The 230,686-nt window shown below is 45.9% G+C and carries 181 protein-coding genes, 1 tRNA gene and 11 pseudogenes (2 of these 193 running past the window's edge); 95 read left to right on the top strand and 98 right to left on the bottom strand.

Going from position 1 to position 230,686, the window contains the following annotated elements; genetic code table 11:
- The 3 genes in view from GWP40_RS12775 to GWP40_RS06500 are tightly spaced (at most 3 nt apart) and all read right to left on the bottom strand, a layout consistent with a single transcriptional unit that may run on beyond the window.
- A protein-coding gene (locus GWP40_RS12775; protein ID WP_230974295.1) for a DMT family transporter crosses the window boundary here: on the bottom strand, positions 1–388 show its 5' portion. It extends 32 nt beyond the left edge of the window; the window shows 388 of its 420 coding nt (coding positions 1–388); it begins with the start codon at positions 386–388; the stop codon falls past the left edge of the window.
- Positions 300–917, bottom strand: a complete 618-nt coding sequence (locus GWP40_RS06505) for a DMT family transporter (RefSeq protein ID WP_230974294.1) — start codon at positions 915–917, stop codon at positions 300–302. Before GWP40_RS06505 ends, GWP40_RS12775 begins: the two co-directional genes overlap by 89 nt.
- Before the next feature lie 3 nt (positions 918–920).
- Positions 921–1,376: a hypothetical protein gene (locus tag GWP40_RS06500; RefSeq protein ID WP_212566562.1), complete on the bottom strand. Its 456-nt coding sequence runs from the start codon at positions 1,374–1,376 to the stop codon at positions 921–923.
- A gap of 150 nt (positions 1,377–1,526) precedes the next feature.
- Between GWP40_RS06500 and GWP40_RS06495 the strand changes: the two genes are divergently transcribed.
- From GWP40_RS06495 to GWP40_RS06485, 3 genes are all read left to right on the top strand, one after another.
- Positions 1,527–2,642, top strand: a complete 1,116-nt coding sequence (locus GWP40_RS06495) for an ABC transporter ATP-binding protein (protein ID WP_212564676.1) — start codon at positions 1,527–1,529, stop codon at positions 2,640–2,642.
- Between the two features lie 233 nt (positions 2,643–2,875).
- A complete protein-coding gene (locus GWP40_RS06490) occupies positions 2,876–4,630 on the top strand; it encodes an ABC transporter ATP-binding protein/permease (protein ID WP_212564675.1) in 1,755 nt (584 codons plus the stop codon).
- On the top strand, positions 4,631–6,328 hold the full coding sequence (locus GWP40_RS06485) for an amino acid ABC transporter ATP-binding/permease protein (RefSeq protein WP_212564674.1): 1,698 nt from the start codon (positions 4,631–4,633) through the stop codon (positions 6,326–6,328).
- 62 nt (positions 6,329–6,390) lie between these two features.
- Here the strand turns inward: GWP40_RS06485 and GWP40_RS06480 are convergent, their stop codons facing one another.
- Entirely contained in the window at positions 6,391–9,099 is a 2,709-nt protein-coding gene (locus GWP40_RS06480; protein WP_212564673.1) for a CHASE2 domain-containing protein, read from the bottom strand.
- Positions 9,100–9,194: 95 nt separating this feature from the next.
- On the opposite strand from GWP40_RS06480, the gene GWP40_RS06475 reads away from it, so the two are divergent.
- From GWP40_RS06475 to GWP40_RS12765, 7 genes are all read left to right on the top strand, one after another.
- Positions 9,195–9,650, top strand: a complete 456-nt coding sequence (locus GWP40_RS06475) for a hypothetical protein (RefSeq protein ID WP_212564672.1) — start codon at positions 9,195–9,197, stop codon at positions 9,648–9,650.
- Entirely contained in the window at positions 9,650–10,849 is a 1,200-nt protein-coding gene (locus GWP40_RS06470; RefSeq protein ID WP_212564671.1) for a hypothetical protein, read from the top strand. Before GWP40_RS06475 ends, GWP40_RS06470 begins: the two co-directional genes overlap by 1 nt.
- A 25-nt stretch (positions 10,850–10,874) precedes the next feature.
- Positions 10,875–11,642: a FecR family protein gene (locus GWP40_RS06465; protein WP_212564670.1), complete on the top strand. Its 768-nt coding sequence runs from the start codon at positions 10,875–10,877 to the stop codon at positions 11,640–11,642.
- A gap of 139 nt (positions 11,643–11,781) precedes the next feature.
- On the top strand, positions 11,782–12,300 hold the full coding sequence (locus tag GWP40_RS06460) for an O-acetyl-ADP-ribose deacetylase (RefSeq protein ID WP_212564669.1): 519 nt from the start codon (positions 11,782–11,784) through the stop codon (positions 12,298–12,300).
- 16 nt (positions 12,301–12,316) lie between these two features.
- Positions 12,317–13,990: a diphosphate--fructose-6-phosphate 1-phosphotransferase gene (locus GWP40_RS06455; RefSeq protein WP_212564668.1), complete on the top strand. Its 1,674-nt coding sequence runs from the start codon at positions 12,317–12,319 to the stop codon at positions 13,988–13,990.
- A complete protein-coding gene (locus GWP40_RS12770; RefSeq protein ID WP_230974293.1) occupies positions 13,987–14,889 on the top strand; it encodes a bifunctional folylpolyglutamate synthase/dihydrofolate synthase in 903 nt (300 codons plus the stop codon). The genes GWP40_RS06455 and GWP40_RS12770 overlap by 4 nt, the downstream gene beginning before the upstream one ends.
- Positions 14,890–15,238: 349 nt before the next feature.
- On the top strand, positions 15,239–15,565 hold the full coding sequence (locus GWP40_RS12765) for a folylpolyglutamate synthase/dihydrofolate synthase family protein (protein WP_230974292.1): 327 nt from the start codon (positions 15,239–15,241) through the stop codon (positions 15,563–15,565).
- Here GWP40_RS12765 and GWP40_RS06445 read toward each other — a convergent pair.
- Positions 15,483–16,535 carry a pseudouridine synthase gene (locus tag GWP40_RS06445; protein WP_212564667.1) on the bottom strand — a complete coding sequence of 351 codons (1,053 nt, stop codon included), beginning with the start codon at positions 16,533–16,535 and terminating at the stop codon, positions 15,483–15,485. The two genes, GWP40_RS12765 and GWP40_RS06445, sit on opposite strands and share 83 nt — an antisense overlap.
- Positions 16,536–16,724: 189 nt before the next feature.
- On the opposite strand from GWP40_RS06445, the gene GWP40_RS06440 reads away from it, so the two are divergent.
- From GWP40_RS06440 to yihA, 4 genes and pseudogenes are all read left to right on the top strand, one after another.
- Positions 16,725–17,477, top strand: a complete 753-nt coding sequence (locus GWP40_RS06440) for a HEAT repeat domain-containing protein (protein ID WP_212564666.1) — start codon at positions 16,725–16,727, stop codon at positions 17,475–17,477.
- 550 nt (positions 17,478–18,027) lie between these two features.
- Positions 18,028–18,810 carry an MraY family glycosyltransferase gene (locus GWP40_RS06435; protein WP_330997242.1) on the top strand — a complete coding sequence of 261 codons (783 nt, stop codon included), beginning with the start codon at positions 18,028–18,030 and terminating at the stop codon, positions 18,808–18,810.
- A gap of 123 nt (positions 18,811–18,933) precedes the next feature.
- On the top strand, positions 18,934–20,508 hold the full coding sequence (locus GWP40_RS06430; RefSeq protein WP_414162738.1) for a glucose-6-phosphate isomerase: 1,575 nt from the start codon (positions 18,934–18,936) through the stop codon (positions 20,506–20,508).
- 27 nt (positions 20,509–20,535) lie between these two features.
- A pseudogene (yihA, locus tag GWP40_RS06425) lies at positions 20,536–21,151 on the top strand (ribosome biogenesis GTP-binding protein YihA/YsxC).
- A gap of 332 nt (positions 21,152–21,483) precedes the next feature.
- Here yihA and GWP40_RS06420 read toward each other — a convergent pair.
- Complete coding sequence (locus GWP40_RS06420; RefSeq protein WP_212564665.1) at positions 21,484–21,759, bottom strand: Txe/YoeB family addiction module toxin; 276 nt, start codon at positions 21,757–21,759, stop codon at positions 21,484–21,486.
- Positions 21,760–21,836: 77 nt separating this feature from the next.
- On the opposite strand from GWP40_RS06420, the pseudogene GWP40_RS06415 reads away from it, so the two are divergent.
- From GWP40_RS06415 to GWP40_RS06385, 7 genes and pseudogenes are all read left to right on the top strand, one after another.
- Positions 21,837–22,906, top strand: a pseudogene (locus GWP40_RS06415) (tetratricopeptide repeat protein).
- A 2-nt stretch (positions 22,907–22,908) separates the two neighbouring features.
- Entirely contained in the window at positions 22,909–24,222 is a 1,314-nt protein-coding gene (locus GWP40_RS06410) for a LysM peptidoglycan-binding domain-containing protein (RefSeq protein WP_212564664.1), read from the top strand.
- A gap of 13 nt (positions 24,223–24,235) precedes the next feature.
- Complete coding sequence (locus GWP40_RS06405) at positions 24,236–25,546, top strand: OmpA family protein (RefSeq protein ID WP_212564663.1); 1,311 nt, start codon at positions 24,236–24,238, stop codon at positions 25,544–25,546.
- Positions 25,547–25,618: 72 nt separating this feature from the next.
- Positions 25,619–26,032, top strand: coding sequence for a tetratricopeptide repeat protein (locus tag GWP40_RS06400; protein WP_212564662.1), 414 nt, complete (start codon positions 25,619–25,621; stop codon positions 26,030–26,032).
- 33 nt (positions 26,033–26,065) lie between these two features.
- The gene (locus GWP40_RS06395; protein ID WP_212564661.1) at positions 26,066–27,223 is read left to right on the top strand and encodes an exo-beta-N-acetylmuramidase NamZ family protein; all 1,158 of its coding nucleotides are present in this window, start codon (positions 26,066–26,068) and stop codon (positions 27,221–27,223) included.
- 12 nt (positions 27,224–27,235) lie between these two features.
- Entirely contained in the window at positions 27,236–28,801 is a 1,566-nt protein-coding gene (locus tag GWP40_RS06390; protein WP_212564660.1) for a glycoside hydrolase family 3 protein, read from the top strand.
- A 16-nt stretch (positions 28,802–28,817) separates the two neighbouring features.
- On the top strand, positions 28,818–29,297 hold the full coding sequence (locus GWP40_RS06385; RefSeq protein ID WP_212564659.1) for a GNAT family N-acetyltransferase: 480 nt from the start codon (positions 28,818–28,820) through the stop codon (positions 29,295–29,297).
- A gap of 22 nt (positions 29,298–29,319) precedes the next feature.
- Here GWP40_RS06385 and GWP40_RS06380 read toward each other — a convergent pair whose 3' ends face one another.
- The 9 genes from GWP40_RS06380 to folP all read right to left on the bottom strand — a co-directional run bounded on the left by GWP40_RS06380 (position 29,320) and on the right by folP (position 40,844).
- Positions 29,320–33,141: a DEAD/DEAH box helicase gene (locus GWP40_RS06380; RefSeq protein WP_212564658.1), complete on the bottom strand. Its 3,822-nt coding sequence runs from the start codon at positions 33,139–33,141 to the stop codon at positions 29,320–29,322.
- 114 nt (positions 33,142–33,255) lie between these two features.
- Complete coding sequence (locus GWP40_RS06375) at positions 33,256–34,635, bottom strand: MATE family efflux transporter (RefSeq protein WP_212564657.1); 1,380 nt, start codon at positions 34,633–34,635, stop codon at positions 33,256–33,258.
- A gap of 40 nt (positions 34,636–34,675) precedes the next feature.
- Positions 34,676–35,947, bottom strand: a complete 1,272-nt coding sequence (locus tag GWP40_RS06370; protein WP_212564656.1) for a CobW family GTP-binding protein — start codon at positions 35,945–35,947, stop codon at positions 34,676–34,678.
- A 143-nt stretch (positions 35,948–36,090) separates the two neighbouring features.
- Entirely contained in the window at positions 36,091–36,915 is an 825-nt protein-coding gene (truA, locus tag GWP40_RS06365) for a tRNA pseudouridine(38-40) synthase TruA (protein ID WP_212564655.1), read from the bottom strand.
- Positions 36,902–37,783 carry a DUF2225 domain-containing protein gene (locus GWP40_RS06360; protein ID WP_212564654.1) on the bottom strand — a complete coding sequence of 294 codons (882 nt, stop codon included), beginning with the start codon at positions 37,781–37,783 and terminating at the stop codon, positions 36,902–36,904. The genes truA and GWP40_RS06360 overlap by 14 nt, the downstream gene beginning before the upstream one ends.
- A gap of 62 nt (positions 37,784–37,845) precedes the next feature.
- Positions 37,846–38,217 carry a holo-ACP synthase gene (acpS, locus tag GWP40_RS06355; RefSeq protein ID WP_212564653.1) on the bottom strand — a complete coding sequence of 124 codons (372 nt, stop codon included), beginning with the start codon at positions 38,215–38,217 and terminating at the stop codon, positions 37,846–37,848.
- Positions 38,214–39,194, bottom strand: a complete 981-nt coding sequence (locus tag GWP40_RS06350; RefSeq protein ID WP_212564652.1) for a CdaR family protein — start codon at positions 39,192–39,194, stop codon at positions 38,214–38,216. Before GWP40_RS06350 ends, acpS begins: the two co-directional genes overlap by 4 nt.
- On the bottom strand, positions 39,191–40,003 hold the full coding sequence (cdaA, locus tag GWP40_RS06345) for a diadenylate cyclase CdaA (protein WP_212564651.1): 813 nt from the start codon (positions 40,001–40,003) through the stop codon (positions 39,191–39,193). Before cdaA ends, GWP40_RS06350 begins: the two co-directional genes overlap by 4 nt.
- Positions 39,990–40,844, bottom strand: a complete 855-nt coding sequence (gene folP, locus GWP40_RS06340) for a dihydropteroate synthase (protein WP_212564650.1) — start codon at positions 40,842–40,844, stop codon at positions 39,990–39,992. Before folP ends, cdaA begins: the two co-directional genes overlap by 14 nt.
- Positions 40,845–40,972: 128 nt before the next feature.
- On the opposite strand from folP, the gene GWP40_RS06335 reads away from it, so the two are divergent.
- The 7 genes from GWP40_RS06335 to GWP40_RS06305 all read left to right on the top strand — a co-directional run bounded on the left by GWP40_RS06335 (position 40,973) and on the right by GWP40_RS06305 (position 50,841).
- On the top strand, positions 40,973–42,223 hold the full coding sequence (locus tag GWP40_RS06335; RefSeq protein WP_212564649.1) for a class I SAM-dependent methyltransferase: 1,251 nt from the start codon (positions 40,973–40,975) through the stop codon (positions 42,221–42,223).
- On the top strand, positions 42,220–43,158 hold the full coding sequence (mazG, locus tag GWP40_RS06330; RefSeq protein WP_212564648.1) for a nucleoside triphosphate pyrophosphohydrolase: 939 nt from the start codon (positions 42,220–42,222) through the stop codon (positions 43,156–43,158). Before GWP40_RS06335 ends, mazG begins: the two co-directional genes overlap by 4 nt.
- Positions 43,151–44,095 carry a tRNA (adenosine(37)-N6)-dimethylallyltransferase MiaA gene (miaA, locus tag GWP40_RS06325; RefSeq protein ID WP_230974290.1) on the top strand — a complete coding sequence of 315 codons (945 nt, stop codon included), beginning with the start codon at positions 43,151–43,153 and terminating at the stop codon, positions 44,093–44,095. Before mazG ends, miaA begins: the two co-directional genes overlap by 8 nt.
- A gap of 88 nt (positions 44,096–44,183) precedes the next feature.
- The gene (locus GWP40_RS06320) at positions 44,184–45,125 is read left to right on the top strand and encodes a tetratricopeptide repeat protein (RefSeq protein ID WP_212564647.1); all 942 of its coding nucleotides are present in this window, start codon (positions 44,184–44,186) and stop codon (positions 45,123–45,125) included.
- Between the two features lie 18 nt (positions 45,126–45,143).
- The gene (gene greA, locus GWP40_RS06315; RefSeq protein WP_212564646.1) at positions 45,144–47,822 is read left to right on the top strand and encodes a transcription elongation factor GreA; all 2,679 of its coding nucleotides are present in this window, start codon (positions 45,144–45,146) and stop codon (positions 47,820–47,822) included.
- A 167-nt stretch (positions 47,823–47,989) separates the two neighbouring features.
- Complete coding sequence (locus GWP40_RS06310) at positions 47,990–50,239, top strand: vWA domain-containing protein (RefSeq protein WP_212564645.1); 2,250 nt, start codon at positions 47,990–47,992, stop codon at positions 50,237–50,239.
- A gap of 104 nt (positions 50,240–50,343) precedes the next feature.
- Complete coding sequence (locus GWP40_RS06305) at positions 50,344–50,841, top strand: DNA-deoxyinosine glycosylase (protein WP_230974289.1); 498 nt, start codon at positions 50,344–50,346, stop codon at positions 50,839–50,841.
- Positions 50,842–50,933: 92 nt separating this feature from the next.
- Here the strand turns inward: GWP40_RS06305 and GWP40_RS06300 are convergent, their stop codons facing one another.
- Positions 50,934–51,923 (bottom strand): hypothetical protein, encoded by a 990-nt coding sequence (locus tag GWP40_RS06300; protein ID WP_212564644.1) that lies wholly within the window; start codon positions 51,921–51,923, stop codon positions 50,934–50,936.
- Between the two features lie 132 nt (positions 51,924–52,055).
- Between GWP40_RS06300 and GWP40_RS06295 the strand changes: the two genes are divergently transcribed.
- Positions 52,056–52,832: an exodeoxyribonuclease III gene (locus GWP40_RS06295; protein ID WP_212566558.1), complete on the top strand. Its 777-nt coding sequence runs from the start codon at positions 52,056–52,058 to the stop codon at positions 52,830–52,832.
- 84 nt (positions 52,833–52,916) lie between these two features.
- Positions 52,917–53,468: a hypothetical protein gene (locus GWP40_RS06290; RefSeq protein ID WP_212564643.1), complete on the top strand. Its 552-nt coding sequence runs from the start codon at positions 52,917–52,919 to the stop codon at positions 53,466–53,468.
- Here GWP40_RS06290 and GWP40_RS06285 read toward each other — a convergent pair.
- The 4 genes from GWP40_RS06285 to GWP40_RS06270 form a co-directional block, all read right to left on the bottom strand.
- Complete coding sequence (locus tag GWP40_RS06285) at positions 53,452–53,808, bottom strand: YbaN family protein (RefSeq protein ID WP_230974288.1); 357 nt, start codon at positions 53,806–53,808, stop codon at positions 53,452–53,454. The two genes, GWP40_RS06290 and GWP40_RS06285, sit on opposite strands and share 17 nt — an antisense overlap.
- 67 nt (positions 53,809–53,875) lie before the next feature.
- Entirely contained in the window at positions 53,876–54,640 is a 765-nt protein-coding gene (gene lptB / locus GWP40_RS06280; RefSeq protein ID WP_212564642.1) for an LPS export ABC transporter ATP-binding protein, read from the bottom strand.
- Positions 54,637–55,347 (bottom strand): LptA/OstA family protein, encoded by a 711-nt coding sequence (locus GWP40_RS06275; protein WP_212564641.1) that lies wholly within the window; start codon positions 55,345–55,347, stop codon positions 54,637–54,639. Before GWP40_RS06275 ends, lptB begins: the two co-directional genes overlap by 4 nt.
- Before the next feature lie 57 nt (positions 55,348–55,404).
- Complete coding sequence (locus tag GWP40_RS06270) at positions 55,405–58,110, bottom strand: heavy metal translocating P-type ATPase (RefSeq protein WP_212564640.1); 2,706 nt, start codon at positions 58,108–58,110, stop codon at positions 55,405–55,407.
- A gap of 180 nt (positions 58,111–58,290) precedes the next feature.
- On the opposite strand from GWP40_RS06270, the gene GWP40_RS06265 reads away from it, so the two are divergent.
- Complete coding sequence (locus GWP40_RS06265; protein ID WP_212566557.1) at positions 58,291–58,842, top strand: hypothetical protein; 552 nt, start codon at positions 58,291–58,293, stop codon at positions 58,840–58,842.
- 108 nt (positions 58,843–58,950) lie between these two features.
- On the opposite strand, the gene ygfK is transcribed toward GWP40_RS06265, so the two are convergent.
- Together ygfK and ssnA are read right to left on the bottom strand one after the other, a co-directional pair.
- Positions 58,951–61,980: a putative selenate reductase subunit YgfK gene (ygfK, locus tag GWP40_RS06260; RefSeq protein WP_212564639.1), complete on the bottom strand. Its 3,030-nt coding sequence runs from the start codon at positions 61,978–61,980 to the stop codon at positions 58,951–58,953.
- Positions 61,981–62,268: 288 nt separating this feature from the next.
- Entirely contained in the window at positions 62,269–63,594 is a 1,326-nt protein-coding gene (ssnA, locus tag GWP40_RS06255; RefSeq protein WP_212564638.1) for a putative aminohydrolase SsnA, read from the bottom strand.
- A 735-nt stretch (positions 63,595–64,329) separates the two neighbouring features.
- Between ssnA and GWP40_RS06250 the strand changes: the two genes are divergently transcribed.
- The 4 genes from GWP40_RS06250 (at position 64,330) to GWP40_RS06235 (ending at position 71,357) form a co-directional block, all read left to right on the top strand.
- Positions 64,330–66,414, top strand: coding sequence for a methyl-accepting chemotaxis protein (locus tag GWP40_RS06250; protein ID WP_212564637.1), 2,085 nt, complete (start codon positions 64,330–64,332; stop codon positions 66,412–66,414).
- Positions 66,415–67,074: 660 nt separating this feature from the next.
- Positions 67,075–68,772: a WD40 repeat domain-containing protein gene (locus GWP40_RS06245; protein WP_212564636.1), complete on the top strand. Its 1,698-nt coding sequence runs from the start codon at positions 67,075–67,077 to the stop codon at positions 68,770–68,772.
- Positions 68,769–69,212: a hypothetical protein gene (locus tag GWP40_RS06240; protein WP_212564635.1), complete on the top strand. Its 444-nt coding sequence runs from the start codon at positions 68,769–68,771 to the stop codon at positions 69,210–69,212. The genes GWP40_RS06245 and GWP40_RS06240 overlap by 4 nt, the downstream gene beginning before the upstream one ends.
- 138 nt (positions 69,213–69,350) lie before the next feature.
- Positions 69,351–71,357, top strand: a complete 2,007-nt coding sequence (locus GWP40_RS06235; RefSeq protein WP_212564634.1) for a hypothetical protein — start codon at positions 69,351–69,353, stop codon at positions 71,355–71,357.
- Here GWP40_RS06235 and GWP40_RS06230 read toward each other — a convergent pair.
- Positions 71,256–72,836, bottom strand: coding sequence for an ATP-binding protein (locus GWP40_RS06230; protein WP_230974286.1), 1,581 nt, complete (start codon positions 72,834–72,836; stop codon positions 71,256–71,258). The two genes, GWP40_RS06235 and GWP40_RS06230, sit on opposite strands and share 102 nt — an antisense overlap.
- A 1,146-nt stretch (positions 72,837–73,982) precedes the next feature.
- Between GWP40_RS06230 and GWP40_RS06225 the strand changes: the two genes are divergently transcribed.
- Positions 73,983–76,184, top strand: a complete 2,202-nt coding sequence (locus GWP40_RS06225; protein WP_212564633.1) for a hypothetical protein — start codon at positions 73,983–73,985, stop codon at positions 76,182–76,184.
- An 826-nt stretch (positions 76,185–77,010) separates the two neighbouring features.
- Here the strand turns inward: GWP40_RS06225 and leuS are convergent.
- The 14 genes and pseudogenes from leuS to murQ all read right to left on the bottom strand — a co-directional run bounded on the left by leuS (position 77,011) and on the right by murQ (position 94,778).
- Positions 77,011–79,581, bottom strand: a complete 2,571-nt coding sequence (gene leuS / locus GWP40_RS06220; RefSeq protein WP_212564632.1) for a leucine--tRNA ligase — start codon at positions 79,579–79,581, stop codon at positions 77,011–77,013.
- A 71-nt stretch (positions 79,582–79,652) separates the two neighbouring features.
- Entirely contained in the window at positions 79,653–79,937 is a 285-nt protein-coding gene (locus tag GWP40_RS06215) for a hypothetical protein (protein ID WP_212564631.1), read from the bottom strand.
- Between the two features lie 14 nt (positions 79,938–79,951).
- A complete protein-coding gene (gene rd, locus GWP40_RS06210) occupies positions 79,952–80,110 on the bottom strand; it encodes a rubredoxin (protein ID WP_212564630.1) in 159 nt (52 codons plus the stop codon).
- 274 nt (positions 80,111–80,384) lie between these two features.
- Positions 80,385–80,750 carry a VOC family protein gene (locus GWP40_RS06205; RefSeq protein WP_212564629.1) on the bottom strand — a complete coding sequence of 122 codons (366 nt, stop codon included), beginning with the start codon at positions 80,748–80,750 and terminating at the stop codon, positions 80,385–80,387.
- A gap of 148 nt (positions 80,751–80,898) precedes the next feature.
- Entirely contained in the window at positions 80,899–82,002 is a 1,104-nt protein-coding gene (locus tag GWP40_RS06200) for an endonuclease/exonuclease/phosphatase family protein (protein WP_212564628.1), read from the bottom strand.
- 434 nt (positions 82,003–82,436) lie between these two features.
- The gene (locus GWP40_RS06195) at positions 82,437–83,309 is read right to left on the bottom strand and encodes a type I phosphomannose isomerase catalytic subunit (protein ID WP_212564627.1); all 873 of its coding nucleotides are present in this window, start codon (positions 83,307–83,309) and stop codon (positions 82,437–82,439) included.
- An 86-nt stretch (positions 83,310–83,395) separates the two neighbouring features.
- Positions 83,396–85,397 (bottom strand): annotated as a pseudogene (gene priA / locus GWP40_RS06190) (replication restart helicase PriA).
- Between the two features lie 3 nt (positions 85,398–85,400).
- A complete protein-coding gene (locus GWP40_RS06185) occupies positions 85,401–86,255 on the bottom strand; it encodes a uracil-DNA glycosylase (RefSeq protein ID WP_414162769.1) in 855 nt (284 codons plus the stop codon).
- A 567-nt stretch (positions 86,256–86,822) separates the two neighbouring features.
- A complete protein-coding gene (locus tag GWP40_RS06180; RefSeq protein ID WP_212566486.1) occupies positions 86,823–87,227 on the bottom strand; it encodes a hypothetical protein in 405 nt (134 codons plus the stop codon).
- Positions 87,228–87,229: 2 nt separating this feature from the next.
- Positions 87,230–88,213 carry an AAA family ATPase gene (locus GWP40_RS06175; RefSeq protein WP_212566485.1) on the bottom strand — a complete coding sequence of 328 codons (984 nt, stop codon included), beginning with the start codon at positions 88,211–88,213 and terminating at the stop codon, positions 87,230–87,232.
- A gap of 766 nt (positions 88,214–88,979) precedes the next feature.
- Positions 88,980–91,979 carry an InlB B-repeat-containing protein gene (locus GWP40_RS06170; protein WP_230974647.1) on the bottom strand — a complete coding sequence of 1,000 codons (3,000 nt, stop codon included), beginning with the start codon at positions 91,977–91,979 and terminating at the stop codon, positions 88,980–88,982.
- Positions 91,980–92,001: 22 nt separating this feature from the next.
- Positions 92,002–92,784, bottom strand: coding sequence for a hypothetical protein (locus tag GWP40_RS12760; RefSeq protein WP_230974646.1), 783 nt, complete (start codon positions 92,782–92,784; stop codon positions 92,002–92,004).
- Positions 92,785–92,903: 119 nt separating this feature from the next.
- Positions 92,904–93,821: an N-acetylglucosamine kinase gene (locus GWP40_RS06165; protein WP_212566484.1), complete on the bottom strand. Its 918-nt coding sequence runs from the start codon at positions 93,819–93,821 to the stop codon at positions 92,904–92,906.
- 45 nt (positions 93,822–93,866) lie between these two features.
- Complete coding sequence (gene murQ, locus GWP40_RS06160; protein WP_212566483.1) at positions 93,867–94,778, bottom strand: N-acetylmuramic acid 6-phosphate etherase; 912 nt, start codon at positions 94,776–94,778, stop codon at positions 93,867–93,869.
- A 336-nt stretch (positions 94,779–95,114) separates the two neighbouring features.
- Here murQ and GWP40_RS12755 point away from each other — a divergent pair, with 336 nt between their 5' ends.
- The 5 genes from GWP40_RS12755 to GWP40_RS06130 all read left to right on the top strand — a co-directional run bounded on the left by GWP40_RS12755 (position 95,115) and on the right by GWP40_RS06130 (position 101,291).
- Positions 95,115–97,712 carry an ATP-dependent helicase gene (locus GWP40_RS12755; RefSeq protein ID WP_230974665.1) on the top strand — a complete coding sequence of 866 codons (2,598 nt, stop codon included), beginning with the start codon at positions 95,115–95,117 and terminating at the stop codon, positions 97,710–97,712.
- Between the two features lie 866 nt (positions 97,713–98,578).
- Positions 98,579–98,803 (top strand): hypothetical protein, encoded by a 225-nt coding sequence (locus GWP40_RS06145; RefSeq protein WP_212566482.1) that lies wholly within the window; start codon positions 98,579–98,581, stop codon positions 98,801–98,803.
- Between the two features lie 177 nt (positions 98,804–98,980).
- Positions 98,981–99,604: a hypothetical protein gene (locus GWP40_RS06140; RefSeq protein WP_212566481.1), complete on the top strand. Its 624-nt coding sequence runs from the start codon at positions 98,981–98,983 to the stop codon at positions 99,602–99,604.
- Positions 99,605–99,813: 209 nt separating this feature from the next.
- Positions 99,814–100,551 carry a flagellar filament outer layer protein FlaA gene (locus GWP40_RS06135; protein WP_212566480.1) on the top strand — a complete coding sequence of 246 codons (738 nt, stop codon included), beginning with the start codon at positions 99,814–99,816 and terminating at the stop codon, positions 100,549–100,551.
- Positions 100,551–101,291 carry a flagellar filament outer layer protein FlaA gene (locus tag GWP40_RS06130; protein WP_212566479.1) on the top strand — a complete coding sequence of 247 codons (741 nt, stop codon included), beginning with the start codon at positions 100,551–100,553 and terminating at the stop codon, positions 101,289–101,291. The genes GWP40_RS06135 and GWP40_RS06130 overlap by 1 nt, the downstream gene beginning before the upstream one ends.
- 41 nt (positions 101,292–101,332) lie before the next feature.
- On the opposite strand, the gene GWP40_RS06125 is transcribed toward GWP40_RS06130, so the two are convergent.
- Both GWP40_RS06125 and GWP40_RS06120 read right to left on the bottom strand, forming a co-directional pair.
- The gene (locus GWP40_RS06125; protein WP_212566478.1) at positions 101,333–102,004 is read right to left on the bottom strand and encodes a DUF8091 domain-containing protein; all 672 of its coding nucleotides are present in this window, start codon (positions 102,002–102,004) and stop codon (positions 101,333–101,335) included.
- A 3-nt stretch (positions 102,005–102,007) separates the two neighbouring features.
- Complete coding sequence (locus GWP40_RS06120) at positions 102,008–102,247, bottom strand: hypothetical protein (protein WP_212566555.1); 240 nt, start codon at positions 102,245–102,247, stop codon at positions 102,008–102,010.
- A 124-nt stretch (positions 102,248–102,371) separates the two neighbouring features.
- Between GWP40_RS06120 and GWP40_RS06115 the strand changes: the two genes are divergently transcribed.
- The gene (locus GWP40_RS06115; RefSeq protein ID WP_212566477.1) at positions 102,372–104,036 is read left to right on the top strand and encodes a Na/Pi cotransporter family protein; all 1,665 of its coding nucleotides are present in this window, start codon (positions 102,372–102,374) and stop codon (positions 104,034–104,036) included.
- A 108-nt stretch (positions 104,037–104,144) separates the two neighbouring features.
- Here GWP40_RS06115 and ileS read toward each other — a convergent pair whose 3' ends face one another.
- Entirely contained in the window at positions 104,145–107,426 is a 3,282-nt protein-coding gene (gene ileS, locus GWP40_RS06110) for an isoleucine--tRNA ligase (RefSeq protein WP_212566476.1), read from the bottom strand.
- Positions 107,427–107,579: 153 nt separating this feature from the next.
- Positions 107,580–107,732, bottom strand: a complete 153-nt coding sequence (locus GWP40_RS06105) for a hypothetical protein (protein ID WP_212566475.1) — start codon at positions 107,730–107,732, stop codon at positions 107,580–107,582.
- Between the two features lie 145 nt (positions 107,733–107,877).
- Between GWP40_RS06105 and GWP40_RS06100 the strand changes: the two genes are divergently transcribed.
- The 4 genes from GWP40_RS06100 to GWP40_RS06085 all read left to right on the top strand — a co-directional run bounded on the left by GWP40_RS06100 (position 107,878) and on the right by GWP40_RS06085 (position 109,409).
- A complete protein-coding gene (locus GWP40_RS06100) occupies positions 107,878–108,126 on the top strand; it encodes an AbrB/MazE/SpoVT family DNA-binding domain-containing protein (RefSeq protein ID WP_044013163.1) in 249 nt (82 codons plus the stop codon).
- Complete coding sequence (locus GWP40_RS06095; protein WP_044013167.1) at positions 108,123–108,521, top strand: putative toxin-antitoxin system toxin component, PIN family; 399 nt, start codon at positions 108,123–108,125, stop codon at positions 108,519–108,521. Before GWP40_RS06100 ends, GWP40_RS06095 begins: the two co-directional genes overlap by 4 nt.
- 326 nt (positions 108,522–108,847) lie before the next feature.
- Complete coding sequence (locus tag GWP40_RS06090; protein ID WP_212566474.1) at positions 108,848–109,165, top strand: BrnT family toxin; 318 nt, start codon at positions 108,848–108,850, stop codon at positions 109,163–109,165.
- Positions 109,137–109,409, top strand: a complete 273-nt coding sequence (locus tag GWP40_RS06085) for a BrnA antitoxin family protein (RefSeq protein ID WP_212566473.1) — start codon at positions 109,137–109,139, stop codon at positions 109,407–109,409. Before GWP40_RS06090 ends, GWP40_RS06085 begins: the two co-directional genes overlap by 29 nt.
- 33 nt (positions 109,410–109,442) lie before the next feature.
- On the opposite strand, the gene GWP40_RS06080 is transcribed toward GWP40_RS06085, so the two are convergent.
- Entirely contained in the window at positions 109,443–110,201 is a 759-nt protein-coding gene (locus tag GWP40_RS06080) for a hypothetical protein (RefSeq protein WP_230974645.1), read from the bottom strand.
- A 356-nt stretch (positions 110,202–110,557) separates the two neighbouring features.
- Between GWP40_RS06080 and GWP40_RS06075 the strand changes: the two genes are divergently transcribed.
- The 3 genes from GWP40_RS06075 (at position 110,558) to GWP40_RS06065 (ending at position 115,878) form a co-directional block, all read left to right on the top strand.
- Complete coding sequence (locus tag GWP40_RS06075) at positions 110,558–115,015, top strand: InlB B-repeat-containing protein (RefSeq protein WP_212566471.1); 4,458 nt, start codon at positions 110,558–110,560, stop codon at positions 115,013–115,015.
- 369 nt (positions 115,016–115,384) lie between these two features.
- Positions 115,385–115,615 carry a hypothetical protein gene (locus GWP40_RS06070; RefSeq protein WP_162663440.1) on the top strand — a complete coding sequence of 77 codons (231 nt, stop codon included), beginning with the start codon at positions 115,385–115,387 and terminating at the stop codon, positions 115,613–115,615.
- Between the two features lie 5 nt (positions 115,616–115,620).
- Entirely contained in the window at positions 115,621–115,878 is a 258-nt protein-coding gene (locus GWP40_RS06065; RefSeq protein WP_006188751.1) for a type II toxin-antitoxin system RelE family toxin, read from the top strand.
- Positions 115,879–115,928: 50 nt separating this feature from the next.
- On the opposite strand, the gene GWP40_RS06060 is transcribed toward GWP40_RS06065, so the two are convergent.
- Positions 115,929–116,813 (bottom strand): Rpn family recombination-promoting nuclease/putative transposase, encoded by an 885-nt coding sequence (locus tag GWP40_RS06060; protein ID WP_212566470.1) that lies wholly within the window; start codon positions 116,811–116,813, stop codon positions 115,929–115,931.
- A 109-nt stretch (positions 116,814–116,922) separates the two neighbouring features.
- Between GWP40_RS06060 and GWP40_RS06055 the strand changes: the two genes are divergently transcribed.
- Entirely contained in the window at positions 116,923–117,036 is a 114-nt protein-coding gene (locus tag GWP40_RS06055) for a four helix bundle protein (RefSeq protein ID WP_212566469.1), read from the top strand.
- Between the two features lie 178 nt (positions 117,037–117,214).
- Here the strand turns inward: GWP40_RS06055 and GWP40_RS06050 are convergent, their stop codons facing one another.
- The gene (locus GWP40_RS06050) at positions 117,215–118,126 is read right to left on the bottom strand and encodes an Rpn family recombination-promoting nuclease/putative transposase (RefSeq protein ID WP_212566468.1); all 912 of its coding nucleotides are present in this window, start codon (positions 118,124–118,126) and stop codon (positions 117,215–117,217) included.
- Positions 118,127–118,339: 213 nt separating this feature from the next.
- Positions 118,340–118,567: pseudogene (locus tag GWP40_RS06045) on the bottom strand (hypothetical protein); the annotation flags it as partial.
- Between the two features lie 217 nt (positions 118,568–118,784).
- Between GWP40_RS06045 and GWP40_RS06040 the strand changes: the two are divergent.
- A complete protein-coding gene (locus GWP40_RS06040) occupies positions 118,785–119,027 on the top strand; it encodes a four helix bundle protein (RefSeq protein ID WP_230974644.1) in 243 nt (80 codons plus the stop codon).
- Positions 119,028–119,160: 133 nt separating this feature from the next.
- On the opposite strand, the gene GWP40_RS06035 is transcribed toward GWP40_RS06040, so the two are convergent.
- On the bottom strand, positions 119,161–120,096 hold the full coding sequence (locus GWP40_RS06035) for an Rpn family recombination-promoting nuclease/putative transposase (protein ID WP_212566466.1): 936 nt from the start codon (positions 120,094–120,096) through the stop codon (positions 119,161–119,163).
- A 197-nt stretch (positions 120,097–120,293) separates the two neighbouring features.
- Positions 120,294–120,545, bottom strand: a pseudogene (locus tag GWP40_RS06030) (hypothetical protein); the annotation flags it as partial.
- Positions 120,546–120,668: 123 nt separating this feature from the next.
- On the opposite strand from GWP40_RS06030, the pseudogene GWP40_RS13590 reads away from it, so the two are divergent.
- A pseudogene (locus GWP40_RS13590) lies at positions 120,669–120,829 on the top strand (AAA family ATPase); the annotation flags it as partial.
- Between the two features lie 4 nt (positions 120,830–120,833).
- Here GWP40_RS13590 and GWP40_RS06020 read toward each other — a convergent pair.
- From GWP40_RS06020 to GWP40_RS05985, 9 genes are all read right to left on the bottom strand, one after another.
- Positions 120,834–122,726 (bottom strand): S1C family serine protease, encoded by a 1,893-nt coding sequence (locus GWP40_RS06020; RefSeq protein WP_212566465.1) that lies wholly within the window; start codon positions 122,724–122,726, stop codon positions 120,834–120,836.
- Entirely contained in the window at positions 122,723–122,896 is a 174-nt protein-coding gene (locus GWP40_RS12750; protein ID WP_230974643.1) for a hypothetical protein, read from the bottom strand. Before GWP40_RS12750 ends, GWP40_RS06020 begins: the two co-directional genes overlap by 4 nt.
- A gap of 1 nt (position 122,897) precedes the next feature.
- The gene (locus tag GWP40_RS06015) at positions 122,898–124,808 is read right to left on the bottom strand and encodes a tetratricopeptide repeat protein (protein WP_230974642.1); all 1,911 of its coding nucleotides are present in this window, start codon (positions 124,806–124,808) and stop codon (positions 122,898–122,900) included.
- Between the two features lies 1 nt (position 124,809).
- Positions 124,810–126,228, bottom strand: a complete 1,419-nt coding sequence (tilS, locus tag GWP40_RS06010) for a tRNA lysidine(34) synthetase TilS (protein WP_212566464.1) — start codon at positions 126,226–126,228, stop codon at positions 124,810–124,812.
- 90 nt (positions 126,229–126,318) lie between these two features.
- Positions 126,319–126,948 (bottom strand): 50S ribosomal protein L25, encoded by a 630-nt coding sequence (locus GWP40_RS06005; RefSeq protein ID WP_212566463.1) that lies wholly within the window; start codon positions 126,946–126,948, stop codon positions 126,319–126,321.
- A gap of 131 nt (positions 126,949–127,079) precedes the next feature.
- Positions 127,080–127,152: transfer RNA gene (locus tag GWP40_RS06000), tRNA-Gln, on the bottom strand.
- Positions 127,153–127,222: 70 nt separating this feature from the next.
- The gene (spoVG, locus tag GWP40_RS05995) at positions 127,223–127,483 is read right to left on the bottom strand and encodes a septation regulator SpoVG (protein WP_016523359.1); all 261 of its coding nucleotides are present in this window, start codon (positions 127,481–127,483) and stop codon (positions 127,223–127,225) included.
- A 47-nt stretch (positions 127,484–127,530) separates the two neighbouring features.
- A complete protein-coding gene (ispE, locus tag GWP40_RS05990; protein WP_212566462.1) occupies positions 127,531–128,415 on the bottom strand; it encodes a 4-(cytidine 5'-diphospho)-2-C-methyl-D-erythritol kinase in 885 nt (294 codons plus the stop codon).
- A gap of 625 nt (positions 128,416–129,040) precedes the next feature.
- Entirely contained in the window at positions 129,041–129,442 is a 402-nt protein-coding gene (locus tag GWP40_RS05985; protein ID WP_212566461.1) for an HIT family protein, read from the bottom strand.
- Between the two features lie 417 nt (positions 129,443–129,859).
- Between GWP40_RS05985 and GWP40_RS05980 the strand changes: the two are divergent.
- Positions 129,860–131,783, top strand: a pseudogene (locus GWP40_RS05980) (AMP-dependent synthetase/ligase).
- A gap of 208 nt (positions 131,784–131,991) precedes the next feature.
- Positions 131,992–133,551, top strand: coding sequence for a 5'-nucleotidase C-terminal domain-containing protein (locus tag GWP40_RS05975; protein ID WP_330997241.1), 1,560 nt, complete (start codon positions 131,992–131,994; stop codon positions 133,549–133,551).
- A gap of 79 nt (positions 133,552–133,630) precedes the next feature.
- On the opposite strand, the gene GWP40_RS05970 is transcribed toward GWP40_RS05975, so the two are convergent.
- A complete protein-coding gene (locus GWP40_RS05970) occupies positions 133,631–135,067 on the bottom strand; it encodes a sodium:solute symporter family protein (protein ID WP_212566459.1) in 1,437 nt (478 codons plus the stop codon).
- Positions 135,068–135,171: 104 nt separating this feature from the next.
- On the opposite strand from GWP40_RS05970, the gene GWP40_RS05965 reads away from it, so the two are divergent.
- Positions 135,172–135,552, top strand: coding sequence for an Rpn family recombination-promoting nuclease/putative transposase (locus tag GWP40_RS05965; RefSeq protein ID WP_414162768.1), 381 nt, complete (start codon positions 135,172–135,174; stop codon positions 135,550–135,552).
- Positions 135,553–135,626: 74 nt separating this feature from the next.
- A complete protein-coding gene (locus tag GWP40_RS05960; protein ID WP_230974640.1) occupies positions 135,627–136,835 on the top strand; it encodes a YibE/F family protein in 1,209 nt (402 codons plus the stop codon).
- A gap of 23 nt (positions 136,836–136,858) precedes the next feature.
- Here GWP40_RS05960 and GWP40_RS05955 read toward each other — a convergent pair whose 3' ends face one another.
- The 3 genes from GWP40_RS05955 to GWP40_RS05945 all read right to left on the bottom strand — a co-directional run bounded on the left by GWP40_RS05955 (position 136,859) and on the right by GWP40_RS05945 (position 139,383).
- Positions 136,859–137,137, bottom strand: a complete 279-nt coding sequence (locus GWP40_RS05955) for a type II toxin-antitoxin system YafQ family toxin (RefSeq protein WP_212566458.1) — start codon at positions 137,135–137,137, stop codon at positions 136,859–136,861.
- Positions 137,130–137,339: a hypothetical protein gene (locus GWP40_RS05950; RefSeq protein WP_212566457.1), complete on the bottom strand. Its 210-nt coding sequence runs from the start codon at positions 137,337–137,339 to the stop codon at positions 137,130–137,132. The genes GWP40_RS05955 and GWP40_RS05950 overlap by 8 nt, the downstream gene beginning before the upstream one ends.
- A 76-nt stretch (positions 137,340–137,415) precedes the next feature.
- A complete protein-coding gene (locus GWP40_RS05945) occupies positions 137,416–139,383 on the bottom strand; it encodes a RecQ family ATP-dependent DNA helicase (protein WP_212566456.1) in 1,968 nt (655 codons plus the stop codon).
- 151 nt (positions 139,384–139,534) lie between these two features.
- Here GWP40_RS05945 and GWP40_RS05940 point away from each other — a divergent pair, with 151 nt between their 5' ends.
- Positions 139,535–141,175, top strand: coding sequence for a PAS domain-containing protein (locus GWP40_RS05940; RefSeq protein WP_212566455.1), 1,641 nt, complete (start codon positions 139,535–139,537; stop codon positions 141,173–141,175).
- Positions 141,176–141,251: 76 nt separating this feature from the next.
- On the opposite strand, the gene GWP40_RS05935 is transcribed toward GWP40_RS05940, so the two are convergent.
- Positions 141,252–143,351, bottom strand: coding sequence for a methyl-accepting chemotaxis protein (locus GWP40_RS05935; RefSeq protein ID WP_212566454.1), 2,100 nt, complete (start codon positions 143,349–143,351; stop codon positions 141,252–141,254).
- Positions 143,352–143,820: 469 nt separating this feature from the next.
- On the opposite strand from GWP40_RS05935, the gene GWP40_RS05930 reads away from it, so the two are divergent.
- The 3 genes from GWP40_RS05930 (at position 143,821) to GWP40_RS05920 (ending at position 146,969) form a co-directional block, all read left to right on the top strand.
- Positions 143,821–145,041: an alanyl-tRNA editing protein gene (locus GWP40_RS05930; protein ID WP_212566453.1), complete on the top strand. Its 1,221-nt coding sequence runs from the start codon at positions 143,821–143,823 to the stop codon at positions 145,039–145,041.
- Positions 145,042–145,180: 139 nt separating this feature from the next.
- The gene (locus tag GWP40_RS05925; RefSeq protein WP_212566452.1) at positions 145,181–146,011 is read left to right on the top strand and encodes a CPBP family intramembrane glutamic endopeptidase; all 831 of its coding nucleotides are present in this window, start codon (positions 145,181–145,183) and stop codon (positions 146,009–146,011) included.
- Positions 146,012–146,042: 31 nt separating this feature from the next.
- Positions 146,043–146,969, top strand: a complete 927-nt coding sequence (locus GWP40_RS05920; protein ID WP_212566451.1) for an alpha/beta hydrolase — start codon at positions 146,043–146,045, stop codon at positions 146,967–146,969.
- 185 nt (positions 146,970–147,154) lie between these two features.
- On the opposite strand, the gene GWP40_RS05915 is transcribed toward GWP40_RS05920, so the two are convergent.
- On the bottom strand, positions 147,155–147,475 hold the full coding sequence (locus GWP40_RS05915; RefSeq protein WP_212566450.1) for a helix-turn-helix domain-containing protein: 321 nt from the start codon (positions 147,473–147,475) through the stop codon (positions 147,155–147,157).
- Positions 147,468–147,827, bottom strand: a complete 360-nt coding sequence (locus tag GWP40_RS05910) for a type II toxin-antitoxin system RelE/ParE family toxin (protein WP_212566449.1) — start codon at positions 147,825–147,827, stop codon at positions 147,468–147,470. Before GWP40_RS05910 ends, GWP40_RS05915 begins: the two co-directional genes overlap by 8 nt.
- A 481-nt stretch (positions 147,828–148,308) precedes the next feature.
- On the opposite strand from GWP40_RS05910, the gene GWP40_RS05905 reads away from it, so the two are divergent.
- The 5 genes from GWP40_RS05905 (at position 148,309) to GWP40_RS05885 (ending at position 151,742) form a co-directional block, all read left to right on the top strand.
- A complete protein-coding gene (locus GWP40_RS05905) occupies positions 148,309–148,860 on the top strand; it encodes a histidine phosphatase family protein (RefSeq protein WP_212566448.1) in 552 nt (183 codons plus the stop codon).
- A 140-nt stretch (positions 148,861–149,000) separates the two neighbouring features.
- On the top strand, positions 149,001–149,207 hold the full coding sequence (locus GWP40_RS05900; protein WP_230974639.1) for a hypothetical protein: 207 nt from the start codon (positions 149,001–149,003) through the stop codon (positions 149,205–149,207).
- A gap of 226 nt (positions 149,208–149,433) precedes the next feature.
- Complete coding sequence (locus GWP40_RS05895; protein WP_212566447.1) at positions 149,434–150,285, top strand: CPBP family intramembrane glutamic endopeptidase; 852 nt, start codon at positions 149,434–149,436, stop codon at positions 150,283–150,285.
- 18 nt (positions 150,286–150,303) lie between these two features.
- Positions 150,304–151,062: a class I SAM-dependent methyltransferase gene (locus GWP40_RS05890; RefSeq protein ID WP_212566446.1), complete on the top strand. Its 759-nt coding sequence runs from the start codon at positions 150,304–150,306 to the stop codon at positions 151,060–151,062.
- 320 nt (positions 151,063–151,382) lie between these two features.
- Complete coding sequence (locus GWP40_RS05885; RefSeq protein ID WP_230974638.1) at positions 151,383–151,742, top strand: nuclear transport factor 2-like protein; 360 nt, start codon at positions 151,383–151,385, stop codon at positions 151,740–151,742.
- Between the two features lie 218 nt (positions 151,743–151,960).
- On the opposite strand, the gene GWP40_RS05880 is transcribed toward GWP40_RS05885, so the two are convergent.
- Both GWP40_RS05880 and GWP40_RS05875 read right to left on the bottom strand, forming a co-directional pair.
- The gene (locus GWP40_RS05880; RefSeq protein WP_212566444.1) at positions 151,961–153,307 is read right to left on the bottom strand and encodes an MATE family efflux transporter; all 1,347 of its coding nucleotides are present in this window, start codon (positions 153,305–153,307) and stop codon (positions 151,961–151,963) included.
- A 52-nt stretch (positions 153,308–153,359) separates the two neighbouring features.
- Positions 153,360–153,953: a TetR/AcrR family transcriptional regulator gene (locus GWP40_RS05875; protein WP_212566443.1), complete on the bottom strand. Its 594-nt coding sequence runs from the start codon at positions 153,951–153,953 to the stop codon at positions 153,360–153,362.
- Positions 153,954–154,132: 179 nt separating this feature from the next.
- Between GWP40_RS05875 and GWP40_RS05870 the strand changes: the two genes are divergently transcribed.
- The 4 genes from GWP40_RS05870 to GWP40_RS05855 all read left to right on the top strand — a co-directional run bounded on the left by GWP40_RS05870 (position 154,133) and on the right by GWP40_RS05855 (position 157,414).
- Positions 154,133–154,561: a VOC family protein gene (locus GWP40_RS05870; RefSeq protein WP_205076259.1), complete on the top strand. Its 429-nt coding sequence runs from the start codon at positions 154,133–154,135 to the stop codon at positions 154,559–154,561.
- 145 nt (positions 154,562–154,706) lie between these two features.
- Entirely contained in the window at positions 154,707–155,027 is a 321-nt protein-coding gene (locus GWP40_RS05865) for a TfoX/Sxy family protein (protein ID WP_212566442.1), read from the top strand.
- A gap of 292 nt (positions 155,028–155,319) precedes the next feature.
- A complete protein-coding gene (locus GWP40_RS05860; RefSeq protein ID WP_212566441.1) occupies positions 155,320–155,688 on the top strand; it encodes an MBL fold metallo-hydrolase in 369 nt (122 codons plus the stop codon).
- Positions 155,689–155,713: 25 nt separating this feature from the next.
- Positions 155,714–157,414 carry an MBL fold metallo-hydrolase RNA specificity domain-containing protein gene (locus GWP40_RS05855; protein WP_212566440.1) on the top strand — a complete coding sequence of 567 codons (1,701 nt, stop codon included), beginning with the start codon at positions 155,714–155,716 and terminating at the stop codon, positions 157,412–157,414.
- Positions 157,415–157,744: 330 nt separating this feature from the next.
- On the opposite strand, the gene GWP40_RS05850 is transcribed toward GWP40_RS05855, so the two are convergent.
- The 8 genes and pseudogenes from GWP40_RS05850 to GWP40_RS05815 all read right to left on the bottom strand — a co-directional run bounded on the left by GWP40_RS05850 (position 157,745) and on the right by GWP40_RS05815 (position 166,514).
- A complete protein-coding gene (locus tag GWP40_RS05850) occupies positions 157,745–158,962 on the bottom strand; it encodes an ABC transporter permease (protein ID WP_212566439.1) in 1,218 nt (405 codons plus the stop codon).
- Between the two features lie 5 nt (positions 158,963–158,967).
- A complete protein-coding gene (locus GWP40_RS05845; RefSeq protein WP_212566438.1) occupies positions 158,968–159,453 on the bottom strand; it encodes an FMN-binding protein in 486 nt (161 codons plus the stop codon).
- Positions 159,454–159,741: 288 nt separating this feature from the next.
- The gene (locus GWP40_RS05840) at positions 159,742–160,428 is read right to left on the bottom strand and encodes an ABC transporter ATP-binding protein (protein ID WP_212566437.1); all 687 of its coding nucleotides are present in this window, start codon (positions 160,426–160,428) and stop codon (positions 159,742–159,744) included.
- A 14-nt stretch (positions 160,429–160,442) separates the two neighbouring features.
- Positions 160,443–161,579 (bottom strand): annotated as a pseudogene (locus tag GWP40_RS05835) (ABC transporter permease).
- Between the two features lie 45 nt (positions 161,580–161,624).
- On the bottom strand, positions 161,625–162,902 hold the full coding sequence (locus GWP40_RS05830) for an ABC transporter permease (protein ID WP_162662893.1): 1,278 nt from the start codon (positions 162,900–162,902) through the stop codon (positions 161,625–161,627).
- A 30-nt stretch (positions 162,903–162,932) separates the two neighbouring features.
- On the bottom strand, positions 162,933–163,847 hold the full coding sequence (locus tag GWP40_RS05825; RefSeq protein WP_230974634.1) for a Fe-S-containing protein: 915 nt from the start codon (positions 163,845–163,847) through the stop codon (positions 162,933–162,935).
- Between the two features lie 584 nt (positions 163,848–164,431).
- Positions 164,432–165,058, bottom strand: coding sequence for an iron transporter (locus GWP40_RS05820; protein WP_212566435.1), 627 nt, complete (start codon positions 165,056–165,058; stop codon positions 164,432–164,434).
- A gap of 157 nt (positions 165,059–165,215) precedes the next feature.
- Entirely contained in the window at positions 165,216–166,514 is a 1,299-nt protein-coding gene (locus GWP40_RS05815; RefSeq protein ID WP_212566434.1) for an FTR1 family iron permease, read from the bottom strand.
- Positions 166,515–166,665: 151 nt separating this feature from the next.
- On the opposite strand from GWP40_RS05815, the gene alr reads away from it, so the two are divergent.
- The 11 genes from alr (at position 166,666) to fliJ (ending at position 177,345) form a co-directional block, all read left to right on the top strand.
- Entirely contained in the window at positions 166,666–167,793 is a 1,128-nt protein-coding gene (gene alr, locus GWP40_RS05810; protein WP_212566433.1) for an alanine racemase, read from the top strand.
- Between the two features lie 509 nt (positions 167,794–168,302).
- Complete coding sequence (gene hslV, locus GWP40_RS05805; protein WP_212566432.1) at positions 168,303–168,842, top strand: ATP-dependent protease subunit HslV; 540 nt, start codon at positions 168,303–168,305, stop codon at positions 168,840–168,842.
- A gap of 21 nt (positions 168,843–168,863) precedes the next feature.
- Positions 168,864–170,324 carry an ATP-dependent protease ATPase subunit HslU gene (gene hslU, locus GWP40_RS05800; RefSeq protein WP_212566431.1) on the top strand — a complete coding sequence of 487 codons (1,461 nt, stop codon included), beginning with the start codon at positions 168,864–168,866 and terminating at the stop codon, positions 170,322–170,324.
- Between the two features lie 64 nt (positions 170,325–170,388).
- The gene (gene flgB / locus GWP40_RS05795) at positions 170,389–170,808 is read left to right on the top strand and encodes a flagellar basal body rod protein FlgB (protein ID WP_212566430.1); all 420 of its coding nucleotides are present in this window, start codon (positions 170,389–170,391) and stop codon (positions 170,806–170,808) included.
- Between the two features lie 10 nt (positions 170,809–170,818).
- Complete coding sequence (gene flgC, locus GWP40_RS05790) at positions 170,819–171,274, top strand: flagellar basal body rod protein FlgC (protein WP_016524168.1); 456 nt, start codon at positions 170,819–170,821, stop codon at positions 171,272–171,274.
- Between the two features lie 17 nt (positions 171,275–171,291).
- Positions 171,292–171,654, top strand: coding sequence for a flagellar hook-basal body complex protein FliE (gene fliE, locus GWP40_RS05785; protein WP_212566429.1), 363 nt, complete (start codon positions 171,292–171,294; stop codon positions 171,652–171,654).
- A gap of 51 nt (positions 171,655–171,705) precedes the next feature.
- Complete coding sequence (gene fliF, locus GWP40_RS05780) at positions 171,706–173,409, top strand: flagellar basal-body MS-ring/collar protein FliF (RefSeq protein WP_212566428.1); 1,704 nt, start codon at positions 171,706–171,708, stop codon at positions 173,407–173,409.
- Position 173,410: 1 nt separating this feature from the next.
- A complete protein-coding gene (gene fliG / locus GWP40_RS05775; RefSeq protein ID WP_212566427.1) occupies positions 173,411–174,472 on the top strand; it encodes a flagellar motor switch protein FliG in 1,062 nt (353 codons plus the stop codon).
- Between the two features lie 41 nt (positions 174,473–174,513).
- Positions 174,514–175,452: a flagellar assembly protein FliH gene (gene fliH, locus GWP40_RS05770; protein ID WP_212566426.1), complete on the top strand. Its 939-nt coding sequence runs from the start codon at positions 174,514–174,516 to the stop codon at positions 175,450–175,452.
- Positions 175,453–175,455: 3 nt separating this feature from the next.
- Positions 175,456–176,895, top strand: coding sequence for a flagellar protein export ATPase FliI (gene fliI / locus GWP40_RS05765; protein ID WP_212566425.1), 1,440 nt, complete (start codon positions 175,456–175,458; stop codon positions 176,893–176,895).
- Between the two features lie 6 nt (positions 176,896–176,901).
- Positions 176,902–177,345, top strand: a complete 444-nt coding sequence (fliJ, locus tag GWP40_RS05760) for a flagellar export protein FliJ (RefSeq protein WP_212566424.1) — start codon at positions 176,902–176,904, stop codon at positions 177,343–177,345.
- A 118-nt stretch (positions 177,346–177,463) separates the two neighbouring features.
- On the opposite strand, the gene rpsD is transcribed toward fliJ, so the two are convergent.
- The 3 genes from rpsD to GWP40_RS05745 all read right to left on the bottom strand — a co-directional run bounded on the left by rpsD (position 177,464) and on the right by GWP40_RS05745 (position 182,063).
- Positions 177,464–178,078, bottom strand: coding sequence for a 30S ribosomal protein S4 (gene rpsD, locus GWP40_RS05755; protein WP_212566423.1), 615 nt, complete (start codon positions 178,076–178,078; stop codon positions 177,464–177,466).
- Positions 178,079–178,523: 445 nt separating this feature from the next.
- A complete protein-coding gene (metG, locus tag GWP40_RS05750) occupies positions 178,524–180,911 on the bottom strand; it encodes a methionine--tRNA ligase (protein WP_212566422.1) in 2,388 nt (795 codons plus the stop codon).
- A gap of 753 nt (positions 180,912–181,664) precedes the next feature.
- Positions 181,665–182,063, bottom strand: coding sequence for a DUF1284 domain-containing protein (locus tag GWP40_RS05745; protein WP_212566421.1), 399 nt, complete (start codon positions 182,061–182,063; stop codon positions 181,665–181,667).
- A gap of 782 nt (positions 182,064–182,845) precedes the next feature.
- Here GWP40_RS05745 and GWP40_RS05740 point away from each other — a divergent pair.
- Complete coding sequence (locus tag GWP40_RS05740) at positions 182,846–184,054, top strand: acetyl-CoA C-acetyltransferase (RefSeq protein ID WP_212566420.1); 1,209 nt, start codon at positions 182,846–182,848, stop codon at positions 184,052–184,054.
- A 107-nt stretch (positions 184,055–184,161) separates the two neighbouring features.
- Here GWP40_RS05740 and GWP40_RS05735 read toward each other — a convergent pair whose 3' ends face one another.
- Positions 184,162–185,598: a pallilysin-related adhesin gene (locus GWP40_RS05735; RefSeq protein ID WP_212566419.1), complete on the bottom strand. Its 1,437-nt coding sequence runs from the start codon at positions 185,596–185,598 to the stop codon at positions 184,162–184,164.
- A gap of 32 nt (positions 185,599–185,630) precedes the next feature.
- Positions 185,631–186,290 carry a vWA domain-containing protein gene (locus GWP40_RS05730; RefSeq protein ID WP_414162767.1) on the bottom strand — a complete coding sequence of 220 codons (660 nt, stop codon included), beginning with the start codon at positions 186,288–186,290 and terminating at the stop codon, positions 185,631–185,633.
- Between the two features lie 174 nt (positions 186,291–186,464).
- On the opposite strand from GWP40_RS05730, the gene cfpA reads away from it, so the two are divergent.
- The 4 genes and pseudogenes from cfpA to GWP40_RS05710 all read left to right on the top strand — a co-directional run bounded on the left by cfpA (position 186,465) and on the right by GWP40_RS05710 (position 193,272).
- A complete protein-coding gene (gene cfpA, locus GWP40_RS05725) occupies positions 186,465–188,507 on the top strand; it encodes a cytoplasmic filament protein CfpA (protein ID WP_212566417.1) in 2,043 nt (680 codons plus the stop codon).
- A gap of 227 nt (positions 188,508–188,734) precedes the next feature.
- Positions 188,735–189,757, top strand: coding sequence for a hypothetical protein (locus GWP40_RS05720; protein WP_212566416.1), 1,023 nt, complete (start codon positions 188,735–188,737; stop codon positions 189,755–189,757).
- A gap of 9 nt (positions 189,758–189,766) precedes the next feature.
- Positions 189,767–192,447 (top strand): annotated as a pseudogene (locus GWP40_RS05715) (putative PEP-binding protein).
- A gap of 60 nt (positions 192,448–192,507) precedes the next feature.
- Positions 192,508–193,272, top strand: coding sequence for a TrmH family RNA methyltransferase (locus tag GWP40_RS05710; protein WP_212566415.1), 765 nt, complete (start codon positions 192,508–192,510; stop codon positions 193,270–193,272).
- A gap of 87 nt (positions 193,273–193,359) precedes the next feature.
- Here the strand turns inward: GWP40_RS05710 and rlmB are convergent, their stop codons facing one another.
- The 7 genes and pseudogenes from rlmB to GWP40_RS05680 all read right to left on the bottom strand — a co-directional run bounded on the left by rlmB (position 193,360) and on the right by GWP40_RS05680 (position 203,069).
- On the bottom strand, positions 193,360–194,262 hold the full coding sequence (gene rlmB, locus GWP40_RS05705) for a 23S rRNA (guanosine(2251)-2'-O)-methyltransferase RlmB (RefSeq protein ID WP_212566414.1): 903 nt from the start codon (positions 194,260–194,262) through the stop codon (positions 193,360–193,362).
- 2 nt (positions 194,263–194,264) lie between these two features.
- Positions 194,265–195,671 (bottom strand): MBL fold metallo-hydrolase RNA specificity domain-containing protein, encoded by a 1,407-nt coding sequence (locus GWP40_RS05700; RefSeq protein ID WP_212566413.1) that lies wholly within the window; start codon positions 195,669–195,671, stop codon positions 194,265–194,267.
- Between the two features lie 218 nt (positions 195,672–195,889).
- Positions 195,890–198,145, bottom strand: a complete 2,256-nt coding sequence (locus tag GWP40_RS05695; protein ID WP_230974633.1) for an InlB B-repeat-containing protein — start codon at positions 198,143–198,145, stop codon at positions 195,890–195,892.
- Positions 198,146–198,153: 8 nt separating this feature from the next.
- Positions 198,154–198,712: pseudogene (locus GWP40_RS05690) on the bottom strand (hypothetical protein).
- An 80-nt stretch (positions 198,713–198,792) separates the two neighbouring features.
- Positions 198,793–199,710 (bottom strand): Rpn family recombination-promoting nuclease/putative transposase, encoded by a 918-nt coding sequence (locus GWP40_RS05685; protein ID WP_162663815.1) that lies wholly within the window; start codon positions 199,708–199,710, stop codon positions 198,793–198,795.
- A gap of 237 nt (positions 199,711–199,947) precedes the next feature.
- Positions 199,948–200,082 carry a hypothetical protein gene (locus tag GWP40_RS13250; RefSeq protein ID WP_269140257.1) on the bottom strand — a complete coding sequence of 45 codons (135 nt, stop codon included), beginning with the start codon at positions 200,080–200,082 and terminating at the stop codon, positions 199,948–199,950.
- 155 nt (positions 200,083–200,237) lie between these two features.
- Positions 200,238–203,069: an InlB B-repeat-containing protein gene (locus GWP40_RS05680; protein ID WP_212566412.1), complete on the bottom strand. Its 2,832-nt coding sequence runs from the start codon at positions 203,067–203,069 to the stop codon at positions 200,238–200,240.
- A gap of 7 nt (positions 203,070–203,076) precedes the next feature.
- On the opposite strand from GWP40_RS05680, the gene GWP40_RS05675 reads away from it, so the two are divergent.
- The gene (locus tag GWP40_RS05675; RefSeq protein ID WP_212566411.1) at positions 203,077–203,277 is read left to right on the top strand and encodes a hypothetical protein; all 201 of its coding nucleotides are present in this window, start codon (positions 203,077–203,079) and stop codon (positions 203,275–203,277) included.
- Here GWP40_RS05675 and GWP40_RS05670 read toward each other — a convergent pair.
- The 3 genes from GWP40_RS05670 to GWP40_RS05660 all read right to left on the bottom strand — a co-directional run bounded on the left by GWP40_RS05670 (position 203,258) and on the right by GWP40_RS05660 (position 204,950).
- Positions 203,258–203,824 (bottom strand): hypothetical protein, encoded by a 567-nt coding sequence (locus GWP40_RS05670; protein WP_212566410.1) that lies wholly within the window; start codon positions 203,822–203,824, stop codon positions 203,258–203,260. The two genes, GWP40_RS05675 and GWP40_RS05670, sit on opposite strands and share 20 nt — an antisense overlap.
- Positions 203,817–204,101: a hypothetical protein gene (locus GWP40_RS05665; RefSeq protein WP_212566409.1), complete on the bottom strand. Its 285-nt coding sequence runs from the start codon at positions 204,099–204,101 to the stop codon at positions 203,817–203,819. The genes GWP40_RS05670 and GWP40_RS05665 overlap by 8 nt, the downstream gene beginning before the upstream one ends.
- 636 nt (positions 204,102–204,737) lie before the next feature.
- Entirely contained in the window at positions 204,738–204,950 is a 213-nt protein-coding gene (locus tag GWP40_RS05660; RefSeq protein WP_044015951.1) for a hypothetical protein, read from the bottom strand.
- 519 nt (positions 204,951–205,469) lie between these two features.
- Here GWP40_RS05660 and GWP40_RS13665 point away from each other — a divergent pair.
- The 8 genes and pseudogenes from GWP40_RS13665 (at position 205,470) to GWP40_RS05630 (ending at position 211,733) form a co-directional block, all read left to right on the top strand.
- The gene (locus GWP40_RS13665; protein WP_230974632.1) at positions 205,470–205,874 is read left to right on the top strand and encodes a PALP domain-containing protein; all 405 of its coding nucleotides are present in this window, start codon (positions 205,470–205,472) and stop codon (positions 205,872–205,874) included.
- Positions 205,861–206,682 (top strand): annotated as a pseudogene (locus GWP40_RS05655) (diaminopropionate ammonia-lyase); the annotation flags it as partial. The gene GWP40_RS13665 and the pseudogene GWP40_RS05655, both read left to right, overlap by 14 nt.
- A gap of 122 nt (positions 206,683–206,804) precedes the next feature.
- Entirely contained in the window at positions 206,805–208,229 is a 1,425-nt protein-coding gene (locus GWP40_RS05650; RefSeq protein ID WP_212566408.1) for an AMP-binding protein, read from the top strand.
- A gap of 193 nt (positions 208,230–208,422) precedes the next feature.
- Complete coding sequence (gene metG, locus GWP40_RS05645) at positions 208,423–208,773, top strand: methionine--tRNA ligase subunit beta (RefSeq protein ID WP_206181518.1); 351 nt, start codon at positions 208,423–208,425, stop codon at positions 208,771–208,773.
- A gap of 60 nt (positions 208,774–208,833) precedes the next feature.
- On the top strand, positions 208,834–210,063 hold the full coding sequence (locus tag GWP40_RS05640) for an FprA family A-type flavoprotein (protein WP_212566407.1): 1,230 nt from the start codon (positions 208,834–208,836) through the stop codon (positions 210,061–210,063).
- A 50-nt stretch (positions 210,064–210,113) separates the two neighbouring features.
- Complete coding sequence (locus GWP40_RS12735; RefSeq protein WP_230974631.1) at positions 210,114–210,299, top strand: hypothetical protein; 186 nt, start codon at positions 210,114–210,116, stop codon at positions 210,297–210,299.
- Positions 210,286–210,699: a CYTH domain-containing protein gene (locus GWP40_RS05635; protein ID WP_230974630.1), complete on the top strand. Its 414-nt coding sequence runs from the start codon at positions 210,286–210,288 to the stop codon at positions 210,697–210,699. Before GWP40_RS12735 ends, GWP40_RS05635 begins: the two co-directional genes overlap by 14 nt.
- A gap of 5 nt (positions 210,700–210,704) precedes the next feature.
- A complete protein-coding gene (locus GWP40_RS05630; protein ID WP_212566406.1) occupies positions 210,705–211,733 on the top strand; it encodes an alpha/beta hydrolase family protein in 1,029 nt (342 codons plus the stop codon).
- A gap of 34 nt (positions 211,734–211,767) precedes the next feature.
- Here GWP40_RS05630 and radC read toward each other — a convergent pair whose 3' ends face one another.
- The 9 genes from radC to GWP40_RS05585 all read right to left on the bottom strand — a co-directional run bounded on the left by radC (position 211,768) and on the right by GWP40_RS05585 (position 226,468).
- A complete protein-coding gene (gene radC / locus GWP40_RS05625; RefSeq protein ID WP_212566405.1) occupies positions 211,768–212,436 on the bottom strand; it encodes a RadC family protein in 669 nt (222 codons plus the stop codon).
- 240 nt (positions 212,437–212,676) lie between these two features.
- Positions 212,677–214,767 carry a methyl-accepting chemotaxis protein gene (locus GWP40_RS05620; protein ID WP_212566404.1) on the bottom strand — a complete coding sequence of 697 codons (2,091 nt, stop codon included), beginning with the start codon at positions 214,765–214,767 and terminating at the stop codon, positions 212,677–212,679.
- A 221-nt stretch (positions 214,768–214,988) separates the two neighbouring features.
- On the bottom strand, positions 214,989–215,873 hold the full coding sequence (locus GWP40_RS05615; RefSeq protein WP_016524050.1) for a sugar ABC transporter permease: 885 nt from the start codon (positions 215,871–215,873) through the stop codon (positions 214,989–214,991).
- On the bottom strand, positions 215,873–217,255 hold the full coding sequence (locus GWP40_RS05610) for a carbohydrate ABC transporter permease (RefSeq protein WP_016524051.1): 1,383 nt from the start codon (positions 217,253–217,255) through the stop codon (positions 215,873–215,875). Before GWP40_RS05610 ends, GWP40_RS05615 begins: the two co-directional genes overlap by 1 nt.
- Positions 217,256–217,419: 164 nt before the next feature.
- A complete protein-coding gene (locus tag GWP40_RS05605; protein WP_212566403.1) occupies positions 217,420–219,318 on the bottom strand; it encodes a glycoside hydrolase family 13 protein in 1,899 nt (632 codons plus the stop codon).
- 124 nt (positions 219,319–219,442) lie between these two features.
- Positions 219,443–220,672 carry a sugar ABC transporter substrate-binding protein gene (locus GWP40_RS05600; protein WP_212566402.1) on the bottom strand — a complete coding sequence of 410 codons (1,230 nt, stop codon included), beginning with the start codon at positions 220,670–220,672 and terminating at the stop codon, positions 219,443–219,445.
- A 155-nt stretch (positions 220,673–220,827) separates the two neighbouring features.
- Entirely contained in the window at positions 220,828–222,882 is a 2,055-nt protein-coding gene (locus tag GWP40_RS05595; protein WP_212566401.1) for an alpha-amylase family glycosyl hydrolase, read from the bottom strand.
- A 79-nt stretch (positions 222,883–222,961) separates the two neighbouring features.
- Positions 222,962–223,480, bottom strand: coding sequence for a bacteriohemerythrin (locus GWP40_RS05590; protein WP_212566400.1), 519 nt, complete (start codon positions 223,478–223,480; stop codon positions 222,962–222,964).
- Between the two features lie 300 nt (positions 223,481–223,780).
- Positions 223,781–226,468, bottom strand: a complete 2,688-nt coding sequence (locus GWP40_RS05585) for an IdeS/Mac family cysteine endopeptidase (protein ID WP_212566399.1) — start codon at positions 226,466–226,468, stop codon at positions 223,781–223,783.
- Positions 226,469–227,062: 594 nt separating this feature from the next.
- Here GWP40_RS05585 and GWP40_RS05580 point away from each other — a divergent pair.
- Positions 227,063–228,775 (top strand): M3 family oligoendopeptidase, encoded by a 1,713-nt coding sequence (locus tag GWP40_RS05580; RefSeq protein ID WP_212566398.1) that lies wholly within the window; start codon positions 227,063–227,065, stop codon positions 228,773–228,775.
- A 460-nt stretch (positions 228,776–229,235) separates the two neighbouring features.
- On the opposite strand, the gene abc-f is transcribed toward GWP40_RS05580, so the two are convergent.
- On the bottom strand, positions 229,236–230,686 hold the 3' portion of the coding sequence (gene abc-f, locus GWP40_RS05575) for a ribosomal protection-like ABC-F family protein (protein ID WP_212566397.1). It continues 682 nt past the right edge of the window; the window shows 1,451 of its 2,133 coding nt (coding positions 683–2,133); the start codon falls outside the window, past its right edge; the stop codon is at positions 229,236–229,238.

Raw genomic sequence — 230,686 nt, 5'->3', positions numbered from 1 at the left:
TGAACACATTACTGCTTAATTTTTTCTTGAGGAAGCCGAGCTTTGTTTCGGAAATGACAATCGCAATAAAAATGAGAACACAACCGATTAAAAGCGAGACTGTAACCTTCTCATGCCAGAACACAATAGCAAGGATAATACCGAATACCGATTCGAGGGAGAAGATGAGCGCCGCCGTCGATGCAACAACCTCTCGTTGACCGATCGCCTGCAATATATTAGTAAGAGACATACAAATGATACCTAAATAAAGAGCTGCAAAGATGGAATGCCCATTCCAGACGATTTTAGTACTGTCTTCAAAAAAATAGGTATATAAACCTGCATACACAGCGCCGAAAAAAAAGATTTCCAATCGTAAGCAAAATCGGATCCATGGTGTCGACATACCGGCCAAGGTACACGAGATAAGCAGCAAAAACCACACTGCCTATCAGTGCAAGAAAATCGCCGAGATTTAAGCCGACATTGGAAGCTTTTAAAAGATCCGGCATCGAAATAAAGCCGATGCCTACCAAACAGAGCACTGCTGCAATAACGTGATAGATATTCGGCTTTCTCTTCCATACGAACCATGCAATAAACGGAGTGATAACGCAATAAGTCGCAACCAAAAAACCGCAACGCCCCGGAGGGCATCCTACGGCAATCGAAAGATTTTGCATCAGATAACCGATTGTCATAAGGAAACCGAGAACGGCGCATACGACAACGTAGGAACGGGACAAGTTTTTTAATCGTTTGATAAAAACCAGCATCAACACTCCTACTCCGATAGCGCACCGCATAAAGACCAAAAAGGCGGGAGGAAAATAGTCATTCGTACTGCTGATTGCGACAAAGGTCGTTCCCCAAAACAGCGCCGCAACAAAGAGCGCAATATGTGCGCCAATCTCTTTTTTTGTAAGCTTACTCATAGGTTAATCCAACCAATATATTTTATCGGGAGCTTGTTCTCGTAAAAAAATTTTTCGATACCGCTGCGAATGCTCCACCCGTACATCATCAGGAAAATACACATTATGCAAAAACCATACGGTATCCAAAAGATCTCCAAACGAATCGGAGCAGGAATATCGGTAATACAGTGGGGATTCTTCAAGCAGCGCACGCATCGCAAGGTCATGCGTATGGTACGGATCGATTGCTTGTCGCAAATTACTCCGCAAGCCTCCATACCACGCATGCGTAATCGCCAATAGATTAAGCCGTTTGTGAGTATCCATATAATACAACTCGTACATACCGGCAATTGCAGGAACGGACGTCGTTATCTTATATTTATCCGCACGTGTTAAGGCCGTCCATGTCAGCGTATAATAGACATCATTCTTGTCGTCTTCTTCTTTTATGATAATCGGTTTTAATTCAAGCATACTCTTAGAGGAGTATAGCATACTCCGCTCCTTTTGAAAATATGCCGCACACCGTCTACTTTTAGTCCTTGACAGCCTAATGTTTTTGTTTGACAGATGCGGAATTTGACGGTATACTTTTCTTTATAGGATAATTTTTAGGAGGCCGTAATGGCAAAAGTTGAACTGAAAGGTATCGGCAAAATTTACGATGGAAACGTCCGTGCAGTAGAGAATGCCAATATCGTTATCGAAGATCAGGAATTTGTTGTATTCGTCGGACCGTCCGGCTGCGGTAAATCGACGACACTCCGTATGGTAGCCGGACTTGAAGAAATCAGCGAAGGCGATTTGTACATAGACGGCGAACGCATGAACGACGTCCCTCCGAAAGATCGTAACATCGCAATGGTTTTCCAAAACTATGCGCTGTATCCGCACATGACTGTCTATGACAACATGGCATTCGGATTAAAGATACGCAAAGTCGATAAACAGGAAATTGAACGCCGCGTACACGAAGCCGCCCGCATTCTCGACATTGAAAAACTGCTCGACCGTAAACCCAAGGCACTTTCAGGCGGACAGCGTCAGCGTGTCGCAGTAGGACGCGCTATTGTCCGTAACCCCAAGGTATTCTTATTTGACGAACCGTTGTCCAACCTCGATGCAAAGCTCCGTGTTCAGATGCGCGCCGAGATTTCCGACTTGCATAACCGCTTAAAAGCCACGATGATTTACGTTACACACGATCAGGTTGAAGCGATGACCATGGGTGACAAAATCGTTGTTATGAAAGACGGAAAGGTACAGCAAATCGGCTCGCCGCTCTATCTCTACAACCATCCCGTGAATAAATTCGTAGCAGGCTTTATCGGCTCGCCGCCCATGAACTTCTTAAACGTTAAAGTCATAGAAAAAGACGGCGGCATCGCTATCGACGAAGGCACCTTTGTATTGACACCTACCGAAGATCAGCAAAAATACTTAAAGAAGTACGTCGGCAAAAATGTATTCTTTGGTATTCGGCCGGAAGATTTACAACTTGTTGCCGAAAGTGACACTGCTAAAAACAGCATGACACTCAAGATAACCGTTAAAGAACCGCTCGGGGCGGAAACACACCTCTATCTGGCTTCAAATAACCAGCAGATTATCGCTCGTACATTCAACGCGGTCGAAGCGGGAATCGGTGAATCGCTTCACTTTGTTCCGAATATGGAAAAAGCGCGCTTCTTCGATAACGAAACGGAAGCAAATATCTGCGAGGACGTTCAAAAGCAATAAAATGCCGCATCCGCCGGTCTACCCGGCTTGCTGAATACTCTTACACAGTTTTTTGAGATAAAGGGGATGTCTGAAAAGTGAGCTGCTTTTTGGACAGCTCCTTTTTTAATCAACAAGCCGGAGTTGTTACCCTGAGTTGTTACCCTGAGTTGTTACCCTGAGTTGTTACCCTGAGTTGTTACCCGAAGCTTGCCGATTTTTCCCCAGCGTGATAATATATTTCCCATCCATTTATGATAAAGAAAAGATTAATTACGTTTTTAGCACACTCGAAGCGCTACGTTTATTTAAATGTTTTGTGGCAGTGGATCGCCCTTGTTTCACAGATTGCGGCGGTATTTTTTATCGGGCGTCTTTTGGAATCCTTATTCAATGGTACGATTACCTCAAAAGAGATGATAACGGCTGGCGCTGTTTTTGTTGCGGCGCTTGCAGTGCGGGCTGTTGCAACAAAATATGCAACCCGCTACGCCTTTCTTGCCGGACGAGATGTTAAAACAACCTTGCGGGATGCCCTTTACGCGAAACTGCTGAAACTCGGCGCCGCCTATCGGGATAGCATCGCTACTTCGGAAGTAGTACAGCTCGCCTCTGACGGGATCGAACAGCTTGAAATATATTTCGGTAGATACCTGCCTCAGTTTTTTTACAGTCTCCTTGCGCCGCTCACCCTTTTTGCGGTGTTGGCGCCGGTCAGTTTTAAGGCGGCGGTCATTCTCCTCGGCTGTGTTCCCCTGATACCCATTTCCATTGTCGCCGTGCAAAAAATCGCCAAGCGGCTGCTCAGTAAATACTGGGGCGCGTATGCGGGACTCGGCGACAGGTTTTTGGAAAACCTTCAGGGACTGACAACGCTGAAAATATATCAGGCGGATGAGGCAAAAGCCGAGGAGATGGACAGAGAAGCGGAACATTTCCGGCGTATCACAATGAAGGTGCTCAGTATGCAGCTTAACTCCATTACCGTGATGGATGTAATTGCCTACGGGGGAGCTGCTGCCGGTATCATCACCGCAGCATATCAATTTGCCGCAGGGGATATTTCGATTGCGGCGGCATTCAGCATTATCCTCTTGTCGGCGGAGTTTTTTATTCCCCTCAGATTGCTCGGCTCTTTTTTCCATATTGCGATGAACGGAATGGCCGCCTCTGATAAACTTTTTTATATTCTCGATTTACCCGAACCTGCGGAAGCGCACGGCGCCATCGACAGCGCCGCCGGTATCAGCGTCCAAGACATCTCGTTCTCTTATACCGAACAACGGGCAATCCTTACAGACATCAACCTTACCATTCCACACGGTTCCTTTATTGCCCTTTCAGGGGAATCCGGATGCGGCAAAAGCACGATTGCGGCGCTCCTTTCCGGTAAACATAAAAATTATACGGGGCGCATCCTATTCGGCCAAGATGAGCTGAAAACCATCGATGAGCGCCGCATTATGCGGCATATTGCTGTGGTAAAACACAATGCGTATCTTTTTAAGGGAACCGTCAGGGATAATTTGCGGATTGCAAAGCCGAACGCCTCGGCTGAAGAGATGACCGCCGCGCTCAAAAAAGTAAACCTCGCTGATTTCTTAGATACGCAAAAAGGCTTAGATACCGAGCTGCAGGAAGGCGGTATGAATTTTTCCGGCGGGCAACGGCAGAGGCTTGCATTGGCACGCGCCCTCCTTTTCGACAGCCCCGTCTATATTTTTGACGAAGCAACTTCCAATATCGATATCGAAAGCGAAGAGCGGATATTACAGATTATCCATGAACTGAAACAGACCAAGACGGTGCTGCTTATTTCGCACCGGTTAGCAAACAGCGTAGACACCGACTGCATCTACTTTATGGAACACGGGCGGATTACGGAAAAAGGTACCCACAGCGAATTGATGTCCTTAAACGGCCGCTATTGCGCGTTGTACAAAAGCCAGTCGGAGCTGGAACGGTATGGCGGCACCGCCCATACTCAAGCAGTGCAGAAGGAGCGATAAATGAATACATCAAAACGCAGAAGCGCCCTTACCATAATGGACTCGCTGATTACCCTTGTCCGTCCACTCCTTCCCGTTATGCTGCTGGCAATTACCGCAGGAGTGCTCGGATTTTTATGCGCGATCTTTATCACGATCCTCGGCGGCGAAGCAATTATCGCGGCGCTCCCTACCCATATATCAGCCGGAACGCCCCTCTTGGGACTCAATCTGAAGCACATCGTGATGATATTGATCATCCTTGCGATTCTGCGGGGAGCGCTCCGCTACGGAGAGCAATACTGCAATCACTATATTGCGTTTAAGCTTTTGGCCATTATCCGGCATAAGGTATTCAGCGTATTACGGAAACTCGCGCCTGCGAAACTTGAAGGCAAAGACAAGGGGAATTTGATTTCCCTGATTACTACCGACATCGAGCTGTTGGAGGTGTTCTATGCACATACCATCTCCCCCATCATTATTGCAGCAGTAACATCCCTTTGTATGCTGATCTTTCTCGGCAGCCGCAGCCTCATCGCAGTACCGGTCGCACTCGCAGGATATATTACAATCGGTGTGATTATTCCGCTGCGCAACGGCAAGCGGACAAGCGAACAGGGACTTGCCTTTAGGACCGAGTTCGGAAATTTGAATAGCTTTGTCCTTGAGTCCCTGCGCGGCTTGGAAGAAATTATCCAATACGGGGCAGGGGAACGTATTCGAACCGAGCTGCGGCAGCGCTCGGATAATCTCGGGAAAGGCGGGGAATATCTAAGTACACAGGAAGCACGGCAGCGTATTGAAACGAACACGGTCATTTTGTTCTTTACTTTTGCTCAACTTTTTCTTTCTATTGTACTCTTCCGGCAGGGAAGCATCGACTTTGCCGCCGCCGTAGGAATAACACTCGGCATGACCGCCTCTTTCGGCCCCGTGCTTGCTCTTGCGCAGCTTTCCAATAATTTACATCAAACGCTCGCAAGCGGCGACCGTATCTTGAGCCTATTGGAAGAACAGCCGCTCGTAGAAGAAATCCCTGCTGACGGCAAACCGCGCTCATTTGAAGGAGCAGCAGCCGATCATATTGATTTCAGCTACGGCAACGAACAGATATTGCACGATTACAGCGCCGTCATTCAAAAAGATAGCATTACCGGCATACACGGCGCAAGCGGTTCGGGCAAGTCTACCCTACTTAAACTGCTGATGCGGTTTTGGGAAGTGCAAAAAGGCGCGATACGCATCTCCGGCGAGGACATAAAAACCGTTCCGACCGGAGCGTTGCGGGCGATGGAATCCTGCGTTACACAGGAAAGTCAGCTCTTCAAAGGCACGATTGCCGACAATATCAAAATCGGTAAGTTGGATGCGTCGGAAGAAGAAGTTATCGCGGCGGCACAAAAAGCATCGATTCACGACTTTATTACCACCCTTCCAGACGGCTATAATACGCCGGTCGGGGAACTCGGCGACACCCTATCGGGCGGAGAAAAACAGCGTATCGGACTTGCCCGTGCATTTTTGCACGACGCTCCCCTACTCCTTCTCGACGAACCTACCAGCAATCTGGATGCCCTTAACGAGCGTATCATCCTTAAATCGCTCAAGGAATCCGGCGCCGGAAAGACAGTTGTCCTCGTTTCGCACCGTAAGTCAACGCTGAATATCGCCGCCACGGTTATTAATATCGCGGCAACCGCATCAGACGGTTTTTAAACAGCCCCGCCTCTTTATTCTGCGATATTTGATTTACTCGCTGATACGGTTACCTTTCTATCCTATTTTTGCGTAAGGCTGAATACACCGTCCCAGTTGTCCGCAGGAGGCTTTTGGATAAAGGCCTCGCATTTACGCAGATAGGCATCAGAGGGACCATCATCCGGCCGCTCTTCGCGGAGCGCTTTAAAAAGGCGAGCTGCTTCCTTCCAATCCCGCCGGTCGAACACGCAATGAGCCTCTTCAAAACGGCGCAAAAAGTCGAGCGTTGCCGAATCGACAGCCTCCTTCAATTCAACCAGCTCCCATAACTGCACCGGTGTATTGATACCGACAACGCGCACACGGTCGAACCGGCGGGTAATAAATTCGTCGCCGATTTCGTTTTTCGTCATATCGGAAATCAAAAGCCATGAACCGTACTGCTTGTTTACGCCTTCCAAACGGGCGGCAAGGTTGACGGCGTTACCCATAATCGTATAGTCCATCTTCCGTTCGGTACCCATGTTCCCGACAACCATATCACCGGTGTTAATCCCGATGCGGGTTAAAAGCGGATTAGGGCTCATCCCCTCGCGCATAAAAAGCTCGTTCAGTTCAACCTCTTTACGGTGCATCAGCACTGCGGCATGACAGGCGAGGCGGGCATGTTCTTTATAATCTACCGGAGCGCCGAAGAACGATATAATGGCGTCCCCTTCGTATTTATCGATAGTGCCGCGCTGCTCTAAGATAATATCACTCATACCGGAAAGGTAGATATTCAGCAGCTTAACCAGTTGTTCGGCATCGAGCGCTTCACTTATTGTAGAAAAGCCCTTAACATCGGTAAACATTGCGGTAATCCATTTTTTCTGCCCGCCGAGCTTCAGCATAGAAGGATCTTCTATCATCTCATTGATAACATCGCCGGAAAGGTATGTGCCGAATGCTTTGCGGAGAAAGCTCTTTTCGCGCTCACTGATGATGAACGACACCATCGAATAGGTTAAGAACGATACGAAGAGTGCCAGTACCGGTGAGATAATAAAGATATAAATACCGGTAAAGTGGAATATGAGTTGATTCACCATCAGCACGACGAGGGACAGCACAACTCCTGCAATAATCTGAACAAGGGTGCTGAACCGGCGGATAACCACAATAATACCGAAAGAAAACGCAATCGCGAGCAGAGCCGACACCCAAACCGGCGCTTGCTGTAAGAAATCACGCTGCAAAATAGTATTGGCGACCGCAGCGTGCGTACCGACATTCACATATTCGCTGTGAAACGGGTTAACACCGATATCGGTTGTACCGGTACTTGACCACCCAATAATACAAAAAGCATCTTTAAGTTTACCGGCAAGCGCCGTTTCAAGCTCCGTATGCCGGTTATACGATGTGGCGGCGTTTGCATAGAGCGTTCCAAAATCGGCTTTTACCTGATCGTAAAGTTCCGCATCTTCAGGATTCCCTGCCTGTTTTGCCTCGTCGAACAAAAGCGCTACCGACGTACCGTAGTCCATTTCAAAAAAGCTTTTTACCGTATCCCAATAGGTCTGCACAGCAGTAAGCCAAGCTTCCTTATCCTGCACAGACCCCGATTCCAAGGCAGTACGGCGTAGTTCTTCGCTTTCATCCCATAGCTGCATACATGTATCGATCGGCGCGTAGCCGGGGCCGAGGTTCCATCCTTGATTTGCCCGTAACAGGCGTAAACTGCTTGCCGTTTTTTCTCCGCTTTCGGCATAATCAATCAATAAATAGAAAGGAACATGAGTAAAGCTGTTTTGATAGTTTTTTTTCGGCCATCGAATCAACATCATACCGCTTGAATCAAGCGGTATTGAAATATTTTCTTCTTTACCGTCATACACGGCGCCGATCAACGTAACGAGGTTTTTATCGATGACAACTTCGGGAGAACCCAGTTTCCGCAACAGCGGAGAAAAGGCAAGCTGCATAAACACCGTACCGCCGATATTATCCGTCAACCGGATACGCCGCCTCACGCCATCGCTATCGATATGCACATTGGTAAAGCCCGCTCCCGCCGCCATTCGGCTGATTTCCGGTATCGGTACCAAAGCGCTGTGCCGACCTTCCGTGAGGGGAGCGTTCACTTTGAGCTTAGGATAGGTAAAGCGCTCCTTCGCAATCGCATATAAATCTTCCGTACCCTCGCTTGGAGGATCATCCTGCATATTAACCGTAATAAACGACGAACCGAACAGCCGCATTGCCTGTCCCAAATAGCTGTCGTTCTCTATCGCAACCTGCTTTGTATGCCGGTAGAGAGTGTCGCGCGATTGATCGATTAAATCTACCAATTCGCTCCCGTATATGCCCGCCTCCGGCAGTGTAATTTGGTTATTGGCAAGCGCTGCAAAAATATCCTGTACATTTGCGCCAATCTCTTCAAAAGAAGCGGCAAACTCGGACTTTAACGTACCGTTTAAATAGGTAAAATCCACACTCATCGGACTTTTATCGATATACTCAATATCGAAGACCGCAAATTCGGCGCCGAGTTGCGTCAACGCTTCCAAGCCTTTTGCAATCGTATTGCGCGGCCACGGATATAAGCCGACTTTTTCGATAGACACATCATCGATATCCAGCAGCACAATCGAAGAATCTTCTTTAACAGCGGACTTTAATCCCAAAAAGAAATCATACAGCCGATTTTCAACACCTATCCAAAACGGAAAAAAATATAATCCTGCACACAGCAGTCCGACAATACACGGTATAACCACCGAAGACAAATGAGTTTTTTTCTTCACTCTTTACTCCCTATTAAATCTATAGTATGATATGTACGTGAGTTATACAATGGGAAGATGTTAAAAACTTTGTTTTTTATAAAAGGGGGGACAGCATGAAACGTACTTTATATATTGCCGTTGCGATGTTACTTATCGCGGCAGCAACATTCGGTCAAGCAGCTGAAAAGATCGATAAAATTTTAGAAACCGAAGCCGCGACCTTTGGACAGGCTGCCTATCTGATACAGACAGCTTTGGATGACGGTTCCGACGGGCTTGATTTTGAAACAGCTTTTGAGCGATTCAAAAGCGAAAATCAAAATTTGATACGGGATTCGGTTACGGCGGAAGATGTGATACCGGTCAAGACCTATGCCTTTTTATTGATGAAGGCCTTCGATGTAAAAGGCGGTATGATGTACCGTATCTACCCCTGCCCTCGATATGCATATCGTGATCTGCGGTACCTCGCAGTTATCCAAGGCAAAAACAATCCCGACGCTTCTATGACAGGAGCATCAATGCTGCAAATACTCGGCCGCGTCGGTATGGTACAAGGCGGTGAATAATGAAACGTATACTAACCTTTCTCATTATCGCGGGCGGTATGACAATGTATGCCGCTGCATTGGACTTCGGATTCAACCTTTCAAATAGTACCGACTTAAACGGTACCAATAAAGCTTTTAACATATCGCAGGCGAATGCCACGGAAGCATTCATTGAATTCCCTACGGGAGATTTTTCATCGATATATATTTCCGGCGAGGCACGGTTTTCAGGTACTTTCCCGATTAAGCCTAAGGGAGCGGTTCAGTTACTTCCGCTTACCCAAGCATTTAGACTGAAAAGAACGGATTGGTCGGGCAATACGGCTTTCAATACGATTGGCATCCAATGGGCGCTCGGACGGACCTCATTCAACGAGTATTCAAATAAAATTCTGCGCGGTTTATTTGACGGGGCAAAAGTCGGTCTTACAATCAAGAACGCTGATATTGCTTTCGCACTCGGCTATACGGGCTTAACCTATAAAACCGATGCGAAAATAAGGATAGATAAAGATGATATTGAACGTTTGAGCAATAAGGAAAAGGCACTTGCTCCGCAGCGGTTGTTCTTGCTTCTTTCAACCGCTTTCCAAGGACTCATTCCTTCGCATACATTCGGTTTCGATATGTTGGCGCAATTCGATTTACTCAAGCAAACCGGAAGGACTCATACGCAGTATTTTATACCGTATATTCACGGACGGATAGGTCGGAATGTCAGCTGGAGATACTGGGCAGCAGTTCAATTCGGTGAAGATACGCAATTATTTTACTCTCTCGCATCAGGTCTTTCCGTGCAATACTTCAACCCCGATTGGCGCTATTTTACGATAACCGGTAAGCTCGACTGGGCAGCAGGCGACTATGACGGTACGGGAGCAATGCGATCATTTATACCGATTACAGACATAAAGCAAACCGTCATTGCCGATACGACGGTAGGTCGATTCAGCGATATACTTACGGCAGGACTTACGGCAAGCGTTCGTCCTGTTCGGGGGCTTTTAACGGAAGTATCATACATAGCGCTGACTTCTCCGAATATCAAGAAAACGTCGGCTTATGTCGGTTCCGAATTATCGGCGAAACTCGCCTATCAGTTTTATGATGATTTTGATGCATCATTCGTCGGCGGTATATTCGTACCCAATAAAAAGATCATTATGGGATATAATTTACAATGGTTAACGAAATTCGCATTTACAGTTCATCTATAAAAGATAATTTTTTAGGAGGGTTACCATGAAAAAATCTTTAGGAATTTTAATACTCTGCATAGCGGGGATTTTCTCGCTCTCGGCAGCAGCTACTCTGACAGCAACAATCACGGAAGTTGCGGGGAAGGTTGAATGTAAACTCCCCGGAAAAGATTGGAAAACCGCAAAAACAGGTGATGTTTTACCCGCAGGTTCTTTTATCTCTACCGGTTTTAAGAGTACCGCCATTCTTAAAACTGAATCGGCAACACTAACAGTAAAGCCCGTTACCCGCTTAACCATTGAAGAGCTGGTAAAATCCGAAGGAACAACAAAGACTCAGATGTTTTTGATGGCAGGACGTGTTAAGGCTGAGGTTACACCGCGTGAAGGTGAAAAAGCGGAATTTAAGGTCAAAAGTCCGACTGCGACCGCTTCCGTCCGCGGTACCGGATTTGAATTTGATGGGCAAAACTTACTTGTAGATCACGGCGCTGTACTGCTTGAAGCGGAATCCGGCGTTGGTATCCCGCAGATTGTAGCAGGCGGGGAATGGACGTCAATCAGCAATACCGGTACGGTATCCGTACCTGTCGCGGTTGCAACAAGAAGTTCAAGTTTGAGTACGAGTGAAGCAAATGTCGGTTCGGATCCTTCGAACACTAATGAATCAAATACATCGGTAAGCAATACCCCGTTGCCTGATAATCCTAAGCCCGATAATCCTAAACCTGATGATCCTAAGCCCGATGATCCTAAACCTGATGATCCTAAGCCGACCGGTGACGTAACAGTCGATATAGAATGGGAATGATTCATTAAAATATTTTACCGGCAGCCGCCCCCTCAGCTTTTCTTATCATACAAACGATGAGGTATAGGCTGCCGGTTTTTTAATTCAAAAAATATACCGGATTCGGTAATCGATGGTATAAATAAAAATATAGGAAGTTATGGATATCAAAATCATCTGCGCCGATATAACTACACTTAAAGTAGATGTAATCGTCAATGCGGCAAATACATCCCTGCTCGGCGGTGGGGGCGTTGACGGAGCTATCCACCGTGCTGCCGGATCCGAATTATTGGAAGAATGCCGTGCGCTCAAAGGGTGTAAAACAGGACAGGCAAAAATTACGCGCGGGTATCAGCTCCCTGCAGAATACGTTATCCATACCCCCGGGCCGATATATCAAGACGGTAAGCACGGGGAGCCGGAGCTGCTTGCAAGCTGCTACCGCAACTCGCTCATCCTAGCCGCAGACTTTCACTGTAAAACAATTGCGTTTCCCTGTATTAGTGCAGGCGTATACGGCTATCCTATGGAGGAAGCAGCAGCAATTGCTCTTTCTACCGTTTATGCCTACTTAATGGAAACAAAAAGTAATATGACTGTCTACCATGTTTGTTTTAATAAGCAAGCGGAAAACATTTATCGGCTGCTATTGTCAAAATTAGATAAAAATTGCTAAGACAGGGAGGCTTATTATGACCGTATCTCAGTTACACAAAGCGCGGTATACATATACGCCGCGTTTCCCCGCTATTCTCGAGGAACCGATTGAATCGATTGCAATGCAAAAAGGACAAGCGACAACATCCATGGCACATGCAGAGGAGATAAAACCGCTGTTTCCGCACACGTATGGCAAACCGGTTATTCATTTTGTCAAGGGAACAGCACATATTGACAAAAAACCGCTCAGGGTCGGAACAATTTTATCGGGCGGACAAGCGCCGGGCGGACATAATGTCATAGCAGGCTTATACGACGGTCTAAAAAAGGCAAACCCCGGCTCCAAGTTATTCGGTTTTTTAGGTGGGCCGGAAGGATTGATTATCGGAAACGCTATCGAAATATCCGGAGAGATTGTCGATCGATACCGGAACACAGGCGGCTTTGATATGATCGGTTCGGGGCGTGCAAAAATCGAAACACCCGAGCAAGTTGCCGGAGTGATAGCAACGGTAAAGCGGATGGAGCTTGATGCAGTGGTCATTATCGGCGGCGATGATTCAAACACAAATGCAGCCATATTATCAGAATATTTTTTGCAACACGGCATTGCAACGCAGATTATCGGCGTTCCTAAAACCATCGATGGCGACTTAAAGTACGATATGCTGGAAACTTCTTTCGGGTTTGACACGGCAACCAAGATATATTCCGATCTTATCGGCAACATCGCCCGCGACGCAAATTCGGCAAAGAAATACTGGCACTTTATCAAACTGATGGGTCGATTTGCCAGCCACATCGCTCTGGAATGTGCGCTCCGTACCCAGCCGAATATCTGCCTGATTTCCGAAGAAGTTGCCGAAAAAAAAATGACCCTCAAGCAGATCACCGATATAATCGCCGATGCAGTGATAAAGCGCGCAAACCGTAAGGAGAACTTCGGTGTCGTGCTTATTCCCGAAGGTGTTATCGAATTTATCCCCGAGATGAAACAGCTCATCAAAGAACTCAACGCAGCGATGGCGCAGTATCCCGATGCATTTAACACGCTTGAAACTTTTAAACAACAAAAAGCGTGGGTAGAGCAACACATTAATCCCGAATCAGCCGCCTTGTTTGCCTCGATGCCGGAGGACATTGCCGCGGAATTTTTAACGGATCGAGACCCGCACGGCAATCTGCAAGTGTCGCGGATAGAAACAGAGCACCTGCTGATCGGCTTAGTAAAAAACCGGCTTGCCGAGTTGAAAAAAGAAGGAACCTATACAGGGAAGTTCAGTGCACAGGCTCACTTCTTTGGATATGAAGGGCGGGCGGAATTCCCTTCAAACTTTGATGCGGATTATTGCTATGCCCTTGGCAGAACAATCTTTTTGCTGATTGCGAACGGACTGACCGGCTATATAGCATCGGTATACAACCTCACAGCGCCGCCCATCGAATGGAAACCCTGTGGCATTCCGTTAACCAAACTGATGGATATGGAATTGCGCTCGGGAGAGAAGAAGCCGGTTATCAAAAAGACGGTTATCGATTTGAACGGTAAGCCGTTTAAAACCTTTGCGGCGCAGCGGGAACGGTGGGCGGTAGAAACTGCCTATATTTTCCCCGGTCCTATTCAATATTTCGGACCGTCTGAACTATGCGATGTTCTCTCTAAAACCTTACTTTTGGAGCATGAAAACCGGCAGCACTCCTCATGAACAAAACAGGTGATACGAATTCAACACCCATAGTGCATCAAAAAAATTTCAACGATTTTTATCGATGGCTTGACGGCTTCATTAACTTTGAAAAACGGCCGCATAAAAAGACCTTTTCGCTTGAGGTTATCGGCTACTATGCAGCGCTTTTTTCCAACCCGCAAACAGCGTATAAAACTGTACACATTGCCGGTTCAAAGGGAAAGGGTTCCGTTGCGGCGATGTTTTCAGCCTTGCTCACCGAAGCCGGTTATAGGACAGGCCTCTACACGTCTCCCCATGTAAACGACTTCCGCGAGCGGATAACGGAAAACGGCCGTTTTTTCGATAATTCCGCCTATCTTAAAGCGTTTCGTACCGTACGAGAGGGCATACAACCTTATATCGGGAAGGAGAGCGAGCCGCAACCGAGCTGGTTCGAGCTGGTAACGCTGACTGCCTTTGTGCTGTTCCGACAAGAGAAACTCGACTGGGCGGTGTTTGAAACCGGCATGGGGGGCAGGCTTGACGCTACCAATATCGTACAGCCGGAACTAACCGTGCTGACACCGATCGAGCTTGAGCACTGCGAATATCTCGGTCATACCATTCCGCTCATTGCGGCGGAAAAAGCGGGCATCATTAAAGCATGGTGTCCCGTTTTTTGCTCACGTCAGCAACCTTCCGCGCTTGAAGTATTCAAAGAACGGGCGGCGGCACTCAATGCTCCGTTTTTTTATCTACCCGATTTTATCGAAACGATTGAACACCGGCTCACACCGCATGGCCGCGAAGTTACCATCCGCTTTTCCGCCGCGCATCCGGTAGGGGCGCTCTTTAAGCGTCCGCTGCACACCATACTCCCGCTTTTTTACGCCCGTACAGGCGGAGAACGCTGCCCTCGCTGCCGCCGCTTTTAAATACCGCTTTCCCGACGCACCGGAAGACTTAATCGAAAGCGGGCTTTCAAAGGCATGGCTCCCCGCGCGATTCCAGCTTTTAAGTACCAAGCCTTTAATTGTCCTCGATGGCGCACATACGCATAACAGCATACGGACTTGCGCAGACACGTTTTTTTCTCTCCTCAACAACGGATCCGGCGCTTCGATTCCCTATAACGACAGTACATCCGTACATTCCGGCCGCTCAGCAATTCATGCTGCCCCTTCAATCGCATACTCCGGTACCCTGCCCGTATCCGGCACTATACCCGCATACTCTGATACTCAGTCCATACCCGACGCACCACCGAAGACCAAGCCGATACTGGTGTTTGCCTGCGCCGCAGACAAACACCCCGCCGGTTTTGCGCCGATATTCTACGGCAACATTGCGCACCTCTACCTCACCGTGCCGGGCTCGTTTAAAAAGGGCAATTTAGAAAAAACCGTCGGCGCATTTACGCAGGTTTTCGAAAATGAGAACAGTGTTGTAATGGAAGCGAGCGAGGATTTTAACGCGATATTAAAGAAGGCCTTTACCCAAAGCATTACCGAAAATCGGCCGCTGTTGATTACGGGTTCATTCTATCTGGCGGCGGAAGCGCAACGAGTATATTCCGCTGAGGGTTTTCAGGATCGGGAAACTCAAGGCTGACCGCGTAAAGCTGCAAACTCACCGGTGGAGCTTCCGCTCCCTGCGGCGCATACAGAGGGTCGCCTACAATCGGAAGCCCTGCTGCAGCCAGATGAGCGCGCACTTGGTGCCGATATCCGCGGGAAAGGCGGCAGCGCACGCGAATCAGGCGACGTTCTGCACCGGTTTGAGACGGGCAAGATTCACAGGCAATTTGAGCTACCGTATCGTTTCCACCGATCGAGGACGGCAGCATATCGACCGCTTCGATGACCGTCGTGTACAGCCGCCCGTCTTTCTTGTAATGCCGTGAAGCAGAAAAAACAGGAGCAACCCTTTTTGCGCCGGGGCCGAAATTCCTAAATTGACTTTCCAGCGTAAGCGGTAACTTTGCGGCTATCCGTTCCTGCGCAGCTATCTGCTCCTGTACAGCCATTCTCCTCTGTGCGACAGACAGCTTTTTCAGCCTAGACAACTCCGTTACATCGAAACCATGCCCGTTATCTATTTCAGGGGATAAAGTCGGCTCTACGAACGCGCAATAAGTTTTGATCATCCGCCCCGCTTCCTGCCGGGCAGCAAGAAAATCATATACCGCCTGATCCTTTGCAAAAAGCACAAGACCCCGCGTATCCGTGTCGAGCCGGTGCAGCAGTCCTGCCTCGATCGCCTTTTTACCGCGTACCTGCACCTCGGCAAGCGGAACCTGCACATCGTTCTGCGCAGCATTAACGAGTGCATCGGTTTGGTTATCATCGGACGGGGCATTCCCCTTTGCCTCAGCGCTATGCAAAAACCAGTACACCAGCGTATTGCGTTCATCTGCTCGAAGCGGCGCGGTGGGAAGATGCGGGGGCTTATACACAACCGCCCAATGAGCGGTTTCCCGTACAATACAGGGGGCCGTTCGAGTATAATCGAACGCCGCCGTTACGGAACATATAGAACATATATCTGTAGAATTTTGCAGAGCTGACTCCTCGGCACACATATCAGGGCATCTCTAAAAACTATATCCTGCGGTTATGCACCTGTCAAGCAAAGCTTACACTACGATCAGGTCAAACGTATTTTGAAAAATCTAAAACTATCGACCTCTTGACACTTGCAAAAAAATAACTGACAATAAGCCGGTATTCCAGTAAATACCAACTTTGAACAAAGGAAGGGGGTCGTTACCATGCGGCACAAATTATTGATACTATCACTGGCTTTAGGACTGCTTACAGCTCCGTTTATCTGCGCACAAAATAAAGACGCTGCAAAGAAAAATGATAAGGGCAGTGAGTCCGACAGTATGATTACCGTCGAACAGGCATACCTCAATTCAATTGAAGGCGTTATGATTAAGGAAATGGTTGCCGCTGAAGGACGCGATTCGAAGAGTGTTGCCTTACAATACATTGAAGATGCATTAAATCAGGGGCGTCAATCGGAAGACATTCAGGTGGCTTTAAGTACGTTAGCAACCGAAGGTCTTTCAACCGTTGTAAGAGAAGATGGCAGAATCGTAAATAACTATCCGGATATAAGACGCCGCGCATGTGAGTTGCTTGGGCAAATGGGAACCGATAAAGCTAAGGATACATTGGTCACTGTCATGTACACCGACAACGAACCATCCGTTATCACAGCCGCAGTAAAATCGCTCGGCGAAATCGGAAAAAATGACAATGATGAAGTATTCAATATGATTAACTGGATTGCTCGTAAATTCGATACGGTTAATCCGACGAGTTCTCTCGCACTTGAAATACTCAATACCTTTGAAAAGATGTCCGGCTCAATTATAAACAAAAAGGATATGTTTGAAACGGTAATGCGCATTGCAAATAACTATAGCTATGTAACGCCGGTAAGAACCAGAGCCTACGAAGTAATGCGCGGCATTTCAAATTCCAACTCCAATACGGATCAAAAAAAGAATAAATAATTCCTGTTGGGCTGTTTATTCAGCTGGAGGGTTTAATCCCCTGTTCTTTACACCGAACAAAGGAGATTAAACCCTGCTGCAAGCCACAAGCCGATTGAGCTTTTCCCGATACCTTGTATGTTCCTGCTTAATCGGCTATCATAGCAGCTACAGAGTTTTGCGTATCCAATGATTTGCAGCTTCTCTGAACACAGGTAAAAAGTTAATAATGTTCCTGTTGAGGTTTTAATGCAACTGACAAATATGCAGTTTATCCTTTTCACAATGCTAATACCCTGTACCATATCAGCCTTTTTTGTATATCTTGTGATTCTTTTTGCAAAACGACACAATTTATACGATGACGTCGGCGGTAGAAAAATACACACAGGGAAAATTCCGCGACTAGGCGGTGTCGGTTTCTTTTCTGCCTTTGCATTGAGCGTCTTTATCGTCTACTTCAAATTTCCAAGCAATATCGTTATAACCCGCCAATTCACGGCCATTATCGTCGGGGGCTGCTTAATTTTCTTCATGGGGCTTTGGGATGACTTAAAAAAATTGGCGGGCTATCTATAAACTTATTGTTCAATTAATTGCCGCCGGTATCGTCGCGTATGCCGACTTCCGCTTTACCCGCATCAGTTTTGGCCCTCTCGGCCTTTTCATCCCCTTCGGTATTTTTGCTTATCCGATAACGATACTCTGGATTGCAGGGGTTACTAATGCCGTAAACTTGATGGACGGCATCGACGGACAGGTAGGTTGTTTGAGCGTTTCATTGCTGATCAGCTATATTATCCTATTTTTCAAAGACTCATCTCCCCATTTTTCTATGATTTATACCTGCATCATATTGGCCGCTGCGATTATAGGTTTTTTATTTTTTAATCTTTCCCGTCCTAAAGCGAAGATATTTATGGGCGATGCGGGGTCTCAATTCCTCGGCTTTGTGCTTGCAATACTCCCGCTGGTACCCAGAAACGACGGATATGAAACTGCAGCACTCCCTTTTGCAATTATTTTTATGATGCTGCCTATTTTCGATATGATCGCTGCAATTTGGCGACGGATACGGGATAAAAAACCGATACGGGAAGGTGATAGGCTGCACCTTCATCATAAGCTGATGCTTATCGGTTATTCGCCGCGAGGGGCATTGGTTACTGTGATGATTTTACAGATCATTATAGATATATTCGTAACGCTTGCGGTTATTTCACAAGGACTTATGGCGCTGGTAACGCTCATCGGACTTTCACTGGTGGGGATATTATTCTTTACGCTCATTCATTTTGAAAAAGAAAAGCACCTTGCCCATGACGGTACATCGATACCGAAGAATACGCAGTAAATTTCTTCCTACTATATCGCTGAAAATCAATCTTCCGTGCACCGGCGTTTTATTGAGACATCTCTACAAGCTGTAGTTTTTAGAGATTACCACCTGTAGGAAACGGCTATAAAGGAGACGATTATGTGGAAAAACTTAGATGCATGTTCCCTGTTTCGCGATTTGCAGGAAGCAGCAATACCGAACATCACGCAATTGATGAAAGGAGACAGCGGCGCATACCGAATCGAACAATATTCCATACCGATGGCGGCCGGTATGCACTACAATTATGCTGCAAAACAAGTGGACGAAACGATCCTTACCATGCTTGGCGTGCTTGCGAACGAACAGCAAGTAAAGTTGAAGTATGAGATGCTCCTTTCAGGCGAAGAAGTCAACACCGGAGAACACCGGAAAGTCCTGCATCATCTTACGCGCGGACAGCTTGGGGACGATGTTATCTACAACGGTAAAAATATGCGAACCTTTTATCTTGAGCAGCAGGAAAAGGTGCGTGAGTTTTCAGAAGCGGTCAGGAACGGTTCCATCACCGCTCCATCCGGTAAGCCCTTCACCGATGTCGTGCAGATCGGTATCGGCGGTTCAGACCTTGGGCCGCGCGCGTTGTACCTTGCGCTTAAAGCATGGGGAGAGCGGCATAATAAGCTCAAGCTTCGCGCTCACTTTATATCGAATGTAGACCCTGACGATGCGGCGGCGGTACTTTCCGCTTTAGACTTGTCAACGACGCTGTTTATCTTGGTTTCAAAGAGCGGCACCACGCTCGAAACGCTTACCAACGAACGCTTCGTCGGGCAATTTTTGCAGGAGGCGGGACTAAACCCTGCAAAGCAAATGGTTGCCGTAACAAGCGAAAGCAGTCCGCTTGCCAATAATCCATCCTACCTTGCATCCTTCTATATGGATGACTTTATCGGCGGGCGGTACTCTTCCACCTCTGCATGCGGAGGTGCGGTGCTTTCGCTGGCATTCGGGGCGGATACCTTTGACGCCCTCCTTGCCGGAGCCGCCGCTGCGGATAAGCAAGCCCTCGAACCGAGCCATACCGGAAATGCCGCGCTTATGGATGCGCTCATCGGTGTCTATGAACGGAATATTCTCGGCTACGGCAGCACCGCCATTCTGCCCTACAGCCAAGCGCTTTCCCGCTTTCCAGCTCATCTGCAGCAGCTGGATATGGAATCCAACGGAAAATCGGTGAACCGCTTCGGCAAACCGGTTCACTATAAAACAGGACCGGTTATCTTTGGGGAACCGGGCACCAACGGGCAGCACTCGTTCTATCAGCTGCTGCACCAAGGCACCGATATCGTGCCGCTCCAGTTTATCGGGTTTGAAGAAAGTCAATACGGGAAAGACATTACCGTGGAAGGCTCTACCAGCCAGCAAAAGCTGCTTGCCAATGTTGTCGCGCAGATTACCGCCTTTGCATGCGGCAAACAGGATGATAATGCGAATAAGAGCTTTGCCGGAGGGCGCCCGTCGAGTCTTATCCACGGAAAGGCGCTTACACCGGAAGCGCTCGGTGCGCTGCTTGCTCATTACGAAAACAAGGTAATGTTCCAAGGCTTTATCTGGAATGTCAACAGTTTCGATCAAGAAGGTGTCCAGCTCGGTAAGGTACTTGCCAAAAAAGTTTTATCGCACGATATGCCGCCCGAACTCGCCGCCTACGCCCGCCTCTTCGGACTATAATAGGCTGAGGGAATTATCACAACCGGTATGCTCAAGATCGTATCCGCCGAGTTCATCAAAGGGGCAATTAACAGTAAACAGTTCCCGCAGATAGGCGTTCCCGAGTTTGCTTTTTTCGGACGCTCCAATGCGGGAAAGTCTTCGCTGATAAACATGCTCCTTAATAGAAAGAACCTCGTAAAAACAGGCTCAAAGCCGGGCATGACACGAGAAATCAATTTTTTTGCGGTGAATGCTCCGGCAGGAAAGCAGCCAAGTGCGGAATCCTTTTGCGTTGCCGACTTACCCGGCTACGGCTTTGCGCAAGTATCCCAAGCGGAACGGAAACGGATTGACGCTATGCTGTATGATTACTGCACAACCCGCTCCACACTTAAAACGGTATTTTTATTGATGGATATCCGGCGGGATCCTGCTGAAATAGAACTGCAAACCTTGCAGTTTTTCAGGGAATACAACATACCCGCTGTCTTGACGGTAACCAAAGCCGATAAGCTCAGTAAAAAATGAACAGGCAAAGCAGATCCTTGCCCTTGCATCTTTCTTTGAATGCAGCAAGGATGAAATAATCGTAACCTCTGCTGCAAAAAAAACGGGCAGAGAAAAGCTCTTACAGCATCTCTCCGCCTGTCTTCTTGTGTAAGATTCAATGCATATTCTTTTTGCTTCAGATACACATATTTTGTATCCATGTTGGTTTCTTCAATATAATCGTCAAAAAAAGATACTATCAAGGAATCATCGACCGATAATTCACTTAAGCGCTCCATTATTTCCAATTTTAGCTTTCATTATCATCCCCCAAAAAAGGAAAAATTATATGTAGTGAGCTTTGCCGTCAGCTTAATTCGCGTGTTGAACGGCGCTGTGCGCCGGACGACAGGCGGATGTTCCGCCGCCCGTTGAACGGACGCGCATGTCCGTTCAACATTGTTTTAAACCGCAAACGGCTTGGCCGTTTGTCGGCTTTGGAAACTATGTTAGGTTTTCTTCTACATCATAATGATTTTTGCATTGAATAATTTTTATAAGTCCATCCTCTATTTTATGCACAAGCCTATTTTTCTCATCTATTGTCCTTGACCAATATCCGCTTAAATTTTCTTTTAATGGCTCATGATGTCCTATCCCATCATTACCGTTTCGTTCAATATCAGCAAGAAGTTTATTAATTTTCTTCAGCGTCTTTTTGTCTTGCATTATCCAATATGTATAATCCAACCAAGCATCATCTGAAAAATCTTTATGCATTTTATGCCTGAACAAGTTCGCGTATTGAATGCTGTGCTTGCGCTGCAGTCTTGCCAATATACAATGGCTGTGATAGTATGCCCACCGTGATACGGTTTAAAAAGTACCTGCTTAGCTGGTTCGCAGTTTGTGTCGGCGCTTTATGCTGTTCCTGCTCTCACGATCGGTTCGGTTATCTCTATACCGGCTTACGTGAACACCGCAAAGAACAAAAAACGTTGGTCGCTTTATTAGAAAAAAAGAGCAGGATGCTCAAATACGGTTCGCCCTTATCGACAAAATTACTTCTCATTTGCAAGCTGAGCATAAAATAAAATCACTGGCAGTGTTCCTGCAGTCCGTTATTGACGCGGAACCGGACAATCCCTATAATGCCTACTTTCTTTTACGGCTCGCGGCAGCGTATCGGGAAGCCCAAGAGGACGCTATTGCCGCGTATTATTTTGAATATGCCGTTCAAAATTATTCCGATATGACGGTGAACGGACAGTCAATCCACTTACTCTGCCTAAAAAATCTGATAGAGCTTGCAGGAACCGGCAGAAAATCGATTGTTTATTATTCTCGGCTTTTAACCGATTTTTATAATGAGTTCGATCCTGCGCAAGCATATTTTATGCTCGCGCAGGCTTATGAAAAACAAGGGGAATGGCAGCTTGCAATCCAAGCTTATACGCAATTTTTAGATCTGCACCGGTTTGATGTTATTATTCCGGGTATTCCCGACACTTACGGCTATGCACGTAAGATTGTCGACTACAGCGCTTCGACAAAAAGCTGGACGTTCAATACTCTTGATGATCTTGTAAAGACTATTAAAACGGCGATTCGTGCAAGGGACTATGCGACATTGGAACGATGCCGCTCAAAGGTTAACTTCTTTGCAATGTCGTGGAAGCAGGAGTTATCCGATACGCAACAACAGCCCGATACGAATCTAAAGGATTTTATGTACGGCAGCGCGATCAGTATTGCCTCCGAGCTGGATCCATCCTCCACTCCTTACGAAGCTTATTTAAGGACTTCCGGTTGGAACCAATATGTCCGTACATGGTACCTCTACTTTAGGAAAATAAACTTCCCTGCCGATCCGGCAATCCACGGCCGCTGGGAGTGGGCAGGTATCTACTATGGAGAAAAAGTTTAAGGATGCATTTAACCGGTAAAAAACTACATATAAAACACTTCTGCGTCGGCATCATAGCGGGGACATTGTGTATTCTCCCTATCTATGCGAATATCCAACCAAAGCCGATAGGGGCGGACACAGAGACGTATATAAATAAACCCCTTTTGCAGAGTTTTCAAAGCAACACGTTTTTACACAGTACCCTTGTTCCTCATGATCATCCGTTAATCGAAAAATTCCGTAAGCAGTATATGTGTGCCGACGGCTACAACTACCTTTCAAAAATCATGAAGCGTTCTGCTCCGTACCGCGATTTTATCATTGGGTTGCTCGAATCCGAAAATATGCCCGCAGAACTTTTGTTCCTGCCTGTCATCGAATCGGGTTTTTTTGAAACGGCAACTTCAAAATCGGGCGCCGTCGGAATTTGGCAATTTATGAGGAACAGTGTCGGCGGCTTTAACATCCATATCGACGATTGGGTTGATGAGCGGCGGGATCCATGGAAAACGAGTGTCGCTGCGGTCAAAAAGCTGAAGTGGAATTACAGTCAATTCAATGACTGGCCGCTTGCACTCGCTGCCTATAACAGCGGAGTGGGAACAATACGAGCAGCGATCAAAAAAGGAGGCAAGGCAGACTATTGGTACCTTGCAGAACACGGTTACTTAAAAAAAGAAACACTCTACTATGTGCCCAAATTCCTTGCCATTGCAGAAATACTTTCCCGCAGCGATGAGCTGAACATCGATTGGGGAAAGACAGAAGAGCATCAACCTACTTCCACAATTGAAATCAAACGGGCAATCGATGTGCGGCTACTTGCAGAGGAACTCGGCCTTGAATCCGAAGCGATTAGAAAACTCAACCCCTCGCTCCGTTACTTTATCACACCGCCGAGTATCAAATATCAGCTGCGTCTCCCTTCGGCTTATACCGAAGCGGCGCAAACGGTGCTCAGCCAATCGGATAAGTTGCTGATAAAATACTATCAGTACCGTGTAAAATCGGGCGACACGCTCTATGCGCTCGCAAAACACTATGGGGTCAGCGTTCAAAGTATCTTGAATTATAACACCGGCCTTAAACCGGAAACGCTGAAAATCGGAAAGACTATTTTGATTCCTGCATTAAAATCAGTCGGGGCGTATACGGGCAAGAGTGTTGCACAGGCGGGAAATTTTGACGGCACGCATACCATCCGGCAGGGCGATACCCTGTGGTCGCTCGCATTAAAATATTCGGTTTCAGTCGAACTTTTAGCTCAAAAGAATAATCTGACGGTAAACAGTGTCCTCAAGTTAGGGAATACCCTAAAAGTGCCGATACTGTAACGAGGACGTATCTATGAAACATTCATTTTCCCTTACCGTTTTCGTTTTATTTGCTTCAGTTTTCTGCTACGGCTATCCGTCGGGGATGGAATCCCAAACAGTACAAAACTGGGAAACAGCTCAAGTAGATTCAAAAATCACACTAGATTTAAATAAAAGCGGGTTGTACCTGCCGACCGATAGAAATGCGGCAATACGGCTTATCCAGCAGAACCGCTCTTCTCTCTTAAAGAATGCCTATCTTTCCATATTAGTGGATTCTTCCCACAGGGTCGGCAACTATCTGGCAGAAGAAAAAATTTCATTCACCGATATAAATACTGTTATTAACAACGGTAAAAGCACAGCGCCTATTCTCTCTCAAGAATTACAGACGGCTATTGTTTATCATCAAAATCCTTTACAGGAACTTGCCAATCTCTTTGTAAAACACAATGCGCCGTATACCCCTTCGTTTTTTCCCCTCGGTACAGCGAGTAAGGTATACACCGGCATTTTAATCGATGCCCGCGGTCAGCTGCCCGTACATGGCGAGTATTCCAGTGAGCAACTCAATCCTTGTCTGTTTCCGAAAATCTGGAATAAAAATATGAATCTGATTTACGAGAAAAACATCGTTAATCCCGCTCAGGCAAAAAAACAAGGCATTGTTTTGTATACCGGTACATTGGATGAAAGCGAGTACCGGGACAGGATCGGCACGGAACCTTTAAGAATTATTGCACGCGGCGTTTTCGGCGATAACCGAACTGATCCTATCATCAGCAACGAGGATGCGGAGCGAATTCTAGCCAAAAAAGAAAATATCGAGCTGCTGCGCCAAGGAAAGATTGTTATTGTGTGTGATAAAGACACGTTACAGGTTTCTCCGACATATCCGCTCGTCGATGAACAGTTCTATTTTATGTACCGTGATATAGAAAAATTCTTCCTCGACCGCGAACCGGAAAACATCGCCGTCAAAGCGCCTAAAAATATTATCAAAATTACCATGTATGATATCCGGTTTGTGGCGGATTCGCCTGAAATTCTTCCCGACGAAACAGGCCGTATTGATGTAATTGCAGAAGCGCTTAAAAAAGTCGGCCCGAATACGCACTTCTTAATCGAAGGTCATACGGCAGATCTTAACCGCCCTGAAGGTGAGCGTATTCTTTCCCTTCAACGAGCCGACAAAATTGCAGAAGAACTTGCAAAACGGAGCATCGAAGCAAATAGAATGCAAACTGCCGGATACGGAGCAACCCGTCCTATTGCACCAAGCGATACCGCCGAAAACAGGGCAAAAAACCGCCGCGTCGAAATTACCATCATGCGCGACTAACAATCGGGCATCTAAAAACTCATACTTTGGAGATTCCCAAAGCATTATTTATCAATACAAGGAGTGTGTAATATGAAGATAAAACATACTATATATTTATGCTGTGCGATTATGGCGCTCTGTCTTGCTTCGTGCATGACTGTCCCTAAAGAATCCGAAATACCGGAAGAGGCAAGCGCAGCGGATTTAACACAAAAAGCGCAAGAAGCCTTCGATTCCGGTAACTACCGCGCTGCACGTGTCTATTATGAAACTATACTGAAACGTTTTGCCGACGATGAAAGCGCTTGCATCGCCGCTCAATATGAAATTGCACACTTGCATATCAAACGGCATCAATGGAAGGATGCATATACCATACTCGAAAAGATCATTGCTCAATATGAAGGACCGATGGCGATGCATTTGCCGCCCGATTATTATAAACTTGCAAAAATCGACCATACCCGCGCTGCAGAAAAACTCGGCATTAAAACAAAGCAGTAGGATCCGCCGGTTTTTGCGCTGTGTTAATATTTTATGGTATTGAACGGAATAGACCGGATACATAATTTCGATTCTCTTTTTAAGGGGAGAAAGCTCGGCGTTATCACATCGCTGTCCGGTCTTTCTAAAGATTTTATCCCTTCGTGGAAAATACTTGCTGAACGGTATAGGGTACGCGCCCTCTTTGCACCGGAGCACGGGCTTTACGGCTGCGAAGATGCCGGCACGGTATGGGAAGGCGAGAACAAATCTGTTTCCGGTATTCCGCTCTACAGCCTCTATCGGCGAGACGGGCAAGATTTTAAACCCGACATGCTGGTCAATATCGATACCTTAGTGTACGACATTCAAGATGTCGGCGTCCGGTTTTATACCTACATCTCTACATTGATACTCGCAATACGGGCAGCATCGGCTCACGGTAAGGATTTTATCGTTCTCGACCGGCCTAATCCGCTCGGCGGCGTTAAAACGGAAGGTAACATCGTAAAAAAAGACTTTGAAAGTTTTGTCGGTATGTACCCGCTGTGTATCCGGTACGGTTTAACCGCCGCCGAACTTGCACGAATGGTACATACCGAGGAACAGCTGAGGTGCTCACTGCACATTGTGCCGATGGAACACTGGCGCCGCGATATGCTTTTTACCGAAACCGATCGCGTGTGGATACCGCCATCCCCCAACCTACCGCACTTTGACAATACGCTCGCCTATCCGGGTACCGCGCTGTTTGAAGGAACCGATGTATCGGAAGGCAGAGGTACGGCAAATCCGTTTACCCTTATCGGCGCTCCGTACATAGAGGGGGAAAAACTTGCCGATACGATGAATGCGGCAGGGTTACGCGGCGTACATTTTTTACCCGCCCGTTTTACCCCTTCCGCCTCCAAATATGTAGGCGCGCCATGCCGCGGCATACAGCTTTTTATCACCGACCACAAAGCCTTCGAGCCGGTTAAAACGGGCGTAACGCTCTTATTTGCCGTTAAAACCGCCTATCCCGATGATTTCCGATTTTTACCCCCTGCGGAAGCAACCGCCGCGGAGGGGAACATTTCAGCGTCGATAGACCGGCTCGGCGGAGACAACCTATTGCGGACAGCCTCTTCCTCAGCCGAAGTGTGCAGCATATTTGAAAAAGAAGCGGAAGCTTTTTACCGGCGTATCAGGCCGTTTTTTATCTACTCGTAGGAGAGAACAGCTATGAACAGCACAATATTAACCGAGTATATCGGACAGATGTTTGCCTGCGGTTTTCCGGGAACGGAAATGCCGGAAGACTTTATCGCATTGGTAAAAAAATATAAGGTCGGCAATGTCATCCTCTTTAAGCATAATATTACAAGCCTTGCACAACTGAAAAGGCTCTGCACGGACATACAAACCTTGATTACCGCTGAAACCGGACACCCTGCCTTTATCACAATTGACCAAGAAGGAGGAGCGGTTTCACGGCTTGCTGAAGACTACTATAACGTACCCGGCGCAATGGCGCTGGCGGCAACCGGCGATGAACTGAACGCCTACACCGCCGGTAAAATCACCGGGGAAATTCTCCATGCCCATGGCGTAAACTTTGACTTAAGCCCTGTGCTGGACGTCAATTCCAATCCGCATAATCCGGTTATCGGGGTACGCAGCTACGGAGATGACCCTACCCTTGTCGGCCGCTACGGGCTGCAGATGGTACGGGGACTCACCGCAGGCGGCGTACTCAGTGCGGCAAAGCATTTTCCCGGGCACGGCGATACATCGGTCGATTCGCACCTCACGTTACCGACCGTCCGTAAATCAAGAGCTGAACTGGAACAAACGGAAATAGCACCTTTTGCGCAGGTCATCAAAACGGGGCAGCTTCCCGCAGTTACCATCTCGCATATTCTCTTTCCCGCCATCGATGAACAATTCCCTGCGACCATCTCAAAAAAAATCGTAACCGGTTTATTAAAAGAAGAACTCGGATTTAACGGGTTGGTTATCAGCGACTGTATGGAAATGAAAGCGATGCAAACGTACTTCGGCACCGCGGAAAGCGCTGCGGCGGCAATCAACGCAGGTATCGAACTGATTTTTATCTCCCACACCATACCGACTGCCTGCGCCGCCATCGAAACGGTAACGCGCGCCTGTGCAGAAAAGCAGATTTCCTTCACGACCATCGAACAGGCAGCCGAAAAGATTATCGGCTTAAAAAAGCAATTCAAACCCGCACAGCCGCTGCCGGAAAAAACGATGGAAGAATATCGGAAAACCATTGCAAGTCTTCGGCGCAAAACGCTGACGGGCTATCATCTCCCCGAAAGCGGATTTCCTAACCTCGGGGATAAGCCGTTTTTTGCCGGTCCGCAGCCGTTCATTGTTACCAATGTGTCGAACGATGTCGATAATTCAATCAGCTTTGCACGCTCCATGCAAATCGCATTCGGCGGCACCGGTATTGATACGTCGATCGACCCTGACGAAGCGGAAATCGCGCGAATCGTTGCGCAGGCGGAATCGGCTACCGGTATCGCCGCAGCGAGCTACAATGGACACGTAAAACAGGGACAGCTCAAATTGATCCAAGCCCTTGCACGTCTGCATAAACCGATGATCGCCGTTGCCCTACGCAATCCCTACGACCTCGGCTGCCTGCCCGATACCGTCTGCGGCCTCGCTGCCTATGAATACAGCAACGCAGTGCTATCCTGTATCACCGAGATGCTCAAAACGAATGCCAAACCGGAAGGGCATTTCAGCGTTACTATCCCAAAGGTTGTGCTTGAATAAGTAAAAGGTAAAAACTATGGCTGATATGTTGGTAAACTTGCTCCGGCTGTCTCCGGCAGAAGAGCTTTACGCAGAATTGCAGCGGAAATACGATGTGCATATCCGGCGCGCGATGACGCCTGATAAGTTCCGAATCGTTGAATGGGTAAAAGAACATTCCACTTTAAGCGCAGCAGGCGAATGCGATACCTGCTTTTCCCGCATACCGGTGAGTTGCTTTATCGCTACCCGCGGGCAGAACATACTCGGATATGCGTGCTATAACGCAACCGCGCCCGACTTTTTCGGCCCTACAAAGGTATTGGAAGATGAACAGGGGAAAGGAATCGGCAAAGCGCTGCTGCTCGCATCGCTCCATGCCTTACGCAACGAAGGGTATGCGTATGCCATTATCGGAGGAGTAGGCCCCGAAGCCTTCTATCAAAAAACCGTCGGCGCCGTTTTAATTGACGGCTCTACGCCCGGTATTTACAAAGACTTTCTACCGAAACTCTAGGGCTTAGTCCCCTGCCTCAAAGTTACTCAAACAACTCGGCAAGTTCTGCGTTGCTCATCTTGCCGATCCACGATTCGCCGCCGCTCAAGGTCATCTGTGAGATATGCCGCTTCTTCTGAATCATCTCGTCGATTTTTTCTTCAAAGGTACCGGCGCAGATAAAACGGGACACAAACACGGTGTTGTGCTGCCCGATTCGGAATGCGCGGTCGGTCGCCTGATCTTCTATCGCAGGGTTGTACCAGAGGTCAAAGTGGATAACGCGGGTCGCGGCGGTAAGGTTTAAGCCGGTGCCGCCTGCCTTGAGCGAAATAAGAAAGATGCGCTGCGCCGGATCGGTTTGGAACGATTCGACTGCGGCCTTTCGTGCGGTAAGCGGCATCTGTCCATGCAGCAGCAACGGCTCATCTCCGAATTGCTCCTGTATCAGCTTCCGCAATAAAAAGAGCGTTTGCGTGTATTGGCTGAAAATCAGCGTCTTTTCGCCGGCGTCCAATATTTCGCCGAGCAGCTGCATCAGCGCCGCAGTTTTTCCGGAAAGCCCTACATCGGTCTGAAAGCTTTCGTCGTAGACATGGGGATGGTTGCACACCTGCTTTAAGGCGGTCAGCAGTTTCAGTACCAACGCATTCCGCTTAATCCCGTCTTCGGTCTTCAACACGCTTTTCAGCTGCGTTTCAACAAGGCTTTCGTACAGCGCGATTTGCTCCGGTGTCAGGCGACAGTATTGCGGCGTAATCACTTTTTCGGGTAAGTCGGAAATAACGACAGGGTCGGTTTTAAGGCGGCGGAGTAAAAACGGCGCGGTAATCTTTTGGAATGATTCCGCAGTCTCCGCATCGCCGTGCAGCTCGATGGGTATGCGCCATTTTTTACGGAAGGTTTCCGCAGAGCCGAGATAGCCCGGAATGATAAAATCGAACAAGGCGCGCATATCCTCAAGGCTGTTTTCAACCGGCGTACCGGTCATCGCGATGCGGGACTGTGCCTGCACAAGCCTGAGCGCTTGGGCGTTTTTGGTCTGTGTATTTTTAACCGCCTGCGCTTCATCGATAATCAGGCAGTCAAAGGTCTTTTCGGAAAGTTTTTTTACATCCCGCTGGAGGGTCTGGTATGTCGTAATGTGAATGTCAGACTTCGCGGAAAACCGCCGCCCCTGTCCGTGCAAGATTGTACAACGAAGCGACGGAGCAAAGGTGTGCAGCTCATGTTCCCAGTTCGGTAAAAGACTCGCCGGAGCCGTGATAAGGATGCCGCTATGCTCAAAGCCCTGTTCTTTTAATTTGAGAATGAGGGCGATAACTTGCAGCGTTTTACCGAGTCCCATATCATCACCCAACAGACAGCCGAAACCGCTTTTAATGGTAGAATAGAGCCACTGAAACCCTTTTTCCTGATACGGCCGGAGCCTCGCCTGCAATGTGCGGGGCACTGCGGCGTTTGTTTCCTGAAAGAGCGAATAGGAAAACGGCGCGCCGTCCGCCATGACGGTATCTCCGGTCAGCGTCCCTTGAATGACCTCGTTGATGTCGGGTCTTTCGTGCTGCATGGTTTCGAGAAGGCGCGCCGTGTGTTCGGGATCGACAAGGATGTAGCGGTCGTTGAATTTCACCAAACCGCTGCTTTGCTTCATCAATGCGCGGAATTTCTTGGCGCTGATGACGGTATCGCCGAGCATAATGCTGCGGTCATAATCCATCAGGTTATCAAGGCTGAGGTACGACTGTACGGCGCCGGCTCCTTTTTGTCGTTTCAGCTGGAACACCGCCCGCGGTTTCAGCGCCCGCTGCAGCGTCTTAGGCAGTACAACCTCTATCCCAAAACGGGAGAGGAGCGGCGCCGCCGTCCGTAAAAACACCGCCGTCTCTTCCTGCGTAAGCGGAACCGACTTTTGCCCGATCATCTCCGTTAATTTCGGCAGATATGCGGAAAGCGCAATCGCGAACTCCACCGTTTTGCTTTCCAGCTGTACGGAGTCGGCGATACGGGAAAACGGTACGAACCGGTTGTTCGTTTCTTCGCTGTGGCAAACCTCGGCGGAAATTTGAAAGTCGGATTTTTTCGCTTCCTCTAAAATGAGCCGAAAACGGAGGCTGTTGCTGTCGTAGTAGAGCGCGGCAAGCCAGCGGGTAATCGATGCGGGAAGACGGCGCATACCCGGCGCCTTCGTGTTGATAGTCGCGCCTTGGAAAAAGAGAGCCGCAATTTCCTGTTCCGCTTGGCGGATACCGGCGGGCATAAAACCGGCAGTATGTACATATTCGGTGAGGAACGCCGTCAGCAGTAGTTCGGCGCAGTACCGCCTGCCCCAGCTCTTAACTTGCGGAAAAAATGCTTCGGTAATAAAGAGAGCGCAGCGGTCGATTGCAGCGGAAACAGCCTGCGCCGAAGTCAGCGGCTTCCAAAATATCGCCAGTTTCCGCGTTACCGGATCGAGGTATACCGCCGGCAGCAGTGCGGATTCGGCAACGAGCCGCTCTCCGAGCGTCAGTACCGTATATACTACTTTCATGCCGTCAGGAGAATCCGCGGCAGGCGTAACACCGCGCAGGAGGTGAAGTGCTTGCACGAGCGTCAGCGCCGCCTCCGTACCGTTCGGAAGCCGCACGCGGAGCTGCAACGCTGCTTCTTTCTGCAAGGGGAAAGCCGGAATACCTGCCGTTTTTTGCTTCGGCAATTTTGCCGTATCGAGCCGAACCGGCGTGTACAAAAGGCGGCTTGAACCGCACAGCGCTGCCGCCGAGGCGCAGCCCGTACCGGATTTCATTAAAACGGCAATCCGCTGTTCAAGCGTCAACTCGAATTCTTTGTTCTGCCGGACAATCAGTTTATGGTATAGCTCTTTAAAGGCTGCCACCAAGTCATCATCATAAAACGGTGTAAGCGGCGGAAGCAGCGCGGAAATCAGCGATAAAAACGATTCTTCAAGCGGAAAGCGGGGAAGCTCCGCCGGTACGTCCGGCGCAGGCTCATCCGCACAGCGCAGGGATAACGGCACCGGATGTTCGCACTCAGATTCCGACGGCACCGGAAGAGACGATGCTTTAGCCGCCGTACCCGCCGCGCCGGATTGCCTCGCTTTCCTTTGCGCTCCGGCAGTTGAGGCATTACCGGTTGCCGGTGTTTCAAGCGCGGTATCGGATACTTGACCGGCTGTTATTCCACCGACGGCAACCGTATCAGCATTCGGTGTTTCACACGCTGCAGTACTTGCCGTCGGTGTAACACCCATTGCCGTATTCGCTACAGGGGCAGTATCATCCGCCGATGCTACGCACTGCTCCGGTACGACGGTTAGAGCCGGTTCGGCGGACATCTCCCGTGCGACGGGCAATATCTTTTTCCGCAGTTCGGCAAGATCAATTCCCGCAAGCTGAAAGAGGAGCCGCGGATCGTGGTCGATTTCTTTTGCGAGTATATACAGCACCGCGGCAATGTGTTTACACAGAGAGGCTGAGTCGGGACAGGAGCAATCGCTTTCGATAAGGCTCCAGCGGCGGGGAATAAACCGTATATCTTTTGCCTCAAAGAGCGTTACAAGGCGTTCCGTCATCGTACCGCTTCCCAATGCGATGAAGTCGGCGGGATGCTCCGTTAAGATTTTTTCCAATTTTTTACGGTTCGGTTCGGAAATAGGGGGAAAGGTGAGCGAAATATAGTACCACGGGTCGTAATGCCCCGCGACGCGGGCTGCAACTTTATTGCCGGTAATAACGAGGGAATCTACCTTACCGGTATTCGCGTAACTTTTCCCCCGCGACACCCGCCCGTCGCCGTCATAACTTTCGATCATCCGTAAAAACCATGCGCCCCACGGCGTTGTTCCGTACTTACTGCGTGCCATAGGACGATTTTATAGGATTTTAGCCTAAGATGCCAGCTGCGGCTGCACGCAATCTAAGAGAACTGAGAATCTCTCAAAATTACTCTGATATATCTCAACAAACTAACATAGAACTTACACCGGCAGCGGCTCGATCTTCTCTTTGTAAATACGATGCATAAAAAAGATGCACGCGATGATGGAAACAACTTCGGCAATAAGGTACGACCACCAGATGGCATTGATATCGCCGGACAGCGAAAGCAAATATGCCGCCGGAAGGAGTGCGACGATTTGGCGTACAAAGGTCGCAATCATGCTGTAGACTGCGTTGCCGAATGCTTGAAATACCGAAGAAAAGGTGATACCGAGCGCTGCGCCGAGAAAGCTGCATGCGATGATGCGGATTGCAGGAACACCGATCGCGAGCATCGCGGGGGATGCATCGAACAGCCCCAAAAGCTGTGCAGGGAACAATTCAAAAAGCACCAGCCCGAATAGCATAACCACCATCGCAAGCAAAAGACCGTTCCGTATCGTCGCCGTAATCCGCTTTCTGTTCCGTGCCCCGTAATTGTACGCGATAATCGGCACCATGCCGTTGTTCAACCCGAACACCGGCATAAAGATAAAGCTGTTCAGCTTAAAGTACACGCCGTACACCGCAATCGCAGTGCTCGAAAAGGCGCTCAAGATGATGTTGAGAAAGTAGGTGGTAATCGATGTTATAGAGCTGAGAAGGATAGACGGCACGCCGACTTTATAAATTTCCGCAACGATGCGCGGCTCGGGAAGCAGGTTTTTAAGCTTAAACTGAATTTCACGGTTTTTTGTTACGTTAAAGAAAACCGAAACACAAAGACCGAGTATCTGCCCCAATACGGTTGCGAGCGCCGCGCCCCGGATACCCATTTTAGGGAACGGCCCAATCCCGAATATCAGCAGCGGGTCGAATACCACATTGAATACGGCGCCGGAAAGCTGTGAATACATCGTATACAGCGTAAGCCCCGTTGATTGGAGCAGCCGGTCGAACGTAATACCGAAAAAGAGCGCAAACGACATACGGAGCACAATGTCCAAATACGCTTCCCCGTAGGAAACAATTCCGGCGTCTACTCCTTGAGAAGCAAGGTAGGGGCGTACCAGTACAATCCCCGCAATAAAAAAGACGATAAAGTTACAGGCCGCCAAAAAAACGGCGTTCATTGCGGTTTTATTGACATCCTCTTGATTCCGCTGACCGAGCCGTTTGGACAGCAGCGCATTAACGCCGACACCCGTCCCTACGGCAAAGGAAATCATCAGGTTTTGGATGGGAAAGGCAAGCGATACGGCTGTCAACGCATCCTCGTTGATTTTTGCCACAAAGATACTGTCGACGATATTATACAACGCCATAATGAACATCGAAAACATCATCGGCAGCGACATATTGAGGATGAGCTTCATAATCGGCATAACGCCCATCTTGTTTTCAGCAGGACCGATAACTCTTGCCTTTAGTTCTTCCATTCATATCACCTATTTAAAACGGTTTTTGTCCAGCATTTTGTTAATCGAGTAGGGCATCCAAGTCTGCACAAATCTTCTTTTTATCAAGCTTTTGCCCGATAATGCAGAGTTTAATCATCCGGTCGCCGACTTTTTCGTCCCATTCTTCCCTCATCCGAGGTTCTCGGGCGAGAATTTTTTCCTGTTCGCGCTTAGAGGCGGTTGCGAGCCATCTGCCGGAAGCCCCCGCTTGAATTTGCCGTCCCGAAGTTTCAAAGACGTATGCCATATCCTGCTCATCGCTGAACCAGACGACGCCCTTGGAGCGGATTATATTACGCGGCCATACTCCTGCATATTTTTCAAGCTTTTCCCTGCTAAACGGACGGCGGCGGTAGTACACAAAAGAGCCGATACCGTACTCATCCTCATCCGCGCCTTCATGTTTATGTTCGTGATGATGGTGGTGGTGATGCCCGTGTCCGTGTTCTCCATGCTCATCATGTCCGTGATGACCATGTTCGTGATGTTCATGCTCATGATCACAGTGTTCGTCATGGTCGTGGTCGCAGTGCTCATGGTCATCATGGTGGTCATGATCGCACTCTTCATCGTCATCATCGTACTCTTCCGCACGTTTTTCCAGTTCGGCGACCCAGCCCGCACTTTCAAAGACTTTTTCAAAGTCAAACCGCTTTGTCGCAAGCAAATCCTCGAGCGGCACCTGACACCGCGTTGTCTCTATCACCTTAACATGGGGCTGGAGCTTAGTAACAACCGCTCGCACTTTTTTCATCTGATCTTCCGTTACCAAATCTTTTTTGTTGATAATGAGTGTAGAGCAAAACTCAATCTGCTGAACGAGGAGTGATTCTATATCTTCTTCTCCCATATCCTTTTTTAACAGCTGCGCTCCGTCGGAAAACTCATCCACCAGCCGCTTTGCATCGACAACGCTGACGACATTATCCAAGTAGCCGTTTTCGATTGTTTCAATAGCCTGCGCAATCGGCATCGGCTCGCATACGCCGCTCGATTCAATCAGAAGGTAGTCGTACTTTCCCGACGCAATGAGGTTTTCAATCTGCATTACAAGGTCGGTTTTAAGCGTACAGCAGATACAGCCGTTGGTAAGCGGCACAAGGCTGCTTTTATCCGTGATATTGGCGTCCTTCTCTATCAGACTGGCATCGACGTTGATTTCGCCGATATCGTTGACAATGACTGCTACCTTGTAACCCTTTTGGTTCGCAAGGATCATATTCATCAAGGTCGTTTTGCCCGCGCCCAAGTATCCGCAGAGCAAGGTAATCGGTACTAATGGTTTTTTCATATATTTCTCCTATCTAATTAATTTCTCCTATCTAAAAACAATAAAACATGAATATACTATAAAATAATATAAAATGGAAGAACTTTTGAAAATAGCCTGTTGAACAGGAGCATCCTTACGGCGCAGTAGATGCGTCGTCTATTTCAAAAGCCGTCTGATTCGTTTACCCTGAGTAACTGCTGCGGATACTCAATTGACCATAAAAAAAGCCCCTGCGGAGGGGCGGTTTCTCCTGCATTTCGGCGGTCTTTTGAGCGGAGAACAGCCTCAAAATCCTCTTTCGTACCGTTCTGCTGTTCATAATGCAGCAAAGTTCCGGTTATCGAGCGTACCATGCGCCACAAAAAGGCATTTGCTGAAATTTCAAACACGAGAAATTCCCGATCGGTAAAAAACCGCGCCGTATAAATATAGCGCGATTTGCTTTTACTTTGATCCCCTGCAGCGGAAAAAGTCGTGCAATCCAATTCTCCCGACAAAACGCTTGCCATCCGATTGAGTAGGTTAATATCCGGTTCGCGCCGTATATGCCAGCAATAGGGTAATTGATGTGCAAAGGCTGTTTTCCCGCAGTGAATAAAGTACCGGTACGTGCGGGATCGGGCGCTAAAACGGGCGTGCAGGTTATCTGAAACATGAAACGCTTCCATAATCCGTATATCCTTAGGCAACGCGGAATTGAGCGCCGGAATAAAGCTATCCGGTTTAATCCGCGCTATATCGGTAAAAAAGTGCGCAGCTTGCCCGCAGGCGTGCACTCCCGCATCGGTTCTCCCCGAACCGAAAAGCTCGACGGGGTGTTTATGCAGCAGCGCCAGCGCCCGCTCAATTTCGCCCTGTACGGTGCGGAATGATTCTTTTCCGTGCTGCAACTGTTTTTGCCATCCATGGAAACGTGTTCCGTCGTATGAAATACGGAGCAGAATATTCCGCCGGAGAACAGTCGGCTCAGCATCAGTCGTCGTCATCGGTTTCGTTTAATTCACGTTTCAGCGTATCATAAAGGGTGCGGGCATGTTCCAAAATCGGGCCGGGCTTACTTTTGGAAGATTTTCCGAGCCCGAACATCTTTGCCAACGCAATTTTATGCATTTCCAGCCGTTTCAACCGAGTTTTGGTATCTTTTCTCTGCCCGTACCGATATTCCAATAAGGCGCACAAATAAATAACACCGTCATACCCGTAGTTTTTATCTACATCGGGACCGAAGGATTTTAAGCCTGCAATCATCTCTTTGCCGGTGGTCTCCAATTCAAGCGCACGCCGATACAAGAACAATGCCTTTTGATAAAAAAGGTTGGAAATATACGTGTAGTTCTCTTCCGGTTCTTTTTCGCCGAGCGTCGAAAAAAGCCATGCCGCACGGATCGCACATATTGCCTGTTTAATAGTAGGAGAATACTTTGCAGTGAAATGATCGTAGCAGAGCAAAGCAAGATAATAGGAGGCGGCTCCTTCGTGAAGCGTTCTAGCAGTATTAAAATCAACGTGCCCGAAAAGACCTTTTACCGCACTATAGCGTTCGTTCATAGCTTCCAGCAGCTTTTCGGCAATCGGCTTTTCGATAACTCTAAAATCTTGTGTAAAGCCCGTGTACAAACACTGCGGGCAAACAGTCATGCTGTAGATAAGCGGATAGACCTCTCCGTATTTTGCCGACGGTTCATATAAGCGGCGTAATTCTTCCGTTAAATCACCGGCAATAACGCGGCCACCCCCGGAATACATTTCTTCTCGTTTAAACTTTGCCCCGCATACAGGGCATTCAACCTGATCCTTGGAATAATAAGAAATAGCTACTTCTTTTTTGCTTTGCTGATCTTCTTCACGTTTCATACTATGGATCTCCTTTTAACCCTACCGGCTACCGGTAAAACCTCACTTTTTACCGCATCCGATTAACTTTCCAATATAACACCTGCAATAGCCATATTACTTTCATGGGTCAGCGAAAGATGAATATGAGTACCATGGATACGCTCAAATGGTATAGCTGCATCGTCAAAGAGCATTAACTCCGGTTTCCCGTTCGGATTATTAGTAACAAGGATATTTTTCAATGTTATCCCCTTCAATCCGCTGCCAAGCGCTTTTCCATACGCTTCTTTTGCAGCAAAGCGGGCTGCCAAAGAATATGCGGCAGCCGAGCCTCTGCTTTTGGTCTCCATCAATTCTTGCGGATGAAAAAAGCGAGCAAGCAGTCCCTCATACTCCATCCACCGCCGTATCCGGCTTATATCAACAGCATCTATTCCGAACCCGACAATCATCTGTGCATCTCATCATCTTCCGATACTTCTGTAAACTCCACCGTTACCTGCACCGATTTAGGATTCACTTGCAGTATCTGCAACTTTGAATACTCTGCCGATAAAACCGGCACAACGGGCAGCGTATAAACACCCTGTTCGGTAATGCTTTCGCATGAGACCGTTAATATATTTTCGGAAGGGATCCATGTTTCCAGAAGTTTCTTGGGACCTTGTATCTCCAAACTACCGGTTTTTGTATCGGCGATTATCGACAGCTCTTTATGCTGCTTTTCAAAATAGATAGGGATATTATCAAACTTTTTTTGGATAGTTGTTTCGTTAATTTTAACGGTGGACTGCACTTGAGCCTTGCCGACAATAGAAATCAGAGGATTGTTATTGATGATGGAAGCTGTTCCCGAAAAGCCGTTTGTACGTGCTTCTATCGAAAGCGGCTCAGTCACGAGTTCGTTGATTTTTTCAACGAGTTCGGCAGGTCCTTCAATTTCAACAGCCGCCGGTTCCAGCGAACTTTCGGTTACTTCATATCCATCGGCGGGAATCCCTTTTAAAGAAAGCATAACAGGCACCTGTTTGCGTATACTTGTCGCCAATCGAAGCGTTAAAATTGACGGTTCCGTACTAATTTCCATATTACCGAGCGGCGTTACCGTTCCTGCTAACCGAGTTTCGATCGGTATCCGATAGGTTCCTTCAGTTTTAAAATCCGATATATTAATAAAAGCAATGATATCATTTTCACCGATGGAACCGATTCCGGTCGCATCCCCCCAAACGGTAACCTTTATCTTTGCAGGATATTGTTCCGCAGGTGCGAGGGTCCCGTCATTTTCAACTGTAAGCGGTACAATGAGGTATCGTTTATCCAATAAGGTTCCGCGATAAAACTCCGACAGGAAAACAGCAAAGACAAGACAGATAATTTTAACCGGCCAATTTTCGGTAAGCCGGAGCAGTATTTGTTTTATGTTCATGAAGCGCTTCCTTCGGATTTCTCGGTAGTTTGAGTTTTTGACTTGACCTTGAGCAGATAAGTCAGCTCCGATTCAATATTGTCCGTTGTAAGGTCGTAATACAGTTTTGAATCGTACGCGAGGCTGATCGCTCCCGATTCTTCGGACACGATAAGCACAACCGCATCAGTTTCTTCGGCAATACCGAGCGCTGCACGGTGCCGTGTCCCGAAGCTCTTGTTGATATCTTCCTGTTTGGTGAGTGGTAGATAACAGCCCGCCGCGATAACCCGCCCGTTATCGATAACAACCGCGCCGTCATGCAGTGGAGTATCAAATTCAAAAATAGTAACGAGAAGATTCGAGCTGATTTCCGCATTGATTCGGGTTGCGGACGGATTTTCGATAATCTCTTTTAAGTTATTCTGCCTCAAGAAGATAACCAGCATCCCGCGGCGCTCTGCAGAAAGGCGCTCGGCAGCAGTTAATACATAATCGATATGGCTGTGTTGGGAGCGGGAGCGTCTGAACCAATCGTTCTGCCCCATCGTCAAGAACATTCTCCGCAGTTCAGGCTGAAAGATAATCGCAGCGCCGATGACAACCCCGGTCGCAAGCGTATTCAATATCCAAAGCAGTGTCGTCAGGTGTAGTAAGAATGCAACCGCATAGATGAGAAGCATCAACAATGCACCCTTACCAAGCTGCGCTGCCTGCGTTTTAATCAGTATCTGATATGATTTATACATCAGAAACGCAAGGAGAAGTATGTCCAAAACCGGCCCGATATAGGTGAGGTAGAACGACAGCATATCCCTAAGTAGTTCCATATTTTTGCAATTCCTTTAACACCAATAATAGTTCCCGCGTTTCCGCAACATCGTGAACCCGTACGATCGATACGCCTTGCTGTACTGCATACATCGTTGCGGCAAGCGTTCCAGAAAGCCGTTGTTCGGGAGAACCGCCGGTAACGGCTCCGATAAACGACTTCCGCGAAAGACCTGCTAACAGCGGATAGCCCAAGCCGGTAAAGCGGGCGCTGGCCGCAACCAGCCGGTAATTATCTTCAACCGTCTTCCCAAAGCCGATACCGTAGTCGATAATGATACGCTCTCGCGCTATGCCGCAGTTTAGAGCATACTCAATCCGTTCTTCAAGATAATCCCGTACTTCCGTTACTACATTTCCATACTGCGGAATACGCTGCTGCATTGTCGGCGGCGTTCCTTGTTTATGCATAAGAACCACCGCACCGCCTTCGCCTGCAATCAGCGTACCGAGTGAAGGATCGTCGGTTAAAGCAGAAATATCGTTACACAGCGTTGCGCCTGCCTTAAAAGCAGCCTTCATAACCGCCGCTTTCCGTGTATCTACGGATATGGGAATAGCGCTGTGCCTCCGGACAGCCTCGATTAAGGGGATAACCCGCTCGAGTTCTTCTTCCTCGCTGATATAGGAAGAACCGGGACGGGTCGATTCCCCGCCGATATCGATAATATCGGCGCCTTCTGCTTCCAATGCCAATACCCGCTCCAAGCCTTTTTCCACGCTTACCGAACGGCTCGGTTCATAAAACGAATCGGGCGTTGCGTTAACAATTCCCATGATAAAAGCCGGTAAATCGGTTTTTATTATCTGCCCTTTTCCGCAATCAAGATGCAACCGCATAGCAGATTATAACAGATTTTCCGGCTCTTGTCCTAGACTTCGCACACAGGGTAAACGCATCAATGTGTGTACCCGTTGCTCGATTTGTTGTTTTACTCCATATTTTTTGATACAATGCCTCACCATCTATGAGTACCATCTACACGCCCGATCAGGCGGCGCAAGAATGCCTGAATGCTTCTATTATACAGCTTTCATTTTCCCGCCCGTGCAAGGGAACCGGCGAGGCAAAGGCGCGGTTCCGCCGTATCACGGTAAAAGGGAAAGCCGTGTATCAGCTGGAAACCGTCAAAAACAAGCAAGCATTTCAAAAAACGATTGAACCTGATGTATTATCCGGCGCAATCGCGGAATGTTTTACCCGCTTTAAGGCTGTGGAATGCCGCGGGCAAAAAGAACAGCTCTTTTTTTTGCAAAACAACAAGGGAATCATCGCCCTTACCAAGCGGCTTCCTTACTCCGCTCTGCTCGCAGAAAGCAGCTGCGGCGGACACGATAAAATAAAGAACTATCTTATTCCCGAAGGAACACCGCTCCCATTCTTAATCGAACAGGGGGTGATGAATGCGGAGGGAGCCGTCTTAAAGCAAAAATACCATAAGTTTCGGCAGATCAATAAATTCCTCGAATTTATCGCCGGGGTCGAACCCTTTATACGGGATACGGTTACCCGTTCCGGCAAGCCTTTTTCCATTACCGATTTCGGCTGCGGTAAGGCCTATTTGAGCTTTGCGCTTTATTATTATCTGCATGAACAGCAGGAACTTCCGGTACGGATTCACGGGTTGGATTTAAAGACCGAAGTTATCGAACACTGCTCCGCGCTGGCGGAACGGTGCGGCTACATGGATTTGGACTTTGCCGAAGGGAACATCGGCGACCATCCGTTGCCGGACGGTACCGGAATGATGGTATGCCTCCATGCCTGCAATACGGCAACCGATTTGGCGCTTGCTCAAGCTGTCCGCGCACAGGTACCGATCATCTTTGCCGTTCCGTGCTGCCAGCATGAACTGTATGCCCAGCTTAAAACCCGAAAAGAAGCCTTCCGCACGGAAGATCACTTGCTGCTCCCCTTTATGGAGCACGGTATTATTACCGAGCGGTTTGCGTCGCTTTTAACCGACACCGTGCGGGCGCTCCTTCTACAAGCCTGCGGGTACACCGTGCAGATTATGGAATTTATCGAAACGGAACATACCCCTAAAAATATCCTGATCCATGCGGTAAAAAAAACACAAAGCGTCGGCCAAGCGGAACGGCTGAAAGAAACAGCGCTCCGGCAATACCGCCGCATCAAAGAGAGCTTTTGTATCAAACCGACATTGGAACAGCTATTGAAGGATATGATTCCGGCAAAACAACAGGAGAACTTATGACCTCACACAACAATACCGACAAAAACGAACAAGACTCAGCCATTCATACTGCGGCGATAGCGGCACAGCCGGAAACAGCAGCAGCAGCCGAAGCTTTTGCAGCGCTTTTTACTACCATTAAACGGCTACGGGCGCCGGGCGGCTGTCCGTGGGATATCGAGCAAACTCCGATGACGCTGCGGGCAACGCTCCTTGAAGAAACGTATGAAACGATTGAAGCACTGGAAGAAGCCTCGGCGGACAGCTCAAAGTCCGTCCATGCGGCGGAAGAACTCGGCGATGTACTTTTAAACATTGTGATGATTGCGTATATGTTTGAGCAGGAGGGAGCTTTTTCCGTCGCAAAGATGATCGGCGAGCTGAACGAAAAACTGATAAGGCGGCATCCCCACGTATTCGGGCAAACCGCAGGCTTTCCCGATCCCGACGATGCAAAAAAGCCGGTTACGGCGGAAAAAGTGCTTGCGCAATGGGATACCATCAAAGATACCGTAGAAGGCCGTGCAAGCGCCTCCGCATTGGATTCTATTCCGAAAACCTTTCCGCCGCTCACCCGTGCGTACAAACTACAAAAACGGGCGGCAAAGAAAGGCTTTGACTGGGATACGGCAGACGGACCGCAGAAAAAAACAGAAGAAGAACTTGCGGAATTTACGAACGCGCTTGCACACGGCACGCATGAAGAAGCGGAAGCGGAATTCGGCGATCTCCTTTTCAGCTTGGTGAACACCGCGCGACATTTGCATATCGACCCCGCAGTTGCGCTCAGCCGTACCAATGCAAAGTTTGAGCGCCGCTTCCGCTTTGTCGAAAAACGCATGGCGGAATCCGGTATTCCCTGCTCCCACGACACCCTAGCCCTGATGGACGGCTTTTGGGAAGAAGCCAAGCGCATGGAAGCGCAAAACTCATCCGCCCTGCGTAATAATGAATAAGATAACGCTAATGCCGCACTATAATTGCGCCGTCGTATTAGGCGCTACGGCAACGGGAAAAACAGCGTTTGCCGTAAAACTTGCGCAAGCAAAAGGCGGCGAAATCATCTCCGCCGATTCCCGGCAAGTATACCGCGGACTCGATTTGGGCACGGGGAAGGATTTACGGGAATATGGCAGCGTTCCCTACCACCTCATCGATGTCTGCGATTTAAGCCGTGAGTTTACGGTCTTCCATTTTCAAAAGGAAGTGTACCGCATCTTTCCGCAGCTTGTTGAAAAAGGCGCCTTACCGATTATCGCAGGCGGTACGGGACTATACCTCGATGCAATTCTCCGCGGCTATGAGCTAATCCCCGTGCCCGAAGACCCCATATTACGCAAAGCGCTGGCGGCAAAAACGCTGGCGGAGCTGCAAGATATGCTCGTAGCGCTCAAGCCGGATATCCACAATAAAACCGACCTCGAGCAGCCCGACCGCCTTGTCCGCGCTATCGAAATTGCCCGTTACCGGCAGGAGCATCCCGAATCCGCCGCCGCGCATCTGCATGCGGCGCCGTCCATCAAGCCGAAAATCTACGGTATCTCGTTTGAGCGCAGTGTGCTACGCGAACGAATCCGCCGCCGCCTCATTGCCCGCATCGATGCCGGTATGATAGAAGAAACCGAACAAATACATGCGCAGGGCTATTCATGGGAGCGGCTCGAAAGCCTCGGACTGGAATATCGCTTTACCGCGCAGTATCTACAGGGAAAAATCGAAAGTAAAGAAGCCTATATCGAGCAGCTCTATCGGGCAATCGGGCAATTTGCAAAGCGGCAGGAAACATGGTTCCGGCGCATGGCACGGAACGGCATCGAAATAGAATGGATTGACGGCAATAAGGCGGCTCAGCTGACAGCAGCGGTTATTTCAGAAATGGGACATTTCTTATAAATCACCAAAAATGAAGGCAGATAATAACAAATTTCTTAAAACAGGTCAATTGACTAAAGCACGGTTATCAGTATAATGATATGGAACTATGATAGATCGTTCTGTTCAAACCATATTGCAGCCCGCTCTTGTCTTTCTTAAGCAAGGAGACCTTGAGCAAGCGCATATCAGTCTTGGACGGCTGCTTGAACAGGACTTAGAAAACCCTCAAGTGATGTACACACTAAAAGGGGTTAGTTTCTGGCTTGATCGGGTGCGTTATTCACAAGCATTAGCCGATGATTTCTTGCGTGGTGAGTATATTATTTCTCAATGGAAACCCTTTCTCGATTACATAAAGGATAAGGGAGACTTTAACGAGCCGATTATCTATGCGCTCAAGTGCAGTGTGTTTACAATTGCGTTACGGTTGTACCGCTCGCTCCTAAACGGAACTGAACCGGTACATAATACGGCAGAAATATATCGGAAAACAGGACTTTGTTATAAAGCCCTTGGAGATTATGAAACGGCGATCAGCTGTTTACGATATGCAGCCGATCTGAACACCAATTCATCAGCTATTCCGGCGGAACTTGCTGATGCTTATGCTTTAAGCGGCGAAGTACGGCTTGCGAAGATTTTTTTCCGGGAAGCACTCTTTAAAAATGCTTCAGAAATAGAGTTATGCTTTCTTGAATCTGAAATTATCAACGCGCTCGTTACTAAAGTCGCAACCATTGGTTTTACAGGAGAGGAGTTGTTGGAATGGCTTCCTGTTTACGGTACGCTTGATGGCGTACTCAATGTAAAACGTGAACTGAAAGCCTTGGAACTGGGGAAGCTGAAGCAGTCTATCTATATGCTTGAAAATGAGCTGAGGCAGAAAGACGTAAAAAACAAAAAACTTCTAGTCCCTCGTTTAATTAATTACTATTTTTGGCTTATAGACCATTATATGAATGGCACTGTCGAAAAGACCAAAATAGATGAGATTCTTCTAAGAATTAAACTGCTCGACGAGAAAATCTATGACCGCTATATACGGTAATGACACAGTGAGGTGAATATGTCAGATGTATTAGAAAAGAATGTCCGCGATATATTTAATGAGGAAAAATGGACACGTGCTGCCATTACAAATTATTCCATTAACAATTTTAAAGAACTTGACACGCTGATTGAAGACGCAAAACGAAATCATCATTTGGATGAACTAAAAGAACTATCCGATGAGCATCTCTCTCATAACAAAACAAGTATTACAGCATTGTATATTTCGAGTATTATTGCACTTTCCAAGCAGTTGCTCGATGACTCTTCGCTCATAACGCTGGTAACCATTTTTATCGACAACCATCGGATGCAGATCGTTGAATACCTTTGCCGGCGGGTACTTGAATTTGGGGACTCAAAATTTGCGCTTCGAACGTTGGCAAACTGCTACAAAGAATCCGGCAATGAAGATATCTATGATATTTGGGAGCGGCTTGTCCGTATCGACTATGAAGAAGCGGATATTCCGAAACAACTTGCCGAGCGGTATCAGCAAATGGGCGATACGGAAAAAGCCGTTGAATATTATAAAAAAGCCCTGTACCGCTATATCAACCGGCATTCATACACTGCCGTAAAAGAAGTATGGGCACGTTTGGTGGAGTTGGTACCGCAAGAAATCGACTTTTTCTATCATGTACAACGGAAAATAGCGGATCATCTCGGTGCGGAACGAGGCGCCGCGCTTATGCAGGATTTGTACGATTATTATAAAAAAGAAAAAGATTGGAATACCGCTATCGATATTTTAAAACTGGTGCTCACCAGCGACGATAAAGATAACTGGGCTCGAAAGGAAATTGTCGAATGCTTTAGAGAAAAATATGCATCGCACAGTCAGCTTGAAGAATACATAAAAGTATCCAATTTGACACAAAGTTGGCGGAATGTTTTTGAAGCCATCGATGATTTTGAAAAGCATATTTCTTTTGATGAAGGCTGTTTTGTATTCCACCGGACATGGGGTGTCGGACGTATTGCAAAAGTTAATAACGATGAATTGGTTATAGACTTTGCAAAGAAGCGCGGACACACAATGAGCCTTAAAATGGGCATCACCGCTCTTCAAACACTGGATAAAGATCATATCTGGGTATTAAAATCGATTATGAAGCGCAATGAACTCGCTGCGAAGGTGAAAACAAATCCCGAATGGGCGCTAAAGACCATTATCCGCAGTTTTGATAATAACTGTGATTTTAAGCGGATTAAGCATGAGCTGGTTCCCTCGCTGCTAACCGACAAAGAATGGACAACGTGGAGCACCAAGGCACGAAAAGTCGTTAAAGAAAATCCCGAATTCGGTATAAATCCTACCAATATCGATTTCTACACTGTACACACTCGTCCGATTTCGCTTGAAGAAAAGCTTTCGAACGAATTTAAAGCGCAGAAAAACTTCTTTGAGCGGGTTGAAATCATCTTTAATGTTATGGAAAGCGGTGATACGGACTCAGACAGCTTTCAGGATATGATCAATTACTTTGATGCCTTCCTCAAAGCCTTTAGTCAAGTGAATGAACAAGTGATTGCAGCCTATTTAGTTATGTCAAAACTCACTGCAGCGCTGCCGCACCTGAGCGTAACACAACATCATAATTTCGCGGAATTATTCGCGCAGATAGAGAACCCTGCTGCCATATATCGCGGCATAGAAAATAAAGAACTCCGAAGTGCATATCTCCGCAACATCAAGAACCTTGTTCCGGATTGGAGCGATCAATATGTCCGCCTATTTCCCGTGGTACTTTCTGCAGAAGTACTCAATCCGCTCCTTGAAGAATACCCCGAAAAGGTAAAAGAGTTGGTTCTGACGTGCTTCAAAGACTATAAAGAATACCGTGAAGCGGTTATTTGGTTCTTCAAAAATGCTCAGGAAGAACAATGGTTTAAAGACTTGAATATCGACTATGAACACGAGATTATTGTTCTTATTCACATCCTCGACATAACGTATCGGGAGATTGCAAGCCGACGGAATACAACTGAAAATCGGAAAATCAACAAGCAGGTACATACGATTCTCTTTGGTAAAGATGCCTTGCTCGAAAACTTTATCCTCGACCACGATGAAGATGCCGTTACAAGACTCTATACACTCGTCAGCGATATTAAGGACTTGGATCCGCCGATTAAAATGCAGCTGCGTAACCGTATCCTTGAAAAATACAAGAACTTTAAGTTCTTCGACGAAGTGGAAAAAACGGTTACGGGACGCGGTTTAATCGTAACATCCAAAATGCTTGAGGAAAAGAAAAAAGAACTCCAGCGGCTTATTGAAGTTGAAATACCGCGTAACTCGAAAGAAGTCGGGTTTGCACTCTCCTTGGGCGACTTGCGTGAAAACTCCGAATACAAGGCTGCAAAAGAGGAGCAGAATAGACTTAACAATACGGTAAGCCGCTTGCAGGAAGAGCTTGAACGTGCTCAAGTGTTTGATCCTACAACCATTACCACAACACGGGTCGGTTTCGGCACCATTGTTGTATTGGAGAAACCCGGCAACAGCGAAAAAGAGACCTATACCATCCTCGGTCCGTGGGAGTCGGATCCTGAAAACGGCGTAATCTCATATATGTCGCCGCTCGGTACGAACCTGTTAAACCACAAGGTAGGGGAAACACTTTCGTTTACAGTAAATGAAGAAGAAAAGACATACAAAATCCTTGATATTTCTGCGGCAGCTAATTGATATGAAAGGACATCTTAAAACTAACCACATTTTTAAAGATGTCCGATAATAAACCTGTTCGATAACTGCGTTTTCGAACAGGTTTAATATAAAAAGAGCCTCTGCAAAAATTGGAAATGCCCGTGTTTGGAGGCGTTCTTTTTAGATAACTGTAAAGGGGAGTAATAATGAAAAAAATAAGGATTTTTGCCGTTGCAGCGATCTTCTGTTTAATTGCATTTACATTGAGTGCTCAGACAACTCGACAAGAGACTGCTGATGTAATCGTCCTTATGGATACTTCCGGTACCGTGTTACCCTATTACGAGGTTATCAATAAGCGTGTACTACAATCCATCATTTCAAAATTTGTACGCATAGGGGACTCCTTTCATCTTATCTCATTTAATGCGGTTCCCCAGTATGAAATGTCACAGAAAATCAATACTGAAGCGGATTTATCCCGTGTAGTTTCCCGTTTTATGCTTCTATATCAGCTTGGTCAAAGCGCCGATTTTTTATCCGGTATCAATTTTGCCGGTCAATATATGACGCAACTACCATCTCAGCAGGAAAAGATCCTTATTGTTATTTCGGACGGTATTTTTAATCCGCCCGCATCAAGCCCGTACCGGAATTATACCGGTGAACAGGTAAAGACTGAATTAGCAAAAGTTTCCGCTTCCATCCGTGCAAAAGGCTGGAAGGTATACTATGTAAAACTCCCCTTCCCTTCCGATGCGGTTATTAAGGACTTGGACGGAGCCTTTTATGCAGGTAAGCTGGATGCGGCAGGTTCGCTTGATCAATCAGGCGTCGATAGTGCAGTAGCTTCTTCGGGTACGGCGTCGAGCAGTACAGGTAATGCTTCGAGCGGGCAGAAAGGATACGCATCCGATACCGGCACGAATGCACAAAATAGAGCGTCAACAGGAACCGCAGGACAGCCTGCCGGTTCAAGCACAGGGCAAGGGATAACCGATTTTGCACCAGCGGGTTCCAATACCGGTGATACCATCGCTCAAAACCGAGCGGGTACACCGGATAGTTCAAGTACGGCAGGGAAAACGGCTGAAAATGCTGACGTATCGGCAAACGGTGGACAGGACAGCAGCACAGGCGCCGATTCTTCCGGACAAGGGCTGAAAGAGTACACCGATGTTTCTCAAGCCTTTACGGAAAACCTCGGTATTGAGCCGAGCAACTTGCCGGACGAAGGCGGAGTAGAATTCAACGATACGACGTTTCCTCTTCCGCACATTATCTTTCCCGAACGTATAGAAACTTCCGGTAATACTGCCGCACTGCCGCTCACTATTATCAATGAAGTGGCAGAGTCCGTTGAAATACAATTGCAAAGCGTTTCTTTGACAGCCGACAGTGAAAGCCAAAAGCAACAACTGGAAAATATCATTGTTCGTATTCCCCCTGAAGGAAAAAGCGAACTTACCATACGGATTACGCTACCCAACAGCTTACGTAAAGAAGGCCAACACCGTACCGATGTACGGCTTGACCTTACACAGCAAGATAAAACATTTTCCCAAGCGGCAGCCGTAATGCTCACCGTTAAACCGACATTCGTTCAATCACTGCTGCAGGGCAATCTTCTATGGATATTGATCGCTGCGCTGGTATTTACCCTTATTCTGCTGTTAATTATCTTTATGCTTCGCCGCAGGGCTTCCGAACCGGTTAAATACGCCGCGCGGATGGTCGGACAACAGTCCGATTCAAGACAGCAAAGCAACACTGCTCGGCAAACCGATTTTAATAGAAACCGGCAAGAAGCGCTTACAGCTTCCCAAACAAAATATTATCCCGAACAGCTGGGAAACAAAGCCGATCCGCGCGACACCCTGAATACCTTCGGTTCCCAAACAGCTGCCGCCGCCTCGGCAGCCCAGAGTGAAACGGCAGCTCAATTTGATCACCTTGCACAAGAACGATCCCGTGCCGCCGAAGGACGTTTTGCTCTGTTAAACAGCGCAGAGAGCCATCTCAACCGCCGACCGGGGTTGAATCACGGCTATTATAGCGGTCGCGTTAGTACAAAGCCTTCGCAGTCGGGCATGACGGAGCTATTCGTCTATAACCAAACCACACTAATTGGAAAACGGAATATTCACGTGATGAAACAGGGAACTCGCCTGAGTATCGGCGGCAGCAAGAGTGATGATTTTTTAATCTTCCTTGTACCCTTCCCTGCCAATCTCGCACAGGTACAGTATGATGGAAACGATTACCGTGTTTCGATTTTAAAACCGGAATACTTCCCCTACGAAGCATCGAATACGATCTATCCCTGCATCGGACGGGATATAACAGCTGTGTCTAAGAAAGGCTATCATGTTACGTTCACGTTTAGAGGCTATGAAGACCCGATGATTAGATTAAATACGCTTCTTACGTCGATCAACTACACTGAGGAGCGCTAAAAAGCGGGGCGCATAGCCCTGCATCAGGTCTATAGCCATACAACAGCACAGAACAAGCCGGATACAGCTTGTCGTATTTAGAGTAACCTATATCTGTTTCTAAAATGATGTCTGAAAGAATTGTCCATCCCTTTCCGCCGGTGTATAGCTCCGAATCGCGTATTCTTATTTTAGGTTCTTTTCCCTCCGCCGCATCCCGTGCGCAGGAATTCTACTATGGTCATCCGCGGAACAGATTTTGGCCGCTTCTTGCCGCTTTACTGGGCGTGGCGGAACCACCACATTCGATAGAAGAAAAAAGAGAGATGCTGTTGCAGCATCATATTGCGCTGTACGATGCCGTTACCGCCTGTACAATTACCGGATCTGCCGATGCAAGTATACAGTCCATCATACCGGCGGATTTAAGCAGTATTTTCCAAGAAGCACCGATCCAAGCAGTCTTTGCAAACGGTACGAAAGCGTACGAAGTATGTATCAAACACATTGGAATTTCGGCTATTAAGCTCCCGTCTACAAGCCCTGCAAATGCACGGTTCAGCTTTGCAGAGCTTTTAGCCGCATGGAAACAAATACTGCCGGAAGCAGGGCGAATACATTAGGTCGTTTTTTAACACTTCTGCACCGCCACGGCACGAATGCCCTATCAACAGAGATAACACATTCGCAAAATTACCAGCCTATATTATTCTGCTTACTCGGTTCCAAGGTTGTCTACGCTGTAATCGTACACCGTCCAAATGTCATCGCGGGAGGCAAGGTTATAGGTAAAGCGCTTCTTTTCGCGAAAGCTGGTGTAATCGAACCATTCGATAACCGTAACCTCCGCTTCAGTCGTGCTGTAAGTTGTCCGCTCAACAGTAAACTCTACCGGAATCATTGCGATGTCTTTATCGGTACGCGACTGCATAAGATCGTGCTTATAAGTGTCGATCATACTGATACGTCCAGCTTCTGCTTCCGCTTTATATCTGCGGCTCCGTATCGGATCGCGGGCAATCATGCGTTCAATATCAAGATATAGGAAGAATTGATCCCACTGCGATTTTTGGCGGGCAGTCAGCATATAGCTGATAACCTTGTCGGGGGAGATCGGCTGAGGCTGAAGCACTTCCCGTGAAACAGAGGCGATCGGAACTGCTCCAAGGGCAGCAGCCGAAGGAGAAGGCTTTATTTCAAGTCCGAGCCTATTGGAAGATACATGAGCTTCGGAGGTATCGCTTAAACGTTTTAATTCGGGATAAAAATCGGCAGAGAGCATATATGCGCCCGGACTTTCAATCGTAATATAATCTTTTACATTCTCAACAAAGGCATACGTTTCCCCGGTCTCTATCGTAATTTCTCGGAAATAAATCTGCTGATTGGTATTCCGTTTCCGAATCCACGGCTCAGTATGGGCAAGGCTTTTGTTTTTGGTATTTAATACCGAAAAATCAATGCTAAACATACGATCATTTGCCAGTTTAAACCGCAACGGTTTGCTCCCTTTATTGGTAATGGAAACCTTTACAAAAATAGGTTCCGTTCCATCGTTTCCGGGATAATATACGCGACGATCGTAAAATCGGATTGCAACATCCGCATCAAAAGATTTGCTTTCAGTGTCCGTTTCGGCGGCAAAACACCATACTCCGAATAAAACGGCGGCGACTACTATTGAGACTATTTTCTTTGCTGACATATTCCTCTTCCTTAACGGCATTGCATATCTACGATGCCCTCTTACGCTTATATCGGCAGTTTAATCCATTCTCTTTATGTCGAATTGACGTACCGCATTGCATATTTTACGATTTTATGGCATATACCGATTATGACTTCAATTATTTCATGGAACGTAAATGGCATTCGCGCCGCACAAAAAAAAGGTTTTTTGGAATGGCTTTATACCGAAAATCCTGACATACTGTGTTTACAGGAAACAAAAGCTCGTAAAGAGCAGCTGACTTCGGAACTGATCAACCCTGTTTGGAAAGAGGGAGTTTATAAAACATACTGGCAGGCAGCCAAAAAACCGGGCTATTCGGGAACTGCCGTATTCTGCAAAAAAGAACCGCTCAATATCCGTACGATGAACATTTCTGCTTTTGACGATGAAGGACGAGTGCTTGTAGCCGATTTCGAAACGGTATCGGTTATTTCCGCCTATTTTCCCAATTCTCAAGAAGGAGGAGCGCGGCTCGGCTATAAGCTCGACTTCTGCGCCGCAATGCTTGAGTTTTGTAATGCACTGAAAAAGGAAGGGCGGCATATTGTACTGTGCGGAGACTACAATATCGCTCATACCCCTATAGATCTTGCCAACCCAAAGGCAAACGAGCAAAACCCCGGTTATCTGCCCGAAGAGCGGGCATGGATGGATACCTTTACGCAGGCGGGATATACCGATACCTTCCGACATTTTTGCGCGGAACCTCACCAATATACGTGGTGGAGCTATCGTTTCCACGCCCGCGAGAAAAATATCGGATGGAGAATAGACTATCACTGTGTAGACAACGCCTTTTTACCGAACATCTGCGAATCATCAATTAAAGCGGATGTACTCGGTTCCGACCATTGCCCTATTAAGTTGGTGTATAAAGAATAAATCGCTCGTTTTGGGGAAAGCTTTCCGTATAAACCACTGTAACCATACCTTGACATTTTTTGTGTCATTATTATGATACAACACATGAAAATTTTATTAACTTTTTTTTATCTGAGTGCCGCTACTCTTCTATTCGGTGGTGAAAGCACTGTGTTATATCGCCAAATAGTCAATGTTAAGGCTCTTTCCAACGGTGCAGAAAAAACAATCTATAGCACCATAGACAAAGAAACAGCTGAAAACCGAGTAATGCTGATTGTAACCGCCCTTCCGTCAGGGGACATTGAAATACGATCCGATAAGTTCAAACTGGGAAAAATGCCGTTCTCTTCATTTTTTCAATTTATTATTCCTCATGAGGAAATAATACAAAATGCAGACGGCGCATACATTATTGACGGTCTTACCGGAATTTATAAGGTTGCGATGTCAAAACCTCAGGCATTCTTGACGGGAACACTCAGTCACGAATACTGTGACCTTACCTTGGCGGTAGACGGTATGGGGAAAAAGCTCTCCATGCAACTCTCTTCCGTAAGGGGCCAAGCGTTCGATAATTCCGATAATGGCAATAAAGAAGACAAAATCTCACAAAATGAGGAGAATACATCCGATTCTTCTACTGCTCAGAACTAATAGCCGCTACTCCTTCCGGTGCCTTTTTTTTCGTCGGGTCGGAAGCGGTTTTTATTTTAAAAATAAATACATAATATTTTATGCATATCAGCAATATGATGATAATACGAGCATAGATATTATTTGAAAAATAAAACCCTGCAATCAGCATTGAAGAAGCGAAGCTTAAAATAACTATTTTGCTTTTGAGCGTCATCGAGCGGGTTTCATTAAATCTTTGAACATGATTTCGATAGAGCTTAGTAGAAAGCAGCCATTGATGCAGACGCTCTGAACCTTTTGCAAAACAAAAGACCGACACAATTACAAAGGGGGTCGTCGGCAAAATAGGCAAAGCCACACCAAGTACACCGAGTCCTAAAAAAAAGGAAACCGGCTATAATCCAAATATATTTCATAGTATCTCCCTACATCCTAAATTCTTCACCGAGATAGACCTTTCGTGCAATCTCGGATTCCAAAATGATATCACGCGATCCTTGTTCGACAATTTCGCCCTTATTGATAATATAAGCGCGATCGGTAATTTCCAAGGTATCGCGGACATTGTGATCGGTAATAAGCACTCCGATATTTTGACGGGCAAGCAGTCTGATAATCAGCTTAATGTCGTGTACGGCAATCGGATCAATACCGGCAAAGGGTTCGTCGAGCAATAAAAACTTCGGCTCGATAGCTAGCGCCCGTGCAATTTCGGTACGTCGCCGCTCTCCTCCCGACAAGGTGTAGGCAGGTTGTTTCCGATTGGCAGTGATTCCGAATTCTTCTAATAACGAATCAAGTTTTTGCTTCCGTTCCGCACGGCTTAAATCTTTTCGTGTTTCCAAAATAGCATCGATATTTTGCTCGACGGAAAGTTTACGGAATACCGAAGCTTCCTGCGGCAAATACGATATACCGATACGGGCGCGCTTATACATCGGAAGATCGGTAATGCACCGGTCATCAAGGTAAATACCGCCGGAATTCGGCGTATAAAAACCGACAATCATATAAAAACTCGTCGTTTTTCCCGCGCCATTCGGACCGAGCAATCCGACAACTTCTCCCTGCGCCATAGAAAAACTAACATCACGAACAGCTCGTTTTTTACGAAATGATTTGTTCAAACCTTCCGCGCGCAAGATACTTTTAGAAATGCCGGAATTCACAGAATACTGAAAGTCACTCATGGCGTTTTTGTTTCTTCCTTTGCAGCAATATCTCCCTCTGGAGGAGTTTCCGTTTTTTTTGTTTCTTTTTTTTCTTCTTTTTCTTCGGTAACCGAACCGCTCACCTTGCCCTCAAGCTTAATATCCTCAGTATCAAGATTGACTGAAATCCGAGCAGCCTTAAATTCATCTTTGCCCTTTTTAACCGTAGGCTTTCCTGTTAATTCAAGCATAGAGGTGTTCCTGTTATAAACGGCAAAAAGCGAATCACAGGCAATATCCTTACTCTTTAATTTTACAGCCATTTGTAAAAGGATAATTTCGGTTTTTTGATTATATTCGATACGTTCGGCGGCTGTTTCAACCTTATTTTTGGTATCCTCGACCTTTGCTTGCCCCATAAACTCAGCAACTTCCGTTTCCCGATCATAAGAGAGTGATGCGGCTGAAAACGTAAAGCCTTTTTCGGCATCTTCGCCCGTTACACTCCCGCTCGCTTTGATATACCGGTAATCTTTACCGTAGAGCTCAATACGCTCACCGTAAATATTGAGGGAATCTACGCTGACTTTTGCATTACCGGTCAGCGAGGTTGCGTTTTTCCCTTTTTCGCCGGATCCCTGCATTTTATCGGCAGAGAAGGTAATTTTCACCGGCGCTGCCGACAAAAATGAAACAATCAAGAAGAAATAGACAAAAGCGCACAGCAACGGTCGGAATCTATGCATAGCGAAGCGATGAGGAATGATATACACCGTACTTATCAATAATTCGGCTATACTTTTTTAATGTGAGCCGGTTACCGAATAGCCTGCATCGGTTACGGCAGCTTTGAGCGCATCGATTGTTACGGTATCGGGATAGGTAACAGAGGCAGTCTTTGTTTCCAAATCGACTTTTGCCGATACCCCTTCGATAGCGTTCAATGCTTTTTCAACCCGAGCAGAGCAATGCCCGCACGACATCCCTTCAATGGTTAACGTAATATTTTTCATATTGGTATTCTCCTTATGAGTTATATTTTCCTGTTTCATCGGCAATTCAGATTCCGTTTTAGCTTCCGGTTCGGCTACAGAGCAGATGAAGCTATCGGTTCGTACACTGCACACAGTAGGCTTTGCATCATCAAGCTTTTCACCGACAGAAGCAACACAGCAGTATTGCATATTGCCGACATCCTGCGCAATGTATTTCGGACGGAATCTGTTCAACCGTAATGCATTGGTAACTACCGTCACCGAACTGAAGCTCATTGCGGCGGCGGCGAACATGGGACTCAGCCTGAGTCCGAACAGAGTATAAAAGAGACCTGCCGCAAGCGGAATACACAGCGAATTGTAAAAGAGCGCCCAGAACAGGTTTTGCTTAATGGTACGCATAACAGCCTTGCTGAGCTGAATTGCAGTAACCGCCGTTTCGAGGCTGTTATTCATCAGAACGATATCCGCGCTTTCGATAGCGATATCCGTGCCGCCGCCGATTGCGATACCGACATCCGCAGCAGTCAGTGCAGGCGCGTCGTTAATACCGTCGCCGATAAAAGCCGGTGAAAACCCTTTCGAGCGATAATATTCGACTTTTGCTTTTTTGTCCTGCGGCAACAGTTCCGCTACGACATCTCCGATACCGACAATCTTTTGGATAGCCTCTGCCGTCCGTTGATTATCCCCTGTGAGCATAACGGTATGGATGCCCATTTCGTGGAAATCGTGAATGGCTCGAATACTGCCTTGCTTCACCGGATCGGCGACGGCGATGAGTCCGACACATTCATTCCCTATTGTAACCAGCAACGGAGAAGCGCCTTTTTCGGCAGCTTCCGTAAGTCTCGCCTGAATCGCTTCCGATACCGGAATGCCTAATTCGCTGCAGAGCTTCATATTTCCGGCGCCGATTCTTACATTTCTGATCGATGAGATTCCGTTAAGTTCATCGACTATAGCAGTGCCGTAAATTCCTTTTCCATGCACTGCCACAAAACCGCTCACTTTAAACGGCGACAGTTTTTTTTCTTCTGCAGCTTTGATAATTGCATGAGCAAGCGGATGTTCGGATAAATGTTCAAGACTATAGGCAATCCACAAAATATCATTGTCGGTGTACTGGTCGGAAAACACTTCAATGTGCTGCAATGTCGGCTTTCCTTCCGTAATGGTTCCCGTCTTATCGAGCAGAACAGCGGTAACGCGATGAGCAAGCTCCAGCCCTTCCGCTGAACGGATGAGAATACCGAGCTGCGCGCCCTTACCGGTACCCGCCATAATCGCAGTCGGCGTTGCAAGTCCGAGTGCACAGGGACAGGAAATAACCAGCACGGAAATAGCGGTCGAAAGAGCGAACTCAAAAGAAGCGCCTGCGATAAGCCAGCCGATAAAGGCTGTAAGTGAAATCAGCATGACAATCGGTACAAAATAACCGCTGATAACATCAGCAAGCTTTGCAACCGGCGCCTTTGACGAGGCGGCTTCTTCGACGAGCGCAATAATCCTCGCCAAAGTTGTATCATTTCCTACTTTATCGGCACGGAAGATAAAGCTGCCCGATATATTATGCGAGGCGCTAATCACCGAATCCCCAACCGTTTTTTCAACCGGCATACTTTCCCCGGTAACAGCCGATTCGTCAAGCGATGTACTTCCGTCTATTATAGTGCCGTCAACGGGCAGCGTTTGTCCCGGGCGGATAACGATTGCGTCGCCAACCGCAATATTTTCTACCGGAATTTCAATTTCGATCCCATTCCGTAATACTTGCGCTGTTCGGGGTCGAAGCTGAATCAATTTTTCCAGCGCTTCTGAAGTTTTCTTTTTTGCCCGTGCCTCTAAAAATTTTCCCAAAGAAATCAGCGTTAAAATCATCGCCGAGGATTCAAAATAGAGATCCTTCATATAGAGCTGCACAACATCTAATTGCCCATGCCCTAAGCCGTATCCGATCCGGTATAGCGCAAAAACTCCGTAGATAACCGCAGCGCCGGAACCGACAGCGATAAGGCTGTTCATATTAGGTGCACGGTGGAATAGACTTGTAAGCCCGTTGGTAAAAAAGCGGCGATTTAATACCAGAACCGGCAGCGTGAGCAGAAATTGTGTAAAGACAAAGATGAGGGCATTTTCAGTTCCTGCAAAAAAAGACGGAAGCGGCAACCTGAGCATCCGCCCCATCGACACATACATCAACGGAATCAGAAAGAAAAGCGAAAAGACAAATTGTTTTTTTTCGGCATCGGCGATTTCCGAATCAGCCTGTGGAGCAGACGGACGCGCCGTATTGTCTTCGGCAAGCGGGAAGGCTCCGTAGCCGATTTTTTCTATGGTTTGTATAATGGTATGCGGATTAACGGTATCGGGATTATACTTGACAGCCATCCGCTTTGTTAGAAGATTTACCTGCGCCGTCTCTACGCCGACAAGACGGCCGACAGCTTTTTCCACATTTGCGGAGCAGGCGGCACAGCTCATACCGGTAACGGTAAAATAGTGCGTTTGCATACCGCTAGTATAGTAGAATACGGTGGTAAAGGCAATGCTTATTCTTGACCTTGTTCTTACCCTCGTGGTACACTTTTTTCAATCAGGAAACAACTAAAAGGAGATCTATGTATGAAAAAACTGAAGCTAAAGAGTTTATTAGTATTCCGTTATGCAACACCGGTAGTGACAGCTCTTGTCATGTTGTTTACGTTGCACGGCTGTTTTTTGTTTGACGGAATGATCGTACCGTCAGAACCGGTTCCTGAAAGATCTCTTTCCGTAGGTGATAGAGTGGGCAACAAAACGATCGTGTGGGAAAATACAGGTAGAGGATCGTGGCGATTTCTTGCAATGGGAACCCCTTCCGAGCCGATGCCGTGGGATTTGAACAGCTCACGTCATATAAGCACAAAGAACATAGGCTCAAATATGGGAGACGGAAAAGAAAACAGCATTTTCTTAAAACGCGAATTTGAATCGAACGATTCTAAACTGCATACTGCAAAAAATTCTGCAGTTATATACTGTATTGAGCGGGGTGGTTGGCTCCCCTCACGAGATGAGGCTGAAAAAATAGCTCAATTTACCAGCAAAGATTTTTGGACATCTCACTGTGAGGCAAGTAGCAAGGCCTTTTATTATAGCCCCCTTCAGAAAGGATTGCAATCAAAATGGCGGAACGATCGCGAGCAGGTTGTTGCGATCCCTGTATATTACCTTGATGCACAGGGGAATATAACGGAACCGTAAACAAAGGCAACCGCATCTTTCGATACGGTTGCCTTTTAATTTTTTTCACCTCGTTATCAGCTGTGCTGATGAGGTATTTCTAAAAACCAATCAGTTTTTTAAAATACTCTACAGTAAATACGCGTACTGCGTCTTTACCGCATTGATAATCTGCAAGAGTTCTTTGGGAAGAGCGGTTTCCGTTGCAAGCGTGATGTCGCGGACTTCTCCGGAGAGCCGCACTCTGCATCGGCTGTGCGCATCATCAAGATAGAGGAAGCCTTCATTTGTGCTGTCAAGGAAATCTTTTTCCGAGTGGAACAGCGTGAATTTATCTTTGTACGGGGCGCTCTCGTAGGGGCAGAATGTCGCGCAGTTGCCGCACTCGTTACACATACCGTCCACGTGAATAATCTGCTTCATACGCATACCGGGTACCGTGAGCGCAAGGTTCGCACGGTTCGGGCACACATCGACGCAAGATTCGCAAACAGTCGAGCATTCCAAACAGCGGACACTTTCTTTTGCAACGCCGTCGGAGGCGGCAAGGTTCATCGGCATTAAAATTGCCCGCTTTGAATACGCCGATGCGGTAACGGGGTTGTAGTTCAGCGATGTAAACTGAGCCGTCCACGCCTGCGCCTTTACCGAGTCGATAATCGCCTTTGCCGCTTTGGTTGCATTGGCAATAGCTTGTACAACCGTGGCAGGCCCTGCGGCGCAATCCCCGATGACATATACATTTTTCACATTCGTTTCAAACGTAGCGGGATTGTATTGCGCTCTTCCTTTTCCGTCCAGCGCAATGCCGGATTCCGCAAAGAGATCGGTGTCGATTTTTTCACCGATAGATGCGATTACGGTGTCGGCGGGGATGTCTACAAACTCGCCCGACGGTACCGGTTTTTGCCGACCGTCTGCGCCCCGTTCACCGAGCTTCATCTTTTCGCAGCGCAAAATTCCGTTTTCATATGAAACAGGCGCAAGCAGTTCTTTAAATTCAACCCCGTCTTCCAAGGCGAGTTCCAATTCTTCCGCATCGGCAGGCATAAACTGCTTGGTTCTGCGGTATACGATAAAGGAATGTTCAACACCCTTCGTGCGCTTTGCAACGCGGGCTGCATCCATCGCGGTGTTTCCCGCACCGAGGATCACGACGTTTTTCCCCAGCTTGAGCGTTTCGGGCGCTTGCTTCGCCTGCTCAAGGAATTCGATAACATTTGCCGCCGCGCCTTTTTCTAACAGTAGCGCACTCTGCTTCCACGCGCCGATAGCAAACACAACATGGGTAAAACCCTGTTTTTTCAGCCCTTCAACGGAACGCTGTTCGCTGTTATATATGAAGGAAGCGCCGAAGGAGGAGGCCAGTTCAACATCCTGCCCGATCGACGCGGCAGGGATTCTGAACTCAGGGATGACGTACTGAACGATACCGCCGGCGCGCGCTTTCTTTTCAAACACGGTAACGTCCGCTCCGTCGCGGGTTAAGAAATAGGCGGCTGCAAGACCGGCAGGACCGGCTCCGATAACGGCAACCTTTGCTCCGTTTTTCTGCGCCGGTTTTTGCGCCTTTATGTTTTGTTTCAAAGTTTCGATGGCATGGCGCGCCGCTTCGAGTTTAACGGCACGGATATGCACATGATCTTCATAGAAATTGCGCGTACAGCCGGTCATACAGCGGTGATTACAGATCGTACCGGTGATGAACGGCAGAGGGTTTTTATCAGTGATAACACGGAGCGCTTCTTCGTATTTTTGCTCGCCGGTCAGTCTGATATAGGCAGGGATATCCTGATTGATAGGACAGCCGGAAATACAGGGAGCGGCAAAGCAGTCGGCAAGCGGCACCTTTGCAGGAATCTTGAGGAACGCTTCGGGCTTAACCGATTTGCGATTGCGTGGGTTTTCAACGACGGCATTTGAAAGGCGGCGCAGTTTTTCAACATCGATGGAGAAATCCTTGTTAAACGGCTTTGCTGTCAACTCGCCGACCAGCTGCTGACAACGCGCATATCCGCCCGGTTTCAAAATCGTTGTTGCAATCGTAATGGGGCAAATCCCCGTTTCATAAATATCGGCAATATTAAAATAATCCGCACCGCCCGAATAGGAAATACGGAGTTTTCCGTTAAAGACTTCCGAGAGCTTCAGCGCAACGGCGATGGACAGCGGGAACAGCGACCGCCCCGACATATACATTTCCTGTCCGGGCAGCTCCCCGCGGGCAATGTCTACGGGGAAGGTATTGGTAATCTTAACCCCGAACATCAGTCCGCGCTTATCAGACTCCTGCAGCAAACGCTCAAGCATGGGTACCGCATCGCTGAACTGTAAGTCATCTTTAAAGTGATGATCGTCAAACTGAACGTACTCATAGCCCATCTTGTTCATACGGTCGCGGGCAAACTCGTAGCCGAGCAGCGTGGGGTTACACTTGATATAGGTATGGAGATGTTTTTCCGTGATGAGGTACATCGCGATGCGTTCGATTTCGGCAGGCGGACAGCCGTGCAAGGTGGAAAGCGTAATCGAGGTACACACCTGCGTCGGCAAGCTGCGGAGAAATGCTTCCGACACGGATGGGAACAAATCGGTATGGCTTAAAAGGTAGTCGGTACATTCCTTCCACACCGGCGTATTCGAGGCGTTTCGCATTCCTTCGATAAAGGCGTCAACTTTCGGGGTCTTAATCCCTTCAAGATCGTAGCCGACGCTCATGTTAAAGATAAAACCGTCGGGGCTGCCGAGACCGTATTCCTGCGAAATCACTTTAAGCGCAAACCAGGCCTTTACGTATTCGTCAAAAGCCTGCGGTACGCGCAGCTCGGTTGACCATTCGACATTGTAACATTCGTCCGCCGCATTGATACACGGCTTCGCAACCGGCAGGTCTTCTCCGTCTAACTTTTGCACAGTCTTTAGCTCGAAGAACCGGCAGCCCGCAGCATACGCAGCAACGATATTTTGCGCCAACTGTGTGTGTGGCCCCGCAGCCGGCCCGAGCGGATTTTCAAACCGCTGCCCGAATAGCTCCAGATAGCGTTTGGAATCGGCGCGGTACAGTTTTTTAACACCGAAAATCGTCCCCTCGGTTTGATACTCCGTTTTAATCCATTCCATCAAATTCTTGAATGGTATCGGGTTCATTCTATCACTCATACCCTATTTTCTCCCTTGTATCATCATAAATTCGATACAATTGCAGTCCGTATAACTGCTCCGTTTACCTCTAAAAACTTCAGTTTTTAGAGGTTTTCCTTAAGCTTATTTGCGATGTTTTAATTTAAGTTACTGTACTATAAGGACTTAAATTAAAACTCGCCGGGCATATCTAAAAATCTAACCGAGTTTTTAGATATGCCCAGGTATCCGGCAGATGCATACTCTTGTGAATACCGGCATTTTTAATTATGAATTGATAATTCATAATTAAAAATTATCATAGGTTTACAACCTCTTCCACAGGGCAGCGCTGACTTCCCGCGCTTTGGCAAAGACGGCTTCTTCGTCGGCGACGGTAACAACGCGATCCTTCATCAGCACCTTGCCTGCCGCGATAGTGGTTACCACGCTGCGGCCGTTCATACCGAACAGAATGTGGCCGTTCGCGTTACCGGCATGGAGAGGTGTCAGCGGGTTATAGTCGGTAACGATTACGTCCGCATTCGCTCCCGCTTTCAAGACGCCGAGTTCGCCATCAAAGTACCGCGCGGCAATCTTTACATTATTGGTAAACAGCATTTCGGGGATTTCCGTCCATGCGGCGGTGGCATCGCAGGTGTTGTGCTTGTGCAGAATATTTGCAACCTTGTACGATTCGAGCATATCGCTCGTATATCCGTCCGTACCGAGTCCGATCAAAATGCCGCGTTTAAAGATTTCCAACACCGGCGGACAGCCGACTGCATTACCCATATTCGATTCGGGGTTATGTATAACCATCGTATCGGTTTCTTTCAGTAAATCCATTTCCAAGGGATTGATGTGGATACAGTGTACGGCAAAGGTATGTTTACCGAGGATATCAAAATCGTAGAGGCGCTGCACAATCCGCTTTCCGTGTTTTTGTACCGAATCGAATACATCGGACATACCTTCCGCAACATGGATGTGGTACCCTGCTCCCGCCGGAAGCTGAGAAGCGCAGTATTCGAGTGTTTTATCGGACAGCGTGAATGCGGCATGGAGTCCCATCATCGCTGCTTGCTTGGGATTTTTCTTTTTTTGACAGGCGCGGATAAAGTCGGCATTTTCGGCAACCGCTTTTTTCATCTCAGCCTCGCCGTTCCGGTCTGAAACTTCATAACAAAGGTTCACCCGTAAACCGAGTTCTTCGGCGACATCCGCGAGGGTAAAAAGGCTCCCCGTGGTTTCGCCGTAGCTTGCGTGATGGTCAAAAACCGTCGTTACGCCGTTTTTAATACAGTCAATCAGCGTTGTATACGCGCTGTATTTCGTATCCTCTAAAAGAAGGTTATTATCAAGATGCCACCACAGCCCTTCCAAAATATCCAAGAAATTCTTCGGATTGTAATTTTTTAACGCAACGCCGCGGGCAAAAGCGCTATAGATGTGATGATGCGTGTTAATAAAGGCAGGTATGATGCACCGCTTTTTTGCATCGATATATTCCGCTGCGGGGTACTTTGCCCGCAATTCGGCATCGGCGCCGACTTCTTTGATTGAACTTCCCTCAATGCAAACACAGCCGTTTTCGATAAAAGGCTTGTTCGGATCGCGGGTGATAAGCATACCGTTTCCAACTAATAACATAGAATGATCCCTCCACTTTTTATGTTCGGGTAAACGCATCAGATTTATGTTTTTTCATCCCCGCAGAATAAGTGAGTTCGTCCAACCAGAACTGCCAAGGATAGCATCGCTAAAAAATGTACATCCTTGTACATTTTTTAGCTTCGAGTTTTCCTGATGAAAAACTCGATACTGTTTGGAACCACTGACTTCCTGTCAGTACAGCGATGTTTTGTGCACGCACAAAACTCGCTGTCAATTCGCCCAAGGATGGGCGGGGGATAAGTCAGAAACAAGTTTTGTTCCAAAACTTGTCCTCAACCGATGTACATGGACGTACATCGGTTGAGAGGTACACGGATGTACAACAGTTGAAGATGGTTCAAATGGTCTCACTGCCTCAGTTATTCTGCGAATTTTGATATTAGCTATCTAATGCGTTTACCCTTCTTCCAGAATAAACTGCGCGAAATCTTCTTTTTTTTAAATTTCGCGCAGTTTAAGGAAGGCAACCGCTTGAAATAGTTCCGCTACGGTTGCCATGGATACGCAACACAAAGATATTTGCACTATACTTTAGTATCCCATAGAATTGGATAAAACGCAAGGAAAAACTAAAAATATTTTGGAGAGTCTAAATTTTTTTATGATTAATTATGTTTGTTTTTTAGTTTATAGGCAAATAGGTTCAGGATAAGTGCCGCGGAAATATTGCTCTTGACAATTATCTCCCCTATAGAGATAATAATATCTAATATGAAAAACAGTTATTCGTCTCTTTCCATAAGAGCACAATTATTAATTATGTTGACCATTCCCTTTGCAATCATTGTGTTTTTGCTGTCGTTGGTATGGTTTGTCCAAGCAAAACGGATAATCACCGTAAATGCACAGGAAACGCTTATTGCGGAGAAAAATTACTACTTATCGCTTCTTAATACGTTCGTAACGGAGCGGGCAAGGATATTGGAAACAACCGCCCGTGAAGTTGAGCGGCATCTCGACGATCCTCAGGCGATGTATGACGTAGCCTCTAATATCGACAAAAATTTTCATGAAATTTTATTCGATATATACGCAGGGCTTGAAAACGGTGTATATATCGACTCATCCGACTGGCAGCCGCCCGCGGATTTTATTCCCAAAAAACGGCCATGGTATACGGTTGCGATACGAAATAACAAAACCTCATTTACTGATGTTTATATGGACAGTGTGCGGAATATTCCGATGATCACGATGAGTACGCCGCTTGTTCGAAAAGGTGTTACGGTCGGTGTTCTTGCGACGAATATTAAGATTGATAAACTGCAATCGCTGCTGATGGAGCATGATAGCGGCGGAAAAAGTACCGTATTCATTGTTGATCAAACGGGGCATTTTGTCGTACATCCCGACTATTCGTTTAATGACACAGTCGATAGTATCACCGATAAAAGGTATAAGGCCTTTCTTGGCGATATGCAAAACGATACCGATAAGCTCCTCAGAATTAACGTAGGCAAGGAGTATTATCTTTCTATTCCGCACTATGATTCTCTGACAGGTTGGATATTCTGTATCGCCGTATCGGAACAAAGTATTTTCGCTGATATATATACCATGCGGCTTAAAGCATTTTTGTTCGGTACGGTTGTCTTTTTGATATGTGCAATCGCTGTTTTTATTTCGCTTTCGTATGTTGCTTCTATGTTTAGACAGATAAATAAGGCTCTGGAAAATATAGCGGAAGGTGAAGGTGATTTAACCGTCAGTTTGTCTGTCCATACCTCGAAAGAATTTAGCGCTATGTCGTCGTATTTTAACCGGACGATAGAAAAGATAAGAACTTCCATCAGTACGGTAAAAGCGAATACGGATAGTATGAGACAGGTCGGTAGCGAGCTTGCCGGTAACGTAACCCAAACGGCAAGTGCAATTCATGAAATCAATGCAAATATCGTCGGCGTTAAACAGCAATCGTTAACACAAAGTGTAAGTGTTACCGAAACCGCTACAACCGTTGAAGAAATCGTTAAAACAATCAAACAGCTCAATGGTAGTATTGAAGCGCAAGCAGGAAGCGTTGCTCAATCTACCGCTTCGATAGAACAGATGGTCGCAAATATTGCTTCTATCACACAGATATTAAATAAAACTTCCGATTCCATCAAAGACCTTGTAACAGCTACGAACGCCGGTAAAGAAACCATTGTAACATCGAACGGCGTAACGCAAAAACTTGCCGAAGAATCAGGTTCGTTAATGGAAGCGTCCAGCGTTATTCAACATATTGCCTCACAAACAAATTTACTTGCAATGAATGCGGCTATTGAGGCAGCCCATGCAGGAGAGGCGGGGAAAGGCTTTGCCGTCGTTGCCGATGAAATCAGAAAACTTGCTGAAGAATCTTCCGTTCAGGGAAAAACGATAACGGCAACGCTTAAAATGTTAAGCGGTGAAATTGAAACGCTTTCGGATTCTTCTAAAACGGTTGAGGGCAAGTTTAATGCTATTTTCAATTTGGCGGATCAGGTAAAGGACATGAGTAATCGGCTTACCGAAGCAATGCGCGAACAGGAAAAGGGCAGCAAAGAAGTGCTGACTGCTATCAAAAATATCAATATGGTTACAATGGAAGTACAGGCCGGTTCCGAAGAAATGCTCAAAGGCGGAGAAAGCGTTACGCGAGAAATGCACAAACTCGACAACTTAACGCATATTATCACAAATAGTATGAACGAGATGGCTTCCGGTACCGAACAAATCAATAATGCCGTTCATGAAGTGGATGAAATCAGCCAGAAAAATAAGAAAAGTATTGAGATGTTGGCGGAAGAAGTTTCCAAATTCAAAGTTTAAAACCAAGTAGGGGATATCAGGGGCATTACCCATTATTTTTTCTCTTGCATTATCTCATTTTTAGCCCTATAATTATAAATATGCCGAGCCGACACACCGCATATCCACAGTCAAAACCGCCTCTCACCAAAGCACAAAATATACTCTCCGTAAGCCTTTTGCAAATAGACGGTATAGATGCTAGGAGCGCACAAAAAACACCCGCAGGCACGGTAAACAATATACGTCCTTGTACATTGTTTACCTACACGTTTGCAATGCAAACGTGCTACTGCATAGAACCACCGCCGTCCGTGGCGGTTCTGATACGTCGAGGACTGTTTGCAGTAGCGGCATGGACGCCGCTTGTATTAACCAGTAGTGAGTTTCGTCTGTATGCGAAACTCACAGTCAAAACTATACAAGGATGTATAGTTTTGGCGATGCGACAACGCAGATATGCTGCATATTTGCAAAAGGGGCTTGACACGCCTATAACCAACAGCAAAATTTCACAGCTCACAGCTCACAGCTCACAGCTCACAGCTCACAGCTCACAGCTCACAGCTCACAGCTCACAGCTCACAGCTCACAGCTCACAGCTCACAGCTCACAGCGTAAATTATATTATATAAAGTTTTTGTTATTCCGCGCGGCACGTTTTCATTGCCGATGTTGTCTATGAAATGCGCCGCTTTACGTTTCCACTTTGTATTTTTCTGCTGTCTTTTTTTCTGCTACACGGCATTACCGGCGCAGATCGTTACGCTGCAGCAGCCTGTTACTTCACTTTCTGTAAATACCGATGACACTAGTTTAGCTGTATCTGATGCCGCTTCGATTTCAACATATAACACATCCGGCTATACGCTGATATCCAGCATGCACGATGCAGATATTAACCGGAATCTTTTTTACCAAGAACAAAACGGTGAGCTTTTAATCGCCATGACCCATGCAGGAAAATTTATGCTGTACCGCCCATCCTCCGGCGATAAGAAAGTATACGGCAAAACCGAAGAATATATGCTAACCGACTACGGGGATGGAAAAACGATCAGCTGCAATGCTTTCAGCAAAAATACGAATTACAGTGCAGCTGCGTTTACGGACTTTTCAATTCAAATTCATTTTAAATTACGTTTTATACAAGATATGATTACGAGGACGGTAGAAGGGCATCAATCGGAAATATACGGACTCGAATTCAGCAATGATGAAAAATACCTTGCTTCTATTGATAAAGACGGAACAGCCTATATATGGAATTGTTCCAATTACAAGCAAGCAGCGCGTATCGATAATATATATACAAAATCGGAGATACCGGTTTATTTTACGGCTGACAGTTTATCCGTTATCAGTCCGGAAGATAGCACATCTTTAAGAATTTCCGACTTACAGGGACAAAAGGTTACGAGCATCAATACCGGTAAAACAATCCGAGCCCTTCTCCCGTTATCCGAGTCCGATACCGTTGCTGTTTTAAATGATAAAAATGAAATCGTTATCTATAGTATTCGGTTGCAAAAGTCTGTCGGACTTATGCGGCTGCCTGAAACGGAAACATCCGATATCACCGCCTTCGATTTTTGCCATACCGAAAACGCGGCATTTGTAGGCTGTGCAAGCGGTGCGGTATACAAACTGAAACTTGAAGAACAACAAAAATCGGGGGATAAAACACAGGGAAGTGAGTCGCATAGCGCCGCTTCCGGTGATCCTAAGGCGCCGGAAGTACCGCAAAACCAAGACGGTCAAGCGGTTCAAGAAAAGCCTGCACAGAAGTCACAGCCTGCAGCAGAAGAAGAGCCGGAAACGAACAAACCGTTTAAACCTTCGCTTAAAAATGAGAAAAGTCATTTCCTTACTATTTCTACATTTATGGGCTTTTTACAACCGGAAAAGACAAATTTTCGGTTCCTTTTTGGGGCTGATGTTGCATATCGAAATACGCACTTTACCGCACCGGTGTATGTCGGCGTAGGGCTACGTGCTCAGATGGCGCTTCCTAAACGGCCTTTCCCCGTTCAGTATGAAGATTTTAACGGTAAAAGGATTGCGTCTCCGTTTTTATGGATGGGGGAGTTATATATTCCTGTCGGAATAGAAGTAGTGTTAGACCGCCGCGGCTATGCCGTTTTGTTTGAAGAAATTGCGCTTATGGCACGGTTAAGTGCACTTGCCCGCCCGAAAGTTACCGCTTCCAAACCGTTTTTTTCATACGGGGGAAGATTGACAACCGGTATCAGTGTAAAATTTTTTACGTTTGCTGTGGCGTTAAATTATGATTCACTTTGGAAGTTGTTTCCGGAAATCAGTATAGGCGGCAGAATCGATTTTAAAAGCGGTTCTAAGACCAAAGGAGCCGATCTATGATGCAACGGTCTATTTCTCTTGCAGCAGTACTCGGTATTGTTCTCTTTGTTCTGTCTTGTAAAACACCTCAGGATGTGCTCAACGATTACAACAAACATTTTGAAAAAACACCTGCCGTTACGCAAGATATTCTTGACGCCGGTAATGCCCGCCTGATGCTGCAAGAACTCTATAAAGTTGATATTGAGCATACGCTCGTACTGACTGCACCCCTCGGCTGCGAAAGCTATACATGGAGTATTACCGATGTCGGCAAGCAAACGTCACATATAACACAGTCGGGCATACGTCTGAATGTGTATATTCCGGACACTAAATTGCATGCAGCAGTGCTCAAAACAGACGGTCAAAGCCGTATATATGATGTAACACTGACGGTAATGTATAAAGGAAAGGTCTATTCCGATACCGCCGTTTTAGTTTTGTATGCAGCAGACTGAAAGGCAGTCTGATTATGTAAATCTAAGGAAAACCTCTAAAAGCTGAGGTTTTTAGAGATTCCTATATAAGGAAAGAACATCTCGCAAAATAGCATTGTGCTGAGATGTCCTATTTTCAATCTTGATAAGGAGGTTTGTATGAGATTGAAAAACAGATATGTAGCTGTACTGGCAGTTTTAACATTGTTCATTGTTGGATGTTCGCATAATTTAGTCGGACGGATGTCGGGAGACGGCAACGCTGAAAGCACTGTAACTTTTTCCGTTACGGATATACCGCCGAATTATGCTAAAATGATTCAGCAAGCACAAAATCCTGCTTCCCGCAGTATTTATCCGCATAATCCCTACACTCTTGGCACATCGGGGCTTACGTTTATTCTTACCGGAACATCAAATGCAGGAGATTCTTTATCCGAAACCATTACACTTACCGGTAGCGGTCCCTACACCTTTACCAAGCCGCTTGGCGCATACGTATGGGATTTAACTCTGACTACGTATAAAGGCCCTGCCACCGATAACATAAAAGTATTAGTAGGACACTGCACAATAGATTTGACAACAACTAACGGAACAGCAACTTTTAAGATGTCGACCAAAGGTCTTACAACACCGGGAACAGTAAAAATAAGCGGGACGGTAAAAGATCCTGATTCTCTTTGTACCTATTATGAGATGGGAATTTACAATGCATATTCGGGAAAATTGATTACTGAATATACCCCGGTAGGAGCGTCAACCCCCACTACTGTTGATACTGTAAAAACAGAATCGAGCATTACCCATAGCGGTACTCCGGTTACCTTTGATTTCTCGTATGAGAAAAGCCCTGCGGTAACGCTGAATGCCGGCGTTTATGACTATCGTATGGTTTTCTATAAGGGCACACCCGGCAATTATACCATTATCGGTTCATGGGGGGATGTGCTTATTGTAAATCCGGGACATGATCTTGTGGAAAATGTTGGAGAAATCGATCCTCTCAACAAAAAACCGGAACCTCCAAGCAATTTACGGGCATATCTTGTAAATAACAGCGAAGATACGGAGGGTCGGTATTTTTACACAAAACTTACATGGGATAAAGGTAAATACGAAACGAACTATGAGCTGCGGCTTACTCCCTATAGCGGCGATCCTCTTACAGCAGGTACCCCCGTTATTTACGGCTTTAAGTCAACATATACAACGCCGCCTGCTAACTTAGAAGAGTTTGTAACATCAGATATATACCATTCCGGAAACCTCATATATGGGAGCGAAGAATGTACGCTCAAACTTGAACTCGGCAAAGTATATGATGTGGAAATACGCGCGCACAACTATCTGGGAGAAGCCCCTGCAACTCCGACATGGGTAACAAGAGAAACAAGTGGCGGTACAACTCCTCCGAATTGTGTTTTATTTGACGGAACGATGGGTCCGCATATCAGCAGATATCGCATTACCTATAATCTGAACGGAGGGGAACTTATTCTTAACGGTCAGCCGACCAATAAACCTATACAGGGTACATATTCAGAGTATCATTCCTATACGGGAGCTGCGGTATCGTTAATGACGATTGATTCGACTCCTTCTCCTCTTCCTCCTACCGCAACAGGTAATTATCTTACAAGAGGAGCGGTAGCATTCACCGGATGGGGCAAAATTCCAAGTGCTCCGCCATATAATCCGACACCGCTTACAACGTATAACGGATACGAGAATATAATTGCTACAGCATCATACGGACACTCGTTTAACGGCACCGTGGATCTCGAAACATTGACAGAGATGGATGCAGGCAATATTATTTTTGAGCACGGAGGTCCCTCTTTGAATCCGTTGACCCCTGTAATTCCTGATGCAAGTTTTAATGTCGATATTCCTAAAAAAACAGGAAGTGATTACACATGGGTTAAAATTTCGTTTAAAACGCCTGCCATTCCTGCAACGGAAGAGTATAGCAATATGCAGTGCACGCTGTACCTTGGAAACGGCTTATATATTAATAAGCAAGACCTTAGCAGCGATCCTACCGGTAAATTCTGTATCTTTTCAACGCAGGAGCATATTCCGCAAAAAATTACCTTGCAGGTAAAAGCGACAAATAAGGCTCATCAAATTGTTGGAAAAACATTCTATATCAATTTGCACTAATCTAACCCTTTTCCGATAAGGGTACACGGGGAACTGCCGAATGCGGCGGTTCCCCTTTTTTATTCGTGCGGAGGGGTTAATATCCCGATGCTGCCGTGTTGGAGTATATTGATTACATTTCTGCAGAGTTTCCAGCGGCTGTACCGGCGGCGATTCATGCGTTAGATAGTCCTTGATACGGAATAAGGTATACAGCGGAAGGCTCCACACACGGGTAGAGCCAATCACATTACTACCCACATTTTTAAGAGACGTTTTAATCGCTGTCTTAGGTTCGTATCGGGAACAAAACAGCTGGAGGCTTTTTGCTTTGGTATTATCCGCAGACTTTACTTCAATAGGGACGACGGCGCCTGCATAATCGGTTAAGAAATCAAGTTCCGCATCAGCCTTTGTCCGCCAAAAATAACTTTCTATGCCCAGACACTTTAGCTGAGTAAGGCAGTAGTTTTCGGTCAGTGCACCTTTGAAATGTATATAAGCGGAATCTCCTTCAAGAATGGTTTTAAAATGGATGTTCGATTTTTTACGGAGTAATCCGACATCGGCCATATATACCTTAAAATAGGTGTTATCCGCCATTCCCGATAAGGGGAGTTCCGGCGTTGGCGTCATATTCAGTTTATAGGCAATGCCTGCGTTTACCAACCATTCAAGTGCGTCTTCAAGGTCTTTTGAGCGCGCGCTTTTTTTTACGCGGGAAAAAATGAACTTGTTGTTATCCCGCGCTATTTGCGAAGGAATCGCCTCCCAAATAAGCCGTATTTTTGTTGCCGTTTCTGCGGTCGTATGCTTGCCGAAATCTTCCGCATAGCCTTTTAAAATTTGTTCTTGTATTTCTTCTACTTGACGGTAATCATGCGTGTCAATCCACGTTTGCACGGCTTCCGGCATTCCGCCGACGATGTAGTAGTTTTTCAGATATTTTTCCATCGGAACCGTATAAAGTGCAGGCAGCTCACAGTCAAGCTCATATTTTCCGATACCGTCTATATATTTCGACCCGCCGTCTGCAATGACAAATTCTTCAAAACTCATCGGATACATTTCAAGCCGGTCGACCTTACCTACCGGAAACGATATCCCTTCTTTACGCAGCGCGACTCCCAGCAGCGAACCCGCTGCTATAATGTGCAGCTCCGGCTTTTCCTCGTAAAAGTATTTAAGCGTCTGTATTGCCCGCGGACAATCTTGAATCTCATCGAAGATGATCAGTGTTTTTTCGGGGAGAATTTTATGTCCGTACACGGCGGTTCCAAGCTCATCGATGATTCTTTCAACATTAAAATCGAAATCAAAGATTGACTGTAAGCCCATATTTCCATCAAAATTAAAGTATGCCGTTTCTTCAAATGCCCTTTTACCGAATTCACGGATAAGGTACGTTTTACCGCACTGCCGGACACCGGTCATCAGCAGGGGTTTACGGTTTTTCTTATTCTTCCAGTTGATTAGTTGATGTAATATCGTACGTTCCATAAATACGGCGCCTCTCAGTCAAAGATAGCGTTTTTCGACCGAATATTCAATAGATATCTGCGTTTTTCGACTGAATATATGGTACACATATGCGTTTTTTCGACCGAATAAATGTATTTTTATTGCATTATTAAACCGAATAAGTGCGGTATATACGAAGACGTTGCAGATGGTCTAGCTGAAGGTAAATCCCTTGCATTTTCCCGTTTTTGCTTCTATAATAATCCCTATGTCGAGCTGTAGAACCGAGTTACCACTGTATAAAAAATCTCTTTCCAAACTGCAGATACTTTTGTCAGGGCAACAGTCTACCGTAAGCCTTTTGAAAAGAGGCGGCGTAGATGCTAGGAGCGCACAAAAAACACCCGCAGGCACGGTAAACAATATACGTCCTTGTACATTGTTTAGCTTCGAGTTTTTCTGATGAAAAACTCGATACTGTTTGGAACCACTGACTTCCTGTCAGTGCAGCGATGTTTTGTGCACGCACAAAACTCGCCATCAATGCGCCCAAGGATGGGCGTGGGATAGGTCAGAAACAAGTTTTGGAACAAAACTTGTCCTCAACCGATGTATATGGACGTACATCGGTTGAGAGGTACACGGATGTACAACAGTTGAAGATGGTTCAAATGGTCTCACAGTCTCAATTTTTCTGCGGTTTTTATCTACTCTACCTGATGCGTTTACCCTTTTGCCGGAAAAATGTGCGAAATTTTAAGCAAAATTTCGCACAGAAATAAAAAATATTCGCAATGGAGATCACTATGAAACAAAAACGATTAACAAGCTTTTTCGTATTAGGATTAGTGGCTGTGCTACCGGTACTATTTACCGGATGCCCCAAGTTATCGGATACCCCCCCCCCCCGTAACTGAACTGCATTTTGATGAAGCTACTATACAAGTTGAAGTAAAAAACAACGATACGTTAACGCTCGTAAAAAACGGGGATCAAATCCAAATCGGTGCCGAATTAAAAATACGAGCAAAAAACATACCATCCGATAAGACACTTGAAGAATGGAAAATTAACGGAAAAACGGTTGCCTCAGCAACGGAAACATTCAACCATACTATCGTTAAAGAAGATGCCGACAGCAACGGTAAAACACACATCACCTATACCCTTAAAAATAAAGCTGCATTGTTAAGAGTACATTTTGATACGGCAAAGGTTACGGTGGAAGCGCTTACTACAGGTGCTTGGAAACCGCTGAGTTCCGGATCGGAAATAGTCGACAACACTCAGCTACGATTGACTGCGATAGGGCTTCCAGCCGACAGTACCGTACAATCATGGACGGTCGGAAAGACAAACATCCCGGCAGAAGGGCATGAACTTACCTATATCGTGCGCAAAGCCGATGCTAACGATAATAATATCGTAACAATTTATTACACTGAAAGAAAGATCGTCAATCTCAAAATAAATTTCGATGCTGCACAGGTAAAGGTTGAAGCGGAGCAAGCAGGAACATGGAATACTCTCACGAGCGGTTCGACAGTTCAAGAACACACACGGCTGCGACTGACTGCGATTGGGCTTCCCGTCGGCACTCCCGTACAGGCATGGAAAGTAGGAAATACAATCGTTCCGGCAGAGGGGTCTGAGCTTATCCATACCGTACGCAAAGTTGATGCTGACAGCAGTAATCGTGTAGCGCTTGCATATACTGTCAAAAGTGACAAATTGATAATTGCCTTTGATAAGGAAAAGGTGAAAGTATTTACCAACGAGGGCGGTATCGTTAGAGACGGCAGTGAGCTGACGGTTGGGATGAAATTGAACATTGCAACTCAAAATCTTCCTACAGGGGAAATTGTAGATACTTGGAAAATCGGGAAACGGAACATTTCAGCTGATTCAAATGACTGTAAGTATACCGTAATGGCCGAGGATGCCGAAAGCGGTATTATTGCCATCAGCTATACGACAAAGGCCGCAAAGAAGTTTACCCTCAACTTTGACAAAACAAAGATAACGGTGCGAGAGCGTAAGGAAGATGGGCCGTGGCAAATACTTTCAAGCGGTACACAGGTGGAAGAAGGAACGAGAATCAGTATTAAAGCCACTGACATTCCGGTAGGTCATATCGTAGATATGTGGACTATCGGCAAGCGTACCTTTCCTCCCGAGCATAAGGACGAATGTTGGGCTATTGTGAAGTCCACCGATGCCGAAAGCGGTGTCATTACCATCAGCTATACGACAAAGCCCGCGCAGAAGTTTACCCTGAAATTTGACGAAGCCAAGATGACGGTAACAATACCGCAACAGTACGGACAGGGACAAAGGCTTTCAAACGGTGCACAGGTAGAAGAAAGAACAGGACTCAGTATAGAAGCTAAAAACCTGACAGATCAGATCGTAGATGAGTGGAAAATCGGAAAGAGCACCGTCACTTCCAGTGATAAGAACCAGTGTTGGTATAATGTGCAGTCCGCCGATGCCGAGAGCGGCACCATTACCATCGACTACACGACAAAGCCCGCGCAGAAGTTTACCCTGAGCTTCAATGAAGCAAAGATGACGGTGGAAATACCGCAGCAGGACGGATCACAGCAATCCCTTTCAAACGGTGCACAGGTAGAAGAAGGAACGGAAGTCCGTATTGAAGCCAAAAACCTTCCGGCAGGGCAGATCGTAGATACGTGGAAAATCGGAAAGAGAACATTTGAGGATAAGGCTGAATGGAACGGAAACCGGTGGGGGTTCCACGTAGGTTCAAACTATGCCGAGGGCGACACCATTAGCATCAGCTACACGACAAAGGCCGCTAAGAAGTTTACCCTTACCTTTGACGAGTCAAAGATGACGGTGGAAATACCGCAGCAGCACGGGCAGGCTCAAACGCTTTCAAAAGGTACAGAGGTGGAAGAAATGACCGGTATCATCATTGAAGCAAAAGACCTTCCGATAGGACAGATCGTAAATACGTGGGAAATCGGGAAGAGAACCTTTGAGGATGAGGGTAATTGGGGTGGAAACCGGCACTGGTTCTGCGTGAGTCCTGATTATGCCGAAAGCGGTGTCATTACCATCAGCTATACGACAAAGGCCACGCAGAAGTTTACCCTGAGCTTTAATGAAGCAAAGATGACGGTGAGAATATGGCAGCAGTACGGACAGGGACAAACGCTTTCTAACGATGCAGAGGTGAAAGAAAGAACGCAAATCAGCATTGAAGCCAAAGACCTTCCTGTAGGCAAGATCGTAGATGAGTGGAAAATCGGGAAGAGAACCTTTGAGGACGACAAGGGTAGTAACAGGTGTTGGATCCGCGTAGATTCCGATTATGCCGAAGGCGGCACCATTACCATCAGCTACACGACAAAAAATGAATAGCAGATGAATATGATTTTTCCGGAAAATGAGTAAAAACATCAGACAAAGTAGATAATGGAAGCATCCCCTTGCCGCTTTTGGGGCAAAACTTGTCCTCTACCGATGTACATGGGGACGTGCATCGGTAGAGAACACACGAATGTACGTGGAAGTGTATTATTGGGATGCAAGGGGATGGCGAAAAAGTGATCAACTTTTGAGACATCCCCAGCCTTTCCGTTAGCCTTTTGAAAATACCCTGTCCGGAAGTGTACATCCGTGTACACTTCTGGACGCGAGTTTTTGCTGTGCAAAAACGTCGCTACTGCACGGAACCACGGACATCCTCACCCAAAAATGAACATCCTTGTTCATTTTTAGGCTACAAGTTTGCAGGAGCAAACTTGCTTCTGCTTGGAACTACGCCCGTCCTTGGGCGTTCTGATACGTTGAGCATTTTCAGAAGCCGCACGCGGTATACACCCCTTCCGTTAGCCTTTTGAAATAGACTGTTAAAAAGCGTACGTCCCTGTACGCTTTTTAACGACGAGATTTGTGCATAGCCCAAATCTCGCTACTGTATAAAACCACCGACGTCCATGTCGGTTCTGAAACACCATTTGCCGTAAGCCTTTTGAAATAGACGGCGCAGATACGAGGCGCGAGCAAAAATAAAGCGGAGACACGCCACAGAATGTACGTCCTGTACATTCTGTGGCTACGAGTTTAGCCTTACGTCTAAACGCGTTACTGATTTACTCCCCCGCCATCCGTGGCGGTTCTGATACGTTGAGCATTTATTTTTGCGCAGCAACGAAGTAGATGCTCCGTATATTTCAAAAGGTTATTAGACGACGATATTTACAAGCTTATTCTGAACCACGATAACCTTTTTAGGCTGTTTATCGCTGAGGAAGCGCTGCGCACCATCTGTTTTTAGAGCGAGTGCTTCAAGCTCTTCCTTAGGCAAATCGACGGCGGCTTGAAATTTATCGCGTACCTTTCCGTTAATCTGCACGACAATCGTACATTCGGAATCGATGCAAAACTTTTCGACAAACATCGGCCACTGCGTATATGCAATTGTTTCCGTATGGCCTAACTTCTCCCACAGCTCTTCGGCAAGGTGCGGTGCGTAGGGCGCAAGCAGCTTGACAAATGCCTCCCATGCAAAGCGGGGTACAGTTTGATATTTTCCAAGTGTATTGACAAAAATCATCATCTGGCTGATTGCCGTATTGAAGTTGAGCGATGCAGTATCTTCGGTTATCTTTTTAATAGTCTTATTGAGAATCTTGGTAATTTCCGCATGTTCCGGCGTACTCATGTCGTTCACCGGAGAAGAAATCAGCTCTTTTTCGGAAATAGCCCAGATTTTCTCCAAGAAGCGGAAAATACCGATCAGCCCTTGCGTGTTCCACGGCTTGGACATATCGAGCGGCCCCATGAACATCTCATACATACGGCACGAATCGGCGCCGTATTGAGCGATCATCTCATCAGGATTGATGACATTTTTTAGGCTTTTCGACATCTTTGCGATAACCCGCTTCAACTTTTCGCCGGTGCTCTTTTCTTCAAAAGCATCATCGCCGGTCTGCACAACCTCATCAACCGGCACGAGCGATCCGTTTGAACGCTGATACGCAAAGGAGGTAATCATCCCCTGATTCACCAACCGCATGAACGGTTCCTTGGTATGCACCACGCCTAAATCGTACAGTACCTTGTGCCAAAAGCGGGCATAGAGGAGATGGAGTACCGCATGTTCCGCGCCGCCGACGTAGAGATTAACAGGCATCCAATACGCTTCTTTGTCCTTGGCACAAAAACGGTGTGCATTATGCGGATCGAGGTAACGGAGATAGTACCAGCAGGAACCCGCCCATTGAGGCATGGTGTTTGTTTCGCGGCGGGCGGGGGCTCCGCAGTGCGGACACACGGTATTCACCCATTCGGGTATCTTGGCAAGCGGACTTTCTCCCGTGTCGGAAGGGGTGTAGCTATCCGTTTCAGGCAAGGCAAGCGGTAAATCCTTTTCGTCCAGCGGAACCACGCCGCATTTCGGGCAATGCACCAACGGGATAGGCTCTCCCCAGTACCGCTGTCTGCTGAATACCCAGTCGCGGAGCTTATAATTGACGGCCTTTTTGCCGAAGCCGTTGGCGGCAGCATAGTCGGTAACACGCTCTATTGCTTCCCGTGTCGGCAGTCCGGTAAATTCTCCTGAATTTACCGCATAACCGTCGGCTGCGGTACATGCTTGCGGTACTGCACGGTAATCGCCCGCCGCTCCCTTTTCCTTCCATTCAGCCTCTGAGGCAACCGTTTGAATAACCGGCAGTGAGAAAACTTGAGCAAACTCCCAGTCGCGCTCATCATGCGCCGGAACCGCCATAATGGCGCCGGTTCCGTAAGAAACCAAAATATAATCGGAAATCCAAATCGGAATAGGTTCTTTTGTCAGCGGGTTTACCGCGTATGCGCCGGTAAAGACGCCCGTTTTCTTTTTTGCAAGTTCAGTCCGTTCAAGATCGGTTTTCTTTGCCGTCTCGTCAATATACTGCTGCACGGCGTCTTTTTGCTCCCCGCTGACAATGTGCATGACGAGCGGGTGTTCCGGAGCAAGCACGAGGTAGGTCGCCCCGAAAATAGTATCCGGCCGAGTAGTATACACGGTAATCTTTTCGTTTTCATACGGAGCGGCAAGGTGAAAGTCTATTTCTGCTCCGGTGCTTTTGCCGATCCAATTCCGCTGCATCATCTTAACGGACTGAGGCCAATCCAGCTCTTCCAAGTCTTCAAGGAGCCGCTCAGCATACGCGGTGATCTTGAGCATCCACTGCCGGACATTCTTGCGGACAACCTGTGTGCCGCACCGCTCGCAGCAGCTTTCTTTTACTTCCTCATTCGCAAGGCCGGTTAAACAGCTCGGACACCAGTTAATCGGCGCTTCCGTTTCGTAGGCCAAACCTTTTTTATACAGCTGTAAAAATATCCACTGTGTCCAACGGTAGTAGTCCACATCGGAAGTTGCAAGCTCGCGATCCCAGTCGTAAGAAAAACCGAACGCCTGTATTTGCCTCCGGAAGGTATCGATATTTTCTTTTGTCGTAATACGCGGGTGAGTACCGGTCTTAATGGCGTAATTTTCCGCGGGCAAGCCGAAGGAATCAAATCCCATCGGGTGCAGTACCGCATATCCGTTCATACGGAGATACCGACAATAAATATCGGTTGCCGTATACCCTTCCGGATGCCCGACGTGCAAACCTGCTCCCGACGGATACGGAAACATATCCAATACATACGCCCGTTTTTCCGGCGGATAATTTTCGTCCTCGGTTACCTTAAACGTCTTATGATCTTTCCAATATTTTTGCCATTTTTTTTCAATATCGCCAAAAGGATACGGCATTATACAACTCCTTTGAGTAAAACATTTTAGAAATTTTCCTTAGATTTAATGCAATAGCATTTATTTATTCATTATAGAAGGATTACTTTTTTGCTGTTGGTTTTGGTAATACCGAATACCCGCAAAATATTGTCCGTGGTATAATCCGCATGGGCTAAGTTATTGTAATAATCCGTAACGGTTTGCAGTTCTTCTTGAGAATCATCGTAGACTGCAAAGGCAGCTGCGCTGCGGAAAGCGCCTGCCTCAAGCAATTCCGTCAAGCTCTTTCCGCCATTTTTAGCACGCCGTTCTTTATCGACTACCGCAGCGGCACCGTCATATCCGATTGCACTGATAAAATCATTTTTTGTCATTTTACACTCTCCACTTAAACCTTTTTAAATCCTTCCTTCGAAACGCCGCAGAGGGGACATACCCACGTTTTGGGCAAATCTTCAAATCGAGTACCCGGCTTAATATTACCTTCAGGATCGCCGGTTTCAGGATCATACTCATAACCACATAAATCGCATACATATTTATCCATACTCTACTCCATCTATTCCTTACAGAATACTTGCAGGTCAACACTATACGGGTTTTAGGACGATTTTACAAGTAGGTGCAGACAAAGCATATCAACAATAAAATAAGGGTATAGCACAAAATTGGGTATAGGGGAGAGCAATCGAAAAGCTATTGTATCGCGCTCATAGGACATCTTCCTTCATGCCTTTACTTGTCAGTGGTTGCATTTTTTCTAATACATTTTATATCTGAGCATCTCTAAAAAGAGGTTCTTGTTAGAGATGCTGTTCTGTTTATTTAGCTTCAATAAAATCTATTTCTATTCCATTGGGATCGACCGCTGTTAATATCTTTTTACCATCTTTTACCGTTCGCGGCTGCATAATAATACGGACATTTTTAGAGCGGAGATATTTTTCCGTCTCTCCAATCTGATTTACACTGAAAGTCAACGAAATAGAGTTTTCCTTTTTCACCTTTGAACGATCATTATGGATCAGTTCCAACCGGCCATTCGACTTAGGATCGTACAAAAAGGCAATCTGCTTCCCCGGGGCAGCAGACATCATAGACTCAAAGGTAAGTCCGAGAACCTTTTCATAAAACTGCAATGATTTTTCCATGTTGTCGGTTCTAATAACCACACTGTTCATCTGCATCTTTTACTCCTTGGCAAATATCCGTATTCCGGTATCTGCGATACTTACAGTATACCCAACAATGGACAATTTTGCAAAAGGAATATCTTCTTCCGGAAAGATTAGAGGCAGCATCATTTATTTATAGTATACGCGTTCTCCTGCATCTTTAGGGATTCAACGTAACACGCAGTTTTACCGGATTATGGTCTGTATACCGGAAAGATTCATCGAGTGTCTCCACCGATAAAAGAGAAATATTCGGAGACAAAATAAAGCCGTCAATAACGTAGTACGGCCACTTTTTGCGAATATTTTCGTCGGTAAGCGCAGCCGTATACGGCGCTTTGTTCAGGCGACACGAGGGAACTCTGTCATCGACGGCAAAGTGCCAACCTTCAGGGAGTAAGCCTGCATCCATTATACCGGGCGCCCAAAATTCATCATAGAGGGGATACAACGACCGTGTTCCCGGAAAGGTTTGATTAAAATCTCCGCCCGCTATCACATAATTGCCCGCTTCATATTCAGCGCGAATAAAATCGGCGACCGCCTTTGTCTGCGCAATCTTTCCTTCCCCTTCATCATAAGCTTCCAAATGTAGCACGGCCGTTACCAACTCTCTGCCCGATTCGAGGGGAAAACGGGTTATCAGCATACAGCGTTTTAAATTAACCGTACTGACCGGCCACTTAAACGGTACCGGCAACGCAAAACGATAGGTCTCCGTAAAGGGGTATCGCGTAAAAAGGCCGACTCCGCTCGCCACTTTTCCGATTGGGGGAATCGGATACGGTACATACGACGCCTTAAAATTATAAGTATAGGTAAGCGCCGTACCAAGCGCCTCGGTAAGCGCCGCCGTTTGGTCGATGTAATAGGAACGCTTTGAGGACTTATCCATTTCTTGAATAAAGTAAAAATCGGAAGGATACCGTTTCAGTGTCTCGATAACTCCTGCAAGGTTTTCTTCGACCTCTTTCTTATCCGAAGGGCGCACCATAGTACCGCCGTCCATAAAAAAATCATGCTTTGCGCCAAGACCGCAATAGCCGATATTCCAACTGATAATATCGATCGGCTTTGCAAGCGCAACGGTTTCTTCCGTAAGAGCAGTTTCTCCGATGATTTCAGCAGGCTCTTGAGCTTGGGGGCGATATTCCGTTATCGTAATAAACAGTAGCAGAATCCCGAACGCTATAGCGGCAGCCGCTGCAATCACGCCGATTACTTTTAACACAAAAAAAATAATTCGTACCAAAAACGTTTTCATTCAGACCATCCTTTACATAAAGCTGCCGGTTCTTTCGCGACATCGATTAACCGGTGAACTCCTATTTTTTTTCTTAACAATAATTATCAGCTTTGATATTCATTCTGTCAACATTGTTTTATCGAGGTAAATGCATCAGGCCGTTTTCTTAGTAACCCCGCAGAAAAATTGATACTATTCAACCAGAACTGCCAAGGATGGCAGTGGTTCCATACAGTAGTGATGTTTTGTGCACGCACAAAACTCGCCTTCAACGGTTGTACATGGACGTACAACCGTTGAAGATGGTTCAAATGGTCTCACAGTCTCAATTTTTCCGCGGTTTTTATCTGTTCTACCTGATGCATTTACCCATTTATCGGAAAATGTCCGAAATTTTAAGCAAAATTTCGGACAGAAGGAAGGTAACCCCGCGGAAAATATTTTTAATGCGGTTACCCCATCAGCATAACCGAAAGCAGCGAATCCCGATCAGGCAGTACGGAAACAGCAGCTTCCCGCCGCACCACAATGCAGTCCTCAGTTTTTACCTGCAAGGCGGGAACTCCGGCAGTTTCAAGCATACCGTTTCCGGAGATGATAAAGAGGCTGCACCATCCCGTTTTTGCAGCAGGGGTATCAAATGCCGAAAACGAAATAGTCTCCGTAGTGGGAAAATCTTTTTTTTCAAGCCGAAAATACGGACATACCGTTTTTCCGCTAAACGGATGTTCCGGCGTCAGTGTAGACTTAGGCAGATACCGCAATACATCAAGTCCTTTTTGTATATGTACCTCACGGGGACGTCCCCAGTCATAGAGCCGATAGGTTATATCGCTTGACTGCTGCACCTCTAAAAGCCGCAAGCCGCCTTGTATCGCGTGAACGGTTCCGGCAGGGATAAAGATAAAGTCCCCCTTCGAGACGGGAACGGATCGGAGACAGCGCTCGAGCGTATTATTCCGAATGGCCGTTTCCAACTCGCTGCGGCGGTAATCCTTTTGCAATCCGTAAATAATCTTTGCATCGGGAACCGCATCGAGCACATACCAGCATTCTGTTTTACCGGCGCTGTGTTCATGGAGGTGCGCATAGTTATCGTCGGGATGCACCTGCACCGAAAGCGTTTCGTTCGCCTGAATGATTTTAATCAAAAGCGGATACGAAGCGCCGACGATCGCGTCAAGCAGTGTTCCGCCTATCTGCGCCGCCGCATCATCTACAAGAGACTTGCCCGCCGGATGAACGGAGACAATCCACCGCTCATATCCCCAGACCTTTTCGGAAACAAAAGGCTGTGTTTTAAACATCGTTATATTCTGCTGCATATCATCCCCCTCAACTGCATCTCGTCGGGGTTGTTGATTCCGAAGGATGCGAAGCAAATCCAACCAAGTTTTTAGAGATGCCTACCTTACAATAAAGTGACCGGATCGACATCCGTTTCGATATACACACCAACAGCCGCTTTGTATTCGGTGATAAACCGGTACACGGCTTTTTGCATCGGTGCGAGCGTTTCGGCGCGCAACAGCAGCTGCATCCGGTGATTGCCCGCTACGAGCGAAAGCATACAGTCGGACGGGCCGAGTATTTCTATGCTTTCCGCAGCATCCGGCGGAAACAGCTGCGGTAAAAGCTCCCGCGCGCCGAAAGCGGCTTCTTCCGCTTTGTGTTGATCTTTGCTGCGGAACACCAGCCGGATAAGGCGGGCAAAGGGAGGAAATTCCAATGCCTGACGCTGCTTTAGCTCCTGTGTATAAAAACCTTCCACATCATTGTGCTGCGCACAGACAATTGCAGGGTGATAGGGATTATAGGTTTGAATGATAACTTCCCCGTCCGGAACATATCGCCCTGCCCTACCCGCTACCTGCATGATGAGCGAAAACGTGCGCTCGGCAGCTCTAAAATCGGGCATCTGCAAACCGGTGTCGGCAAGTGCAATTCCGACCAACCGCACGCCGGGAAAGTTTAACCCTTTGGCAATCATCTGCGTGCCGAGCAAAATATCGACGGCGCCGTCCCGAAAGTTATTTAAGATGTGAACCGCCTGCTTGTTTTTTTGCAGCACATCGGTATCGATACGCTGAACGGTGCAATCGGGGAAGGTTTTCCGCACCTGTTCTTCAATATATTCCGTACCGATGCTCGTGTAGCCCGCCTCGATGGAGCCGCATTCGGGGCAAGCGCTCGGCGGCTTTGCCGTCCATCCGCAGTAGTGGCACTTCATCAACCCCTCGCTTTTATGAAAGGTGAGCGGCACCGAACAGTTTTTACACAAAAGCTCGTGTCCGCAATTTTTACACTTAAAGAAATGAGAGAACCCGCGGCGGTTCAAAAAGAGAATGGTCTGTTTTCCTTGGGTTTTGGTGCGGCGCATTTCATCGATCAGCGCAGCGCTTAAGGCTCCGGCCGTATGCAACAGCGATTCGATGCGGATATGAGGCAGAGCCCCGCCGGAAAGCCGCTCGCTCAGCCGCAGAGTACGGATTGCGCCGGTTTTCATCAAATGCCAAGCCTCTACCGACGGCGTTGCCGACCCCATCACCAGCGGGCAGCCGTGTTTTTTTGCAGAGGTACATCGCAACCTGCCGTGCATGGTAACGGGGCGCAAAGCCTGACTTATACGAACCGTCGTGTTCCTCGTCGATGATGATGAGTCCCAAATCGCGGACGGGGGCGAATATGGCGCTGCGCACTCCGACGACAATTCGCGCCTCGCCCCGCGCAATACGCCGCCATTCCGCAAGCCGCTTGCTGCCGGTCAATCCCGAATGGAGCACCGCACAGCGGTCGCCGAAACGCTTTTTGACGGTTTCCGCAACCTGATGGCTCAGCGTGATTTCGGGCACAAGGTAGATAACCGATTTTCCGGCAACAAGCGCACGCGAGGCGGCCTGCAAAAAGACCTCGGTTTTACCGGAACCGGTGATGCCGTACACATAGAAGAACTCGCCGCCGGTGCAGCCGGAAATCGCTTCTACGGCGGAACGTTGTTCATCCGAAAGCGTGAGTGCCGAAGCGGAAAAATCGGTTCCGGCGAATTCAATCCCGTCGGTATTCAGCTCCCCCGCTTCTCGTTTACCGGAGGGCAGCATCGCAGACAGCGCAACCCCCTCGGCGCAGATATAAAAGCGGGACATCCAACGGGCGAGCGCCGCCTGTTCATCGGTAAAAAGCGGTTCCGCATCGATGATGCGGTCGATCGGCTTTATATCGGCTTCGGCAAAAGGACAGCTTTTCGGCAGCGTTTCATGTTCCGCAACGATAAAACCGACGAGCTTGCGCGAGCCGAATCGAACCGCCGCACGTCTGCCGGCCAACGATTGTTGCCCATCCGCAGCAACAGGATTCCGGTAAAAGAACGATTGATATAATGGAAGTTTAAAGACAAGCTCAAGCCACTGCGCCATAGACTAGCCCTGCGCCTGAAGTTCGTGCAGACGGGCGCGGAACCGCTTGAGGTCTTCCCATGCGGGGCGTTTAAGGCTTTCGTCCCGAAGCAGGGCACTCGGATGATAGGTCGGCATCAGCGGTATCCCCTGATAGTCGAAAAAACGCCCCCGCAGCTTGCCGATACCATCGGAGGTTTGCAGCAAATGCTGTGCGGCAATGCGCCCCATCACCAGAATCATCTTAGGGCGGAGCAGCCGTATTTGCGCATCCAAAAAGGCGGCGCAGCAACTCCGTTCCTCCGGCGCGGGGTCGCGGTTCTGTGGCGGGCGGCATTTGACCACATTGGTGATATAGCAGTTGGTCTTACGCGAAAGCTGAATAGCCTCCAGCATCTTGTCGAGAAGCTGCCCCGCCCTGCCGACAAAGGGTCTGCCCTGCCGGTCTTCGTCCGCGCCCGGCCCCTCGCCGATTACCATCACCTCAACGGAGTTGGTCAGGCGGGACAGCTCTTCGGGGCCTTCCCCCGCCACCGGATGAGTACGGGTTTGCCCCAAAACGCAAGCGGAGCACTGGGCAACCGCAGCGTAGATATCCTGCATCGACCGGAACGATGCGCCGGAACTGTCTGCCGGAGAATCTTCATCGGCAAAAAAGCCGCTCCGTTCATTGCCGATACCCGCGGGATGTGCCGCAAGCGTAACAGCCTCGCCGGATGAGTCCCCACCCGTTAAATCCGCAGAACTTCGAGCGACCGGCTCCGATGCTGCAGCAAATGCAAACGATTGGGGATACGGCGCATCGCTGCGGTATCCTTCAATATATTCCGATGCAGTTCTAAAAAAACGATATAATACTTCACACGTTTCCATAATCAACTTTCCGTTAGCCTTTTGAAAATAGACTGTTAAGCAGTTATACATCCGTGTACAACTCATGACGCAGATGCCCCGTTTTTATGACTAACCCTTCCGTCAGCCTTTTGAAATAGGTGGAGCAGATTCGAGGCGCGAGAAAAAATTAACCGCAGGCGTATCTTTGATACGTTGAGGATTAATTTTTTCGTAGCAACGAAGAAGATGCCCGCATATTTCAAAAGACAAGGTTGAACAACCTTTTTTATTCTGCGGGGTTACTAAGAAAACGGCCTGATGTGATTACCCTACCATATTTGCGGATACTATACACGGAATTGCAAGAAAATGCAAAGAAAAACCACTGATAAGTTGCGCCTTCCTATTCTTCTAACCTCATACGGAAACTGTAGTATTTTACGCTTTTTAGATACAGTTGGGAAAAAATTGATTTCCGTGCCCCTTAAATGATTTTATTTTTTAGTGCTGAATAGTTACAATTTTTTTATTTTATTTGACCTATTTTCATATTTACTGAAAGAAGAGCTTTTGTCGGCGGTTCTCGACCAGAATTTATATATATCAAAATCTTTATCTTCCAGTTTTTTTAAGCAATTTTTCTCCTTTAAAAAAATCGCTTTTAAAATCACTGTTTGATTTACTGTTGAGCAATTCTTTTATATTTTTGATTGAAGTTGCATATATGATTTCATCTTCAAAATTATTTACTTGAGGAATTAAAACCGTCTCGATGTTTTCCCGCTGAAGCATATTCAGATTTTCATAAAGTGTATGCTCCGTATCAGCGGCATCCGTATCAAAAACTATAATAACTTTAGACTCCCGAGGTATAAGCCGTAAAAGTGTATTACTTATTTTCCGTTGATGTAAGACGCTCACTTTTCCCGATAAGATATATTTTCCTTTTAATATCTTTACAGCTTTTTCTTCCATTTGACCTTCAACCAAATAAAAACACACTGTACCGGCTGCCATAATCACCGATCCTCATTAAGATATTCGATTGAAAGAATTTTATTTATATCCGGAGAGATATCGAGTACATCATTTTTTACAATATTTCTTAAAGATATGTTATTTTTTTTTATTTTTTCTTCGGGGTGAACGACTTCTATCTTGTCATTTTTTCTTAGAAATATAAACGAATGTATAGGCAAATTCATTTCCAAAATATCTGCATTATGTGTCGTAAAAAATAATTGCGTATTCGGTTTTAATAAAGAAATCATTAAGCTTAAAACAGATTGTTCAATATCGCTTTGTATAAATGAAAATTGTTCATCACAATAATAAAAGCCATGCGTACCTTCGTATAAAGCGCTAATAAGAAAAGCTATATCCAAACCGGCTTTCGTTCCGCTTGATAAAAAATTCTTATCAACAACTTCCCCGTTTTGTACAAAGAGATCGCCGGTTTTACTTTTTATAATATAGCTTTTATCAACTTCCATACTCTTTAAAACCTTTGTAATAGAGGTATCAAGCGTCTGCAAAACCGCATTTAAAATATCCAAATCCAATATATTGGCATTATCCTTGAGTAAGGATGAGCTTTTCTCATCTCTAGGAAATGTAAATAGCCACCCAAACTGAGGTAGCTTTTCTAATTTTTCAATATTATCTTCTCCGTGTAATTTTTGGAGTTTTTTTACACACGTTTCATACGAATCGTTAACTGCTATTTCGGAAGAAAAGACATCAAGTGAAACTATTTTTTCGGGCAGAAATGTGCAGACAGCTCTGTATAAAACGTTATCATCGACTAAAAAATCGATAGAAAAATATGCTTCGCTTTTTTCATCTAAAAAATTATCGTCAAATGATTTTATATTTTTTTTTGAAAGAAAGTTAAAAATATCAACGAGCGCTTTACCGAGAGATGTTTTTCCGGAAGCGTTCGCTCCCATAAGAATATTAACTTTTTTTATAACGAAAATTCGGCTTTGTTTCCAAATATTCATTTTCGATAGTGGATTTTACTAATTTTTTGGGATACGAAAAATTGACTTTAAAATCTTGAAACCCGAAGAGATTGTTAAGCTCCAAGTTCATTACAACCATAATAATAGTCCTTCTGTCTTATTAGTTCCATTTTTCAGAACTAATAAAACTATACTATATATTTTTTTATACGTCAATTGTAAGCCTCAATTATTCTGCGTGGCTAGTAAAAAAACGGCCTGATGTGATTACCCTACCATTTGTGCGAAATTTCGTAGGTATAAGGTGAGCGTCTAAAATGACGTCGCTCACCTTAACCGTCAAGTTTTCTTTCGAAAACTTGCATATTGACTTGTGCGCTTACCGCGCACCAATGCAACAGTTTCCAAAATTCATATTTCGTTCAACTGTTGCATTTTCGAGAAACAAAATTTCGCACATTTTTTCTAGCAGATGGGTAATCACATCGGGCAGACATAGATAAAAATCGCCGCATATTTCCTTTTGAAATATGCGGGCATCTACTTCGTTATTTCACAAAAATCACTCCGCAACATTTCAGAACCGCCACGGACGGCGGTGGTTCTTTGCAGCAACGATGTTTTTTGCTCTGCAAAAAACTCGTAGCCCACGAATGGACATGGACGTTCATTCGTGGGCGTTTCTGCGGGGTTACTAAGAAAACGGCCCGATGTGATTACCCTACCATATTTGCGGATACTATACACGGAATTGCAAGAAAATGCAAAGAAGTAGTGAATATCACCTATTACATACAAGAGAAGCCTATTTCAGCCTAAGCTTCAATACATGGTTTTGAGAAATAAGCTTCCAATGGGGCTGGCTGCCTATTTTATCCGTTATCGTAAATTTATTTTCGTAGCCTGATGGAATAGTAAAACTGGAATCGCCCTTCACTATTTCTCGGTTGTTTTGATAGCCGCCGTTCGTACTATTTAACGTAATACGTGCAACTTTTTCCGTAGCAGTTAGCTCAGCGGTCAGCGTGATAAAGGCAGTATTCGTCAAATATATGTCATTCTTGCTTGGACCAGTGGCTCCTCCGCTTGGTTCAACATTAATAACCGTAGAACCCGACATATTGAAGACCGAATCGTCAATATATATAGCCCCTCCGTCCCTTTTGGCAGTGTTGCCGATAACGGTAGTATCTTTAAGCGTAAGCTCTTTATCGCTATAGATACCGCCTCCATTTCCAACGTTGCTATTCTGGTTAGAAGCTTCATTATTCTCTATCCTAACACTGTCCATCGTACACGTTCCTGCATTAACCATTCCGCCACCGTAGTATTGTACGTTGTTATCCTTTATCTCAGCATGGTTAATAGCTGCCGTTCCACGGTTATACACGCCCCCGCCGTAATCAGCCGTATTTTTAGAGATGATAACAGGTTTCTCACTAGCCTCATTGATAGTTAATGTACCGAGTTTAATATCGCCTGAATCTTTATCTACAAAAATACCGCCACCGTTACCAACGTCTGCTCCTATCTGCATAGCAGTGTTACCGCTAATTTTTGTACCTGCTTTTAAGATACATTTAGCCTCCGAATTGACGAATATACCACCACCCTGTACCGCATAGTTCCCTTTGCTTGTATCGTCGTCGCCGATGGTACATTCTGTTATAGTAATCGTGGAACCTCCGTTATAAATAGCTCCACCCCCGCCGTTCGCAATTACACCGCTCGCTGAATTCTTTGTAAAAGAACCTCTCGATATAGTAAGAGTTCCCGCTTTAACGTGCAGACCGCCTCCTCTCAGTGCACTACAGTTATTAACAGTTACATTTTCCAACTTACATTGGACGTTATTACCGTTATACAGATTGATACCTCCCCCGTTAGCTTCTGCTTCACAGTTTTCAATAGTCGTATCTTTTATGCTCACCGTTCCTTTCGGCTCTTGAATATTGATACCGCCGGATGACAGGCTGCTTTTTCCTTTACACTTTTCTATTCTACAGTTTTCGAGTATTAAATCTTTGCCTTTATTAAAGTAAATACCGGCTGCATTATATTGGGTCTTACAGTCCTTAATCGTTACATTCTTCATTGTAAGGGAACTATTATCATCAACATAGACGGCATATTTTTCGGTCTTGGTTAGGATTACGCTTTCAAGCGTTAAGGTCTTACCGCTATCCACCTCAAAAATACCTTTAATCTTTGTCCCAGCAGTCCCTCCATCAGCTCCGGTACCATGTGCATTCAAAGTATACCTATTGCCCTCGGTTGATTTTACGGTGATATTCTCTTTTACCTTTATTGTAGATTCCGTGCTGGTCCATTCATACGTAATATCGTTTGCTATTTCGATAACGGCACCGTCGGAAGCTTCTTGAACTGCTTTCCGTAAGGCTTCCCACGTGGTTATTGCCGGACTCTGACCTCCAACAGCCTTAAACTTGACGATAACGGTTACGTTATTCTGCACCGTTAGAGAAGCATTGTTATTATTGCCGGAATCAGGAACCGCACCCGTCCAGCTATCTACTTCATAGCCGAGAGCCGGTTGTGCGTTAAATCTTACCTCACTATTGTAGGGAACATCGGTAAATTGTTTGTGCTCCGTGCCGCTTGCTGTGTCATATTGGGTGTCATATAAACCTATAAGTTTTCCGCCCTGTCCTCCGTCTACTTTAAATGTTACGATATAGGTCTTTGGCGTCCACCGCGCCGTGTATTCCGCATTTGCTGCAGGGAATACGAGCGATGCAGGCAGTGTAGGATTCCAGCCGTTAAAGGTATAGCCTTGTCTGGTCGGTACAGGCGCGGTAAACGTTGCTCCGAATTTACCGGACAGAGGAACATCAGCCGTACTACTGCCGATTTTCCCGCCTGCGAGCTTAAAGGTTACGGTGGTTGTTTTCCTCGTATATTTGACTTCAACAACCGTATTTCCGTCTCCGGTAATCGTTTTTTGCTCAATGGGGATCGGCTCAAAACCGGCATAGCCATTTGCCGTAGCCGTTGTCAGTGTCCCCGTAGTACCGTGCAATGTTTGAGTATCACCGAAAACAATCGTGTAATCATCATCATCAATATTTTGCTGATAGTGCTGTACCGTGTACGATACACCTCCCTCTGGATCCCATTTTGCATAGAGGGTAATGTCGGATGTTACCGTACCGGAAGCGAAATCCCATGCAGTTGTACAGGCATCGTCTTTGCACCAGTTGCGGAACGTATATCCCGCCGGAGCAGTCGGTGCGGCAGGTTCAGGCGAAATTTTAAAACCATAGAGTACCATTTGAGCAGGAACCTCGCCTCCGCCTTTGGAATTAAAGGTTACCGTATGTTCCTTTAAGACTTTATAGTACACCGTTTTAGAAGCGCTCGGCTTAAATCCTACTCCGGCTGTATGATAGGTTAATGCATACTGTTTTTCGCTTGCTCCGTGTAACGGCATATCTACGGTAACGGGAGAAGTTCCCGCCTGCTCAGGTGTCGGTGCCTGCCCTACCTCCGTCAGCGTATAATGAATCCTTACGCCTGTAGCGGAAACACTGAGCGTAATTTGAGCTTCCGGCGCTAAAGCGGCAGCTTTTATGACAATCGCCTGATTCTGTGCAGTTCCGTCACCCGAAAGAGAATCTATCTTTGTCCCCGTAATGACAGTAACTTGCGCCTGTTGCGGCTCATTTAACTGAGTCCTTGCCGTAACCGATTTTGAATACAGTCCTTTTTCGTCCTTCAATCTAATCGTATAGTCTTGTTTTGCACTACCGGGCATTACTTTAACATCGGTTTTAAAATACAGCACCCAATCAGCAGGAATAGCTTCCTCATCGGGGGGGCGCTAATTTTGTTACTTTATCTTTACCGATAAACGGACCGCCGTCTTGTACTTTCAGCTGTTTCTGAGCGCCGTCAACCGAAAGAGGATACAGTGAGCCGCCAATTTCAATGCCGACAATATCTCCATGCAAAAGTTTGTTGCCGCACAATTTTTCCATTTCGATACTCGGCAGTTGCAAGCACAGGACGTAATAAGAAGTTTCGGAAGGCGAAGCGGTTGTTGTCTGTGCAATAACACATTTGTCAATAGCCGGAGGAGGAGTATTTACTTTGAGCTTAAACGGGACGGTTTGTTTGAATACTCTGCCGTCCGTGGTATAGAGCTTAATAGAAGGAGTTATATTCCCCTTGCCCCATTCATACTTTTGTAAAAAGGCAGGAGTATAGGTAAGCTTCAGCTCGGTATTTGAAATTTTCTCGAACTGATAATCTTTGCCGGATTGAGGTGCAGCAGCTCTTTTATCGGATGTATTTTGAGTTTGCGGAAAGGTGATAATATCGGCAGGGCCATCGGAATCTCCCGGCATCCTAAAATGAAAGTTTTTAGGATTGCGCAGGGAAAATGTAACCGTTACAGCTGCCTTAGAGGGAACGCATTGCGTACCTTCAGCATCGGTTTGAGCTACCGTATCAAACTTATAACCTGCGATAGATGCTTCGGTTGACCAATAGCTTAAATACTCCTCTATATCTGCCGTGTAGTTTTTACAGGCAATGGAAAGGCAAAGAGCCAGAGTTGAAAGAATAACGCCTCGCATAACTTTTTTCATTTAAAACCCCGACAGAATTCAAAACGGCGATAAAAGCACTATTTTTGCATTTTACATCATATTGAGCAAAAAAGAAAGGCAAATATTTACAATGTTTCCACTGCGCTTGACGCGAAAGTTCACTGCCTGCCCAGACGGGCAAGAATACATGCGCCGACTACCGGCTCAAACCGGCGGCGGATAATCCGCACCTGCGGCAAAGCATCAGCGATATAGGCGGCGGTCAGCTTTGCGAATGAGACTTGATGCTCTAAAATGCCGCCGGAGAATACCAGTTTCGCCTCTGCTCCGTCGAAGAGGGCGCCGTATACGCTGCGAGCAAGGAGTGAGAGGTCTTGAGCGGCAGTTTCCAGAATACGTGCGGCAACTGCATCCGATTGCTGCGCCGCCTGAAATACACAGGGCGAAAAAGAGGCCACCCGCGATTTATCAAAGTTTGTGTACAAAAAGGGGAACAATTCCCGTATGGTATTAACGCCGTAATGTTCAAACAGCATTGGCGCCAATATGGTGCGCACTCCGCGCCGTTCCAAAGCGGCGGCGGCAGCTTTAATCCCGTCCAATCCTATCTTAAAGCCGGAACCTTCATCTCCAATTAAATGCCCAAGTCCGCCGGCGCGGGCGGTTTTACCGGTCTTGTTCAATCCGGCGGCAATGGAGCCGGTACCGCTCACCACGATAATGCCTTCCGCTGTTCCGGTGCCGCCTGCAAGCGCCGCAAGCGCATCATTGCAGAGATACAAGGGGCACCGGATTCCTTCGCCGGTAAAAAAACGGCCGAAATCTTCGGTTTCTTGCTCCGTGCTCATACCGGCGGAAGCAAAGCAGCCTGCGGCGCAGTCCTGCACATCGATACCGCTTTCGGTTTTTAATTTTTGAATCAACTCGCGGATATTGTTGCAGGCAGCGTCGAACCCTACCGCGTACCGGTTGGTAGAGCCGCCCTTTACCTGCGCAAGCAGCTGATCGGTTCCATCACAGATACCGAGCCGAGACTGTGTTCCCCCTCCATCGATTCCAAAAAATAAGCGCTTCATTATTTACCGAACTCCTCGCTGTTAATATGCCGCACAATAGGCTGTTTACCTTCGCTGCCCGTGTTTATACGCATCGAGCGCATTGTTGATATTGCCATTCCCCTGCTTAAGCAGCGTTTCGGCTTCCTCTTTCGATACCTCAAGCGAAGCCATAATCACCGCCGTCCGTATCTTTCGCCCTGAATCCTCAAATATCTGTGCGGCACGCGCTTCCCCGCATCCGGTAATTTCGTTAATCAGCCGCTTCGACCGTACCACCAGCTTTGCGTTTACCGGCATCAAATCGATCATAAAGTTATTATATACCTTCCCCAGCCGAATCATCGCTGTGGTGGTAATCATATTCAGCGCAAGCTTTTGCGCAGTGCCCGACTTCATTCGGGTGGAGCCGGTAACGATTTCGGGTCCAACCGGCAGATAAATGGGATAATCGGCAAGCTCGAAGGTGCGTGAATCTTTATTGCAGCTTATTGCACCGGTCGGGCTGCCGATCGAACGGGCATACCGGAGCGCCCCCAGTACATAAGGGGCGGAACCGGAGGCGGTAATACCGACCAACATATCGGCTGCCGAAAAACCGGCACTGCGCAGCTGATCGATACCGTGGTTTTCATCATCCTCGGCGCCTTCGATGGAACGGCGGAGCGCAGCATCGCCGCCTGCGATAAACCCCTGCACCATATCGGGAGACACGCCGTAGGTGGGCGGGCATTCTGAGGCATCCAACACCCCCAGACGGCCGGAGGTTCCCGCACCGAGGTAAAACAGCCGTCCGCCCTTTTTAAACACCTCAACCGCGCAATCGACCAGCCGCGTCAACTGCGGAATCGCCTGCGAGACCGCCTCGGGAACTTTTTTATCTTCATTATTGATAATCGTTAAAATTTCTGCCGTACTTTTTATGTCAATTTGATACGAAGCAGGATTGCGCTGCTCCGTTACGGGAATTTCTTTCATTGCTATCTCCTGTAAGCAAAAAACATCTTGCTGATTTTAGCTCAATCTTCAGTTTTTGTGTAGCAGAAATCAACAGTCTCGACGCAGAGCATCGAAACTGTTGATTGTGACTGCCGAAATTATACCTTTCTTTCCCCTAGCCAAGCCCTCGATAAACTCATACAATAAGTTATCTTTAAAACTATAGCTCTTAGATATCATGGTATCTTCTAAAAACCGCAAGTCTATCGGCTTGTTCTGTAAAGAAATGATTTATCGTATCCGCTCGTGCGGATTGCGAATCGGTTTTTAAAGGTTTCCATCATTAAGAGCGCGTATTCTATGGTAAAATTATATATGGAAGAAACGTGTAACTATTTATCGGTTTTAAATCCTGAACAAGTTGAAGCGGTGTGTCATACCGGCTCGCCGCTGTTGATTTTGGCAGGCGCGGGTTCTGGGAAGACACGGGTTATCACCACAAAAATTGCGTGGCTTATTGCAGAACAGTGTGTGCGCCCTGAATCGATTTTGGCAGTTACTTTTACCAACAAAGCTGCGCGGGAAATGGCGGAACGGGCACGGGTACTGGATGAACGCGCAGCCAGGTCGAGTATCCGCACCTTTCACTCTTTCGGTGCGTGGATGCTGCGCCGGTATGCCGAATGGGCGGGACTTTCTCCCAATTTTACGATTTACGATGATGATGATTCGGTAACGCTGTTGATGAAGGCGCTGCCTCAACTGAATAAGCAGGAGGCGCAGCGCTTTATACGGAAAATCTCCCGTGCAAAAGATTATTGCCTTCTACCCGATAGCCCGCAACTTGCCGCAATCGACCCCGCACCGGAGTTTGCGGAAATCTACCGTGCGTATCAACAGCGGCTCCGCGAAACGGGGAATGCCGACTTCGGCGACCTGATTATGCTGCCGGTCCAGTTGCTACAAGATCATACCGCTATTGCGCAGCAGCTGCATAGACGTTTTACAGTGATTCTTGTGGATGAGTATCAGGATTCAAATGATGCACAATTCCGGCTGCTGCGGGAATTAACCGGCGAAGATACGTATGTCTGTGTTGTCGGTGATGATGATCAGTCCATTTACCGATTCCGCGGCGCTGAAGTGCAGAACATCCTCACCTTTGACCGTCAATTTCCGCACACAAAGATTATCCGGCTGGTGCGGAACTACCGTTCGTATGAACCTATCCTGCAAGTTGCCGGTTCTATTGTGTCCCGCAATGAGGGGCGGCTCGGTAAAACGCTGATTGCAGCGCGCGGAACCGGCGGACAAAAGCCGAGCCTTTATTACCTACCGTCTCAAGATGCGGAGGCGGAACTCTGTGTGCAGCTCATCAAAAAGGCGGTGCGGGCGGGCGGCTCGTACTCAGACTGGGCAATTTTGTACCGCACCAATGCGCAGTCGCTCAACTTTGAAACTTCATTCTTACACGAAAAAATTCCGCACAAGGTAGTCGGTACGCTCAAGTTCTACGAACGCGAGGAAATTAAGGATGCGCTTGCCCTTTTAGCGCTTATCGCAAACGGCCGCGACGAAATTGCTTTCCGCCGCATGGTGAATAAACCCGCACGGGGAATCGGCGAAACCACACAGAATAAACTGGTCGCGTATGCCCGCGCAGCATTTGCACGCTTATCCGCACATACAGGTTCACTTGCAAACGCGGAAGAAGCTGCAACGACAGGTTCATCGGCACTCGGCAATTCACCGGAACAAGATAACGAAGATGCACAACAGGAGTTCACTCAACTGCAAAACAGCTCCGCGCAATTGCTGCAACCGGAGTTTGCCCAATTACAAGATACCGCTGCCCAGCCTCTGCAGAAACAAGTACAGCCGGAGCTGTCCCAACTGCAAGTGCCCACTCCCCTGCCCTCGCAGCAACCGGCTGAAGGGGCACCGCAACAGCAGCCGCAACAAGGAGCCGACTATATTACCGTGCTGCTCGGCGCAGGAGCAAAGCTCCCGATATCTAAGAAAGCAGGTACCGCACTGCAAGAGTTCTTAAACACATTGCATGCGCTCCGAAACCTCCTTGCCGAATACGATTCTGCGAATCCCGATACCGTCTTTGATACTGCGAATGCCACCGGCACTGCGGCGTTTGACACGGCAGTGGATACCGACGCACACGCTAACAGCCTGCGGTCTGATGTCCCAACCGGCAGCACCAGAAACACCAACACCGCTGAACAGGCGCTTATGCAAAATCAGCGGCAGCAGGGAGAGCGGCTCGCGGCCTTTGTGTTGGCAGTTATCGAGCAAACAGGTTTAGGCGTCTTTCACCGGAATCAAGACGAGGTGATGGGCACGCAGAAAACAGCGAACCTGCAGGAACTTGCCAATACCGCCTCGCTATACCCCTGCTCAACTGCCGGACTGACTTCCTTTTTAGAGCATATCGAACTGGATCGCAGCCTTGCGGAAACCGAAGCAGGAGCCGATGCCGTGCAGCTTATCACCATGCACAACACAAAAGGACTTGAGTTCCGCAATGTAATTATCACCGGTCTTGAAAACGGTATTTTTCCACGCAATGACGAAAGCGCCGAAGATATGGAAGAGGAACGGCGGCTGATGTATGTTGCCTGTACCCGTGCACAGGATGCGCTGTATATGACCAGCTGCGCGGCACGGCGGATGTACGGGAAGCTTTCATTTATGGAACCGAGCCGCTTTTTAGCGGAAATCGACAGCAACCTTATCGACGTGATAGGACAGTCCATATCCGGCTCAAGTACCCCTGCCGATGAGGAAGCCACATTGTGGAAGTGCGGACAGCGGCTCTATCATGATGACTACGGCTACGGCTATATCGTACAGTCGCGGCAAAGCGGCAGCGAGTTGGTTATCACCGTACAGTTCGAAACCGGCAGCCAAAAACGCTTTTTCCCTGCGTATCAAAGATCTCAACTTTTTCGGGTCGACTAGTCTTTTGCAAATATACGGCGCATCTACTGCGTTACTGCGCAAAAATAAATGCTCAACGTACAGCAAGTACGTCTCCGCTTTATTTTTGCTCGCGCCTTGTATCTGCACCGTCTCTTTGCAAAAGCTTACGGAAGTTTTTTTTTCGAAAGCGCCCTTTTGCAAATATACGGCATATCTACTGCGTCGCATCATTAAAAGTGTACATCCGTGTACACTTTTAATGGCGAATTTCGGCTTTGCCGAAATATCGCTTCTGTTTAAACCAGCGGCATCCGTGCCGCTTATGAAAATGCTCAACATATCAGAACGCCCAAGGACGGGCGTGGTTCCACGCAGTAGCGAGATTTGAGCTCCGGTCAAATCTCGTCGTTGAGCAGTGCACACGGAAGTACACTGCTCAACAGCGCCATGGAGGGCGGTGGTTTCACGCAACAGCGATGTTTTTGCGATGCAAAAACTCGCGTCCGGAAGTGTACACGGATGTACACTTCCGGACAGGCTATTTCAAAAGGCTTACGGAAAGTTTCTTTTATACGAAGGGTAAACGCATCAGATAGATAAATCAAAATCGCAGAATAAAGGGACTATGAGGCCATTTGAACCGCGAAGAGGTTCAACTCCGGCCGAATAGTTTCTTTATTCGTGCGGAGGATTTAATACCCCGACGCTCTGCGTCGTAACAAAGGGTATTAAAGCCGACTGCAACCACTTTATGAGAACAACATACCCCGACGCAAGCGTCGGGGTTGTTGATTCTGCGAGAATAGTTAGAAAATCATCTGATGCATTTGCTCGATTATCTCGACAAAAAAACAAATATACGGTATGCTTTTACATACAAGCTTTATTATTAGGAGAGCATCGTTATGAAAACTTTACATTGCGACATTTGCAAAAAAGAATTGGTTAATCCTATAGCCGGAAGAACCTATTGGCATATCCGCGAATATGATATTTGCGAAGCCTGCAAGGACACCATCGAAGCAAAAATTCGGCCGATTGTCCGCCAACATGTACCTTATTCCCAAGATTGGTATGAAGATCAGTTTATATCATTGATCGAAAAAGGAGTCGCTGCACGCCATCCGTAAAAGAAGCGGTGGTGTAACATTATATTACCGAAAAAATGAATAGGGGATTGTTCGAGTTATAGGATATTTTGGATGGTTCCCTGTTCTAGAGGAAAGCCTCTAGTATTCCGTCGCCCCTAGGTTTGTGTTAAAAATGAGCGTTGTCTATCGTATCATTTTATGATATTCTAACTGAATATGGCTGTTTTACTATTATTTTGTATTCCGCTCATTTTTTTCTCTTATGCCTTTCAATTAGAAGAAAAAAATAAGCATATCTTTATGTTTTTTGTCGGTATTGCAGCGACAACGCTGTTCTTACTGATTGTGTCTTTTTTTTCTGCAAAAACGGATCGCTATATCGGTTCGTTAGGAAGTTATTTTTTTTACTCCTTTTTTGTGGATACCTTTATTCCCTTTTGCATTGTACTATTGATTGCGCTGATCTTTTCCGGTTTTAACGTTTTGCCGATTCCGGCAGCGCTGTTTGGTCTATTTACCGTAAAAATATATCAGCAATTATTTCTTGCAAGTACGCATCTCCGCATTATGCCCATCGTACTTTGCATCATTCTGTATACAAGCGCTCTTTTTATTCTGGATGCACTCTTACATTTTTGCGCCGAAATTACTTTCTACTATGCCGTTGCTTGTACACTCTGCTTCCTTCTATTTATGGGGATCCTTATGTTGGGCACTTTTGCGCTGGGGCTTTATTATTTTAAAGGGGACCCAATAATCTACGGTTCGATTTTAGCAGGGCTTGCTTTAATCGGTACGGTACTCCACTTTATACTATACCGAAAGGGAAACGCCGGTTAACAAGCGGACAAAAAATGCAAAAAAAGCGTCTACCCCTTGTATATTTTACCTACTCTGCCGATACTGTAGGCAGAGTTCTTCATCCGCTGCGGAATTGATGCTCCATTATTTCAGGTTTGAGGATTACCGAGTTGTTTGACAAAGTTTTCTTTTCAGACTATAATGGGTATGATTTCTTAGAATATCGGCGGAAATAAAAGGAGTTGTGAATGAAACAAGGCGTTGTTATTACGGTCTTTGTTCTGATGTTTGCAGTCGTTTGTACTCCATTGGCAGCGCAGGATAGCGGTGTTAATTATCAAACGTATATGGTGGAGACTTTTGACTCCCCCGAATCATCAGAGATAGCATGGAATGGTATTGGAAGTAAATTTATCACTGAAGGTTATCCTATCTTAAAGTATTTTGACGGAATGCCGAATGCTCTGCGGGTTATGCAATCCGATTCCGATAAAGAATACAAATTTTTAGGAATGCAGTTTAAATTTAACCGCCAGGGCGATAACTGGGTCGATGTTTATCCGACGAAAGGTTCCGGCGATGATGCCGCTCCTTATGAAATTCCCTTAAAAGGGATTGTTCAGAGATTCGATCTTTGGGTCTGGGGTGCAGGCTATGCGTATGACCTCGAAATTCTGGTACGCGATTGCAACGGACGGATACATACATTACCGGTCGGAACATTAAATTACCATGGATGGAGAAATTTAGCGGTTACCGTTCCCACGAATATTCAACAGCGGTCACGCTATTTATCACAGCTTAAATATATGAGCTTTGTCGCATTTAGAATCCGCACTCAGCCTACAGAGAACGTTGATGACTTTTATGTTTTCTTTGATGAATTCAAGGCATTAACCAATACTCGTATACCTTCTTATGACGGATATGAGTTAGAAAAGGCTCAGTTTGGAGATGCCGATTCAAATAAGGAGGGCGGAAAATAATGACAAAAAAATATGTTACCATCTTAGCATTATTATCAGCGCTATCGTTGTTTGCATTTGCCCAAGAGAACACACGCGATGCATCATCCTTGGATCAAGCAGATCCTTCTCGTATCGGTGTTGAATCTGCAGAACAGCGTTTAAAAGAAGTATCGGTCGATAAGTTTGAAAATGAAGGTTCTTGGACGTGTTCCATGTCCTCGGATGAGGGTGTTATTCAAGGACGTTTATTTGATGGCGCTCCCAAGCAAAAGAAGCCGATTCCGGAAGAAGAGAACCTTAATTTACCCGATAGCAAAGTTTATGGTACAAAGGTGTCTTTCTATCGCCGCGGTTATAATAGCTTTGAAGTCCGTGCTGTCAAACCGATTCCGGTCGAAGGCATTACGAAAACCGTCAGCGTTTGGGTTGTCGGAAGAAGCTATCCGCACGTTTTAAAGCTCATCCTTGAAGACTATATGGGACAGCGCTTTGAACTCTATGTAGGGAAGCTGAACCATGCAGGATGGAAGCTAATGACCGTTGCAGTTCCTCCCCAGAATGCAGCAGGAACGGGAATTGTACAAAAAGATTATCACTACGGCACCAGCATGGGCTTAAAGATTGTAGGTTTCCGCATTGAATGCAATCCGTGGGAAGCTTATGGAAATTACTACATCTACTTCGATGATCTCCGTGCCGTTACCGACCTTTATGAAGTCGATATGCGCGATGATGACGATATGAAAGACAGCTGGTAAACCGTTGTTCTAACTCGTATCAATCGATTGAAAACCGGTATCTATTCGATACCGGTTTTTTTATACACATGATAGCGCCCTGCCTTTGTATAAAAGACTATTTTTTGACATTTTTTTAAAAACGATAGGATATATGATGCATAGACTCCGGCGCCTAATTTTCTTACATCGGTACTGATAAATGCATCGGGCAGCTTTGCCATAAACGGCGCGATCAAGCTATTGATACCGTGAAATTCCTCTTCTCGATGTATCTTTAACAGCTTTTTATCAATAATACGCGGCCTTTTATATCTGCTTCGCCCCTTCTTATCATCTATTTTGATAACTTCACAATCGATATACAAGATTTGTATCGTAAGATTTGGATTATCAAGACAGTGAACAATCCCTAACAGCTCTCTGAAAATCTGATAGAAATTGCCGTGCTTAGGACTTTTACGGCAGCTGCGCTTAGAGCCGTCTGCATTGAGCATCAGTATATATGCATTTTTGATGATGGGATAGACAATCTGAATAGGATACAGCGGCAAAAGCTTTTCCAATTTAGCCCGCAGTGCGGAAAGTTTAGAGGTTTGTATTTCTATTATCCGCCCTGCATCGTAAATATCACAGATAAATCCCTGCAACGAGGTTTCCTGCACGGCACCGGTACTGCTATACAAGTCTTTTAGGGTACGGTGCAGGTGTGTTTCATTATAAGTGTTAATCATTCGTTAGAGGTATGCACGTAATTCAACCGCATCCAACTGTTCCAATATGTAATAAATTGTAACAATACCCCTTTCTTCACGGGTGCGTTTTCCGCATACCTGATACACAATCATTTTATTTGTCGGGAGCGGCGGTATTAATCGCCTACCGTTGATGTCGTACAGAGATCCGACCATAAGCTCATCGGAAACTTCCTGTGTATCGCCATCGGGAAATATCATATAATATTCATAGAGCGTCATATCGACACTATAGCAGTTTTTTTTTAACTCGCACAAGAGAGAGATGAGGGTGTCCAAAAATCTTCTCCTAAAATCAACTGCTTGTGTCATTGCAAAAGACATTACCTTTTGTTATGCTGTCGGCATGAAAATAGTTGTAATATTGCTACAAGCATTGGGGAGCCTCGGCTTCATTCTATACGGCATGAAACTGATGAGCGAAGGTATTCAGAAAAGTGCCGGAGGAAGCCTTCACCGAATCCTCAATATGATGACCGGTAATCGGGTTCTTGCCGTCATTACCGGTTTTGCAGTTACTGCTATTGTTCAATCATCAGGCGCAACCACCGTTATGACCGTCTCTTTCGTCAATGCGGGGCTTCTCTCATTGACACAGGCAATCGGCGTTATATTCGGCGCCAATATCGGTACTACGGTTACCGCATGGATTGTCGCGTTGGTCGGCTTCCAGCTCAAGCTTGCCGAAATTGCCATTCCGGCATTCGGTATCGGCTTTTTTCTTACCTTCTTCAAAAAGTTCCGTCAGGAAAGCTTAGGCGAAGGCATCATGGGCTTTGGGCTTCTCTTCACGGGACTCGGCATTCTTTCTTCCCTGATGCCGGATATTTCCGCCGATAACCTTTCGTTTTTATCGTTAGCTGCCGATGGCAGTATATACAGCATTATAATCGGTTTTGTTGCAGGTTTTGTTTTAACGGTTGTGTTACACTCCTCGTCGGCAACCACCGCTATTATTTTGACCATGGCTTATGGCAACGTTATCGGTATGGAATTCGCTGCGGCAAGCGTACTCGGCAGTAACGTCGGTTCGACAATCGACGCAGTTGTCGCAGCAATCGGCAGCAAGCTCAACGCGCGTAGAACAGCTATGGTGCACGTACTGTTTAACGTATGCGGCGCACTTTTATTTTTAATCTTTTTTAAACCATCACTCGCACTGTTGTATCGTTTAACGCCTGAAGGCAGCAGACTTGCAGATATCACCATCCGGCTTGCACTCTTCCACTCGCTGTTCAACATCCTGAATACTTTGATTGCGCTCCCCTTTGTTTCATATATTGCGCGCTTCGTAGAATGGCTTGTCAAAGACAAAGGAGACGAATCACCGGAACGGTATCAACTGGTTATGCCGAACGAAACGGCAATTAAAGAGAACATTGAAGCTTACATTCTGCAAGCCGAACGCGAAATCAGTGTAATGTCTACGGTTGTACGAAAGATGTTTGACACAATCCGCCCCCTGCTGGAAGACGATCACAAAGGCTCCGTTGAAGCCGTCATTGAACAGCTCGTACAGCAAGAAGACTATGCAGATCAAATGCAGGAAGAGTTATCCCGCTTCTTGATTGCAACCTCCCGTCTGTCGCTCAGTGTTAAAGCGGAGCACAATGTACGGCTGATGTTGACTATCGTCGATAATCTCGAAAACATGACCGATCATATCTATGAATTAGGACTACACATCGAAAAGAGCAAAAAGAAAAAGCTCAATATTCCGAAAGAAGATATGGATAAGCTTTTGCCCTATCTCGGCGTCGTTAATCAATTTATTCATTTTGTACACGATCACTTGAATAAACCGTTGGCACAGGATCAATTGGCGCTTGCCGATGAAATGGAACAAACTATCGATGCAATGCGCAGCAACCTCAAAAAACTTGCGCGGAACCGTCTGGAAGAAGGCGGCAATGTTAAGGCGGAACTTTTGTATATCGATATGGTGCGGACAATTGAAAAGGTCGGAGACTGCGCGTTCAGTATTTCCGAAACGCTCAGCAAAACGATGTAACAATTGGGAACATCAAAAAAGGGCAGCCGCTTGCACTATTTCAAACGGCTGCCCTTTTCTGCACGGCGGGTATTCAGTACTCGGTGCTCTCGGTATTACACCACGCCCCTACACTCCCGCCTTCTCCAGCGCGATGTGCCAGCAAAGCCCATCGCCCATGTCAAGCTCGGCGGCAGGCTTTCCTGCAGGCAGCTCGCCCCCAAAGACCGCCTCGACAGCCAAGGTCTCATTCATCAGGTAGTCCTTGTTTGCCTCGAACGCTTTTTGCAAGAGGTGCTTCCCGTCCGTATCAGTGCCGGAAACGGAAAGCGTAATCCGGTCGGTTACTTCAAGCCCGGACTCCTTCCGCAAGTTCTGCACCGCGCGGACAAGGTCACGGATATAGCCTTCCAGCAGCAGCTCCTCGGTTACCTGCGTGTTAAGCGCAACCGTCAGCGTCCCTTCGTTCAGCACCTTGAGGTTCGCCTTTTCAATGCGGTTCAGAATCACCTTGTCGGAAGTCAGCTCAACGGCTTGCCCCTCAACATCAATGCTCAAGGTTGCGCCGTCAAAGAGGCTTTCAATCTCCGCGGAAGAGAGTTTTTCAATTTGAGCCGCTGCGGTTTTCATCTTTGCGCCGAGCTCTTTTCCCAGCACCTTAAAATTCGCCTTGGCGGAATACTCAACCAGCTCATCTTCTTTGTCGTGGAAAATCACCTCTTTCACGTTCAGCTCTTCCATAATGCTGCTTTCCATTTCACGTAAGACCGACTTCTCCTGCTGGTTCTTCGTAACAATTTCCACCGCTTTGAGCGGCTGGCGGATTTTCAAATTGAACTGATACCGGAGCGCCCGTCCCATCGACACGGCTTTTTGTACCGTCTCCATCTTAAACTCAAGCTCGGTATCCCGCGCCGCTTCCGCATAGACGGGGTAATCCGCCAAGTGTACGGAAAGAGGATCATCCGCTGTTCTCAAGTTTTGCCAAATCGATTCGGTAATAAACGGTACAACCGGAGCCGCGACCAGTGCAAACTTCTTGAGCGCACGGTACAAGGTCTCGTAGGCTTGCGCCTTATCGCCGTCGTTTTCGCTCTTCCAGAAGCGGCGGCGAGAGCGGCGGATATACCAGTTGTTCAGCTGATCGATATATGCAACAATCGGGTCAATCGCCTTCGTAAGGTCGTAATCGTCCAACGCCGCCGTTACATCAAACACAAGCTTTTCAGTTACGGAGAGAATCCAGCGGTCAAGCGGATTGTTCAGCTCTTTCACAAAGGCAGCGATGTGCGCATCCGTGCCGTCGAGTTTCGCATGGGCAGGCGGTGTAATACCATCGATGTTCGCATACGTCACGTAGAAGCTGTAGCTGTTCCACAGCGGAATCAAAATACCTTTCAGAATATCGCGTACACCGTCATCGGAGTATTTCAAATCCTCCGCCTTAACCACGTTTGAGTGCATCAGGAACAAGCGCAGCGCATCCGCCCCGAACTGCCGGACAACCTCATTGGGATCGGTATAGTTCCGCAGCGACTTAGACATCTTTTTCCCGTCGGTTGCCAACACCAGCCCATTGACAATACAGTTTTCAAACGCGGGGCGGTCAAACAGCGCAGCCGCCAAGACAGTCAGCGTATAGAACCAGCCGCGGGTTTGATCCAGTCCTTCGGAAATAAAATGAGCGGGGAAGTGCTCTTCAAAGTATTTTTTATTTTCAAAGGGATAGTGCACTTGCGCATACGGCATCGAACCGGACTCAAACCAGCAGTCCAGCACTTCCGGAACACGGTACATCGTTTTGCCGCACTGCTTACACGGTATGGTAATCTTGTCAACAAAGTGCTTGTGCAAGTCTTCCGGATAAACACCGCTCAATGCTTTCAGCTCATCGCGGCTTCCCACACAGAGGGAGTGTCCGCAGTCGGGATTGGAACACTTCCAGATCGGCAGCGGATTTCCCCAGTACCGGTTCCGGCTGATTGCCCAGTCGCGGGCGCCTTCAAGCCACTTTCCAAAGCGTCCCTCTTTGATATGAGCAGGCTGCCAGTTGATTTTGCTATTCGCCCGCAGCATCGCGTCCTTTACCTTTTCCACCGAAACAAACCAGCTGCTGACGGCACGGTAAATGAGCGGGCTGGAACAGCGCCAGCAGTGCGGATAGGCGTGCAGAATTTGATCCCGTTTCACCAGTTTCCGCTCAGCCTTCAACCGCTCCATAATATCTTTATCAGTATCTTTTACAAAGCGTCCCTGATAGTCCGGAACCTCCGCCGTAAACTTACATTCAGCATCTACCGGGCAGATCATCGGTATTCCGCTGCCTTTAAATAACGTGCTATCCTCTTCACCAAATCCCGGCGCCGTATGAACAATACCGGTACCGTCTTCCGTAGAAACAAAGTCGCCGATTAAAGTTTGGAACGCACCCCGTCCTGCATCATCGGAACTGCCGTCCTCTTTTACGGTCAAATTCGCAAAATACGGGAAAAGCGGCTCATAGCAGATACCTTGCAGCTCTGCGCCCTTTTTCTTCCATATAACGGTGCATTTTTCCGGTTCGCGGTAGTACGCCGCTAAGCGGGATTCGGCAAGAATATAGTGCTCACCCTCATCAGCTATCAACACATAGTCTATATCGGCGCCGAGCGCAAGCCCAAGGTTGCTCGGCAGCGTCCACGGGGTGGTTGTCCACGCCAAAAGATAGGTATTCGGCGGAAGCGGCTCCGCAGCAAAGGTTTTCGCCGCAGGGGTACCCGCAACCGTATACCGCGCCTTAAAGCGGATGGTAATCGCAGGATCGTGTACATCCTTATACCCGCCAAGATTCAGCTCATGATTGGAAAGTACCGTGGAACAGCGCGGGCAATACGGCAAAATATAATGCCCCTCATACAACAGCCCCTTCTCCCACAGCTGCTTCATCACCCACCAAATCGACTCCATATACGCCGGTTCCATCGTCTTATAATCGTTATCAAAATCAACCCAGCGTCCCAGCCGATTAATCGTATGCCGCCACTCCTTCACATAGCGCAGCACACTCGCCCTGCACGCCTCATTAAACTTGGCAATACCGTACTTTTCAATGTCGGTCTTCGAGTTCAGCCCCAGCTCTTTTTCGATCAAGTTTTCTACCGGCAGCCCATGACAGTCCCATCCAAACCGCCGCTCAACCTTCTTCCCCTTCATCGTCTGATAACGCGGAATAATATCCTTAATCGTGCTCGGCACAAAATGCCCAAAATGCGGCAGCCCCGTTGCAAAGGGCGGGCCGTCAAAAAACACGTACTCATCAGCCCCCTCACGCTGTGCAACAGACTTCTTAAAAACATCGTGGTCTTCCCAAAAGCGCAAAACCGCTTCTTCCTGTTTCGGAAAATCCACCTTAGGATCAACCGGTGTATACATACCTCATACTCCTTGTCTATAAAAGGCGTTATCCGGAACCTCTAAAAACCTCAAGCCTTAGCAATGTCCCTCTTTCACTAAAACGCACATCTATTTATTCTTACTAGTTTCAATTTTTTGTGTTGTTATGTCAATATTTGGGCGGCTTTTTGCTTACGCAAAAACCGGTCTCCGGCTCCAATCTTTTTTCCGTTCCTGCATCATCGGAGGCAGGTTTTTCCGCTTCACTGCAAAGCCTTCCTGCTGTTCTTTTTCTGCAAAACGTCCACGGATGGACGTGGTTCTGCTCAGCAACGAGTTTGACATTTCGTCAAACTCGTTATCAGGTGCTGTACACGGATGTATAGCACCTGATAGGGGATATCCGCCTCCGCCCTTCCGCTGAACAGTCCCTTGACGGCATTTCCTCCGTTAGTATATAGTACAAGTAAGGAAAGTAAGGAGATGTTTTATGGAACTGGCAAAAGTAACATCGAAAGGGCAGATCACTATTCCTCTTGTAATACGAGATATGCTTGGGTTAAAAAGCGGTGATAAAGTTTTTTTTGAAGAAAGCAAAGGAAAAGTGTATATTGCAAATGCTTCTCAAATAACTTTGTCAAATATTCAAACTCAAATGCGAGGAGAGGCAGAAAAAGAAGGCTTTCAAACGGAAGATGATGTTGTTGCATACATCAAAGAATTAAGGAAAACACGTTGAGAGTTTTCGTAGATACCAATATCATTATTTCTGCGATACTTTTTCCCAATGCTAAAGTTGCTAAGGTTTTTTCTCATTTAATTGAAAAGCACACGGTAATAATTGCTTCATACATAAAGGACGAATGTAAAGAAGTTTTTGAAAAGAAATTTCCATTAAAAAAAGAACAGTTGAATATTTTTTTTAATGGAATCAGGTTTGAAGAATTTAAGACTCCCGAAAAAATCGATGAAAAGAAATATCCGGAAATTCGAGATATAAAAGATTTACCGGTTCTTGTATCTGCAATTTTATCCGATTCGGATATTTTAATCACAGGTGATAAGGATTTTGAAGATATAAAAATTGATAAACCACTCATCTTTACACCGGCAGCGTATTTTGAATTGATTTAAGATAGCGCAAGGGTCGTGTATACATACCTCATACTCCTTGTCTATAAAAGGCGTTATCGGGAACCCCTAAAACTTTAATCTTTAGAAATGCCCCTCTTTCACTAAAACGCAAATATGAGAACCTCTAAAAACTATACCTGAGTGTTTAGAGATGCCCGTCTATTTATCTGTGTAGTTTCAATTTTTTACGTCATTATGTCAATATTTGGGCGGCTTTTTGCACAGTTTTAACTATTGTAGCCGCCGAAGTTATACCTTGGAGTCATTATCGTTGTCCAACGATAAATATACTTGACGATATATCCTCATCAGTATATATTTTCCCTATGGGAAAAACAATTATAAGCAACGATAATCGTTTTGAGTGGGACGAAGACAAAAATCGTGCTAATATTGAAAAACATGGAATCGCTTTCGAAGAAATATTGGAAGTATTTGATGATCCTGCATTTTTAATCGGATATGATTTTGAGCATTCTGAAACAGAAGATAGATACTACGGAATTGGTAATTTGAATGGAATATTGATAGTATTGGTCTTTTTTACTGAAAAGAAAGACAGAATACGGTTAATATCCGCACGGCAAGCAGAGAAAGACTTGAGGGAGGAATATTATGATTATTTCAACAAAATTAACGGCTGAAAGATTGGAAGAAATAAAAAATCACCCTATATCGTATGATGAGGATAGCCCCAAACTGACAAAGGCACAAATAGCCAGACTCAGACCGGCGCATGAAGCATATTGGAATGTAACGCCCGTTAAAAAAACAATTTCTATAAAGATCGATGCGGATATTCTTGCGGCACTTCAATCCGGAGGTAAAGGCTATCAAACAAAAATAAATAGTATTTTAAGGAAAGCTATTACTACCGGTGATTATTAATCGATCCTGATAGTTTTATATAATAATCGCCGGTTACTCAAGCTTATATTGCAACAATAAAATCCGCAGCGCTTCTCGGTTGGCGACGCCGAAATATTTACAGGCTGCAGCCATATCTTTTTTGACCACTGAGGTGCTGACATGATAGCGATTTCCCAGCGCTTCGTAGGTTTCCCCTTGTTTAATCGAACCGAGGATGAATGCAATTTGCCGTTCCGAAAGTTCATAATCCGATAATTTTAAGGTTGAACCTTTCGGTGGCAGGGTAATGGCAGTCGTTATCGTTTCGTCCGGCAGCAAAAGATACGAAAGCTTTCCTTCGAGTTTTTGATACAGTACAACGCAGACGGTAAGCCCGAAGAGGGTTCCTAAGATTTCAAATATAACGAATGCAAATCCGAGGACGGGATAGATTGTGATAGTAACCAGCAACCAGTAACCACCAAGCAATATCACCTTTTTTTTCCGATTAATGGCAAATTCTCCATTAACAAAACAGATGATAATACCGATACAGAACATCGAAGTTCCGATTCCCATAAAGCCGACAAGGACGGCATTTCCTGCTTCGACAAAAAAGACGATATAGGTTAAGAGCTTTTTTTCGGGATGAACGATAAGGATAATGGAAAGACACACGCAGAAAGCATTCAGCGCAGCTTTGATCAAATTCATATACGGTATAACAGATACGTATGGAATAGCAACTTTAATATTCATTATCATTGCAAGGGTCATCATACCGGCATTTAAAATATATAACAGACGATCAGGGCTTAGTTTTTTACTCATAATCGGCAGTACCATATCAAAAATAATGCAACAATTCTAGACTTGCGATTGTCTTCCCTCTTTTTTCTAGCAGAGGGGCAATTGTATCAGGCAGAGTAGATAAAAATCGCAGAATAATTAAGACCGCGAGACCATTTGAACCGCGAAGAGGTTCAACTCTGGTTGAACGGTCTTCATTATTCTGCGGGCTTACCAAACAACACTTTTGATGCGATTACCTGAGCTGCTTTCCCTGTAACCATGGTTCTTTTTAAGCAACCGCGGTTATTTTTGCGCTAAAAACGTATCTTATATGGAAGATTTCTGTTAATATATTTAGATTTCTTTTCAATATATAAGATATAGGTAGTTGTTCTATGCGGAAATTTTATGCCATTTTAACCGGAATATTGTTTACTCTTTTGTTTGCATCCTGTAATCAGTTTACCGCAAATATAGACGACTATCTCAGCTATTGGGCATCGGAAGCGTATATTACCGATTCAAGCATAAAGGCGGTATTACAAAACGACCTCAACAGCATACCGAGTGTCCCCTCGGCTGAAGATGTTTCCGTCACGTTTAAGCTGAAAAATCCTAAATCTTTTTCGCTCGATTTACCTCCGGCGGCAGCCCCGGCAAAAAAGGTGGTTGTGTTTGAGCATTTAACACAGGCTCCGGTAGCGGGTACGGATTATACGCTCACACAATCCGAAGACCGACAAAGTCTGACCCTTACGTATAAGGCTTCTTTTTTAAAAGCGCATGAATGGGGTGCGCAAGACCTTTCTTCCACCCTCTCCTTGTATGCCGCAGACGGCCGCCTCTTTAAACAAACCTACACTCTAAAGCTAAAAGCGAATACACCCCCTCAGAATCCGAGTTTCACCGTTGCAAAGACAACCGGTTCGCCTGCTTATTATGTGCTGTGCATCAAGGTGCCGGATATGGATAAGAGGGTGCCGGGCGGGCTTTTGCATAAAGATCTTGCCCGTATTGAGGTCAACGGAACACCCTATACGTTTTCGGCTAATGAAGCGCAAACCGCATTTACCAAACCGGAAGCTGATGTCTTTATTACGCATTCCGATGCAGAAAAGCTGAATGAGCCGGACGCCGATGATGTTCCCGCCGACAGCAGCTGGGTACTGTACTATAAAACCGATGTTGAAGTGAAAGACGGCGCTGCAAAAAAAGACTATACGATTAAACTTATAGACGAAAGAGGCTTAGCTTCCGACATACTGAACGCAAGTACAAAACCGAATAAGGCGGAAGCAGAGAATATTACCATCACGAAAGGAACGAAAATTTCCGGAAGCGGCAGCGAAGCCGATCCTATTATCATCGGTACCGGCAGCGCCGGAGCTGAACTGACCGCGTCTTCGCCGACGGCAAACACGACGGTGCACTGTACGCTGACCGATACCGGCAGTTCAACGCCGATAAAGTATGACGGCAATCCCGTTACCGTACCGCTTCCGTTAAACGGCGCCGGTGAAAAGAAGTATAAGCTGGAGTATTACACGGACGGCACTGACTTTGCGGCAACGCCGGTGCGGACTGTCTATTATAAGGTTGTGCAAGGACACACGGTAAGCTTTGATGCAAACGGAGGAGTCTATCCGGACGGTACTACCGCAGTTTCTAAGATTGCGCTGCACGGCGCTACAGTTTCAGCACCCGACCCGCGGCCGAAAAAACAAGGGTTCGGAGTAACCGGCTGGTATAAAGATAAAGCCTGTTCTGCAGGGCAAGCGTGGAACTTTGCAACGGACATGGTAACCGGTGATATGACGCTCTATGCGCAGTGGACGGCAGGTGCAGATACGCCCTATAAGGTAAAACACTACCAACAGAATGTTAATGATAATAATTATCCTGCCGAGCCTACCGATACGGATGATAATGCAACGGGTACAACCGGCGCGAATGCTGCCGTAACGCTAAAAAGCTATCCCGGCTTTGAGTTCGATAAACTTGAACCGGCCTCCCCGACCATCGCTGCTGACGGTTCAACAGTAGTAAAAGTATACTACAAGCGCAAGACCGTTCATTTGACGTTTAATCCAAACGGTGGAAAAATCGACGGCAGCACAGATAATAAGACGGTATCAGGTAAATACGGCGCAACGCTTACGGCTCCTACTGCGCAAAAAACCGGCTATACTTTTAACAGCTGGAAGCCGGAAGGTAGCGCACCGGCGCTGACTTTGACGTTCCCTGCAGCGGATGCAACGTACACGGCGCAGTGGACGGCAAATACCTACAAAGTGCACTTTGACAAGAATGACAACGCTGCCACCGGAACTATGGCCGACCAGCTGTTTACGTATGATGATACGACTAAGGCGCTTACTAAAAACAAATTTATTAAAAGCGGTCATACCTTTGACGGCTGGGCAACAAGTGCAGACGGTTCTACATTCTATGCTGATGAAGCACAGGTAACCAATCTTGCGACGGCTCAAGACGCGATAGTAACGCTCTATGCAAAGTGGAAGAAGGCTCGCTACAACGTAACCTACCGCGTAGAAATCGTAGACGACAAAGCGGGAGGAAAGATTAAAGCCGATTCAGGTAGCTTTGTAGAAAACGGCAGCACATCAGTTGAAGACGGCGGAAGTGTAGGCTTTACCGCGGATCCCACCAATACAGACTGGGAAGTTGCGGAATGGAAAAAGGGCAATATCGTAGTAAACGGAACAAACTCAACCTATACACTTTCCAACGTAACCGCAGATACAACCGTAACGGTGAAGTTTTACCAGTCGCACATAAAAAATCCGGCAACGTGGAAAGACCTTGCGCGTGCGGTTAAAAGCGCACCCGATAACGCTACCCTTACCATAGACGGCGAAATAAAGGCGACGAGCGATACCGGCAACAACGGCGAAATCGTTATCAACAAAAACCTGACGATTAAAAGGGCGACCGGCGCATCATCCGCCGTGATCGACGCAAACAACAGCACCGGCGGCAAACCGAAGCACCGCATCTTCAAAGTGGAAAGCAACAAAACGCTCACGCTGGAAAACCTGACGCTTAAAAATGGTATGGCTGAGGGATCCGATGGACCCGGCGACGGAGGTGCAATTTACGTACATGGTGCAAGTGTCAAAATAACAGGCTGCACCCTTACGGACAACACGGCGAACAAGAATGGCGGCGCAGTGTATGCAACAAAACGCGACGATAATGCTGCGCACGTAACAATCAGCGGCGGTTCCATCAACGGCAACACGGTAACCGACGACTATGGCTTCGGCGGCGGCATCTATATCAACGATGGCTGTGAATTGACGCTTAAAGGCAACGTAACGGTTAAGGGCAACAAGGCCGCGAGGGGTGGCGGTGTGCGTGCAAACAAGTCAACCGTTACCATGAACAGCTGCACCTTTGAGGGCAATGAATCGACACACGGCGACGCGTCAAACGGCTGCGGCGGGGTGTATGTCCACGGGGCAACCGTCAGCATGCAAAGCTGTACCCTTAAGAGCAACAAGGGAAACGTGAGGGCTGGCGGCCTGCTGGTCGAGGGGGGCGCAAAGGTTACCATGGATGGCTGCACCCTTACGGGCAACACGGCAACCACAGGCGGCGGCATCTATATCACCGGAGGCAGCAGCATCGTAACGCTTAACAACGGCGTACAGATTAAGGACAACACGGCAACCACAGGCGGCGGCGTTTATGTACAGGACGGAACCTTTAAGATGAGCGGATCCGCAATCGTTACGCCCTCTACCGGATCAGAGGCGAATGATAAGGGGAAAAACGACGTGTATTTGAAGACCGGAAAGACGATAACCGTTGACGGCATTTTGTCACACGCGCACGCCGCGCGCATTACACCGGAAAGCTACAGGGCGACGACGGTGCTTACGGGCAATATAACAGGCGGCTCACCGGAAAACCGCAAGAAGTTCATCGTTCCGCCGGAGAAAGTTACGGAGGACTCGGAGAACTGGAATGTATTTTGGTATATTGCTGACAACGGTAACTTGAAAGCAGAAGTCGAGGATCCTGACATGTTGAAAACGGTAATTGATGGTAGCCCCAACAATACTATTATAAAGCTGGGGAATATCAGCGACCTTAAAACGGTTGAAATATGGGGTTATAGAAAGATTATGCTCAAGGCTGATAGAGAAGTAACCTTAACATGTCCTAGCAAGGGGAACGATTATAAACACTTACAGGTACAAGAAAATGCGTCGTTAATATTAAAAGGGCCGATAACGCTGCAAGGAGCTGATTACGGCAGTAATAGTCAATACGCGCTTTTTGTAGAAAGAGGAGGCAAGGCGGAAATCAAAGGCGGCGTAACAATTACCGGCTTTAAAAATGGCAACATAGGTCCTGTGGTTTCAGACGGAAACCTTACCATGTCAGGAGGAGAAATTAGCGGCAACAAAGCTAAAAACGGAGGCGGCGTATATATACATGCCGCCCACAGAATCTTTACGATGACCGGCGGAACAATTAAAGGAAACATAGCAACCGAACACGGCGGCGGCGTATATGTGAACGCGGACGGTTATTACAACATGTACGGGAAGTTTACGATGACAGGCGGAAAAATAGAAGGAAACACAGCCGACAAAGGCGGCGGCGTATTTACACATGGAATTTTTACGATGGGTAAGGAAGACGGCGGAACTGGCGGAACAATTACCAAGAATACAGCAACCAACGACGGCAAGGCGGTAATGCTTGATCATCACTTTTACTGGGAAGCCGGCGAGATAAAGGACAACTTAGGCTCCGGCTCGGTAATTGGAGGTAATACTTATTACTATTTGCACAACACTTCCGGTAATACGGAAAGCTAAGGGGGGGGATTTGACAACGGCGCAAAGTCCGCATTGCGGACTTTGCGCATACTTCCTAAGTACAATTTTCAACACGAGTTTTGGCAGGCTTACGCCTGCCAAAACATCGATTACTTAACGCTTTTCCGTCATCCGAGGCGGTTCTCTACGGCAAGGGAGGGGGATAATTTTTAATTAAGATTTCAAGGGAACTATGGGGAACCTCTAAAAACCTCAGTTTTTAGAGGTTTTCCTTAGATTTAATTTGCGACGTTTAAACTTAAGTCATTATTGTATAAAGGCTTAAGTTTAAACTCGTCGGTCATCTCTAAAAGCTAACCGAGTTTTTAGAGATGACCTATGGTATAATAAAAGACGAGGAGACTTACTATGCCTACAATGACTATGACACATAAAGCATATCGGGAATTGGAGCAGGCTGCGCAAATGAGCGGAGCAACCAAAGATACGGTTTTGGAAAATGCCCTAAGCCGCTACCTTGCCGAATTGCAAGAAGATGCTGAAGATGCTGCACTCGCCGAAAAGGCGTGGTTTGACTTTGAAAAAAGCGGGGAACCTGCAATCCCTGCTGAAGTTCTGTACAAAGAGCTTGGACTATAATTAAAATGAAAATTGAATACGCTCCGAAAGCAGGTAAACAGTTTTCAAGTCTTGATAAGCCAATACAAAACCGCATTAAAAGGTATATGAGCGAAATTGCCGCGCTCGGTAATCCGCGCTCCCGCGGAAAAGCGCTTAGTTCAAACCTTGCTGGTCTATGGCGCTACCGCGTGGGCGATTACCGCATTTTGTGCCGTATCCATGATGATAAATTGGTTATCACCGTCATCGAAATCGATCACCGGTCAACAGTGTATCGATGAGATAATGTGTGTGTGGGGCTAAATCTTAATTATAAATTCATGATTAAGATTTATTTTATCGCTTCGACCTCTGCTTGGGTAAGGCCGGTCGCTTGCGCTATCTTTTCCCGAGAAAGCCCAAATTGCAGGAGATTTTTTGCCGTTTCGAGCGCTTTTTGGTGGGAACCTTCTGCAAGGCCGAGCGATTTACCGCGTTCGATCCCTGCCTTGAATTGCACTTCAGAAATAGTTGCTATGTCGCTTTTTAGCTTCATTCTCGATTCATAGAGCTTGCGTTCTTCAGGATTCAAACTGAGTATATCGATTTTCTCATTCAACATCTGCAATACCGGTGAAGTTGTTGCTAACATAGTTCTTACCTCCTTGTCATCCGTTTCTATAAACCGTAACCAGTTTAGCAGCTTTTCTTGCTTTTTGGTAGTGATAGTTTGCCGTATTTCAGGTCCTTTTACTGCCGACAAGTTGAGGAAATGTATCTCCAGTAAGTCAGTAAGTGGCTGCTGTGTTTTTTGCTCCAGTATACTATAGGTAGAATGTATTTCACTATTGAGCTTAAAACCTTGTGAGATCAGATTAATAGCAATGCATCTTGTAAGACTGGTATACGGTTCTCCTTCTTTAAAGCCTTCAATGTACATTTTAGACCAATAGAACAGTGTTCGAGGAATAAATTCGGCAGACCAAGAGTTTTGTATTTCAATGTCGATAATTGTTCCATCGGTTAAACGAAGCTTGACATCAAGAATTCCCGTTTTATCGGTGAGTTCATTTTTGGTAAGCTCTTTGTCCAGTAGTTCAAGCTCTGCAATCATACCACTCGGCATATCCAGTACGCATTCAAGAAAGTCCTGCAAGCAGGCTTTATTCTCTTCCGAGCCGAGCAAGAGCTTAAATAAATAATCGTTTTTAAGTGTTAATCTATAGGTGTCTTCCATTTTTGCCTCCATACCCTTTATATAAAGCACGGATGTAAAAATGGCTTGAAAAATACGAAAAATTCATAATTATGAATTATAAATTACAAATTAGACAAAAGCGTTTGCGTTGAAGGTCATTGCCTTGTACAAAAAGCTCTGCGATACGAACCGTGAGTTTGTTATGTCGAAACAGCTTTTAAAAAGCGGCACGAGCATCGGGGCAAATATTAAAGAAGCCTAGCAAGGACAAAGCAAGGCAGACTTTTATGCAAAGCTCTTGAGATAAAGGTGGGTTCTTAGGGTGATAACCCTAAGCGGTTATTTTGAAGATAGGAAGGGTTGAAGGGGAGGAAAGAAACTTTTATCCGAAAAAAGTGTCTTTCCTCCCCTTACCAATTAAGAATTGATCGCTCCTTCCCCTATAGCCTTGCTATTTCTTCAGCACTTAAACCGGTTACTTGCATAATCATTGCAGTATCAGAATGGAGCTGCTTTAAAATTCTTGCACTTTCAACAGCTTTGTTATGAGCACCTTGTTCTATACCTTGTTCTATACCCTGTTCTATACCTTGTTCTATACCTTCAGCAAAGGCTATTTCACGTTCTTCTGCACGTTGTACGGCAATATCTTCTTCATAATTATATTCGGCCAGCAACATGTTTATTACCTCCTTCGTCTTCCGTTCGAGATATTCTCGCAAAATATTATTTGCTATACACTCCTCAATGGCTTTTTGAAAACCATATACCGGATCAAGCTCTTTCCATTTTCTCACTGTTTGGACAAAAATGCTATATTCATTGATGGGTTTACACAGCTCCAAGAGCGGATGTTCATTGTGCCGGTTTATGTTTACCACTTTGACAATTAATTCCAAGTTTGGTTGTTCCGTCTGTTCCTTAAATGCGTGGGATAGTTTAAGCGTCGCTTCTCGAGTATAAACTTCTTTACCGTTATAAAAAACATAAAATTCCGGTGTCGGGATAGTGAGCAGTTTACGGCTATACTTTTCCTTTGATTCAAAGAGTTTTTCATACAGACGGCTGACATACTCAAGGCAGCGCAATGGCATATTAGGGTTGATAGTCGATTGATGTTCGGCAAGGACAATAATTTTGTTTTCGACAAGATACGAGACATCATTGGCAAAGCTCATATACATCACTTGTTCAAGCTTGATATTTTCTAGTAAGGCAACATCATGCACCTGAGTACCGTGCAAAGCATTGTATAGAGACAAAAACCGCTCTTTTGCTTTTTCATCGGTGCTGAATAGATCGACAAAAACAGAGTCCTTATAGTTACGGTTATCCGGTACGGTTTCTAACATGATAGTAGTATAGCATACAAAGCTCGATAGTGTAAGGTCATCGGAGTCAGAGATACCGCATTATAAAATCTGAATCAAAATAAGGTGTTTAAGCTCCTCTTTGCAAAAGGTATTTCAGAAGCGGCACGGATGCCGCTGGTTCTACGCAGTAACAAGTTTGCCTTGCAAACTTGCAGCTCAAGAATGTACACGGATGTACATTCTTGAGCGAGGGTGTTCTGCCAGCACGATAATCTTATTGTCAACGAGATACGATACATCGTTAGCGAAACTCATATAGAGTACCTGTTTCAGCCGTATGTTCTTTAGAATAGCAGTAGATTGGTAATCAGTACCGTGCAGCGCGTTATAGAGCGCTAAAAAGTTAGCTTTTGCAGTCCTGTCTTCGCTGAAAAAGTCGACAAAGACAGAATCTTTGTATCGGCGATTATGCTTCTTCATAGTAGGTTCCTCCATAAGGCATATATAACTACTTATAGAGCACGGATGAAGAAATGGCTAACAAAATGGGGATAATTCATCATTTTTAATTAAAAATTACTAAATGGAAATACGGACTCCGATGATGCAGTTGCAGTGGAACCAGCCTCTGCTTTCAACAACAATACCAATCCGCGTCAGGAGCAAAACTAAGGGGGGCAATTGGTAATTGGTAATTATGAATTACAAATTGATTACACATTACAAATTAAAAGAAATGAAACCTGATAATGTGATTGTTGATAAATCTAAGGCGTTTGCGTTGAAGGTCATCGCCTTGTACAAAAAGCTCTGTGATACGAACCGTGAGTTTGTTATGTCAAAACAGCTTTTAAAAAGCGGAACGAGCATCGGGGCAAACATTAAAGAAGCCCAGCAAGGACAAAGCAAGGCAGACTTTTATGCAAAGCTCTTGGGATAAAGGCGGGTTCTTAGGGTGATAACCCTAAGCGGTTATTTTGAAGATAGGAAGGGTTGAAGGGGAGGAAAGAAACTTTTATCCGAAAAAAGTGTCTTTCCTCCCCTTACCAATTAAGAATTGATCGCTCCTTCCCCTATAGCCTTGCTATTTCTTCAGCACTTAAACCGGTTACTTGCATAATCATTGCAGTATCAGAATGGAGCTGCTTTAAAATTCTTGCACTTTCAACAGCTTTGTTATGAGCACCCTGTTCTATACCCTGTTCTATACCTTGTTCTATACCTTGTTCTATACCCTGCTCTATACCTTGTTCTATGCCTTCAGCAAAGGCTATTTCACGTTCTTCTGCACGTTGTACGGCAATATCTTCTTCATAATTATATTCGGCCAGCAACATGTTTATTACCTCCTTCGTCTTCCGTTCGAGATATTCTCGCAAAATATTATTTGCTATACACTCCTCAATGGCTTTTTGAAAACCATATACCGGATCAAGCTCTTTCCATTTTCTCACTGTTTGGACAAAAATGCTATATTCATTGATGGGTTTACACAGCTCCAAGAGCGGATGTTCATTGTGCCGGTTTATGTTTACCACTTTGACAATTAATTCCAAGTTTGGTTGTTCCGTCTGTTCCTTAAATGCGTGGGATAGTTTAAGCGTCGCTTCTCGAGTATAAACTTCTTTACCGTTATAAAAAACATAAAATTCCGGTGTCGGGATAGTGAGCAGTTTACGGCTATACTTTTCCTTTGATTCAAAGAGTTTTTCATACAGACGGCTGACATACTCAAGGCAGCGCAATGGCATATTAGGGTTGATAGTCGATTGATGTTCGGCAAGGACAATAATTTTGTTTTCGACAAGATACGAGACATCATTGGCAAAGCTCATATACATCACTTGTTCAAGCTTGATATTTTCTAGTAAGGCAACATCATGCACCTGAGTACCGTGCAAAGCATTGTATAGAGACAAAAACCGCTCTTTTGCTTTTTCATCGGTGCTGAATAGATCGACAAAAACAGAGTCCTTATAGTTACGGTTATCCGGTACGGTTTCTAACATGATAGTAGTATAGCATACAAAGCTCGATAGTGTAAGGTCATCGGAGTCAGAGATACCGCATTATAAAATCTGAATCAAAATAAGGTGTTTAAGCTCCTCTTTGCAAAAGGTATTTCAGAAGCGGCACGGATGCCGCTGGTTCTAGCAGCAGCGATGTTTTGCCGAATGGCAAAACTCGTGTTTTCCGATAGACACGGATGTCTATCGGAGAACGACATCTCAATATCGTAGGATGTACCCGATCCGTCTTTTACTAATACGTCAAGCCGGACGGTTTTGGCTCCGGAATTAGCGGTAACGGTATTTTGGGACGATAGATACGTGATTTTTTCGATTTTAGCATTAAAAAGCATCTCAAGAAATTCTTTACAGATAGGTTCATACTCCATAACCTTACAGAACATGAAATCATCTGCAATGGTGAGGTCTTCAAAAGGTTTTTGTGTCATTCACACCTCCTATAGTCCTTATACGACTTTTAGAGCAAAATGGCTAAGCAAATCCCCTTTGTTTTTAATGAAAAATAGAAATACGGAGTAACAAGGTGGCGGTGGTGGCAAGCTAAGCTGAGGATGAACTTTCCACGAAAGCGGCTAGTCGGCATACAAAGCTTTGAAAAACTCCTCAGGGATGGCTGTTTATTGATAAAACGCCGTTCATTTGGCATCTGATCCAATCATCAAATCCGTATTTTCTCAGCCGTCCGCAAAGGTTCGGTAAGAGTCTTTCCCTTATCCCTAAAAGTATGACGGATTATCTAAGTATGCCCAGATGTCCATAAAAGTATCGAGATAGGCGGATTTCCGACGTTTGGTATAAATCCGGGTGAAAAGCGCTTCCTCGGCTTTTTGCACTTCCATCTTGTGAATCTCAAGATAATCGCCGGCGGAAAAGCCTGTTTCATCGGCGTAGCTGCCGGGAATAACTTCCGTTATCCGAAAAGACTTTTTTCCGCCGGCGCTTTCAAGGTAAATACCGTACACCGGCAGCATAGCCCGCGCGCGGCTATCCTTACGATACACCTGTTCGGCAGGCTGTTTAGGACGGGCTTCCAGCTGTACATACCAATCCTGCCGTGTTTTTTCCCAACGGTGTTCGCGCTGTTCCGCCCCGCCCATATTGCCGGCGGCCTCACTTGTAGTGCCCACCGTATCACCGGTACTGATATGTGCAATACCAGCCTCGCTATTACCCGAGTTGCCGATTGCATCGGGGGCGGTACTGTCTGCTCTATTACCGGTACTGCCTGCCGCATCGGTGCCAGTGCCGTGGGAAAGAACACCGCTCGCGGCAGAAGTATGCAGGGGAGCATAGCCTGAAATCTTAACAATCGTACCGGTAGCCAACCGCATCAGCTCAGTCTGCAGCGCTTCCAAGCTGGGAACCGCCCGTCCATTCAGATGAGTAATAACAGCGCCGGCGGGAATAACAGATGCGGAGGATCCCGGCACTGCATAGACCAGCTCCGTACCGGCCTCCTGCTGCGGCGATTCCTTTACGGAAACTCCATAGCAGGACATCCATGCGTGGACAGTTTCGCCGCCTGCGTAGAGCTGAGGGAGAATCAGGCGCAGCAGTTCAACCGGTATTGCAAAGTTTAAGCCTTCGTTGCGTTCAAGCCCGGCAAACACAATTGCCTGCACCCTACCCGCCTCATCGATAATCGGCCCGCCTGAGCTGCCGTGATTAACGGGTGCATCAATCTGCAATACGCTTCCCAAAGACAGCAGTCGCCGGTTTTGCGCTGACACGATACCGGAAGTAAGCGTCTGTTCCAATCCGGCGGGCGAGCCGATCGCATAGATTCTGCTGCCGATATTTAAGTCTTCCGAAGAACCGAGCTGAAAATAAACTTCGGGATTAATCTCCGTTTTAAGAAGCGCAAGGTCAAAGATTGTATCCCAGCCGACTACCTTTGCCGGTATCCGCACCGTAGGATTTTCCGCACGCTTAATGTACACACGGGAAAATCCTTCGTATTCGGGATCAACTTCGCTTTGAATAACATGATAGTTTGTAATTAGGTAGCCGTTAGCGTCGATAAAAAAGCCCGAACCGATCATTCGGTCGGCCATCCCTAAACCTTTTTTAATCGTCATACCGCGGTCAACCCACACTGTTACGGTTCCTTTCATCATTTTTCGAACCGTTTCCAACGACGGCGCATCATGTCCCCCGTCGGATAAGCGGGCGGTAGCCTGAATCAGTGCATCGAATTTTTTTTCCTTCCATTTATTCCGCTGCGCCGACACGAGTTTTTGCTCAGTCCACTGCACCGGCGCTTCTCCTAACGCAGTAAGCGAGCGGAATAGTTTGAGCGCATCTTCCCATTCGCCGTTCTCTACATCCTTAAAAAATAGTGCTTCAACAGCACTCTTGGACTCTTGATACAACGTGTTTGTTTCACCGGTACTTTCGGTATACAGCGTTAAACGCTTTGCCCGTAGGAGAGCATCGAGCGGTTTTTCTGCGATAAGGGCACGGACAGCTTCAATCTCCCGTGTTACGCTGCGGCCATCCGTGTAATCGACACTTTGAGAAAAAGAAGGAGTAACTGATGTACAGGCGTCGAAAGTAACCACAAGTACAATCAGTGCGTATATGTTAAATGAAAACCGGCTCAATCTCACTTTCGCCCCTCGACCTTAACAGGAACTGCCCGCTCGGGAACGCGCAACATTTGAACGAACACGGCGCCTTCGGAACGGACGGCATAGAGCTCATAACTTCCGATTATCACCGTCCGCGCTTCCATATAGGAATTAGTATCCTTGAACAACTCTGCCAATTTTTCAGCCACTTTATCCGAAAAAAGAGGGACGCATTTCGAGCCAGTATATATTCTGCGTAGGATCTTTTATCAGCGGCACGCTCGTTTTTCCGATAGTCAACCGTTCCGGCGTTCCTTTTTTATAGTAAACCGATACCGGAAGCCCCGAATACCGATGCTTCCACACCGTCTGCGCATTTCCCGACGGAAACTGCGTATACTGAATTTCCGGTATTCCGTCTTCATTTTTATCCCAATTTTTTATGATAGTACCATCCGTCTTATACATTTCATAATATTCAAACAACTTATTTTTATTGATATCAACCGAAATTTTTTCGAGCTTTCCCTGCTTGCCATATTGCTCCAGCACTTCAAAAAATCCGTCTCCGTCATAGTCATACTCTTTTTGAGCAAGCACGCCGTTCCGGTACCGAGCAAGCGCAAGCGTTTTCGTTCCCGTCTTTATTTCAGCCGAAATAATCCGGCCGTCTTCAAAGTGCATCCGCATAAGCGCATTGTTATCCGACGGCGCAGGTTCTTCACTGTACAACACCGAAAAGATAAAATCGTGTTCTTGCAGCAGGCGGGCATTATTGCGTAACCGCAGCGTAAAGAAAGCAGGAGCTTCCGCATCGGTATCGCGCAGCCTCAAATCAAGTTCAGTCTGAGAGACCGGTTCCCATCGGAGTGCAAGCGGACGCATGATATATTCCCGTCTTTCCGCCTTCTGCACAATCGAATGTACTGCGGGATAGCTATCATATTGAACGGCATAACCGTTTTTCGGCGTAAAGATGAGATCAGGGGCGCCGAAATTACACTGCACCTGATATTCATACACTTCATCCTGATTCAGATCAAAATAGGCCGATACGGGGCGTCCTTGTTCAAAGAAAACAACTGTATCGGAGATGCCGTCGCGGTTATCATCCTCTAAAAGCACGCCGCTAAATGTTTTAAGACGATTACCGATTTCTTTTCTCATAGCATTCGTACCGGTCAGTCGGCACAACTCAATCAGCTGATCGGAATACAAAGCGGATGTGGGCGCTTTACCATTTGTCCTTTGCGGCAGATGAGCGGCAACGGTTACGGCAAAAAACTCTTTAATGGCGGTCTTTTCATCAATAACGCCATACCGTAGTTCAGCTAAAACCGCAGCAAGCTGTGTCCGTGCATCAAGATTCCGGTTATCCGCCTCATACATACTACGGTAAACTTTTAAACGGCGGCTGTTTTCCTTAGGGTTAGGATCAAAGGGAGCGGCATACACTGCCAGTGACGGCTCTTGTTCAATCCAGACATAGAGTTGCTGCAAAAGAGCGTCGGCAAGTTTTTTCCCTGCGCGGGTCATCGCTTTATCCCGCTCCTGTAAAAAGAACAGCCGTGGGAAGCGAACATCAAAACTCCAGCGGCTCAACGCGATTTCGATTACATCCCGCGCCTGCCCGTCACGCCCTAAACCGTAGAGTGCAGCAGCACGGTAAAAGTCACGGTCGGCGGAATCAAACGCAAGCGAGTCCAACACTTGAATCGCTTCACTGTAGTGTTCCGTTTCAGTATAAAGACGGGCGAGCAATAAAACGAGATTGTCGCGGTTATAGATACGCAACTTTAGCCCCGAAGTCAGAGCCGTTTCCGCAGCATCAAGGCATTGTGCGCGGGTACCGTCTAATTGAATAAGGCATTGAGCTTTTAAATAGAAGAAATCTGCAAAGGAATCGTCAAACGTCATACCTTTTTCGACATATTCAAGCGCTTCCGCATAGTTTGCATCGGTATAGAACTCCGCTGCTTTTTGCAAATATTGCAGCGCATACGAGGTATTCATTTGCTGCAGTTCACGGTTTATCGTTTGCGAATATGCTGCGGTAACAGGCAGTAAACATACCAGCAGCGCTTCGATTAAAAGGATTCTCCGTTTTATAGTTTTGAGCATTCTATTGTTCCTCCACAAACCAGTTTCTATATCCAAGGAAGCTACCATACAGGGCGCGTATGCGAGTACGCCTCCGAATACAAGTATCCTCTATGATAATCGGCAAAAGTTCGCGAGCAAGTGAATCAACCTGCCATTCATTTAAAATTTTTTTTACTTCTTTTTTTACATTTCCGGATTTCATTTGAATCCGATCGCCGCCGCGCCGTGACCTAATGGAAATGGGAAGCGTAAACGGGCCTATCCCGCCGCTTGTATCCTCGCTATCCCGCACAAAGATACCCTTCGCAGTGTGATACACTTCCAACTGCCCCAAAGGATACGCATACTCGCCGCATTGCGGAATAGTCAGAACGTATGTCTTTTGATTATAAAGCCTACGATAGGCAGCGCTGTCAAACAGCAGGATACGCTCCCCGCGGCGTTCCAACCGAAGCACACCGGCAGCAGAAACTTGTGAGCGAATTTCCGGCGCTGCCGTGTGTGCGGACGAAAGCCTGAGGAGTATTCCCAGCGGAACCCGTGTCCCGATCCCGAGTCGGCGGCACCCCTGCTCAAGCGCCCTGAGCCGCAGCGCGGGATGGAGCGAATCGAAGAAATCCGCCGCGATTGTAAGCGCACCGTGTTTGCAGTGCTCCCAATCCGCCGCGCCGTCCGTACCGGTAAAGTTCGCACGCGCCGCAGCCAGCGCTTCTTCGCAAAATGAGCGATCCAAACTAACCCGCTGCAGCGTTTTATCCAGCCCGGTGCGCCATCCGCCGAAGGCCGCAGCCAATGCCGGCACCAAATGATGCCGGATTCGGTTACGCAGATACGTATCTTCCGTATTGGTGGAATCCTCACGCCATTCAATACCCCGCTTCCGTAAAAATGCTTCTATATCGCTCCGTTCTACTGTGATAAGCGGGCGTAAATACCGTCCGCGCTGCACCGGCATTACGGATAAACTCACCGTACTGCCTCCTTGAAAGAGCCTCATCAACACCGTTTCGTATACATCACTACGGTTATGCGCTGTTACGATATAGTCGGCGCCAACGGAAGCGGCGGTTTCTTCAAAAAGCCGGTATCGCAGCGCACGTGCGGCATCTTCGATTCCCCTGTTACGCTCTTTTGCATAACGCGCAACTTCTCCTGCAGGGATTTCCGCAGCAACACAGGGTACCGGCGGCTCCAGATGGCTGCACAACTCGGCGACAAAGGTTAAATCGGCGGCGCTTTCTTCCGCACTGCGGATATTATGGTTAACCGTAATTACGGTTAACCGGCAGTGAAGCCGCACCTGTAATTGATGAAAGGCTAACAGCAATGCCGTAGAATCCGCACCGCCTGAGCAGGCAAGGAGAAACCGACAAGGAATATGTGTTAAAAACGGTTTAAGATTATCAAATACGGCATCGACGAGAGAATCGGAACACATACAATGAGGAGAATAAAACGTTTTTGAGGAAAATACAAGAACAGAACAGAAAAAAAGTGCAGGTATAAGACCTGCACTTTGATAAGGAGATTACTCTTTTGCTTCCGGAGTAGCGGCATCCGCGGGGGCGGCATCTGCTGTTTCATCCGTAGCAGCAGGGGCTTCCTCTTTGGCGAATTTAACCATTGCAACCGCTAAATCTGCATCCGTCAAAACCTTAACGCCTTCGGGAACTTTAATATCTCGAACGTGAATCGCTTCGTTAGCGCCGAGTTTTTCAACATCGACAACGATGCGCTCAGGCAAATCACGCGGCAAACATTCAACTTCAAGTTCTGCAATACCGGTTTCCAGAACAGCACCTTGACGACATGCTTCGGGAGATCCTGAAAGCCGAATCTGAATTTTAGTCCGCAACAGTTGACCGCGTTCAACGGCATAGAAGTCTGCGTGGAAAACTTTATCGTTTACGATATCATATTGATAATCTTTGATGAAAACTTCAAATTCATCTTTTTCATCAACTTTAATGGTAATAAGCGTACTTTCGGTAACTGTTTTGAATAATTTTTCAAAATCGCGATAGGGGACATCAATAGCTGTTGAACGACCTGCATTATCATAAATAACTGCAGGCAAACGATTAGCCCTGCGGCACTGCGCAGCAGCGGCTTTTCCAAAACCTGTTCGGCGGCAGGCAGTCAAAACTCTCTCTTCCATAATCAGGAACTCCTTTGCATATAAAGCAAACAAGAGGCTCCTTCTATATGAAAAGCCCCTTTTTTATATTTACATTCATATAAAGTCAATACGGATTATTTTGCAACAAAACAATCCATATCTCCTTCAGACTGGGACGGTAGGATTCGAACCTACGGAATGACGGCACCAAAAGCCGTTGGCTTACCACTTGCCGACGTCCCATTATAAAAAACCGTACATTCACGCACAGTAATTTCCATGTTTTTACAAACCGATCTGCATACCGTCGGTTCTAGCTTTCTGCACAAGCCTCGTATGCGGAAAGTATTTTTTCTTGCAGTACCGATCGGAATTCAGGCGTTATCGGATGCGCAATATCTTTATATGCGCCGGTCTTAGTTCTGCGGCTCGGCATCGCAACAAAAACACCCTTCTCTCCCTCAATCAGCTTCACATTATGCAATACGAAGCAATCATCAAAGGTAACGGTTGCATAGGCCTTTAACTTGCCTTCAGCTACAGTCTTCCGAATTTGGACATCAGTGATCGTCATACTATGCCCCTCCTTACGGTAGACTCATTATACACCGCAAAGTATTCTTAGGCAAGTAAAAGAAACGGTTGACACCAGCTCCATCTTTTTGCCAAGCATTGAAAGGCAGAAGCCATAAGATTTTTAGAACTAAACAATCCAAATACGGCTGAACCCGAACCGCTCATCTGCGCAAATTCCGCACCCTGTTCATGGAGTTCCTTACGCACCTGAGCAATAACAGGATAACGTTGCTCAAGCACCGGTTGAAAATCATTTACAAAACGCCATGTTTTAAACGGCGCACGGTACTGCGCAACCAGCTTTTCGTATCCCCATGCTTCATATTCACCTGAAAGCACTTCCCTTTGTTTATCCAAAAGCGAATAGGCTTCTTTCGTTGAACTCTGCACATCCGGCCAAATCAGTATACCGAAACAGTCAGTACGAGCTTGTATCGGCTCAAAAACCTCTCCACGCCCCGTAACAACCCCTGCCGGATCCTTTAGGAAAAACGGCACATCGCTCCCAACCTGCAAGGCAAGTGTTGTAAGCTCGGAATCGCTCAACGGCATTGCAAAAAGCTTATTCACGACCTTCAGCAAAGCAGCTGCATCGGAAGAACCTGCCCCCAACCCGCTTCCTACAGGAAGATTTTTTATTAACCGAACCTTTATGCCGCCATTGATTCCTGTTGCACCTTTAAATACTTCCCATGCTTTAGTCAATGTGTTTTCAGCAGGCAAAGGCAATAACGGGGATTCGACCGTACAACCGTGTAAATCGCTCGACTTTTCTAGAGAAAGATAATCCGCTATTGAAATACGCTGAAAAATACTTTCGAGGTTATGAAACCCGTCTTTTCTTTTTGCCAGAACCTTTAGATGAATATTAATCTTTGAATATGCACAAAGACTAATTGCATCGGCACTCATGCTTGAAGCATTATTCATATAATACGAGTTTTGTCAATACTGCAAATTTTTTTGAAAATATACGGTGCATCTACTTCGTTGCTGCACACAAATTAATCCTCAACGTATCAAAGATACGTCTGCGGTTAATTTGTACTCGCGCCTCGTATCTGTACCGTCTATTTTCAAAAAGCATTTGTTCTACCTAACCTCTTTATTTTACGATTTTGATCTATATTGTCTGATGCAGTTTGCCCTTCCTATAAATTCGACAACCGCAGTCTTTATCAAAAGGCGAGGATTGGCGAATTGCTGCACTTTTGCAACGAAATGAAAAAGTGCAGTCAATAGGCGACGTTTGCGCTTACGCAAACTCGCAGCGTTTTTAGACAATGCCAACTGCATTGTCTAAAATAAGCCTTCTTTAAAATGCAACAGTTGAACAAAGTTTCAACTTTGGAAACTGTTGCATTTGTGCGCGGAACGCGCATACGTCAATACGCGATGTTTGCGTAAGCAAACTCGACGTGTTTTTCAGCGGTACCATTTGTACCGCTGAAAATAAACCTTCTTCTAAAACAAACCGTTCGAAATTTTAAGTAAAATTTCGAACAGAAGGAAGGCAACCGCTAAAAATATTTTTAATGCGGTTGCACTGATACTCTTAGATTTTGAGTTTTTTATACGTTTCTTCGAGCGGGTGCACTGCGCCGCCGAATTTCGGAAAGCTCGGCACGGCATCGCCTGACTTCCGCGGGACAAGGTGTACATGCAGATGGAAAACGGTCTGCCCTGCGCATTGGTTATTTGCATTCAGCATATTGATGCCCTCATACCCGCAGTCAGTTACGCAGTGATTGGCAACTTTTTTTACCGTATCCATTACGTGATGGAGCGTTTCTTCGTCCGCATCCAAGATATTTGTAACATGCTTCTTTGGTACAACGAGCATGTGTCCGTCGACATCTTTTGCAATATCCATAAAGACAATCGTATGTTCATCTTCATAGATTTTCATACACGGAATTTCACCTTTAATAATCTTACAAAAAATACAGTCATCCATCGCTATCTCCTTTTCTTTCCATTTTAAAAGGAAACCTCTTTGCCGTCAATCATACGTCTTTTGAAAATAGACGACACATCTACTGCATCGTCTATTTTCAAAAGGCTTACGGCAAGCTTATTTTTAACAATCAAAGCCTCTTTATTTTGCGGGAATATCCGGAAACCGTCTGATGAAGTTGCTCTCCTTCTGTGTGAAATTTTGTCAAAAATTTCACACATTTTATTTTACCAGAAAGGTAACCTCATCAGACAAATAGAACAAAATCGCAAAATAAAGAGGCTGTGAGACCATTTGAACCGCGAAGAGGTTCAACTCTGGTTGAGCAGCCTCTTTATTTTGCGGGAATATCCGAAGACCGTCTGATGAGGTTACCTTTTACTTGACTGATTTTTTCTTTTGTGTTAGCGTTTTTGCATGAACGACATCACAATGCCGCAATTGTTGCAACAAATTACAAAAAAATATCCGAATATTGCAGCTCAATATTCAAAGAATGAGTACGGCGATTTTATCCCCCTCTCCTACTCCGATGTTTTTGATCGGGTATTGAGTTTTGCAGGCGGTCTTTTATCCCTCGGAATCGCACGAGGGGACAGAGTCGGCCTTATCGCCGATAACCGGAAGGAATGGTATCATGCCAGTATGGGGATTATGGCGATCGGAGCTGCCGATGTTCCGCGCGGCTGTGATGCAACCGAGCAAGATTTAGTACGTATTTTATCCTTTGCTGAATGTACGGCGGCGGTCATAGAAAATCGGGATCAATGTATAAAAATTCTTAAAAATCAGCCGCAGTTCCCGCTGCTTAAAACGCTCATCATTCTTAATCCTTTTGATATTCACGATGAAGAGCTTAAAACAAAGGGCGATATTTCGCACTTCGACATTTACTGTTATGACGAGATTATCGAACGAGGTATGGCATATCGGAAAGCACACCCCAATACGGTTGAACAGGAGCTGGAAAACGGCAGCGATACCGAAATCGCTACGATCATTTTTACCTCCGGTACGACAGGCGAACCTAAGGGCGTTATGCTGACGCATAAGAACTTTATTGTGCAGTTGGATGACCTTAAAACACGGGTTATCCTCTATCCCGGTGAAAAAGCGATCGTGGTTCTGCCGGTATGGCACAGTTTTGAGCGGCTCTGCGAATACGTTATTTTGGCTTCCGCAGCGGGGATGGTGTACTCAAAACCGGTGGGAAGCATCTTGCTTGCGGACATTGCAAAAACCAACCCCGCGCTGTTCCCATCGGTGCCGCGGATATGGGAGTCCGTCTATACCGGTGTTTTTAAGGCGATGAAGCAAGCAGGCGGCATTAAGCAAAAACTGTTTAACTTCTTTGTCGCGGTAGGCTTGTTCCATGCGCACCACGCGCGGAATGTTAAAGGGCTTAATCCTCATTTTGTCTTTTATACAAAAATTACCCGTCCGATTGTTTCCTTTATACCGTATCTTTTCTCTCTGCCGCTCTATGCGCTGGGCAATGCGCTTGTGTTTAAAAAGATTCGCACTAAACTCGGCACCGGCTTCCGGCAAGGGGTTTCAGGCGGAGGGGCGCTGCCACCGAATATCGACGCTTTTTTCTGGGCTATCGGCGTAAGCGTTACCGAAGGCTATGGTTTAACCGAAACGGCGCCGGTTGTGTCGGTGCGCCCGCTCGGACGCCCCGTGTTCGGCACTATCGGGAAGCCGCTGTCGTGTACAACGGTAAAGATTGTCGATGATGACGGGAACGAGCTCCCGGTCGGGCAGCTCGGCACGGTAATGATCCGCGGCACCAGCATTATGAAGGGCTATTACAAGCGGCAGGATTTAACCGATGCGGTCATCGACAAGGATGGCTGGTTCGACAGCGGCGATCTCGGCCTTAAAACACTTGACGGCGAGCTTATCCTGCGCGGCAGAAAAAAAGGATACGATTGTACTGCGCGGCGGCGAAAACATTGAACCGGTACCGATAGAAATGAAGCTGCAAGAATCTCCATTTATCGCGCAAGCCGTAGTCCTCGGGCAGGATCAGCGCTTTTTAGGAGCGCTCATTGTTGCAGACGAAACCGAGGTTAAAAGCTATGCGGCAGAGCAAGGGATACTGGCGGCCTCATTTGAAGAACTGCTGGCAAAACCTGAAATCAAAAAGCTTTTTGAGCAGCAAATTGCCTCGCTGATAAACCATGAAAACGGTTTTAAGCTGTTTGAACGGATTAACCGTTTTACACTCCTTGCAAAACCTTTTGAGGCGGGCGTGGAACTTTCGGCAAAGCAGGACGTAATGCGCTATAAGATCACTACTTTATATAGTAAACAAATCGATACTTTATTCGCCGATTAACATTATAACTCTAGGACAACCGGTCGAATAGTATCAATTTTTCTGCGGGGTTGTTAAAAAAAATGCCCTAATGCGTTTACCCTGATTATATCTCTTTTTTTCCTTGCATTTTTTGCCTATCCGTTTTACACTACAAGGTACAAGGAGTATGCAAATGACGCAGAAGAAAGTTTTTAAAACATTATTTGTTGCATTGGCGGCAGTATTTATGCTGTTCGTATCGTGTAAAACAACCGAGACAGAACACGTTCCAGCGCCCGTACCGATGCAATACAGCGCTATTGAAGCAACAGCGCCTGCTAATCAGGTGGATGTGCTGTTATTCAACGACTTCCACGGTAACGTCGCGGAAGATGCCCGCCCCGGTAAAGGAAAAAATGCCGGTATGGCAAAGCTGCTCGGCTATGTGCACACCGCACAAAGGGAAAACCCGAATACGATTGTCGTAGCGGGCGGCGATAACTACCAAGGTACCGCGATTTCCAATTTGACCTACGGTGCACCGGTTTCCGCAATGATGAAGGCGATGGGCGTAGCTGTTTGTGCAGTCGGCAATCACGAGTTTGACTGGGGCGTAACGCACATGAAGGAATGGCAGAAAGACGGCAATTTTACCTTCTTGGCAGCGAATATCGTCGACAAAAACACCAAAAAGCCTGTCTCGTGGGCAAAGCCGTACGCGATTATTACCAAAGGCGGTTATAAAATTGCGTTTGTCGGTCTAGCTCATCCCGATACGGTAACCCTCACAAAGGCTGAACACGTAAGCGGTTTGGAATTTACCGATCCTGTGAGCGCCGGACAGCAATGGGTTGACTACCTGTTGGCAGGAAAGGCAAAAGAAGGAAAACCGGATGCCATCATCGCATTAACCCACATCGATTCCGATCAGAAGGGGGAAGAAATTACCGGAAAGGCAGTCGCGCTTGCTCAAATTAAGGGATTAAACGCGATATTGTCAGCGCACAGCCATCGTCCGGTACAGGGCGTTGTAGAAGGTATGCCGATTATGCAGGCTTACTGCTACGGACGTGCAGTCGGGAAACTCAGCATCACCTTTGATGAAAATAAAAACATCGCTTCGATTACCCCTGCACTGGATGAAATTTGGAAGCATAAGGATACTATCGTTGAAGATGAGGAAGGTAAAACCGTGTTTGCGAGATACGATGCCGACTTAAAACCGATTTTAGGCGAAGTTATCGGTACTGCTGCTGCCGAGTTTACGCACGAAAGAAAGGATAAGGGCAGCAACACCTTGCTTGGCGTATGGGCTTCCGAAGCTCAGCGGAAAGTCGCAAAAGCAGACGTCTGTATTCAAAACGGTGGAGGATTACGCAGAACGCTTGCGGCGGGAAAGATCACCGTTGGCGATCTGTACGAAATCATGCCGTTTGACAACTACTTGGTAGTATTCGATCTCCCCGGTTCTGAAATCAAAAAGGCAATTGATCACGGTATTATGAACCCGAATATCACCGACGGACAGTTTGCAGGATTAAAGGTTGAATACGACGGTACCAAGCCTTTTGAAAGCAGAGTAACTTCTATCGCATTGGCAGACGGTACTCCGCTCGATATGGATAAAACATATAAGGTTGTTGTCAATGACTTTATGTTTACCGGCGGCGATAAATACGATTTCTCGAAGGCAACGAACGTCGTCGAAACATACGTTCCGATCCGCGACTGCTTAATCGATGAAATTAAAGCGGCAAAAACCATTACGCCGAAAGCTCCGGATTACATCAAAGATATCAGCAAATAAATGGTGCTGTAATCGGCTTATATTAAACCTGTTCAGAAACGGAAGTTTCCGAACAGGTTTATTTTTTAGCGGTTTTCCCCTAGTCTTTCTCTTCCGCTAATTCAAGACTTTCGACCGTCGGTTTGAATACTTTACTGCAAATAATAAAGCAGATAAAGCTAATCGCCAATCCCGGAATGATGGGATCAAGGCCGAAAAGCGAAGTCTTCGTTTGTTCAAGAATAATAACTACAATGCTTCCGGCAATGAGTGAAGCTATAGCGCCGATATTCGAGGCATGCTTCCAGTAGTGCCCCATAACATACGGGAAGAAAGCCCCCGCTGCTCGTAGCGTAAACGAGAACAGCAGTAGTTTAATGATGCTGCCTGTGTTAAACAGGGCGATAAGCATACCGAATATACCGACTATCAGCATGGTGATTTGCGTAACCCGCATAACGTCTTTGTTTGTCGCATTCGGTTTAATATAAATTTTGTAAATATCGTTTCCGAATATGGAACCGGCGCCTAGCAAGTCTGAGTCGGCGCTCGACATCGTTGCAGAAATAATACCGGAAAAGAGAAGTCCTACAATCAATGCAGGCATTGTCGCCATTGCTAAATGCGGCAGCGCGTATTTTGGACCTTGGCTCAGTATGATATCTCCGTCTATTTTTTTCATATTGATAAGCGCCAACGTAATGATACCGAGAAGCGTTGGAATAAAGGCATATACAAAGTTCAGTATTGCAGAAATAATTGACCCTTGTACGGCAGCTTTTTCATCACGAGCAGCATAATAGCGCGAGACCGCTTCTTGCCCAACCGAAAACGATGCAATATACATAACGATCATTGAAATAATTGCACCGATACCGATACCTTTAAACGGATTGAATGTGTCGGGCGGAACATTTGCTACGACCGCCTGCATACCGCCTGCAAGATTCAGGGAGAACGGCAGTGCAAGCGCCATACCGAGAATAATCAAAAACACCTGCACAAAGTCAGTAATGGTAACGCTCCATAGACCGCCCATAATCGAATATGCGGTAACAACAATGGCAACGATAATGACCGCTACGGGATAATTGATATTCAGCATAAAAGATACGATTGTTGCCGAAGCGATAAACTGTGAGGCCGTTAAACCGATCAGCGGTAAAATCATAATAATTGCTGTAATCAGCCCAGCCGAACCGCTGTACCGGCGTCTAAAATATTCAGGTACGGTTTTAACCATTGTCCGGCGCAAACGGGGTGCAAATACTGCAAGCACAATATAGGCAATACCCATCGTTGCAACGTACCAAAACGCACTCAAGCCCCAGTTGGTGAAGGACTTTTCGGCGACACCGAGTGAGCTCCCTCCACCAATTTCTGTAGCAGTCAATGTTCCTGCCATTAAAATCGGTCCGAGCCGCCTTCCGGCTACCATAAAATCTTCGTTCGTTTTAATCTTTTTTGAAGACACCCAACCGATAAAAAGCATCAATAAAAGATAGGCGACGACAATGACCAATACCATCGTATTCATGGTTCCTCCTATTATGGGCATCTCTACAAGTCAACTAAAATTTTCGAAATCCCATAGATACATACTACTATAGTTTTTTATAATTCGCCACTTTTGGTTTTCACATATTCCGAAACAAAAATAATTTGACAAGCTTAGAGAAATGGCTTATGTTTATCAAAACAGACGATAAGGAGGTAAGGCAAATGCTAGCACAGGGAAATCCGGTAATGACGAAGGCAAATCGAGTGATGGATATCTTTTATCTGGATGAGCAAGAACGTAAGCGGTATGAGGCAGCGTGGGAATATGAGAGCGACCGGCTATCAATGATAAGCGAATCTGAACGGAAAGGTCTTGAACGAGGTAGAGCTGAAGGCGAAGCACACGGCGCTCATCAAAAAGCACTCGAAACGGCAAAAACGATGCTTACTATGGGCTATCCGCTCAGTGATATTTGCAAAATTGCCGGACTCTCCCTCGCCGAAGTAGAATCACTTAACTAATAGGTAATCAGCCGATTATAGTATACAATTGCTATAACCGGCATTATATTTTGTAGAGCGATTATCCCAACATTATGAGGAAAACGAATATTTACTTAAAGGCTAAAAAAATCTTACTTCTGGCGCTTGCCTGCCTATCCGTATGTATTCAGCTTTATGCGCAAGATACTACAAAAAATGCAAGCGCCGAAACGGATGCGAAAGATAAGGGCTTGGCGGAGTATTACGATACGCAACTTAACCTGCCGAAGAATCAGGTAGTAAAAGCGCGGGTTATCGAGATTGTCTATGATGACCTTGCGGAAAGTAGGCCGGATGTTCCGATTGAATCCGACTTCCGGTATCAGCATTTAAAAATAGAAATTTTAACCGGCAAGCATAAGGGCGAAGTGTATACCGTTCGAAACACTATTGAACTGGCAATTCCGTACCGGCTTATCTTCCGGCTCCATGAAAAAATGATACTGCAGGTGGACGAAGATGAAGAAACCGGAAAGATAATAAACTTAAAAATCTATGAGCGTGCACGGGACACAAAAGTCTATGCACTCATCGTACTCTTTGCAGCGGCGCTTATTATCGTCGGCAAAAAAAACGGTCTCAAAGCATTGATTACGCTCGGCATTACCGTAGGCCTTATTTTCGGTATTTTTCTCCCGTGCATTATACGGGGTTTTAATCCGATCTTATTGGCGCTTGCCGTATGCAGTTCCGCAACGGTTATCACGCTGCTGATCATCAGCGGCAACAATAAAAAAACATATACGGCTATCATAGGTACAATCGGCGGGGTTATCATCGCAGGGATATTCGCATTTATTGCCGGTAAGATACTTATGCTGACAGGGCTTGGAAACGAGGACGCGCAAATGCTTGCCTTTATACCGCAGCACCGTAGGATTGACTATCAGGGGTTGTTGTTTGCAGGTATTATGATCGGTGCGCTCGGCGCGGTGATGGATGTGGCAATGTCCATCTCATCGGCAATGTGGGAGATTATTTCCGTAAGCCCCGACATATCAAAAAAGCAACTGATAAAATCCGGTATGAATATCGGCCGAGACATTATCGGCTCAATGTCGAACACACTGATTTTAGCGTACGTCAGCACCTCCATTCCGGTACTGCTGCTGTTTATTCTATTCTCCAACGGATTTACCGAAATTATCAACCTCGAACTTTTAGCCTCTGAGGTACTGCGCGCAGTTGCCGGAAGCATCGGGCTTATCTGCACCATCCCGATTACGGTGCGCCTTGTAGGGAGATTTCATCGTAAATTGTAATGAGGGAATAAGGTATAAAACAGTTATTTTTTAAATAAATCGCTGTGAGTGCCGGTTCTCGTTAACTCAAGAATGAGCGAATCTTCGATTATTCTATAAATCAATATCCAATCAGGACGGATATGACAGTCGCAGTAATTTCTCCACTCACCGGAAAGCGAGTGATCTTTGTATATCCGAGGCAACGGTTCTCCCGTTTTTAACAAGTCGATTACTTTTTCAAGCTCTTTTGGATTATAGCCTCGCTTAACGGCAAGCTTATAATCTTTTTTAAATTGAGCTGTATATCGGACATTACGCATTTAAAGCATCCATCAATTCTTGGGTAGATATATAGAGAGGGCTTAAGTTTTTTCCCTCTTGAGATTCTTTTAATATCTGTGCAGTTTGCTCATTGGGAATTTCGTCATAGTCGGTAAAGATTTCAATATCTTTTTTAAACGGTAAGAGGCTCTCTAATACCTGCAAAAAACGCTCATCTGCATTTTTTAACGTAATAGTCATAATTGCCGGTCTCCTTTAACATAACTATATACTATTTATCGATAATAGAAAATAGAACATATCCCTCGTAATGCGGTTACCTCCCCGTATTTTCCACAAGACGCAAAAGCGCCGAGCCGAATTTTTCTGCTTTTATTTCGCCGATACCGAATACGTTTAGCAATTCACGTACCGTGCGCGGCTTTTTGAGGATGAGGTCTTCGATTGTTCTATCGCCGAATATAACGTAGGGTGGAACATTTTCTTCTTCGGCGGCATGTCTGCGCCAGTCTTTTATCGCTTCATACAAGCCTGCATCATCAGCACTCAAGTTGCGCAAAAATTCGCCTCGTTTATATTCTCCTTTTTTATGTGCGATACCGTTCTTTTTAGAGTCAATGCCGGCCTTTTTAGATTCTGCCTGATTCATCCCACTCTGCCCAATAAGATCGACCGGAAGTTCGATTTTTGCGCGGGATGCAAGCGTCCGTTTACCGTTCTCGGTTATGATGAGCACATTGTAATCACCGGTTTTTTCGATAAGTCCCGCATAGATGAGCGCATCGGACAGCGCAAACCAATCCTCTTTTGAAAGCTCCCGCCCGATTCCCCATGTTGACAGTTTATCATGTCCGTTTTCGAGAATCCGCTTTTGCTTTGAGCCGAGCAGCACATCGACAATATACAAAAGCCCGAACCGCGATTGCGTGCGGTAAATGCAGCTCATAAATTTTTGCGCTGGAATGGTAACATCTGTCAGCGGAGACGGCGGCGCGGAACACACATCGCAGCATGGAAAAGAACCAGTCTGTCCGCCAACGTTTTCGGATTCACCTCCGATGTGTTCCGGTTCTACGTCAGGGTTTTCGGGTTTCCCGTTAGCTGCCGCCGGAACAAACCGCTCTCCAAAATACGACAACAGGAAATGACGGCGGCATGTCCGCGCCGAGGCAAAGTTGAGCATTGCCTGCAAGAGCCGTTCGGAGTGAGCGCTATCCGCAGCCTCTTCAAAGAATAAACGTATCTTCCGAGCATCGCCTGCGCTATATAAAAGCAGGGCGTGGGAGGCAAGTCCGTCGCGCCCAGCACGTCCAATCTCCTGATAATATTCTTCGAGCGATTTCGGTAAATCATAATGGATAACAAAGCGGACGTTCGGTTTATCAATTCCCATACCGAATGCAACCGTTGCAACCATAATCCGTACCTTGTCGCGGATAAATTGCTGTTGATGATTTCTTCGCTCTTCGTCGGAAAGCCCTGCGTGATAATTGAGCGCCGAGTAGCCGGAAGCCGTCAGCTGTTCGGTGAGCGTATCAACTTGCTTGCGCGAAAAACAATAAATGATTCCGCTTTCACCGCTGTGTTGTTCAAGGCAGTCTATAACCTCGCGTAGCGCATTTCGCTTGGGACGCACTTCAAGAAAAATATTTGCGCGGTTAAAACCGGCGACAAAAACTTCCGGCGTTTTCATACGGAGATTTGACGCAATATCTTCCTGCACCTGTGCTGTTGCAGTTGCCGTAAGCGCAAGACAAACCGCATCTCTAAACTGCACACGAACATTTGCAATCTCCAAATAGCCGGGGCGGAAGTCGTGCCCCCACTCGCTAATGCAATGAGCTTCGTCAATGGTAATGCAGCTAACCGGTAGGCTTGCATCATGCAGTATAGACTGCGTGCGCTCCGCCGTAAGCGCTTCCGGAGAAAGGTATACCAGTTTAATACTCCCCGATTTAATACGCTGCACCGCATCGAGATACTCGCCCCATTCAAGCGAGCTATTCAAAAAAACTGCACTCACACCGTTTTCTACGAGGGAAGCAACTTGATCCTGCATGAGTGAAATGAGCGGAGAAACAACAAGCGTAATACCGCCGAACAAAAGCGCAGGGATTTGATAGCACAACGATTTTCCGCCGCCGGTCGGCATAACAGCAAGCGTATCACGCCCCGACAGCACGGAGGCAATCACTTCCTTTTGCATAGGACGGAACTCATTGTAACCGAATGTTGTTTTAAGCACAGTATGAGCGTGTTTTAGCAGTTCATCGTGTTTTTCCATAAAGCGATTATATCTATTCCATGCGGCTTGCAGAAGAGATTGACTTGACGCATCTTAGATATTTCCTTATCTTCATTGTAAATAAAGACTAACAGATATCTCTTATCGCTTCCGGAAATAAGAAACTACAGTCTTTATACGGAGGACACCTATGGAAATGAAACGCCATTTAGATTCAGTAAATGATGCAAAGATAAAAACGGTTCTTCAGCTGAAGAATGACTATAACGCAGGCAAAATCAGCTTGACGGATGCTAAACGGATATTAAAGGAAAAAGTCGGTTCCTTAAAACCGTACGAGATCGCCCTCGCAGAGCAGGAACTTAAAGAGTTTGACGAAAATGAATGCCAAAAAGAAGACATTCAAAAGATGCTTGAGCTTTTTGAGGACATTATGGATACGAGCCGCCCCGACTTACCCGACGATCATCCTATCATGTGCTATTACCGTGAAAACGATGCACTGAAAAAAATCCTATTGGAAATTGAAGACCTCGTTCAATATCCGCTTATCAAAAATCAGTGGCTCGGCATATATGACCGGCTGGATCAGTTCAGAATACACCTGTCCCGCAAACAAAATCAGCTCTATTCCATTTTGGAAAAAAAAGGCTTTGACCGACCTACGACAACAATGTGGACGCTGGATAATTTTATCCGAGATGAAATCCGTGATGCGCGAAAATTACTTGAAGACGATGCCGACGATCAATTTATTGCGGTGCAATCTTCGATTGTTGCCGATGTACGCGACTTACTGCAAAAAGAAGAAGCAATTTTGTATCCTACTTCGCTTGCGATGATCAATGAAAAAGAATTTGAAGAGATGAAATCGGGAGACAAAGAAATCGGCTTTGCGTGGATAAACGACAGCGGAGCACATAGTTCAACGGCTAAAAACAATTCCGCACAAACGGCACACGATACGCAAACGCAGGGCTCTACCGGCACTGCTTCTTCCTTAACGGAGGATTTAGCGGCAGTATTACGCAAGCACGGTTTAAATGTCGGCAGTGAAACCAGTTCAGTTTTTGACGTGGCAACCGGTAAGTTGACACTCGAACAAATCAATTTGATTTACCGGCACCTACCGGTCGATCTTTCGTATGTAGACGAAAATGAAATGGTCTGCTTTTATTCCGATACGGAGCACCGCGTATTTCCGCGCAGCAAAAATGTCATCGGGCGGAATGTTAAAAACTGCCACCCGCGGGCAAGCGTGCATATCGTCGAAGAGATTATTGAAAAGTTCCGATCGGGCGAACAGGACTCTGCGGAATTCTGGATCAATAAACCCGGCATCTTTATCTACATCCTGTATACGGCAGTCCGCGACGAACAAGGCAAATTTCGCGGCATTCTCGAAATGATGCAGGACTGCACGCATATCCGCAGCCTAACCGATTCGCAAACACTGCTGACGTGGAAAAAAAGCGGCGAAATAAATGGCCAAACTGTTATCCAAGAAAACTCAAATGAATCTCATAACGGTGGTGCCGCCGATGCGAAATGCGCAGCCGGTACGTCACATACACAGAGTTCCGAATCTCCGCAGCGGGATAAAAAACTTTCCGCAGCGGATATTACCGCCGATACGCTTTTAAAAGATATCTTTGAAGATTATCCTGCGTTAAAGGATCAAATGGAAGAAATCAGTCCCAAGTTTAAAATGCTGAAAACACCGCTTGCACGGATCATGCTGCCGAAAGCGACAATTAAGATTGCAAGCGAACGCGCCGGCGTCGAGCTGAATACTTTAATTGCAGAAATAAAAAAACGGATACAAAAATAAGCGTGTAAAAAACGCCTCTTGAGTAATTATGAGGTCTAATTACTCAAGAGGAAAATCGGAGGACAAAGCTCGCCTCTTATATTTTAAACTTAGATACTTCCTGCGCTAAATTCTCAATACTTCGTTTGTTTTTATTGGTGATTTCTTTTACACCTTGAATTGCATTATTGATTTGCACTGCCGCGGCCGCCATTTCTTTCATACTCGCAGCGATTGTGTTTGTAAGCCCGTCGAGTTTTTGCATTTCGTGCGCAACCCCTTCTCCACCTTTCAGCATATCGCCTGATCCGGCTTCCACTTCAACGGTTACCTCGCTGATATTTTTAATTGCCTCCAATACTTCGCGGCTTCCGTTTTCCTGTTCCCTCATCGACTCAGTTAAACGGGTACTCATATTTTTTACCTGATCGGAAAGCGTAAAAATAGTAGCAAATTTTTCGCCGGCAACTTTTGAAGAAGTAGAAAGTCCTTCGATTTCTACAGTCAACGTTTTAAGCGTTGCGGTAATTGTTTTACCCTGCGCGGCGGAATCTTCTGCAAGTTTGCGTATTTCGTCGGCAACAACCGCAAACCCCTTTCCAGCCTCACCGGCATGAGCTGCTTCGATAGCGGCATTCATTGCAAGCAAGTTCGTTTGAGATGCGATATGTTGAATCACACTTGATGCTTCCATCAAGCTGCCTGACTCTTCGGCAATTTTTTGAGTAACGGTACCGGTATTCACGATGATTTCCCGTCCGTCGGCGGTTGCTTCCGCAAGCGTTTTAATAACCCCGTCCGTTTGTTCAAGCGTATCGGTAATCGATGCGATATTGGCGACCATCTCTTCTATAGCGGAAGAAGAAATAGATACGCTTGCCGACTGGCTTTCTATGCGGGTATTTAATTGCCGTATCGTCTTGATAATTTCTTCAACCGTTGCAGCCGTTTCTCCGACGCTTGCAGTCTGCGTCAACGCTTGCTGTTTTACGCCGTCAATATTCTCATTTATCTTATGGACAGCTTGTGCAGTCTCGCTCATATTCTGAGCAAGTTCATCGCCGATTGACCGCATTATTCCGGCATTGTTGTCGATAGATTGTATGGCGGTTCTAATCTTTTTAATCGTCTCATTAAAATATTCGGATAGCCGCGTTACCTCATCATTCCCGATGAGAGGAAGCTGCACTGTAAGATCGCCTTCTCCTTGCGAAATATCTTTCAACGCATTAACAGCTGTCTGAACGGGGGCAACCATCTTCGCTGCAATAAAAAATATAATTGTCAGTGTTACAGCCAATATGATAATACTGATGATAATGACCATTTTACGAAAATCCGTAATTACACCGAGGAACTCTTCTGCCGGAGCGGCAATAATAATTATCCACTGCGTACGCGGCATTTTCGTATAGGCTGCTATATGTTTTTTACCGTCATAAGTATAATAACCGATACCGTCGGAAGAATCCGAAACAGCTTGCCGCTGAAATTCTGCGATGGATGCAAAGGAACTATCTGTCTTTGCCAATTCCTGTGTATTTTGTTGCTCCTCCACAATTGACGTATCCTTATGCGCAATAGTTGTTCCATCTTTCCCTAAAATATGGCAATTTCCCGTTTTGCCGATTTTGATTTCGGATATGGTATCGCAAATAACGGTTCCGCCCAACCCAGCACCCAAAACAGCAACAACGTTATCATCGTTATCTAACAGCGGAACGGCTAAAATGACTTCCAGTTTTTTAGTGTGCGGCGAAATGTGAGGCTCGGTGATAAAAGGCTTCCCGTCCACCGCACTCTTATACCAGTCCGTATCCCCAACAAAAGTAACCGTACCGTCGGCATAATAGCTATTTCCCTTGGTATCACATATATTAAAAAAATTGAGGCTGTCGGCATAGTCGATATCGTTACGTACGATTCGCGTCTTTTCCGTAAAAGATACCGAAGGATCCTTCATTGCCGTATTGTGCATAAATCCACTTAAGAAACTGAAATCCACTTGAATATCACTATTAATGAACGAAGCAATATCGTTTACTTTATCGATAAGATGCGCATTAACCCGTGCCGTAAGCGCGCGCTGCGCAGTATACCGCGCTAACGAACCTTGTATAACACCGGCTACCGTAATCAATGTTCCAAAAATAATAAGCAGTTTTTTACGAATAGAAAAAATTTTCTTTTCCCGCATAAAAAGAAGTACCTCCACACGAATAATATAACTACTATATCTAAGTTTAATGGAGATGACAATACATATTCGATATCAGGATAAACGCACCATGCCGTTTTTTAGTAACCCCGCAGAAGCAATGGGGTTGTTCAAACAGAACTGCCAAGGAGGGTAGTGGTTCCATACAGCAGCGATGTTTTGTGCAGGCACAAAACTCGCCTTCAACTGTTGTACACGGATGTACAACAGTTGAAGATGGTTCAAATGGTCTCACAACCCCATTGCTTCTGCGCTTTTTATCTACTCTACCTGATGCGTTTATCCTTCTTAAAAAAAATAGCACAAAATTTTATGCAAAATTTTGTGCAAACGGAAGGTAACCGCATCAGATAGTTTTAAGCGTTTACCTTATATTCGACAGATAAAAGATGATTGGATTTATTGCCGTATCGGAGTATAATGAACTTACTCGACACAAGGAATATTTATGGAAAACTTTAATGCACTGTATTATCAAAAACCGTATATCAAAGAATTCGATGCAACGGTAACTGCTTGTTTAAAAACCGAGAGAGGGTATGAGATAGAACTGTCGGATACGGCATTTTATCCCGAAGGGGGCGGACAGCCCGGCGACAGGGGCAGCCTTATTGCGGAAGGACAACCTGAGAAGACTGTCCGAATATCGGATACGCAATTTGCAGGTGAACGCATCGTGCATATTGCCGACGGAGAACTTACCGTAGGAACAAAGGTTCAGGGAGTATTGGACTGGATAAACCGCTGCGACAATATGCAAGGACATTCGGGCGAGCATATCCTTACCGGCATCCTCGCACAAACCTACGGGTACGAAAACGTCGGTTTCCACATGGGGGAAAGTTTTATCACCATCGACTTTAGCGGTCCGTTGACCGACGAGCAGGTACTCGATGCGGAACAGCGTGCCAATGAAATTGTCCGTGCAAATCTTCCGATTCAAGAAAGCTTTCCGAACGATGAAGAACGTAAGACAATGCAATACCGCAGCAAGAAAGAACTTTCGGGTACCGTACGCATTATCACCATTCCGGGACTTGATGCCTGCGCCTGCTGCGGCACGCATGTTACAGCAACCGGCGAGATCGGTTTGATTAAAATCCTCAACTTTACAAACCGCAAAAAGGGCGTCCGTTTGGAAGTGCTCTGCGGCAGAAAGGCGGTGCTGGCGTATGAACAAGAGATGGCGCAAGTACGGGCTATCTCCCGCTGCTTATCGGCAAAGCCCTCCGAAGTGCATGAAGCGGTGGAAAAATTAAATGCCGAAAAAGGAAAACTACAGCAACTGCTGCACGAGATGACTGAAAAATATCTAAAACAGAAAGCGGAGTCGGCGGCAAATACTGAGGGCGCGCCTCTTTATTTTGAAGATAATCTCAGTATCGAATATCTACGCTCGTTCTGCAATCTGCTTCTAGCAACAGGAAAAATGCACACTTGCGCAGCATTATCAGCGGTTGCCGTTGAACCGGAAGGACTACAACCGGCAGCATACAATTACGTCATCGTCAGCAATGCCATCGATTTAAAACCGCACATAAAAACATTAAACCAACAGCTCAACGGCCGCGGCGGCGGAAGCAGTTCTGCCATTCAAGGAACGTATTTTGCGGGGAAGGAGCTTATTGAGGAAACACTTACCGGCTTGTTGAGCAGGGCACGAGGATAGTATCCTGTATAACTAGATGAATCAGCCATAGGGGAGAAGCACTCTGAAAAAAGAGATTAACACTATCATCATGGAAAGGCAGATTAACTGTCATTGCCGATAAGAATGAAGATGAAGAAATCATGGGAGAAAATAAGAGATGACGAAAATCAATAAACCTTTGTTTGCCGTTCTTGTGATTTATATATTGTGCTTTATATTCCGATTTATAGAGTATTTTATTATTCGTACGGATCAAACATTTTGGGGAGAGGCATTTTTACACAAACTTTTGGGGATAGTTGTTTTATTCATAGCAGCTAAATTATATAACTTTAAAGCGCAAGATATCGGATTTAATAAAAATAGAGCTGTAAAATATACATTGATGGGATTGCTGTTTGGAATTTGTATATATGTATTAGCTTATAGTATAGAGATTGTTATAGCTGTTTCAAATAAAAATTTTCAGTCATTACAATTATATGTCAGTTCTTATTCTGTAGATAAAAATATAGGAAATCAAACTTCACTACTCTTTTTTGTAATTTGTATTATCGGGAATATCATTAATGTGATTATGGAAGAAGGGATATTCAGAGGCCTGTTTACAAAAATGCTTGAGAAAAATCATACATTTTTTGTATCTGTGCTTATTACTTCTGTTTTGTTTGGGTTATGGCATTTTATCGGACCTGTAAGAAACTATTTTGACGGCAGCAGCAGTATTGAAGGTATGTATGTAAATATTATTCTGTTGGTTACTGCGTCCGGATTTATCGGATTTAAATTTGCTTTATTAACAAAATTGACCGGCTCTATTTATATGGCAATGGGTGATCACTTTATAAATAATACAATCATTAATATTTTTCATATTGTTTCTTCTACGGGGTGTGATGAATTGATATTTTTAAGAATTGCAATTGCCCAATCCGTGTCGTTTATAATTGTTCTATTTGTCTATCTGCATAAAAAAGATTGTAGGTAGTAAAGTCTCCACACGAATGAAGGAGCGCTGCATGTATACAAACGATGAAACATGGCAAAAACTTCAAGCGTTTTTGCCCGAACGCAACAGGATAAGCATTTCATGCGCTCCTTCCGAAATGTTCAGCACATTCGACAGAACGAACATCCATCTCGACATATACAACGAACATAGCAACAACGGTGTTACGCTCGTGCTGTTCCACGGTGTCGGCGGGAACGGTCGGCTCCTGTCGTTTATTGCAGCTCCTCTGGCAAAGCGCGGCTATAAGGTTGTCTGTCCGGATTTGCCGGGGTACGGCTATACCGAATACGAGGGCATACCGTCTTATAAAACATGGATCGATACCGGTGTGCACATTGTACGACAGGAATTGCTACACTCGAAAAAGCTTTTTGTGCTGGGGTTGAGTGCAGGCGGCATGCTCGCATACAACATCGCTTGCTTAGCTCATGGTGTTTCCGGCATCATCGTTACCACCCTGTTAGATAATCGCTTAAAGCCGGTGCGTAACTATTCGGCAAAAAACAAATTGCAGGCGCGTATCGCTTTGCCGCTTTTACGTTTTATACCGAAGCAGATAAGGCACTTAAAAATTCCGGTAAAGGCGATAACGAATATGAAAGCAATCGTCAACAACGACCGGGTACTTTCTTTGTTGCTGCAGGATAAAAGGGGAGCAGGATCTTCCGTGCATCTTGGTTTGTTATGTTCGATGATGGAAAGCATTCCTGCCGTAGAGCCTGAAGCATTTGAAATTCCGCTTTTGCTTTGTCATCCTGAAAAAGATCGCTGGACACCCGAATGGATAAGCCGCCTTTTTTTTGATCGCGTACGGAGTCAAAAACAACTATGCACGCTTAAAAACGCGGGGCATTTTCCGATTGAACAGCCGGGTATTACACAGCTTGAAGAAGCAATTATTTCCTTTATAAACAAAACGCTACAAGAAAGGTAAAACTATGAACATACAAGATTTTTTGAACGCAGTATTAAAACAGGATGCCGAGCGCTTACGCACTTACTTTTCCGATTCGGCATATATCAACTGGCATTGTACCAATGAGCATTTCGCGGTTAAGCTTTTTTGCGATAGGTTACTGCGTATTGTACAAACTATCGCAAGATGCACCGAAGTGTTGATTACGCACTTGCTATCCTTTTTACAAAAGGCAGTGTTTCAAATGTTTTATTTTCCAGCATACTGATTAAACGGCATGCGGTACCGGTTGGACGATTTGTTCCTTTTTCCCATGCTTCTACCGTCTTGGTTGAAACACCCATGTAATTTGCAAACAAAACCTGTGTCATCCCAACGGAATTTCTTATGTGTTTTATTTCAATGTTATTATATTTTTTTATAGGTTGAATTTCATACACGGTTTTACGGCCTTTTAACTCACCTCGTTCAATAGCAACCGCTTCATTTAAGCCGGTCATTAGACTATCAAAAAAATCACTCATGTTCTTTCCTCCAGTTCCTTGCAGCTTCTGTTTTTAAAACACCGATAACTTTTTTTACTGCATTCTTTTCCGTATCGGTTAGATTCGGTTTTTCTTCTTTTGAAAACACTTGAATCAGGTATGTTTTTGCAAAAGTTGCAAAATCAACATAGCAAACTCTGGCACTTCCGCTTTTGCCTCTACCCTGAAAAGCATATCGGATTTTTTTCAAACCGCCTGTTCTAATCATTATATCGCCTGCCTCCGGATTTTTGATAAGGAATTGTTGCAATTCAGCCAAATCATCATCATTAAATCCAAGTGCAAACCATCTTTTTGTGAACGATGGCGTTTCTATAAATTCTCTTCTCATCTTACACTTTAGGGCATCTCTAAAAACTTGGTTAGATTTTTAGAGATGCCCGACGAGTATTTTTGATAAGTCTTTACATTATTACGACTTATCAAAAAACATCGCAAAATAATCTAAGGAAAACCTCTAAAAAACTGAAGTTTTTAGAGGTTCCCTTTGCAATATACCCTATAAAATAGGGGTTTGTCAACCATTCGGGAACCTCTAAAACCCGCAAGTCTATCTCGTCTTATTCTGTAGTCTGATTCTGTAGGGAAATGCATTAAGTTGTCCGTTTGCCAAACCGGAATCGTTTTTAGAGATGTCCTATCATCCATTATTGACTCTTTACTCTCTTTTTCATACCATCATTATCTCGTTCTAATAGATTCTAACAGAGCATATTCTGTTACACTGGCTATCTCCGGTAGTGTTGCACAAAGATTGATCCTCAACACACACAAAGCACACTGTAGCGGGAACACATGAGGTATGCACCATAATGCTTATTTTGATACGGCATGCACACGTGCTTTTTAATTGGGAAAAGAAATATACGGCTGAGGGCTTTGCTCAGGCGCAGGCTGAGTATGATGAAGCACCGATAGAACGGATCAACGCTTCACAGCTTCGGTCTATCAGAGATGAATTACCGGAGCATTTTGAACTTTATACGAGTACGTTAAAAAGAAGTATTGACACGGCGGCACTGCTCTTTCCTGATAAAACACCGATGCGGTTACCGGAGTTTTCGGAAATACCGATTTATCCGTATCGAGATTCTGATAAGCCGCTTTCGCTATGGCGATGGCTATTCTGGGGACGGATGCAGTGGTTTTGCAACAATCCGCGGCAGGAAAGAACAAAGCGGATGGTCAAGCATGAAGTCGAAGCATTGATGTCTTTAATGGAAAACAAAAATGCGGTGATTGTAGGTCACGGATTTCAAATGCGGACAATGCTGAGCATACTTGCACAGCGTTATCCCGTTCAAAAACCGATGCACATAAAAAATTTAGACATAGTAAAATGTTTTGTTTATGAGAAGCAATGACGGAGTTCCGCCTCAGTGGAGATTTGAGAAACGAAAGAGAAGAAAAAATTGTAAGCAAATTGAATATTCGGACTGAAAGATAGCGAAAAGAATGTTTTTAAGTATAATTAAGATAAATCATTTTAGTAATGGAGGTCATTATGTACGAAACTTTTTTTGAGCAAATAAAAACAGTGCCGCGGGAATATCTTGCAGATATAGAAAATTATGTCCAGTATATTTTATATCGATACAAACAAAATGTGGAAAAACATTCGCAACAAGATTTATCAAAATATTTTGGCAGTATAAAAATACAGCCTGATGCTCTTACAATGCAAAAGGAAATGCGAGATGAGTGGAATTGACTACATGGCTGATACAAATGCCCTGATTTATCTTCTTTCCGGCGATTCCTGTATGAAACCCTATTTGGCAAGTTATATAGGTGTTTCCGTCTAAGGATGCCGAAGTTAACCGATGAGTTTACCTTGCGGCAAACATCACAGATTGTATGTGCACTTTTCGTGCATCAATGCATCATTTTTCGAGAATTGATATTCTCTCAACTGCTGTATTTCAAAGGAATGTTTTATGTGGAATTCATTTATTGCTATTGAAGATGATCGTTTTGGTCTAAAGACCATAGCGCATTGTGTTATCGGTATTATTCTGTTTATTATTGCAAATATCGTTGCAGCAATATTATCAAATGTTTTCTCGAATATTATTACTGTTCATAGTATTATTATCATCATAAACTGTTGTTTTAATATTCTATTTTTTCTCTTGTTGATATCGCTCTATATCCGGAAAGGGTTAAAAAAACGATTGGATTTTTTCCGGATAGATAATGTAAAACCGTCAAAATTATTTATTCTTATTTCAATTATTTTACCATGCTGTGTTATAGGATTTTATTATTTTTTTCTAAACGGTACATTATCGGTAAATAACATAAAGATATATGAAAAGATATGCTTTGCTGTCAGTATCGGATTGTCCGCAGGAGTTTGTGAAGAAATACTTTTCCGCGGATATATAATGAAGTTGGTAGAAATACGATGGAATAGAAAAGTTGCCGCATTTGTACCGTCTGCATTATTTGCCCTTCTTCATATATCAGGCAGCATGAGCATAATCGATATCCTGCAATTGTTACTTGCCGGTATAACAGTCGGTATAATGTTCTCATCCGTTACATATGCAAAAGATACGGTAAACAACTCAATAGTAATACATGGAGTATGGAATTTTTTCATTCTCGGTATTCTCGGTATTTCAGTAAAACCGGATACTACTCCCTTAGTATCCTACGTCATTCGCAGCGAAAATATATGGATAACAGGCGGTACATTTGGCATAGAAAGCGGATTACCTGCAATCATTGGATATTGCATTGTTATTTTATTCGCTGTATTGAGCAAGCATAAAATTGAGGAATAGATTAATATGGAGCATTTTATGAATACACATCAAAATTATCAGGACGCAAATGCGGCGGTGATCGACCGTTGGATTACAGAAGGCTGGGAATGGGGTAAGCCCGTTGATCACGAAACGTATATTAATGCACAAAACGGACAATGGTCTGTAGTATTGACGCCGACAAAAGCGGTACCGCGTGAATGGTTCGGTGATTTAAAAGGAAAAAAGCTGTTAGGACTTGCGTCGGGAGGCGGGCAGCAAATGCCGATTTTTACCGCAGCCGGAGCGGAATGCACGATACTTGACTACTCTGAAAAACAGCTTGAATCTGAGCGAATTGTTGCCGAGCGTGAAGGTTATCGAATTAACATTATACGTGCAGATATGTCAAAACCGCTGCCCTTTGCCGATGCATCCTTCGATATTATTTTCCATCCGGTAAGCAACTGCTATATCGAAAAAGTTGAACCGGTGTTTGCCGAATGTTTCCGCATACTCAAAAAAGGCGGCGTGTTACTGTGCGGACTTGATACCGGTATCAATTATATTGTCGATCAAAAAGAAGAGAAAATTATCAACGCACTTCCATTTAATCCGCTCGTTTACGAAGCGCACCGCAAACAGCTTGAAGAAGCGAACAGCGGTTGGCAATTTTCTCATACAGTAAGCGAACAAATCGGCGGACAGCTGCGCGCAGGTTTCACACTCACCGATATATACGAAGACACGAACGGAGAAGGACGCTTGCATGAATTGCATATCCCTTCATTCATTGCAACACATGCGGTGAAGTAAGAAGAATCCGTTGTGTCGTTTATAAAAAAATATTATTGAGGCGATCATGGTATTAAGAAAATATGAAGCGCAAGATTCCAAAATCATTTGCAGCTGGATTAAGGATACAAAGCAACTTTATCAATGGTCTGCCGACAGAATAGGGCGGTTTCTGCGGGAGTCTTTACGAATAATGAGCGTGCACGGCATTGTTATGAAGCCACCGGTTTTCAACCAACAGAAAAAGTTATAACCTATATGATGCCGAATGGCGCATGGGAATGTATTGAAATGGAATTGAATATCTAACTTTGAGGTCGGCTACGAACATACAAGATTTTTTGAATGCAGTATTAAAACAAGATGCCGAACAATTACGCACTTACTTTTCCGATTCGGCATATATCAACTGGCATTGTACTAATGAGCATTTCACGGTTGAAGAATACATACAAGCAAATTGCGAGTATCCGGGAACATGGGATGGAACAATCGAAAGGATAGAACAAACCGGTGATTTAATCATCACCGCTGTCAACATATACAGTGTTGATAGAACAAGTTCTTTTCATGTGGTATCGTTTATAAAATTAAAAGATGATAAAATCATTGCAATGGATGAGTATTGGGGAGATGACGGTTCCCCACCGCAGTGGAGATTGGAGAAACGGCTTGGGAGAAAAATACATGGGAACCTCTAAAAACTTCAGTTTTTAGAGGTTTTCCTTAGATTTCTTTTGCGATGTTTTTTGATAAGTCATAAAAATGTAAAGACTTATCAAAAAGACTCGTCGGGCATCTCTAAAAATCTAACCGAGTTTTTAGAGATGCCCACATATCTAATGGTTCATTCTTTTCAACCCTGTCATTGAGCATCATCTCCCATAAAAAGTTCATTGTTTTAAGATGAAGGAATCCTTTAAACGGCTTCCTTTTCCATTTTTCTTATTACGTTAAGCATTAGAAACAATCCGGCTATAATCATTGTAAAATCTACGATAGGTTCCGCCCACCAAACAGCTGACACTCCGAATAATTTCGGCAACAGAAGTATCGCCGGAACAAATAATACCAATTGTCGCAACAGTACAATAATCCCTGCTTTTTTACCGTCTCCAATGGATTGGAAAAAAGTCAGTGTCATAATCATAATTCCGTATAAAATAAATGTGGAATAAAACATCTTAAAGTTTTTAACGCCGGCTTCAATAATCTCATGTCTTACACTGAATAACGACAGTAATGTATCGGAGCAAAACATTGACGGTATCCACGAAGCAGCCGCAAGAATAGTTGCTCCACACATAAAAATCTTCATCGTATCTTTTACTCGCCCGTATTGTTTTGCACCGAAATTTGCTCCTATAACAGGCTGCAATCCTTGACTCATTCCCCACAACGGAATAAATGAAAACATATATAATCTCATTGTTGCAGACATCAAAATTCCCCAGTTATCTCCGCCATATACAAAGGCTTGCTTAAATAAAAATGTTTGCTGCACCGCAAATAAAATTTGCATCATCATTGCCGAACTGCCGATACTAAACATTTCACGGTAAATTGCTTTGTACTTTTTGACTTTATGGATTTTCACAAATGAACTCTTCTTTGAAAAATAATGAAATGTTAATAAAGCTTGTACGATTTGAGATAATACGGTTGCGATAGCAGCTCCTTCAATAGCATATTCTCCCATGAGCTTCATAAGAATAGGGTCTAACATAATGTTGAGTATGGCTCCCGTTCCCATAATCATCATTGATTGTTTTAATGCCCCTTCGCCGCGCATTGTCATATTACCTGCTTGAGCGAAATTAACAAATATGGAACCGAAGAATACAACCCGCAAATATCTCACCCCCAGCTCTTTAATATTCCCTTTAGCGCCAACCATGTCTAAAAAATGAGGTGCGAATATCAAACCTACTATTGTGATAATTGCAGAAAATAAAATAACCCAATAACAAAAATTGCCGAATATTTTATCTATTGTTTCTTTATCACCCTTACCGATAGCTCGTGATAATATCGATGCACTGCCTACGCCTATCAAAGCCGATATTCCGCCATTTATAATTGTCAAGGACATGGATACACTGATTGCCGACATCGCATAGTCCCCAATCAGCCGCCCTGCAAATATCCCATCCATAAACGGGTACAGGCCGATAACCAGCATTCCGATTATTCCCGGGATGGCTAACTTGAATAACAATTCTTTAGGACTTTTGGTTAATAGTTGTGTTTTCATATCTTGTTTCATTGCAATTTACCTCTTAAAATATTATTTCCCATTTTCAAATATCCCTATTGGTTTAGTTATTTTTTTCAAGATCAATAATGTATTGTATCATTGTTTCTTTTATATACTTCTTATGAGCGTCAAAAGAATTCCGTGCATTAAGCACTTCCGAACTCACTATTAAACTATTAATGTAATGAACTAAAAAGCCAGCCTTAAAAATATGTGCCGTAATTCCCAGTTTCTTTGCAATGAGATCAAGCTCTTTAGTTGTATGCAATTTTAGTTCTTGATATAAATCTTCCAAATCCCGATTATAGTTTTTTGCTTGCAAAAGAAGTGCGTACAGCTTCATTAAATCGGTTTTCGCTAATGCCTTACTTGTTAAAATATCACCCATTTGCTGATATTTATCTTTGCTCCGATTATGCGCTAAATATTCAGTTATCAAGCTATTTCTGTATTCATTTCCATCAAGCATTAAGTCTTTTAGCATTTCAGTTGTACTTGCATAATGATGATACACGCCGCCTCTACTCATACCTATTTCCGTAATGACATCTTCCATTGTTGTATTCTGAAAGCCTTTATCTAAAAAGCATTTTTTTGCGGCTTCTCGAATTTCTCTTTTTCTCATCTGTCCAACTTTTTGTTTTTCTTCTTTCAAAATAAAGTCCTCCTTGCAAAAACCGACAATATTGTCGGTTTTTTAATATAACGTTATTATCAAGTAATGTCAAGTAAAAAAACCGCTTTTGCAAACAGCGCGAAATGAACAGTATAGACAAATAATAGTTAAAACAGTAGACTAAAAGAGTCAGCAATCTGAAATGTATGGAGTGAAAAATGAATAAAATAACATGTATTTGTTTAGGCGTGCGAAATATGGAAAAAGCATTAAAATTTTACAGAGACGGGTTGGGATATAAGACAGACTGTAAAGAAGATAATCCACCGGTATGCTTTTTTAATACACCGGGAACAAAATTTGAACTTTTCCCTTTGGATTCATTGGCAAAAGATATTGATGAAAATAATCCGCCGACAGGAACCGGCTTTTCAGGAATTACATTGACATACAATGTGAAAAACAAAGAAGATGTAGATAGCGTTATTGAGTTGGTAAGAAAAGCCGGAGGAACTATTGTTAAAGAGCCGCAAAAAGTATTTTGGGGCGGATATCATGCATATTTTTCCGATTTAGATGGATACTATTGGGAAGTATCTTGGGGACCCAATTTTCAATTTGACGAAGATGGCCTATTGAAATTTTAGAGCGAATAGAATAGACCTATTCGATAACTGCGTTTTCGAATAGGTCGACGAGTTCTAAATCGCACAAATAGCACGATTTAGAACATCGCAGTTCAAGGTAACCTGTTCAGAAACGGAAGTTTCCGAACAGGTTTAATGGATAATTATGGCATCGAGTAAAACATATTTAAATTTTATTTTGGAACAGTTATCGGAATTGCAAGACATACGCTATCGCGCAATGATGGGAGAATTTATCATTTACTATCGAGATAAAATTGTGGGCGGTATCTACGATGACCGCTTACTGGTAAAAGCGGTTCCGTCGGCAATTGCGTACATGCCGAACGCTTCCTACGAATTGCCGTATCAAGGCGCAAAAGAAATGCTTTTAGTAGACGAAGTCGATGACAAAGCATTTATAACGGGCTTGTTTAATGCAATGTATGATGAATTACCGGTGCCGAAAATGAAGAAGAAAAGATAAAAAGTGTGCGATATGATGTCAAATTCATGAACTGAAGGAAACTGATTGCCGGTAAAAGTTTGGTCTGATATTGCATGTGTCCGTGGCGGATGCATGTCCGTGGCGGATGCTTGACCATAACCAGTGAATAAAGTAATATATAGTCGAATAGTGAGTATTCTCATTATTTTACATCTCCTTGTAATAATCTTACAAGTATGTCTGACTGACCGTATTAGGTTCTGTCCATTGATCTTAATCTACAAATAAATAGTGTTTATAAGGTCATTATATACGTTATAAGGAGAAGTATATGAATAATACAAAAAAAGGGAATAAATTACGAATTGCTTTTATGGGAGCAATCAACTGCGTATCAGGTTCGTGCACTTTACTGGAGTATAGTAATTCCGAAAAGGATATTTGCAATTATTATCTGGTCGACTGCGGAGAATATCAAGAAACAAATCACAATTATATCGATAACAAAAAAAGAGTTCTTTCTTTGGCAAAAAAGATTAGAGCAGTCTTTTTAACCCATGCTCATGCCGATCATATAGGGCTCTTACCAGATTTGACTGACAACGGATTTAGGGGAAGAATCTATTGTACTAAAGCAACCATGTATCTGACAAAGATTATGATTGAAGATACTCTACGCATAAAAAAAGCAGGAAAATAAGGATATAAAACAATTTATAAACCAAATGAATTTTGAGCCGATAGATGAAAGACCAGGTTTTTTGTTCGGTAATGCAAAAAGCCCAATATCAATTGATGACGGTTTATGTATGTATCCGCTCAGAACGGGACATATTCTCGGCTCTTGCTCTTTTACATTTACCTGGATCAAAGAACCTTCTCAACCGGTCGAAAACAATAAATATGAGTATTGGGAAGCAATCTGTTTTTCGGGGGATGTCGGTCCATGTGATGAGCTCTCGGTAAAAAACGGAGATGCTCAAAGTATATTATTGAAAGATTTTGCAACACCTTATTACGGTGAATCAAACCGCTATATCGTTTTAGAATCAACATACGGAAATAGAATTCGTAATAAGAAAAATCTTTTTCTTAAAAAGATTTATAAACTTTGGCGCATCATACATATAACAAAAGAAGAAGGTGGAAAAGTTTTAATTCCTGCATTTGTTTTAAATAGGATGCAAGAAATTTTAACGGATTTATATTACATCAAAAATCAGCCGATGCAGTTTACACCAGAGAGTTTTATCGAAGAAGATGTGATGGAAGAAGAATGGTTAAGCTATTTTGATTTAGTTGAAGAAAATATTGCTTTTTCTGAAGAAAATCAGAAGTTTAAAGAGATATTATATTTAAAAGAGTTTCCGCCTCCAGATAAAATTAAAAATTATATATCAGGGTATAATGCGCAATATAATAATGATACCCTTTTTAAAACCTTGCCTGAGTATGCTCAAATCGGAATAATTAATATATTAAATGGCCTGTATAAAAAATTCTATAACGGCATGGATATTCATTATGGTTATTATTCATCTTTAACCGCTGAAGTAAATCAGATTTATCAAAAAAATCTCTTTAGCTGTACTATGAATAAAAACAAAGAGATAAAATATCACTATATTTCACCTCAATTTTTTAAAGCTTTTTTACCTCAAGTTACAGAAGCAGAAGAAAAATTAGAGGAAGGCAAAAAAATTATGAATGATATTTTATCTAATGAGTATTCATGCTCACGAGCATCATCAATAAGACCGGATGAAAAATTTGATGCATGCTTTTATTATAATGATGTCTGTTTATTTTCAAATAATTTCTTAAACAGCGAAAATATAAATAAATTAGTTGAATTCCTAAAAGATGAGAAAAATACGCTTGTTTTAACCGGTTATCAAGGTGAAGGAACAAATGGTGCTTTGCTTAAAAAATTAGGACAAGGTGTATATACCGAGCAAGATTTATTTAATATAAAATTAAACGACACCGAGATGCGATTGTATGAAGTAAAGTGCAAAATAGAAGATATGTCTGCATTCTATTCTGGGCATGCAGACCAAGAACAACTTGTTGAATATGTTCACGGTTTCAATAATACACGGGGAACACACAATGTCTTTCCCACAACCGTGTTTTTAAATCACGGTACTCAAATACAGCGGGAGGCATTAAAACAAGCTATCGAAGAGAAAAATAATGCTTCTCATAAAATTAAGACTGTATTGCCCGAATCTTTTAAGTGGGTTAATTTAAATACCGGTGAATATGAAGAATCAGTGGATATTGAAATCGAGAATACACGTCAAAGAAATTTTCATAAAAGTAAAATAACGGTGAAAGATACCATAGATATTCTTTATCCTGAAACTCTTGACCCGCAGCTTTTAGTAAAAATTATAAATGCCGTTAACGATATCCTAGATTAAAACTCGATCTTTGTATGATTAACGATGAGTATTTATTCATGCAGAGAGATTTAATAGTCACTGTTTTTTTACCGCCACGGATAGCGGTGGTTCCCAGCAACAGCGACGTTTTTGCACAGCAAAAACTCGCGTTCAAAAATTGACAAGGAGGTCAATTTTTGAACTTGCCACGGATGGCGACTGTTCTATTCAGTAGCAATGGTGTGCATCGTGGTTGTTGATTTTTGGAGCAGTTCTCGGAATGATAACACTGCAAAATTGCAACTGCACGGAATTGTGGCAGATTATCAAAACCGGCAGTTGCGGAATGTTGGAACGGATAGATAATCCCTATCCTTGCAGCTGTAACGCAGGCTCTTGCTTGGTAAACCCGTGAATTGTTTTGAGTGCGGCAAGCGGGCCGATAACCGAAATAGCCGATAAGGTTAAAAGGGCGCACAACAGTATCCACAAAACCGGCGGCGTAAGAAAGGGCATTTTAAGACCGGCGATAATTGCCTGATTAAACAAGAGAACAATTAAGCAGGACAGTACCGTTCCGATTCCCGCACCTGATGCACTGATGATAAACGCTTCGGCAGAAGCAAGCTGCGCAAGTTTTTTCTTTGTGCCGCCGATAATCCGCAACATTCCGAATTCTTCTTTCCGCTCATGGAATATCGAAGAAAACGACACCGCAAGTACAATGAACGACAACAGCCAGAGCAGCGCGAGCAGCACATAAATATACACATTGAGGTTTGCAATACTTGCAGAAATATTGGTCATCATCCGCTTGGAAATAAGAGGATAAATCTGTTCGCCTTCAAACTCAGCGAGGATACGCTTGGCAACCGTTTTGACATCAGCATTCGGTTTTATCCGCACCATAACGCTGGAGATGAGATCTTCATCCTGTGCAACCGGATGTTCCATAATCCGCTCATATTCTTTTGCAAGCCGCTTTGCATTTTCAATAGTCATAAACACGGAGTTGTCAAAGCCCATACCGGTTTTCGCTAGCCGTCCCGTAATCACAAAAGGCTGATTAAAGAACTTAACTTGGGACTGCGTATCCCCGACGATGTTACTGCCCACGACAATCTGATTATCGGTAAGCGGTAACCGAATTTGTCTTTCGAGCCACGGCTTGATATTAAAATCGGAATCAAAGTCGATGCCGATTACCTGCAACGGAAACGAACAGCATCCGGCGGAAAGAGTTGCGATAAAAAGCTGCGGAGAAGCGAGATCAACACCTTCAATCTTTTTAAGGCGGTCTACAACCTCGGATTTAAAGTAAAAGCTGTTCGGCTCACCCCGCAGCAGTGCGCTTTCGATTTTTGAATCATATCCCTGCGGTACGACAATGATGTCTGCACCCAGCCGGTTTGACAGCGACTGCATTCCGCCGTTCAGACTCCTGACCAAAAAGCTGCCTGCAAAAAGACTGAACGCCAGCACCGCGGTCAGCACAATCAAACTCACCGTCCTAAACGGCTTGCGTTTAAGGTTCTGTTTCGCAAGTTCGATAACCGTTAATTTTTTGACCGGTTCGGAAACTGCCATCGTTACTACTCCGCCTTCGCCTGTTTAAGCGCAATACCGACTACGTTCTCAAACAGTTCATAAGACACCGTTGCGCCGGCAATCGCATCCACTTTATCAAGCTGCTGCGTTTCAACCAGTTTCGGACCATACTTTTCGGCATTCTTAATTGCGTTCTGCGCAATTTTGTATAAACCGGCATTCTTAATCACTCCGTCGGTTTTGCCGTAGTCCTCGCCTTTCAGCGTTCCGTCCTTCTCGTAGGATAGGAATTCACAGTCGGTAATTTTACCGTCTTTAACGGTTATCGTTACCTCGGCATTTCCGCCCCAATCGTCTTTAATACCGGAAACCGCTTTGTAAACGCCGTCCTTATACCGTACCGCAGTCTGCGTTTCCTGTGCCGATTGTCCGACCTGCTGCGCGGTCCCTTCATTTTTACTACACCCTGCGAAACAAAACGCCGCAAGTGCCAATGTAATTGTGAATATACGCAAAGATATTTTTTTCATTCTTTACTCCTTCTTGTATGAAATTTTCTTTAAAATTTCGTGCAATTTATGCTAGAAAAAGGGAAAGACACATCAGACAAAACAAAACCGCAAAATAAATAGGATGTGAGACCATTTGAGCCATCTTCAACTGCTGTACATCCTTGTACAGCAGTTGAAAGCGAGTTTTGTGCAGGCACAAAACATCGCTGCTGTATGGAACCACTGCCATCCATGGCAGTTCTGGTTGAACATCCTATTTATTTTGCGTGGGACTAAAAACCTCTGATGTGTTTTTCCCTGCATATCTTATTTTTGCAGCACAGGCCGCGTTCTGCTCATCTTTTCGATGCGCGCGATTTTTCCGTGTTCAAGTACAACCATCCGTTCCGCCTGATCGGCAACCTCGGGGTCATGGGTAACGACAATAATGGTACTGCCGGTATTGTGCAGCTTTTCAAAAATCTCCATAACCAACCGCTCGTTTTTTTCATCGAGGTTGCCGGTCGGTTCGTCCGCAAGCAGGAGCTTGGGGTGATTGATGAGCGCACGGGCAATACACACACGCTGCTGCTCTCCGCCCGACAGCTGATTGGGCAGGTGCTTTGCCCGCTCCTTTAAGCCGACGCTCGCAAGCGCCTCCATCGCTTCTTCTTCATCGGGCATACTGTGGTAATACTGCGCCATCATCACATTTTCAAGCGCGGTAAGATAGTTGACGAGGTGGAATTGCTGAAAGACCAAGCCGATGGTATCCCGCCTGACAACGGTTAATTCCTTTGAGGATAATTTTGAAATATCCTGCCCCGCCAAATCAATCTTGCCGAGCGACGGCTTATCCATACAACCGATGATGTTCATCAGCGTCGTCTTACCGGAACCGGACGGGCCCATAATCGACAGCCACTCGCCTTCTTCTACGTTTAAGTTTATGTTGTCTAAGGCTTTTAAGTCGCCGTAAATCTTTGAAATTCCGCTCAATGTTAAAATATCCATATAATCCTCCTTTGCTACTCCCCGCGTAAAACCAAAGCGGGGTCGATGTCTACCGTGGCGCGTACCGGGAATAAACAGGAAACAATCGTGATGATAATCGAGGCGATTACCGTAAACGGCGCGAGCTGCACCGGAAACGAAACCTCGCGGGCGAATACGCTGATGCTCACGTTGTCCGCAAACACATAGCCTAATACCACGCCCAAGATGCCGCCAATCAAACCGAGCATCACCGCTTCACCCATAAAGTCTTTCACAACACTGCTATTTGAAGCGCCGAGTGCTTTTTTAAGGCCGATTTCTTTTCTGCGTTCTGCGACAACCGCCATCATCGTCGTCGTTACGCAAATCATCGTTAAGAACAACACAATGATGGTAACAATCCACACGAGCGCCTGCAGCTTGCTCAAAACCACATCCTGAGATTCCGTTACACGTTTTACAAGCCGCGGCGTAATACCGTTCACCTGCTTCGACACCATATCGGCTATCGATTTAAGGTACTCCTGATTGCCGTCGATGCTGCATTCGATAACATCGAACCGATCGTCATACCCGATAATCCCTTTGATATCCTCAAGGCTCATAAAGATGAATTCTTCTTCCACGCCGCCGGTGGTAACAATGCCCGACACGGTGCATTCGGTGACGGTTACATCGCCGTTCGGTTTCGGCGTATTGACGATAAAAGTATCGCCGACCGACAATTCAATATTGCGGCTTATTTCATGTCCGATCAGCACTTCTTTTTTATTGTGCGGCCAGTCCCCGCGGACAAGCCAATACGGACTATTACTTTTTGCACTTTCCAGATCGGTTGCGGCGATCATATACGGCTGCTCGTTCACCTTTGCAGACTGATAGATGTACGGCGCAAAACCGACCAGCTTATCGGGATCGATCACCTGTTTAATAGCACCGATTTACTCCTCCATAATCTTGGCTTCGCTTTCCGCCGGAAGGAATATCAAATTTGCGCCGTATGAGCGGAACACCGTCCCCATCTGGCGCGGAATATCATAGTAAATAGTCAGTAAGCCCGACAGTACCGTAGAACCGATTGCGATTGCCAACAACGCGACAAGCATCCGCGACCGGCGGCGTATCAGCGAGCTTGTAATCATCTTTAAATACATTCTGTTTCTTGTCATAGCGTTTCACTCCCGTATCCGCTCTTTCCGCTTTCGACGTGCATTTTATTTTCCATGCAGCACCTCCGTAGGATTGAGCTTGAGTAAATACCGTACCGAAGGCAGACTGCCGAGCAGGGTGATAAGAAAGATGATAAGCACGACAATCGGAATCACCATCGGCGCAGGAGGAATAGCCGAACCGAATACGCTCCGTCCGATAATCTGCGTTAAACCCAATCCGGCAAAGTAGCCGATTGTTCCGCCGATTAATCCGATAATCATAATCTCCGTCAGTACCGATACGGTAACCGCCGTGTTGCTCGCGCCGATTGCCTTTTTTAAACCGATTTCCGCGCGTCTATCCATCACGCTTGCCGTTACAAGGTTGGAAATTCCCAATGCGGAAGCGAGCAAGCTCAAAATTGTGATTAAGAGCATCAGCAGCGTGGTCTTATTTAAAATCGCCCCTTCGGATTCGGCGACCTGCCGCACCGGTTTTGCAACGGCATCGGTAATCACTTCCTGAATCTGATAGCAGATACTGCTGACATACGCGGTGCAGTACCATACCTCCATCTCTTTGATGGTTAAACTCAAAGGGTTCCGCGCGGCCTTTCGTGCGAGATCGTTATCGGGCGTCGTAAGCGCACTTACCTCAATGCTTTCACATACATCGGTTTTTCCTAACAGGCGCTGCGCCGTATGAAGGGGTGTAAAGATGTACTCATCCTCGTTGCTGCCCGAATTGAATATGCCGGAAACAGTCAACGATGCGCTTCCGGCAGGGCCTGTTACTTCGATCACATCGCCGACATGAATAGCGTTCCTCCCCGCAAAGAGGCTGCCGATCATACAGGCGGAATCATCGGTATCGGAAGCCCAAGCACCGGTTACTTCCCACCACGTCCGCATCCGCCGGATACCGGTAATAACTTCCTGTCCGGTGTGCAAGTCTATTTTATAATCGAACCATGTACCGGTCAGGCGGACGGGCTTATTTTGTCCCTTATATTCAACGGACACGTTTAAAAACGGAGCATAGTCAACAACATTGTACGCCCAAAATATAGTCTTAATTTTATACAGCTCATCCTCGCGTAAATACTTTTTGGTACTCCCCGACTCTACTCCGTAAATATCATCGAGAAGCGAGGCCTCTTTATGCACGACATTGATATTCGCTCCGTAGGTTTTCAGCTCCTGATTCACCTTATCCCCTACTCCGAGCATCGTATTGAGCATTGCGCTTGAAAGACTCGCGCCTAGCGCAATGGTAAACGCAATCATCGCCATCTTCCCTTTCTGACGGAAGAGAGAACCGGCTATCATTCTCCAAAACATAATTGCTATCGAACCTCCATCTGGATATTCCTATTTAAAGCGGTGCGCTTCCGCTTCGAGATCGGCTATCTTTATCTTGATCTTTTCATCGTGGATGATATACGCAACCGGCACAGGGTTACATCCGCCCGGGAAGCCGATAGTTCCCTTGTTCATCACGACATCGCAGAGTTTACAGATAACCTCCCCGTTCCGTTCAAAATATCCGGTAGGACCGCAGATATCGCACGCATCAAGCCCTACGCCATAAGAGCCTTCGCTCTTTTTAATGGCAATAAAGCGGACTTCGATTCCCTGCTCCGAAGTATACGCATACCGGTGCAGTTTATCATCATCCAGCTCCGCAATGGGAATCATCGCCATACCGTCGGCAATCGTGTAATTTTCCGGCGGCGAAAGCGGAACCTCCCGGTCAACGTAGTGCCGCAAAACGGAAAGAGATAAGACCGAACCGATCAGCAGGACGAGCGAAAATTTTGCCCACCGGCGGGCGTTGCGTTTTTGCGCTTTCAGTTTCCGCAGTTCGGCATTGTTGTGATACGTTTCCGTAATTGTCCGGTTCTTCCGCCAGAGGATAATCGGCGGAAACATAATGAATAGGATAATCGCAAAGGTAAAGAAATTTGCGTTGTTTACCACAGCCGCAATGAACGCAAAGATAAAATCGTTGCGGGGAATAATCCCTAACGAATAGAGGCGCTGTAAAATAACGACAACCTGCGTTACACCGAAAATGCAGAGCGCACCGGCGACTGATACCTTGAGTTCTATAGCCGATAATTTAATCAGCGTTTTATAGACTGCTAAACCGGCGCACAGCATACACACAATGCCGAGCACATAGCCTATCAGCCTGAATAAGACAATCGTGCTTACCGCGCTTTCGCCGTAATTGACCAATGTCGTTCCCAGCATGATGATAACGGGGAGATAGTAAAACAGCATCGAAGACGCATATAAGAAAATTGCCGCACTAAAAAGATTTTCATATAGGCGCGATCTTTTTTGTTTATGATTGGTTGAAGTAAAAAGTAAAATAAGGAGAAAGACAAGCGCGATACTAACAGGAACCATCGACCAAAAAGCAAAGCGTGTCCTGTTGATATAATTGGGAATTGATCTAAGAATTGCTGAGACAATACTGCCGACAAAGCCCAGCAGCATACTTGCTAAAACGACAAGCCGTTTTTTTTTTCGGATTCTTCCGTTTTCTCGGACTCTTGAGTTTTAAATGAAGCAAATACAACGGCTAACACCAATGCAAAGGCGATACCTGCTTCAAAAACTCTTATATAAAATTTTAAGATGATACACCTCCAAGAAAAAACCGGCGGTAACCGCCACTCTTTCCCAAAATATACCTTTTAATAGAAGTATCTTGCAAAGAAAGAATAACGGTTACCGCTTAGTGTGGCAAAGCAGTTTCCAAAGCAACCTGTCCCAAAACGGAAGTTTCCGAACAGGTTGATTGTAAGGCATACCGATTAACTGTTTAAATGAACCGGCACCGCCTTAAAACTGCATACTGTTTACCACTGAGGTCCTTTCCATTCGAAATCTTTCCATTCGACAACGAGCGGTTCCGTCCAGAAACGGCCGGTAACACCGGTTTCTTTGTCAACGTGCAACAGGTAATCATTCCCCGGAGCTTTGATTTCGAATTTGACATTGTATTTGCCGAGACCTTCTTCGAACTTCATGTTTGCACCGTAGTGGGGGCCGTCATCGGCATTCATCGGCATAAATGCAACTTCCTGCACTTTGCTCGAGCCTTGCTTTTGAACATAAGCCTTAACATGAAGATACGGAACAAAGTCGCCTACGCCGTAACCAAGCACCTTACCCTCATCATTTGCGTGGATATCCGCTTCGATGTGGCAGTCAGCTTCGTTCTTGGAAAGGCTGTTTCCGGCAGGTTCCATGTCAACCGGCTGGAAGTAAACGCCACCGATGTGGAGCGGGCCTACATCCTGTTCGTCTCCGATTGGGAACTCATCAAAACCTGCAGCTTCTTCTTCAGTCGGTGCAGGAGCCGCAGCCATTTTTTGGTCTGCAGCAGGTTGTGCCATTTCCTGCTTTTGCGCAGGTTTTTCACATGATGCAAGCACAAAAGCGATTGCAATCAGTGCAAAAAGAAAAGATACGGTTTTCTTCATTTTGAAACTATCCTCCTATAAATATCTTTATTTTCTTTTTGTTTCACATTCATTACAGCCTTGCAGGACACCGGTTATTTTCCGCAATCCGGCAGCCCAAAAGCAGTTGTCATCGCCGATCTCAAAAACTTTGCTTTTGAGATCGGCCTATATCTTTTTACTTTTGCTCAATCTTCGCCTTTTCAGCTTCAATTTGAGCACGCTGTTGTTTATTCTTTTTTGCATATACAACAGACATTATGATAATCACCGCAAGTACGATAATCTGCGGAATGAGACTTTCATACGTTGCATAAATACCGAGGAAGTCCATTTCAAAGCCCATCCACGGAATAACGGTCTTATTGACAACACCGGCAGCTTGCAGTTCCGACACACCTTTTCCGGTAAACGAAAAGCACATCGCATACATCAATACGCTGGTAACCAAGAAGAAAGGTTTAAGCGGAAGACGCACGGTTAAGAACCTAAAGACTAGGAACACCGCAATCAAAACAACCGCTGATAGCACAATCGCCAAGATCATTGCATTCCGGCCGCTCGTTCCATGAATGGGAACACCCTGGAAAAAGAGAATAAGCTCGGCGCCTTCACGCGCAACTGCAATAAAGGCCGCGAAAATTAAGACCCATTTATTTCCGGTAGAAACCGATGCTTCAACCTTCTTATGAATGTACCGTTCCCATGCTTCGGTTTCGGACTTTGAAAGCATCCAGTTACTGACATAGAACAACACGATAACTGCGACAAACATACCTATGCCTTCAAAAACTTCCTGAGCGATACCGCTTTGCGCACCGGCAACGGCGCCGAACAAAAAGGCCAGCAGAATACTAACCAAGATACCGCCCAACGCACCGACATATACCGACATGATATATTTCTTTTTTCCCGTTTTTACAAGATAGGCGATAATAGCGGCGATAACAAGGATTGCTTCCAAGCCTTCGCGGAGTACCAATACAAAACAGGAAATAAACGTTGCAACAACTGCCGATTGAGCGGTATTTGCAGTCTCGCTGCCGCTTTCGTCCAACGTGCCGTCAAGCTCGGCTGCATCATGGTAAAGCATTGCAATAAGCTTATCTTTATGCGCTTTTACCATCTCGTTGTCTTTATCGCTGTATACATTTCGACGATATTCATAAAACGCATTTTCCACCGTTGTTTTACGGGCACCGGAAAGATATCCCATCGTTATCTTTTCCATCCCTTTAGATTCATAAAACCTAAAGTAGGCAACGTTCACTTCGTCATACGCTTCTTTGGATTTCCCTTGAGTATAAAGATCGTAGGCATTATTGAGGTGCACTTCCATCTTTTTTACAATTCCTGTCCACGAATCCAGCACCTCTTCGCCGTTTGCGGCATACAGTCCGCTAACCGGAATAAATATGAACGATAAAGCGAACAAAATTGCGGCAAAGGCATGTTTTTTATTCTGTGTAATATACATAAGCCCCTCGACTAACTTAGCTAAAACTTACAAATATGCCGTTAGTATATCACTCATAAAAATAATGTCAAGGGCGCACCTCAGGGTAAACGCATTAGGACATTTTTTTTATAAATTGCAATTATTTACCGTTTACAGTACAATACCGCCCATGCGTGCAACAAAAGCGATTATCCATCTGGATAATCTGAAACATAACATTACTCAAATCAAACAAACCCTTGCTCCGGAAACAAAAATATGTTTACCGGTTAAAGCCGATGCTTACGGACACGGCGCCGTGCGGACGGCAATTGCCGCAATTCGTGCAGGGGTTTCATACCTCGCTGTTGCTTCCGTACAGGAAGGTATAGAACTGCGAGAGGCGGGCATTGTCGCTCCGATTATTTCGCTCAGTCTGCCGATTTTAGAAGAAATAGATTCTATTATAGAATATAAACTGGAACCGCTTGTTATCGATGAGGAATTCATCAACGAACTCAACCGCGCGGCCGATGCGCAAAAGAAAACCGTTGCGGTACATCTAAAAATAGATACCGGTATGAGCAGGATAGGCTGCAAGCCGTCGGAAGCGGTAAAACTTGCAACCCAAATTGTGCGGGCAAAAAATTTGCGGCTGCAGGGTGTCGCAACGCATTTTGCCGTTGCGGACTCCGATTCCGAATCCGACCGCGCCTTTACAAAAGGTCAGTTGGAACGTTTTACCGATGCCGTCGAAGCAATCAAACAGACGGGTATACACATTCCGCTCGTTCATGCAGCCAACTCAGGTGCGGTGCAGATGATGCCCGAAGCTCGGTTCGACATGGTGCGCCCCGGACTCCTCGCCTACGGCTACCTGCCCATACAGGGTACGGCAACGGCTATCGATGTAAAGCCCGTTATGGAACTGGTAACGCAGGTAGTGCTGATAAAGCAGATACGCGCGGGAACCTGTGTATCCTACGGGCGTAACTGGACAGCCGCACAGGATACCTATATTGCAACCCTCCCGATCGGATATGCAGATGGTCTACGTCGCGCGCTTTCGCCCGGGTTAAAAGTACGCATCGGCAACGAGTTCTTCCCGATCATCGGTAGAATATGTATGGATCAATGCATGGTCGACCTCGGTGCGCACCCGTGGGTACAGCGCTGGGATGAGGTGTGCATATTCGGTCCCGACCCGCAGGACAATAGCGCGCAAACGCTGGCAGACATTGCAGGCACTATTCCCTACGAAATCACCTGCGGTATCCACAAGCGTGTTCCACGCGTGTTTATCAACGAAAACCGATAAATAATTGAGCAGATGCACCGTATCCGGCACTTTTGAAAATAAACGGCGCAGATACGAGGCGCGAGCACAAATTAACCGCAGGCCTGTTGAAAAGTGTACATCCGTGTACACTTTTCAACGACGAGTTTTCGCTGCGCAAAAACATCGCCTTTGCGTGGAACCACGGACATCCTCGCCCAAAATGAACGTCCGTGTACATTCTTGGGCTGCGAGATTTGCATTTCGCAAATCTCGTTTCTGCGTGGAACCACGGACATCCCTGTCCGTTCTGATACGTTGAGGATTTTCAGAACCGCCACGCGGTACATAACCTTTCCGTAAGCTTTTGAAAATAGACGGTGCAGATGCTAGGAGCGTACAAAAAACACCCGCAGGCGTACTTGTTGTACGTCGAGGACTGTTTTTTGTTAAGCGACAACGCAGATACACCGTATATTTTCAAAAGAAGTATATTATGCTATAATGAGAAATAGTATCAATATATCTTAATATCGCTAATGGGGTTATACATGGGAGACACGAAGGTGCGGAGTACGACCGTTATTGCTGTCAGACGGAACGGAAAAGTTGCGATGGCAGGCGACGGGCAGGTTACGATGGGGCAAACGGTGATGAAAGGAAATGCCCGCAAAGTCCGCAAGATTTACGAAGGCAAAGTAATGACCGGTTTTGCCGGCGCAACGGCCGATGCTTTTACACTGCTCGAAAAGTTTGAAGGAAGACTCAAGGAATACGGCGGAGACATTACCCGCGCTGCGGTCGAGCTTGCCAAAGAGTGGCGCACCAACAAAATGCTGAAAAATCTTGAAGCGTTGCTGTTGGTTGCGGACGCAAAGACTATTTTGCTGATTTCCGGGAACGGAGATGTCATTGAACCGCAAGAAGATGTGCTTGCAATCGGCTCGGGCGGCAATTATGCGTATGCCGCAGCGCTCGCCCTACTCCGCAACACAGACTTATCAGCCCGCGAAATTGCGGAAAAGAGCTTAAACATCGCAGGGCAAATTTGCGTATACACCAACGAAAACATACATATAGAAGAAATTTGATAACGAGAGGAAAATACGAGTATGACAATCAATTTGGATGAACTCACCCCTCCGCACATTGTAGCGGAGCTTGACAAATATATTATCGGACAGACAAAGGCGAAAAAGGCCGTTGCCGTCGCCCTGCGGAATAGGACACGCCGGCTCAAATTAAGCGAAGAAATCCGCGAAGAAATAGCGCCTAAGAATATTCTGATGATCGGGCCGACCGGTGTGGGTAAAACCGAAATTGCCCGACGCCTTGCAAAACTTTCAGGAGCGCCGTTCCTTAAAGTAGAGGCGACAAAGTACACCGAAGTCGGCTATGTCGGCCGCGACGTTGAATCGATGATCCGCGACCTGATGGCTGTCGGCTTTTCTATGGTAAAAAGCGAGATGCAGGAAACGTTGAAAGCACAGGCGGAAAAAAACACGGAGGAAATTCTCCTTGACCTGTTACTGCCGGGTTCCAACAAGAAAAAGCGGAATCGGAAAGAAAGCGCTAAGCCGCTTTTAATCTCCGGCTCGGAGCATAATGCGGAATCAGAAAATAACCAAGAAATCCGAGCGGAAGTTAATTCGGCAGAAGACGGCAATCAAGCTGAAGACGATATGCACGAAACGAGGGAAAAGTTCCGCAAGATGCTGCGGGACGGCAAATTTGAAGATAAAATGGTAGAAGTTTCCGTACAGCAGTCAGGAATGCCGAGTTTTGAAATCTTTGCCGGCGGTTCCAGCATGGAAGACCTCGAAAGCGCGATGTCGAATATCAGCAGTATGCTAATGGGCGCCGGTAAAAACAAACGTAAAACGACCAGCGTAAAAGAAGCACGCACGATTATTATGGATGACCAGCTCGATAGGCTCGTCGATCACGATAAGATTGTAGAGGAAGCAAAAGAGCGGGTTGAGCAGATGGGGATTATCTTCATCGACGAAATCGATAAAGTCGCGTCCAAAAGCGAGCGGAGCAGCGGTGTCGATGTGTCCCGCGAAGGGGTGCAGCGTGATATTCTTCCTATAGTAGAAGGCTCCAAAGTCAACACAAAGTTCGGCGTCGTCGATACCCGCCACATCCTGTTCATCGCGGCGGGCGCTTTTAGCATTTCAAAACCGAGCGACCTTATCCCCGAGTTTCAAGGACGCTTCCCGCTGCGGGTAGAGCTGGAATCGCTCCATGCGGAAGACTTTAAGCGGATTCTCCTTGAGCCTAAAAACGCATTAACCAAACAGTATAAAGCGCTGCTCGAAACCGAAGGGCTGACCGTCATCTTTAAGGATGAAGCAATCGAGCGTATGAGTAACCTCGCAGCGGAGGTCAACTCAACGATGGAAAACATCGGCGCCCGCCGCCTCCACACGATTATGGAAATGCTATTGGAAGATATTTCGTTTAATGCAAGCGATATGACCGAAAAGACCGTCGAAATAGACCGCGCGTATGTCGACGAACGGTTGAAGAACATCGTACAGGATCAAGATTTATCCCGTTATATCCTGTAACGCTCCTCAAGGGAATTTTTATAATGCCGATATATGAGTATACGAATAATTTAAAGGAGTTGAGATGCACATAAACAGTTTTCAAAAGACAGTCGATCTTTTACACCGTGCGCTTGATGTAAACGCCCTTCGCTATACCGTGTCGGCAAACAACCTTGCAAGCTCGGAGATACCGGATTTCAAGCGGACATCGGTCAATTTTGAAACGGAATTAAAACATGCGCTCGATTCCGAAAAACGGGCTGCCGGTCAGTTTCAGTTAGCGGTAACCGATCCGAGTCATATAAAGTCGGATGGCGTTATCGACTATCGTTCGGTTTCTCCGCGGCGTGTGTTGGATTACACGACAACAGCAAAGGCGAACGGCAACAACGTAGATGCTGAAGAAGAAGCGATGACTATCCTCAAGATTCAGATGCAGTATCAGCTGTTGAGTCAGATGACCGGTTTTCAGTACAGCCAAGTACAGTCGGTGTTAAAATAAGGAGCGGTAAATGGGTATCTTCAGCAGTATCAACATAGCGGCGACCGGTATGAGCGCCGAACGGTTACGAACGGATGTTATTTCCGATAACATCGCCAATGCTTCCACTACCAGTTCACAGGAAGGAGGCTATTTCCGCCGCAGCCGCGTCGTTCTTGCGCAGAAAAACGATGGTATCGATTGGCGGCTTCCCTTTGTTTCTTCCGATATGGATAGAGGCGTCGGCACGGGTGTCCGCGTAACCGGTATCGAAAAAGATAACTCCGAGCCGCGGCTGTCGTATGAGCCCGACCATCCCCATGCAATACTTTCGGGGCCGAAAGCGGGTTATGTTGAATATCCGAATGTGAATATCGTAACGGAAATGGTTGACCTGATTTCCGCATCCCGCTCTTATGAAGCGAATGCGGCGGTTGTTCAGGGTTCAAAAGAAATGTTTCAGCGTGCGCTCGAAATCGGACGCTAACGAGATAAGGGGCTCCTATGACGATTACCAATACGGCAACCTTGTATAAGGTTCCGGCTATTATGAAAAATCCGGCAATAGCGCCGATCGCCGTCGATAGCTTCCGCAGCCGCATGGTTTCGGATACGGATTTAGTCGATACGGCAGTAAATAAAAAAGCAATGAGCTTTGAACAGAGCCTGCTCAAAGCCTTTGATGAAATAAATGCAAAACAGCAGCGGACTGCGGAACTCGGGCAACAGATGATTGTAGACCCTGAATCCGTAGACGTACACGATATTACCATCGCAATGGCGGAAGCCGGTATGTCGCTGAAAATTGCACAGACGCTCATCGACCGCGTCGTAAAAAGTTGGAATGATATTACCATAACCAGATAATGGAGCTGTTATAATTATTGTAGCAGGTTCGTTCAGTAAGGGGGAGGACACATGAACGAATGGTTTAAAAAAACATTAACGCAAATCAAAACACTGTGGAGTAAGTGGACGCCTATTCAAAAAGGGATATTGGCAGCCGTCATTGTTGCGGCAGTCGTTATCATCGTCCTGCTTACTTCATGGTCGGCTAAACCCTCACTTGTACCGCTCATCGATACTCCGGTAACGGATGCAACGGTCAGAGAACGTATCATTTTAAGACTCAACGAAGAGAATGTGAACGCGACCGTTTCACAATCGGGTGTTATCTCAGTGAACGACGAGCAAACCGCCCGCCGGATGCGCGCCATTCTCTTGCGCGAAGACCTTATTCCACAAAATACCGACCCGTGGGCGCTGTTCGATGTGGAGCGCTGGACACGGACGGACTTTGAACGCAATATCGACGTACGGCGGGCAGTTATCGAAGAAGTCCGTAAGCATATTAAGGCTCTGGACGATGTGGATGATGCAAGCGTAGTAGTCAACATTCCGGAAGATAAACTGTTCAAAGCGGATCAGAATCCGGTAACGGCAAGCGTTATCCTCTACCCTAAACCGGGCAGTGACATTAGCACGAACCGTAAAAAAATTGAAGGTATTCAAAAGGTCTTAAAATATGCCGTTGAAGGTTTAACCGACGATAATATCACTATTGCCGATAACAGCGGGAACATTCTCAATGATTTCGGCGGTATGAAGGACTTTGACCGCCTCTCCATTATCGAAAAACAGCAAAAGATTATTGCAAAGCTGGAAACGCAGTATGAGATCAAAATTCTTAATCTCTTAAAGCAGACGTACGGAACCGACCGTGTCCGGGATCTCAGTATTAAAATCGATATGGATATGTCGGAAAAGACAGCCGAAACGGTAGAATACCTGCCCTTCCAACTGAGAGCGGACAATCCCGAAACTCCGTATGATGAATCCGAGGTACGAGCTTCGGTTACCCGTTCTTCGGAAACCGCCACGACAACCTATCAGGGAACGGGCTTTAATCCCGAGGGTCCCGCAGGTGTGGAAGGGCAAACGGCTCCATCGTACAAAGACACCAGTAACTTGACCGGCTTGTCTACTCAGTCGATTGTAAAAACAAACGAAGAAATCGGCAGCAGAAAGACTTCCGAAATCGTCAGCCCCGAAATGGGACGGCGTACCGTGTCGGTAAATATCGACGGGCAATGGCGCAAAAAGAAAGATGCAAACGGCAATTTCATCGTTAAAGACGGGCAGATTGAGCGTGAATATATTCCCATCCCTGATGAGGAATTACTGAAAGCAACACAAGCGGTACAAAACGCAATCGGATATAACGCGCTGCGGAACGATTCGGTCAGCGTCCTCAATATTCAATTCGACCGCATGGCGGAGTTTGAAAAAGAAGATGAAGCTTATTTTAGAGCGGTTCAACGGCGATGGATATTGCTGATCAGCTTAGCAGGCTTGGCATTCCTGTTGCTCGTCTTTATCGTTTACCGTATTGTCAGCCGCGAAATTGAGCGCAGAAAGCGGCTCCGCGAAGAAGAGCTTTTACGGCAGCATCAACTTGAACGCGAAAAAGCGTTGTGGGAGGCTGAACAGGCCGGTATGGAAGTTTCAATGTCCGTAGAAGAGATGAAACGGCGCGAACTGTTGGAAAATGTGATAAACAATGCGCGTGAGCATCCTGAAGATGTTGCATTACTGCTGCGCACATGGTTGATGGAGGAATAGTATGGCAGTATCACCGGCAAAAGAAAAAGCGAATGCAGCAAACAATAAAAAGCAAAAAGATATAAAATCGCTGAACGGGCGGCAAAAGGCGGCAATTTTCTTGGTTGCAGTCGGAGAAGAAATCTCCGCCAAGATCATGGAACAGATGCGCGAGGACGAAATCGAAAAACTCGTGTTCGAAATTGCCCGTACCGAAACGGTTGAATCCGAGCTGAAAGAAGCGGTCTTACAAGAATTCCAAGAGCTGATGGCAGCTCAAAACTTCATTACGACCGGCGGTATCGATTATGCGCGCGGATTGTTGGAGAAATCTTTAGGCAGCCAAAAGGCCATTGAGGTTATCAACCGGCTCACGAGTTCGTTGCAGGTACGCCCCTTCGACTTTATCCGGCGTACCGATCCGGCGCATCTTTTAAACTTTATTCAGCAGGAACACCCGCAGACCATTGCGCTCATCCTTGCATATCTGGAACCGCAGAAAGCATCGGTTATTTTGCAGAACCTGCCCGATGAAATTCAAAGCGATGTAGCCCGCCGTATTGCAACGATGGATAGAACGTCGCCTGATGTTTTGCGCGAAGTTGAACGGGTACTCGAAAAGAAGCTTTCTACCCTCTCCAGCGAAGATTATACGGCGGCAGGCGGTGTCGAAAGCATTGTGGAAATCCTCAACCTTGTCGACCGTTCTTCCGAAAAGTCGATTATCGAATCGCTTGAAGATCAAGATCCCGACCTTGCGGAAGAGATCAAGAAACGTATGTTCGTATTTGAAGACATTGTTATGCTTGACGACCGTTCCATTCAGAAGGTGCTGCGTGAAGTTAACAGTGAAGAGCTTGCAAAAGCGCTCAAGATTGTCGATACCGAAGTACAGGACAAGATATTCAGAAATATGTCCAAACGTGCGGCAAGCATGTTAAAAGAAGAAATGGAATACATGGGTCCGACCCGTTTGAAGGACGTCGAAGAAGCACAGCAGAAGATTGTTTCGATTATCCGGCACTTGGAGGACAACGGCGATATTGTTATTGCACGTTCCGACGAAGACGAGATGATTGTCTAACCAAAACAGCGTAGTGAAATCGGCAAAAGGAGATTCTGAAAGTGGCTAAAAATATTTTTCGTGATTTTGAAGTTAAAAAACTCGACGGCGATATGGTGCTGGCATTAGAGAAAACCTTTGAACCGGAAACTACTACCGAAGTGGTAGAAGCCGTTCCGGTTCCCGAAGGCCCGACACTTGAGGATCTCAAAAACGAAGCGGAAGAATTTAAGCGTCAATGGGAAGTTGAAAAAGAACAACTCATTGCCGATGCTCACCGCGAAGCCGATGAAATTATCGAAAACGCAAAGAAAACCGCTTTTGAAGAAGCAAAGCGGCAGATGGATGTGTCTCAAATCGATGCGCAAAAAGCCCGCGAACAAGCTCAAGAAATAGTCAGCGATGCGGAGAAAAAAGCCGCTGATATTGTCGATAAGGCCGAACAAACCGAGGCTGCTACACAAAAGAAAGCTTTTACCGAAGGTTTCGATGCGGGACGGGAAGCGGGCTTCAAAGAAGGAAAAGTTGAAGTAACCCGTTTGATAGAGCGGCTCCATACGATGATTGAGCGCACGATGGATAAACGCGAAGAGATTTTAGCGCAGACAGAACAGCAGATTGTCGACCTCGTACTGCTGATGACCCGCAAGATTGTAAAAGTAATCTCCGAAAATCAGCGGAATGTCGTAACGTCGAATATTATCCACGCGCTGCGCAAGGTAAAGGGACGCGCCGATGTCATTATACGGGTGAACCTTGCCGATGTCGGCTTAACAAGCGAGCATACAAAGGACTTCTTGGCAGCGGCAGAGAATATCAAAAATATCACCGTCGTGGAAGACCTATCGGTAGATGCAGGCGGTTGTATTATCGAAACCGACTTCGGTTCGGTAGATGCACGTATTGCCTCTCAGCTGCATGAGCTTGAACAACGTATCCTCGAAATATCTCCGATACGAACGCGGGCGGCTTCCTCCGACGGGGCTTCAAATCGAAAGTAGCTTATGACATCGCTTTTTGATAAATACCTTGACGCAGTTTCCGAAACGGAACCCATTAAGCGCACCGGTGTTGTCAGCCGGGTGCAGGGGCTTCTTATCGAAAGTCGCGGCCCGCAAGCCTCCGTCGGGGAATTATGCAGAATCAATCTAAAAGATAACACAGAAAGCATTATCGCCGAGGTTATCGGTTTAAACGGCTCAACCGTACAGCTGATGACCTACGAAGATATACAGGGAGTAGAAATCGGCTGTGATGTCATCGCAAGCGGGACAATGCTTTCCGTACCCGTCGGTTCGGTACTGCTCGGCCGCGTCGTCGATTCGCTTGGCAGAGCGGCTGACAACAAACAGGAACCCTACTCTCCCCTGCACTACCCAATTCTTGCTTCACCGCCTGATCCGCTGGAGCGGCGCCCCATTAAAGAACGAATCGTAACCGGTATCCGCGCTATCGACGCACTTCTTGCTGTCGGCAGAGGGCAGCGTATCGGTATCTTTGCCGGTTCGGGTATCGGTAAATCAACCTTGATGGGCATGATTGCGCGGAATACGAGCGCCGACGTCAACGTCATTGCACTCATCGGCGAACGCGGCCGCGAGGTAAACGATTTCTTGGAACACGACCTCGGCCCTGAAGGACTCAAACATTCGGTTGTGGTAACCGCGACATCCGATACCAGTCCGCTCGCCCGTATCCGCGGCGCATATACGGCAACGGCGATTGCCGAGTATTTCCGTGATCAAGGAAAGGATGTGATGCTCCTTTTCGATTCGGTTACTCGTTTTGCTAAGGCTCAGCGTGAAATCAGCCTCGCAATCGGGGAGCCGCCGGCAACCCGCGGCTACACTCCGAGTGTTTTTGAGGTGCTGCCTAAATTGCTTGAGCGGAGCGGAACTTCTGCAAAAGGATCGATTACCGGATTTTATACCGTACTCGTCGACGGCGACGATATGGACGAGCCGATTTCCGATGCGGTACGCGGTATTTTGGACGGACACATCGTGCTTAACCGGAAACTTGCACAGCGCGGGCACTACCCTGCCATCGACGTACTCGGCAGTATTTCCCGTTTGGCAAACCGTGTCGCGGGGGAATGCAGTAAAAAAGCAGCTCAATACATGCGCCGCCTGATGGCAGTCTATGCCGATGCCGAAGATATGATTCAAGTCGGTGCGTATCAAAAAGGCAGTAATCCTGCCATCGACGAAGCCATCGAACACCATGATAAAATCGAAACTTTTTTGCAGCAAGAGGTAAACGATCCCGCGCCCATCGAAAAAACGCTGGAGCAGCTCAGCGCCATTACCCACATCGATATCCCGAATGAGGAAAGTTTCCAAGCGGGCGCAGGGGCCGCAAAAAAATATCTAATGCCGTCGGAAGCCGCCGATTTATACAAAGCCGAAATCGAAAAACCGGCTGCGGAGTATACGGAAAAATAATCCTCGATGAAGAAATTTCAGTTTTCACTTCAAAAGCTCTTGGACATCCGAACCTTCCGCGAAAAAGAAGCGGAAACCAACCTCGGACGTGCCGTTGCTGCCCGCGAAGCAATTGTGTTGCGCCTTACCGAAATCGCACAGGAAGAAATAAAAACACGCCGGTCGCTTAGGGTAAGTCTAAAAACCCCTGCTGAACTCGCCTTGCATGAAAACTACTTGGAACGGCTCCGCATCGACCGGGAAAAACAGGAAAAGGCGCTGGTAGAGGCGGAACTCGTCATCGAAAAAATGCGGAAAATTTATATCAAAGCACATCAAGAGCGGCTCATCGTAACAAAGCTGCGGGAGCGGAAAGAAGTCGAATGGAAAGCGGAAGGGCTGAAACAACAAGATGCGGTTCTCGACGACATCGTCAATGCCCGCGAATATAGAAAAAGTCAGAACCTATAACGCCGCTTAAAGAATCTGCGAAAACAAAATAGTTCAGCCTATAAATAAAAAGGCTCCCTGCATATACCCAACGGCATACATAGGAAGCCTTTTGTCAATGTTGAATTTAGATCCCGTATTACCGAGAATAGAATTCAACAACGTACTGGATATTACCGACCGGTTGAATGTCGGCAGGAGTGGGAAGCGCCGCTACCGTTGCAGATAAATTTTCATCATTAACGGAAAGCCAAACGCCTTTTGCACCCTGTACAGTGCTTAAATTGTGCCGGATAAGATTTTGGAAGCCTTTCTTATCTTTTGTCGTGATAACATCACCGACTTTAACACGCATAGACGGGATATTTGCCGGTTTACCATTCAGTAAGAAATAAGCATGAGAAACCATCTGACGTGCCTGTGCACGGCTTACCGCAAATCCCATTCGATAAATGGTATTATCCAACCGCTGCTCCATTAATGAGAGCATATTGTCGCCGGTAACACCGGACATCTTAAATGCTTTTTGGAATAGATTGCTGAACTGACGCTCGGACATTCCATACGCAAAGCGGAATTTCTGCTTTTCTTTTAACTGTTCACCGTAAACAGAAATCTTTCCACGTTGTTTAGCGCCGCGTTCCTTCCCGGGAGCATTCGGTTTTCTATCCAATAACTTACTGTACTTAGGATTTCCAAAAATATTTGATCCGAATCGGCGGACCAATTTACCTTTCGGCTGTCTTGTTGCCATTTTTCACCTCGTAAATCTAATAAGCACACCGCAGCGGTGTTACAGTAATAGAACCTCTAAAAACTTTAGTTTTTAGAGGTTTTCCTTAGATGTAATTTGCGATGTTTTAATTTAAGTCATTATATTGTAAAGACTTAAATTAAAACTCGTCGGGCATCTTTAAAAATCTAACTGAATTTTTAGAGATGCCCAAGGTCTCTTTTATTAGGGAACGATAAAAAAGAGCATGGCAAACACCCAAAAATACACTGATTTTATCGGTGTTTACCGTATTATGCTTGCCGTACTTCATCAAGATGAAAGCCGCGTACGACAAAACACAATGATATAGCCTATCTCAAAATACCGACTTTTGTCAAGCTATATGCTTAGATTGTTCAGAATAGAGATGCCCGACGAGTTGTTACCCCATAGCTCCTGTTATATATGGAGATGTCCATACTGCTTACTGCACCGTACCGGATTTAACGTACTTCATTACAAGCGGTTTACCATGTACCAAAAGCTGCTTTCCGGCTGCGCATACGCGGAAATCTTCTACCGTAAAAGGCACCGCAAAGAACAGCTCCGCATCGATGGCTTCCGGCTTCTGTGTCGGCGGCGAAGCTGTGTCGGTGCCTTCCAGCGTTACCGGCGTACCGGCAGCCGCACCGTGCATACCGACCAGCTCAACCCGCTCGGTTCCGTCCGCATCGGTATAATGAGACGCTAAGAGCATTCCCTTCGATTCAATTCCGCGCATTTTCCGCGGCTTTAAGTTTTCTGCGAGGATAATATCGGCGCCAACCAGCTCTTCCGGCGCAAAATACGGCGCTAAGCCGGAAAGGATAACCCGCCCGCCTTCCGAGCCGTCGTCAATGGTTTCCACAAAGAGCTTATCCGCATCGGGGTGTTTTTCCACGGAAAGGATTTTCGCGGTTTTTAACGAAATATAATCGGTAAACAGCCGTTCGGGAGAAATATCCGCCCATTCCGGCTTGGCTTTCTGCTTCTCGTTTTTGCTTCCCGCATTCTGCTGTTTTTTTCCGCTCTGTTCTCCGCCTGCTTGCTTTCCCGCAGCCTGTTTTCCGGCTTGCGCGGCGCGTTCCTTCTGACTTCCTGCATAGCGCTCACGATACGCTGCAATCGCATCGTTTTCCAGCGTTTTAAAGATGATTGCAGGCTTTTGTACGCGATCCAAACCGCTCCGCTCCAAGAGGTTTTCCCACGCAAGGGCATTTTCGGGACGGGGCTGCACGGGATGTTCCCAGTCAAAAACATTGCCCGACCATATTTTAATACCTAAGAACGAAGCAACCGCATCGGCGTATTCCGGCATATACGGGTGCATCAATATCAGCAAATCCTTGATTAAATAGCACAGTTCAAAGAGGAGTGCCTCCGCTTTTTCAGGATCAGCCTCGCGGTTTTTCCACGGCTCTCCATCTTGGAACGCTTTGTTGGCAACGGAGGAAAGTGCAAACAGCTCGTGGAAGGCATCGCGCAGTTCCGCTTCTTCAAGCAGCGCAGTGATTTTTTCAATGCTATACTTTGCTGCAGCACGCAAGCCTTCCGTTACCGCACGGACATCCTCACGGGCGGAAGCCATTCCATCCCGCTGCGGGATAACGCCGTCATAATAGCGCGACACAAAGGTGAGCGTCCGGTTTATCAGATTACACAGGTTCCCGACCAGCTCGCTGTTTACCCGCTCTTGAAAATCCTTCCATGTAAACAGGGCATCGTTCTTTTCGGGTCGGTTATAGAAGATATAGAACCGCCACATATCCGCCGGAATCCCCGAATCCTTCGCATCGGAGCCGAACACGCCGATCCCCTTCGATTTTGAGAACTTTCCGGACTCGTAATTAAGGTACTCGCTACTTGAAATATGATGGAGCTTTACCCAGTCCTTCCCCGATGCAATGAGTGAGCACGGAAAAATGACTGTATGGAAGGGGATATTATCCTTTCCGATAAACTGAAAGAGTTCTATGTCATTTTGATCAAGCCACCAGTCTTTCCAATCGGATCCGGTTAAATCGGTAAAGCATTTTGTAATAGAGATATATCCGATCGGCGCATCGAACCAGACGTAGAACACCTTATCTTCAAAGCCCGCTTTCGGGACGGGGATACCCCATTTCAGGTCGCGGGTGATGGCGCGTTCCTGCAAACCGTCGCGCAGCCAGCCTTTGGTCATCTGCACAGCGTTATTGCTCCACTGCCCTTCTACGCTCGCCTTTTGCATCCACGGCTCATACTGCGGCACGATGCCCGGTAAGTCGATGTAGAGGTGTTTGGTGCTGCGCGGCTCCGGAGCGGCTCCGCAGGTGGAACAGCGGGGAGCTTTTAGCTCGGTCGGCTCCAGCAGTTTGCCGCAATGTTCGCACTGATCACCGCGCGCGTCTTCGTAACCGCAGTGGGGGCAAACGCCGCGTACATAGCGGTCTGCCAAAAAGCGGTTACAGTGTGCACAGTGAAGCTGTTCGATAGTATGCTCTTTTATAAAGCCGTTTTTTTCAATGTCTTTAAACATCCCCTGCACGATTTCGGTCTGCTGAGGCGTAGAGGTGCGTCCGAAGTAGTCAAACGCAATATTGAACCAATGATAAATATCGCGGTGGATCGCATGGTAGTAGTCGCACAATTCGCGCGGCGTTTTCCCTTCTTCGAGGGCCTTTGTTTCGGTTGCCGTGCCGTATTCGTCGGTACCGCATATATATAAGCTCGTATATCCGCGGAGTCGGCAAAAACGTGCAAAGACATCGGCGGACAAGACTTGGATTAAATTCCCAAGGTGCGGGATATTATTCACATAAGGAAGAGCTGAGGTAATCAATTTTCGTTTCATATCCGGTTATTATAATGCACAGCAAAAGATCAGTCAATCTTTTGCAAATATACGGCATATCTACTTCGTTGCCTTGCCAAAAGTGTACATCCTTGTACACTTTTGGCTGCGAGTTTCGACGTTGTCAAAACATCGCTTCTGATATAACCAGCGGCATCCGTGCCGCTACTGACAATCCTCAACGTATCAGTACCGCCATGGATGACGGTGGTTCCACGCAAAAACGAGATTTGCGCAATGCAAATCTCGCAGGTAAGAAATGTACAAGGATGTCCATTTCTTACCGAGCCTGCGGTTAATTTGTGCTCGCGCCTCGTATCTACGCCGTCTATTTGCAAAAGCGCTGGCTGTACAGAAGCGGCACGGATGCCGCTGGTTCTAAACAGTAACCAGTTTGCTTGCAAACTGACAACTCAAAAATGTACAAGGATGTACATTTCTGAACGATGGCATCCCTGCCGCTACTGCAAATCCTCAACGTATCAGAACGGACACGGATGTCCGTGAAATTAAGCAGCAGCGAGTTTGCCCCGCAAACTCGACGTTGAACAGTGTACACGGAAGGACACTGTTCAACAGCGCCACGGATGGCGGTGATTCCATGCAGAAGCGAGTTTGCCCTGCAAACTCGTCGTTGAGCAGTGTACAAGGACGTACACTGCTCAACAGTCTATTTCCAAAAGCGCTGGAAAGGCTTTTCAGAACGGACTCGTGGCGGTATAGGCGGGGTTCAATGTTTTGCACTGTAGATTCTCATGTAAACAGTGATTGCTTTACATCGGCATAACAGCAGATGCCGGTTTGCTTCCATTCACAACCTCGGCAAATGCAATCGTATACGGATTCGGTTAGGTGAGATTCAAGTATGCGGTCTATTTCGGTATAAGTATATGTTTTTCTTTCCAATCCAAACTGTAATAGGACGGCATCATCAAATCTTGTTACTTTTGCTTCCGACCGGCAGTGATTGTCGATTCTTTCGGGACATGGGGCGCAAATGGCATCAACACCTATCACTAAGGTAATATCGCAGCCGGTTTTTAACCGATCGATAACACGCTGCATATTTCCGACAAATGCGGGAGAATAGCCTTTGCCTTTAAATGCGCGAGTGCATAAAAGATGATGCGGGCGCAAACTGAGTGTTTCCATTGACGGTATTCCTTGCACTATGGATTTTAAAGATTGCTCAGAATTATACCAAAGTAAAAACCGCAGTGCAAGAAAATCCCATTTCCAATTATCCTACGGGCTGATAAAAAACCGGCCTGATGCATTTACCCCGATCGCCTAATCAACGTAACCACACCGGAAATACTGTAAGCGGTTGGTTCCTTTCTGTGCAAAATTTTGAATAAAATTTTGCACATTTTTTCTAGCAGAGGGGTAAATGCATCAGGCAGAGTAAATAAAAAGCGTAGAATAATTGGGGCTGTGAGACCATTTGAACCGCGGAGTGGTTCAACTCTGGTTGAATAGCCCTAATTATCCTACGGGCTGATAAAAAACCGGCCTGATGCATTTACCCCGATCGCCTAATCAACGTAACCACACCGGAAATACTGTAAGCGGTTGCTTCCTTTCTGTGCAAAATTTTGAATAAAATTTTGCACATTTTTTCTAGCAGAGGGGTAAATGCATCAGGCAGAGTAAATAAAAAGCGTAGAATAATTGGGGCTGTGAGACCATTTGAACCGCGGAGTGGTTCAACTCTGGTTGAATAGCCCTAATTATTCTACGGGCTGATAAAAAACCGGCCTGATGCATTTACCCCGATCGCCTAATATAGCCAGATTTTTTGAAGCGTGATATGATAGGACACACGGGATGTTCATCTTGATATAAATGAGATTTTTCAATCGTCTCGAAAGACCGAAAGGTTGGAAATTTCTTTTATCATCAACATATCCCCTGATTTACTAGGAGGTCAAAAAATGGCATTATCAAAATCGTACATTATCAGTGCAAAACGCACCGCTATCGGGAAATTCCTCGGCGGATTATCAGCCGTGCCGCCTAAGGACATGGGTTCCACGGTGGTCAAAGCGGTACTGGAAGAGGCAAAGGTAAAGCCCAATCAGATTTCGGAGCTTATTTGCGGTAACGTGCTTGGAGCCGGACTCGGACAAAATATCGGACGAACCATCGCATTGGAGGCAGGTATCCCCGAAACGGTGTGTGCTCACTCAATCAACATGGTCTGCGGATCCGGCTTGCGGTCTGTTATGGAAGCGGTTATGTCTATTCAAACGGGTTTTAATGACATCGTTCTCGCAGGCGGTGTAGAATCGATGTCGCTCGCTCCGTATCTTGTTCCTGCCAATACCCGCAGCGGAAATAAGATGGGAAACTGGCAGGCAGTCGATCACATGATTTATGATGCCTTGACCGATGCCCGTGCAAATATCCACATGGGAATTACTGCCGAAAACATTGCGGCAAAGTTCAATATTACCAGAGAGCAGCAGGATGAGTTTGCATTTGCTTCCCAGCAAAAAGCGATTGCCGCTATCGATTCAGGCAAATTTAAAAACGAAATAGTTCCGATTATTATCCATAACAAAAAAGGGGATATTGTTTTCGACACCGACGAATTTCCCAACCGTACCACCAGCCCCGAAAAACTTGCAAAGTTGAAGCCTGCATTTAAAAGCGACGGCACCGTTACGGCCGGTAATGCATCGGGAATAAACGACGGAGCTTCTTTTGTGTTGATTGCAAGTGAAGCGGCGGTAAAAAAATATAACCTCAAACCTATTGCAGAAATTATCGGCATCGGGCAAGGCGGTGTCGACCCGCTCGTGATGGGATTAGGTCCTGTTCCGGCAATCCGCAATGCGTTAAACTATGCGTCGCTGAAACTCTCCGATATGGAACTGATCGAATTGAATGAAGCATTTGCCGCTCAGTCTCTGGGTGTTATCCATGAGTTGGTACGGGAACACGGAGTTGATCGCGATGCGCTGTTAAAACGAACAAACGTAAACGGCGGTGCAATTGCTCTCGGCCATCCGGTAGGAGCTTCGGGCAATCGGATTTTGGTAACCCTTCTTCACGAAATGATCAGAACAGATAAGAAAATCGGCCTTGCTTCCTTGTGTATCGGCGGAGGACAAGGGACTGCCGTTATTGTCAAGCGATAAGATAAAAACATCCGCTGTCGAAACAATCAACGTTAAGAGGCGGTATCCCGCGAGGTGAAGTTAAAAACTCCACCTCGCGGATAGATCATGGTATAGTCCGCAAAACCTTATTCAAATACCAGCGGCGACTTTCCGATCGGTGTAATCCCGCTCAATGTAACGGAAACTTCTATTAAGCTTAACCGTTTACCGGCATTATCAAGTATGAGATTAAAAAAACGTTCATTATTTTCAGTATCTTTAAGCTGCAAAATAGTATTGTCTTTTATCTGCAAAATCGTATACCATCCTGACTGCTGCACCGTATCTTGCAGTAATCGATACGAATTATCCGAAAAAGATAAAGAATAGCCTTCCGTACTTGTCCATGTTTTTTCATCTGCGGTCAATATTTTTTTTATATTGTCAAACGTGGTATTACTTTGCACTTCACGCACGGTATTGCTTATTTTTCGGTACGTTCCATCCCAGTTTGATGCAACACCGATTTTCAAACGTGCAATATCATCGATAACTCTTATATGCACCTCATCAATTCCAAGCAACTCAATATTGATACGACGATGAATACTCGAAATAGAGGCATTTTTTGTAGAAAAATAAATACCGAATCTACGCGGTGTTATCGAATCGATAGTAAAAAGTTCTTGAATATTATCGACGGAAAAAATAATTTCGTTTTCGGAACGGTTAAAAAAAATACTTCGGTTTTGATCTCTTTTTGCACTTGGCTGATACCATAATCCATCAAGAAATTCTTGAAAAGCATGAGCATCTCCCGTTTGAAATTTTTGAAGAAATTGACTTTCAATCCTTTTCCCGGGAATCTTTATTTCTTTTGTTTGTACAAAAAATTCTTTTTTTGCATTCCACGTATATTGTTTTTCTATTTGGTTGAGCGTATTCGGAGCATCTTTATCGGAATAATAAGCAGATATCGTATAATCGGAGATTGAATTATCCTGTTCATTTTTCAGTATAATCTGCCCATCGGCTTGTATGCCCGCTAAAGAACGGACACTGATTATTTTATCTTCATCGATTTCTAATGCATACATACCGAAAACCTGCATAGTATCGGCATTCATTCCATTATATGCTATAATAGGATACGGATATTCTTGCACCATTAATGTATAAACGGAAAGCGTTTTTGCATGTGTCGCCTCCGTCTTTATTTCCGCAGCTCTTGTAAAAGTTTGAGCTTCATTCTCCTGTAAAAATATGAAAAGATAGATGAATTGATCGGACAACTTTTTTGCTGCAATAATTTTATCTTCCTTATTATCACCGTTTACATCTACTTGCACTTCATCAACAAGTACCTCATCGCTGAGCAGCGTAATACCCGATTGCATAATATTTTCAGGTATTACTTCCGAAGCAGATGTCTCTTGCTGTTGCAATTGCGGCGCAACGGGAATAATCGTTTGAGCATTCTGTGGTATTACCTGAGTTCGTTGACGAACAATACGCTGGTAAACCAATATGCCGATAATAACGACGGACGCCACAATGCAAAGTATATAAAACAATTTCTTCATATTTAAAATGCCTTACTTTAAAAGTCCACAGTTTATTTTTTCTCTTCGGTAATAAGCACTTTATTTTGATCATCATTACTACGAGGCACGCCTCTATTATCAATAATATTTGTATAAAGTTCTTTAGTCGTTTTAACAACCTTATCCTGAATATCCATATCCAATGTTATTTCGTACCAATTATCATGTTTAATAATACGTGCTTCCGCCAGATACGGACTTTTAAATGATTCCTGTTTCCCGCGGTATTTTGATGTCCATGGAGCATCTTGTTCAAGATCCGTTACCAATAATAAAATTTTATATCGGTTGTTTTTTCCTCGCTTATTTAATGAAGCTTGGATTGCATCCAGTGCACTGCCGATATCGGTAAATGCGCCGTTGGGAGTAATATTGTCGATTGTTTTTATCAATGTATTACGATCATTTTCATTTTTAATAACTAATGTTTGCAATTCATGCGGTTTTTCATAAAATTCCCAGACGGTAATCCAATCCTCCGGTATTAACATTTCGGTAACAAGCGTATCGCGCACCCATTTATGCAAACTATCAAACTTACCGGGTTCATTCATTGATTGTGATTTATCAATCATCAAAAAAACATCGACGGGAATAGTTCTTTCACCGGCAAATACCGCATAAGAAAGAATACAAAAAACAAGGATACAAAAAATAGATTTGACTTTCAGCATAGTATCTCCTCTTAAAATATAGATAACCACGGTTCTATTTATATAATATTACAAAAAAAAGAAAGTAAAAAGGGGTGGGTGGCTTTACATTTTGCAAAATAGCCTTATAATAAGGGCTGTATTAGTATATCCGTTGCGGATATAAATCTGCTGCAATAAGGAGACAGTAAGATGGGAAGTTTAGATTTACCTCAAAGTCCAAATGTATTTCATCCCGAAAAGCCTAGTGCTGTCGGATCAAGGAATTCGTTGGCGCAAGATTACCGCGATCAGCAAAAAGAAGTGAATCAGCTGATTGAAGAAGAGACCAATAAAGTATTGCATCACTTGTCAACAAAATTACCCAAAGACGTTCTGGAAAGATTGGATGTAATGGGTGGTTTAAAGGAAAAGTTATACAATTACTTTAACCAGAACTATCAGAACATGTTCAACCGCTATATGGTAACCGCAGAAGACGAAATGCTCAAAAAAGTTCGCGGATTTATCGATAGGGAAGAAATGAAGGTTCTGAACCGTTACACGCCGAAAGAGATCGCAACTTTGTTGGATGAAGTCGGCGGCGCCGATAAATTCAATACCGGTGAAATCGAAAAATCGATCGTTAATATGTACGGACACCTGCAGGGACACGTACAGCGCGGAATCAACGATTTAGAAACCCTAACCAATTCGCTTCTGCGTCAAAAAACCGACGTCGGCGCTTTTGTCCGCGGTGAAAACGCTTACTCAATTGTAAAATGTGCGTTTAAAGACAACATCACCAAGCCCAAAACCGTAACGGATGTAAAACTTTCGGTTAATATTCTCGACACTGAACTTATCAGCCCGATTTTCCAGTATCAGGCAACGGTTGAATACTTAATCAAAGATTTGCTTGCCGGACACTTGATGAACCTTATTGATAAAGAAATCGAAGTCTTAAAAGATGAACTTATCGATGAAGGCAAAGAAGAGATGACCGACAGCGAAATCATCTTCAAGAAGATGGGAAAGGTTCTCGATGTTACCGACGATGATGTTGAAAATCCTGAAAGCAAGCGCTATTCGGTAGTTTCAAAGGAGTTGATGGAACGCATCGCAAACTTAAGAGCGGAAATCGATCCGGAAACCTTTGATCAGCTCAATGTCCGCGAGAATATCAAACACATCATCGACATCGAAAACATCCGTAACCGCGGTTTCAACACGGCAATTAACTCGTTAACATCAATTCTTGACACCTCTAAGATGGGGTACCAGTACATTGAAAACTTGAAAAATGCCCGTGAGCTGCTGCTGCGCGAATATGATGATACGAACGTCGCAAACCTTCCTGACGAACGCTACCAGATTCGTCTACGCTACTACGATAATGCTCAGCTCCTTGAAGAGCGCAAAGCGTATGAAGTGATGATCCGCTCGTTTGAAACAGAAGTTGAACATCTCTGGGACGTATTGCAAACCCAGTATGACAAATCGAAGTTCATGGTACGCATCACCGATTTCGGAGATTTGGCAAAGCTCTACGAAAAGCACATCCAGAAGAAATACAAGATGCCGAAGGGCGAACCCGCCTACAAGGATATCGCAAAAGTCTGGGACGAAATTTCGTTTGTCAATGCAGCTGAAACCGAAGTTGAAAAAATGAACCGTACGTTTGTCTACGAAAAAGACAAGATGCGCAAGAAGCTTGTAATCATGCGTGAACGGCTCAAGAAAATGTACGACTATCAGTATCCTGTCGAACGGCGTGTTATGGAAGAACGTCTCGCTTTCCTCGAGGCTGAATTCAACAAGTTCGACTACCTCATCAACCCCTTCCATATGCAGCCCGGTCTCTTGCTCGATGTGGATATTACCTCTATCAAACGCAAGAAGGCAACTCTTGACGGTATGGCAAACGTCTTAAACGAATTCCTCCATGGAGTTTCCAAAGGCTTTATGGATCAGGCATTTGCTTCCTTCAGCCGCCGCCGCTCAACGGTTCGTGCAGATATTGCACAGACCTTCGGTTCGGGCGAGGAAGACGAACCTGCTGCGATAACACCGAATGGGCGCGCCCAGTTTATAGATGCGCTAAACGATACTCCGAGTTTGGAGGCGCCTGCCGCAGAGACTGTCAACGCAAAACCCAGTACCACTCGTGGACGTAAAACGACGAAAGCGGGCGCTGTTGATAATACGGCAAGCAGAGGTCGCCGCGGACGCAAATCCGGTATGAGAACTCTGTAAAGTTTACCGTATGCGATAAGTTAAAGTTATGTATAAAGGCCCCCTGAAACATTCGTTTCGGAGGGCTTTTATCTATTGGGAACATCTGTTCTTCTCTTCGGTGATATTATTTTATGAATATTATGAAGAATTCCACAACGAACGGTTTCCCCATAAGTTTGAAAGTAAATGCAAGGAGTTTTTAACAACACTTCTAAAACCATCCTTGCTATGTAAAGGAGAAGCGAATGCTCGATTCATTAGGATTTTATGTACCGCTTGCTACAAAGCAGGGGTTTAATGCCTCTGTAACACACATTCAGAATGCTCTATCGCTTTTGGATGTTTGCAATGTTAAAAAAAATATTGCCGATGAAATCGGTATATTACTTGAAAATAAAGAATTGACAAATGAGGAAATTCCGGCATTTCTATCAGTCATACTGCTCGATATGTGGGGATACAAAGTAGCGTCTAAGAACCTCCGTGAAATAAATGGACTGTCTACGGACATCATCGCAGAAGCGACAAAATGGAAGGGGGTTGATATCGTAGTCGGTTATCATCACCCTGATTTGGGGTTCTTGGCGATAAACCCTAAAAACCCTGCAAATGCTTCTCTTTTGGGAACATTGAAAAAAAATGAACTTTTAAATATTTATGTCGGAAAACAAGATAAAGGTGCGATAGAAGCTCCGATTGCAGAGGCGGTATTTAAAGCATTTTTTAACCTTTTAGAAGGAACAAGACCGTCAATTCCTGCAAAACTCTTGAACGGCCCGTTTGTATTTACCGCTCCTAAGGCGAAAAAACCATCTACAGAAGGACGGAAACGAAAAGCAGCAAAAGCGCCTGCAACCGCAAAAGCCAAGACTTCAGCAAGCGCTGTACAGGCAAAACAAGCAGCGGCTCCCGCTCAAATGCAGGTGCCGACAGGGAAAAACCGTATCTCGCAACAAATTTCGGTTATTGTGACCAACGAACTGTTCCATAACGGAAACGTTGAAGCATGGAAGCGCATTATCCGAAGCTACAATGCACGCTATCCACATAATAAGGTTATCGTATTTTATGACGGTGAACAAATTGTCGATATCAATACGTTGTTTAAATGGGGAAAGGTAAAGCACGGCAGCAGTATCCAATTTGCCGTTGCAGGCGAGGAAATTAAAGACTTGTCGAAACTATCCAAATACTTTGCCGAAGGCGCAAGCCCGCGTTTTGAAGCCTTTTTACGCGGTTCTCCCAGCACCGTTCTTAACCTTTTCTAGGAGTTTATTATGAATATGTCCAAATCAATCCATTTTTTCAGCAATAAAGAATCGCTTAAAAGTAATATCGATAAAACGCTCCTCGGTATCCGCGGCCGTCAGCTGAATGAATTTTCTGAACTCGGACTGCCGATTGTACCGGGGCTTGTGATGGATGCAACTATTACGCAGGATCTACAGCAGGCAAATGCGTTGCCGTTGCTACGACCGTTCTTAAAAAAGATGGGTGAAGCGGTTAAAAAGGAATTCGGCGATGCTGAAAATCCTCTTTTATTAAAGCTGGTTATTTCACCCAACCTTGTGATTGCCAATTATCCGACGCTTCATAACTTCGGATTAGCAAAAACCACAATCGGCGGTTTTGAAAAAAAAGTGGGAAAAGATTTCGCAAGCCACGAAGTTTTGTTTCTATTACGCGGTATCTTTTCAATTTTATATAAGATTGCCGAATTGCAAGAAGACGGCGCAAAACAACAGCTCTATAAAGAACAGTTGGAAAAAATCGGGAATGACCTAAAGAAAGAAAAGCGCACTGAATCGGGCGCTACCGTTATGGATATGTACCAGCCGTATCTGCCGCAGGAATTTTTCAGTACTGCAGAAGTACAGCTGAACAAAACCATTCAACTCATCAGTACGCTGCTCAGCCTTGAACCCGACAATGAAAACGATGTAGCCTTATTGATTCAGCCGTTGGTGTACGGTAACTATGACAAGGAATCCTTTTCCGGCAGATTCTTTAGCCGTAATATCGTTACCGGCGAAAAAAAAAATTACAGGGGATGTTCTTCCAAGAAAAATTCGATGAAGTCGATGCCGTCGGAAAAGATATTAACGATATAAAGCCGATATACCTTGAGCAATTGGAAGCCATTGCATGGCGGTTGGAAGATCATAGTAAAGATGTTCGCGAAATCCGTTTTACGATTGAAGCGGGAAAACTGTGGCTCATCGAACAAAAATCCGTTGAAGCAAAAAGCACGATTGCATTGGTACACTTCTTGCTTGATTTGCACAACCGCGGAATTGTCGATGCGGAATATGTTGTAAAGAATGTTAAGCCCGGTCAATTAAACGAAATACTTCATCCGGTTATCAACATGGCAAGCGTTAAAAATCTCCAATCATCAAAGGGCGGTATTGCAGGCGCTCCGGGGGCAGCAGTCGGCCGCGTATACTTCAGCGCTGATACACTGATTGAAGCGCAGCATATTGCGCGTTTACAAAGCGCCGATACCCGCTGTATTCTCTGCGTACCGGCGAGTTATGCAGGCGACGTAAAGGCTATTGAAGTTTCCACCGGTGTTTTATCGAATGAGGGCGGTTATTCGGCGCATGCCTCCGTTGTTTCACGTCAATATGGAAAAATCTCGTTGGTACGTCCCGACATGAAAATTATGGCGAATAAAGCTATCATCAACGGCGTTACCATTAAAGAAGGGGACTATATTACGCTTCAAGTACCCTATTACGGCGAATCGACGGTATACTTCGGAGCAGCGGAGCTGATTGAACCCGACCCCAAGACCTCCGGTTTGCTCGATTTTATCGATCTTACCCGTTCGTTTATCCAAGACTTCCATGTACGTGCCAATGCCGACAGCCCCCGCGATGCTGCATTAGCGGTCAGCTTCGGCGCCGAAGGTATCGGACTGTGCCGCACCGAACACATGTTCTTTGAAACAAAACGTATCAACACCTTTAGAGAGATGATTCTTGCCGAAACGACCGAAGAGCGCATCAAAGTGTTGAACAAGCTCCAAAAAGTTCAGATGGAAGATTTTTACGGTATCTTTAAGACTATGGCAGGACGCGAAGTTACTATCCGCCTTTTAGATGCTCCATTACACGAATTTTTACCGCATAATGATGCAGAACTGGATGAATTTATCGAGTATCTTAAAACAGAGAAGAAGAAAACCGTCAGTAAAAAAGCTTTATCCGAAGCAATAGCGCTCCGTGCGGAAGTAAACCCCATGCTGGGACACCGAGGCTGCCGTATTGCAATCTCGTATCCTGAAATTTATGCAATGCAAGTCCGCGCTATCTTTGAAGCGGCTTATAAACTGCAAAAAGAAGGCGTTGAAACGCATGTCGAAATTATGGTTCCGATTGTAATGAATTTCCGTGAACTCAAACAAATTGCGTATGGAAAGAAGATCGAAGGTCATGCTTATCTCGGTATCCGTTCGATTGAACAGGAAATACGGGCGCAGTTTAAGGCGCAAGCGATAGACTTCAAAATCGGTACGATGATTGAATTGCCGGTTGCAGCATTATCGGCGGGAGAAATTGCCCGTTATGCGGAATTCTTCTCATTCGGTACCAATGACCTTACCCAAACGACGCTCGGACTCTCCCGCGACGACTTTAACAGCTTTATGCCGGATTACACGTTGTATGACTTAATCGACGGCAATCCTTTTGCGATTCTGGATCCGGGTGTGCGGGAACTTATCAGCATTGCGATTGAACGAGGCAAGCTTACCCGTCCCGATATTAAACTCGGTCTTTGCGGAGAGCAAGGTGCACGCCCCGAAAACATTCCCTTCTGTATGAAGGCCGGTTTGAATTATGTCTCCTGTTCATCTTATTCGGTGCCTATCGCGCTCCTTTCGATTGCGCAGGCGGAATTGGAAAAGGCGGAAAGCGAAGGGCACAAGCTCGCACGTAAGAAGGCCTCAAAGTAAAAAAAGGTCTAACAAGGCAACCGCACCTATTTCCGCGGTTGCCTTGCCGTAACTTGCACTATGAGTGAATTACATCAAAAAGAATTGGCGGCGTGCGGTTTTGAAGCGGTAAAAGCGCTCGCCGCCGAACATCCCGAAAAAATTTCACGATTTTTTTTTGCCGGAAGCAGGGCAAAGACATTCGGCGCCCTTTGTAAATACCTTGCACAGCGAAAACGGCTCTATCGGCTCGTGCAATCGGATGCGGAATTGGAAAAGCTGTGCGGATCTGTTCACCATCAGGGCGTTGTCGCTATGATTGAAGACCCCCGCATTGCTGCCGTAACACCGGAACAGATTAAACGGTGGGAAACCGAAAAAGCTGCGGTGTTACTATGCGACCGTATCGGTAATGCAAATAATCTTGGAGCAGTTATCCGCAGCGCCGCCTTTTTCGGCATAGAACACATCGTGATAAGTGGAGAAGACGCACAGGCACAGCTGACACCGAGCGCCTACCGGATTGCGCAAGGGGGTATGGAGTTTATCACCTTGTATACCACTCCTTCCGCCGAGCATTTTTTAAAGATGTGCAGCGGATATTTGGTGCGGATAGGGGCGGATCATCGGGCATACCGCAGCCTAAAAGACATTCCGTCAGTGGTACAGCCGGACGACGCGGTCGTTATAGTCTTAGGAAATGAAGAACACGGCATTTCTGCCGAAGCGAAAAAACTCTGTGATGTGCTGGTTAAAATCAACGGCAGCGGAGCAATCGAAAGCCTGAACGTAGCGCAAGCCGGCACTCTCTTCTGCTCCGCACTTGCCGAACTCCGGCGGGAATAACCGCGAAGAGGTTCAACTCTGGTCGAATAGTATCAATTTTCCCGCGGGGGTGGTAAAAAACGACCTGATGCGTTCACCCTGCCTCCCCTACCCGTTTTGCTGTCGGCGTACCTCATACATCAGAATACCGGCGGCGACCGAAACATTTAAACTGTCGAGCTTGCCGGAGGTGGGGATTGCCGTAAAGGAATCGCAGGAGGCTTTTAACAAGCGGCTGATGCCCGACCCTTCGCTGCCCATAATCAGTATCGTTTTGTCGGGGAACTTGGTGTGCGGGAGCGGCTCTCCTTGGGCGTCAGCGCCGAATACCCAAAAGCCGTTGCGTTTGAGCTCTTCCACCGTCCGCACCAAATTCGCCGTGTATAAAAGCGGCACCCACGCCGCCGCCCCCGCGCTGATTTTACTAACCGTCTGAAAGTCTCCGGCGGATCTCCGTTCGGGCAGCACAACGGCGTCAACGGCGAATTGATCGGCGCTGCGGATAATGGCGCCGGTATTGTGAGGGTCGGTAATTGAATCAAGAACAACGACAAAGGCTTTTTCGCAGGAAGCAAGCGCGGCGAGCAGCGCATCGGCGGAAAGCTTCGGCGCCTGTTCCTGCGGACGATCATCGATCAAGATAATCCCTCGATGATTTTGCAGATATTCCGGCAGGGGTGCCGTCAACTTATCAAGTTCGGCATCAGTTCGCTGCTCTATCGTAATTGAAAGTTTTTCCGCCTGCGCGAGTATCTTTTTTACGCGCGGCCCCTGCTTGGCGTAAAGAATCTTGAGCCGCAATCCGGATGCCTTTCCGCCGCCAACAGCCTTACCACTGACAGCAGCTTTTCCGTTAACAACAGCCTTTCGGTCGCCGCCAATTTTTTTCCCCACATCGGAATTCTTTGTTGCAGTTGCGGAGCTTTTTGTTTCCGAATTTTTTTTCTCCAACTGAGCTTCAACCGAACGCAGTAATTCTTCTATCGCATGAAAACCGGTAATAATCTGCATTGCTATAACTCTATCACATCGCCGTATCGCATAATATGCGATTCATAGTGGTGTTCCTGTAAATACGCCTGCAAAAAGCTCTGTGCATCCGGTTCGCCGTGCACCATCAACAGCTTTTTCAAGCTTCCGGTGTCGAGACTGTCAAGCCACTCAAGAATTTCGACATAGTCGGCATGGGCGCTAAACGCATTAATCTGAAGAATTTCGGCGCGAACCGGATGCCATTCTCCGAATATCTTTACCTCCGGCTCACGGTTCATCAAACGCCTACCGAGTGTATTTTCCGCCATATAGCCGACCAGCATAATTTTTGTCGAAGGCTTTGAAATATTATTTGCAAGATGATGCGTAATGCGGCCGAATTCACACATACCGTCCGCACTGATAATAACCATCGGCTCTTCCATCGCGTTCAGCGCCTTCGATTCATCGACACTCGTAATAAACTTGAGCGCATTAAAGCCGAATGGGTTTTTGTGATGTTTAACAAAAGCTTCCTGCGTTTCGTGATCGAAGCATTCGGGATGCACCTGAAAGATGGTCGTTGCGTTCACCGCCATCGGCGAATCGACATAGATGGAAATGTGCGGAATCCGTTTTTGATCCGTCAACAGATGGAAATAATAGATGAGTTCCTGCGTCCGCTCAACGGCAAAGGCGGGGATGATAATCTTACCGCGCATCTTTACCGCATCGTTAACCGCACGTTCCAGCATCTCCATCGCATTGTGAATATCCTCATGCCGACGGTTTCCATACGTACTTTCTATCATAATATAATCGGCAGCAGGGATAATATCGGGGTCGCGGATAATCGATTTATTCTTTCTGCCGAGGTCTCCGGTAAAGGCAATTTTTACAGTCTTACCGGCGGAATCTTTTGCCGTAATAAACGCGATTGCGGAACCGAGAATATGCCCCGCATCATAAAATTCAAGCTGCACATTCGGGCCGATCCACACGGGACGATGATACGAAACCGTTACAAATTGATTGATGGTTTGCACGGCATCTTCTTCGGTAAAAAGCGGCTTCCAGTCGAATTTTTCGTGTTTTTTGATTGCTTGTTTTTGTAAATATTCGGCATCCCGCGCCTGTATACGGGCGGAATCCATCAGCACGAGATTGGCGATATCCCGTGACGCGGGCGTCGCATAGATATTGCCGGTAAACCCGTGTATACCCAACAGCGGCAACAGCCCGCAGTGATCATAGTGCCCGTGGGTAAGAACAACGGCGGTTAATTTATCGGCGGGAACATTAAAATCGCGGTTTTTTTTATCGGCTTCCGCCCGTTTCCCTTGAAAAGCTCCGCAGTCAAAAAGATACAAATACCCATCGACATCGAGAATATGCTTTGAACCGGTTACTTCCTCTGCGGCTCCCAGAGAATACACGTTGATGCTCATAAAAAAATGATACAGGGATTTTTTGAAAATGTCAATTTTTAAAATATATCAGAGGTCGAATCAATTTGTAATGGGTAATTACCCATCCCCCCCCCATACCTCCGAAATTCCGCACAGCATTTGAGGATAGGAAGGCTCCCGAAAAAGAAGAGGGAAGGAAAGACACTTTTTTCCGGATAAGTGTCTTTCCCTCCCTTGCTCATTCCCCGTTATTTCCATTAAATCTCAACCCCCGGCCAGTTTCCATTCCACTTATACATCTTCCACTTCTTGTTATTTTTAGCATTATCAAAGGCATCCTTTAAGTCTTGCGGAGCGGTAAAGTCCGTGTGATTGCCTTCGCTAACGCCGGTTTCTTCGGTGTAAAGATAACACTTCGCATCATCGCTATCCGCTCGAACCGGTAAATCGTCAAAGAGCTTTTTAAATGCGTCTGCGGTGAGCTGATTGTTGTAGCACCACAGCGTTTGCAAAGCGGTGCAGCCCTGCACATTAAGAGCGGTAAGCTGATGTCCGTAGCAGTACAGCCTTTCCAAAGCGGTGCAGCCTTGTGCGTTAAGGGCGGTAAGCTGATGTCCGTAGCAGTACAGCCTTTCCAAAGCGGTACAGCCCTGTACATTGAGGGCGGTAAGTTGCTCACCGCTGTAGAACAGGTCTTGCAAAGCGGTGCAGCCTTGTGCATTAAGGGCGGTCAGCTGATTGCCGCCGCAGGACAGCTCTTTCAAAGCGGTACAGCCCTGTACATTGAGGGCGGTAAGTTGATTTTCGCCGCAGAACAGCTCTTTCAAAGCGGTTAAGCCCTGCACATTAAGGGCGGTAAGCTGATTGGAGCCGCAGAACAGCTCTTTCAAAGCGGTTAAGCCCTGCACATTAAGTTCGGTAAGTTGATTGCCGCCGCAGTCCAGCCTTTGCAAAGCAGTTAAGCCCTGCACATTAAGTTCGGTAAGCTGATTCTCCCAGCAGTACAGCCTTTCCAAAGCGGTTAAGCCCTGCACATTAAGCTCGGTAAGCTGATTGCGTTCGCACCACAGCCATTGCAAAGCGGTGCAGCCCTGCACATTAAGGGCGGTAAGCTGATTGTAGTTGCAGGACAGCTCTTGCAAAGCGGTTAAGCCCTGTACGTTAAGCGCGGTGAGCTGATTGTAGTTGCAGGCCAGCACTTGCAAAGCCGTTAAGCCTTGTATGTTAAGGGCGGTAAGTTTATTTTGGATACCCTGATCACCGCAGTACAGCTCGATGATTTTGCCTTTGAGGATAACAACAGTGCCTTTTGCATGCAGCACGGTTGCGGTACCGCTTGTAAGTTCCGTTTCGGTGCAGCCTTCTACAGCTATGGCGGAACCGTCCGAGGTTACCGCCTTAACTTGGATGTCGAGCTTGTCGGGGCTTAAGATGAGCGAGGCGCCGCCTTCGACAAAGGGGGCAGCAAAGCTCACCTTTATGTCGACTGCTGCCGTTACGGTGTGGGTGTAGGTTTTGTCCGTGCCTGCTTCGGTTATTGCCAGACCGGCGTTTGTCCACTGTTCCAGCACATAGCCCTCTGAAGGTTCCGCCGTAAAGACAACAGACTTACCCTGTTCGACTGAATCGCCCGTAGTGATTTCATTGCCGTCAACTTTGGCTTTCAGTGCGCCGCCTGTACCGCCTTCTACGCCGAAGGTGATGGTATAAAGCGCCGCCCATTTCGCAGTGTATTCCGCATCGACTGCGGGGAAAAGAGGAGATGAAGGCAGGGCAGGTTCCCATCCTTTAAAAACGGCGCCCGTTTTTACGGGAGCGGGAGCAGTCAAGGCTGTTCCGTATTTGCCCGGTTTTACAACATCATCCGTATTGCCGTCTACGGCGCCGCCTGCAAGTTTAAAGGTTACGTTTACCGTCTTTCGCTCATAATAGAGTTCTACGGCGGTAGCGCTGCCGGCGCTTATCGTGCCGCTCGTTTGTACGGTTCCGTTTATTTTGGTAAGGCTTGAATTGTAGGTAAAGCCTTCGTAGATTTTCGCCGTGTATGCGGCATCTGCTCCCACGGTACCGTTTAAGATTTCCCTTTCCGCAGGCTCTGCAGGATAACCGCCTTCCGGTTTTTCCCGATAGTGTTTTACCGTATACGAGGCTTTGCCGGACGGGAGCGCTTCAAAGCTCACTTTAACGTCAACCGCTTTTGTAACGGTATGGATATATGAATTTTCCGTATTGCCTGTAATGACGGCGCCGTCTACTTTCCACTCTTTTATCATGTAGCCTGCGGCAGGTTCGGCCGTAAAAGTTACCTTTTTACCCTGTTCAATGCTTATGGGGCTCTTCGCCGTTTCCTCTACACCGTCCGCCTTTACTTTAAGCGTGCCGTTTCCTCCTTCCACGCTGAAAATTACCGTGTGTTTGGGAACCGCAGAACTTTCACCCTTCCCCTCCTCAACCAGCATCTTCTTTAAAAACGGGTTTTTACAAGCGGAAACCGATACCAAAAGTACCGCCAAAACTAAAACTAAAATCCGACTTTTCTGTTTTTTCTAAATCCTCCGCTCATTCCGGCTGCCCAGATTACCGGATAGCCGCCTCTTATATACGGTTCGATAAAAAAGTTTTTTACTGCAAAGCGGTAACCGAATGTTCCTTCTCCCAAACCGAATACAAAGGGTTTTGCGGTCTTTCCGTTCCAGCCTAAGGAAACACCTCCTTCCGCCTGAACAAAAAAATCCTGAATCGCAGGTTTTAAACTTTGCAAAATCATAAAAATTCCAGCGGAACAAAACAGCCGTATCAAGAAGACCGTATCTTTTAAATTCCGTCGAATACAAGAGCTTTACACCGGCTGAAAACCTGCCCGTTTTAACCCAATTAGGCAATACAAACATCCCGTACAGCCCTGCACCCAAGGCAGAGCCTTTCGGTACATTCATATTCCCTTCCGCCGAAATACCCAAAGACCAATGAAGGCCGTCTTTTTCTCTTTTAGGTTCATCCTCAACCTCTTGAGCAAAAAGAACGGAAGCTCCCAAAAATACCAGCGCACAGAGCGCTGCCTTTACACAATTTTTCTTCACATCAATTCTCCCGATAAGTAATTTTTAATTGGTAATTTGTAATGTGTAATTTTCTTAAATTACCAATTATCCATTACCAATTAATTAATCGCTTCCACTTCTTCTTTACTGAGGCCGGTCATCTGCATAATAAAATCAAGTTCACAATTCGCATGTTTCATCAATTTTGCCGTTTCAAGAGCTTTTTTGTATGAACCGTCGGAAAAGCCCTGTTGTATTCCTTGCTCAATTCCTTGCTCAATCCCCTGTTCAATTCCTTCGGCAAAGGCGATTTCATGTTCTTCGGCTCGCTGTACTGCAATATCTGTTTCATAATCATATTCTGCCAGTAACATATTCAATACCTCCTTCGTCTTGCGTTTTAGATATTCACGCAAAATATTATTTTCTATACATTCTTCAACGGCTTTTTCAAAACCGTTTTGACTATCTATCTCTTTCCACTTGCGCACCGTTTCCACAAATATACTGTATTCCTGCATTGTCCGGCAATTTTCCAATACGGGATGACGGTTTTGCCGGTTTATGTTTATTACTTTAACGGTCAACTCAAGATTAGTTTCCGTTCCTCTTTCTATAAAGGCCTCCGATAGTTTCAGAGTTTTATCGGAAGGATATGGTTCCTCACCGTTATAAAAAACATAAAACTCAGGAACCGGAATTTTTAAAAGCTTACGGCTGTATTTTTCTTTTGATTCAAAGAGGGTTTCATACAAGCGGCTTACATACTCAAGACAGCGGAGAGGCATATTGGGATTTATCGTCGATTGGTGTTCTGCAAGGACTATTATTTTGTTATCGACAAGATAAGACACATCATTATAGAATGCCATATAGAGGATCTGATCGAGCCTGACCGTTTTTAGCTGCTCTGTATCTTTCAAGTCCGTTCCATGCAGAGCATTATATAGCGATAAAAAATTCTCTTTTGCTTTTTCGTCTTCACTGAAAAGGTCGACGAACACCGAGTCTTTATATTTTCTGTTTGAAGTACTCATAACTTATGCCCTCTCTTGCCTTAATTATACCATATCTTCAGTAGTTTTAAAGGAACATTTTTTTTAATTTAACCGCAAAGGACACTAAGAGCGCAAAGAATTTTGATGGCGATTTGATAACACATTCTTTAATTTTCCCTTGGCGTTCCTTGCGGCCTTTGCGGTTTTTTTTAATTTAACCGCAAAGGACACTAAGAGCGCAAAGGAATTTAAGGGGAGCTTTGTTTGAAGTATTCTTTACTTTCCTCTTTGCGAACTTTGCGGCCTTGGCGATTTTTTTAATTTAACCGCTTTTACCTCTTGAGCAAAAAGAAGGGAAGCGCCCAAAAATACCAGCGCACAGAGCGCTGCCTTTACACAATTTTTCTTCATACTTCAATGCTCCCGATAACTAATTGGTAATGTGTAATTTGTAATCAATTTTTAATGTGTAATTGGTAATGTGTAATTTGTAATTCATAATTACCAATTACCCATTATCCATTACCCATTACCAATTATCCATTACCCATTACCCATTACCCCCCTTAGCTTGCCGTGTGACCATGGTTATCAAAATTAACATCACCCTCAGTAACTACTGCATTACCAGTGCCCTCGTTGTCAATTATTTCGCCGTCCTGCCAGTCAAAGGTAGCACGACCATCACTATCACCACGAACCATCACACCCTTACCTCTATTGGATTTATTTTTGGTAATTTTGCCGCCTTTCATATTGAATACTCCTCCTCCTCCTACGAGTACGCCTCCGCCCGCATATGCTTCTTTGTTCTCCTCAATTGTTCCGCCTTCCATCGTAAACTGTCCTTTAACATATACGCCGCTGCCGCCGTTGGAGGTGTTATAACCGCTGGCTTTGTTTTGGGTAATTGTCCCGCCTTTCATTATAAATTTTCCGGTTGCACCTACATATACGCCGCCGCCGCCGCCAAGCCACATAGTGGCACCATTCCCGACTGTGTTTTCCTTAATCGTTCCGCCTGACATGGTAAGCGTTCCGTCTACAAACACAGGTCCTTTTCCGCTATACTTAACCCCGCCAGTTGTAGTAACATCGGAATTTTTAAACCCGGTAATTGTTACGCCGTCTTTGATTTCTGCGTTGCCATTATGGTTTACAGAGAGCGCGTAGTGTTGCTTCGCATAGCTGGAGGCAAATCCTTGCAATGTTATCAGTCCTTCTAATGTTAACGCCGCACCGCTTTGTACATCAAAGTATGTATATATCTGCCAATTGTGAGAACATTTTAAGATTGCAGGTTTAGTTGCGTTATCTGCCTTTAACGTAATCTTTTTCCCGTTCGGTATTTGAACCATTTCACGGATGCTGATAGTACCTGCCAGCTTTATAATAAAGGGCGTATTATCGGCAGGTGCAGCCTGAACTGTTTCTTTCAACGTTTGAAGATCCTCAACTTCCGCTTTCAACGTACCGGCATCAGTAATATACCAAAACATCTTCCCGTCCACCACATCCTGCGGCGTTACCGTAAACTTGGTGTAGTTTTGTGGTGAGCCTGTTGTTATAGCGTCGGTAAGCACTTGCGTGGACGTGTTGTAGGCCGTATTCGGTACTGTAATGCGCGCAACGGGAGCCGTACCGGTAAGCGTTCCGTTAATGGTTATCATCTTTCCGCTCTCCAAATACACATCGTTTTTGCCCGCCGTATATTGATCGGGTCCGGTAGAGGGGGTAACGATTGCGGAATCTTGCATTTTAAAGGTTCCGCCACTTACATAAACGCCGCCGCCTTTACTTGCCGTGCAGCCGGTGATAGCACTTGTGCCGTGCATTTCAAAGGTTCCGCCGCCTACATACACGCCGCCGCCGGAATTCGCCGCCGAGCAGTCGGTAATAACGCTTGAGCCTTCCATAATGAGTGTACCGGACGGATTTACGTATACGCCGGCGCCGCCTGACTGGTAGTAGAACGCTGCACCCTTTGTAAGCGTTATGTTTTCAAGGGTGAGTGTGTTAAACACATCAAAAATACCCGACTTGCTGTCTGCATTCAAAGCAGCGGAAGGGTTGTTACCTTTTATGGTAAGTCTTTTTCTGATATTAATTATGCCCTTATTGCCCTCGTCATTTGTCGCCTTTATTTCGCCATTTATGGTGATGGTGCTGTTATCGGGTGCGCTTTTAACCGCACGCAAAAGGTCTTTCCACGTTTCCGGACTGCTTATGTGCGACTGGTAAAACTTCACCGTTACTTCTTTATTTTCGGTTATGTTGGAAAGTGTATAGGTTGAGTTTGTTCCGTTTACTACGGTATTGTCCTTTTTCCATTCCGCAACTTTCCAGTCTGTATTGGTGGGAACCGCGGTAAAGCCTACACTTCCGCCGTATTCAACTGATGTGCTGCCGTTTTCTACAAAGTTACCTGAATCGGCTTTAATCTTTCCTCCCGCTTCTCCGTCTACGATTTCTACGAGGTAGGTTACAGTGTAAATCTTCTTTTTAAACTTGACCGTTACGGTTATACCGTTACCGGTTACGTTGGAAAGCGTGGCTTGTGTTTTGTCGGATGAAATGTTTCCTACATTGGTGCTCCACCTATCGACTTCATAACTGTTGTCAGCAGGCACTGCGGTAAAGGTTACGCTTCCGCCGTGTTTTACCGTAACGGGGTTTCCGGATAGTAAAGAGCCGCCGGTAACAGCCGTTACAGCGATACTACCGCCTGGACCGTCTACGTTGAAGTTTACCGCGTATGTTTTGCGCTTGTAGTATACTTTTACCACCGTTGAACCGTCTGCCACGATTGTCGGGGTTGTAGAGTCAATGTGATCGTACTCAAAGCCTTCATAGTTTTTCTTGATGCTGTCAGCAGAGATAGATGCGTCCGTCGTGCCGGGTTTGGTTTCCGTCTCAGCAAGCGTATAATTATCATCATTAATATTTTGCTTGTAGTGTTTTACCGTATATGTACTGTTTCCTGCCGTCCACTGTGCATAGAGCGTTATATTGCCGGTTACGGTGTCTGATGCAAACTCCCATTTTTTTCCTGCAGAACAGTCTTTATCTTTATACCAGTCGGTTACTCCGAATCCTTGTTTTTTCGGCAGCGGATCCGGTGCTGAAACTGTAGCGCCGTGCAGCACGTGCTTGGAAACCGCGGTAGTGCCGTCCGGATATGCGCCGGTATTTGCATCAAAGCTTACCGTGTGTCCTTGCACAACCTTATAATAAACCGTCCGTACCGGCGTTGCCGCAAGGCCTTCGCCGTCCGTGTAATACTCCAGCTTGTATTTTTTTTTTTCACCGGCGCCGTTTAAGGGAAGCGGCACGGTAACGGGATTGCCGTCATACTTTACCGGAGTTGAACCGCCTATTTCAGTCAGCGTGCAGTGCACTGTCGTATTGCCGGTTGCAGAAGAAACGCTTAATGTCGCTCCGCTGCTGTCGGTACCGATGATAGTCGGATCGGATTCGCTGCCGCTTCCGGAAATTTTCGTTCCTTTCGTGATGGTAATATTCTCTGCTTCCGCCTTATTCGGTTTTGTACTTGCGTTCAGTATGTCGGAAGCTAAGCCTCTTTCGTCTATAAGTTTAATCGTATAGTCTTTTTTTTTGCAGCGCCGTCTTTCACTTCAACATCGGTTTTATAGTACAGTACCCAGCTGCTGTCGGCGGGAACATCATCGGCGTCCGGCTCATTCAGCTTTTCTACAGCGGAATGTGTAATAAAGACATCAGCTTCCGGTTTGGTAAATGCGGTTTGCGCTTCATTAACCGAAAACGTATAGGGGGTTCCGTTGACCTCAATACGGGCAAGGTCTTTATGCAAAAGTCCGCCCGGTACCCTCTTATCCATATCAGGAATAGTGATACACAGTACATAATAAGCAGGCGAACCGGTTGTCTTTGCAACGGTGAAACTCGGATTCTGAGGGGGTGTATTTGCTTTTAGCTTGAGAGTGTAGGTTTGTTTAAAGGGGCGGCCGTCTACAGCATACAAGGAGAGGGTGGAAGAAAGGTCTTGCGCACCCCATTCATACGCTTGTAAAAAAGAAGCCTTATACGTCAGGGTCAGACTTTGCCGGTCTTCGGATTGTGTGAGCGTATAATCCGTACCCACTACCGGAGCCTGTGTTAAATGCTCAAACACAATCACCTTTTTTGCCGGGTCTGCCGCCGGAGGTAAATCGAGCGAAAAAAGATTTAGGATTTTTCAGCTTAAACGTGACGGAAACATCTTCAGCCGAGGGGACACTCGGTATGCTGTTGAGGTCGTTTTGTAATACCGCCTTTATGCTTGAATCGGTAATATAGGCTTCCGATGCCCAATAGCTGAGATAGTCGTCTATATTTGCGGTAAACTGATTACAGGATGCAAACAAAAGAGTAAACAGCATTCCGGTTAAAATAATAAAAGCTTTACGCATACGTTCCTCCGTTACGATAAGCCGCATCGGTAAAATGCTCACCGGCTTTTTATCGACGCCTGTTATAAAAAAGATCCATGGGCACCTCTAAAAACTAAAGTTTTTAGAGGTGCCCGCATAGAGAAGTCGTTTTGTTCTTTATGCATACGCTGATGAGAAAAAATGATAATGTAGATGTGTAAAAAAAAGACTATGCCTCTGTGAAGCTGTGAAGCTGTGAAGCTGTGAAGCTGTGAAGCTGTGAATTATGCAGGGTGTATTTCGGCATGTCAAGTCCTTTGCACATTTTTGTGCCTTTTTTTATAGAGACGGAAATGTGATGATACCGAGAAGACAGTTCTGTCATGCTTCAAATATATCCTATTTATTAGGAAAATAGCAATGGAAAGATCATAAAAATCAGCATTTTTAATCAAAAAGAACCTTGGTTACCAAAAAAAGACCGTTAGGACAAACGCATCAAGCAAGTAAATCAAAGACGTAGAATAATTGTGGCTAATGTTTAGGCGCCTCTAAAAACTCGGTTAGATTTGCTTCGCATCCTTCGGAATAGAGATGCCATAGTGCATTTCTGCCGTGTATAGGCCACCTCTCTAAAAGCCTCATGTTTAGAGAGGCGCAGTGTTTTTTAAACGATTAGGCGACTCCATGCGCTTCGGCAGGAACTTCGCTGATATATCCGGTACGCAGGCACAGCGCAAACATATCGTTGTCAAGAAATTCCTCGCTGATTTTCTCGTATCCTTCTTTATCATGGCAGATGCGGATAAAATATCCCTTATCCGTTTCGTTCAGGATTGAAAAATAGGATACATCCCCCGGATTACTCTTGATTGAATACAATTTCATACATTACCCTCCACATAATGAAAAATACCATACACCGATAAACATAATCATTTGCTTGATGCATACGGCATCTTTCTACTATTTATAGTTTCGGCATCGAGCAGCGGAGCTTTAGACCACAGCTCTCAGGGCAAACGTATCAGGCCGTTTTTTAACAACCCCGCAGAAGATTGAGGCCGTTCAACCAGAGTTGAACCTCTTCGCGGTTCAAATGGTCTCACAGCCTCAATCTTCTGCGTTTTTTATCTATTCTGCCTGATGCGTTTGCCTGTCTACAAAAAAAGCTGTACGAAATTTTGGATAAAATTTCGTACAGTAAGGAAGGCAAGCGCTTAAAATACTTCTGATGCGCTCGCCCTTCTTGAACTTGACATATCTTGTATCTGTGCTATGATAAACTCATAAATATTTTGATTCTAACAAATTTTTTTTGCATAAGGCTTGTTCTTAACATTAAGAAACCCGTCCAAAACTGAACATTTTTGGAACACCCTCATGCTCGATTGAAAGGAGTTATATATGGAAAAGATTCTTTGGTCGGAAAATAAGCTTCCGAAAACGGACAACAAACAGCTTGCGGTGATGGCTTTAGATGAAATCAATAAGGCACATACGTTTCATAAAAGTTTCCCACAATATGCACCGACACCGCTCGTTCCGTTAAAAAATATGGCGAATTTACTCGGCGTCGGCTCGGTATTTATTAAAGACGAATCATGGCGATTCGGCTTAAATGCTTTTAAAGTGCTCGGCGGTTCCTTTGCGATGGCAAAATACATTGCAAAACAGCTCAAAAAAGATGTTTCGGAACTCCCCTACGACGTGTTGACCGGCGAAAAGCTGCGGAAAGAATTCGGACAGGCTACGTTTTTTTACCGCAACCGATGGAAACCACGGACGCGGCGTTGCGTGGGCTGCAAATAAACTCGGTCAAAAATCGGTCGTGCTGATGCCCAAAGGCTCTACCAAAACTCGCTTCGATAATATCGCAAAAGAAGGCGCAAAGGTTACCATCGAAAACGTCAACTACGACGAATGCGTCCGCATGGCTGCCGCACTTGCCGCAAAAACGGAACACGGCGTTATGGTGCAAGACACCGCGTGGGAAGGATACGAAGAAATCCCGGCGTGGATTATGCAGGGCTACGGTACGATGGCGCTTGAAGCTGCCGAACAGCTCAAGGCGGCAGGAGTAGACCGGCCTACCCATATCTTTGTACAGGCAGGAGTCGGATCGCTCGCGGGTGCCGTACAAGGATATTTTAAAAATCTATTCCCCGACAATTGCCCCATTACCGTCGTAGTGGAAGCTCGTGCTGCAGACTGTTTATACCGGTCAGCGACGGCAGCTGACGGCAAACCGCATTTTGTAACGGGAGACTTGCAAACCATTATGGCAGGGCTTGCATGCGGCGAACCGAACACCATTTCTTGGGATATCCTCAAAAATAATAGCAGCTGCTTTGTTTCCGCGCCCGATTGGGTTTCATCTCGCGGTATGCGTATGCTTGCGGCCCCCATCAAAGGTGATACGCCGGTTACCTCAGGAGAATCAGGCGCAGTCCCCTTCGGACTCTTATCAGCAATTATGCAGCACGATGATATGAAGGATTTACGCGCGGCATTAAAGCTCGATAAAAACTCAAAGATACTGTGCTTTTCAACGGAAGGAGATACCGATCCCGATATGTACAAAAAAATCGTCTGGGAAGGTTCTTACCCGTCGATATAAGCTGTTATAAACTTATTACCGGTAAGGTACTCCAATAGAGTTATTCGATGAGGAACCTCTAAAAACTCAAGGTTTTTAGAGGTTTCCCTTAGATTTTTTCGCGATGAGTAATGAGGTGCAATATGGAATTATTGAGATATGCCGAAAAAGATCCGCAGCGGGTATTGGCGATAACCGATAGCGGCGAACTGTTGCATTACGGCGAAATCAAGAAAGCTGCGGCAGCGCTTCCGAAAGAGGCTGCGCATCGGCTCGTGTTTCTCCTTTGCAGCAATTCACCCGGAACACTGCTCGGGTACCTCGGGTGTTTACAGGCGGGGGCCGTACCGCTCCTGTTGGACGCACACATTGCCCCGGAACTTTTACACCATTTAATTCAAACCTATCACCCTGCTTTTTATTACGTTCCGCACGATTTGCCGGAAGAAACGCAAAACATCCTTCCGATGAATAAGCCCGTTATCACGATAGCGGACAGTGTGTTGCTCCGTTCAGATGAAAAAGGGCCGGAGCTTTTTCAGGATTTGGCGCTGCTCCTCACCACATCGGGGAGTACCGGCAGCCCCAAACTCGTACGCTTAACGTACCGCAATATCTACGAAAACGCACGGTCAATCGCAGAATACCTGCACATTACCGACAAGGAGCGGCCGATAACTATGCTGCCGATGAGCTATTCATACGGAATGTCCATTATCAATAGCCATGTCCTTATGGGCGCAACCGTCATATTGACCGGGCACGATATCTTAACCGCCCCGTTTTGGGCACGGATTAAACAAGAAAACGTCAGCTCGCTTGTGGGCATCCCCTATACCTATCAAATGTTCTCCCGTCTACGGTTGACCGAAATGGAGCTGCCGACGCTCAAAACACTGACGCAGGCGGGAGGCAAACTGCCATACGAGCTGCATCAAAAATTCGGCGAATGGAGCCTGAACACCGGACGGCGCTTTTTTGTGATGTATGGGCAAACCGAAGCCGCGCCGCGCATGGCATATCTGCCGCCGGATAAGACAATGGAAAAATGCGGCAGTATGGGTATTGCAATCCCCGGCGGAGAATTAAAACTGATTGACGAAGCCGGTGCGGAAATTACCGCGCCCGATACTGTCGGCGAATTAGTATACCACGGACAGAATGTCGCGATGGGATATGCGGAATGCGCTGCCGATTTAGCAAAAGGCGACGAGTGGCAGGGAACGCTGCATACCGGCGATATGGCAAAACGGGATTCAGATGGGTATTTTTTTATCGTTGGGAGAAAAAAGCGGTTTATCAAGGTATTTGGCAATCGGGTGAATTTAGACGATACCGAACGGCTGCTGTCTGCCGCCTTTTCCGATACCGAATTCGCTTGTATCGGGCAAGACGACCTTCTCTGCGTTTATACAACGCTTAAAACGGAAGAACAGCATCGCGCAGTATCGGAATACCTCGCACAAACGACACGGCTTCCGGCAAAGGTGTTCCATGTCTTTTTTATCGAAGCTATCCCTAAGAATTCCGCGGGGAAAACGCTGTATTCGCAGCTGGAGATACGTTAGAGCATCTCTAAAAACTCGGTTAGATTTTTAGAAGATGCCCGCTAGAGCATTTTTTAAACTCGGATAGCTTCTAAAGATGCCCTGTACAGTTGTCCGTATATACAAAAAACAGCTGCCTACCTGAACGGTAAGCTGATACCGCTGCTCTCTCCTCGGCTTGCAGTTTTCGGCTCTTTCTCATATACTGAGCAGCATGAGTGAAAACACAACTGAAATAATTACCTATGATGATTTTGCAAAACTACAGCTGAAAACCGGCAAGGTTTTGGAATGTGTAAAAGCTGAAAATGCAGAAAAACTCTACATTTTACAGGTAGACCTCGGCGAAGAAAAGCCGCGCCAAATCGTTTCGAGCCTCGTTGACTACTATAGTGCCGAAGAATTAGTCGGCAAAGAGATTATCGTGCTTGCAAACCTCAAGCCCGCTAAAATGCGCGGACATATTTCCGAGGGAATGCTGCTCTGCGCAGAATCCGAAGATTCATCAATCTGCGTTCTGCTAAAACCCGAAACACCGGTACCTGCCGGTACTAATATCACCTAACGCTCACCGAGCCTCAATGCAAATGAGAGGTTTTCCTTAGATTTATTTACGGAGGACACTATGAAAGCGCAAGAAATAAGTGCAGGCATATACTGTATCCATGCGGATATTTGTGCACGCACCAGCCGGTTTGAAGGTTTGTGGATGCTGCCTCAAGGAGTAAGCATCAATTCATATATCGTAAAAGGTGAAAAGACCGCTTTGATCGATATTGTCCGTGATTGGGACGGCTCGTTAAAAAGCTATACGGAACAACTGGAATCCATCGGACTTTCGTTCAAGGACATCGATTATCTTATTCTGAATCACTTGGAACCCGACCATTGCGATCTGATTGAATATGTCCATTCCTGTAATCCGCAGGCGGAAGTTATCAGTACGTCAAAAGGGCTGGTGATAGTCGAAAAGTTTTTTAAGGTGCAGGGAAACCTCCATGCGGTTAAAACGGGAGATAGTCTTGACCTTGGCGGCGGAAAAGTTCTCCAATTCTACGAAACACCGAATGTGCACTGGCCGGAAACAATGATGACCTATGACCCTGCCGCTAAAGTCCTCTTTTCCTGTGATGCATTCGGATCGTACGGCGCTATCGGCGAAAAAATCTTTGACGATCAGCATTCTGAGGAAGAACTGAAGTTTTACGAATCCGAAGCGCTGCGCTATTATTCCAACATTGTCGCAAGTTTCAGTACCTTTGTCTTAAAGGCTTTGGACAAACTTGCAGCGCTGGATATCAAATGCATTGCGCCGAGTCACGGTCTTATTTGGCGCTCCCATCCCGACCGTATTTCTGCCCTGTACAAACGGTTTGCAGGTTACAACACCGGCGGCGAATGCGAAAAAGAAATCTGTATTATTTGGGGTTCTATGTACGGATATACCAAACAAGGGCTGGACGCCGTTATCAAAGGAATTGAAGCCGAACAAGTTCCCTACACTATCCACGACATACCCGACACGGACGTATCCTACATTCTCGGTGATGCGTACAAGGCGGCAGGCTTGGTACTTGCAATGCCGACGTATGAATACAAGATGTTCCCGCCGATGGCGTACGTATTGGATTTATTTGAACGCAAGCATATTACCGATAAAACGGTACTGCGTATCGGAAACTGGGGCTGGTCGGGCGGCGCAAAGAAAGAATACGAGCAAAAAGCAGCCGCTCTAAAATGGAACCATCCGGAACAATATGAATGGCAGGGTAAGCTGCTCGACGTAGATATTCGGCTGCTTGAAGAACGAGGCGCAGAACTCGCTCGTGCGGTTAAAACAGGCGTTCAAGCGTAAAGTTCAACCGCTTTCCATATTGGCACAGCTTGATTAGCACAGATTAACGTATGCACGAAATCGAATTAAAGGCGCATCTTGAACATCCCGAAAAAACCGAGGCGCTGTTATCCCGTATCGCAGATTTTTCACTCCGCTGCGTCAAGACCGACCGGTACTGGACGCTCGGAGAAAAAAACGGTACGGGTACGGCGGGAACTGATTGGTACCAAGGAAACGGTTTTGGTAACGCATAAACAGAAACACTATACCGATATGATAGAAACCAACCGCGAACTTGAATTTGAGCTTGCAGCCGCGTCCGTACCGGTCTTTACCGAAATGCTCGAAAGTCTCGGTATGACCTGCACTGCAGAGAAACAAAAGGAAACAAAAGTTTTTGTTCCACGCGCAAGCTTGTTTTCCGCGGACATACTCAAAGATACTCGGTCGGTGTCGGCAGAGCTTTCCTTCATACATCCGATCGGGCATTTTTTGGAAATCGAAGTCCTCTACCCCGATGAAGGTTCCGATAGCGCCGCTTTCGAGCGGCATATCCGTAATGCGCAGACTATTTTCAATACGCTACTCGCCGCTTTAGAAGTTCCGCGATCGGCTATCGAAATACGCCCGTATAATGAACTATTGGCTCGTTAGATTTTATGAAAACATATAAAACGATATTTTTTTTACCGCGCACATGTTTCTTTTTTGTCTTACTACTTCTGTTAAACGGAACCACCGTACTGTATGCGCAAACCGGTGACGCACAGCTCGAATATGAAGTTGCCGTATTGAACCCTGAGTCTTTTAAAAAACATAACCGCATCTACAACTATGAACTCAATCACGCTTTTTCAGCACCTGAATTAACCGATGAAGGTGTTTTAGACACTCCACTCACCGTTTTTTATCCGGTACTTGAGGGAACATACCCGCTCGTTATTATCAGCCATGGCTGGCATGTTTCAAAAAAGCCGAATGCAAGCCTTGCCCGTTATCTTGCATCTCAGGGATATGTCGCTGCGATTCTCTCGGCAAAAGAAAAAAGTTACCCCGAAGAGTTTATCGCTGCATTTGAGTCGGCATATACCCTTTTAAAAACGGCAAGCGAAAATCCCGAAAGCCGTTTATTTAAGCGAATAGATATGCAAAAAATGGCAATAATCGGACACTCTATGGGAGGGGCAGCGGCGCTGCATTTTTCAAAATCACACCCCGATATCGGTGCTGTGGTTGCGTTAAATCCGTATAACGGGGCGTCTTCTTTAGTAGAACGAGTTGGAGGCAAAAATGAGGTTCTCGGTACCGATCTAACAGCCATGCACATTCCTGTTCTTATTGTTACCGGCAACAGGGATAATGTTGCGTATCCTGAAAAAACCTTTGAATTTTATGAGCACTGCAATACATCCGCACCCACGGCTTTTTTTGCCATTAAAAACGGTGTTCATAGCAGCGGGCTCGATACCAAAGGCAATATGCTTTCAGGCTGGTTCGATATCGAACTTTATATGCGCTACAGGCTGTTAATACTCGGATGGCTCGACCTGTTTTTAAAGCAGAAAATATCAGAGGCTTCCCTGCCCTACTTATCCCCTGCCGCTTTTGAAGCAATAAAAGGATGGTTTTATTCCGGTAACGCAAAACGTTACCCCGCTTACGCTTTCCGTAACTTTTTGCGCCGATAAGCATACCGCCCTCGATCCGCTTTTTATCCCACCCCTATGCGAGCGGGATTCCTGCCTCGATAAAACTCATATACTCACCGTTCGGCGACAAAATGATGTGATCCAATACCTCAATTCCTAAGAGGCGTCCCGCCTCACAGAGCCGGTGAGTCAAGTTTAAATCTTCAGCAGAAGGAGCCAAAGCACCTGAGGGGTGGTTGTGTGCAAGGATAACCGTGGCGGCTCTGTCGGCAAGCGCGTCAGCAAATACCTCACGAGGATGAACCAGCGTATGCGTCAGTGTCCCGACCGAAACTACACGGATTGCCAAAATTTCGTGCGCCCCGTTCAGCGATACACAGATAAACTGCTCTTGCTTACGCACCGAATAATGCCGCAAGAACGGAACAATATCATTCGGATGCCGGATTTTTTCGCCTCCGACACCGTAATATCTCCTGCCAAGTTCGAACGCTGCGAGTATCGTTGATAGCTTTGCATCTCCGATCCCGTTAATAGTCTTTAACGCCGCTTCGATACTTTCCGTTTTCCGTGTATCAATATGTCGGATAATCTCCTCGGCAAGCTTTGTTACCGGCTTATTCGCAATACCGGTATGCAGAAGAACCGCAAGCAAATCAACATCGCTCAGCTGTTCCGCTCCATACGCCAAAAGACGCTCTCGTATATTCGGTTTTTCTCGTACATTTGAATGTATAGTCATACCCGATATATAGCGCATAAGCCGCCATTTTGGCAGGAAAAATAAGAAAACCACATTAAGAATTTTCAGCAGCGGTATGGATGCCGTTCAAGAATGTGCGTCCTAGCACATTCTTGAGCTACCAGTTTGCAAGCAAACTGGTTACTGCGTGGAACCACCGCCGTGCGTGGCGGTACTGAATAGATGGGGGTTGTAGGGGGTATTTTCTTTTTATCGGAAAAAAAGAAAATACCCCCTAACTTATGTTTTGAATTTGGAAACTTCTTGTGCCAGTGCCTCAATACTCCGCTTATTCTTCTGCGTAATCTCGCTCACTTCCTGTATGGCGTTGTTGATTTGTACCGCGCCGGATGACATCTCGTTCATGCTGTCGGTTATAACGCGGGTAAGGCCGTCGAGCTTGCGCATCTCCTCCGCAACACTCTCCCCGCCTTTCAGCATTTCTTCGGAACCGGCTTGTACTTCCGTGGTTACTGTATTGATGCTTTTAATTGCAATCAGCACTTCCCTGCTGCCGTTCTCCTGTTCCCGCATTGCTTCGGTCAGACGGTCGCTCATTTCTTTTACCTGCGCCGCAAGGGTGAAAATTACATTGAACTTTTCTTCCACCGTTTTGGACGAAGCGGAAAGGGTTTCAATTTCTCCCGATAAGGTCTTAAGCGTTGAAGTGATGGTCTTTCCCTGTGCAGCAGAATCTTCTGCTAACTTACGGATTTCATCGGCAACGACGGCAAAACCTTTGCCTGCTTCTCCCGCATGAGCGGCTTCGATCGCGGCATTCATCGCCAAAAGGTTTGTCTGTGAAGCGATATGCTGAATAACACTAGACGCTTCCATCAGCGAACCTGATTCCTCAGCTATCTTTTGCGTTACGGTATTTGAAGTTACAAGGGTAGCTTTGCCGTCGCCGGTCGCTGTTGTAAGTGTTTTTATTACCTCGTCCGTTTTGCCGAGTGTTTGCCCGATAGAGGCGATATTAGCAACCATTTCTTCTACGGAAGAAGAAGACTGGGCAACGCTTGCAGCCTGTGTTTCGATGCTGTTATTCAACTGCTTAATGGTGCGGACAATTTCTTCAACAGTAGCCGCCGTTTCAGTCACACTTGCCGCTTGGGTCATCGCCTGCTGTTTAACCCCGTCGATATTAGCACTGATTTCATTGATAGCGCTTGCCGTTTCGGTCATGTTGGACGCCAGTTCATCCCCGATTTCTTCCATGTTACTGCTGTTCACTCCAACATGCCGGATAGATGAACCGATTTTTGCAATCGTCTCGTTAAAATATTCGGACAAATCCGTAACTTCATCATTGCCGTGAATGGGAAGGCACACCGTTAAATCTCCTCCACCTCGTGCGATATCTTTCAGTGCGTCAACCGCCGTTTTAACAGGTTTTACCATTGCACAGGCGACAAAGTAGATGACAACGAGTGCGATAAGTAAAATTACTGCACCGATACCGAGCATCGAAATACGCAGCGTATTGACTGTTCCCATAAACTCATTCACAGGAGCATTTATGATAACCGTCCACCCTGTCGTTTTCATCCTTGCATAAGAGGCAATCCTTTTTATCCCCTTGTATTCAAAATATCCGATTGACGATTTTTCCTCTTGGACAGCCATTTTTTCAAATGTACCGACGGATTCAAGCGATACATCGGTCTTAGATTCCTCATAAGCATTTGAGCTATTTTCAACCAAACTAAAGTCTTTGTCAGCGATCGTATTCCCTAATTTATCTAAAATATAACAGTCTCCCGTTTCTCCTACAACAATATCGGCAATTTGATTGGAAAGCCATGAACCGTCAACATCAGCGCCCAATACTCCGATAATAGTCCCACTGTCATCATATACCGGTAAAGAAAATGTAATAAATATGTTATTTTCCACATCGATATAGGGTTCTTCCGTATATTTTTCCCCGTTCATACCGGCCTGAAACCATTGTGTATCATCAAATGCAATCTCAGATCCGTCTAAGTTATGCAAGATTCCTCCTTTATCGGTAATATATAATTCACTGATAATGGAATTGAATTTTGCTTCTTCAGCAAGCAGTAACATTTTATCTCTAAATGTAATGGCATCATCACGTAATACAGGTATTCGGGCTATGCCTTCCAAAAATTGAAACACCGTATTCACACGTCCGTCGAGAATTTCCGCCGTATCTGTTGCTTTGTCAATCAGATGCATTTCGACCTTTTCAGTTACAGCCTTGTTTGCCGAGCGAACTGCCAGAAGCCCTTCGATAACCCCTGCAGCCAATATCAATGTCCCAAAGATGATGATTAATTTGTAACGGATTGAAAAGCGTTTTTTCATTGTACTCTCCTTTAATTTATAGCTTAGCTAAAAACAACTCTTTTCTTAGGGAAGTGCTGATTAAAGCGAGGAGCGCATTTAATCTGCACTTCCCCTTGTTTCTCATAAGTCTTTAATTGCCTATAATATATAGACTTATTACGAAACAAGAAATTTTAATGTTAACACTGATTAATTCGCCTTCGAATTAATCAGTGTTTCCCTAGTTTTCTTAATATACACTACTCTTTTACCGCGCCGGCAGCAAGGGACTTTAATAGGAATTTCTGTCCTGCCATAAACAGCAGCGTAAAGGGCACTGCTACGAGCAGCGCGCCTGCAGCAAACATCGTAAAGTTATCGTTTGCGCGGCCGTTAATCAGCTCGAAAAGGCCGAGCGCCAAGGTCTTTTTATCATCGCTGCGCAAAATAAGGCGCGGGAAGATAAAGTCCATCCACGGCGCGGTAAAGCTGGTAAGCGCAAGGAACATAATCATCGGCTTTACCATCGGCAGTACGATTTTCACGTATGTGGTAAACGAACCGGCACCGTCGACATGGGCGGCTTCTTCAACGCTTTTCGGCACCGTATCAAAATAGCCTTTCATCAGCCATACGTTAAAGGGCACACTGCCCGCCGCATATACCAAAAGGAGCCCCCAATGGGTATTTAAGCCGTTTATCTTCCATAATAGCACATACGTTGCAACCATTCCGATAAAGCTGGGGAACATCTGCAGCACAATCATAGAAGCGAGCAACGGCTTTCGCAGCGGGAACCTAAAACGGGAAAAGATATAGGCGGCGGTTACGCAGACAGCCAAGGTCAAAAGAACATTGAACACCGCAATCTTGAGAGTATTGCCGTACCATTTCACATAGTTGGTGCCGCGCACATCGGTTGTACCTTCGACGATTTTGTCCGCGGGTGTTAAAAGCCGTTTAAACTGATACACCGACGGTTCCTTGGGAATAGGAGAAATGCTTGTTGCCGCCAACGAATTGGTCTTGGTAAACGCCGCACCGACCGTAAAGGCAACGGGATAGAGGACAAAGAGCACCGTCGAAATAAGGACGGTATACAGGATAATCAGTACCAGTATGGTACTCAGAGAATGCTTTTTCATTACAGTTCTCCTTCTTTAAACGCCTTAGTATGCGTAAAATTATAGACTGCGAACGGTACCAGCACGACAAACACGAGGATGGAAAGTACCGAGGCAAGGTTGTATAAAGTCGGCGTATCATACGTGAGTTTATAAATCCACGAAATCAACAGATCGGTTGCGCCTGCCTTTGTCTGAATACTGTCGTCAAGATTCGGACCACCTGCAGTAAGGAAGTATACCGCGCCGAAGTTGTTGATATTGGCGGCAAACTGCATAATGAGAATAGGCATCGTTTGGAACAGCACCAGCGGGAGTGTGATGCGGAAGAACTGCTGCATCTTATTCGCGCCGTCGATGGTTGCCGCCTCATAAATATCCGCAGGGATGGCCGTCATATTGCTGGTAATTAATATCATACTATACGGAAAGCCGATCCAAATATTAACCAACAGCATCGTAATCTTTGCCATAAACGGATCGGAAAGCCACTTAATCGGTTCACTCAAAAGACCGAACTGCATCAGCGAGCGGTTGATAGGGCCGAATGTTCCGTTTAAAAGGTTCGCCCAAATGAACAAGCTCAGCATAACCGGAATGGCATACGGCAGGATAAACACGGTTCGGAAGAATTTCGGCAGCTTGATGCGCTTGTCGACAAGGATAACTGCGAATATCATACCGGTAAAATAACAGGTTGTGGTTGCAAAGAACGCCCAGATAACCGTCCACAGAGCGACGCGCCCGAAAGCGGAGAACCAGCTGTTTGCCATCTTTGAATTAAACATTGTAATAAAGTTTTCAAAACCTACCCAGTCGACAAGGTTGTTCGGCGGAATGTGCTTGGGCGATGAATAATTCGTAAAGGCAACCAGCGCCGAAAAGATGAGCGGCAAAACAGTGAAAAACAAGATCAACAGGATTGCAGGGCTCAGTCCGAGATACGGAAAGGCCGATTCGACAAACTTCTTACGGGCTTCCGCCGCGGACGGATAACGCTGCTTTTCCACGATATAGGCCGCCGTTTTTTTGGCAGTGATCACGTTCGCAACATATATGCCAATAAATACGACGAGCAGCAATACGGTGATAAGGCCGCCGATCATCATGAAGATGGAATGATCCTTCATCTTGATAGGGACATTCGGTTTTTCTTCTCCGAGTGTGATAAGGCCGATCAGACTCCGCACGATGGGGCCTTTTCCATTGAACTGCATAACCGTCTGATCAAAAAAGATCAAAAATAAGACCGCCAATTCCATCAAAGCGAAAAAGGCGCCGCGCACATATTGCTTTAAATAGAGGATCTGACCGAGCCCCATAAAGCACGTCGATGCGGTTGACGTCTTTTTGATAATTGATTTGTCGATAACGGCGGCGCCTTGTAAGGTCGTTGTAGCCATTAAAACTCCTCCTTATATATTAGGGCATCTCTAAAAACTCGGTTAGATTTTTAGAGATGCCCGACGAGTTTTGATTTAAGCCTTTATATCATAAAGACTTAAATCAAAACATCGCAAATTCAATCTAAGGAAAACCTCTCAAAACTGAAGTTTTTAGAGGTATATTATCCATGTTCAAAAAAGATAAAGCCGCCGGGCTGTACCGTTTTATCCCTGCAGCGCAGGGAGAGGTATACCCGTGCCTTTTCATCTATTATCTGTGCGATTGATACCGGAGCCGTACCGCAATTGAGAATAAGGTCTATGCTCCGCGTAATCGGAACTCCCGCGGTTTCAACGGTCTCCGGAGTTTCCGCAGGTTCTACCGTTTCGGCATACTTTTGCAAATGAATAATTCTATTCGGTTCGCTTTCGGCAAGCGGTACGTCATGCAGATATGAGTAACCGGAAGCGGTCATTGCCGGATGCGTACGGCGCAAAGCAATCAACTGCCGCATCATGCTCATCGGTTCGGCGTATTCACCTGCTTCGATAGCCTGCCACGGCATACAGCGGCGGCAATCGGGATCATGTCCGCCTGCAAGCAGAACCTCGCTGCCGTAATAGATACACGGTGAACCGGGCAGGCTCAACAGCAGGGCGTATTGCTGCCATACGGCGAACACATCACCGCCGTTGCGGGTAAAAAGGCGCGGCGTATCATGGGAATCCAGCAGATTAAACAGGCCTACGGTAACCGGTTCGGGATAGGCGGTAAAAACAGCGTTTATTTCCCGCTCCAAAGTCAGGGCGGGCAGCGTTTTATCGTAAAAGAATTTCCAGAAGCACAGCGCGAGCGGATAATTCATTACCGAATCCAACTCGCCGCCGCGCAGCCACGGCAAGGCACTGCGCCATATTTCACCGAGCAGGTAAAAGTCTTTTTTAAGACTGCGCATCCGCCGATAAAGCTGCCTGCAAAATGTGTGCGAAAGCTCATTCGCAACATCGAGCCGGAGCCCGTCAATATCATAACTGCGCACCCATGTTTCGCATACGTTCAGCAGATAATCGATGACGGCAGGATTATTGGTATTCAGCTTCGGCATCGTATCGACATACGCAAAAACGCTGTATCGTCCGCTCTTTCCGTTTGTACCGGACGGTCGGCTTCGGCTCGCGGCGTTTTCACATTCCGGTTCTACCGCAGTTTCAAACGGCCATTCTTTTACGATGAACCAATCGAAATACGGCGAGGCTTTTCCGTTGCGGACAACATCCTGCCACAGTGCAAAGTCCCAGCCGCAGTGGTTAAAGACGCCGTCCAGCATCACTTTTATACCGCGTGCATGGGCTTCCTTTACCAGCGTATGCAGATCATCTGCGCTGCCGAATGCGGGATCGATATTCAGATAATCGGATGTGTCATACTTATGGACACTCGGCGAAGCATTAACCGGATTAAGATATAAGCCGGTAATGTTCAAATCGGCAAGATAGCCGAGCTTTTCGATAATACCCCGAAGCGTACCGCCATAGTGTTCATTGTTGGTAACGGCATCCTCGGCAGCAGGCCACGGCAGAGCATTCGGCTTCTGCGAGGCGGTATCCCTGCAAAATCGATCGGGAAAAATTTGATACCACACGGTGCGGGGTACCCAATCCGGTACGCGGACGCATTCGGCGCCGTCCAGCCACGGAAACTCAAAACCGGGAAAATTACCGGTTATACGGCGCAGCGTAACAAGCTCATCTGCCGTGTAAAACCCGTTTTCCAGACAGTAGCGGACATCGTCTTCATCTTGACCGTGCAGTTCAAAGCAGTATTTACACCGTCCATAAGGAAGCGAAACCGTTACCTGCCACCATGTATGGTAGGGAAGATCTTTTTTGCGGGTGATTTCCTGCCGTTTGCCTTCCCATGCCCAGCCGGCCGGTGTTACCGAACCGTCAAACGGATCTCCGTATACAATAAATACACGCCGTATGTCGCTGCCGGTTTTAAGGCTGATCATAAGTTCATTTTCATTGAGCGGATAACAAAAATTATCCGTACTGCGATGGTCTATTGCCGAAAACTGCATACCAAGCACCTATATCCAAGGAAACTGTCCCAAAACTGTTTCGTAATTCGCTTTAGCGGATATAACGAATAATTTCCTTACAGAAAAAGTCGATAGGCTTTCAGTTTTTGGGCAGCTCCATGTCCTATTGTATCGACTCCATTGTAGCGGCAGCGGCATTCAGTTTTTCCGTAACATTGCCGCCGTCCCAGATATTCGTAAAAGTTGCATTCATTGCAGACCAGTATTTGCCCATTTCGGGAATGGTGGGCATCGGTGTTGCGTATTGCGCCTGCGCTAAAATACCTTGGCTTAACGGATCGCTGATGGTGATATCGGAGCGGGGCGGGATTTGCTTGGTCATTTCATACCGTTTTTCCAATATCGGCTTTGAAGTAAGGAATTTTGCAAAGTCTTGCACTTCCGCCGGATGATCGCTGTAGGCGCTGACAAAGGCCATGCGAAGACCGGAGAACGATGCCGGAGGATTGGTCATACCGGGAAATACCGGAATGGGTGCAATACCGTAGTTAAGGCCTGTTTTTGAAAAATCGGAGATCTTCCACGGGCCGGTAATAATCATCGCGGCTTTACCTTCCGTAAACGAGGAATTGCAGAAATCATCGGTAATATCGCCTGACGGAACATCGAGCATTTTCTTGCGCAGGCTCTGGAAATAGGTTAAGCCGGTAATAGCATTGGGGCTATTGACGTTATGCTGTTTGGGGTCATCGCCGTTCGGGCCGAAAAGCGGTGCGCCGAAGCCGCTCATAAAGATGTAGTTAAAGTATGCGTTTCCGACACCCCAGACCAATGCATATTTATTTTGAGCTTTATCGTTCCATGTCTTTGCAAACGTTTCCACCGCGTCCCATGTCTTGGGGGCTTCCGGTAAAAGGTCTTTATTATAGAACAATGCGTAGGTTTCGATTGCGAGCGGATACCCGTAGTTTTTTCCCTCATACGCGGCGGATGTCAATGCAGCGGGGATAAAGTTGTCGAGGACGGACGCATCATCAAAGGGGAGAATATGACCGCCTGCGACAAGGGCGCCGATGTGGTCGTGCGGTGCAACAAAGATATCTGCGCCGACACCTGCGGGGCCGTCCATTTCAATCTTTGTACGCGCATCGGTCGACTGAACCGGTTCATACACAAAGGATACGTTCGGATGCGTTTTTTTGTATTCTTCCGCAGCGAACAGCATAAAATCTTTTTCGGCGCCTTCGGATTCCCATATTTTAACGGTAACCGTTTCACCCTTCATATCGCCGGCTTTATCGTCCTTCTTCTCGGAACCTCCGCCGCAGCTCGTAAGAGCAAGAAGAAGCACCAATGATACACAGGCAGAAAGCCCTATAATTGCTTTTTTCATATAACACCTCCAATCTGTTATGAAAAAAATCTACTAAACCTGTTCGGAAACTTCCGTTTCTGAACAGGTTACCTTGAAATGCGATGTTCTAAATCGTGCTATTTGTACAATTTAGAACTCGCCGACCTGTTCGACAACGAAGTTATCGAACAGGTCTATTCACTGCGAACAATAGCCGCAGTGTACGGATCTAGTATGATCCGGTTTGCCTCAAATCGTATACCGGACGGACATGTAATACCGTCCGGCGATGCCGCCGCTCCATCGACAAAAACCACAGGCTTTTGTAATGCGCCGCCAAGTGTAAAACAGTGTTCCGTTCCCGCCGCATTAAACAACAAAAACCACGTACCGTCCGTCCAGTCAAGTGTGTACCCGAATGCCTGCCCGTACTGCTTCTCCGTTTCGGACAATACTCCGGCATCGCTCTTTACGGCACAGCGGTTGCTGCAATCCCTCGATGCAACAATCGATGCATCTTCTGCGGGCAAAAACACGGCGACTTGTGCAATGCGTCCGGCATTTCCTATTCTAAACACGTCAAACCGTTTCCGCAACGCGATAAGCCCGCGCGTGTATGCGAGCAGCTCGGCGTAATCCTCATCGAGCGTCCATACAATGCGGTTAACGCTGTCCGAAGCGTCATAGCTGTTGCGGACAAAAGCACCGATACATTCTTCCGCCGCTCCGTGCACATTCGGCTTGGTACGACCCCGCTCCTGTCCGGCGTGTAAGAATGCGATCCCTTGACAGGTAAGCGCCAGCGCGTTGCCGAGTTTGATACGGGCAATCAGCTCCTGCCGTTGCGAGGGGATACGTTCATCAAGCCCTGCATTATGGGCGATGCAGTCGTGCAGCGTAAGCCCGTCGTGGCAAACAAGGTACTGCACGTTATCGCCCGGGCTGTCGGCGGTATAGTTGTACTGAGGCAACCCGATACAGTTGCAAAAGAGCTGTCTAAGATCGACGTTGCCGCCGGTTAAAAAGCCCTTGCCCTCTTCATTCATACCGCCTGCTTTTACCAAATCGCGGAATTCATCGTTAAAGACGGCAACGCTGTCGGTTTCGGTCATGTACCGCTGATCCATACCGACGGTACCTTCGGCTCCGTTATACAGCTTCCAGCCTTCCCCGATGAACAGTACCGATGGATTAAGTTCCCTGCAGCGGTCGTACGCCTCCAGCACCGTCTCGGTATCGAGCAGTCCCATCAGATCAAACCGGAGACCGTCAACCTTATAGTTTTTCACCCAGTGTACAGCCGAATCGACAATAAGCTTTCGTGCCATCGGCCGCTCCGAGGCAATATCGTTCCCGCAGCACGAGCCGTTGGTATAGCTGCCGTCGGAATTTGTCCGAAAATAATAGCCCGGAACAATCGCGTCGAAAAGACCGGTACGCGCAACATGATTATACACCACGTCCAGCACTACACCGAGCCCTGCCCGATGGCACTCATTAATCAGCTCCCGCAATTCGCGTACACGGCTTTCGGGATTTTCAGGCTCGCTTGCATACCAGCCTTCAGGCGTAAAATAGTTATGCGGGTCGTAGCCCCAGTTGTAGTTGTTGTTATGTACCGTACCGGCATCTTCATACTTCTGATTTGTCTCGTCCGTATAGTAAAAGTTCAGCACCGGCATCAGCTGAATATGCGTAATGCCCAGTTCGCGTAAGTAGGGAATTTTTTCGATAAAAGCTTTATATGTGCCGGGGATATTTCTAACGCCGGAGTCGGGGCTTGCGGTAAAATCGCGGACGGACACTTCGTAAATAATCGCATCCTCCCGTTTTTGCAAGGTGATATACGGATATTCCCGCTCCGATTTGAGCGTTTCTTTTTGCAGGTTAATAATAGCGCCCCGGCCGATACCGCTGCTACCGGTACAAGCCGCCATCGAGAGGCTGTACGGATCAAGCACGGTATGCGTTCCCGTTTCGTTTGTCAGCGTGTAATCGTAAAAGAACAGTTCCGGATCCTGCTCTGCAAAAATGCCGCACCACAAGCCGGTTGCATCGTCATACCGAAGCGGAACCGTAAAAGTAGGCGTTAAATCACCGGCGTTTTGATAGAGGTTTACCGACACATCACGGGAAGTCGGCGCCCATAAAGAAAAACGGCAGCTTTGAGCGGCGGCATCGTACATAGCGCCGAGCTGCATATTTTTAGGCGGAATGGTCTGCTCACAAGCTTGGACGGGTGATCTCATAAGGCTCCATATATAATAGCATATAATCCTCGAATCACCAATATATGAATATTTTTTATTCGTGCAGGGAGGTTTTAATCTAATGCTGTGGTGCGGCAGTTGAATCGGCTGTATGGTTCCGCTGACTGTATTCCTGTAATGTATGATAAAAAGAGCGCATAACCGGACAGTACTGCTTATCCTCGCAGGCGATATGCGAAAGTATCCAATCCCGAAGGTAGTCGGCAAAATCAAAACCGAGCGTTACAGTCATTTCGTCAAAGCCCCTCAATACCTGTGTGATTGTTTGAACGAACTCCCTGTGCCGCTGCTTATGAGCTTCATAGCCGGAAAATCCGCACGCTTTCATCAATTTTTCTTCATCGGTAAAGTGTGTTTGAGTATAGCTGACTGCTTGCCGAAGTACGTCGCCCACGGTTACCAGCCATTCGTCTTTACTCCGTTTTTGGCGGTTCATCAGCGCTTCGCGCAGCTCATTGCACATTGACACCAGCTTACGGTGCTGACTGTCGATTCGGGGTATGCCGAGTTCCAGCCTTTTATCCCATTCTACCCAAGGGGTATTCAATTCTTCCGTATTTTTTGTTTCTGTTACCATACTTTTTTCATCCCTTTATATACTGAATCATTCCCAAGAAGCGGTTACTCTTAGACGGCTTATGTATTAGTAATCATTATTAGAATAAAACGATATGGCTATAATGTCAAATAGAAAGTTATCTTATCCCGTTTTTTTATGATACAGTCCATCCCATAAAAAAAGCGGACACATCCATAACGAATGTATCCGCTTGCTCAAAATCCTGTACGGTTTTTTAATGTGTATTTGCGTTACCATGCAGCTGTAAAAAGCTCTTTCTGAACTTTTTACCGCTAGGGGCTTGTTTGTAAAGGCTGTTTAGGGGTTGTTACGCTTCCATTCTTCCCACTGTGCTTCGCCTTTATCCAAAGTGATTATTTGACCGACATAATGATTATCGTTATAACTATTATTACTATAATTAAAGAAATACGGATTAAAATAGTGCGGATCATTTGAGTCAATCACAGGCTCAGTTTCGGCATAGATATCTACTCCATTTTTATACCATATACCGTAAGGGACTATTTTATTGGACACATCGTTATTATCACCAACATATATGGCGATGATATTATTATCCTCATCAAAGGCAGCGCCCCACAGCGTTATGGCATGTTGGGAACCGTCAGCCCCATATCTATTCAACCCAACCGCTTTTTTGGATTTAAGTGCAGCTTTAAGCGTAGTCTCGAACTCTTTTTTTGTATAAATGGTTGCTCTCTCGATAGGAGTATTCCCTTCGTTAAAGACATCCGGAAATAATGCCGGAGAATAGCTTTTATTTTTTGCATTTTTAAAACCATTTAATCCGAAGAGATACCATTGTAGTCCATTAGCAGGGTCTCCCCCCTTATCGATGCACTTCTCCCGAAAGAGGTTTGCTATGGAACTTTTTATGTTCTCTTGATTATCTGCAAGTCCGCGTTTATAAAAAGGTTTATACGCTTTTGCAGCTTCGCCGGTTATATGTTTCTTTTCTATGTAGTTTTTTACATTTTCTTTATTTTGCTCAAACCACCAATGCAGCATATTAGCATCGGTTTTAGCCCAACATTGATTACCATCGGGATAACCTCCGTTCGGAGCATGCGTATGATCGACTTTCCGCGTATTAAAAAATGTGGTAGTCTGTGTTTCCGGCCAGTAAAAAACGTAGTCGATATTATGGTACGTTCCGGTAGGCGCCCCATCCTTGAGTACCTCAATCTTTTCCTTTTCTTCTTCTTTAGGCGGCGTTATTCCATGTACCCACCGTACAGTTACATTCGGATTCTCATTCTTTTTTTGAGTAAGCTGCACTTCCAGATATTTTTTACTTGAAATTTTGATGTATTCATTCGTAATATTATCCTTAAATCTGATGCGTGCAGTTCTATTCCATACGGTTTTGTTTGTCTGAACGGTTAAGCGTACCGTATCTGTACTTTCATCTGTGTGATCTTTACCGGCTACGCTCAGCCATTTTGCGCCTCCTTCTACGACTTCAGGCGTATAGTCAAGTTTTCCTTTGAGTGTTTCTATCGTAAACGTTGCCTCGCCGCCATTACTTTCGCATTCTGCAGGGGTTGTTTTTATCTTAATCTCAGGTTTTGGCTTCATCTTAAAATGAACTTCTTTTTTAACAGAGGGATTATCCTCGGAGGTTATGGTTACCGTTGCGTCTCCAAGTCCGTCAGCTTTTACCTCACTATTCCCTTTACCGCATAGCCATGCTATCGAGCTATTGGATGTGGTGAATGTCAGCTTTCTATTTGTAGCTTCCTCAGGCATTGCTTTTGCACCGAACTTATATACTTGACCGATAACCAACTCGACCGGGTTTGCAGGCTCCCCATCCTCAAATTCAATAGAAGTAACAGGAACATGCGCTGCCGTAACGGTAACGGTGATTACCTTTGTAATACCGTCCGCGGCTTGTATTGTAATGTGTGCAGAGCCGACCCCATTCGCCGTAATCATCCCGTCGGCAGCTACGGATGCAATTGCTGCTTTATCTGAACTATAGGTTAGTTGTTTATTCGTTGCGTTTTCAGGCATGGCATGAGCGTTGATTTGACGTGTAGTGCCTTTTACCAGCGAAATGCCGCTTTCATCGGGAGAAAGGACAATACCTGTAACCGATATATGCGCTGCGGTAACGGTTACGGAAACTTCTTTAGAAACACCGTTTGAAGCTTTAATCGTAATTTTTGTATTGCCTGTTTTATGAGCAGTAATCATCCCCTTATCATCTACAGATGCGATACTGTCATCAGCTGAACTGTAGATAAGGTTTTTATCCGTTGCATTTTCGGGCTGTACTTTTGCATGAAGCGGACAGGATTTGCCAGCATTTATCGAGAGCGGATTTCCCGGCAGCGCAGGATCGAATACGATGTCCGTAACCGCAACCGGCGCTGCTGTTACGATTACCTTGAGTTTTTTTGAAACTTCATTCGCAGCTTGTATCGTAATTTCTGCATTGCCAAGCCCTTGCGCGGTAATGGTTCCTTCATCATTTATCGATGCAATAGCTGGAGTGCTTGATGCAAAGGTGAGTTTTTTGTTGGTTGCATTTTCAGGCTGTACCTGAACCTTTAGCTGGCGGGAGGTTCCCTTTACCAAAGAAACAGTATCTTCATCGGGAAAAAGAACGATGCTTTTTACTGCTAGACTATCTACGGTAACAGTTACGTTTATCTCTTTCGTAATAATGTCGTTTATAGCTTTTATCGTAATCTTTGCGCTACCTGCACTATGGGCTGTAATCACTCCTTTGTCATTTACAGACGCAACATCTTCATTATCCGAAGCATAGGTGAGTTTTTTATTTGTTGCATTGTCGGGCTTTACCTTTGCATTAAGCTCATGTGTTTTTCCAATAACGAGCGAAATTGACTTTTCAGAAAGCTCCGGCTCAAATGCAATATCGGTAACAAGTACAGGCAGAGGATTATTGTTATTACATGCCGAAAAGAATAGAACTGCTAGGGCAGAAAGAAAGATAGCCAATGGCTTTTTCATGAATAGACTCCATAATAAAAAACGCGGGATTCACTGACGCCAACGCATCAGGGAACTTTATATTTTGATTGTGGTATAGGGAACCTCTAAAAACTTCAGTTTTGAGAGGTTTTCCTTAGATTTAATTTGCGATGTTTTTATTTAAGTCATTATGATATAAAGACTTAAATAAAAACTCGTCGGGCATCTCTAAAAATCTAACCGAGTTTTTAGAGATGCCCTATATATACAAATTAATCGCATATTCGTCAAGTACCGGGCAAATGCATCAGGCACTTTTGTGGATATACCCGCAGAATAATAGAGGCTGTTCAACCAGAGTTTCGCCGCTGCACGGCTCAAATGGTCGCCCAACCTCTATTATTCTGCGATTTTTATCTACTCTGCCTGATGCATTTGCCGACTTGCAAAAAAAATGTGCGAAATTTTATTTTAGATGCTCACCTTATACCTATGAAATTTCGCACAGAAGGAAGGCAACCGTTTAAAATATTTTTAATGCGGTTGCCGTGAGCCTTTCCGATGCTGTCCTAAATATCGGCCTTATGCTATAATCGTCCTGTACAATTTTATAAAAAGCTACAAGGAGCATATATGAATACACCGGAAATGAAACAGTTTACCGCCCTTCCCTACACGCGCCCCGATATGGAGGCATTAAAAACGGCATTTAAAAAAGCGGAACAGCAGTTTGAAGCCGCACATTCGGCGGCAGAACAGATCGCTCTTATCGACGAAGTGCAAAAGCTTAAATCACATTATCAAACCATGCAGACCCTTGCGGAAATACGGCACAGTATCGACACCCGTGATGCTTTTTATGATACCGAAAATACGTTTTTTGATGAATCAAACCCGTTTTATATCGAAATGACCAATAGCTTTAACAAAAAGCTGCTTGCATCATCGTTCCGTCAAGAGCTGGAAAAAGAACTCGGGACGCATATTTTTGCAATGACCGAACTTGATATGAAGGTGTTTTCACCCTCTATTATGGAAGATTTAGCGGAAGAAAACAAACTTACCAGCAGCTACGATAAGCTGATCGCTTCGGCAGAAATCGAATTTGCAGGAGAAAAACGTACGCTCGCGCAGCTGACTCCTTTTATGCAGGATCAAGACCGTGCAACACGGAAAAAAGCGGCAAAAGCCTACTACGGTTTTTTTGCGGAACACGAAGCAGAATTCGATTCCATCTACGATAACTTAGTCAAAGTACGTACCCGAATCGCAAAAAAACTCGGATATCAAAACTTCGTACAGCTCGGATATGACCGAATGGGCAGAACCGACTACAATGCCGAGATGGTTGCTGCCTATCGGAACCAAATCTACCGCGAAATTGTACCGATAACCGTAGACTTACGTAAACGGCAGGCAAAGCGGTTGGGGCTGGAACGGCTGTACTACTATGATGAACCGCTTGAATATACCACCGGCAATGCGATTCCCCACGGCAATCCCGATTGGATTTTGGCGAATGCTAAAAAGATGTATGCGGAACTTTCCCCCGAAACCGATGAATTTTTTACCTTTATGACTTCACATAACCTGCTCGATGTACTTGCGAAAAAAGGGAAGGCAGCAGGCGGTTATTGCACCACCATTCCCGATTACAAGGCGCCCTTCATTTTTGCCAACTTTAACAATACGCAGCACGATGTGGAAGTAATGACCCATGAAGCAGGACACGCATTCCAAGCCTATCAGAGCCGTAACGCCCGCCTGCTGGAGTACGTATGGCCGACGTATGAAGCATGCGAAATTCACTCGATGAGTATGGAATTCTTTACATGGCCGTGGATGAACCTCTTTTTTGAAGAGCAAACCGATAAATTCCACTTTACCCATCTGTCCGGAGCGCTCCTGTTTTTACCCTACGGCGTTACGGTCGATGAATTTCAGCACTGGGTATATGAGCACCCCGAAGCAAGCCCCGCAGAGCGGAAAGCCGCATGGCGCACAATCGAAAAAAAATATCTGCCGGAACGGAATTACGACGATAACGATTTCTTGAACCGTGGCGGGTATTGGATGCGTCAGGGACATATCTTCAGTACGCCGTTTTATTATATCGATTACACGCTTGCTCAAGTATGCGCATTGCAATTCTGGGCAAAAAGCCTTTCCGACCGGAAAACGGCATGGGAAGATTACCTTCGCCTCTGCAAAGCAGGCGGTCGCGACTCATTCCTCCGCCTGGTGGAACTGGCGAACTTGAAAAATCCCTTTGAAGAAGGCTGCGTTTCTTCGGTTGCTCCTGCGTGTACGGAGTGGCTTAATAGCATCAACGACTCTGCCTTTTGAAAATATCCTTTTGCAAATATGCGGGTAATTACTTTGTCGCTTCATAAAAATTAATCCTCAACGTATCAAAGATACGCCTCCGGTTAATTTTTATTTGCTTCGCGTACTTACCTCGCCTATTTGCAAAAGGCTTCGGCAAGGTTCTATACCATGTGCCGCTACTGGGAAGCCTCAACGTATCAGAACGCCCAAGGATGGGCGTGGTTCTAATCAGCAGCGTGTTTGCCTTGCAAACACGTAGGTAAAAAATGTACAAGGACGTACATTTTTTACCGTGCCTGCGGTTAATTTGTGCTCGCGCCTCGGATCAGTACCGCCATGGATGGCGGTGATTCCATGCAGAAGCGAGTTTGCCCTGCAAACTCGTCGTTGAGCAGTGTACAAGGACGTACACTGCTCAACAGTCTATTTCCAAAAGCACTGGAAGGGCATTTCAGAACCGCCACGGATGTACTGGTGTTCATTTTTGGGCGAATGCTTCCCACTGTTCCGTAAGTTCAGCGGCGGTTGCTTGTAAGGCTTGAATCTGCTGCTGAACGTTGCGGGCATTTTCGCCGTTGGTATAAACTTCGGGGGTTGCGAGCTGGGTTTCCAGTTCCTTTATCTTGTCTTCGGTTTCGGCAAGTTGCGCAAAAATACGTTCTTCTTCTTTTTCTCGTTTACGTTTTTCCGCCCGCAGCCTTTTTTGTTCTTCATAAGAAAGAGTTCCGCCGCCGGTGACGGCACCGGAGGCAATGGAGTTGCCTGAGGGACTGCCGGTACCGCTTAACGGCATCACTGCCTGTGAATCGGAAGGCACGCCTGATGCTTTACCGGATGAAGCGCTGCTTGCTTTCCCGCCGCCCGAAGAATCCGCTGCTTTCCCGTTTAGGCTGCCGACGACGGAACTGCCGGTATTTTGGTTTCTATTAGCCTGTGCATATCCTGCCGTTTGCCCCGACTTTTCGGCTGTACTGCCGACTGCTTCGGCGGCAATCCGGTACAGGTAATAGTCGTAGGTGCCCGGGAAGTTTCTAATGCGGGTACCGGCGCCGGGCGTTGCCGAAGCTGTCAGTTCAAGGATGCGGGTTGCAAGCCCTTGGATAAAAAACTTATCGTGCGAAACAAAGATAACCGTCCCTTCAAACCGCTGCAGCGCATCGAGGAGCACATCTTTGGAGTGAAGGTCGAGGTGATTAGTCGGCTCGTCTAAGATGAGGAGGTTGAGCGGCTTCAATAGCAGCCGGAGCAGCGCCAGCCTGCTTTTTTCCCCGCCCGACAGCACGGATAGCTGTTTATGGATGTCGTCGCCGCGGAACAAAAAGGCTGCGAGCATATCGTAGAGTTTTGGGATAAGGTGTGTCGGCGCCTCCCGCTCCATCAGTTGCATGATGGTTTCGCTGCCGGTAATCCGCTCGGCCTCATCCTGCGAAAAATAACCGGTGATAATGCCGGCCCCGTACTTTACGGAGCCGGTGTACTCGGAATCTTCACCGGCCAGTATCCGCAAAAAGGTGGTCTTACCGGCGCCGTTCCGCCCCGCCAATGCAATCCGCTCTTGTTTGGTAACGGTGAGTTCCGCATCTTTCAGCACGAGCCGTTCCCCATAAGCTTTGGTAATCCCTTCGGCTTGCAGCGCAATATTCCCCGAATGAGGGGCGGGCGGAAAACTAAAGTGAATTTTCTTTAAGTGTTCCGGTAATTCGATGCGCTCAAGTTTTTCGAGTCGTTTTACCCGATCCTGCACCGCCGCGGCCTTTGTTGCCTTGTAGCGGAACTTCCTGATAAAGTCTTCGGTTTTTGCAATTTCCAGCTGCTGCTGCGTGTACGCTTTTATCAGCGAGGCAAGCTCTACCTCCCGCGTCTTTTCGTAGTTGGTATAGGTTCCTGCATAGCGTTTAAGCGTTCCGTTGAACAATTCATACGTTTCGT

The organism is Treponema vincentii, from assembly GCF_018336815.1.
Taxonomy (GTDB): domain Bacteria; phylum Spirochaetota; class Spirochaetia; order Treponematales; family Treponemataceae; genus Treponema.
The sequence above is the reverse complement of the archived record's forward strand: the minus strand, read 5'-3'. Positions and strand labels throughout refer to the sequence as shown.

Bases quoted from the DNA above. Each gene is read 5' to 3' on its own strand.
- GWP40_RS06290 (WP_212564643.1), top strand. From the start codon at position 52,917: ATGAAAATTTTATTAACTTTTTTTTATCTGAGTGCCGCTACTCTTCTA.
- GWP40_RS05685 (WP_162663815.1), bottom strand. From the start codon at position 199,710: ATGAGTACTTCAAACAGAAAATATAAAGACTCGGTGTTCGTCGACCTT.
- GWP40_RS05825 (WP_230974634.1), bottom strand. From the start codon at position 163,847: ATGCTGTTTTACTATCTCCCCGTTATCATCATGCTGGGAACGACATTG.
- GWP40_RS05865 (WP_212566442.1), top strand. From the start codon at position 154,707: ATGGCATCGAGTAAAACATATTTAAATTTTATTTTGGAACAGTTATCG.
- GWP40_RS06205 (WP_212564629.1), bottom strand. From the start codon at position 80,750: ATGCAGATGAACAGTGTGGTTATTAGAACCGACAACATGGAAAAATCA.
- GWP40_RS06090 (WP_212566474.1), top strand. From the start codon at position 108,848: ATGGGAAAAACAATTATAAGCAACGATAATCGTTTTGAGTGGGACGAA.
- flgC (WP_016524168.1), top strand. From the start codon at position 170,819: ATGGGTATCTTCAGCAGTATCAACATAGCGGCGACCGGTATGAGCGCC.
- GWP40_RS06505 (WP_230974294.1), bottom strand. From the start codon at position 917: ATGAGTAAGCTTACAAAAAAAGAGATTGGCGCACATATTGCGCTCTTT.
- GWP40_RS05590 (WP_212566400.1), bottom strand. From the start codon at position 223,480: ATGGTAACAGAAACAAAAAATACGGAAGAATTGAATACCCCTTGGGTA.
- GWP40_RS06420 (WP_212564665.1), bottom strand. From the start codon at position 21,759: ATGCATAAAGATTTTTCAGATGATGCTTGGTTGGATTATACATATTGG.
- ileS (WP_212566476.1), bottom strand. From the start codon at position 107,426: ATGTATACACCGGTTGATCCTAAGGTGGATTTTCCGAAACAGGAAGAA.
- GWP40_RS06200 (WP_212564628.1), bottom strand. From the start codon at position 82,002: ATGAAAACGTTTTTGGTACGAATTATTTTTTTTGTGTTAAAAGTAATC.
- GWP40_RS05945 (WP_212566456.1), bottom strand. From the start codon at position 139,383: ATGGAAAAACACGATGAACTGCTAAAACACGCTCATACTGTGCTTAAA.
- GWP40_RS05960 (WP_230974640.1), top strand. From the start codon at position 135,627: ATGAGGAAAACGAATATTTACTTAAAGGCTAAAAAAATCTTACTTCTG.
- leuS (WP_212564632.1), bottom strand. From the start codon at position 79,581: ATGCCGTATCCTTTTGGCGATATTGAAAAAAAATGGCAAAAATATTGG.
- GWP40_RS05895 (WP_212566447.1), top strand. From the start codon at position 149,434: ATGTGGAATTCATTTATTGCTATTGAAGATGATCGTTTTGGTCTAAAG.
- GWP40_RS05935 (WP_212566454.1), bottom strand. From the start codon at position 143,351: ATGCGGGAAAAGAAAATTTTTTCTATTCGTAAAAAACTGCTTATTATT.
- GWP40_RS05860 (WP_212566441.1), top strand. From the start codon at position 155,320: ATGAATAATACAAAAAAAGGGAATAAATTACGAATTGCTTTTATGGGA.
- GWP40_RS06295 (WP_212566558.1), top strand. From the start codon at position 52,056: ATGACTTCAATTATTTCATGGAACGTAAATGGCATTCGCGCCGCACAA.
- GWP40_RS06375 (WP_212564657.1), bottom strand. From the start codon at position 34,635: ATGGAAGAACTAAAGGCAAGAGTTATCGGTCCTGCTGAAAACAAGATG.
- GWP40_RS06075 (WP_212566471.1), top strand. From the start codon at position 110,558: ATGCGGAAATTTTATGCCATTTTAACCGGAATATTGTTTACTCTTTTG.
- GWP40_RS05970 (WP_212566459.1), bottom strand. From the start codon at position 135,067: ATGAATACGATGGTATTGGTCATTGTCGTCGCCTATCTTTTATTGATG.
- GWP40_RS05910 (WP_212566449.1), bottom strand. From the start codon at position 147,827: ATGAGAAGAGAATTTATAGAAACGCCATCGTTCACAAAAAGATGGTTT.
- fliE (WP_212566429.1), top strand. From the start codon at position 171,292: ATGACGATTACCAATACGGCAACCTTGTATAAGGTTCCGGCTATTATG.
- GWP40_RS06360 (WP_212564654.1), bottom strand. From the start codon at position 37,783: ATGAAACGTGAAGAAGATCAGCAAAGCAAAAAAGAAGTAGCTATTTCT.
- GWP40_RS05920 (WP_212566451.1), top strand. From the start codon at position 146,043: ATGTATACAAACGATGAAACATGGCAAAAACTTCAAGCGTTTTTGCCC.
- GWP40_RS06145 (WP_212566482.1), top strand. From the start codon at position 98,579: ATGAAAACTTTACATTGCGACATTTGCAAAAAAGAATTGGTTAATCCT.
- GWP40_RS06240 (WP_212564635.1), top strand. From the start codon at position 68,769: ATGATGCAACGGTCTATTTCTCTTGCAGCAGTACTCGGTATTGTTCTC.
- GWP40_RS05985 (WP_212566461.1), bottom strand. From the start codon at position 129,442: ATGGATGACTGTATTTTTTGTAAGATTATTAAAGGTGAAATTCCGTGT.
- GWP40_RS05925 (WP_212566452.1), top strand. From the start codon at position 145,181: ATGACGAAAATCAATAAACCTTTGTTTGCCGTTCTTGTGATTTATATA.
- GWP40_RS06165 (WP_212566484.1), bottom strand. From the start codon at position 93,821: ATGAAGCGCTTATTTTTTGGAATCGATGGAGGGGGAACACAGTCTCGG.
- GWP40_RS06065 (WP_006188751.1), top strand. From the start codon at position 115,621: ATGAAAATTGAATACGCTCCGAAAGCAGGTAAACAGTTTTCAAGTCTT.
- GWP40_RS06410 (WP_212564664.1), top strand. From the start codon at position 22,909: ATGCATTTAACCGGTAAAAAACTACATATAAAACACTTCTGCGTCGGC.
- GWP40_RS06485 (WP_212564674.1), top strand. From the start codon at position 4,631: ATGAATACATCAAAACGCAGAAGCGCCCTTACCATAATGGACTCGCTG.
- GWP40_RS06470 (WP_212564671.1), top strand. From the start codon at position 9,650: ATGAAACGTATACTAACCTTTCTCATTATCGCGGGCGGTATGACAATG.
- spoVG (WP_016523359.1), bottom strand. From the start codon at position 127,483: ATGACGATCACTGATGTCCAAATTCGGAAGACTGTAGCTGAAGGCAAG.
- GWP40_RS12755 (WP_230974665.1), top strand. From the start codon at position 95,115: ATGGAAGAAACGTGTAACTATTTATCGGTTTTAAATCCTGAACAAGTT.
- GWP40_RS06390 (WP_212564660.1), top strand. From the start codon at position 27,236: ATGAACAGCACAATATTAACCGAGTATATCGGACAGATGTTTGCCTGC.
- fliG (WP_212566427.1), top strand. From the start codon at position 173,411: ATGGCAGTATCACCGGCAAAAGAAAAAGCGAATGCAGCAAACAATAAA.
- GWP40_RS05665 (WP_212566409.1), bottom strand. From the start codon at position 204,101: ATGCGTAAAGCTTTTATTATTTTAACCGGAATGCTGTTTACTCTTTTG.
- GWP40_RS05890 (WP_212566446.1), top strand. From the start codon at position 150,304: ATGAATACACATCAAAATTATCAGGACGCAAATGCGGCGGTGATCGAC.
- GWP40_RS06395 (WP_212564661.1), top strand. From the start codon at position 26,066: ATGGTATTGAACGGAATAGACCGGATACATAATTTCGATTCTCTTTTT.
- GWP40_RS13665 (WP_230974632.1), top strand. From the start codon at position 205,470: ATGGAAAAGATTCTTTGGTCGGAAAATAAGCTTCCGAAAACGGACAAC.
- folP (WP_212564650.1), bottom strand. From the start codon at position 40,844: ATGCGGTTGCATCTTGATTGCGGAAAAGGGCAGATAATAAAAACCGAT.
- GWP40_RS06195 (WP_212564627.1), bottom strand. From the start codon at position 83,309: ATGCAGCAGAATATAACGATGTTTAAAACACAGCCTTTTGTTTCCGAA.
- tilS (WP_212566464.1), bottom strand. From the start codon at position 126,228: ATGTGTTCCGATTCTCTCGTCGATGCCGTATTTGATAATCTTAAACCG.
- GWP40_RS05855 (WP_212566440.1), top strand. From the start codon at position 155,714: ATGAATTTTGAGCCGATAGATGAAAGACCAGGTTTTTTGTTCGGTAAT.
- GWP40_RS05610 (WP_016524051.1), bottom strand. From the start codon at position 217,255: ATGGCTACAACGACCTTACAAGGCGCCGCCGTTATCGACAAATCAATT.
- GWP40_RS06275 (WP_212564641.1), bottom strand. From the start codon at position 55,347: ATGCATAGATTCCGACCGTTGCTGTGCGCTTTTGTCTATTTCTTCTTG.
- GWP40_RS06070 (WP_162663440.1), top strand. From the start codon at position 115,385: ATGCCTACAATGACTATGACACATAAAGCATATCGGGAATTGGAGCAG.
- GWP40_RS06380 (WP_212564658.1), bottom strand. From the start codon at position 33,141: ATGGCACGCAGTAAGTACGGAACAACGCCGTGGGGCGCATGGTTTTTA.
- GWP40_RS05585 (WP_212566399.1), bottom strand. From the start codon at position 226,468: ATGAAAAAGCCATTGGCTATCTTTCTTTCTGCCCTAGCAGTTCTATTC.
- murQ (WP_212566483.1), bottom strand. From the start codon at position 94,778: ATGAAAGAAATTCCCGTAACGGAGCAGCGCAATCCTGCTTCGTATCAA.
- GWP40_RS05710 (WP_212566415.1), top strand. From the start codon at position 192,508: ATGAGTGAATTACATCAAAAAGAATTGGCGGCGTGCGGTTTTGAAGCG.
- GWP40_RS05915 (WP_212566450.1), bottom strand. From the start codon at position 147,475: ATGAGTGATTTTTTTGATAGTCTAATGACCGGCTTAAATGAAGCGGTT.
- GWP40_RS13250 (WP_269140257.1), bottom strand. From the start codon at position 200,082: ATGAAGAAAAATTGTGTAAAGGCAGCGCTCTGTGCGCTGGTATTTTTG.
- GWP40_RS06440 (WP_212564666.1), top strand. From the start codon at position 16,725: ATGCGGCACAAATTATTGATACTATCACTGGCTTTAGGACTGCTTACA.
- rlmB (WP_212566414.1), bottom strand. From the start codon at position 194,262: ATGCAGATTATTACCGGTTTTCATGCGATAGAAGAATTACTGCGTTCG.
- GWP40_RS06120 (WP_212566555.1), bottom strand. From the start codon at position 102,247: ATGACGCTCTATGAATATTATATGATATTTCCCGATGGCGATACACAG.
- metG (WP_212566422.1), bottom strand. From the start codon at position 180,911: ATGAAACGAAAATTGATTACCTCAGCTCTTCCTTATGTGAATAATATC.
- GWP40_RS06490 (WP_212564675.1), top strand. From the start codon at position 2,876: ATGATAAAGAAAAGATTAATTACGTTTTTAGCACACTCGAAGCGCTAC.
- GWP40_RS05620 (WP_212566404.1), bottom strand. From the start codon at position 214,767: ATGAAAAAACGCTTTTCAATCCGTTACAAATTAATCATCATCTTTGGG.
- GWP40_RS06035 (WP_212566466.1), bottom strand. From the start codon at position 120,096: ATGTTAGAAACCGTACCGGATAACCGTAACTATAAGGACTCTGTTTTT.
- metG (WP_206181518.1), top strand. From the start codon at position 208,423: ATGAGTGAAAACACAACTGAAATAATTACCTATGATGATTTTGCAAAA.
- GWP40_RS06105 (WP_212566475.1), bottom strand. From the start codon at position 107,732: ATGTCAAACTCGTTGCTGAGCAGAACCACGTCCATCCGTGGACGTTTT.
- GWP40_RS06320 (WP_212564647.1), top strand. From the start codon at position 44,184: ATGATAGATCGTTCTGTTCAAACCATATTGCAGCCCGCTCTTGTCTTT.
- GWP40_RS05950 (WP_212566457.1), bottom strand. From the start codon at position 137,339: ATGACTATTACGTTAAAAAATGCAGATGAGCGTTTTTTGCAGGTATTA.
- GWP40_RS05900 (WP_230974639.1), top strand. From the start codon at position 149,001: ATGTACGAAACTTTTTTTGAGCAAATAAAAACAGTGCCGCGGGAATAT.
- GWP40_RS06040 (WP_230974644.1), top strand. From the start codon at position 118,785: ATGAATTACAAATTGATTACACATTACAAATTAAAAGAAATGAAACCT.
- ispE (WP_212566462.1), bottom strand. From the start codon at position 128,415: ATGAATAATGCTTCAAGCATGAGTGCCGATGCAATTAGTCTTTGTGCA.
- GWP40_RS06310 (WP_212564645.1), top strand. From the start codon at position 47,990: ATGAAAAAAATAAGGATTTTTGCCGTTGCAGCGATCTTCTGTTTAATT.
- GWP40_RS05600 (WP_212566402.1), bottom strand. From the start codon at position 220,672: ATGAAAAAAGCAATTATAGGGCTTTCTGCCTGTGTATCATTGGTGCTT.
- GWP40_RS06175 (WP_212566485.1), bottom strand. From the start codon at position 88,213: ATGAATATTTGGAAACAAAGCCGAATTTTCGTTATAAAAAAAGTTAAT.
- GWP40_RS06265 (WP_212566557.1), top strand. From the start codon at position 58,291: ATGTTGTTTACGTTGCACGGCTGTTTTTTGTTTGACGGAATGATCGTA.
- GWP40_RS06400 (WP_212564662.1), top strand. From the start codon at position 25,619: ATGAAGATAAAACATACTATATATTTATGCTGTGCGATTATGGCGCTC.
- hslV (WP_212566432.1), top strand. From the start codon at position 168,303: ATGGGAGACACGAAGGTGCGGAGTACGACCGTTATTGCTGTCAGACGG.
- GWP40_RS05840 (WP_212566437.1), bottom strand. From the start codon at position 160,428: ATGGATATTTTAACATTGAGCGGAATTTCAAAGATTTACGGCGACTTA.
- GWP40_RS05745 (WP_212566421.1), bottom strand. From the start codon at position 182,063: ATGGAAACACTCAGTTTGCGCCCGCATCATCTTTTATGCACTCGCGCA.
- GWP40_RS06245 (WP_212564636.1), top strand. From the start codon at position 67,075: ATGAAATGCGCCGCTTTACGTTTCCACTTTGTATTTTTCTGCTGTCTT.
- GWP40_RS12735 (WP_230974631.1), top strand. From the start codon at position 210,114: ATGCACGAAATCGAATTAAAGGCGCATCTTGAACATCCCGAAAAAACC.
- GWP40_RS06495 (WP_212564676.1), top strand. From the start codon at position 1,527: ATGGCAAAAGTTGAACTGAAAGGTATCGGCAAAATTTACGATGGAAAC.
- GWP40_RS05720 (WP_212566416.1), top strand. From the start codon at position 188,735: ATGCTCGATTCATTAGGATTTTATGTACCGCTTGCTACAAAGCAGGGG.
- GWP40_RS05580 (WP_212566398.1), top strand. From the start codon at position 227,063: ATGAATACACCGGAAATGAAACAGTTTACCGCCCTTCCCTACACGCGC.
- GWP40_RS05700 (WP_212566413.1), bottom strand. From the start codon at position 195,671: ATGAGCATCAACGTGTATTCTCTGGGAGCCGCAGAGGAAGTAACCGGT.
- cfpA (WP_212566417.1), top strand. From the start codon at position 186,465: ATGGGAAGTTTAGATTTACCTCAAAGTCCAAATGTATTTCATCCCGAA.
- GWP40_RS06130 (WP_212566479.1), top strand. From the start codon at position 100,551: ATGACAAAAAAATATGTTACCATCTTAGCATTATTATCAGCGCTATCG.
- GWP40_RS06140 (WP_212566481.1), top strand. From the start codon at position 98,981: ATGGCTGTTTTACTATTATTTTGTATTCCGCTCATTTTTTTCTCTTAT.
- GWP40_RS05650 (WP_212566408.1), top strand. From the start codon at position 206,805: ATGGAATTATTGAGATATGCCGAAAAAGATCCGCAGCGGGTATTGGCG.
- GWP40_RS05930 (WP_212566453.1), top strand. From the start codon at position 143,821: ATGGAAAACTTTAATGCACTGTATTATCAAAAACCGTATATCAAAGAA.
- GWP40_RS05880 (WP_212566444.1), bottom strand. From the start codon at position 153,307: ATGAAACAAGATATGAAAACACAACTATTAACCAAAAGTCCTAAAGAA.
- GWP40_RS05735 (WP_212566419.1), bottom strand. From the start codon at position 185,598: ATGAAGAAATTGTTTTATATACTTTGCATTGTGGCGTCCGTCGTTATT.
- GWP40_RS06305 (WP_230974289.1), top strand. From the start codon at position 50,344: ATGATGTCTGAAAGAATTGTCCATCCCTTTCCGCCGGTGTATAGCTCC.
- ssnA (WP_212564638.1), bottom strand. From the start codon at position 63,594: ATGTTATTAGTTGGAAACGGTATGCTTATCACCCGCGATCCGAACAAG.
- GWP40_RS06475 (WP_212564672.1), top strand. From the start codon at position 9,195: ATGAAACGTACTTTATATATTGCCGTTGCGATGTTACTTATCGCGGCA.
- GWP40_RS05740 (WP_212566420.1), top strand. From the start codon at position 182,846: ATGGCATTATCAAAATCGTACATTATCAGTGCAAAACGCACCGCTATC.
- GWP40_RS06005 (WP_212566463.1), bottom strand. From the start codon at position 126,948: ATGGAAGAGAGAGTTTTGACTGCCTGCCGCCGAACAGGTTTTGGAAAA.
- GWP40_RS12760 (WP_230974646.1), bottom strand. From the start codon at position 92,784: ATGAAAAAAGTTATGCGAGGCGTTATTCTTTCAACTCTGGCTCTTTGC.
- GWP40_RS06460 (WP_212564669.1), top strand. From the start codon at position 11,782: ATGGATATCAAAATCATCTGCGCCGATATAACTACACTTAAAGTAGAT.
- GWP40_RS05630 (WP_212566406.1), top strand. From the start codon at position 210,705: ATGAAAACATATAAAACGATATTTTTTTTACCGCGCACATGTTTCTTT.
- GWP40_RS05955 (WP_212566458.1), bottom strand. From the start codon at position 137,137: ATGCGTAATGTCCGATATACAGCTCAATTTAAAAAAGATTATAAGCTT.
- GWP40_RS06215 (WP_212564631.1), bottom strand. From the start codon at position 79,937: ATGACAAAAAATGATTTTATCAGTGCAATCGGATATGACGGTGCCGCT.
- lptB (WP_212564642.1), bottom strand. From the start codon at position 54,640: ATGAGTGACTTTCAGTATTCTGTGAATTCCGGCATTTCTAAAAGTATC.
- GWP40_RS06135 (WP_212566480.1), top strand. From the start codon at position 99,814: ATGAAACAAGGCGTTGTTATTACGGTCTTTGTTCTGATGTTTGCAGTC.
- GWP40_RS06100 (WP_044013163.1), top strand. From the start codon at position 107,878: ATGGAACTGGCAAAAGTAACATCGAAAGGGCAGATCACTATTCCTCTT.
- GWP40_RS06050 (WP_212566468.1), bottom strand. From the start codon at position 118,126: ATGTTAGAAACCGTACCGGATAACCGTAACTATAAGGACTCTGTTTTT.
- GWP40_RS05940 (WP_212566455.1), top strand. From the start codon at position 139,535: ATGGAAATGAAACGCCATTTAGATTCAGTAAATGATGCAAAGATAAAA.
- ygfK (WP_212564639.1), bottom strand. From the start codon at position 61,980: ATGAGTGATAGAATGAACCCGATACCATTCAAGAATTTGATGGAATGG.
- GWP40_RS06500 (WP_212566562.1), bottom strand. From the start codon at position 1,376: ATGCTTGAATTAAAACCGATTATCATAAAAGAAGAAGACGACAAGAAT.
- cdaA (WP_212564651.1), bottom strand. From the start codon at position 40,003: ATGGAACTACTTAGGGATATGCTGTCGTTCTACCTCACCTATATCGGG.
- GWP40_RS06335 (WP_212564649.1), top strand. From the start codon at position 40,973: ATGAGTACCATCTACACGCCCGATCAGGCGGCGCAAGAATGCCTGAAT.
- GWP40_RS06455 (WP_212564668.1), top strand. From the start codon at position 12,317: ATGACCGTATCTCAGTTACACAAAGCGCGGTATACATATACGCCGCGT.
- radC (WP_212566405.1), bottom strand. From the start codon at position 212,436: ATGACTATACATTCAAATGTACGAGAAAAACCGAATATACGAGAGCGT.
- GWP40_RS06430 (WP_414162738.1), top strand. From the start codon at position 18,934: ATGTGGAAAAACTTAGATGCATGTTCCCTGTTTCGCGATTTGCAGGAA.
- fliI (WP_212566425.1), top strand. From the start codon at position 175,456: ATGACATCGCTTTTTGATAAATACCTTGACGCAGTTTCCGAAACGGAA.
- rpsD (WP_212566423.1), bottom strand. From the start codon at position 178,078: ATGGCAACAAGACAGCCGAAAGGTAAATTGGTCCGCCGATTCGGATCA.
- truA (WP_212564655.1), bottom strand. From the start codon at position 36,915: ATGACGACGACTGATGCTGAGCCGACTGTTCTCCGGCGGAATATTCTG.
- GWP40_RS05870 (WP_205076259.1), top strand. From the start codon at position 154,133: ATGAATAAAATAACATGTATTTGTTTAGGCGTGCGAAATATGGAAAAA.
- mazG (WP_212564648.1), top strand. From the start codon at position 42,220: ATGACCTCACACAACAATACCGACAAAAACGAACAAGACTCAGCCATT.
- GWP40_RS06385 (WP_212564659.1), top strand. From the start codon at position 28,818: ATGGCTGATATGTTGGTAAACTTGCTCCGGCTGTCTCCGGCAGAAGAG.
- GWP40_RS05605 (WP_212566403.1), bottom strand. From the start codon at position 219,318: ATGCAGTTTTCGGCAATAGACCATCGCAGTACGGATAATTTTTGTTAT.
- rd (WP_212564630.1), bottom strand. From the start codon at position 80,110: ATGGATAAATATGTATGCGATTTATGTGGTTATGAGTATGATCCTGAA.
- GWP40_RS05830 (WP_162662893.1), bottom strand. From the start codon at position 162,902: ATGTTTTGGAGAATGATAGCCGGTTCTCTCTTCCGTCAGAAAGGGAAG.
- alr (WP_212566433.1), top strand. From the start codon at position 166,666: ATGCGTGCAACAAAAGCGATTATCCATCTGGATAATCTGAAACATAAC.
- hslU (WP_212566431.1), top strand. From the start codon at position 168,864: ATGACAATCAATTTGGATGAACTCACCCCTCCGCACATTGTAGCGGAG.
- GWP40_RS06015 (WP_230974642.1), bottom strand. From the start codon at position 124,808: ATGCTCAAAACTATAAAACGGAGAATCCTTTTAATCGAAGCGCTGCTG.
- GWP40_RS06230 (WP_230974286.1), bottom strand. From the start codon at position 72,836: ATGGAACGTACGATATTACATCAACTAATCAACTGGAAGAATAAGAAA.
- GWP40_RS05845 (WP_212566438.1), bottom strand. From the start codon at position 159,453: ATGAAAAAAATATCTTTGCGTATATTCACAATTACATTGGCACTTGCG.
- GWP40_RS05660 (WP_044015951.1), bottom strand. From the start codon at position 204,950: ATGAAATTGTATTCAATCAAGAGTAATCCGGGGGATGTATCCTATTTT.
- GWP40_RS06180 (WP_212566486.1), bottom strand. From the start codon at position 87,227: ATGGCAGCCGGTACAGTGTGTTTTTATTTGGTTGAAGGTCAAATGGAA.
- acpS (WP_212564653.1), bottom strand. From the start codon at position 38,217: ATGATTGTCGGGTTCGGAATAGATGCTGTTGATATAAGCCGGATACGG.
- GWP40_RS05815 (WP_212566434.1), bottom strand. From the start codon at position 166,514: ATGTATATTACACAGAATAAAAAACATGCCTTTGCCGCAATTTTGTTC.
- GWP40_RS05850 (WP_212566439.1), bottom strand. From the start codon at position 158,962: ATGGCAGTTTCCGAACCGGTCAAAAAATTAACGGTTATCGAACTTGCG.
- fliJ (WP_212566424.1), top strand. From the start codon at position 176,902: ATGAAGAAATTTCAGTTTTCACTTCAAAAGCTCTTGGACATCCGAACC.
- GWP40_RS05820 (WP_212566435.1), bottom strand. From the start codon at position 165,058: ATGAAGAAAACCGTATCTTTTCTTTTTGCACTGATTGCAATCGCTTTT.
- GWP40_RS05615 (WP_016524050.1), bottom strand. From the start codon at position 215,873: ATGAAAAAGCATTCTCTGAGTACCATACTGGTACTGATTATCCTGTAT.
- GWP40_RS06270 (WP_212564640.1), bottom strand. From the start codon at position 58,110: ATGCAAACGCACTATTTTACCGTTACCGGTATGAGCTGTGCCGCCTGC.
- GWP40_RS06250 (WP_212564637.1), top strand. From the start codon at position 64,330: ATGAAAAACAGTTATTCGTCTCTTTCCATAAGAGCACAATTATTAATT.
- GWP40_RS06300 (WP_212564644.1), bottom strand. From the start codon at position 51,923: ATGTCAGCAAAGAAAATAGTCTCAATAGTAGTCGCCGCCGTTTTATTC.
- flgB (WP_212566430.1), top strand. From the start codon at position 170,389: ATGCACATAAACAGTTTTCAAAAGACAGTCGATCTTTTACACCGTGCG.
- GWP40_RS06125 (WP_212566478.1), bottom strand. From the start codon at position 102,004: ATGATTAACACTTATAATGAAACACACCTGCACCGTACCCTAAAAGAC.
- fliF (WP_212566428.1), top strand. From the start codon at position 171,706: ATGAACGAATGGTTTAAAAAAACATTAACGCAAATCAAAACACTGTGG.
- GWP40_RS06080 (WP_230974645.1), bottom strand. From the start codon at position 110,201: ATGAGTAAAAAACTAAGCCCTGATCGTCTGTTATATATTTTAAATGCC.
- GWP40_RS05905 (WP_212566448.1), top strand. From the start codon at position 148,309: ATGCTTATTTTGATACGGCATGCACACGTGCTTTTTAATTGGGAAAAG.
- miaA (WP_230974290.1), top strand. From the start codon at position 43,151: ATGAATAAGATAACGCTAATGCCGCACTATAATTGCGCCGTCGTATTA.
- GWP40_RS06465 (WP_212564670.1), top strand. From the start codon at position 10,875: ATGAAAAAATCTTTAGGAATTTTAATACTCTGCATAGCGGGGATTTTC.
- GWP40_RS06235 (WP_212564634.1), top strand. From the start codon at position 69,351: ATGAGATTGAAAAACAGATATGTAGCTGTACTGGCAGTTTTAACATTG.
- GWP40_RS06060 (WP_212566470.1), bottom strand. From the start codon at position 116,813: ATGGAAGACACCTATAGATTAACACTTAAAAACGATTATTTATTTAAG.
- GWP40_RS12770 (WP_230974293.1), top strand. From the start codon at position 13,987: ATGAACAAAACAGGTGATACGAATTCAACACCCATAGTGCATCAAAAA.
- GWP40_RS06370 (WP_212564656.1), bottom strand. From the start codon at position 35,947: ATGAAAAAACCATTAGTACCGATTACCTTGCTCTGCGGATACTTGGGC.
- GWP40_RS06085 (WP_212566473.1), top strand. From the start codon at position 109,137: ATGATTATTTCAACAAAATTAACGGCTGAAAGATTGGAAGAAATAAAA.
- GWP40_RS06115 (WP_212566477.1), top strand. From the start codon at position 102,372: ATGAAAATAGTTGTAATATTGCTACAAGCATTGGGGAGCCTCGGCTTC.
- GWP40_RS05975 (WP_330997241.1), top strand. From the start codon at position 131,992: ATGCTGTTCGTATCGTGTAAAACAACCGAGACAGAACACGTTCCAGCG.
- greA (WP_212564646.1), top strand. From the start codon at position 45,144: ATGTCAGATGTATTAGAAAAGAATGTCCGCGATATATTTAATGAGGAA.
- GWP40_RS06405 (WP_212564663.1), top strand. From the start codon at position 24,236: ATGAAACATTCATTTTCCCTTACCGTTTTCGTTTTATTTGCTTCAGTT.
- GWP40_RS05595 (WP_212566401.1), bottom strand. From the start codon at position 222,882: ATGAGATCACCCGTCCAAGCTTGTGAGCAGACCATTCCGCCTAAAAAT.
- GWP40_RS05640 (WP_212566407.1), top strand. From the start codon at position 208,834: ATGAAAGCGCAAGAAATAAGTGCAGGCATATACTGTATCCATGCGGAT.
- GWP40_RS06350 (WP_212564652.1), bottom strand. From the start codon at position 39,194: ATGAACATAAAACAAATACTGCTCCGGCTTACCGAAAATTGGCCGGTT.
- GWP40_RS06445 (WP_212564667.1), bottom strand. From the start codon at position 16,535: ATGTGTGCCGAGGAGTCAGCTCTGCAAAATTCTACAGATATATGTTCT.